The 225,910-nt window shown below is 63.4% G+C and carries 213 protein-coding genes and 2 pseudogenes (2 of these 215 running past the window's edge); 120 read left to right on the top strand and 95 right to left on the bottom strand.

Annotation, left to right across the window (positions count from 1 at the left end; genetic code table 11):
* The 4 genes from BGP85_RS24810 to BGP85_RS24795 form a co-directional block, all read left to right on the top strand.
* Positions 1-436: the end of an ATP-binding protein gene (locus tag BGP85_RS24810; RefSeq protein WP_027920241.1), read on the top strand. The gene continues 821 nt to the left of window position 1, outside the view; the window shows 436 of its 1,257 coding nt (coding positions 822-1,257); the start codon falls outside the window, past its left edge; it ends in the stop codon at positions 434-436.
* Positions 436-996 (top strand): response regulator transcription factor, encoded by a 561-nt coding sequence (locus BGP85_RS24805; protein WP_079229623.1) that lies wholly within the window; start codon positions 436-438, stop codon positions 994-996. Before BGP85_RS24810 ends, BGP85_RS24805 begins: the two co-directional genes overlap by 1 nt.
* A gap of 206 nt (positions 997-1,202) precedes the next feature.
* Entirely contained in the window at positions 1,203-2,144 is a 942-nt protein-coding gene (locus tag BGP85_RS24800) for an AEC family transporter (RefSeq protein WP_103445588.1), read from the top strand.
* A gap of 57 nt (positions 2,145-2,201) precedes the next feature.
* Entirely contained in the window at positions 2,202-3,563 is a 1,362-nt protein-coding gene (locus BGP85_RS24795; RefSeq protein ID WP_103445587.1) for an amino acid permease, read from the top strand.
* A 303-nt stretch (positions 3,564-3,866) separates the two neighbouring features.
* On the opposite strand, the gene BGP85_RS24790 is transcribed toward BGP85_RS24795, so the two are convergent.
* The 5 genes from BGP85_RS24790 to gatC all read right to left on the bottom strand — a co-directional run bounded on the left by BGP85_RS24790 (position 3,867) and on the right by gatC (position 8,693).
* The gene (locus tag BGP85_RS24790) at positions 3,867-4,910 is read right to left on the bottom strand and encodes a calcium/sodium antiporter (RefSeq protein WP_103445586.1); all 1,044 of its coding nucleotides are present in this window, start codon (positions 4,908-4,910) and stop codon (positions 3,867-3,869) included.
* Positions 4,911-4,970: 60 nt separating this feature from the next.
* On the bottom strand, positions 4,971-5,345 hold the full coding sequence (locus BGP85_RS24785; protein ID WP_103445585.1) for a septal ring lytic transglycosylase RlpA family protein: 375 nt from the start codon (positions 5,343-5,345) through the stop codon (positions 4,971-4,973).
* 136 nt (positions 5,346-5,481) lie between these two features.
* Positions 5,482-6,927 (bottom strand): Asp-tRNA(Asn)/Glu-tRNA(Gln) amidotransferase subunit GatB, encoded by a 1,446-nt coding sequence (gene gatB / locus BGP85_RS24780; RefSeq protein ID WP_027920235.1) that lies wholly within the window; start codon positions 6,925-6,927, stop codon positions 5,482-5,484.
* Positions 6,928-6,938: 11 nt separating this feature from the next.
* Positions 6,939-8,390, bottom strand: a complete 1,452-nt coding sequence (gene gatA, locus BGP85_RS24775; RefSeq protein ID WP_103445584.1) for an Asp-tRNA(Asn)/Glu-tRNA(Gln) amidotransferase subunit GatA — start codon at positions 8,388-8,390, stop codon at positions 6,939-6,941.
* Between the two features lie 15 nt (positions 8,391-8,405).
* Positions 8,406-8,693 (bottom strand): Asp-tRNA(Asn)/Glu-tRNA(Gln) amidotransferase subunit GatC, encoded by a 288-nt coding sequence (gene gatC, locus BGP85_RS24770; RefSeq protein ID WP_060511330.1) that lies wholly within the window; start codon positions 8,691-8,693, stop codon positions 8,406-8,408.
* Between the two features lie 204 nt (positions 8,694-8,897).
* On the opposite strand from gatC, the gene mreB reads away from it, so the two are divergent.
* The 8 genes from mreB to tldD all read left to right on the top strand — a co-directional run bounded on the left by mreB (position 8,898) and on the right by tldD (position 19,982).
* Positions 8,898-9,935, top strand: coding sequence for a rod shape-determining protein MreB (mreB, locus tag BGP85_RS24765; protein WP_003255163.1), 1,038 nt, complete (start codon positions 8,898-8,900; stop codon positions 9,933-9,935).
* Between the two features lie 206 nt (positions 9,936-10,141).
* Positions 10,142-11,134 carry a rod shape-determining protein MreC gene (gene mreC, locus BGP85_RS24760; protein ID WP_374755344.1) on the top strand — a complete coding sequence of 331 codons (993 nt, stop codon included), beginning with the start codon at positions 10,142-10,144 and terminating at the stop codon, positions 11,132-11,134.
* On the top strand, positions 11,134-11,622 hold the full coding sequence (gene mreD, locus BGP85_RS24755) for a rod shape-determining protein MreD (protein ID WP_103445582.1): 489 nt from the start codon (positions 11,134-11,136) through the stop codon (positions 11,620-11,622). Before mreC ends, mreD begins: the two co-directional genes overlap by 1 nt.
* Positions 11,623-11,652: 30 nt before the next feature.
* The gene (locus BGP85_RS24750) at positions 11,653-12,264 is read left to right on the top strand and encodes a Maf family protein (protein WP_103445581.1); all 612 of its coding nucleotides are present in this window, start codon (positions 11,653-11,655) and stop codon (positions 12,262-12,264) included.
* Between the two features lie 54 nt (positions 12,265-12,318).
* Entirely contained in the window at positions 12,319-13,776 is a 1,458-nt protein-coding gene (gene rng / locus BGP85_RS24745; protein WP_103445580.1) for a ribonuclease G, read from the top strand.
* 88 nt (positions 13,777-13,864) lie between these two features.
* Positions 13,865-17,674, top strand: a complete 3,810-nt coding sequence (locus tag BGP85_RS24740; protein WP_103445579.1) for a YhdP family protein — start codon at positions 13,865-13,867, stop codon at positions 17,672-17,674.
* 14 nt (positions 17,675-17,688) lie between these two features.
* Positions 17,689-18,540 carry a carbon-nitrogen hydrolase family protein gene (locus tag BGP85_RS24735; protein ID WP_103445578.1) on the top strand — a complete coding sequence of 284 codons (852 nt, stop codon included), beginning with the start codon at positions 17,689-17,691 and terminating at the stop codon, positions 18,538-18,540.
* Positions 18,541-18,542: 2 nt separating this feature from the next.
* Positions 18,543-19,982 (top strand): metalloprotease TldD, encoded by a 1,440-nt coding sequence (gene tldD / locus BGP85_RS24730; RefSeq protein WP_103445577.1) that lies wholly within the window; start codon positions 18,543-18,545, stop codon positions 19,980-19,982.
* A 41-nt stretch (positions 19,983-20,023) separates the two neighbouring features.
* On the opposite strand, the gene yjgA is transcribed toward tldD, so the two are convergent.
* On the bottom strand, positions 20,024-20,545 hold the full coding sequence (yjgA, locus tag BGP85_RS24725; protein WP_103445576.1) for a ribosome biogenesis factor YjgA: 522 nt from the start codon (positions 20,543-20,545) through the stop codon (positions 20,024-20,026).
* A 109-nt stretch (positions 20,546-20,654) separates the two neighbouring features.
* On the opposite strand from yjgA, the gene pmbA reads away from it, so the two are divergent.
* The 6 genes from pmbA (at position 20,655) to BGP85_RS24695 (ending at position 25,909) form a co-directional block, all read left to right on the top strand.
* Positions 20,655-22,001, top strand: coding sequence for a metalloprotease PmbA (gene pmbA / locus BGP85_RS24720; RefSeq protein WP_103445575.1), 1,347 nt, complete (start codon positions 20,655-20,657; stop codon positions 21,999-22,001).
* A 127-nt stretch (positions 22,002-22,128) separates the two neighbouring features.
* A complete protein-coding gene (locus tag BGP85_RS24715; RefSeq protein ID WP_103445574.1) occupies positions 22,129-22,530 on the top strand; it encodes a FagA protein in 402 nt (133 codons plus the stop codon).
* Positions 22,523-23,899, top strand: a complete 1,377-nt coding sequence (locus BGP85_RS24710) for a class II fumarate hydratase (RefSeq protein WP_103445573.1) — start codon at positions 22,523-22,525, stop codon at positions 23,897-23,899. The genes BGP85_RS24715 and BGP85_RS24710 overlap by 8 nt, the downstream gene beginning before the upstream one ends.
* 30 nt (positions 23,900-23,929) lie before the next feature.
* Positions 23,930-24,391, top strand: a complete 462-nt coding sequence (locus BGP85_RS24705; protein ID WP_103445572.1) for a hypothetical protein — start codon at positions 23,930-23,932, stop codon at positions 24,389-24,391.
* Between the two features lies 1 nt (position 24,392).
* Positions 24,393-25,004, top strand: coding sequence for a superoxide dismutase (locus BGP85_RS24700; protein WP_103445571.1), 612 nt, complete (start codon positions 24,393-24,395; stop codon positions 25,002-25,004).
* Between the two features lie 11 nt (positions 25,005-25,015).
* Positions 25,016-25,909 carry a ZIP family metal transporter gene (locus tag BGP85_RS24695; protein ID WP_103445570.1) on the top strand — a complete coding sequence of 298 codons (894 nt, stop codon included), beginning with the start codon at positions 25,016-25,018 and terminating at the stop codon, positions 25,907-25,909.
* Between the two features lie 30 nt (positions 25,910-25,939).
* Here the strand turns inward: BGP85_RS24695 and BGP85_RS24690 are convergent, their stop codons facing one another.
* From BGP85_RS24690 to BGP85_RS24640, 11 genes are all read right to left on the bottom strand, one after another.
* Positions 25,940-26,260: a helix-turn-helix domain-containing protein gene (locus tag BGP85_RS24690; protein ID WP_103445569.1), complete on the bottom strand. Its 321-nt coding sequence runs from the start codon at positions 26,258-26,260 to the stop codon at positions 25,940-25,942.
* Between the two features lie 117 nt (positions 26,261-26,377).
* The gene (locus BGP85_RS24685; protein ID WP_103445568.1) at positions 26,378-26,650 is read right to left on the bottom strand and encodes an HPr family phosphocarrier protein; all 273 of its coding nucleotides are present in this window, start codon (positions 26,648-26,650) and stop codon (positions 26,378-26,380) included.
* 20 nt (positions 26,651-26,670) lie between these two features.
* Positions 26,671-27,525, bottom strand: coding sequence for an RNase adapter RapZ (gene rapZ, locus BGP85_RS24680; protein ID WP_103445567.1), 855 nt, complete (start codon positions 27,523-27,525; stop codon positions 26,671-26,673).
* Positions 27,526-27,527: 2 nt separating this feature from the next.
* Positions 27,528-27,992 (bottom strand): PTS IIA-like nitrogen regulatory protein PtsN, encoded by a 465-nt coding sequence (gene ptsN, locus BGP85_RS24675; RefSeq protein ID WP_103445566.1) that lies wholly within the window; start codon positions 27,990-27,992, stop codon positions 27,528-27,530.
* Positions 27,993-28,004: 12 nt separating this feature from the next.
* A complete protein-coding gene (gene hpf, locus BGP85_RS24670) occupies positions 28,005-28,313 on the bottom strand; it encodes a ribosome hibernation-promoting factor, HPF/YfiA family (protein WP_003255135.1) in 309 nt (102 codons plus the stop codon).
* A 78-nt stretch (positions 28,314-28,391) separates the two neighbouring features.
* Complete coding sequence (locus tag BGP85_RS24665) at positions 28,392-29,885, bottom strand: RNA polymerase factor sigma-54 (protein WP_103445565.1); 1,494 nt, start codon at positions 29,883-29,885, stop codon at positions 28,392-28,394.
* Positions 29,886-30,061: 176 nt separating this feature from the next.
* Positions 30,062-30,787: an LPS export ABC transporter ATP-binding protein gene (gene lptB / locus BGP85_RS24660; protein ID WP_060511298.1), complete on the bottom strand. Its 726-nt coding sequence runs from the start codon at positions 30,785-30,787 to the stop codon at positions 30,062-30,064.
* Complete coding sequence (lptA, locus tag BGP85_RS24655) at positions 30,788-31,315, bottom strand: lipopolysaccharide transport periplasmic protein LptA (protein WP_060511296.1); 528 nt, start codon at positions 31,313-31,315, stop codon at positions 30,788-30,790.
* The gene (gene lptC / locus BGP85_RS24650) at positions 31,302-31,874 is read right to left on the bottom strand and encodes an LPS export ABC transporter periplasmic protein LptC (protein WP_103445564.1); all 573 of its coding nucleotides are present in this window, start codon (positions 31,872-31,874) and stop codon (positions 31,302-31,304) included. The genes lptA and lptC overlap by 14 nt, the downstream gene beginning before the upstream one ends.
* 8 nt (positions 31,875-31,882) lie before the next feature.
* Positions 31,883-32,407, bottom strand: a complete 525-nt coding sequence (locus BGP85_RS24645; RefSeq protein WP_103445563.1) for a KdsC family phosphatase — start codon at positions 32,405-32,407, stop codon at positions 31,883-31,885.
* Between the two features lie 14 nt (positions 32,408-32,421).
* Positions 32,422-33,396, bottom strand: coding sequence for a KpsF/GutQ family sugar-phosphate isomerase (locus BGP85_RS24640; protein WP_103445562.1), 975 nt, complete (start codon positions 33,394-33,396; stop codon positions 32,422-32,424).
* Positions 33,397-33,644: 248 nt separating this feature from the next.
* Here BGP85_RS24640 and BGP85_RS24635 point away from each other — a divergent pair, with 248 nt between their 5' ends.
* The 10 genes from BGP85_RS24635 (at position 33,645) to hisC (ending at position 41,572) form a co-directional block, all read left to right on the top strand.
* Positions 33,645-34,454, top strand: a complete 810-nt coding sequence (locus BGP85_RS24635) for an ATP-binding cassette domain-containing protein (protein WP_103445561.1) — start codon at positions 33,645-33,647, stop codon at positions 34,452-34,454.
* Positions 34,454-35,251: a lipid asymmetry maintenance ABC transporter permease subunit MlaE gene (mlaE, locus tag BGP85_RS24630; protein WP_054885955.1), complete on the top strand. Its 798-nt coding sequence runs from the start codon at positions 34,454-34,456 to the stop codon at positions 35,249-35,251. The genes BGP85_RS24635 and mlaE overlap by 1 nt, the downstream gene beginning before the upstream one ends.
* The gene (gene mlaD, locus BGP85_RS24625; protein ID WP_054885956.1) at positions 35,251-35,736 is read left to right on the top strand and encodes an outer membrane lipid asymmetry maintenance protein MlaD; all 486 of its coding nucleotides are present in this window, start codon (positions 35,251-35,253) and stop codon (positions 35,734-35,736) included. The genes mlaE and mlaD overlap by 1 nt, the downstream gene beginning before the upstream one ends.
* Positions 35,737-35,745: 9 nt before the next feature.
* Positions 35,746-36,393, top strand: a complete 648-nt coding sequence (locus BGP85_RS24620; RefSeq protein ID WP_103445560.1) for an MlaC/ttg2D family ABC transporter substrate-binding protein — start codon at positions 35,746-35,748, stop codon at positions 36,391-36,393.
* Positions 36,390-36,692, top strand: coding sequence for an STAS domain-containing protein (locus tag BGP85_RS24615; protein WP_103445559.1), 303 nt, complete (start codon positions 36,390-36,392; stop codon positions 36,690-36,692). Before BGP85_RS24620 ends, BGP85_RS24615 begins: the two co-directional genes overlap by 4 nt.
* A gap of 118 nt (positions 36,693-36,810) precedes the next feature.
* Positions 36,811-37,050 carry a BolA family protein gene (locus BGP85_RS24610; RefSeq protein ID WP_103445558.1) on the top strand — a complete coding sequence of 80 codons (240 nt, stop codon included), beginning with the start codon at positions 36,811-36,813 and terminating at the stop codon, positions 37,048-37,050.
* Between the two features lie 23 nt (positions 37,051-37,073).
* Positions 37,074-38,339, top strand: a complete 1,266-nt coding sequence (murA, locus tag BGP85_RS24605; RefSeq protein ID WP_103445557.1) for a UDP-N-acetylglucosamine 1-carboxyvinyltransferase — start codon at positions 37,074-37,076, stop codon at positions 38,337-38,339.
* Between the two features lie 93 nt (positions 38,340-38,432).
* Positions 38,433-39,068 (top strand): ATP phosphoribosyltransferase, encoded by a 636-nt coding sequence (hisG, locus tag BGP85_RS24600; RefSeq protein ID WP_103445556.1) that lies wholly within the window; start codon positions 38,433-38,435, stop codon positions 39,066-39,068.
* A gap of 126 nt (positions 39,069-39,194) precedes the next feature.
* On the top strand, positions 39,195-40,520 hold the full coding sequence (hisD, locus tag BGP85_RS24595) for a histidinol dehydrogenase (RefSeq protein WP_103445555.1): 1,326 nt from the start codon (positions 39,195-39,197) through the stop codon (positions 40,518-40,520).
* Between the two features lie 2 nt (positions 40,521-40,522).
* Positions 40,523-41,572 (top strand): histidinol-phosphate transaminase, encoded by a 1,050-nt coding sequence (hisC, locus tag BGP85_RS24590; protein WP_103445554.1) that lies wholly within the window; start codon positions 40,523-40,525, stop codon positions 41,570-41,572.
* On the opposite strand, the gene BGP85_RS24585 is transcribed toward hisC, so the two are convergent.
* The gene (locus tag BGP85_RS24585; protein WP_374755338.1) at positions 41,573-42,835 is read right to left on the bottom strand and encodes an alkaline phosphatase family protein; all 1,263 of its coding nucleotides are present in this window, start codon (positions 42,833-42,835) and stop codon (positions 41,573-41,575) included.
* Between the two features lie 138 nt (positions 42,836-42,973).
* Between BGP85_RS24585 and BGP85_RS24580 the strand changes: the two genes are divergently transcribed.
* The 4 genes from BGP85_RS24580 to BGP85_RS24565 all read left to right on the top strand — a co-directional run bounded on the left by BGP85_RS24580 (position 42,974) and on the right by BGP85_RS24565 (position 45,779).
* A complete protein-coding gene (locus BGP85_RS24580) occupies positions 42,974-43,624 on the top strand; it encodes a FadR/GntR family transcriptional regulator (RefSeq protein ID WP_103445553.1) in 651 nt (216 codons plus the stop codon).
* 13 nt (positions 43,625-43,637) lie between these two features.
* Positions 43,638-44,918, top strand: a complete 1,281-nt coding sequence (locus tag BGP85_RS24575; RefSeq protein WP_103445552.1) for a CynX/NimT family MFS transporter — start codon at positions 43,638-43,640, stop codon at positions 44,916-44,918.
* 78 nt (positions 44,919-44,996) lie between these two features.
* Positions 44,997-45,467 (top strand): nuclear transport factor 2 family protein, encoded by a 471-nt coding sequence (locus BGP85_RS24570; RefSeq protein WP_103445551.1) that lies wholly within the window; start codon positions 44,997-44,999, stop codon positions 45,465-45,467.
* An 18-nt stretch (positions 45,468-45,485) separates the two neighbouring features.
* Entirely contained in the window at positions 45,486-45,779 is a 294-nt protein-coding gene (locus tag BGP85_RS24565; protein WP_103445550.1) for a GIY-YIG nuclease family protein, read from the top strand.
* On the opposite strand, the gene yejK is transcribed toward BGP85_RS24565, so the two are convergent.
* On the bottom strand, positions 45,780-46,787 hold the full coding sequence (yejK, locus tag BGP85_RS24560) for a nucleoid-associated protein YejK (RefSeq protein ID WP_103445549.1): 1,008 nt from the start codon (positions 46,785-46,787) through the stop codon (positions 45,780-45,782).
* Positions 46,788-47,180: 393 nt separating this feature from the next.
* Here yejK and BGP85_RS24555 point away from each other — a divergent pair, with 393 nt between their 5' ends.
* Positions 47,181-47,462, top strand: a complete 282-nt coding sequence (locus BGP85_RS24555; RefSeq protein WP_103445548.1) for an HU family DNA-binding protein — start codon at positions 47,181-47,183, stop codon at positions 47,460-47,462.
* A gap of 51 nt (positions 47,463-47,513) precedes the next feature.
* Here the strand turns inward: BGP85_RS24555 and rlmF are convergent, their stop codons facing one another.
* The 5 genes from rlmF to BGP85_RS24530 form a co-directional block, all read right to left on the bottom strand.
* A complete protein-coding gene (rlmF, locus tag BGP85_RS24550; RefSeq protein WP_103445547.1) occupies positions 47,514-48,464 on the bottom strand; it encodes a 23S rRNA (adenine(1618)-N(6))-methyltransferase RlmF in 951 nt (316 codons plus the stop codon).
* A 118-nt stretch (positions 48,465-48,582) separates the two neighbouring features.
* The gene (locus BGP85_RS24545; protein ID WP_103445546.1) at positions 48,583-51,429 is read right to left on the bottom strand and encodes a valine--tRNA ligase; all 2,847 of its coding nucleotides are present in this window, start codon (positions 51,427-51,429) and stop codon (positions 48,583-48,585) included.
* A 210-nt stretch (positions 51,430-51,639) separates the two neighbouring features.
* Entirely contained in the window at positions 51,640-52,014 is a 375-nt protein-coding gene (locus BGP85_RS24540) for a DNA polymerase III subunit chi (protein WP_103445545.1), read from the bottom strand.
* A 5-nt stretch (positions 52,015-52,019) separates the two neighbouring features.
* Positions 52,020-52,448 carry a DNA polymerase III subunit chi gene (locus tag BGP85_RS24535; protein WP_103445544.1) on the bottom strand — a complete coding sequence of 143 codons (429 nt, stop codon included), beginning with the start codon at positions 52,446-52,448 and terminating at the stop codon, positions 52,020-52,022.
* Positions 52,449-52,498: 50 nt separating this feature from the next.
* Positions 52,499-53,992: a leucyl aminopeptidase gene (locus BGP85_RS24530; RefSeq protein ID WP_103445543.1), complete on the bottom strand. Its 1,494-nt coding sequence runs from the start codon at positions 53,990-53,992 to the stop codon at positions 52,499-52,501.
* 289 nt (positions 53,993-54,281) lie between these two features.
* Here BGP85_RS24530 and lptF point away from each other — a divergent pair, with 289 nt between their 5' ends.
* Both lptF and lptG read left to right on the top strand, forming a co-directional pair.
* Positions 54,282-55,397 (top strand): LPS export ABC transporter permease LptF, encoded by a 1,116-nt coding sequence (lptF, locus tag BGP85_RS24520; RefSeq protein WP_103445541.1) that lies wholly within the window; start codon positions 54,282-54,284, stop codon positions 55,395-55,397.
* The gene (lptG, locus tag BGP85_RS24515; protein ID WP_103445540.1) at positions 55,390-56,451 is read left to right on the top strand and encodes an LPS export ABC transporter permease LptG; all 1,062 of its coding nucleotides are present in this window, start codon (positions 55,390-55,392) and stop codon (positions 56,449-56,451) included. The genes lptF and lptG overlap by 8 nt, the downstream gene beginning before the upstream one ends.
* A gap of 48 nt (positions 56,452-56,499) precedes the next feature.
* Here lptG and BGP85_RS24510 read toward each other — a convergent pair whose 3' ends face one another.
* From BGP85_RS24510 to gcvH, 6 genes are all read right to left on the bottom strand, one after another.
* On the bottom strand, positions 56,500-56,988 hold the full coding sequence (locus tag BGP85_RS24510; protein ID WP_103445539.1) for an RDD family protein: 489 nt from the start codon (positions 56,986-56,988) through the stop codon (positions 56,500-56,502).
* A gap of 91 nt (positions 56,989-57,079) precedes the next feature.
* Entirely contained in the window at positions 57,080-57,289 is a 210-nt protein-coding gene (locus tag BGP85_RS24505) for a cold-shock protein (RefSeq protein WP_016392187.1), read from the bottom strand.
* Between the two features lie 357 nt (positions 57,290-57,646).
* On the bottom strand, positions 57,647-58,768 hold the full coding sequence (gene gcvT, locus BGP85_RS24500) for a glycine cleavage system aminomethyltransferase GcvT (RefSeq protein ID WP_103445538.1): 1,122 nt from the start codon (positions 58,766-58,768) through the stop codon (positions 57,647-57,649).
* A gap of 27 nt (positions 58,769-58,795) precedes the next feature.
* A complete protein-coding gene (locus BGP85_RS24495) occupies positions 58,796-60,172 on the bottom strand; it encodes an L-serine ammonia-lyase (protein ID WP_103445537.1) in 1,377 nt (458 codons plus the stop codon).
* 108 nt (positions 60,173-60,280) lie between these two features.
* Positions 60,281-63,136 carry an aminomethyl-transferring glycine dehydrogenase gene (gcvP, locus tag BGP85_RS24490; protein WP_103445536.1) on the bottom strand — a complete coding sequence of 952 codons (2,856 nt, stop codon included), beginning with the start codon at positions 63,134-63,136 and terminating at the stop codon, positions 60,281-60,283.
* 11 nt (positions 63,137-63,147) lie between these two features.
* The gene (gene gcvH / locus BGP85_RS24485) at positions 63,148-63,531 is read right to left on the bottom strand and encodes a glycine cleavage system protein GcvH (RefSeq protein ID WP_103445535.1); all 384 of its coding nucleotides are present in this window, start codon (positions 63,529-63,531) and stop codon (positions 63,148-63,150) included.
* 489 nt (positions 63,532-64,020) lie between these two features.
* Between gcvH and BGP85_RS24480 the strand changes: the two genes are divergently transcribed.
* Complete coding sequence (locus BGP85_RS24480; RefSeq protein WP_146049003.1) at positions 64,021-65,997, top strand: S-type pyocin domain-containing protein; 1,977 nt, start codon at positions 64,021-64,023, stop codon at positions 65,995-65,997.
* The gene (locus BGP85_RS24475) at positions 65,987-66,262 is read left to right on the top strand and encodes a bacteriocin immunity protein (protein WP_103445533.1); all 276 of its coding nucleotides are present in this window, start codon (positions 65,987-65,989) and stop codon (positions 66,260-66,262) included. The genes BGP85_RS24480 and BGP85_RS24475 overlap by 11 nt, the downstream gene beginning before the upstream one ends.
* Before the next feature lie 105 nt (positions 66,263-66,367).
* Here BGP85_RS24475 and gltS read toward each other — a convergent pair whose 3' ends face one another.
* From gltS to arcD (BGP85_RS24440), 7 genes are all read right to left on the bottom strand, one after another.
* Positions 66,368-67,573, bottom strand: coding sequence for a sodium/glutamate symporter (gene gltS / locus BGP85_RS24470; protein WP_103445532.1), 1,206 nt, complete (start codon positions 67,571-67,573; stop codon positions 66,368-66,370).
* Between the two features lie 109 nt (positions 67,574-67,682).
* Positions 67,683-69,191, bottom strand: a complete 1,509-nt coding sequence (locus BGP85_RS24465) for a sigma-54-dependent transcriptional regulator (protein WP_103445531.1) — start codon at positions 69,189-69,191, stop codon at positions 67,683-67,685.
* Positions 69,192-69,273: 82 nt separating this feature from the next.
* Entirely contained in the window at positions 69,274-69,642 is a 369-nt protein-coding gene (locus tag BGP85_RS24460) for a DUF5064 family protein (protein ID WP_103445530.1), read from the bottom strand.
* Between the two features lie 55 nt (positions 69,643-69,697).
* The gene (gene arcC, locus BGP85_RS24455; RefSeq protein WP_103445529.1) at positions 69,698-70,627 is read right to left on the bottom strand and encodes a carbamate kinase; all 930 of its coding nucleotides are present in this window, start codon (positions 70,625-70,627) and stop codon (positions 69,698-69,700) included.
* 63 nt (positions 70,628-70,690) lie between these two features.
* Positions 70,691-71,701, bottom strand: a complete 1,011-nt coding sequence (locus BGP85_RS24450) for an ornithine carbamoyltransferase (RefSeq protein ID WP_079229571.1) — start codon at positions 71,699-71,701, stop codon at positions 70,691-70,693.
* Between the two features lie 68 nt (positions 71,702-71,769).
* On the bottom strand, positions 71,770-73,029 hold the full coding sequence (arcA, locus tag BGP85_RS24445; RefSeq protein ID WP_103445528.1) for an arginine deiminase: 1,260 nt from the start codon (positions 73,027-73,029) through the stop codon (positions 71,770-71,772).
* A 33-nt stretch (positions 73,030-73,062) separates the two neighbouring features.
* Positions 73,063-74,490 carry an arginine-ornithine antiporter gene (arcD, locus tag BGP85_RS24440; RefSeq protein ID WP_103445527.1) on the bottom strand — a complete coding sequence of 476 codons (1,428 nt, stop codon included), beginning with the start codon at positions 74,488-74,490 and terminating at the stop codon, positions 73,063-73,065.
* Between the two features lie 432 nt (positions 74,491-74,922).
* On the opposite strand from arcD (BGP85_RS24440), the gene arcD (BGP85_RS24430) reads away from it, so the two are divergent.
* Positions 74,923-76,350 (top strand): arginine-ornithine antiporter, encoded by a 1,428-nt coding sequence (gene arcD / locus BGP85_RS24430; RefSeq protein WP_103445525.1) that lies wholly within the window; start codon positions 74,923-74,925, stop codon positions 76,348-76,350.
* Here the strand turns inward: arcD (BGP85_RS24430) and BGP85_RS24425 are convergent.
* From BGP85_RS24425 to gap, 6 genes are all read right to left on the bottom strand, one after another.
* Positions 76,330-76,743: a YbaN family protein gene (locus BGP85_RS24425; RefSeq protein WP_103445524.1), complete on the bottom strand. Its 414-nt coding sequence runs from the start codon at positions 76,741-76,743 to the stop codon at positions 76,330-76,332. The genes arcD (BGP85_RS24430) and BGP85_RS24425 overlap by 21 nt on opposite strands.
* Positions 76,744-76,796: 53 nt before the next feature.
* Positions 76,797-77,390, bottom strand: coding sequence for a biliverdin-producing heme oxygenase (locus BGP85_RS24420; protein ID WP_103445523.1), 594 nt, complete (start codon positions 77,388-77,390; stop codon positions 76,797-76,799).
* Between the two features lie 152 nt (positions 77,391-77,542).
* Positions 77,543-80,128, bottom strand: coding sequence for a TonB-dependent receptor (locus tag BGP85_RS24415; protein WP_103445522.1), 2,586 nt, complete (start codon positions 80,126-80,128; stop codon positions 77,543-77,545).
* A gap of 125 nt (positions 80,129-80,253) precedes the next feature.
* A complete protein-coding gene (locus BGP85_RS24410) occupies positions 80,254-81,216 on the bottom strand; it encodes a FecR family protein (RefSeq protein WP_103446227.1) in 963 nt (320 codons plus the stop codon).
* Between the two features lie 90 nt (positions 81,217-81,306).
* On the bottom strand, positions 81,307-81,819 hold the full coding sequence (locus tag BGP85_RS24405) for an RNA polymerase sigma factor (RefSeq protein WP_103445521.1): 513 nt from the start codon (positions 81,817-81,819) through the stop codon (positions 81,307-81,309).
* Positions 81,820-82,016: 197 nt separating this feature from the next.
* Complete coding sequence (gene gap / locus BGP85_RS24400) at positions 82,017-83,018, bottom strand: type I glyceraldehyde-3-phosphate dehydrogenase (RefSeq protein ID WP_103445520.1); 1,002 nt, start codon at positions 83,016-83,018, stop codon at positions 82,017-82,019.
* Between the two features lie 265 nt (positions 83,019-83,283).
* Between gap and edd the strand changes: the two genes are divergently transcribed.
* The 11 genes from edd (at position 83,284) to BGP85_RS24345 (ending at position 96,430) form a co-directional block, all read left to right on the top strand.
* Entirely contained in the window at positions 83,284-85,110 is a 1,827-nt protein-coding gene (gene edd / locus BGP85_RS24395) for a phosphogluconate dehydratase (RefSeq protein ID WP_103445519.1), read from the top strand.
* Entirely contained in the window at positions 85,107-86,066 is a 960-nt protein-coding gene (locus tag BGP85_RS24390; RefSeq protein ID WP_103445518.1) for a glucokinase, read from the top strand. Before edd ends, BGP85_RS24390 begins: the two co-directional genes overlap by 4 nt.
* Before the next feature lie 67 nt (positions 86,067-86,133).
* Positions 86,134-86,859, top strand: coding sequence for a two-component system response regulator GltR (gene gltR / locus BGP85_RS24385; protein ID WP_103445517.1), 726 nt, complete (start codon positions 86,134-86,136; stop codon positions 86,857-86,859).
* Positions 86,840-88,294 carry an ATP-binding protein gene (locus tag BGP85_RS24380; RefSeq protein WP_103445516.1) on the top strand — a complete coding sequence of 485 codons (1,455 nt, stop codon included), beginning with the start codon at positions 86,840-86,842 and terminating at the stop codon, positions 88,292-88,294. The genes gltR and BGP85_RS24380 overlap by 20 nt, the downstream gene beginning before the upstream one ends.
* 101 nt (positions 88,295-88,395) lie before the next feature.
* Positions 88,396-89,646 (top strand): D-mannose isomerase, encoded by a 1,251-nt coding sequence (locus BGP85_RS24375; protein ID WP_103445515.1) that lies wholly within the window; start codon positions 88,396-88,398, stop codon positions 89,644-89,646.
* A 104-nt stretch (positions 89,647-89,750) separates the two neighbouring features.
* Positions 89,751-91,037 (top strand): ABC transporter substrate-binding protein, encoded by a 1,287-nt coding sequence (locus tag BGP85_RS24370; RefSeq protein ID WP_103445514.1) that lies wholly within the window; start codon positions 89,751-89,753, stop codon positions 91,035-91,037.
* Between the two features lie 131 nt (positions 91,038-91,168).
* On the top strand, positions 91,169-92,077 hold the full coding sequence (locus BGP85_RS24365; protein WP_103445513.1) for a carbohydrate ABC transporter permease: 909 nt from the start codon (positions 91,169-91,171) through the stop codon (positions 92,075-92,077).
* Entirely contained in the window at positions 92,070-92,915 is an 846-nt protein-coding gene (locus BGP85_RS24360; RefSeq protein WP_103445512.1) for a carbohydrate ABC transporter permease, read from the top strand. The genes BGP85_RS24365 and BGP85_RS24360 overlap by 8 nt, the downstream gene beginning before the upstream one ends.
* 3 nt (positions 92,916-92,918) lie before the next feature.
* Positions 92,919-94,073, top strand: a complete 1,155-nt coding sequence (locus BGP85_RS24355) for an ABC transporter ATP-binding protein (RefSeq protein ID WP_103445511.1) — start codon at positions 92,919-92,921, stop codon at positions 94,071-94,073.
* A 41-nt stretch (positions 94,074-94,114) separates the two neighbouring features.
* The gene (locus BGP85_RS24350; RefSeq protein ID WP_103445510.1) at positions 94,115-95,458 is read left to right on the top strand and encodes a carbohydrate porin; all 1,344 of its coding nucleotides are present in this window, start codon (positions 94,115-94,117) and stop codon (positions 95,456-95,458) included.
* Between the two features lie 117 nt (positions 95,459-95,575).
* A complete protein-coding gene (locus BGP85_RS24345) occupies positions 95,576-96,430 on the top strand; it encodes a D-hexose-6-phosphate mutarotase (RefSeq protein ID WP_103445509.1) in 855 nt (284 codons plus the stop codon).
* Here BGP85_RS24345 and hexR read toward each other — a convergent pair.
* Complete coding sequence (gene hexR / locus BGP85_RS24340) at positions 96,423-97,286, bottom strand: DNA-binding transcriptional regulator HexR (RefSeq protein ID WP_177326722.1); 864 nt, start codon at positions 97,284-97,286, stop codon at positions 96,423-96,425. The genes BGP85_RS24345 and hexR overlap by 8 nt on opposite strands.
* A 211-nt stretch (positions 97,287-97,497) precedes the next feature.
* On the opposite strand from hexR, the gene zwf reads away from it, so the two are divergent.
* From zwf to BGP85_RS24325, 3 genes are read left to right on the top strand one after another with little or no spacing between them, the layout of a single operon-like run.
* Complete coding sequence (gene zwf / locus BGP85_RS24335) at positions 97,498-98,967, top strand: glucose-6-phosphate dehydrogenase (protein ID WP_103445508.1); 1,470 nt, start codon at positions 97,498-97,500, stop codon at positions 98,965-98,967.
* On the top strand, positions 98,954-99,667 hold the full coding sequence (gene pgl, locus BGP85_RS24330) for a 6-phosphogluconolactonase (RefSeq protein WP_103445507.1): 714 nt from the start codon (positions 98,954-98,956) through the stop codon (positions 99,665-99,667). Before zwf ends, pgl begins: the two co-directional genes overlap by 14 nt.
* Before the next feature lie 17 nt (positions 99,668-99,684).
* The gene (locus BGP85_RS24325) at positions 99,685-100,365 is read left to right on the top strand and encodes a bifunctional 4-hydroxy-2-oxoglutarate aldolase/2-dehydro-3-deoxy-phosphogluconate aldolase (protein ID WP_103445506.1); all 681 of its coding nucleotides are present in this window, start codon (positions 99,685-99,687) and stop codon (positions 100,363-100,365) included.
* Positions 100,366-100,577: 212 nt separating this feature from the next.
* Here the strand turns inward: BGP85_RS24325 and leuA are convergent, their stop codons facing one another.
* The 4 genes from leuA to BGP85_RS24305 all read right to left on the bottom strand — a co-directional run bounded on the left by leuA (position 100,578) and on the right by BGP85_RS24305 (position 105,845).
* Positions 100,578-102,251, bottom strand: a complete 1,674-nt coding sequence (leuA, locus tag BGP85_RS24320) for a 2-isopropylmalate synthase (protein ID WP_103445505.1) — start codon at positions 102,249-102,251, stop codon at positions 100,578-100,580.
* A 390-nt stretch (positions 102,252-102,641) separates the two neighbouring features.
* The gene (locus tag BGP85_RS24315; protein ID WP_103445504.1) at positions 102,642-103,469 is read right to left on the bottom strand and encodes a M23 family metallopeptidase; all 828 of its coding nucleotides are present in this window, start codon (positions 103,467-103,469) and stop codon (positions 102,642-102,644) included.
* 3 nt (positions 103,470-103,472) lie between these two features.
* Positions 103,473-104,852 carry an exodeoxyribonuclease VII large subunit gene (gene xseA, locus BGP85_RS24310; RefSeq protein WP_103445503.1) on the bottom strand — a complete coding sequence of 460 codons (1,380 nt, stop codon included), beginning with the start codon at positions 104,850-104,852 and terminating at the stop codon, positions 103,473-103,475.
* Between the two features lie 114 nt (positions 104,853-104,966).
* Positions 104,967-105,845 carry a LysR family transcriptional regulator gene (locus BGP85_RS24305; RefSeq protein WP_103445502.1) on the bottom strand — a complete coding sequence of 293 codons (879 nt, stop codon included), beginning with the start codon at positions 105,843-105,845 and terminating at the stop codon, positions 104,967-104,969.
* A gap of 97 nt (positions 105,846-105,942) precedes the next feature.
* Here BGP85_RS24305 and BGP85_RS24300 point away from each other — a divergent pair, with 97 nt between their 5' ends.
* The 4 genes from BGP85_RS24300 (at position 105,943) to guaA (ending at position 110,514) form a co-directional block, all read left to right on the top strand.
* Positions 105,943-106,698 (top strand): sulfite exporter TauE/SafE family protein, encoded by a 756-nt coding sequence (locus BGP85_RS24300; protein ID WP_103445501.1) that lies wholly within the window; start codon positions 105,943-105,945, stop codon positions 106,696-106,698.
* A gap of 46 nt (positions 106,699-106,744) precedes the next feature.
* The gene (locus BGP85_RS24295; RefSeq protein ID WP_103445500.1) at positions 106,745-107,302 is read left to right on the top strand and encodes a sugar ABC transporter ATPase; all 558 of its coding nucleotides are present in this window, start codon (positions 106,745-106,747) and stop codon (positions 107,300-107,302) included.
* An 86-nt stretch (positions 107,303-107,388) separates the two neighbouring features.
* A complete protein-coding gene (gene guaB, locus BGP85_RS24290; protein ID WP_012270723.1) occupies positions 107,389-108,858 on the top strand; it encodes an IMP dehydrogenase in 1,470 nt (489 codons plus the stop codon).
* 78 nt (positions 108,859-108,936) lie between these two features.
* A complete protein-coding gene (guaA, locus tag BGP85_RS24285; protein ID WP_079229545.1) occupies positions 108,937-110,514 on the top strand; it encodes a glutamine-hydrolyzing GMP synthase in 1,578 nt (525 codons plus the stop codon).
* A 39-nt stretch (positions 110,515-110,553) separates the two neighbouring features.
* On the opposite strand, the gene BGP85_RS24280 is transcribed toward guaA, so the two are convergent.
* From BGP85_RS24280 to BGP85_RS29690, 3 genes and pseudogenes are all read right to left on the bottom strand, one after another.
* Complete coding sequence (locus BGP85_RS24280; RefSeq protein WP_146049002.1) at positions 110,554-112,146, bottom strand: membrane-targeted effector domain-containing toxin; 1,593 nt, start codon at positions 112,144-112,146, stop codon at positions 110,554-110,556.
* Between the two features lie 258 nt (positions 112,147-112,404).
* A pseudogene (locus BGP85_RS29695) lies at positions 112,405-112,494 on the bottom strand (hypothetical protein); the annotation flags it as partial.
* A complete protein-coding gene (locus BGP85_RS29690) occupies positions 112,457-113,197 on the bottom strand; it encodes a dermonecrotic toxin domain-containing protein (protein ID WP_146049001.1) in 741 nt (246 codons plus the stop codon). The gene BGP85_RS29690 and the pseudogene BGP85_RS29695, both read right to left, overlap by 38 nt.
* Positions 113,198-113,401: 204 nt before the next feature.
* Between BGP85_RS29690 and BGP85_RS24265 the strand changes: the two genes are divergently transcribed.
* Both BGP85_RS24265 and tadA read left to right on the top strand, forming a co-directional pair.
* Positions 113,402-114,784, top strand: coding sequence for a multicopper oxidase family protein (locus BGP85_RS24265; RefSeq protein ID WP_103445496.1), 1,383 nt, complete (start codon positions 113,402-113,404; stop codon positions 114,782-114,784).
* Entirely contained in the window at positions 114,784-115,263 is a 480-nt protein-coding gene (gene tadA, locus BGP85_RS24260) for a tRNA adenosine(34) deaminase TadA (protein WP_103445495.1), read from the top strand. Before BGP85_RS24265 ends, tadA begins: the two co-directional genes overlap by 1 nt.
* Positions 115,264-115,269: 6 nt before the next feature.
* On the opposite strand, the gene mltF is transcribed toward tadA, so the two are convergent.
* A complete protein-coding gene (gene mltF / locus BGP85_RS24255) occupies positions 115,270-116,727 on the bottom strand; it encodes a membrane-bound lytic murein transglycosylase MltF (RefSeq protein ID WP_103445494.1) in 1,458 nt (485 codons plus the stop codon).
* 324 nt (positions 116,728-117,051) lie between these two features.
* Between mltF and purL the strand changes: the two genes are divergently transcribed.
* The gene (gene purL / locus BGP85_RS24250; protein ID WP_103445493.1) at positions 117,052-120,948 is read left to right on the top strand and encodes a phosphoribosylformylglycinamidine synthase; all 3,897 of its coding nucleotides are present in this window, start codon (positions 117,052-117,054) and stop codon (positions 120,946-120,948) included.
* 3 nt (positions 120,949-120,951) lie between these two features.
* On the top strand, positions 120,952-121,263 hold the full coding sequence (locus BGP85_RS24245; RefSeq protein ID WP_103445492.1) for an NGG1p interacting factor NIF3: 312 nt from the start codon (positions 120,952-120,954) through the stop codon (positions 121,261-121,263).
* Between the two features lie 41 nt (positions 121,264-121,304).
* On the opposite strand, the gene BGP85_RS24240 is transcribed toward BGP85_RS24245, so the two are convergent.
* The 4 genes from BGP85_RS24240 to tatA all read right to left on the bottom strand — a co-directional run bounded on the left by BGP85_RS24240 (position 121,305) and on the right by tatA (position 124,746).
* Positions 121,305-123,341: an HET-C-related protein gene (locus tag BGP85_RS24240; protein WP_103445491.1), complete on the bottom strand. Its 2,037-nt coding sequence runs from the start codon at positions 123,339-123,341 to the stop codon at positions 121,305-121,307.
* Between the two features lie 141 nt (positions 123,342-123,482).
* Positions 123,483-124,226, bottom strand: coding sequence for a twin-arginine translocase subunit TatC (gene tatC / locus BGP85_RS24235; protein ID WP_103445490.1), 744 nt, complete (start codon positions 124,224-124,226; stop codon positions 123,483-123,485).
* Positions 124,223-124,513: a Sec-independent protein translocase protein TatB gene (gene tatB, locus BGP85_RS24230; RefSeq protein ID WP_103445489.1), complete on the bottom strand. Its 291-nt coding sequence runs from the start codon at positions 124,511-124,513 to the stop codon at positions 124,223-124,225. Before tatB ends, tatC begins: the two co-directional genes overlap by 4 nt.
* Positions 124,513-124,746 (bottom strand): twin-arginine translocase TatA/TatE family subunit, encoded by a 234-nt coding sequence (gene tatA / locus BGP85_RS24225; RefSeq protein WP_103445488.1) that lies wholly within the window; start codon positions 124,744-124,746, stop codon positions 124,513-124,515. The genes tatB and tatA overlap by 1 nt, the downstream gene beginning before the upstream one ends.
* 145 nt (positions 124,747-124,891) lie before the next feature.
* Between tatA and gspK the strand changes: the two genes are divergently transcribed.
* Positions 124,892-125,857, top strand: coding sequence for a type II secretion system minor pseudopilin GspK (gspK, locus tag BGP85_RS24220; RefSeq protein ID WP_103445487.1), 966 nt, complete (start codon positions 124,892-124,894; stop codon positions 125,855-125,857).
* Between the two features lie 58 nt (positions 125,858-125,915).
* Here gspK and BGP85_RS24215 read toward each other — a convergent pair whose 3' ends face one another.
* Entirely contained in the window at positions 125,916-127,991 is a 2,076-nt protein-coding gene (locus tag BGP85_RS24215; RefSeq protein ID WP_103445486.1) for a PhoX family protein, read from the bottom strand.
* Positions 127,992-128,214: 223 nt separating this feature from the next.
* Between BGP85_RS24215 and BGP85_RS24210 the strand changes: the two genes are divergently transcribed.
* Genes BGP85_RS24210 through gspN form a run of 12 tightly spaced genes read left to right on the top strand, consistent with a single transcriptional unit; the run spans position 128,215 to position 138,844 of the window.
* Positions 128,215-129,855, top strand: coding sequence for a lipoprotein UxpA (locus BGP85_RS24210; RefSeq protein ID WP_103445485.1), 1,641 nt, complete (start codon positions 128,215-128,217; stop codon positions 129,853-129,855).
* Complete coding sequence (locus BGP85_RS24205; RefSeq protein WP_103445484.1) at positions 129,852-130,277, top strand: pilus assembly protein PilZ; 426 nt, start codon at positions 129,852-129,854, stop codon at positions 130,275-130,277. Before BGP85_RS24210 ends, BGP85_RS24205 begins: the two co-directional genes overlap by 4 nt.
* A 21-nt stretch (positions 130,278-130,298) precedes the next feature.
* Positions 130,299-132,233, top strand: a complete 1,935-nt coding sequence (gene gspD / locus BGP85_RS24200; RefSeq protein ID WP_374755343.1) for a type II secretion system secretin GspD — start codon at positions 130,299-130,301, stop codon at positions 132,231-132,233.
* On the top strand, positions 132,233-133,681 hold the full coding sequence (locus BGP85_RS24195; protein WP_103445483.1) for a GspE/PulE family protein: 1,449 nt from the start codon (positions 132,233-132,235) through the stop codon (positions 133,679-133,681). Before gspD ends, BGP85_RS24195 begins: the two co-directional genes overlap by 1 nt.
* A 3-nt stretch (positions 133,682-133,684) precedes the next feature.
* Complete coding sequence (gspF, locus tag BGP85_RS24190; RefSeq protein WP_103445482.1) at positions 133,685-134,887, top strand: type II secretion system inner membrane protein GspF; 1,203 nt, start codon at positions 133,685-133,687, stop codon at positions 134,885-134,887.
* A gap of 17 nt (positions 134,888-134,904) precedes the next feature.
* The gene (gene gspG / locus BGP85_RS24185; RefSeq protein WP_103445481.1) at positions 134,905-135,339 is read left to right on the top strand and encodes a type II secretion system major pseudopilin GspG; all 435 of its coding nucleotides are present in this window, start codon (positions 134,905-134,907) and stop codon (positions 135,337-135,339) included.
* Between the two features lie 3 nt (positions 135,340-135,342).
* Positions 135,343-135,780, top strand: a complete 438-nt coding sequence (gspH, locus tag BGP85_RS24180; RefSeq protein ID WP_103445480.1) for a type II secretion system minor pseudopilin GspH — start codon at positions 135,343-135,345, stop codon at positions 135,778-135,780.
* Positions 135,777-136,145: a type II secretion system protein GspI gene (locus tag BGP85_RS24175; protein WP_103445479.1), complete on the top strand. Its 369-nt coding sequence runs from the start codon at positions 135,777-135,779 to the stop codon at positions 136,143-136,145. Before gspH ends, BGP85_RS24175 begins: the two co-directional genes overlap by 4 nt.
* Entirely contained in the window at positions 136,142-136,732 is a 591-nt protein-coding gene (locus tag BGP85_RS24170; protein WP_103445478.1) for a PulJ/GspJ family protein, read from the top strand. The genes BGP85_RS24175 and BGP85_RS24170 overlap by 4 nt, the downstream gene beginning before the upstream one ends.
* Complete coding sequence (locus tag BGP85_RS24165) at positions 136,729-137,805, top strand: GspL/Epsl periplasmic domain-containing protein (RefSeq protein ID WP_103445477.1); 1,077 nt, start codon at positions 136,729-136,731, stop codon at positions 137,803-137,805. Before BGP85_RS24170 ends, BGP85_RS24165 begins: the two co-directional genes overlap by 4 nt.
* The gene (gspM, locus tag BGP85_RS24160; protein WP_103445476.1) at positions 137,802-138,188 is read left to right on the top strand and encodes a type II secretion system protein GspM; all 387 of its coding nucleotides are present in this window, start codon (positions 137,802-137,804) and stop codon (positions 138,186-138,188) included. Before BGP85_RS24165 ends, gspM begins: the two co-directional genes overlap by 4 nt.
* Positions 138,185-138,844 (top strand): type II secretion system protein N, encoded by a 660-nt coding sequence (gspN, locus tag BGP85_RS24155; RefSeq protein WP_103445475.1) that lies wholly within the window; start codon positions 138,185-138,187, stop codon positions 138,842-138,844. The genes gspM and gspN overlap by 4 nt, the downstream gene beginning before the upstream one ends.
* A gap of 133 nt (positions 138,845-138,977) precedes the next feature.
* Here gspN and BGP85_RS24150 read toward each other — a convergent pair whose 3' ends face one another.
* From BGP85_RS24150 to BGP85_RS24135, 4 genes and pseudogenes are all read right to left on the bottom strand, one after another.
* On the bottom strand, positions 138,978-143,501 hold the full coding sequence (locus BGP85_RS24150) for a hemagglutinin repeat-containing protein (protein WP_103445474.1): 4,524 nt from the start codon (positions 143,499-143,501) through the stop codon (positions 138,978-138,980).
* Positions 143,502-143,528: 27 nt separating this feature from the next.
* Entirely contained in the window at positions 143,529-145,208 is a 1,680-nt protein-coding gene (locus BGP85_RS24145) for a ShlB/FhaC/HecB family hemolysin secretion/activation protein (RefSeq protein ID WP_103445473.1), read from the bottom strand.
* 161 nt (positions 145,209-145,369) lie between these two features.
* Positions 145,370-145,789 (bottom strand): annotated as a pseudogene (locus BGP85_RS24140) (L,D-transpeptidase family protein); the annotation flags it as partial.
* A gap of 153 nt (positions 145,790-145,942) precedes the next feature.
* Positions 145,943-146,494, bottom strand: coding sequence for an NUDIX hydrolase (locus tag BGP85_RS24135; protein WP_103445471.1), 552 nt, complete (start codon positions 146,492-146,494; stop codon positions 145,943-145,945).
* Between the two features lie 126 nt (positions 146,495-146,620).
* On the opposite strand from BGP85_RS24135, the gene BGP85_RS24130 reads away from it, so the two are divergent.
* From BGP85_RS24130 to purT, 5 genes are all read left to right on the top strand, one after another.
* Positions 146,621-147,220: a CoA pyrophosphatase gene (locus tag BGP85_RS24130; protein WP_103445470.1), complete on the top strand. Its 600-nt coding sequence runs from the start codon at positions 146,621-146,623 to the stop codon at positions 147,218-147,220.
* A gap of 44 nt (positions 147,221-147,264) precedes the next feature.
* Entirely contained in the window at positions 147,265-147,789 is a 525-nt protein-coding gene (locus BGP85_RS24125; protein WP_103445469.1) for a gamma carbonic anhydrase family protein, read from the top strand.
* Entirely contained in the window at positions 147,782-147,985 is a 204-nt protein-coding gene (locus tag BGP85_RS24120; RefSeq protein ID WP_103445468.1) for a DUF1289 domain-containing protein, read from the top strand. The genes BGP85_RS24125 and BGP85_RS24120 overlap by 8 nt, the downstream gene beginning before the upstream one ends.
* Before the next feature lie 46 nt (positions 147,986-148,031).
* Positions 148,032-148,499: a VUT family protein gene (locus BGP85_RS24115; protein WP_103445467.1), complete on the top strand. Its 468-nt coding sequence runs from the start codon at positions 148,032-148,034 to the stop codon at positions 148,497-148,499.
* 76 nt (positions 148,500-148,575) lie between these two features.
* Positions 148,576-149,757: a formate-dependent phosphoribosylglycinamide formyltransferase gene (purT, locus tag BGP85_RS24110; RefSeq protein WP_103445466.1), complete on the top strand. Its 1,182-nt coding sequence runs from the start codon at positions 148,576-148,578 to the stop codon at positions 149,755-149,757.
* A gap of 140 nt (positions 149,758-149,897) precedes the next feature.
* Here purT and BGP85_RS24105 read toward each other — a convergent pair whose 3' ends face one another.
* From BGP85_RS24105 to BGP85_RS24095, 3 genes are all read right to left on the bottom strand, one after another.
* A complete protein-coding gene (locus BGP85_RS24105; RefSeq protein ID WP_103445465.1) occupies positions 149,898-151,196 on the bottom strand; it encodes an MFS transporter in 1,299 nt (432 codons plus the stop codon).
* A 272-nt stretch (positions 151,197-151,468) separates the two neighbouring features.
* A complete protein-coding gene (locus BGP85_RS24100) occupies positions 151,469-152,674 on the bottom strand; it encodes a transporter associated domain-containing protein (protein WP_103445464.1) in 1,206 nt (401 codons plus the stop codon).
* A gap of 9 nt (positions 152,675-152,683) precedes the next feature.
* Positions 152,684-153,493, bottom strand: a complete 810-nt coding sequence (locus BGP85_RS24095) for a cytochrome C assembly family protein (RefSeq protein ID WP_103445463.1) — start codon at positions 153,491-153,493, stop codon at positions 152,684-152,686.
* Between the two features lie 195 nt (positions 153,494-153,688).
* Between BGP85_RS24095 and ffh the strand changes: the two genes are divergently transcribed.
* The 6 genes from ffh to BGP85_RS24065 all read left to right on the top strand — a co-directional run bounded on the left by ffh (position 153,689) and on the right by BGP85_RS24065 (position 157,746).
* Positions 153,689-155,065 (top strand): signal recognition particle protein, encoded by a 1,377-nt coding sequence (ffh, locus tag BGP85_RS24090; protein ID WP_103445462.1) that lies wholly within the window; start codon positions 153,689-153,691, stop codon positions 155,063-155,065.
* 236 nt (positions 155,066-155,301) lie between these two features.
* Positions 155,302-155,553: a 30S ribosomal protein S16 gene (gene rpsP, locus BGP85_RS24085; protein ID WP_027920106.1), complete on the top strand. Its 252-nt coding sequence runs from the start codon at positions 155,302-155,304 to the stop codon at positions 155,551-155,553.
* Positions 155,554-155,558: 5 nt separating this feature from the next.
* Complete coding sequence (gene rimM / locus BGP85_RS24080; protein WP_103445461.1) at positions 155,559-156,095, top strand: ribosome maturation factor RimM; 537 nt, start codon at positions 155,559-155,561, stop codon at positions 156,093-156,095.
* Between the two features lie 3 nt (positions 156,096-156,098).
* The gene (trmD, locus tag BGP85_RS24075; RefSeq protein ID WP_003252146.1) at positions 156,099-156,851 is read left to right on the top strand and encodes a tRNA (guanosine(37)-N1)-methyltransferase TrmD; all 753 of its coding nucleotides are present in this window, start codon (positions 156,099-156,101) and stop codon (positions 156,849-156,851) included.
* Between the two features lie 42 nt (positions 156,852-156,893).
* Positions 156,894-157,244 carry a 50S ribosomal protein L19 gene (gene rplS / locus BGP85_RS24070; RefSeq protein ID WP_023629812.1) on the top strand — a complete coding sequence of 117 codons (351 nt, stop codon included), beginning with the start codon at positions 156,894-156,896 and terminating at the stop codon, positions 157,242-157,244.
* A gap of 94 nt (positions 157,245-157,338) precedes the next feature.
* On the top strand, positions 157,339-157,746 hold the full coding sequence (locus BGP85_RS24065; protein ID WP_103445460.1) for an acyl-CoA thioesterase: 408 nt from the start codon (positions 157,339-157,341) through the stop codon (positions 157,744-157,746).
* Between the two features lie 3 nt (positions 157,747-157,749).
* On the opposite strand, the gene BGP85_RS24060 is transcribed toward BGP85_RS24065, so the two are convergent.
* Positions 157,750-159,585: a cation:proton antiporter gene (locus BGP85_RS24060; RefSeq protein WP_103445459.1), complete on the bottom strand. Its 1,836-nt coding sequence runs from the start codon at positions 159,583-159,585 to the stop codon at positions 157,750-157,752.
* A gap of 68 nt (positions 159,586-159,653) precedes the next feature.
* Here BGP85_RS24060 and xerD point away from each other — a divergent pair, with 68 nt between their 5' ends.
* The 6 genes from xerD (at position 159,654) to BGP85_RS24030 (ending at position 165,202) form a co-directional block, all read left to right on the top strand.
* Positions 159,654-160,550 carry a site-specific tyrosine recombinase XerD gene (xerD, locus tag BGP85_RS24055; protein WP_103445458.1) on the top strand — a complete coding sequence of 299 codons (897 nt, stop codon included), beginning with the start codon at positions 159,654-159,656 and terminating at the stop codon, positions 160,548-160,550.
* A 154-nt stretch (positions 160,551-160,704) separates the two neighbouring features.
* Positions 160,705-161,463: a thioredoxin fold domain-containing protein gene (locus tag BGP85_RS24050; RefSeq protein WP_103445457.1), complete on the top strand. Its 759-nt coding sequence runs from the start codon at positions 160,705-160,707 to the stop codon at positions 161,461-161,463.
* Between the two features lie 82 nt (positions 161,464-161,545).
* Complete coding sequence (locus BGP85_RS24045; RefSeq protein WP_099815331.1) at positions 161,546-162,850, top strand: homoserine dehydrogenase; 1,305 nt, start codon at positions 161,546-161,548, stop codon at positions 162,848-162,850.
* 61 nt (positions 162,851-162,911) lie between these two features.
* Positions 162,912-164,321 carry a threonine synthase gene (gene thrC / locus BGP85_RS24040; protein WP_103445456.1) on the top strand — a complete coding sequence of 470 codons (1,410 nt, stop codon included), beginning with the start codon at positions 162,912-162,914 and terminating at the stop codon, positions 164,319-164,321.
* Positions 164,322-164,452: 131 nt separating this feature from the next.
* Complete coding sequence (locus tag BGP85_RS24035) at positions 164,453-164,842, top strand: histidine kinase (RefSeq protein WP_103445455.1); 390 nt, start codon at positions 164,453-164,455, stop codon at positions 164,840-164,842.
* A 78-nt stretch (positions 164,843-164,920) separates the two neighbouring features.
* Positions 164,921-165,202 (top strand): DUF3509 domain-containing protein, encoded by a 282-nt coding sequence (locus tag BGP85_RS24030; RefSeq protein WP_103445454.1) that lies wholly within the window; start codon positions 164,921-164,923, stop codon positions 165,200-165,202.
* Between the two features lie 137 nt (positions 165,203-165,339).
* Here the strand turns inward: BGP85_RS24030 and BGP85_RS24025 are convergent, their stop codons facing one another.
* A complete protein-coding gene (locus tag BGP85_RS24025; protein ID WP_103445453.1) occupies positions 165,340-166,197 on the bottom strand; it encodes a TIGR02285 family protein in 858 nt (285 codons plus the stop codon).
* Between the two features lie 11 nt (positions 166,198-166,208).
* Positions 166,209-167,408, bottom strand: coding sequence for a CaiB/BaiF CoA transferase family protein (locus BGP85_RS24020; RefSeq protein ID WP_103445452.1), 1,200 nt, complete (start codon positions 167,406-167,408; stop codon positions 166,209-166,211).
* Between the two features lie 133 nt (positions 167,409-167,541).
* Between BGP85_RS24020 and BGP85_RS24015 the strand changes: the two genes are divergently transcribed.
* Positions 167,542-168,084: a YaeQ family protein gene (locus tag BGP85_RS24015; RefSeq protein ID WP_103445451.1), complete on the top strand. Its 543-nt coding sequence runs from the start codon at positions 167,542-167,544 to the stop codon at positions 168,082-168,084.
* An 8-nt stretch (positions 168,085-168,092) separates the two neighbouring features.
* A complete protein-coding gene (gene recJ, locus BGP85_RS24010; RefSeq protein ID WP_103445450.1) occupies positions 168,093-169,802 on the top strand; it encodes a single-stranded-DNA-specific exonuclease RecJ in 1,710 nt (569 codons plus the stop codon).
* 92 nt (positions 169,803-169,894) lie between these two features.
* Here the strand turns inward: recJ and BGP85_RS28775 are convergent, their stop codons facing one another.
* Positions 169,895-170,512, bottom strand: a complete 618-nt coding sequence (locus tag BGP85_RS28775; protein WP_146049000.1) for a hypothetical protein — start codon at positions 170,510-170,512, stop codon at positions 169,895-169,897.
* Between the two features lie 644 nt (positions 170,513-171,156).
* On the opposite strand from BGP85_RS28775, the gene BGP85_RS24005 reads away from it, so the two are divergent.
* On the top strand, positions 171,157-172,263 hold the full coding sequence (locus tag BGP85_RS24005; protein ID WP_103445449.1) for an NADH:flavin oxidoreductase/NADH oxidase: 1,107 nt from the start codon (positions 171,157-171,159) through the stop codon (positions 172,261-172,263).
* 113 nt (positions 172,264-172,376) lie between these two features.
* Here BGP85_RS24005 and BGP85_RS24000 read toward each other — a convergent pair whose 3' ends face one another.
* The 5 genes from BGP85_RS24000 to ydcS form a co-directional block, all read right to left on the bottom strand.
* A complete protein-coding gene (locus BGP85_RS24000; RefSeq protein ID WP_103445448.1) occupies positions 172,377-173,801 on the bottom strand; it encodes a gamma-aminobutyraldehyde dehydrogenase in 1,425 nt (474 codons plus the stop codon).
* An 18-nt stretch (positions 173,802-173,819) separates the two neighbouring features.
* Positions 173,820-174,626 carry an ABC transporter permease gene (locus tag BGP85_RS23995; RefSeq protein ID WP_103445447.1) on the bottom strand — a complete coding sequence of 269 codons (807 nt, stop codon included), beginning with the start codon at positions 174,624-174,626 and terminating at the stop codon, positions 173,820-173,822.
* Positions 174,616-175,518, bottom strand: coding sequence for an ABC transporter permease (locus tag BGP85_RS23990; protein WP_103445446.1), 903 nt, complete (start codon positions 175,516-175,518; stop codon positions 174,616-174,618). The genes BGP85_RS23995 and BGP85_RS23990 overlap by 11 nt, the downstream gene beginning before the upstream one ends.
* Position 175,519: 1 nt before the next feature.
* Positions 175,520-176,560 (bottom strand): ABC transporter ATP-binding protein, encoded by a 1,041-nt coding sequence (locus BGP85_RS23985; protein ID WP_103445445.1) that lies wholly within the window; start codon positions 176,558-176,560, stop codon positions 175,520-175,522.
* A gap of 131 nt (positions 176,561-176,691) precedes the next feature.
* Positions 176,692-177,843, bottom strand: a complete 1,152-nt coding sequence (gene ydcS, locus BGP85_RS23980; protein ID WP_103445444.1) for a putative ABC transporter substrate-binding protein YdcS — start codon at positions 177,841-177,843, stop codon at positions 176,692-176,694.
* A gap of 216 nt (positions 177,844-178,059) precedes the next feature.
* Between ydcS and BGP85_RS23975 the strand changes: the two genes are divergently transcribed.
* The 15 genes from BGP85_RS23975 (at position 178,060) to BGP85_RS23905 (ending at position 193,998) form a co-directional block, all read left to right on the top strand.
* Positions 178,060-178,746, top strand: coding sequence for a tellurite resistance TerB family protein (locus BGP85_RS23975; RefSeq protein ID WP_103445443.1), 687 nt, complete (start codon positions 178,060-178,062; stop codon positions 178,744-178,746).
* Between the two features lie 128 nt (positions 178,747-178,874).
* Positions 178,875-180,497 carry a methyl-accepting chemotaxis protein gene (locus BGP85_RS23970; protein ID WP_103445442.1) on the top strand — a complete coding sequence of 541 codons (1,623 nt, stop codon included), beginning with the start codon at positions 178,875-178,877 and terminating at the stop codon, positions 180,495-180,497.
* 5 nt (positions 180,498-180,502) lie between these two features.
* The gene (locus BGP85_RS23965; protein ID WP_103445441.1) at positions 180,503-181,009 is read left to right on the top strand and encodes a chemotaxis protein CheW; all 507 of its coding nucleotides are present in this window, start codon (positions 180,503-180,505) and stop codon (positions 181,007-181,009) included.
* Positions 181,006-182,259 carry a CheR family methyltransferase gene (locus BGP85_RS23960; protein ID WP_103445440.1) on the top strand — a complete coding sequence of 418 codons (1,254 nt, stop codon included), beginning with the start codon at positions 181,006-181,008 and terminating at the stop codon, positions 182,257-182,259. The genes BGP85_RS23965 and BGP85_RS23960 overlap by 4 nt, the downstream gene beginning before the upstream one ends.
* The gene (locus BGP85_RS23955; RefSeq protein WP_103445439.1) at positions 182,256-182,921 is read left to right on the top strand and encodes a chemotaxis protein CheW; all 666 of its coding nucleotides are present in this window, start codon (positions 182,256-182,258) and stop codon (positions 182,919-182,921) included. Before BGP85_RS23960 ends, BGP85_RS23955 begins: the two co-directional genes overlap by 4 nt.
* A complete protein-coding gene (locus tag BGP85_RS23950) occupies positions 182,918-185,221 on the top strand; it encodes a hybrid sensor histidine kinase/response regulator (protein ID WP_103445438.1) in 2,304 nt (767 codons plus the stop codon). Before BGP85_RS23955 ends, BGP85_RS23950 begins: the two co-directional genes overlap by 4 nt.
* Positions 185,218-186,231, top strand: coding sequence for a chemotaxis response regulator protein-glutamate methylesterase (locus tag BGP85_RS23945; RefSeq protein WP_103445437.1), 1,014 nt, complete (start codon positions 185,218-185,220; stop codon positions 186,229-186,231). Before BGP85_RS23950 ends, BGP85_RS23945 begins: the two co-directional genes overlap by 4 nt.
* Before the next feature lie 51 nt (positions 186,232-186,282).
* Positions 186,283-187,287 carry a Wsp signal transduction system regulator diguanylate cyclase WspR gene (gene wspR / locus BGP85_RS23940; RefSeq protein WP_103445436.1) on the top strand — a complete coding sequence of 335 codons (1,005 nt, stop codon included), beginning with the start codon at positions 186,283-186,285 and terminating at the stop codon, positions 187,285-187,287.
* Between the two features lie 92 nt (positions 187,288-187,379).
* Positions 187,380-188,475 (top strand): peptide chain release factor 2 gene (prfB, locus tag BGP85_RS23935; protein ID WP_103445435.1). Its coding sequence is split into 2 segments (ribosomal slippage): positions 187,380-187,451 and positions 187,453-188,475, totalling 1,095 coding nucleotides; the frame shifts between segments, so codons are not numbered across the junction.
* A 93-nt stretch (positions 188,476-188,568) separates the two neighbouring features.
* Complete coding sequence (gene lysS, locus BGP85_RS23930) at positions 188,569-190,071, top strand: lysine--tRNA ligase (RefSeq protein WP_103445434.1); 1,503 nt, start codon at positions 188,569-188,571, stop codon at positions 190,069-190,071.
* A 123-nt stretch (positions 190,072-190,194) separates the two neighbouring features.
* Entirely contained in the window at positions 190,195-190,899 is a 705-nt protein-coding gene (locus BGP85_RS23925; RefSeq protein ID WP_103445433.1) for a TetR/AcrR family transcriptional regulator, read from the top strand.
* Positions 190,900-190,928: 29 nt separating this feature from the next.
* Positions 190,929-191,477 (top strand): hypothetical protein, encoded by a 549-nt coding sequence (locus tag BGP85_RS23920; RefSeq protein WP_103445432.1) that lies wholly within the window; start codon positions 190,929-190,931, stop codon positions 191,475-191,477.
* Between the two features lie 25 nt (positions 191,478-191,502).
* Positions 191,503-192,780, top strand: coding sequence for a flavohemoglobin expression-modulating QEGLA motif protein (locus BGP85_RS23915; protein ID WP_103445431.1), 1,278 nt, complete (start codon positions 191,503-191,505; stop codon positions 192,778-192,780).
* Positions 192,752-193,675 carry an alpha/beta hydrolase gene (locus tag BGP85_RS23910; RefSeq protein WP_103445430.1) on the top strand — a complete coding sequence of 308 codons (924 nt, stop codon included), beginning with the start codon at positions 192,752-192,754 and terminating at the stop codon, positions 193,673-193,675. The genes BGP85_RS23915 and BGP85_RS23910 overlap by 29 nt, the downstream gene beginning before the upstream one ends.
* Positions 193,672-193,998 carry a hypothetical protein gene (locus BGP85_RS23905; RefSeq protein ID WP_103445429.1) on the top strand — a complete coding sequence of 109 codons (327 nt, stop codon included), beginning with the start codon at positions 193,672-193,674 and terminating at the stop codon, positions 193,996-193,998. Before BGP85_RS23910 ends, BGP85_RS23905 begins: the two co-directional genes overlap by 4 nt.
* Before the next feature lie 223 nt (positions 193,999-194,221).
* Here BGP85_RS23905 and BGP85_RS23900 read toward each other — a convergent pair whose 3' ends face one another.
* The 3 genes from BGP85_RS23900 to BGP85_RS23890 all read right to left on the bottom strand — a co-directional run bounded on the left by BGP85_RS23900 (position 194,222) and on the right by BGP85_RS23890 (position 196,095).
* Positions 194,222-195,013, bottom strand: coding sequence for an OmpA family protein (locus BGP85_RS23900; protein ID WP_103445428.1), 792 nt, complete (start codon positions 195,011-195,013; stop codon positions 194,222-194,224).
* Between the two features lie 50 nt (positions 195,014-195,063).
* The gene (locus BGP85_RS23895) at positions 195,064-195,477 is read right to left on the bottom strand and encodes a DUF4398 domain-containing protein (protein WP_103445427.1); all 414 of its coding nucleotides are present in this window, start codon (positions 195,475-195,477) and stop codon (positions 195,064-195,066) included.
* Between the two features lie 273 nt (positions 195,478-195,750).
* On the bottom strand, positions 195,751-196,095 hold the full coding sequence (locus BGP85_RS23890; RefSeq protein ID WP_060512646.1) for a hypothetical protein: 345 nt from the start codon (positions 196,093-196,095) through the stop codon (positions 195,751-195,753).
* Positions 196,096-196,262: 167 nt separating this feature from the next.
* Between BGP85_RS23890 and ppc the strand changes: the two genes are divergently transcribed.
* The 7 genes from ppc to BGP85_RS23855 all read left to right on the top strand — a co-directional run bounded on the left by ppc (position 196,263) and on the right by BGP85_RS23855 (position 203,405).
* The gene (gene ppc / locus BGP85_RS23885) at positions 196,263-198,890 is read left to right on the top strand and encodes a phosphoenolpyruvate carboxylase (RefSeq protein WP_103445426.1); all 2,628 of its coding nucleotides are present in this window, start codon (positions 196,263-196,265) and stop codon (positions 198,888-198,890) included.
* Between the two features lie 257 nt (positions 198,891-199,147).
* Positions 199,148-199,798 (top strand): adenylate kinase, encoded by a 651-nt coding sequence (gene adk, locus BGP85_RS23880; protein WP_028691565.1) that lies wholly within the window; start codon positions 199,148-199,150, stop codon positions 199,796-199,798.
* Between the two features lie 88 nt (positions 199,799-199,886).
* Positions 199,887-200,561, top strand: a complete 675-nt coding sequence (tsaB, locus tag BGP85_RS23875) for a tRNA (adenosine(37)-N6)-threonylcarbamoyltransferase complex dimerization subunit type 1 TsaB (protein ID WP_103445425.1) — start codon at positions 199,887-199,889, stop codon at positions 200,559-200,561.
* A gap of 131 nt (positions 200,562-200,692) precedes the next feature.
* A complete protein-coding gene (locus BGP85_RS23870) occupies positions 200,693-200,980 on the top strand; it encodes a hypothetical protein (RefSeq protein WP_103445424.1) in 288 nt (95 codons plus the stop codon).
* Between the two features lie 3 nt (positions 200,981-200,983).
* The gene (locus BGP85_RS23865) at positions 200,984-201,853 is read left to right on the top strand and encodes a DUF72 domain-containing protein (RefSeq protein WP_103445423.1); all 870 of its coding nucleotides are present in this window, start codon (positions 200,984-200,986) and stop codon (positions 201,851-201,853) included.
* A gap of 28 nt (positions 201,854-201,881) precedes the next feature.
* Complete coding sequence (locus BGP85_RS23860) at positions 201,882-202,712, top strand: isocitrate lyase/PEP mutase family protein (protein ID WP_103445422.1); 831 nt, start codon at positions 201,882-201,884, stop codon at positions 202,710-202,712.
* Positions 202,713-202,718: 6 nt separating this feature from the next.
* Positions 202,719-203,405: an extensin-like domain-containing protein gene (locus BGP85_RS23855; RefSeq protein ID WP_103445421.1), complete on the top strand. Its 687-nt coding sequence runs from the start codon at positions 202,719-202,721 to the stop codon at positions 203,403-203,405.
* A gap of 2 nt (positions 203,406-203,407) precedes the next feature.
* On the opposite strand, the gene BGP85_RS23850 is transcribed toward BGP85_RS23855, so the two are convergent.
* On the bottom strand, positions 203,408-204,028 hold the full coding sequence (locus BGP85_RS23850; RefSeq protein ID WP_103445420.1) for an energy transducer TonB: 621 nt from the start codon (positions 204,026-204,028) through the stop codon (positions 203,408-203,410).
* A gap of 103 nt (positions 204,029-204,131) precedes the next feature.
* On the opposite strand from BGP85_RS23850, the gene BGP85_RS23845 reads away from it, so the two are divergent.
* Positions 204,132-204,908: a class I SAM-dependent methyltransferase gene (locus BGP85_RS23845; RefSeq protein ID WP_103446225.1), complete on the top strand. Its 777-nt coding sequence runs from the start codon at positions 204,132-204,134 to the stop codon at positions 204,906-204,908.
* A 56-nt stretch (positions 204,909-204,964) separates the two neighbouring features.
* Here the strand turns inward: BGP85_RS23845 and BGP85_RS23840 are convergent, their stop codons facing one another.
* Entirely contained in the window at positions 204,965-205,606 is a 642-nt protein-coding gene (locus BGP85_RS23840) for a TetR/AcrR family transcriptional regulator (RefSeq protein ID WP_103445419.1), read from the bottom strand.
* A 168-nt stretch (positions 205,607-205,774) separates the two neighbouring features.
* On the opposite strand from BGP85_RS23840, the gene BGP85_RS23835 reads away from it, so the two are divergent.
* Both BGP85_RS23835 and BGP85_RS23830 read left to right on the top strand, forming a co-directional pair.
* Positions 205,775-206,875 (top strand): efflux RND transporter periplasmic adaptor subunit, encoded by a 1,101-nt coding sequence (locus tag BGP85_RS23835; RefSeq protein ID WP_103445418.1) that lies wholly within the window; start codon positions 205,775-205,777, stop codon positions 206,873-206,875.
* A gap of 6 nt (positions 206,876-206,881) precedes the next feature.
* The gene (locus BGP85_RS23830; protein WP_103445417.1) at positions 206,882-209,947 is read left to right on the top strand and encodes an efflux RND transporter permease subunit; all 3,066 of its coding nucleotides are present in this window, start codon (positions 206,882-206,884) and stop codon (positions 209,945-209,947) included.
* Between the two features lie 120 nt (positions 209,948-210,067).
* On the opposite strand, the gene BGP85_RS23825 is transcribed toward BGP85_RS23830, so the two are convergent.
* The 3 genes from BGP85_RS23825 to plsB form a co-directional block, all read right to left on the bottom strand.
* A complete protein-coding gene (locus tag BGP85_RS23825) occupies positions 210,068-210,754 on the bottom strand; it encodes a DUF4197 domain-containing protein (protein ID WP_103445416.1) in 687 nt (228 codons plus the stop codon).
* 32 nt (positions 210,755-210,786) lie between these two features.
* Positions 210,787-211,185, bottom strand: coding sequence for a YbaY family lipoprotein (locus BGP85_RS23820; protein WP_103445415.1), 399 nt, complete (start codon positions 211,183-211,185; stop codon positions 210,787-210,789).
* 78 nt (positions 211,186-211,263) lie between these two features.
* Positions 211,264-213,750, bottom strand: a complete 2,487-nt coding sequence (gene plsB / locus BGP85_RS23815; protein WP_103445414.1) for a glycerol-3-phosphate 1-O-acyltransferase PlsB — start codon at positions 213,748-213,750, stop codon at positions 211,264-211,266.
* A gap of 231 nt (positions 213,751-213,981) precedes the next feature.
* On the opposite strand from plsB, the gene BGP85_RS23810 reads away from it, so the two are divergent.
* The gene (locus tag BGP85_RS23810) at positions 213,982-214,191 is read left to right on the top strand and encodes a cold-shock protein (RefSeq protein WP_003252255.1); all 210 of its coding nucleotides are present in this window, start codon (positions 213,982-213,984) and stop codon (positions 214,189-214,191) included.
* A gap of 118 nt (positions 214,192-214,309) precedes the next feature.
* Here the strand turns inward: BGP85_RS23810 and BGP85_RS23805 are convergent, their stop codons facing one another.
* The 4 genes from BGP85_RS23805 to BGP85_RS23790 all read right to left on the bottom strand — a co-directional run bounded on the left by BGP85_RS23805 (position 214,310) and on the right by BGP85_RS23790 (position 219,355).
* The gene (locus BGP85_RS23805) at positions 214,310-214,687 is read right to left on the bottom strand and encodes a hypothetical protein (RefSeq protein ID WP_085673285.1); all 378 of its coding nucleotides are present in this window, start codon (positions 214,685-214,687) and stop codon (positions 214,310-214,312) included.
* 17 nt (positions 214,688-214,704) lie between these two features.
* Positions 214,705-215,517 (bottom strand): putative RNA methyltransferase, encoded by an 813-nt coding sequence (locus BGP85_RS23800; protein WP_103445413.1) that lies wholly within the window; start codon positions 215,515-215,517, stop codon positions 214,705-214,707.
* On the bottom strand, positions 215,517-216,668 hold the full coding sequence (gene dapE / locus BGP85_RS23795) for a succinyl-diaminopimelate desuccinylase (RefSeq protein WP_103445412.1): 1,152 nt from the start codon (positions 216,666-216,668) through the stop codon (positions 215,517-215,519). The genes BGP85_RS23800 and dapE overlap by 1 nt, the downstream gene beginning before the upstream one ends.
* 95 nt (positions 216,669-216,763) lie before the next feature.
* Positions 216,764-219,355, bottom strand: a complete 2,592-nt coding sequence (locus BGP85_RS23790; RefSeq protein WP_103445411.1) for a glycosyltransferase — start codon at positions 219,353-219,355, stop codon at positions 216,764-216,766.
* 132 nt (positions 219,356-219,487) lie between these two features.
* On the opposite strand from BGP85_RS23790, the gene tcdA reads away from it, so the two are divergent.
* On the top strand, positions 219,488-220,297 hold the full coding sequence (gene tcdA / locus BGP85_RS23785; RefSeq protein ID WP_103445410.1) for a tRNA cyclic N6-threonylcarbamoyladenosine(37) synthase TcdA: 810 nt from the start codon (positions 219,488-219,490) through the stop codon (positions 220,295-220,297).
* A gap of 55 nt (positions 220,298-220,352) precedes the next feature.
* On the opposite strand, the gene BGP85_RS23780 is transcribed toward tcdA, so the two are convergent.
* From BGP85_RS23780 to BGP85_RS23735, 10 genes are all read right to left on the bottom strand, one after another.
* Entirely contained in the window at positions 220,353-220,763 is a 411-nt protein-coding gene (locus tag BGP85_RS23780; RefSeq protein WP_103445409.1) for a SufE family protein, read from the bottom strand.
* On the bottom strand, positions 220,760-221,965 hold the full coding sequence (locus BGP85_RS23775; protein WP_103446224.1) for a cysteine desulfurase: 1,206 nt from the start codon (positions 221,963-221,965) through the stop codon (positions 220,760-220,762). Before BGP85_RS23775 ends, BGP85_RS23780 begins: the two co-directional genes overlap by 4 nt.
* Positions 221,966-222,047: 82 nt before the next feature.
* Positions 222,048-223,082: a 2,3,4,5-tetrahydropyridine-2,6-dicarboxylate N-succinyltransferase gene (gene dapD / locus BGP85_RS23770; RefSeq protein WP_085673271.1), complete on the bottom strand. Its 1,035-nt coding sequence runs from the start codon at positions 223,080-223,082 to the stop codon at positions 222,048-222,050.
* 31 nt (positions 223,083-223,113) lie between these two features.
* Positions 223,114-223,461, bottom strand: coding sequence for an ArsC family reductase (locus BGP85_RS23765; RefSeq protein WP_103445408.1), 348 nt, complete (start codon positions 223,459-223,461; stop codon positions 223,114-223,116).
* A 67-nt stretch (positions 223,462-223,528) separates the two neighbouring features.
* Positions 223,529-224,635 (bottom strand): phage integrase Arm DNA-binding domain-containing protein, encoded by a 1,107-nt coding sequence (locus tag BGP85_RS23760; protein WP_103445407.1) that lies wholly within the window; start codon positions 224,633-224,635, stop codon positions 223,529-223,531.
* A complete protein-coding gene (locus tag BGP85_RS23755) occupies positions 224,616-224,858 on the bottom strand; it encodes an excisionase (protein ID WP_103445406.1) in 243 nt (80 codons plus the stop codon). The genes BGP85_RS23760 and BGP85_RS23755 overlap by 20 nt, the downstream gene beginning before the upstream one ends.
* 37 nt (positions 224,859-224,895) lie before the next feature.
* The gene (locus BGP85_RS23750; RefSeq protein ID WP_103445405.1) at positions 224,896-225,219 is read right to left on the bottom strand and encodes a hypothetical protein; all 324 of its coding nucleotides are present in this window, start codon (positions 225,217-225,219) and stop codon (positions 224,896-224,898) included.
* Between the two features lie 55 nt (positions 225,220-225,274).
* On the bottom strand, positions 225,275-225,466 hold the full coding sequence (locus BGP85_RS23745; protein ID WP_103445404.1) for a hypothetical protein: 192 nt from the start codon (positions 225,464-225,466) through the stop codon (positions 225,275-225,277).
* Positions 225,467-225,512: 46 nt separating this feature from the next.
* Positions 225,513-225,803: a hypothetical protein gene (locus tag BGP85_RS23740; RefSeq protein WP_103445403.1), complete on the bottom strand. Its 291-nt coding sequence runs from the start codon at positions 225,801-225,803 to the stop codon at positions 225,513-225,515.
* Positions 225,800-225,910 carry the final stretch of a phage protein NinX family protein gene (locus BGP85_RS23735; RefSeq protein WP_103445402.1) on the bottom strand. Its footprint extends 288 nt past the window's final position, so only the last 111 of its 399 coding nucleotides appear in the window; the start codon falls outside the window, past its right edge; the stop codon is at positions 225,800-225,802. The genes BGP85_RS23740 and BGP85_RS23735 overlap by 4 nt, the downstream gene beginning before the upstream one ends.

Raw genomic sequence — 225,910 nt, 5'->3', positions numbered from 1 at the left:
GGACGTCACCGCCTGGCTCGACGAGGCGCTGAACCGCTGGCACCTGATGCGCCCGGAGGCCAGCTACCGCTTCCAGCGCCTGCGCGACGGCCAGGTGCCGCGCCTGACGCCGCCACCGGACCTGACCCAGGCGCTGCTGAACCTGCTGAACAATGCCGCCGATGCCTGCCCTGATGACCTGCAGGTGACCCTTGACTGGGACGCCCAGGACATCCTGATCAGCATCCGCGACCATGGCCCCGGCGTGCCGCCGGCCATTGCCGAAGCGATCGGCAAACCCTTCATTACCACCAAGGGCAAAGGCTTCGGCCTGGGCCTGTTCTTGAGCAAGGCCAGCGTGACCCGTGCGGGCGGTTCGGTGAAACTCTATAGTCATGAACAGGGTGGCACCCTGACCGAACTGCGCCTGCCCCATGGCAAGCGAGGAGATGAATGATGAGCGAAGAAAACCAGGTCGAAGGCGAAGAACTTCCGCACCTGCTGCTGGTGGACGATGACGCCACCTTTACCCGGGTCATGGCCCGGGCCATGAGCCGCCGTGGTTTCCGCGTGAGCACTGCCGGTTCCGCCGAGGAAGGCCTGATCCTGGCCCAACAGGACCTGCCGGACTACGCCACGCTGGACCTGAAGATGGAAGGCGACTCGGGCCTGGTGCTGCTGCCCAAGCTGCTGGAGCTGGACCCGGAGATGCGCGTGGTGATCCTGACCGGTTACTCGAGCATCGCCACCGCCGTTGAGGCGGTCAAGCGCGGTGCCTGCAACTACCTGTGCAAGCCGGCCGATGCCGACGACGTATTGGCCGCGCTGTTGTCGGAGCATGCCGACCTGGACTCGCTGGTGCCGGAAAACCCGATGTCGGTGGACCGCTTGCAGTGGGAGCACATCCAGCGCGTGCTGAACGAGCATGAGGGCAATATCTCTGCCACCGCGCGGGCGCTGGGCATGCACCGCCGTACCCTGCAGCGCAAATTGCAGAAACGTCCGGTTCGCCGCTGACTCCGTGTAAGCTTCTTCGCGGGGCAAGCCCGCTCCTACAGGATTTTCATCAGGCCCTGGGTCGGCGGTGAATCTGTAGGAGCGGGCTTGCCCCGCGAAAGGGCCGGCACAGGTGTATCAAGATAGTCCTCCACGATCCCCGCAATTCCTGACGCGTTGGCGTATCATTAGCCGCCTAACGGCAACCCCATCAGGACCGCTTGCGCATGCTCGCCCTTCTTATCCAGACGCTGAACATCACGGCGCCCGTCTTCGCCATGCTGTTCATGGGCGTGTTGCTCAAACGCATCCAGCTGATCGACGACAATTTCAACCGCGTCGCCTCGCAGCTGGTGTTCAACGTCTGCATGCCAGCGTTGCTGTTCCTCGGCATCTACCACGCCGACCTGGCCACGGCGGTGCAGCCCAAGGTCATCCTCTACTTCGTCGCCGCCACCCTGGTCGGCTTCGCCGTGTCCTGGGGCATGGCCATCTGGCGCAGCCCGCTGGCCGACCGCGGCATCTACACCCAGGGCGCGTTCCGCGGCAACAACGGTGTGATCGGCCTGGCCCTGGCCGCCAGTCTCTATGGCGACTACGGCATCTCCCTGGGGGCGGTGCTCGCCGGCCTGGTGATCCTCATGTACAACTCGCTATCGTCGGTGGTGCTGGCGGTGTACAGCCCGGACCTCAAGTCCGACCCCTGGAGCATCTGCAAGAGCATCTTCAGCAACCCGCTGATCATCAGCGTGCTGGTCGCCACGCCGATGGCTTACGGGCAGGTGCCGCTGCCCAACTGGCTGCTGACCTCGGGCGACTACCTGGCGCAGATGACCCTGCCGCTGGCGCTGATCTGCATCGGCGGCACCCTTTCGCTGGCGGCGCTGCGTGACAGCGGCAAGCTGGCCATCGATGCCAGCTTGGTGAAGATGGTCTGGCTGCCGCTGATCGGTACCCTGGGTGCCTGGTTGTGCGGTTTCCGTGGAGCCGAGCTGGGCATCCTGTTCCTCTATATCGGCAGCCCGACGGCAGCGGCCAGCTATGTCATGGCCCGCGCCGCCAACGGTAACCACGAACTGGCGGCCTCGATCATCGTGATTACAACGCTAATGGCGGCGATCACCACCAATATTGGTATTTTCATCTTGCAGTGGGGCGGATGGATCTAGATCCTTGACTGCAAAACAACAGCAACAACACTGCCTCACTGAGCCAAAGGACACTTCATGCAAGACCAGAGCACGCCCGAGCCGCTGAAGCGCGGGTTGAAGAATCGCCATATCCAGCTGATTGCGCTAGGCGGTGCTGTCGGCACCGGGCTGTTTCTGGGCATCGCCCAGACCATCCAGCTGGCTGGCCCCTCCGTTTTGCTGGGCTACGCCATCGCCGGCCTGATGGCCTTCTTCATCATGCGCCAATTGGGTGAGATGGTGGTCGAGGAACCGGTCGCCGGCAGCTTCAGCCACTTCGCCCACCAATACTGGAGCGAGTTCGCCGGGTTCGTCTCCGGTTGGAACTACTGGGTGGTATATGTGCTGGTCGGCATGGCCGAGCTCACGGCCGTGGGTATCTATGTGCAGTACTGGTGGCCGGAGTTCCCGACCTGGGCCACGGCGGCGATCTTCTTCGTGGCAATCAACCTGATCAACCTGACCCAGGTGAGGGTCTACGGCGAGATGGAGTTCTGGTTCGCCCTGGTCAAGGTGGTGGCTATCGTCAGCATGATCGGCTTCGGTGCCTGGCTGCTGGCCAGCGGCCACGGCGGCCCGGATGCCAGCGTGGCCAACCTGTGGCAGTACGGCGGGTTCTTCCCCAATGGCGTGACCGGGCTGGTGATGGCGCTGGCGGTGATCATGTTCTCGTTCGGTGGCCTGGAGCTGGTCGGTATCACCGCTGCCGAGGCCGACAATCCGCGCCAGAGCATCCCCAAGGCGACCAACCAGGTGGTCTACCGCATCCTGATCTTCTACATCGGCGCCCTGGCCGTGCTGCTGTCGCTGTACCCCTGGCAGAAAGTGGTGCAGGGTGGCAGCCCGTTCGTGATGATCTTCCACGAGCTGGACAGCGACCTGGTGGCGACCATCCTCAACATCGTGGTGCTGACCGCCGCGCTGTCGGTGTACAACAGCTGCGTGTACGCCAACAGCCGCATGCTGTTCGGCCTGGCCAGCCAGGGGGATGCGCCGCGCCAGCTGCTCAAGGTCAGCCGCAGCGGCGTGCCACTGACAGCGTTGGGCGTTTCGGCTTTTGCGACCGGCCTGTGCGTGCTGATCAACTACCTGATGCCCGGTGAGGCGTTCGGCCTGTTGATGGCACTGGCGGTTTCGGCGCTGGTGATCAACTGGGCCAGCATCAGCATTACCCACCTCAAGTTCCGCAAGGCCAAGCTGGCGGCCGGCATTACCCCGTTCTACCAGAGCTGGGGGCACCCGCTGACCAACTACCTGTGCCTGGCGTTCATCGTGCTGATCCTGGGGGTGATGTACCTGACCCCGCCGATCCGCATCTCGGTGATGCTGATTCCGGGGTGGATTGCGGTGCTGTGGGTGGCCTTCAAGCTGAAGAAGGCTCGCCAGGTTCGCCGTTAGATTTTTATCGCCAATGAGATCGAGCGCCGCCCGCGCGGCGCATCGCGAGCTTTGCTCGCTCCTACGTTTGTTTCGGGCCAATCATTCCTGTGGGATTTGCGCGCGAACGCCTTGGCGCATGCCTCAATATCGTGTCGTACCAACAAGGCGGTCGCGTGCGCCTGTCACAGGCGTTACTGGCCAAAAACAAACGTAGGAGCGAGCAAAGCTCGCGATGCGCCGCGCGGGCGGCGCTCGATCTCACGGGCGATGCAGAGGAAAGGCCAGCGCCTGGTGGTCCTCCCACAATCCCGTGCCAGGCCCCTAGTGCTGCCTGCGCCAGGCTCGCACAGTGGTGAACAGCAAAACCAAGCCGAGCACCGGCAATACATAGAAAAACATCAATTGCTCCAGCCGCCCGGCCAGTGGCATGCCCATGGTGAAGGCCGCTACATGCAGGCCATAGACCAGATACAGGCAGAGGAACACCAGTCCCTCGACGCGGGTGACACGGTAGCCGGAGTAGAACACGGGCAGGCTCAGGGCCGCGACACCCAGCATTACCGGCAGGTCGAACGCCAGCGCATTGGGCGAGATGCTCAGCGGCTCAGGGGTGATCAGCGCCGTCAGGCCGAGCACTGCCAGCAGGTTGAACAGGTTGCTGCCGATCACCGTACCTACCGCGATCTCTCGCTCGCCGCGAATGGCGGCGATCAGCGCGGCGGCAAGTTCAGGCAGGGACGTGCACACGGCCACCACAGTCAGGCCGATGACGCGTTCGGACAGGCCGAGATCGGTAGCCACTTCAATGGCCGCTTCCAGTAGCAGGTGGCCGGCCAGGCTCAACAGGCCAAGGCCGAACAGCACCTGCAGCAGTGTTCCGGACCAGAAGCGCCCGGCGCTGGCAGCCCCGGCATTCTGGGCGGGATAGGTGCGGGCATAGTTGCGAGACTGGTGCCACAGCATGGCCAGGTAGCCGGCCAGGGCGAGCAGCAGCAGCAGCCCTTCGGCCCGGCCCAGGTGGCCATTGGCACAGAGCGCATAGACCAGGCCGCTGGCAACGATCATCAACGGGATGTCCAGGCGCACCAGTTGGCGTGATACCCGCAGCGGGATGATCAGTGCGGCCAGGCCAAGGATGACCAGCACGTTGAAGATGTTGCTGCCGATCACGCTGCCCACGGCCACGTCGGGCGCACCTTGATAGGCGGCTTGCAGGCTCACGGTCAGCTGCGGCGCGGTGCTGCCGAAGGCCACCAGGCTCAGGCCGATGATCAGTGGTCGCACGTGCAGGCGCTGGGCCAGGCGCAGAGCGGCGCGCACCAGGAGTTCGGCTCCGGCGATCAGCAGCAGCAGGGCAACGCCCATTTGCAGCAGGCTGAAGGTGGGGAGGGTGGCCAGGTCGAAAATGATCAGACTCCTGTCAGGTCAGTCGCTCAGACCTTGTACCCGGACGCGCGCCGTTCCGCTACGGAGCATGCCGATTTTTTCTGCTGCGGCACGTGACAGGTCGATCAACCGGCCGCGGGTATGCGGGCCGCGGTCGTTGACGCGGACCACCACGCTGCGGTCGTTGGCTAGGTTGGTGACCAGCACCCGGCTGCCGAATGGCAGGCTGCGGTGGGCGGCAGTGAGACCGTGCTGGTTGAACGGTTCGCCGCTGGCAGTGCGTTTGCCGTGGTGGCGCGAGCCGTAATAGGAAGCGGTGCCGGTTTCGTTGTAACCGCGCGGGTCGATGTCGTGGCTGGCGCAGCCGGCCAGGACAGAGAAGAGGGCTAGCGTACCTAGGGATCGTTTTAGCAATTCGGATGCTCCGGTGCATTGGGGCCGCTGTGCGGCCCATCGCGGGTCAAGCCCGCTCCTACAGGAATGGCGCGATCTCTTGTAGGAGCGGGCTTGACCCGCGATCGAGGGCAAAGCCCTCGCCGCTTTTTTCAGCTCACCCTTCGAGCTTGGCCTTGAGCAATTGGTTCACCTGCCCCGGGTTGGCCTTGCCTTTGGAAGCCTTCATCGCCTGACCGACGAAGAAGCCGAACATCTTGCCGCGCTTGGCCTCGTCGGCGGCGCGGTATTGTTCGACCTGTTCGGCGTTGGCTGCGAGCATTTCGTCGAGCATCTTGTCGATCGCACCGGTGTCGGTGACCTGCTTGAGGCCACGGCTTGAGATGATACTGTCGGCATCGCCTTCACCGGCGGCCATGGCCTCGAACACGGTCTTGGCAATCTTGCCGCTGATGGTGTTGTCACGAATGCGCAGCAGCATGCCGCCCAGGTGCGCGGCGCTTACCGGCGCCTGGTCGATCTCGATGCCGAGCTTGTTCAGCAGGCTGCCCAGCTCGACCATGACCCAGTTGGCGGCCAGTTTGGCGTCGCCACCGATCTTCACCACTTCTTCGAAGTAGTCCGCCTGTTCGCGGCTGGAAGCCAGTACGTTGGCGTCGTAGGCCGACAGGCCGTACTGGCTCTGGAAGCGCTCGACCTTCTGTGGCGGCAGCTCCGGCAGGCCAGCGCGGACGGTTTCGAGGAAGCTGTCCTCGATCACCACCGGCAGCAGGTCCGGATCGGGGAAGTAACGGTAGTCGTTGGCCTCCTCCTTGCTGCGCATGGAGCGGGTCTCGTCCTTGTTCGGGTCGTACAGGCGGGTTTCCTGCACCACCTTGCCGCCGTCCTCGATCAGGTCGATCTGACGCTGGATCTCGCTGTTGATCGCGCGCTCGATGAAGCGGAACGAGTTGACGTTCTTGATCTCGCAGCGGGTGCCGAACTCGGCCTGGCCTTTCGGGCGGATCGACACGTTGCAGTCGCAGCGCAGCGAGCCTTCGGCCATGTTGCCGTCACAGATGCCCAGGTAGCGCACCAGGGCGTGGATGGCCTTGACGTAGGCCACGGCTTCCTTGGCGCTGCGCATGTCCGGCTCGGAGACGATTTCCAGCAGCGGCGTGCCGGCGCGGTTCAGGTCGATGCCGGTAGAGCCACTGAAGTCTTCGTGCAGGCTCTTGCCGGCGTCTTCTTCCAGGTGCGCGCGGGTAACACCGATACGCTTGATGGTGCCGTCTTCCAGGGCGATGTCCAGGTGGCCCTTGCCGACGATCGGCAGGTCCATCTGGCTGATCTGGTAGCCCTTGGGCAGGTCGGGGTAGAAGTAGTTCTTGCGCGCGAACACGTTGCGCTTGCCGATCTCGGCATCGATCGCCAGGCCGAACATGCAGGCCATGCGCACGGCTTCCTGGTTCAGCACCGGCAGTACGCCGGGCATGCCCAAATCAACCAGGCTGGCCTGGGTGTTCGGCTCGGAGCCGAAGGTGGTGGCGCTGCCGGAGAAGATCTTCGACTGGGTGGCCAGCTGGGTATGAATCTCCAGCCCGATCACAACTTCCCATTGCATGTGTGAATTCCTCAGAAGCCGTTAGGGGCGCGGGTGTGCCAGTCGGTGACTTGCTGGTAACGGTGCGCGACGTTGAGCAGGCGGCCTTCCTGGAAGTACGGGGCCAGCAGCTGCACGCCGACCGGCAGGCCATCGACGAAGCCGGCTGGCATCGACAGGCCCGGCAGGCCTGCCAGGTTGGCGGTGATGGTGTAGACGTCTTCCAGGTAGGCGGCGACCGGGTCGCTGCTCTTGGCGCCAAGCTTCCAGGCCGGGTTCGGCGTGGTCGGGCCGAGGATCAGGTCGACATCGTTGAAGGCGGCCATGAAGTCGTTCTTGATCAGGCGGCGGATCTGCTGCGCCTTGACGTAGTAGGCGTCATAGTAGCCGGCCGACAGGGCGTAGGTGCCAACCATGATGCGGCGCTGCACTTCGGCGCCGAAGCCTTCGCCACGGGAACGCTTGTACAGGTCGGTCAGGTCTTTCGGCTCTTCGCAGCGGTAGCCGAAGCGCACGCCGTCGAAACGCGACAGGTTGGAGGAGGCTTCGGCCGGGGCGATCACGTAGTACGCCGGGATCGCGTGCTGCATGTTCGGCAGGCTGATTTCCTTGACCACCGCACCGAGCTTTTCCAGCTCCTTGACGCTGGCCTGGACCAGCTCGGCGATGCGCGGGTCGAGGCCGGCACTGAAGTACTCCTTCGGCAGGCCAATGCGCAGGCCCTGCAGCGAGCCGTTGAGCGCGGCGCTGTAATCCGGCACTGGCTCGTCGATGCTGGTGGAATCCTTGGCGTCAAAGCCGGCCATGCCTTGCAGCAGCAGGGCGCAGTCTTCGGCGGTGCGTGCCAGTGGGCCACCCTGGTCGAGGCTGGAGGCGTAGGCGATCATGCCCCAGCGCGATACACGACCGTACGTCGGCTTGAGGCCGGTGAGGTTGGTCAGTGCCGCTGGCTGGCGGATCGAGCCACCGGTGTCGGTGCCGGTGGTGGCCGGCAGCAGGCGCGCGGCCACAGCCGCGGCCGAACCACCGGACGAGCCACCAGGCACGTGCTCGAGGTTCCACGGGTTCTTCACCGCGCCGTAGTGGCTGGATTCGTTGGCCGAACCCATGGCGAATTCGTCCATGTTGGTCTTGCCCAGGGTGACCATGCCGGCTTCGGCCAGCTTGGCGACCACGGTGGCGTCGTACGGCGCCTTGAAGTTGTCGAGCATCTTCGAGCCGCAGCTGGTGCGTACGCCGAGGGTGCAGAACAGGTCCTTGTGGGCGATCGGTGCACCGAGCAGAGCGCCGGTCTCGCCAGCGGCGCGACGGGCGTCGGCGGCACGGGCCTGGCCCAGGGCCAGCTCTTCGGTGACGCTGATGAAGCTGTTGATCTGTGGGTCGATCTGCTTGACGCGCGCCAGCAGGGCGCCGGTCAGCTCTTCGGAGGAAAACGACTTGTCGGCGAGTCCGCGGGCGATCTCGGCCAGGGTCAATTCATGCATGGCAGGCTCTATCCCTTACTCGATGACTTTGGGTACCAGGTACAGACCGCTTTCGGTCGATGGAGCGATCGCCTGGTAGGCGTCGCGCTGGTTGCTTTCGGTGACCTGGTCAGGGCGCAGGCGCTGGCTGGCCTCCAGGGGGTGGGCCAGGGGCTCGATGCCGTTGGTGTCGACCGCTTGCATCTGGTCGACCAGCCCGAGAATGCTGTTCAGGGCGTCAGTAATGCGTGGCAGTTCGCCGTCATTCAGGCCCAGGCGGGCCAGATGGGCGATCTTTTCCACGTCGCTGCGTTCAAGCGCCATGGTGATCTCCAGGGGAAACAAAGAACCGATCAGGGTCCGCGGTGAGGAACATGTCAGCATTTTGGCGGTCTAACGGCCGCGATCATCTGCTGGCGTGCTCGGAAAAACAGCCAATTTAACATATTGGCTCCTTGCCCAAAATCCCTGCCATTGTTAGAGTTTGCCGCACTTTTTTACCCACGCTTTCCCCAGGGTCACTTTCCCATGTTCAAGAAACTGCGTGGCATGTTTTCCAGCGATCTTTCCATCGACCTGGGGACTGCCAACACCCTTATTTACGTGCGTGAGCGCGGTATCGTCCTGAATGAGCCCTCGGTTGTTGCCATCCGTACCCACGGCAACCAGAAAAGCGTCGTCGCCGTCGGTACCGAAGCCAAGCGCATGCTGGGCCGTACGCCAGGTAACATTGCTGCCATTCGTCCGATGAAGGACGGCGTCATCGCCGACTTCAGCGTTTGTGAAAAAATGCTGCAGTACTTCATCAACAAGGTTCACGAAAACAGCTTCCTGCAGCCGAGCCCACGCGTGCTCATCTGTGTGCCGTGCAAATCGACCCAGGTAGAGCGCCGTGCCATTCGCGAGTCGGCCCTGGGTGCCGGTGCCCGTGAAGTGTTCCTGATCGAAGAGCCGATGGCCGCTGCCATCGGTGCCGGCCTGCCGGTCGAAGAAGCCCGCGGCTCGATGGTCGTCGATATCGGTGGCGGTACCACCGAAATCGCACTGATCTCGCTGAACGGCGTGGTCTATGCCGAGTCCGTCCGCGTAGGCGGCGACCGCTTCGACGAAGCCATCGTCACCTACGTGCGCCGCAACTACGGCAGCCTGATCGGCGAATCCACCGCCGAGCGCATCAAGCAGGAAATCGGCACCGCCTACCCGGGCGGCGAAGTGCGCGAAGTCGATGTGCGCGGCCGTAACCTGGCCGAGGGCGTACCACGTGCCTTCACCCTGAACTCCAACGAAGTCCTGGAAGCCCTGCAGGAATCCCTGGCGACCATCGTCCAGGCGGTCAAGAGCGCCCTGGAGCAGTCGCCGCCGGAGCTGGCCTCCGACATCGCCGAGCGCGGCCTGGTGCTGACAGGTGGTGGCGCACTGCTGCGCGACCTCGACAAGCTGCTGGCCCAGGAAACCGGCCTGCCGGTGATCGTCGCCGAAGACCCGCTGACCTGCGTCGCCCGTGGCGGCGGTCGCGCTCTGGAGATGATGGACAAGCACGCGATGGACCTGCTCTCCAGCGAGTGATCCCCGCTGCTTTCGAAAGCCCGGTTTACAGGTAGCACGCGCAGTGCTACCTGTATGCGCTGGCTGGCGTCCATCCGGGCGTCGTTTCCGTCAACCCGCAACCAGGCTGGTGCGTTGTCCCATGTCCAATGACCTCCTGAGTCGTCCACGAGGAACGGCCCATTAAACCGCTTTTCTCCAAGGGCCCTTCGCTGGGCGTTCGCCTGCTGGTACTGGTGGTGCTGTCGGTCGCGTTGATGGTTGTCGATGCGCGTTTCGACGTGCTCAAACCGGTGCGCAGCCAGATGGGCCTGGTGCTTATGGAATCGTACTGGATCACCGACCTGCCGCAGCGAGCGTGGCAAGGCGTGGCCGGCCAGTTCGGCAGCCGCACCGAGCTGATCGCCGAAAACGAAAAACTCAAGACCGAAGCTTTGTTGCTGCAGGGGCGCCTGCAGAAGCTGGCGGCCCTGACCGAGCAGAACGTGCGCCTGCGCGAGCTGCTCAACTCCTCGGCGCTGGTCAACGAGAAGGTTGAAGTGGCCGAGCTGATCGGTGTCGACCCCAACCCGTTTACCCACCGCATCCTCATCAACAAGGGCGAGCGCGACGGCGTGTTCCTCGGCCAGCCGGTGCTCGATGCCCGTGGCCTGATGGGCCAGGTGGTCGAACTGATGCCGTATACTTCGCGCGTCCTGCTGCTGACCGACACGACCCACAGCATTCCGGTGCAGGTCAATCGCAACGGCCTGCGCGCCATCGCCAGCGGCACCGGTAACCCGGAGCGCCTCGAACTGCGTCATGTCGCCGACACCGCCGACATCAAGGAAGGCGACCTGCTGGTGAGTTCCGGCATGGGCCAGCGCTTCCCGGCCGGCTACCCGGTGGCCACGGTCAATGAAGTGATCCACGATTCCGGCCAGCCGTTCGCCATCGTCCGCGCCATTCCTACTGCCGCGCTCAACCGCAGCCGCTACATGCTGCTGGTGTTCAGCGACCGCCGGACCCCGGAGCAACGCGCCACCGACGCTGCCATCGCCCAGGAAGAAGCCGATCGCAAAGGCACCGGCCAACCTGCTGCCAATGCCGAGCATCCGGCAGCGGCTCCGGCGGCCTCGGCTACCGCGCCCGCTCCGGGCCAGCCACCTGCGGCCCCGGCCGCAGCGCCTGCCAGCCCCGCCGCCGCACCGGCGGCACCCGCCCATCCACGGAGGCAATGATGGCCAAGTCGCGCCGTAATCACGGTTGGGTCATCTGGCTGACGTTCGCCATTGGCCTGCTGCTCAGCGTCTCGCCCATGCCGCAGTTCCTCGAAGTGTTCCGGCCCATGTGGCTGGCAATGCTAGTGTCGTTCTGGACCTTGAACGTGCCGAACAAGGTTGGCATGACCACCGCCTTCGTCCTGGGCCTGGCCGAGGATGTACTGTACGGCACCTTGCTGGGGCAGAACGCGTTCATCCTCACCCTGATCACCTTCCTCGTACTGTCGCTGCAGCAGCGCCTGCGTATGTTCCCGCTGTGGCAGCAGAGCCTGGTGATCCTGGTGATCTTCGGCATCGCCCAGCTGATCCAGCTGTGGCTTAGCGCGCTCACCGGCAACCGCCTTCCGACCCTGGCGCTGGTCTGGTCTGCCGTGATCAGTGCCTTGCTCTGGCCATGGATCAGTTTCGCCCTGCGCGACCTGCGCCGACGTTTGCATATCAACTGACGGCGCTGCCACTGACAGGGAGATGTCTTAATGAAACCCCTCTATCTTGCCTCCGGCTCACCGCGCCGGCGTGAATTGCTCGGCCAGATCGGCGTGCCGTTCACCGTCATCAGTGCACCCATCGATGAAACTCCGCTGCCGGGCGAACGCGCCGAGGCCTATGTCGAGCGCCTGGCCCGGGCCAAGGCCGAAGCCGGCCTGGCCACTCTGCAGGGCCCTGCCGTGGCGCTTGGCGCCGACACTGCGGTGGTGCTCGATGGTCGTATTCTCGGCAAACCGGAAAACCGGGAACATGCCCTGGCGATGCTGGCCGACCTGGCTGGCCGCGAGCACCAGGTGCTGACAGCGGTGGCCTTGAGCGATGGCCAACACTGCGAGAGCCTGTGCGTCAGCAGCACTGTGCGTTTTCGCCCTGTCGATGCCGCAGAAGCCGAGCGCTATTGGGCCAGTGGCGAACCTGCGGACAAGGCGGGGGGCTACGCCATCCAGGGCCTGGGCGCGGTGTTTGTCACCGGGCTAGAAGGCAGTTACTCGGCGGTGGTCGGCCTGCCCTTGAGCGAAACGGCCGACATGCTCGCCCGGTTCGGTATCGCCTGCTGGCAGGTACCGGCGCTTTTGCCAGAGGTAACAAACCAGCGGTAGCCAGTACGGCACGCGCGATCCATCATTACCGAAGACCTTTGACGAGAGCCTGCCATGAGTGAAGAGATCCTGATCAACATCACCCCGATGGAATCGCGTGTGGCGGTGGTGGAAAACGGGGTGCTGCAGGAAGTGCATGTCGAGCGCACCCAGCGCCGCGGCATCGTCGGCAATATCTACAAGGGCAAGGTGGTGCGGGTGCTGCCAGGTATGCAGGCGGCCTTTGTCGACATCGGCCTGGAGCGCGCGGCGTTCATCCATGCGTCGGAAATCTCCCAGCGCGAAGGCTCGGCGGTAGAGAACATCACCGCGCTGGTGCACGAGGGCCAGGCCCTGGTGGTGCAGGTGACCAAGGACCCGATCGGCACCAAGGGGGCACGCCTGACCACCCAACTGTCGATTCCCTCGCGTTACCTGGTGTACATGCCTCGCAGCAGCCATGTCGGCATTTCCCTGAAGATCGAAGATGAAGCCGAACGCGACCGCCTCAAGCAGGTGGTCAGCGACTGCATGGTCAGCGAGAATATCAAGGACGCCGGGGGCTTCATCTTGCGTACCGCCGCCGAGGGCGCGCGGGCCGAAGAAATCCTCCAGGACATCCGCTACCTGCGTCGCCTGTGGGAGCAGATCGGCAGCCAGATCCAGACCTGCGGCGCGCCCATGGTCATTTACGAAGACCTTGGTCTGGCCCTGCGCACGCTGCGCGACCTGGTCAACCCGAAGATCGAGAAGATCCGCATCGACTCGCGGGAAACCTTCCAGAAAACCACACAGTTCGTCGCCGAACTGATGCCGGAAATCGCCGATCGGCTGGAGCATTACCCAGGCGAGCGGCCGATCTTCGACCTGTATGGGGTTGAGGACGAAATCCAGCGTGCCCTGGAGCGCAAGGTGCCGCTCAAGTCCGGTGGCTACCTGGTGGTCGACCCGGCCGAGGCGATGACCACCATCGACGTCAACACCGGTGCCTTCGTCGGCCACCGCAACCTCGAAGAAACCATCTTCAAGACCAACCTCGAGGCCGCCACGGCCATTGCCCGGCAGCTGCGCCTGCGCAACATCGGCGGGATCATCATCATCGACTTCATCGACATGGAAGACGAAGAGCACCAGCGCCAGGTGCTGCGGACCCTGGAAAAGCAGCTGGAACGCGATCACGCCAAGACCAACATCATCGGCATCACCGAGCTGGGCCTGGTGCAGATGACCCGCAAGCGCACCCGCGAAAGCCTCGAACAGGTCCTGTGCGAGCCCTGCGTCGCTTGCCAGGGCCGTGGCAAGCTGAAGACCCCCGAAACCATCTGTTACGAGATCTTCCGCGAAATCCTCCGCGAAGCCCGTGCCTACCAGGCTGAAGGCTATCGCGTGCTGGCCAACCAGAAAGTAGTCGATCGCCTGTTGGACGAAGAGTCTGGCAACGTTGCCGAGCTGGAAACCTTCATTGGTCGAACCATTCGCTTCCAGGTCGAGTCGATGTATTCGCAGGAACAATATGACGTGGTGCTGCTCTGAGGATTTCTTATACCCGCCCTGGATGGTACTGGCTGGCAAAATCGGCACGTCAGGCCATGATGGATAAACGACCTGGAGGGCCAAGGCCATGGGACGTCTGAACCGCGTTCTTGTCGCCTTGACCCGCTGGGGGCTGGGCATTTGCGCCCTGCTCGCGGTATTGGTGGCGTTGTATGTCAGCCTCGGTCGCGAGCTGGTGCCACTGGTGGCCGAATACCGTGCCGACGTCGAAAGCAAAGCCGAACAGGCGCTGGGCCTGCCCGTGCATGTGGGGGCTCTGGAAGGGCGCTGGAGTGGCTTGGCGCCTGTATTGCGCGTGCGCGACCTGCAGCTGGGCGAGGGCGCATCGGCCCTGCGCCTGGATGACGTCAAGGTGGTGCCCGACCTGTGGGCCAGCCTGACCTCCCGTGAAGTGCGCCTGGCGCGTATCGAACTCGGTGGCCTGCAGCTGATTCTGCGCGAAGACGAGCAGGGGGCCTGGGCCCTCGAAGGGCTGCCGAAAAAGGACGACGCGCCGTTGGACCCTGCCGAGCTTTTGCAGCGCTTGCGCCAACTGGGCCGCATCGATGTGTTCGATAGCCAGGTCACCCTGCAGCCTTGGCAGCGGGATCCGCTGACCCTTACCTATGTCAGTGTCGGCCTGCAGGCCGGCGCATCACGCCAGGCCCTCGACCTGCGTGCCACCTTGCCCGACGGCCAGCCGCTGGCGATCAATCTGCGCAGCCGGGTAAACACCAAGGCCTGGCGCGAAGGCGAGGTCGAGGCCTACCTGAGCCTCCCACAAAGCGACTGGGCGCGCTGGTTGCCGCCTGGTTTGCAGGGCCAGTGGCGGGCTGAAGCGTTGAAGGCCGGTGGCGAGTTCTGGGTCGACTGGAGCAAGGGCCAGTTGCAGCAGGCGGTGGTCCGTCTCAATGCCCCGCAGTTGCGCGGTGCCTACGCCGGGCGCAAGGCCGTGGCCCTGGACAATCTTGCCGTTTCTGCCTGGTTCCAGCGCCGCGATCAAGGCTTCGATGTGGTGGTGGATTCACTCGCTGCGAGCATCGGCAAGACGCGCTGGGAATCGCACCTGCAAGTGAACCAGCGGCTGGGCGATGACCCGGCGGACGAAACCTGGCAAGTGCAGGCTGACCGCCTTGATCTCACTCCCTTGACCCCCTTGATCGATGCATTGGCCCCCTTGCCAGACAAGCTCATGACAGTGGTCGATGCGCTGAAAGTCACCGGGGCCCTGCGCAACGTTCGCCTGGAAGCACGGCCAAAAGCCGAGGGCGACCAGCGCCTGCAGTTTGCTGCCAACCTGGAGCGGGTCGGTTTCGATGCCTATCATGGTGCACCGGCGGCCGGTAATGTCAGCGGCAGCATCAGCGGTGACCTCGGGCATGGCGAGCTGCGTCTGGATACCGACGCCTTCATGCTGCACCTGTATCCGATCTTCGCCAAACCCTGGCAGTACCAGAAGGCCAATGCGCGCCTGACCTGGGCATTGGACAAGCACGGTTTCACCCTCATCGCACCCTACCTCAAGGTGCTGGGCGAGGAAGGCAAGATTGCCGGCGACTTCCTGATTCGCCTGCTGTTCGACGAAGGCGCCGAAAGCTACATGGACCTGCGCGTCGGCCTGACCGAAGGCGATGGCCGTTACACCGCCAAGTACCTGCCGCAAGTGCTGAGCCCGGCCCTCGACGAATGGTTGCGCAGCGCCATCGTCAAAGGCAACGTCGACCAGGGCTACTTCCAGTACCAGGGCTCGTTGAACCACGGTGCCACGCCGGAATCTCGCAGCATCAGCCTGTTCTTCAAGGTCCACGATGCCGCACTGGACTTCCAGCCAGGCTGGCCGCAGGTGCAGCAGGTGGATGGCGATGTGCTGATCGAAGACAGCGGCGTGCGCATCAAGGCCAGCAAGGGCCTGCTGCTCGACACCAAAGTCAGCGACGTCAGCGTGAACATTCCCCATGTCGACAGCGGCCAGCACAGTCACCTGTACCTTGACGGCAATTTCGACGGCAGCCTCGGCGATGGCTTGAAGATTCTCAAGGAAGCGCCGATCGGCACGGGCGAGATCTTCGCCGGCTGGGAAGGCGAGGGCCCACTCGAGGGCAAGCTCAAGCTCGACGTACCCCTGGCCCACGGCGAGCGGCCAAAAGTGCTGGTGGACTTCGCCACTGCCGACGCACGCCTGAAGGTGGCCCCGCCCAGCCTGGACCTGACGCACCTGAAGGGCGACTTCAGCTTCGACTTCGACAAGGGGCTGAGCGGCAAGAACATCAGCTTGCAAGTGTTCGGCAAGCCGGCCACTGCGCAGATCAGCGCCGAGGGCCAGCCTGGGCAGATGCAGACGCGCATCAACGCAAGTGGCCGGGCTTCGCTGAAGTCCCTGACCGACTGGCTGCAGTTCAAGCAGACCTTGCCCGCCTCCGGCGATCTGCCGTACCAGTTGCAGGTCAATCTGGGTAGCCGTGACAACAGCTTGAATGTCAGTTCTTCGCTCAAGGGGCTGACCATCGACCTGCCGGCCCCCTTCGGCAAGGCGGCCGCGGATACTCGCGACACCCGTTTCAGCATGAACCTGCAAGGGCCTGAGCGGCGTTTTGATGTGGCTTACGCCGACCTGGCTCGTTTCGCCTACGCCGCCCCGGCCGACAAGCTGGGCCAGGGCCGTGGCGAATTGCTGCTTGGAGCTGGCCAGGCGCAACTGCCAACGGGCCAGGGGTTGCGGGTGAAGGGGCGGCTGGAAAGCCTGGACCTGGGCCCTTGGCAGGAACAGGCCGCACGCTTTGCCGGTAACGACCCCGGTGGCAATGCCCGGCAGAACCTGCAGGGTGTGGACTTGAGCATCGGCCAGCTGAAAGCCTTCGGCATGAGCCTGAACCAGGCCGTGGTGCGCCTGACCCGAGGCGCCGCCGCCTGGGACCTGCGCCTGGACAGCAAGGAAGTCATCGGTAACGCGCGCGTGCCGGATGCCAAGGCTGCGCCGATGGTCGTGCGCCTGCAGACCCTGCGGCTGCCGCCGGCCGACCCGGCTGAGACGCAATCGGAAGAAGGCCCTGACCCGCTGGCTTCGTTCGACCCGCGCAAGGTGCCGGCTCTGGACCTGAGCATCGACAAGCTGTACCGCGGCGACGACCTGTTCGGCAATGCCGCGCTGAAGCTGCGCCCGACTGCACGGGGGGTGGCGGCGCAGGACATCGACCTGGATTTCAAAGGCCTGCATGTCGATGGCAGTGGCGGTTGGGAAGGCCAAACCGGGGCCACCAGCAGCTGGTACAAAGGCCGACTCGATGGCAAGAACCTCGCCGATGTGCTCAAGGCCTGGGGTTTCGCTCCGACCGTGACCAGCCGCGATTTCCGCCTGGATGTCGACGGCCGCTGGCCCGGTTCGCCGGCCTGGGTCGGCCTCAAGCGCTTCTCTGGCAGTATGGATGCCGCCTTGCGCAGCGGTCAGTTCGTCGAAGTGGAAGGTGGCGCCCAGGCCCTGCGTGTGTTCGGCCTGCTCAACTTCAACTCGATTGGCCGGCGACTGCGCCTGGACTTCTCCGACCTGTTCGACAAGGGCCTGGCTTACGACCGGGTCAAGGGCCTGCTGGTGGCCAGCAGCGGTGTCTACGTGACCCGTGAGCCGATCGCCGTGACCGGGCCGTCGAGCAACTTCGAGCTGGATGGCACGCTGGACTTGGTGCGCGACCGGGTCGCTGCCAACCTGCAGGTGACCCTGCCGGTGACCAACAACCTGCCGCTGGCCGCGCTGATCGTCGGTGCGCCAGCGGTCGGCGGCGCGCTGTTCCTGGTCGATCGGCTGATCGGCGACCGGGTGTCGCGTTTCGCCAGCGTGCACTATCGCGTCGAAGGCCCGGTGAAAGAGCCTAAAATCACCTTTGTGAAACCGTTCGATAAATAACTTCGGGAGTGCCCATGAAGGCAGCGGTCATCCAGATGGTCAGCCAGGACGATGTGCTGGCCAACCTGCAGCGTGCGGGCGCCCTGCTCGAGCAGGCGGCCTTGGGCGGTGCACGGCTGGCGGTGCTGCCGGAAAACTTCGCGGCAATGGGACGCAAGGATGCCGCTGCCATCGGCCGCGCCGAAGCCATGGGCGAAGGTCCGATCCTGCCATGGTTGAAACGTACCGCACGCGACCTCAGATTATGGATTGTTGCCGGTACCTTGCCGCTGCCGCCACAAGGCCAGCCAGACGCCAGAGCCCATGCCTGTTCGCTGCTGATCGACGAACACGGCGAAGTGGTGGCGCGCTACGACAAGCTGCACCTGTTCGACGTGGATGTGGCCGACAACCGTGGTCGCTACCGCGAGTCCGATGACTATGCCCATGGCGCGCGGGTGGTGGTGGCCGATACGCCGGTAGGCCGCCTGGGGCTCAGCGTATGTTACGACCTGCGCTTCCCCGAGCTGTACAGCGCCTTGCGCGCTGCAGGCGCGGAGCTGATCACGGCACCGGCCGCCTTCACTGCGGTCACAGGTGCTGCGCATTGGGAAGTGCTGATCCGTGCCCGGGCCATCGAGACCCAGTGCTATGTGCTGGCGGCGGCCCAGGGCGGTACTCATCCAGGCCCGCGGGAAACCCACGGCCATGCGGCGATCGTCGACCCTTGGGGGCGGATCGTCGCAGAACAGGCGCACGGCGAAGCGGTATTGCTCGCCGAGCGCGACATTGATGAACAGGCGTCCATCCGGGCGCGCATGCCGGTCACCACGCACCGGCGCTTTTTCTCGCAGGACGCCTTGCGGCCTGCGCACACCTCGGAGTGACTATGAGCCAGATGTTATCCACCGTCAGCGAGCAGCTCCTGGCCCCGGGCGGACTCACCCTCGACAGCCTGCAGAGCGTGCTGGGCGAACTGGCCGGCCCCGGCATTGACGCCGCGGACCTGTATTTCCAGGGCCAGATCTCGGAAACCTGGGCGCTGGAGGACGGCATCGTCAAAGAAGGCAGCTTCAACCTCGACCAGGGTGTGGGCGTGCGTGCCCAGTCCGGCGAGAAGACCGGCTTCGCCTACAGCAATGCGATCAACCTTGAGGCGCTGACTTCGGCGGCCCGTGCTGCCCGCTCGATTTCCCGCGCCGGCCAGAACGGCACGGTGCAGGCGTTCCGTAGCCAGGACGTCACTGCGCTGTATGCGCCGGACAATCCGCTGGATGTGCTCAGCCGTGCCGAAAAGGTCGAACTGCTCAAGCGTGTCGATGCCGCCACCCGTGCCCTCGACCCGCGTATCCAGCAGGTTAGCGTCAGCATGGCAGGGGTCTGGGAGCGCATCCTGATTGCTGCTGCCGACGGTAGCCTGGCCGCCGATGTACGCCCACTGGTACGTTTCAATGTCAGCGTCATCGTCGAGCAGAATGGCCGTCGCGAGCGTGGCGGGCAGGGCGGTGGCGGGCGTACCGACTACCGCTTCTTCACTGAAGAGCGGGTCATGGGCTATGCCCGCGAAGCGCTGCGCCAGGCGCTGGTGAACCTTGAAGCTATCCCGGCACCGGCCGGCACGTTGCCGGTGGTGCTGGGTTCCGGCTGGTCGGGCGTGCTGCTGCACGAAGCGGTCGGCCACGGCCTGGAAGGTGACTTCAACCGCAAGGGCAGCTCGGCATTCAGCGGGCGGATCGGCGAGAAGGTCGCTTCGGAACTGTGCACCATTGTCGACGACGGCACCCTCGAAGGTCGCCGTGGCTCATTGAGTGTCGATGACGAAGGCACGCCGACCGAATGCACCACGCTGATCGAGAACGGCATTCTCAAGGGCTACATGCAGGACAAGCTCAATGCACGCCTGATGGGCATGGCGGTTACCGGCAACGGTCGCCGCGAGTCCTATGCGCATCTGCCGATGCCGCGCATGACCAACACCTACATGCTGGCCGGCAAGAGCGACCCGCAAGAAATCATCGCTTCGGTGAAGAAAGGCATCTACTGCGCCAACCTCGGCGGTGGCCAGGTCGATATCACCAGTGGCAAGTTCGTGTTCTCGACCAGCGAAGCCTACCTGATCGAAGACGGCAAGATCACCGCGCCAGTGAAGGGCGCGACCTTGATCGGCAACGGGCCGGAGGCCATGAGCCGGGTGTCGATGGTCGGTAACGACCTGGCGCTGGACAGTGGAGTGGGAACGTGCGGCAAGGATGGGCAATCGGTGCCGGTAGGCGTCGGGCAGCCGACCTTGAAGCTGGATGCGATTACCGTGGGCGGTACTGGCGCTTGATGAATGTCCGGGGGCTGCAATGCAGCCCCAGACGGCGGGAGTCAGCGCAGACCGCGCTGCATCTCGTCCAGATCGCGGATGTACTTGAACACCTTGCGCGCAGCGGCAGGCGGTTTGTTCCGCGCCTTTTCGTGCTGGGCATGACGGATCAGCGAGCGCAATTGCTGGCGATCGGTCTCGGGGTAATCGTTGACGAAACGCTCGAGGTCTTCGTCGTTACCGTCGATCAGGCGGTCGCGCCAGCGCTCCAGATTATGGAAGCGCTCGTTGTACTGGCGGCTGGAGCTGTCGATTTGCTCGAGCACGGCGTGGATGGCGTCCAGGTCCTGGTCGCGCATCAGCTTGCCGACGAACGACATGTGGCGTTTGCGTGCACCGTGGGCGGTGTGCTTGCTGGCATCGGCCAGGGCCTTGCGCAGTTCGTCGGTGAGCGGCAGGCGCGCCAGGGTATCGGCCTTGACCGTGGTCAGGCGCTCGCCGAGTTCGACCAGCGCATGCAGCTCGCGCTTGATCTGGGTTTTGCTTTTTTCGCCGTCGAAGGCGTCGTCGTATGAATCAACCATGGTGGCAGTCCGCTAGAAATCGCCGCCATGATAACCAGTCGGGGGCCGCTTGTCCGTGCCCGGTCGTAGAATGACCCTCGCCGAACGCAGAATTTGAGTGGAGAAAACCATGAGTGCAGTCCAGAGCGTAGGCCCCAAGGACCTGCCAGCGTTGCAGGAGCAGGTCGAAGCGATCATTGCGCAAGCACGCAAGCAAGGCGCCAGTGCCTGCGAAGTGGCGGTATCGCTGGAGCAGGGCCTGTCCACCACGGTGCGTCAGCGCGAGGTCGAGACGGTAGAATTCAACCGCGACCAGGGCTTTGGCATCACCCTCTATGTCGGCCAGCGCAAGGGCTCGGCCAGCACCTCGGCCAGTGGCCCGGATGCCATCCGCGAAACCGTGGCCGCCGCATTGGCGATTGCCAAGCATACCTCCGAGGACGAATGCTCGGGTTTGGCGGATGCCGCGCTGATGGCCCGCGAGATCCCCGACCTCGACCTTTATCACGACTGGGACATCGAGCCGGAGAAGGCCATCGAGATGGCGCTGGCCTGCGAGGCGGCGGCATTCGATGCCGACAAGCGCATCCTCAATGCCGATGGCACCACCCTGAATACTCACCAGGGTTGCCGCGTGTATGGCAACAGCCACGGCTTCATTGGTGGCTACGCCTCGACCCGGCACAGCCTCAGCTGCGTGATGATCGCCGAAGGCGAAGGCCAGATGCAGCGTGACTACTGGTACGATGTGAACCGCCAAGGCAATCTGCTGGCCGACCCGCGTAGCATTGGCGTGCGCGCCGCCCAGCGCGCCGCCAGCCGCCTCGGTGCGCGGCCGGTACCGACCTGCGAGGTCCCCGTGCTGTTCTCCGCCGAGCTGGCGGGTGGCTTGTTCGGCAGTTTCCTGTCGGCCATCTCGGGCGGCAACCTGTACCGCAAGTCTTCGTTCCTCGAGGGTACCATCGGTCAGCGCCTGTTCCCGTCCTGGCTGACCCTCGACGAGCGTCCGCACATCCCGCGCGCACTGGGCAGCGCTGCATTCGACGGTGACGGGCTGGCGACTTACGCCAAGCCGTTCGTCGACAAAGGCGAGCTGGTGTCATACCTGCTGGGTACCTACTCCGGGCGCAAACTGGGCTTGCCGAGCACTGCCAACGCCGGGGGCGTGCACAATCTGTATGTCACCCATGGCGTAGAAGACCAGGCGGCGCTGATCCGGCGCATGGGCCGTGGCCTGCTGGTGACCGAGCTGATGGGCCATGGTCTGAACATGGTTACCGGCGATTACTCGCGCGGCGCTGCGGGCTTCTGGGTCGAGAATGGCGAGATCCAGCATGCAGTGCAGGAAGTGACCATCGCCGGCAATATGAAGGACATGTTCCAGCAGATTGTCGCGATTGGCAGTGATCTTGAAACGCGTAGCAATATCCACACAGGGTCGGTGCTGATCGAGCGGATGACGGTCGCAGGCAGCTGACATTCGCCTGAAATGCACACTGATGTTGAAACCCGGCCTTCGCGCCGGGTTTTTTTTTCATCATTGCCCAGTTGAAGTGATTCAGTTTATCACTTAATAATGAATATCATTCTCCAGTAGCCCGGCGATGATGTTCATGAAATCCGTCCTCCGCGAACTGCCTTACCTGGAAAACTGGCGCTGGCTCAGTCGGCGCATCCGCTGCGCGCTCGAGCCCGACGAACCGCGCCTGATCGAGCACTACTTGGCCGAAGGCCGTTACCTGGTGTGCTGCACGGAAACGTCGCCATGGACCGTGGCACTGACCTCCTTCCGTCTGCTGCTGGATACCGCCTGCGACCGCATGTTGCCCTGGCATTGGCGCTGCCTTTGCCTGGACCAGGCCTGGCGCCCACTGCTCGACCTGCGCAACCTCGATCGCCGCGGGCAGAACCAGCGCTGGCAGCCCTATGCCTTGCAGCTGGCCAACTGCCGGCTGCTGCCGTCTATTTCTCCCGATGAACTGATGCAAGGATCTGAAGATGAGTGATACCCGTATCGAGCGTGACAGCATGGGCGAGCTGCAGGTACCTGCCAAGGCATTGTATGGCGCCCAGACCCAGCGCGCGGTCGACAACTTCCCGATCAGCGGCCAGCGCATGCCGGCCCAGTTCATCCGCGCCCTGTTGCTGGCCAAGGCCGCTGCGGCCAAGGCCAACGTCGAGCTGGAGCAACTATCTGCAGGGCAGGGCCAGGCCATCGTCAAGGCAGTCGAGCAACTGCTGGCCGAAGATTTCATCCAGCACTTCCCGGTGGATGTGTTCCAGACCGGCTCCGGTACCAGTTCGAACATGAACGCCAACGAGGTGATCGCCACCCTGGCCAGCAGCGTGCTCGGTGAAGCGGTCAATGCCAACGACCACGTCAACTGTGGGCAGAGCAGCAACGACATCATCCCCACCACCATCCATGTCAGTGCCGCGCTGGCACTGCATGAGCAACTGTTGCCTGCGCTGAGCCACCTCGTTCAGGTGATCGAGGCCAAGTCGGCCCAGGTGCATCAGTATGTGAAGACTGGCCGTACCCACCTGATGGATGCCATGCCGGTGCGCATGAGCCAGGTGCTCGATGGCTGGGCTGCGCAGATCAATGGCGCCAAGACACACCTCGAAGCGACCCTGCCGAGCCTGCAGGCACTGGCTCAGGGTGGCACCGCGGTGGGCACCGGGATCAACGCCCACCCGCAGTTCGCTGCTGGCTTCGCACGGCAACTGAGCGGTCTCACCAAGGTCGAGTTCACCTCTGGCCATAACCTGTTCGCGCTGATCGGCTCCCAGGACACCGCCGTGGCGCTGTCTGGCCAGCTCAAGACGACTGCCGTGGCGCTGATGAAGATTGCCAACGACCTGCGCTGGATGAACTCTGGCCCCTTGGCCGGCTTGGGTGAAATCGAGCTTCAGGGCCTTCAGCCGGGCTCTTCGATCATGCCGGGCAAGGTCAACCCGGTGATCCCGGAAGCCACTGCCATGGTCGCTGCCCAGGTGATCGGCAATGACGCCACCATCGCTGTGGCCGGCCAATCGGGCAACTTCGAGCTGAACGTGATGCTGCCGGTGATCGCCCGTAACCTGCTGGAGAGCATCGAGCTGATGGCCAACGCCAGCCGCCTGTTGGCCGACAAAGCCATTGCCAGCTTCAAGGTCAACGAGGGCAAGCTCAAGGAAGCCTTGGCGCGTAACCCGATCCTGGTCACGGCGCTGAATCCGATCATCGGCTACCTCAAGGCCGCCGAAATCGCCAAGACCGCCTATCAGCAGGGCCGCCCGATCATCGATGTGGCTCTGGAGCACACCGACCTGTCGCGCGATCAGCTCGAGGCACTGCTGGACCCGGAAAAGCTCACCGCTGGTGGCATCTGACAGGCCCAAGCGCCCAGAGGAAACATCGTCATGCAGCACTGGAATCGCACGACCGAGACGGCCAACCGCCTGTTCGAACAGGGCGAGCTGGTCGACGCCCGGGAGCACTACCTGCAAGCACTGGCCCTGGCTCAGGTGCTGTTCGAGCGCTGGCATGACGTCGATGAGGCGGTGGCCGCCCTGGTCATCGCCCATCACAACCTGGCCGACCTGCACCTGCGCCTGAACCAGCCGCACGAGAGCGCCGACTACCTGTGCGCCGCGCATCAGCGATTGCTCCAGGCCAGCAAGGAAGCCCGCTTGCCGCATGCGTTGCGTAATGCTGCGCTGCGCCACAGCGGCCGCACTTACACCGAATTGCTGAATTTCATTGCCGAGTACGGCCAGTACCCGCGTACCGAGCGCCTGCTCAATCGACAAGGCGCCGAGGCCAGTGAGCTCACTACCGCGCCGAACCTGGTGCCCAGAACCCCTGCCTACGGAATCCATTGATATGCCGCATACCCTGCCCGCACTGACTTACGCCTACGATGCACTGGAACCACACATCGACGCGCAAACCATGGAAATCCACCACACCAAGCATCACCAGACCTACGTCAATGGCCTGAACGCTGCCATCGAGGGCTCCGAGTGGGCCGAATGGCCGGTCGAGAAACTGGTCGGTGCGGTCAAGCAACTGCCTGAGAACCTGCGCGGTGCAGTCATCAATCACGGTGGCGGCCACGCCAACCACAGCCTGTTCTGGACGGTCATGTCGCCCAAGGGCGGTGGTCAGCCACAAGGCCCGCTGGCCACGGCCATCGAAGCAGAGCTGGGTGGCTTCGAAGCATTCAAGGAGGCTTTCACCAAGGCGGCGCTGACCCGTTTCGGTAGCGGTTGGGCGTGGCTCAGCGTCACCCCGCAGAACAAGCTGGTGGTGGAAAGCAGCGGCAACCAGGATAGCCCGCTGATGCACGGCAATACGCCGATCCTCGGCCTGGACGTGTGGGAGCACGCTTATTACCTGAAGTATCAGAACCGTCGCCCGGAATACATTGGCGCTTTCTACAACGTGATCGGCTGGGCGGAAGTGGCTCGCCGCTATCACGAAGCCCTGAATTGAGTCGGACCGGTATGCACTCTGAGGTGATGTCTGTCAGCAGTGTGCGCCTGTTCCGGTTAGCGCTGGGAACCTTGCTCCTGCTGGCCGGCACAGCGCTGCTGCTGGCCCGTGGCATTGCCTGGCTGGACCTGGAACCGCGCATGTTGCGTGCCCTGGAGGGGGGCGTACTGTGCGCATTGGGTACGGCGCTGGGCGCAGTACCGGTGCTGGTGATTCGCAACATGCCGGTGGCCTTGGCCGATACCTTGCTGGGCTTCGGGGCGGGGGTGATGCTGGCGGCCACGGCGTTCTCGCTGATCATCCCTGGGCTGGATGCCGCCCAGGCCGTCGGTTTCAGCCCTTGGGGCGCCGGAGGCTTGATCAGCTTCGGCCTGATGCTCGGCGCCCTGTGCCTGTTTCTGGTCGACCTCAAGGTTTCCGGTGCTTCACCGGAAGTGCTGGTAGGCACCGAAAATCAGCCGGTGATCGCTGCAAGGATCTGGTTGTTCGTGATTGCCATCATCGCCCACAACATTCCCGAAGGCATGGCCATCGGAGTGTCTGCCGGCGGTGGCATGGCCGACGCTGATAGCCTGGCCATGGGCATCGCCTTGCAGGATGTGCCTGAGGGACTTGTGATAGCCCTGGTGTTGGCAGGCGCGGGAATGCCACGGTTCAAGGCGTTCCTGATCGGTGCCGCCTCTGGCCTGGTCGAGCCACTGGCTGCGGTGATCTGTGCCTGGCTGGTGAACATGGCAGAGTTGCTGCTGCCGGTGGGCCTGGCCTGCGCGGCCGGGGCGATGCTGCTGGTGGTGACCCAGGAAATCATTCCCGAGTCGCGCAGCAACGGGAATCACCGCTTGGCCAGCCTGGGGCTGTGCATCGGCTTTTGCTTGATGATGGTGATGGATACGGCAATGTCTTGAATGAAGACGAACGGGGTACCTTGGGTGGGTTCAGGCGAAGATAACTTCCACCCGACCTTCACGCCGGGAGCGAGGAGCGGCTTTCACCACGATTTGTACATCGCGGCCGAGCCGTGCCAGGCAATCAATCATCTTGGTTTCACTGATACCGCGAAATTTGCCGCGCATCATGTCGGAAACCTTAGGTTGCGGAAGGCCAAGGACTGCCGATGCTTGCACCTGGGTCATATGACGGGCCTTGATGATGCTGCAAATCTTGCTGGCGAGATGCGCCTTTACCAGCATCTCGCTGGCATTTTCACTGCCAAGGTCGCTATAGACGCTGCCGCTGCTTTCTTCGATCTCAATCATGTTTCTCTCCTCGAGAATGAGCTTCAGGTGCGACCTCAATCTATACCTATATAGGTATAAAGGCAATCGCGCAAGACTTCACCCTGACAATTGGCAGGGGATGTTACAGGTCAGGGATTACTCGCCTTCGTCGAAGTAGTTGTTGATCAACGCCACCAGCGCTTCCAGGGCGTCGGTGTCCTGCTCGCCCTCGGTCAGCAGGTGCACCTGGGTGCCCTTGCCCGCCGCCAGCATCATCACCGCCATGATGCTTTTGCCGTCCACCATCTTGTCGGGTGCGCGGCCGACGCGGACCTGGCAGGGGTATTTGCCGGCCACGCCGACGAACTTGGCTGCCGCCCGGGCATGCAGGCCCAGCTTGTTGATGATGGTGATTTCGCGGGCGGGCATCGTGCGGTGGATCCTGTGGGCTAGAGGTCGCGGTGGCGAACCTGGACGTTTTTCAGGGATTGCTGCAACAGCTGGCCGAGGCGTTCGGTAATGTAGACCGAGCGGTGGTGGCCGCCTGTGCAGCCTATGGCGATGGTGACATAGGCGCGGTTGCTGGCAGCAAAGCGTGGCAGCCATTTGAGCAGGTAGCTGGAAATGTCGTTGAACATTTCTTCGACGTCCGGCTGTGCGGCGAGGTAGTCGATGACTGGCTGCTCCAGGCCGGAATGTTCGCGCAGCTCCGGTTTCCAGTACGGGTTGGGCAGGCAGCGTACGTCGAACACCAGGTCGGCATCGACCGGCATCCCGCGCTTGAAGCCGAACGACTCGACCAGGAATGCGGTGCCGGGCTCAGGCTGATTGAGCAAGCGCAGCTTGATCGAATCGCGCAGCTGGTAGAGGTTGAGGCTGGTGGTGTCGATTTTCAGGTCGGCAAGGTCGGCAATTGGCCCCAGCAGTTCGCTTTCAACCCGGATCGCTTCTGCCAGCGAGCGGTCGGCATTGGTCAGCGGGTGGCGACGGCGGGTTTCCGAGAAGCGCTTGAGCAGCGTGTCCTCGTCGGCATCAAGATAAAGCACGTCACACTGGATGTGGCGTGCACGGGCCTCCTCGAGCAGTTCGGGAAAGCGTGATAGGTGGCTCGGCAAGTTGCGTGCATCAATACTGACCGCCACCCTTGGCTGCAAAAGCTCGGTGTTCATCAGCGCGTTCTCTGCCAGCTGTGGCAGCAGCCCCGCTGGCAGATTGTCAATGACGTAGAAACCGTTGTCTTCCAGTACATCGAGGGCGGTGCTCTTGCCGGAGCCGGACCGGCCGCTGACGATGATCAGGCGCATGTTCAGTGCTCGTTCTGGGCGTCCAGGACAACCTGGTACAGGGCTTCACTGCTACCGGCGGCACGCAGGCTATCGCGGACCTCCTTGCGATCAAGCATGCTGGCGATCTGGCGCAGCAGTTCAAGATGGGCATCGGTGGCCGCCTCTGGCACCAGCAGGACGAACAGCAGATCCACCGGGGCGCCATCGATGGCGTCGTAGTCGATCGGCGCGTCCAGGTGCAACAGCGCACTTACCGGGGCAGAGCAGCCTTCAAGTCGGCAGTGGGGAATGGCAATGCCATTGCCAAAGCCGGTCGAGCCCAGTTTTTCGCGAGCGATGAGCTTTTCGAAGACGTCTTGCATCGCAAGCCCGGGTACTTGCTCGGCAATCAGGTTAGCGACCTTTTCCAGGGCGCGCTTCTTGCTGCCGCCCGGCACGTTCACCAGGGAACGGCCGGGGGTCAGGATGGTTTCAAGTCGGATCATGGATGAGAGGGATCAGCGGGCGGCTGCACCTTGCAGCAGGCTTTGCTGTTTTTCCTTGTGTTTTTTCAGTTGGCGGTCGAGCTTGTCGGCCAAGGCGTCGATCGCTGCATACATGTCTTCGTGTTCCGCGTTGGCAACCACTTCACCGCCTGGAATCTGCAGGGTCGCCTCGACCTTCTGCTGCAGCTTCTCGACTTTCATGATGACCTGCACGTTGGTGATCTTGTCGAAGTGACTTTCCACGCGAGCGAGCTTTTCAAGCACATAATCGCGCAGTGGCTGGGTGACTTCTACATGCTGTCCACTGATATTGACTTGCATACAGCTTCTCCTTTGTTGCCCGTGCATAAAGAGGCAGGTCTTGCACCTGCCCCACAAACGCTGTGGCACATCCAGGGGCTACATCAGTCGCTTGCGCTCGCTCGACGGTGCGATGCCGAGGGACTCGCGGTACTTGGCGACGGTGCGACGGGCTACCTGGATGCCTTGTGCCTCCAGTAAACCAGCGATCTTGCTGTCACTCAATGGCTTTTTCTGATTTTCCGCGGCAACCAGTTTCTTGATGATCGCGCGGATCGCCGTAGACGAGCATTCTCCGCCTTCGGCAGTGCTGACGTGGCTGGAGAAAAAGTATTTCAGTTCGTAGATGCCACGCGGGGTATGCATGTATTTCTGCGTGGTCACCCGCGAAATGGTCGACTCGTGCATGCCCACCGCTTCGGCGATGTCATGCAGGACCAGCGGCTTCATCGCTTCGTCGCCATGGTCGAGGAAGCCGCGTTGATGCTCGACGATCTGCGTGGCGACCTTCATCAGCGTTTCGTTGCGGCTTTGCAGGCTCTTGATGAACCAGCGTGCCTCTTGCAGCTGGTTACGCATGAAGGTGTTGTCGGCGCTGGTATCGGCGCGGCGAACGAAGCCGGCGTACTGCGGGTTGACCCGCAGGCGCGGGATCGCTTCCTGGTTCAGCTCGACCAGCCAGCGGTCGCTGTCCTTGCGCACGATCACGTCGGGCACCACGTATTCCGGTTCGCTCGACTCGATTTGCGAACCTGGGCGCGGGTTGAGACTCTGTACCAGCTCGATCACCTGGCGCAGTTCGTCTTCCTTGAGCTTCATGCGGCGCATCAGCTGGCTGTAGTCGCGGCTGCCGAGCAGGTCGATGAAGTCGGTGACCAGGCGCTTGGCTTCGCTCATCCAGGGCGTGCTGGCTGGCAGTTGGCGCAATTGCAGCAGCAGGCACTCGCCCAGGGAGCGGGCGCCGACACCGGCCGGCTCGAACTGCTGGATGCGGTGCAGCACCGCTTCTACCTCGTCGAGTTCGATGTCCAGCTCCGGGTCGAAGCCTTCGCAGATTTCTTCGAGGGTGTCTTCCAGGTAGCCCTGGCCGTTGATGCTGTCGATCAGGGTGATGGCGATCAGGCGGTCGGTATCGGACATCGGGGCCAGGTTCAGCTGCCACAGCAAGTGGCTCTGCAGGCTTTCGCCGGCCGATGTGCGGGTGGTGAAGTCCCACTCGTCGTCATCGTTGCTCGGCAGGCTGCTGGCGCTGGTCTGGTAAATATCTTCCCAGGCGGTGTCGACTGGAAGCTCGTTGGGGATTCGCTCGCTCCACTCACCGTCTTCCAGGGTTTCGGCACTGGTGGTGCTTTCCTGGAAGCTGTTGTCCTGGACTTCGGCGACCGGCTTGTTTTCGGCGTTGTCCGCCATCGGGTCGCTGTTGTCGAAGTCGTCGCCGTCTTCCTGGCGTTCGAGCATCGGATTGGACTCCAGCGCTTCCTGGATTTCCTGCTGGAGGTCCAAGGTGGAGAGCTGAAGTAGGCGGATGGCCTGTTGCAACTGCGGGGTCATCGTCAGTTGCTGGCCCATTTTTAGGACGAGCGATGGTTTCATGGCTGGGGCTTAATACCTTGTTCGCCGGCGCGCATGCGCCATCCACTACACGAGGGCGCCGGAGCGCCAAATTTAAGCAAGTTTTATGCCTCAAATTGTAGCGTTTGCCTAGAGCACTGTAACAACTTAAGCCCCGACAGGGCGTTAATGCCAGTGCTCCAGGCAGGTCCCGGGGATCAGAGTCGGAACTCGTGGCCCAGGTAGACCTCCTTGACCAGGTCGTTGGCCAGGATGGTTTCGGCGTCGCCTTCGGCGATCAGTCGACCGTCGTTGACGATGTAGGCGGTCTCGCAGATATCCAGGGTTTCACGGACATTGTGGTCGGTGATCAGGACACCGATACCCTTGGCCTTGAGGTGGTGGATGATCTGCTTGATGTCGCCCACGGAGATCGGGTCGACACCGGCAAACGGTTCATCCAGCAAGATGAACTTCGGTGCGGTAGCCAGGGCACGGGCAATTTCGACGCGGCGGCGTTCGCCACCGGAAAGGCTCATGCCGAGGTTGTCGCGGATGTGGCTGATGTGGAACTCCTGCAGCAGGCTTTCCAGTTCCTTGCGCCGGCCTTCGCGATCGATGTCCTTGCGGGTTTCGAGAATGGCCATGATGTTGTCGGCCACCGACAGCTTGCGGAAGATCGAGGCTTCTTGCGGCAGGTAGCCGATACCGGCGCGGGCTCGGCCGTGCATGGGCTGGTGACTGACATCGAGGTTGTCGATCAGTACGCGCCCCTGGTCTGCCTGGACCAGCCCCACGATCATGTAGAAGCAGGTGGTCTTGCCGGCGCCGTTGGGGCCGAGCAAGCCGACGATCTGCCCGCTGTCGATCGACAGGCTGACATCACGCACGACTTGCCGCCCCTTGTAGCTCTTGGCCAGGTGCTGGGCTTTGAGGGTTGCCATTTACTCGGCCTTCTTCTTCGGCTGGATCACCATGTCGATGCGCTGACGTGGTTGAGTCACGTTGCCACCACGACCGGCGGTCGCAACCTGGGTCTTGGTGTTGTAGACGATCTTCTCGCCTTCGGTGGTGTTGCCTTCGTTCTCGACCTTGGCGCGGTCGGTAAGGATCACCGTGTCTTTCTGCGCCTGGTACTGGATGGTCACCGCCCAGCCTTTCATCTTGTCGGGCTTGGCCGCGGTCTGCTGCTGCTCGAAGTACGCCAGGTTGCCCACCGAGGTCACCACGTCGATGTCGCCATTGGCGGCACGGGTCATGGTCACGGTATTGCCTTTGATCATCATTGAGCCTTGGGTGATGATCACATCGCCGGTGTAGGTGGCCACGCCCTGCTTGTCGTCCAGGTGCGCGTTGTCGGCCTGGATGCGAATAGGCTGGTCACGGTCGTTCGGCAGGGCGAAGGCGCTCGCGCTTCCCAGTGCTGCTGCGCTCAGGCTGAGCAAAAGGGGGAGGGTTTTAACGAGCCTCATACTGTCCTCTTACGTTAGAGAGCAAGTCGATCTTGCTTTCTTTCAAATACGCTTTCATTCCCTTGCCTGTGGTTGTGCCACCGGCGCCGTCGATTCTAACGGCTTGCTCGGTCTGCGCATATTGCTTCTGCGGGAATACGGTCATGCGCGAGCTGGTAATGATGGTATCGCGCTGTTTTTCGTCGGTGCGGGCAATCCGCACCTGGTCGATCAGTTCGACTTCGCTGCCGTCAGGGTTGACCTCGGCGCGCACGCTCTGCACGTGCCACGGGTACTGAGTGCCGCGGTACATGTGCAGGTCGGGTGTGGTCACCAGTGTGACCTCGCTGGCCTTGAGGTGTTCGACCTTGTCGGCAGTCATTTCATATTGCAGTTTGCCATCGGGCAGGAACTGCACGCTGTGCGCGTTGATCGCGTAATAGTCGATGGCACTTTCGTCAACCTGGGCCACCGGCTTTTCGAGGAAGCTCTCGGGGCTGACATTCCAGTAGCCGACTGCTGCCAGCACCGCGGCGATCACCGCGAGCAACGCAATGTTGCGGGCTTTCTTGCTGAACATGGGCAACCTTACAGGTAGTTGGCGTTGGCAGCGTCCAGGGTGCCCTGGGCCTGCATGATCAGTTCGCAGAACTCGCGTGCAGCACCTTCGCCGCCGCGTGCCTGGGTTACGCCGTGGGCGTGCTGGCGAACGAATGGTGCGGCGTTGGCTACGGCAATTCCCAGGCCGACCCGGCGGATTACCGGCAGGTCGGGGAGGTCGTCGCCCAGGTAGGCGACCTGTTCATAGCTTAGGCCCAGTTCGGCGAGCAGACCGTCCAGCACTACCAATTTGTCTTCACGACCTTGGTAAAGGTGGGGGATGCCGAGGTTTTTCGCCCGGCGTTCTACCACTGGGGTCTTGCGTCCGCTGATGATTGCCGTGGTAACGCCCGAGGCCATGAGCATTTTGATGCCCTGGCCATCAAGGGTGTTGAAGGTCTTGAATTCGCTGCCATCTTCAAGGAAATACAGGCGGCCATCGGTCAGCACGCCATCGACGTCGAAAACGGCGAGCTTGATCGCCTTGCCGCGTTGCATGAGATCTTGGGTCATCGATTCGTTCTCCTTTACATCACGCCGGCGCGCAGCAGGTCATGCATGTTCAGGGCGCCGGTCGGGCGGTCGTCCTTGTCCACGACCACCAGGGCGCTGATTTTGTGGTCTTCCATGATCTTCAGGGCCTCGGCGGCAAGCATTTCGGCACGAGCCGTCTTGCCGTGCACGGTCATCACTTGGTCAATCAGAGTGGTGTGCACGTCGATATTGCGGTCCAGGCTGCGGCGCAGGTCGCCGTCGGTGAAGATCCCGGCCAGCTTGCCATCGGCGCCCACGATCACGGTCATGCCCAAACCTTTGCGGGACATTTCAAGGAGCGCGTCCTTGAGCAGTGTGCCGCGCTGCACCTGGGGCAATTCGTCACCGGCGTGCATGACATTCTCGACTTTCAGCAGCAGGCGGCGGCCCAAGGCACCACCAGGGTGCGAGAAGGCGAAGTCTTCGGCGGTGAAGCCACGGGCTTCGAGCAGGGCGATGGCCAGCGCATCACCCAGTACCAGTGCCGCGGTAGTGGAAGAGGTCGGGGCCAGGTTCAGCGGGCAGGCTTCCTGGGTGACGCTGGCGTCGAGGTTGACCTCGGCGGCCTGGGCCAGGGGCGAGTCCGGGTTGCCGGTCAGGCTGATCAACTGGATCCCCAGGCGCTTGATCAGCGGCAGCAGGGTAATGATCTCGGCGGTGCTGCCGGAGTTGGACAGGGCCAGAATGACGTCATCACGGGTGATCATGCCCATGTCGCCATGGCTGGCTTCAGCCGGATGTACGAAGAACGCTGGCGTGCCGGTACTGGCCAGGGTGGCGGCGATCTTGTTGCCGATATGCCCCGATTTGCCCATGCCGACCACCACGACCCGACCCTTGCTCGCCAGGATCAGTTCGCAGGCCTTGACGAAATTGGCGTCGATGCGGGCCACCAGGCCTTCTACGGCCTCGAGTTCCAGGCGCAGGGTGCGCTGGGCGGAGTGGATCAGCTCGCTGGATTGGCTCATGTCGAAAAGCAATGCCTGATTAAAAGGCGGCGATTATAGCCGCAATACGAGAAAGCCTCATCCTTTCGATTGCCCTCTCAAATGTCATCAAAGCCTGTCGTTGGCCTGAACGACCTGTTTCCATACCCTTGGGGGCGCAGGGTCAGCGGTGCTATAGTTCGCCGCTATTCGGCCTGCCAAGGGTGTGTGTGCCTTCACGATGAAGGCCGGCGTCCATTAGTGCGAGGCTGCACTAGCAAGGAGTCTAGATGAGTGTGGATAGCGCCTACGCGGTCGAGTTGAAGGGCGTCACCTTCAAGCGCGGTTCGCGCAGCATTTTCAGCAATGTCGACATCCGTATTCCGCGTGGCAAGGTCACCGGGATCATGGGGCCGTCGGGTTGCGGCAAGACCACGCTGTTGCGCCTGATGGGCGCGCAGCTACGCCCGTCGGGCGGTGAAGTGTGGGTGGCCGGGCAGAACCTGCCGAGCCTTTCGCGCAGCGACCTGTTCGATGCACGCAAGCAGATGGGCGTGCTGTTCCAGAGCGGTGCGTTGTTCACCGATCTCGATGTGTTCGAGAACGTTGCCTTTCCTTTGCGCGTGCATACCCAGCTTTCGGACGAAATGATCCGTGACATCGTGCTGATGAAACTGCAGGCGGTTGGCCTGCGCGGTGCCATCGACCTGATGCCGGACGAGCTGTCCGGCGGCATGAAGCGCCGGGTGGCGTTGGCCCGGGCAATTGCCCTGGACCCGCAGATCCTGATGTACGACGAACCGTTCGTCGGCCAGGACCCGATTGCCATGGGTGTACTCGTGCGCTTGATCCGTCTGCTCAATGATGCCCTGGGCATCACCAGCATCGTGGTCTCCCACGATCTGGCCGAAACCGCCAGTATCGCCGACTACATTTATGTGGTCGGTGATGGTCAGGTGCTGGGCCAGGGTACGCCCGACGAGCTGATGGGCTCGGACAATCCGCGCATTCGCCAGTTCATGAAAGGCGACCCGGACGGCCCGGTGCCATTCCACTTTCCTGCGCCTGACTACCGCGCCGATCTGCTGGGAGTGCGGTGATGCGCAGAAAATCCTTACTCGAACGTATCCGCCTGCTCGGGCGCTCGGCGATCGACGTGCTGGCCGTGCTCGGGCGCTCGTGCCTGTTCCTGTTCCATGCGCTGATCGGCCGTGGCGGCATTGGCGGCGGTTTCCAGCTGCTGACCAAGCAGCTTTACTCGGTGGGCGTGCTGTCGCTGGCGATCATTGTCGTTTCCGGCGTGTTCATCGGCATGGTGCTGGCCCTGCAGGGCTACAGCATCCTGACCAAGTACGGTTCCGAGCAGGCGGTCGGGCAAATGGTTGCCCTGACCCTGCTGCGTGAGCTTGGCCCGGTGGTCACTGCGTTGCTGTTCGCCGGCCGCGCAGGTTCTGCGCTGACCGCCGAAATCGGCAACATGAAATCCACCGAACAGCTGTCGAGCCTGGAAATGATCGGCGTTGATCCGCTCAAGTACATCGTTGCGCCACGCCTGTGGGCCGGTTTCATCTCGCTGCCGCTGCTTGCGCTGATCTTCAGCGTGGTCGGCATCTGGGGTGGTTCATGGGTCGCAGTCGACTGGCTGGGCGTTTACGAAGGTTCGTTCTGGGGCAACATGCAGAACAGCGTTTCCTTTACCGACGACGTGCTCAACGGGTTGATCAAGAGCCTGGTGTTCGCCTTCGTCACCACCTGGATTGCGGTATTCCAGGGATACGACTGCGAACCCACCTCAGAAGGGATCAGCCGTGCCACTACCAAGACCGTGGTCTATGCCTCGTTGGCAGTACTGGGTCTGGACTTTATTTTGACCGCCTTGATGTTTGGAGATTTCTGATGCAAAACCGCACCCTGGAAATCGGTGTCGGCCTGTTCCTCCTGGCCGGGATCCTGGCACTGCTGCTGCTGGCCCTGCGTGTCAGCGGGCTGTCGGCCAGCCCGAGCAGCGATACCTATAAAGTTTATGCGTACTTCGACAATATCGCCGGTTTGACGGTCAGAGCTAAAGTGACCATGGCCGGTGTAACGATCGGCAAGGTCACCGCCATCGATCTGGACCGTGATTCCTACACCGGTCGGGTGACCCTGCAGCTGGACAAGGCGGTCAACAACCTGCCGACCGACTCCACTGCTTCGATCCTGACCGCCGGCTTGCTTGGCGAGAAGTACATCGGTATCAGCGTGGGCGGTGAAGAAGACGTGCTCAAAGACGGTTCGACCATCCATGACACTCAGTCGGCGCTGGTATTGGAAGATCTGATTGGCAAGTTCCTGCTCAACTCCGTTGGCAAGGAACCCAAAGAAGCGCAACCGGCTAATTAAGGAGTTTCCATGATTTCGATCCTGCGACGTGGCCTGCTGGTGTTGCTGGCGGCCGTCCCCCTGTTTGCCCTGGCCGCGCAGTCGCCGCACGACGTGGTGCAGAGCACGACCACCGAGCTGCTGGGTGAGCTCAAGGCCAACAAGGAGCAGTACAAATCCAACCCGCAAGCGTTCTACGACACCCTTGACCGGATCCTCGCGCCGGTGGTCGATGCCGACGGTATTTCCAAGAGCATCATGACCGTCAAGTATTCGCGCAAGGCCACGCCCGAGCAGATGCAGCGCTTCCAGGAAAACTTCAAGCGCAGCCTGTTCCAGTTCTACGGTAACGCGCTGCTGGAGTACAACAACCAGGGCATCGTCGTAGACCCGGCCAAGGCCGATGACGGCAAGCGCGCCTCTGTAGGCATGAAGGTCACCGGCAACAATGGTGCCGTGTACCCGGTGCAGTACACCCTGGAGAACCTGGGGGGCGAGTGGAAGGTGCGTAACGTCATCGTCAACGGCATCAACATCGGCAAGCTGTTCCGTGACCAGTTCGCCGACGCCATGCAGCGCAACGGCAACAACCTGGACAAGACCATCGACGGCTGGGCCGGCGAAGTGGCCAAAGCCAAGGAAAAGGCCGACGAATCGCCGGAGAAGACCGTCAAATGAGTGAGGCCGCTGTAACCATGGCCGAGCCGGGCGTGCTGTGCCTGGTCGGCGAGCTGGATTACCGCAGCGGGCCGGCCCTGCGCAAGCAGGGCAAGGCGCTGATCGGCGCCTGCCGTGAGGCGCGTCTGGTGCTGGATTGCTCGGCCGTGGCGCGCTCCACCAGTGTCGGCCTGTCGCTGCTGCTGGCGTTCATCCGTGACGCCGAGGCAGCCGGCAAGGCCGTCGAGGTGCGCGGCATGCCCGACGACATGCGGGAAATCGCCGGGGTCTATGACCTGGATGAGGTGCTGGCAAGCTGATGGCTTGGCAGTGATGAGAGGCCCCTCGGTCGCGCGCCCTTTCGTTGGGCTTCGCAGGCGAGGGGCTTTTTTGTATGATGGCCGACCCGTGCGCATCGGGCGCCGATTGAGGTTGAGCATGCAGGCCGTAGAAGTTAAGAGCTTCCTTGAAGAGAAATTGCCGGGAACCCGGGTCGAAGTTGAAGGCGAAGGCTGCAACTTCCAGTTGAACGTGATCAGCGACGAGTTGGCTGGCCTGAGCCCGGTCAAACGTCAACAGGCGATCTATGCTCACCTGAATCCGTGGATTGCCAATGGCAGCATCCATGCGGTAACCATGAAATTTTTCAGCAGCGCAGCCTGGGCTGAGCGCACCTGAGCCAACTTGGCGGCGAGACACCAATGGACAAACTGATTATTACTGGCGGCGCTCGTCTCGACGGCGAGATCCGCATTTCCGGCGCGAAGAACGCGGCCCTGCCGATCCTGGCGGCGACCCTGCTGGCCGATGGCCCGGTCACCGTGGGCAACCTGCCGCACTTGCACGACATCACCACCATGATCGAGCTGTTCGGGCGCATGGGCATCGAGCCTGTGATCGACGAAAAGCTGGCGGTGGAAATCGACCCGCGCACCATCAAGACTCTGGTAGCCCCTTACGAGCTGGTCAAGACCATGCGCGCCTCGATCCTGGTGCTCGGGCCCATGGTCGCGCGCTTCGGCAAGGCTGAAGTAGCCCTGCCAGGCGGCTGCGCCATCGGTTCGCGCCCGGTCGACCTGCACATCCGCGGCCTCGAGGCCATGGGGGCGAAGATCGAAGTCGAAGGCGGCTACATCAAGGCTGAGGCCCCCGAAGGCGGCCTGCGCGGTGCGCACTTCTTCTTCGACACCGTGAGCGTCACCGGTACCGAGAACATCATGATGGCCGCTGCCCTGGCCAAAGGCCGCAGTGTGCTGCAAAACGCCGCGCGCGAGCCTGAAGTGGTCGACTTGGCCAACTTCATCAACGCCATGGGCGGCAAGGTCCAGGGCGCCGGCACCGACACCATCATCATCGATGGCGTCGAGCGTTTGGCTTCGGCTACCTACCGTGTCATGCCCGACCGCATCGAGACCGGCACCTACCTGGTCGCCGCTGCCGTGACCGGCGGCCGTGTCAAGGTCAAGGACACCGACCCGACCATCCTCGAGGCAGTGCTGGAAAAGCTGAAGGAAGCAGGCGCCGAACTTACCACCGGTGAGGACTGGATCGAGCTGGACATGCACGGCAAGCGGCCGAAAGCCGTCAACCTGCGCACGGCCCCATACCCGGCGTTCCCAACCGACATGCAGGCGCAGTTCATCTCGCTGAACGCCATCGCCGAAGGCACTGGCGCAGTCATTGAGACGATCTTCGAAAACCGCTTCATGCACGTGTACGAAATGCACCGCATGGGCGCGCAGATCCAGGTCGAAGGCAACACCGCGATCGTCACCGGCGTGCCGGCACTCAAGGGTGCTCCGGTGATGGCCACCGACCTGCGTGCATCCGCCAGCCTGGTACTCTCGGCGCTGGTCGCCGAAGGCGATACCCTTATCGACCGCATCTACCACATCGACCGTGGTTACGAGTGCATCGAAGAAAAACTGCAGATGCTCGGCGCGATAATCCGCCGCGTACCGGGCTAGTTGCCCGCTGGCACACGGACGTGCCATTCGAATTGAATGCGGTCGGGCTGTAGCAGCCCGGCCGGCAGTAGCCGCTTAAGGACCGACGTTCCAATGTTGACCATCGCGCTTTCCAAAGGCCGTATTCTCGACGATACCCTGCCGTTGCTGGCCGAGGCCGGTATCGTGCCGACCGAGAATCCGGACAAGAGCCGCAAGCTGATCATCCCCACCACGCAGGACGACGTGCGCCTGCTGATCGTGCGTGCCACCGACGTGCCGACCTATGTCGAGCATGGTGCCGCCGACCTTGGTGTGGCTGGCAAGGACGTGCTGATGGAGTACGGCGGCCAGGGCCTGTACGAGCCACTGGACCTGCAGATTGCCAAGTGCAAGCTGATGACCGCCGGCGTGGTCGGCGCACCCGAGCCCAAGGGCCGCCTGCGCGTCGCCACCAAGTTCGTCAACGTGGCCAAGCGTTACTACGCCGAGCAGGGCCGCCAGGTCGACATCATCAAGCTGTACGGCTCGATGGAGCTGGCGCCGCTGATCAACCTCGCTGACAAGATCATCGACGTGGTCGACACCGGCAACACCCTGCGCGCCAACGGCCTGGAACCCCAGGACCTGATTGCCACGATCAGCTCGCGCCTGGTCGTCAACAAAGCCTCCATGAAGATGCAGCATGCCCGCATCCAGAGCCTGATCGACACGCTGCGCAAAGCGGTCGAATCGCGACACCGCGGCTGACATCTGCGCGCGGCCTTTGCTGTCGCGCCCGTCTATCCGCGTCATAGCCATTTTTCTCGGGTGCCCGCGCGGATGGACTGGTAGCCTAGGGCGCCTGAGCATTCGCTAATAATCGAGGCCCTCGCCATGACCGTGTCCACTGCAATTGCCCGTCTCAACGCTGCTGATCCGGATTTCGCCCGACATCTGGATCATCTGCTGAGCTGGGAAAGTGTGTCCGATGACGCGGTCAACCAACGCGTGCTCGACATCATCAAGGCCGTGCGCGAGCGCGGTGACGCCGCGCTGGTGGAGTTCACCCAGCGCTTCGACGGTGTTGACGCCAAAAGTATCAATGACCTGATCCTCGGCCGCGAGCGCCTGGAACTGGCCCTGACCCGCATCACCGACACCCAGCGTGAAGCCCTGGAGAAAGCCGCCAGCCGCGTGCGCCTGTACCACGAGCGGCAGAAGCAGGACTCCTGGCAGTACACCGAAGCCGACGGCACCGTGCTCGGCCAGAAGGTCACCCCGCTGGACCGTGCCGGCCTGTACGTGCCGGGCGGCAAGGCATCGTACCCGTCGTCGGTGCTGATGAATGCGATTCCAGCGAAGGTCGCCGGTGTCGCCGAAGTGGTAATGGTGGTGCCAACCCCGCGTGGCGAGGTCAATGAACTGGTACTGGCCGCTGCCTGCATCGCCGGTGTCGACCGGGTATTTACCGTCGGTGGTGCCCAGGCCGTAGCCGCCCTGGCCTATGGCACTGAAAGCGTGCCACAGGTAGACAAGATCGTCGGTCCGGGCAACATCTATGTGGCTACCGCCAAGCGCCACGTGTTCGGCCAGGTCGGTATCGACATGATCGCCGGGCCGTCGGAAATCCTCGTAGTGTGCGACGGCCAGACCGACCCGGACTGGATCGCCATGGACCTGTTCTCCCAGGCCGAGCACGACGAAGACGCCCAAGCCATCCTGGTCAGCCCGGATGCCGCCTTCCTCGACCGCGTCGCCGCCAGCATCGACAAGCTGCTGCCGACCATGGAACGTGCCGAGATCATCGAGAAGTCGATCAACGGCCGTGGTGCGCTGATCCAGGTGCGCGACATGCAGCAGGCCATCGAAGTGGCCAACCGCATCGCACCCGAGCACCTGGAACTGTCGGTCGCCGACCCGCAGGCCTGGCTGCCGCAGATCCGCCACGCCGGCGCGATCTTCATGGGCCGCCACACCAGCGAAGCGCTGGGCGATTACTGCGCTGGTCCCAACCACGTGCTGCCGACTTCCGGCACCGCACGCTTCTCGTCGCCGCTGGGGGTGTACGACTTCCAGAAGCGCTCGTCGATCATCTTCTGTTCCGAACAGGGCGCATCCGAGCTTGGCCACACCGCTTCGGTCCTGGCCCGTGGCGAGTCGCTGACCGCCCACGCCCGCAGTGCTGAATACCGTATCCTGACCCAAGACAAGGGGAACTGAGCATGAGTCGATTCTGGAGCCCCTTCGTCAAGGCGCTGGTGCCTTACGTGCCGGGCGAGCAGCCAAAGCTGGCCCGCCTGGTCAAGCTGAACACCAACGAGAACCCCTATGGCCCGTCGCCCAAGGCACTGGAAGCCATGCGCGCCGAGCTGAACGACAATCTGCGCCTGTATCCGGACCCGAACAGTGACCGGCTCAAGCAGGCGGTGGCCGAATATTATGGCGTCACCCCGGCCCAGGTGTTCGTCGGCAACGGTTCGGACGAGGTGCTGGCGCACATCTTCCACGGCCTGTTCCAGCACGATCGCGGGCCGCTGCTGTTCCCGGATGTCAGCTACAGCTTCTATCCAGTCTACTGCGGCCTGTACGGTATTCCGTTCGAGCAGGTGGCGCTGGACGAGCAGTTCCAGATCCGCATCGCCGACTACACCAAGCCCAACGCCGGGATCATCTTCCCCAACCCCAACGCGCCAACTGGCTGCCTGCTGCCGCTGCAAGCGATCGAGCAGCTGTTGCAAGCCAACCGTGACTCGGTGGTGGTGGTGGATGAAGCCTACATCGACTTTGGCGGCGAGACCGCCATCAGCCTGGTGGATCGCTACGACAACCTGCTGGTGACCCAGACCCTGTCCAAGTCGCGTTCGCTGGCCGGGCTGCGCGTCGGCCTGGCCGTCGGCCATCCGGAGCTGATCGAGGCCCTGGAGCGGATCAAGAACAGCTTCAACTCCTATCCGCTGGACCGCATGGCCATCGTGGGTGCGGCGGCGGCGTTCGAAGACCAGGCTTATTTCGAGGAGACCTGCCGCAAAGTGATCGACAGCCGTGAAACGCTGGTCGAGCAGCTGGTTGCAAAAGGCTTCGAAGTGCTGCCATCGGCGGCCAACTTCATCTTCGCCCGCCATCCGCAGCAGGATGCCGCGCAGTTGGCCGCGCGCCTGCGTGAGCAAGGGGTGATCGTGCGTCACTTCAAGCAGGAGCGGATTGCCCAGTTCCTGCGTATCACCATTGGCACGCCGCAGATGAACCAGGCGTTGGTCGATGCGCTGAACTGATCACGGCCATTTGCAGGAGCGAGTGAACTCGTTCCTGCAGGTGATCCCGCGTACATGGTTGCTGCTTTGCTCGATGACGAATGGCTGGCTGACTGGCCGGGTACGCACCGCTACGGGTGTTTCATCCAGTTCGAGCACATAGTCGCTGGCTTGGCGCATGCCCTGCGGATCAGTCCATTGCTGCAGGTAAGCCTGCACGGTCGCGACTAACTGGCCATTTCTGTGAATGGTCACAGTGCCTTGTGAATCGCTGTTCCACAGCAACTTGGCTTCACCTTCAATGGCCCGTGCCTTGCGCACTCCGGTAGCACCCAGCAGCGGCGTGCCATCGAGCTTCCATTGCGGCAGCAGGTCGAGCCCCATGTGCCGGAGCACGGTCGGGGCCACCGATGTCTGCGCAGCATAGCCATACAAGTTGTTGGGCCCCGGGTTGTCCTCTGGAATGCTCGGTTGGTGCAACTCTTCGTTCAACCGCTTGTTGCTGGCAATGAACACCGTCTTTTCCTGCTCGGTCACACCGCCATGGCCTGCCCCCCCGTAATCACGACCGTGGTCGGTACAGACGATCACCAACCAGTCCTCCTGCGGGTGCTTGTAGGCACGCGCCTCGACCTTGTCCAGCAGGCGCCCCAGTCTGTTGTCAGTTTCGCGCAAGGCGAACTGATAAGCTGGGCCGAAACCGCTGGCGTGGCCTGCTTGATCGGGCTCGTCAAGCTGAATGTAGGTGAAGTCGGCAGGTGTGTTTTCGAGGATCTCCAGGGTTCGGGCGGTTACCTGCTCATCGCTCAGGCCGCTTTCGCGCACATTGTTGCCTTGCGCGTCCTCCAGCAGGAAGGCCGTGTTGATCGGTGACCAATTGACGATGCTGGAGAGGTAGGCGTTAGGCAGGGCATCACGCAGTCGTTTGAACAGGCTGGGGAACTCAGGGTCGACTCGCAAGGACTCGGTATTGGCAATGACCCCGTGCTTGTTGGCCCATACCCCGGTGAGCAAAGTCATCCAGCCTGGCCCACTGTTAGTCGCCTGTTCGCTGGCGCGGCCGTTGATGCCTCCGGCATAGGCCTTGCCGTAGATCAGGCGTTTCTGCAGGTTGGTATCGTCGCCCAGTTGTTCATAGTGCTGCAGTTGCACGCCGTCCATTCCGATGATGAGCGTCTTGGGCTGCATTAGCGGTTGTCTGGCGTCGCACCCTTTGAAGAGCAGGACGAGCAGCAGGCCGGCTGCTGTCAGGGCAATCAACCGCAATGTTCTGAACATGGACATGAATGGGGCCTTGATGGAGTCGTGCCAAGCGTTACAACAAGATACTTGGCTGACAACTGGTAGAAATGCCAGTTGAATTGATGTCTGGAAGGCGTTCCATTAAGCTTTGCGAATTCATCGGATGATTGGTTGAGTGAAATGAGCAGCGAATTGGCCAAGCGTTCCTTGGTCGAACTTGCGGTCGAACGCATGCGTGAGCGCATCCTGCACGGCGATTGGCAAGTCGGGCAGCGCCTGCCAACCGAGCCAGTACTGGCGCTGGAGTTGGGCATCAGCCGCAATACCGTGCGTGAAGCCATGCGCGTGCTGGCATTCAGCGGCCTGGTGGAGATCCGCCAGGGTGACGGCAGCTACCTGCGCACCTGCCAGGACCCACTGCAGGCTGTGCAAGCCATGGCGCGCTGCACCCTGGAGCAGGCCCGCGAGACACGGCACATCCTCGAATCCGAGGCGATCGGCCTGGCGGCGTTGCGCCGTACCGACGAGGACCTGCAAGGCCTGCGTGCAGCACTGACGGGCAGTGCCGAGCACTTTCACGGTGATGTCGATGCCTATGTCAGCTGCGACCTGGTATTTCACCAGCGCTTGATCGACGCCGCGCACAACCCGGCACTGAGTGAGCTGTATCGCTACTTTTCCGGCGTCGTCGCCGCAGCGCTGCAACACAACATGGCGACTGTCCCGCGCAGCCAGGCGACCTTCGACCTGCACGGGCAGATCCTCGACGCCATCGAACAACGCGATCCGCAACGGGCCAAGGCCCTGAGCCGGACCCTCATCGAATCCTGAAGACGAGAAAGCCATGGCTGAACCAATGACCCGAGACGCGCCTGCCCGCGAGCGCGAATTGGAAGAACTGCTGATCGATGCCGAGGCCGACGATGCCCAGGTGCAGCAACAGCCACCGGCCCTGCAGCGGCCCTGGCTGTTGCTGCTGGGCCTGGTGCTGGTGGCATTGAACCTGCGCCCGGCGTTGTCGAGCATGGCGCCGGTGCTCGGGCAGGTCTCTGCGGGGCTGGGCCTGAATGCCTCCGAAGCGGGTCTGCTGACCACCTTGCCGGTGCTCTGCCTGGGGCTGTTCGCACCGCTGGCCCCGCTCCTGGCGCGCCGATTCGGCAGCGAGCGGGTGATCCTGGGCATCCTGCTCACGCTGGCGCTGGGGATCGTGGTGCGCAGCGCCCTGGGGGCTGTCGGCGTATTCCTCGGCAGCGTCATGGCTGGGGCCAGCATCGGCATCATCGGCGTACTGCTGCCCGGTATCGTCAAGCGTGACTTCCCGCAGCATGCGGGCACCCTGACTGGCGTCTACACCATGGCCCTGTGCCTGGGGGCGGCTATGGCGGCGGGGGCTACCGTGCCGTTGGCCCAGCATTTCGATGACAACTGGGCCTTTGGCCTGGGCTTCTGGATGCTACCGGCGCTTTTGGCCGTGCTCATCTGGTTACCGCAAGCGCGTCAGGGCCATGGTCTGCACAAGGCAGCCTACCGGGTGCGCGGTTTGTGGCGCGACCCGCTGGCATGGCAGGTCACGTTGTACATGGGGCTGCAGTCGTCGCTGGCCTACATCGTCTTTGGCTGGTTGCCATCGATCCTCATTGGCCGTGGCCTGAGCCCGACTGAGGCTGGGCTGGTGCTGTCCGGCTCGGTGATTGTGCAGTTGATCAGTTCGCTGGGCGCGCCCTGGCTGGCGACCCGCGGGAAGGACCAACGGCTGGCCATCGTAATCGTGATGCTGGTTACGTTGACGGGGCTGTTCGGATGTCTGTATGCCCCGATCGGCGGGCTGTGGGGCTGGGCGGTGCTGCTGGGGCTGGGGCAGGGCGGTACCTTTGCCTTGGCGTTGACGCTGATCGTGCTGCGTTCGAAGGATGCCCATGTGGCGGCGAACCTGTCGAGCATGGCCCAGGGGGTGGGTTATACCCTGGCGTCCATGGGGCCGTTCGCGGTTGGCCTGGTGCATGACCTGACCGGTGGATGGGCAGCAGTGGGGTGGATTTTTGCAGTGCTGGGTGTAGGGGCCATCGTGTTCGGGCTTGGCGCCGGGCGGGCGCTGCATGTGCAGGTGACTAGCGAAAAACTCTGATATGGAGGCCGGCGCTGGCGAAAGCATTGTTGGCAGATTATCGTGCAGACTTCGACTCCCAGGACGGATCTGCTTCTCATGACTGACGCCAACCGTGACCTGATCACCCGCTTCTACCAGGCCTTCCAGCGCCTGGACGCCGAGGCCATGGTGGCCTGCTACAGCGACGACATCGTTTTCAGCGACCCGGTATTCGGCACCCTGCGCGGTCGTGATGCCGGTGACATGTGGCGCATGCTCACGGCGCGCGCCAAGGACTTCACCCTGACTTTCGACCAGGTCCGTGCCGACCCACGCAGCGGCTGCGCGCACTGGGTTGCAACTTACCTGTTCAGCCAGACCGGCCGCACCGTGGTCAACGATATCCAGGCGCGCTTCGTCATTCGCGATGGGCTGATCTGCCAGCATGACGACAGCTTCGATCTGTGGCGCTGGTCGCGTCAGGCGCTGGGAACTCCAGGGTTGCTGCTGGGTTGGTCGCCGATGTTGCAGAACAAGGTGCGCCAGCAGGCTTTCAAAGGGCTGCGGGCGTTCCAGCAAGCGCATTGAGCGGTTAAGCTGTCTGCCATGAGCATCGTCAACGAAGTCGACTTAACCCCGCTGTGCAAACCGTGGTACGTGTACCTGGTGCGGGCTGCCAATGGCTCGCTGTACTGCGGTGTCAGCGATGACCCGCAGCGGCGTTTCGCTGCGCACCAGAAAGGGCAGGGCGCCCGCTATTTCAAGACCAGCCCGGCGCAGGCGCTGGTCTATGTCGAACAGTGGCCGGACAAGGGGGAGGCGCTGCGCCAGGAGCGTCTGGTGAAGAAGTTGCGCAAGTCGGCCAAGGAGGCGCTAGTGGCCTCCTATGTGGCCGTCTGATCAGTCCTTGCGGCGCTTGAGCTGATCCACCAGTGTGGTCGGCAGGCCTTTGATGATCAGGGTGCCGGCGGCCTCGTCATATTCCACCTTGTCACCCAGCAGGTGCGCTTCGAAGCTGATCGACAACCCTTCGGCACGCCCGGTGAAGCGGCGGAACTGGTTCAGGGTGCGTTTGTCTGCGGGGATTTCCGGCGACAGGCCGTAGTCCTTGTTGCGGATGTGATCGTAGAACGCCTTCGGGCGGTCCTCGTCGATCAGGCTCGACAGTTCTTCCAGGGTCACTGGCTCACCCAGCTTGGTCTGGGTGGTGGCATACTCGACCAGGGTCTGGGTCTTCTCGCGGGCGGACTCTTCCGGCAGGTCCTCGCTTTCGACGAAGTCGCTGAAGGCCTTGAGCAGAGTGCGCGTCTCGCCTGGGCCATCGACGCCTTCCTGGCAGCCGATGAAGTCGCGGAAGTAGTCCGAGACCTTCTTGCCGTTCTTGCCCTTGATGAACGAGATGTACTGCTTGGAATTCTGGTTGTTCTTCCACTCGGACAGGTTGATGCGCGCCGCCAGATGCAGCTGGCCGAGGTCGAGGTGGCGCGACGGTGTCACGTCCAGTTCGGCGTTCACCGCCACGCCTTCGCTGTGGTGCAGCAGGGCGATGGCCAGGTAGTCGGTCATGCCTTGCTGATAATGGGCGAACAGGATGTGGCCACCGGTGGAGAGGTTCGACTCTTCCATCAGCTTTTGCAGGTGCTCGACTGCCACCCGGCTGAACGCGGCGAAGTCTTTCTCGTCTTCCAGGTACTGCTTCAGCCAGCCGCTCAGCGGATAGGCGCCGGACTCGCCGTGGAAGAAGCCCCAGGCCTTGCCTTGCTTGGCGTTGTAGCTGTCGTTGAGGTCGGCCAGGAGGTTTTCGATGGCGTCCGATGCGCTCAGCTCGGTATCCCGCGCATGGAGCACGGCGGGGCTGCCATCGGGCTTCTTGTCGATCAGGTGAACGATGCAATGTCGGATTGGCATGGAATTCTCGGTGAGTCTGGGGCGGCCATGGGCCGCGCTGCAAAAGTCGTCCAGTTTACCCCAAGCAACAGGCGCTGCAGTGGCCGGATGTTGGCAGAAATGCCGGTTGTTCGTTTTTTGTTCAGATTTGTAGGTTTTCGGCTGAAACCCCCGAAAAACCTGCACTAAATCGAAGCGGGTAGCGGATATTTATCCATTCCTGTGGTAGCTTTGCGCGGTCTTGCGCCCCTCGTGTGGCGCATTGCTGGCAGTGTGCTCATACCGTGTCGAACCAAACGCCGATTTACGCATCTACATGCGCGATTGGCGCGGCCCTCCAGAACTCAGGGGCTGGCCCGATAACGTCGTAGAACGCTGCATAACCACTGATTTAGATAGGGAAGGAACACCACCATGGCATTGACCAAAGACCAACTGATTGCCGACATCGCTGAAGCCATCGATGCGCCAAAAACCACCGCTCGCAACGCACTGGAGCAACTGGGCCAGATCGTTGCCGACCAACTGGAAAACGGCGCTGAAATCACCCTGCCAGGCATCGGCAAGCTGAAAGTCTCCGAGCGTCCTGCCCGTACCGGCCGCAACCCTTCGACTGGCGCTGCCATCGAAATCGCTGCCAAGAAAGTCGTCAAGTTCGTTCCGGCCAAAGCCCTGAACGATTCCATCAACAAGTAATTGTTGATGCGTTGACCCTAACCGCGCCCGGCTTGCCCGGGCGCGGTTTTTTCATGCCTGCGATTTGCGCCCGGCGTGCCAGGCCTGGCGTGCGATGTCATCGTGGAAGCTCCAGGCGACCATGCGGCTCTGCTTCTGGCCCTGGCCCATCTCGGCGATGCGCACCGCCTTGGCACCGGCTTTCTTCAGTGCCGCCTCGATGCCAGGCAGGTTGCTGGCCTTGGACACCAGGCTGGTGAACCACAGCACCTGCTGTGCGTATTGCGCGCTTTCGTCGACCAGTTGGGTGACGAAGCGGATCTCGCCGCCCTCGCACCACAGTTCGTTGTTCTGCCCGCCGAAGTTGAGCACTGGCAGTTTGCGCTTGGGGTCTTGCTTGCCGAGGTTTTTCCACTTGCGCTGGCTGCCACGGGTGGCTTCCTCGCGCGAGGCATGGAAGGGTGGGTTGCACAGGGTCAGGTCGAAACGCTCATCCGCGTGCAACAGGCCGCTGAGGATGTGCTTGAGGCTGGCTTGCTGGCGCAGGCTGATGCCCTTGCTCAAACCGTTGGCCTGGACGATGGCCTTGGCCGATGCCAATGCCACCGGGTCGATGTCCGAGCCGAGGAAGCGCCAACGGTAATCGCTATGGCCGAGCAGTGGGTAGATGCAGTTTGCGCCTACGCCGATATCCAGCGCACGCACCTGGGCGCCTCTGGGCACCTCGCCGGCATTGTCCTCGGCCAGCAGGTCGGCGGCCACGTGGATGTAGTCGGCGCGGCCGGGGATTGGCGGGCACAGGTAGTCGGCCGGGATGTCCCAGTGCTGGATGCCGTATTGCGCCTTGAGCAGGGCACGGTTGAACACGCGCACGGCTTGCGGGTTGGCGAAGTCGATGCTGGGTTTGCCGTGGGGGTTGGTGATGGTGAAGCGGGCCAGGTCAGGGTGGGCCTTGATCAGGCTGGGGAAGTCGTAGCGGCCCTGGTGGCGGTTGCGCGGGTGCAGGGTGGGTTTGTCAGTCATGGTGGGGTCCTGAAAAAGCATCGCCGGCAAGCCGGCTCCCACAGGATAGTGCAGCACCTGTGGGAGCCGGCATGCCGGCGATGGGCTGCAATGCAGCCCGCTATGGCTTCACTTTAAGTTACAGCGCTGCAATCCGCGCGTGCTGCTCGGTGAAGTTGGCCAGGGCCTGTTCGGACTCGGCCAGCTTGGCGCGTTCCTTCTCGATTACGGCAGGCGGCGCCTTGTCGACGAAGGCGGCGTTGGACAACTTGCCACCCACGCGCTGGACTTCACCCTGCAGACGCTGGATTTCCTTGCTCAGGCGCGCCAGTTCAGCGTCCTTGTCGATCAGGCCAGCCATCGGCACCAGCACCTGCAGGTCGCCAACCAGAGCGGTGGCCGACAGCGGTGCTTCGTCGGCATCGCCGAGCACGGTGAACGATTCGACCTTGGCCAGCTTCTTCAGCAGGGCTTCGTTTTCCTGCAGGCGACGCTGGTCGTCGGCATTGGCGTTCTTGAGGAACAGCGGCAGTGGCTTGCCCGGGCCGATGTTCATCTCGGCGCGGATGTTGCGCAGGCCGACCATCAGCTCCTTGAGCCACTCGATATCACCTTCGGCGGCGGCATCGATGCGGCTTTCATTGGCCACTGGCCATGGCTGCAGCATGATGGTCTTGCCTTCGATACCGGCCAGCGGCGCGATGCGCTGCCAGATTTCTTCGGTGATGAACGGCATGAACGGGTGCGCCAGGCGCAGCGCCACTTCCAGTACGCGGACCAGGGTGCGACGGGTGCCACGGGCGCGCTCGACCGGGGCGTTCTCGTCCCACAGCACAGGCTTGGACAGCTCCAGATACCAGTCGCAGTACTGGTTCCAGATGAACTCGTACAGCGCCTGGCTGGCCAGGTCGAAGCGGAACTGCTCCAGCTGGCGGGTCACTTCGGCTTCGGTGCGCTGCAGCTGCGAGATGATCCAGCGGTCCGCCAGCGACAGTTCGCAGGCTTCGCCGTTCTGGCCGCAGTCCTCACCCTTGTCCAGCACGTAGCGGGCGGCGTTCCAGATCTTGTTGCAGAAGTTGCGGTAGCCTTCGACGCGGCCCATGTCGAACTTGATGTCGCGGCCGGTGGAAGCAAGCGAGCAGAAGGTGAAGCGCAGGGCGTCGGTGCCGTAGCTGGCGATACCTTCCGGGAACTCGGCCTTGGTCTGCTTGGCGATCTTCTCGGCAAGCTTGGGCTGCATCATGCCGCTGGTGCGTTTTTCCAGCAGGGCATCGAGGGTGATGCCGTCGACGATGTCCAGCGGGTCGAGCACGTTGCCCTTGGACTTGGACATCTTCTGGCCCTGGCCATCGCGCACCAGGCCGTGCACGTACACGGTCTTGAACGGTACCTGCGGGGTGCCGTCCTCGTTCTTGATCAGGTGCATGGTCAGCATGATCATGCGCGCAACCCAGAAGAAGATGATGTCGAAGCCAGTCACCAGTACGTCGGTGGAGTGGAACTTCTTCAGGAACTCGGTCTGTTCCGGCCAGCCCAGGGTAGAGAAGGTCCACAGGCCCGAGCTGAACCAGGTGTCGAGGACGTCGTCGTCCTGGCGCAGGTTCACATCGCTGCCGAGGTTGTGCTTGGCACGCACTTCTTCTTCATTGCGGCCGACATAGACCTGGCCGGCCTCATCGTACCAGGCCGGAATGCGGTGCCCCCACCACAGCTGGCGGCTGATGCACCAGTCCTGGATATCGCGCATCCAGGAGAAGTACATGTTCTCGTACTGCTTGGGCACGAACTGGATGCGGCCGTCTTCCACGGCTTCGATGGCAGGTTCTGCCAGTGGCTTGGTGGAGACGTACCACTGGTCGGTCAGCCAGGGCTCGATGACGGTGCCCGAACGGTCGCCTTTCGGCACCTTCAAAGCGTGGTCGTCGATGCTTACCAGCAGGCCCTGGGCGTCCAGGTCGGCAACGATCTGCTTGCGCGCGACGAAACGGTCGAGGCCGGCGTACTGGGCAGGCAGGCTGGTGTCGATCTGCTCGTTGAGGCTGCCATCGAGGTTGAAGGCCTGGGCGGCGGACAACACCAGGGCGTTCTTGTCGAAGATGTTCAGCAGCGGCAGGTTGTGGCGCTTGCCGACTTCGTAGTCGTTGAAGTCGTGGGCCGGGGTGATCTTCACGCAGCCAGTGCCGAATTCCGGGTCGCAGTAGTCGTCGGCGATGATCGGGATGCGGCGGCCGACCAGCGGCAGTTCGACGAACTTGCCGATCAGTGCCTGGTAGCGCTCGTCGGTCGGGTTGACGGCAACGGCGGCGTCACCGAGCAGGGTTTCCGGACGGGTGGTGGCGACCACCAGGTAGTCCTTGCCTTCGGCGGTCTTGGCGCCGTCGGCCAGCGGGTAGCGCAGGTTCCACAGGTGGCCCTTCTCGTCGTGGTTTTCCACTTCGAGGTCGGAAATGGCCGTGTGCAGCTTGGTGTCCCAGTTGACCAGGCGCTTGCCGCGGTAGATGAGGCCGTCCTCGTGCAGGCGCACGAAGGCTTCCTTGACCGCCTCAGACAGGCCTTCGTCCATGGTGAAGCGTTCGCGGCTCCAGTCGACCGACGAGCCCAGGCGGCGGATCTGGCGGCTGATGTTGCCACCCGATTGATCCTTCCATTCCCAGACTTTCTCCAGGAACTTCTCACGGCCCAGGTCGTGACGGTTCTGGCCCTTGGCCTCGAGCTGGCGCTCGACCAGCATCTGCGTGGCGATACCGGCGTGGTCGGTACCGGGCTGCCACAGGGTGTCGCGGCCTTGCATGCGGCGGAAACGGATCAGGGCGTCCATGATCGCGTTGTTGAAGCCGTGGCCCATGTGCAGGCTGCCCGTCACGTTCGGTGGCGGGATCATGATGGTGTAGGACTCACCTGCACCTTGTGGAGCGAAATAGTTTTCGGACTCCCAGGTGTTGTACCAGGAAGTTTCGATGGCGTGCGGCTGGTAGGTCTTATCCATGCGCGGCGGGACCCTGTGCATTTATTCGGGAAAGCCGAGAAGTATAACCAAGCTGGGGGCCGCAGGCGACAAGCTGCTGCTATCTGGCAAGGCAGGATTGGCCTCTTCGCGGGGAAACCCGCTCCCAACAGGTGCACGCCAACCCGCAAGAGCTGCGGTGCACTTGGGGAGCGGGTTTACCCGCGAAGCAGGCGGCGCCGATCTACCGGGTTACTCGGAACGCTTGATGAGACGTTCGATCCGCGCATCCAGGCGGCGCTTGATCTCGTTCTCGATGTGCGGGGTGAAGTCGTTGATCACGTCCTGCATGATCATCTGCGCCGCGGCGCGCAACTCGCTCTCCAGGTGCAGCAGGGTGTCCTGGCGGCGGGTCTGCGGATCATCCTCGGGTTCAGCTGCTGCTGCGGGCTCAGCTTCAGGGGCTGGCGCCGCGTTACCTGCAGGTACATCGAGCAACAGGGGAATCTGCTCGACCGTTTCGGTCAGCAGCGGCGGCTGCAGGTCGGCATCGCCGAGCAGCTGGCGAATCGACTCCAGATCATCCAGCAGATGGGCGGAATCGGGTAGGGCGGAAGGCTTGTCCATCGTCGTCAAAGTCGCTGTAAGCGGTGGTCTTGCAGAGCATAGCCCTGTTCGCGGTAGAAACGGAACCGCTCGCGGGCCGATTGGCGAATGCCGGGCTCCTCGACAACGATCTCGGCAACCCGCTCGAACTGGCCGACAAACCCCGGTACACCGGCGCCCAGGTTGATCAGCAGGTCACGGTGTTCGCCGGCATCGTCGGCGAGGCCCAAGGCTACCCTGGCATCTGCGTGCACTTCGGCCAGGTCGTGGGGCACGAAGGCTTCTCCCTTGAAGCGCCACAGGCGTTGATCCAGTTCGGCACGCTGTTCGGCGTCCTGGCAATGCAGGTAGACCCGGTGGCCGAGGCGCCAGGCCTTCTCGCACAGCTTGCAGGCGAAGTCCAGCCGCGCCGACAGCGAGTCGGTGGGCAGGATATAGAAATCGACTTTGCTCATGGTGTGGTCTGCCAGCCGATGGCGCCAGGGGCGCCATCGGCCTCACGGCATCAGGCGCCAGCGCGGTCCAGCAGGTACTGGGTCAGCAGCGGGACCGGGCGACCGGTAGCGCCCTTGTCCTTGCCGCCACTGATCCAGGCCGTGCCGGCGATGTCCATGTGCGCCCAGTTGTAGGCCTTGGCGAAGCGCGACAGGAAGCAGCCAGCGGTGATGGTGCCGGCTTTCGGCCCACCGATGTTACCCATGTCGGCGAACGGGCTGTCGAGTTGTTCCTGATACTCGTCGAACAGCGGCAGCTGCCAGGCACGGTCGTCGGCACGCTTGCCGGCATCGAGCAGGTGGCCAACCAGCTCGTCGTTGTTGCCCATCAGGCCCGAGGTGTGGCTGCCCAGAGCGACGATGCAGGCGCCGGTCAGGGTGGCGATGTCGATCACCGCCTGCGGCTTGAAGCGCTCGGCGTAGGTCAGGGTGTCGCACAGCACCAGGCGGCCTTCGGCGTCGGTGTTGAGGATTTCGACGGTCTGGCCGCTCATTGTGGTGACGATGTCGCCCGGGCGGGTGGCACCGCCGCTCGGCATGTTTTCGGCGCAGGCCAGCAGGCACACCAGGTTGATTGGCAGCTGCAGTTCGAGGACCGCGCGCAGGGTGCCGAACACGCTGGCGGCGCCACACATGTCGTATTTCATTTCATCCATGCCGGCGCCTGGCTTGAGGCTGATGCCGCCGGTATCGAAGGTGATGCCCTTGCCCACCAGTACGAACGGCTTGTCGGACTTCTTGCCACCCTGGTAGTTGAGGACGATCAGGCGTGGCGGCTGGTCGCTGCCCTGGCCCACGGCGTAGAACGCGCCCATGCCCAGGTCCTTGATCTTCTTCTCGTCCAGCACTTCGACCTTCAGGCCCTTGTGGGCCTTGCCCAGTTCCTTGGCCTGCTCGGCCAGGAAGCTCGGGTGGCACAGGTTGGGCGGCAGGTTGCCCAGGTCACGGGTGAAGGCCATGCCGGTGGCGATGGCGCTGGCATGCTTGATGGCGCGCTCGACCTCGGCCAGGCCGGCCTTGTCGGCCAGCAGGGTAACCTTCTTCAGGGCGCGCGGTTCGGCCTTCTGGCTCTTGAAACGGTCGAACACGTATTCACCGTCGAGCAGCGTCTCGGTCAGCAGGCGGTATTTGCCGTAGTGGGCGTCGCGGTTGCTGACCGTGATGTCGTCCAGGGCCAGCACGGCATCGCCGCCGTTCAGGCCCTTGAGTACACCAGCCACGCTGGCCACCAGCTTGCGCCAGGCGCGGTCACCGAGGGCTTCGTCCTTGCCGCTGCCGACCAGCAGCACGCGCTCGGCCTTCAGGCCAGGCACGCTCTGCAGCAACAGGGTCTGGCCAGGCTTGCCGGCCAGGTCGCCACGCTTGAGCACCGCGCTGATGGCGCCTTCGCAGGCGTCGTCGACGGCCTTGGCAACGGTACCGAGCTTGCGCCCTTCACCGACCGGCACGACCAGAGTGGCGGTTTTTACGGATGCAGCGGCTACGCTTTTTACAACCAGTTCCATGTCAGGGTCCCCGAATGATCTATGCAGTTGGCGCTATGCGATTTCGCGCTCTGGACGGGCCTGGCCGCGTTGTCGCGTGCCAGTGGAAAAGCTGCCAGTTTGAGCCTCCCGCAAGCGTGCTGACAAGCCCGATGTGGGCCTTCATGCGCGGCCAAGTGACAGGCGCGGCCAATCACAGGATAATGCGCGCACTTCATATGGAGGTTCGCCGTTGGCGAACCGGCTTTGGTCCTGGCTGTCACAGGCCAATGTTTGGCAGTCCGCCCCTGACAACCCAGGAGTGTCTGGTTTGATCGTCTTTCGTTATTTGTCCCGCGAGGTCCTGGTGACCTTGAGCGCCGTCAGTGCCGTGCTGCTGGTGATCATCATGAGCGGGCGCTTCATCAAGTACCTGGCCCAGGCGGCCCAGGGCATTCTCGACCCTGGCGTGCTGTTCCTGATCATGGGCTTCCGCATGCCAGGTTTCCTGCAGCTGATTCTGCCGCTGGGCCTGTTCCTCGGCATTCTCCTGGCCTACGGCCGGCTGTACCTGGAAAGCGAAATGACCGTCCTGTCGGCGACCGGCATGAGCCAGCAGCGTCTGCTGGCCCTGACCATGGCGCCGGCGGCCCTGGTCGCCCTGCTGGTGGCCTGGCTGAGCCTGAGCCTGTCTCCGCTGGGCGTTGCGCAGGTGCAGAAGATCGTTGCCCAGCAGGATGCCATGACCGAGTTCGACACCCTGGTGCCGGGCCGTTTCCAGACCCTGCGCGACGGTTCACGGGTCACTTACACCGAACAGCTGTCGGACGATCGCGTCAAACTTGGCGGGGTGTTCATTTCCGAGAAGCGCTTCAACCAGGACAAGACCAAGGATCGTGCGCCTTCGGTGCTGGTTGCCGAAAGAGGCCATCAGGAAATCCAGGCCGATGGCAATCGCTACCTGGTGCTGGAGAACGGCTACCGCTACGACGGTAATCCGGGCCAGGCCGACTACCGTGCCATCAAGTACGACACCTATGGTGTCTTGCTGCCCAAGCCTGAAGTCGCCGAAGACGTGACCGATCGCGAAGCCATCCCGACCCTTGAGCTGTTCGGCAAGACCGACCTGCGCGAGCGTGCCGAGCTGCAATGGCGCCTGTCGCTGCCGATTCTGGTGTTCATCGTGACCCTGATGGCGGTGCCGCTGGCCAGGGTCAACCCGCGCCAAGGCCGCTTCCTCAAGCTGCTGCCGGCGATTCTTCTGTACATGGCTTACCTGACAATGCTGATTTCCGTACGCGGCGCTCTGGAGAAGGGCAAATTGCCGATCAGCCTGGGCATCTGGTGGGTGCATGGCCTGTTCCTGCTGATCGGCCTGACCTTGATGTATTGGGAACCGCTGCGCCTGAAAATGGCTGCTCGTCGTGCGGAGGTGGCCCATGGGTAAGCTCGACCGCTACATCGGCATGAGCGTGTTGCTGGCCATCCTGGCCGTGCTGGGGATCATCCTCGGCCTGGCCTCGCTGTTCGCCTTCATCGACGAGATGGGTGAACTGAGCGATACCTACACCTTGCTGGACGCGGGCAATTTCGTCCTGCTGACGGCACCTCGGCGCCTGTACGAAATGCTGCCGATGGCGGCACTGATTGGTTGCCTGATCGGCCTCGGCAGCCTGGCCAGCAACAGCGAACTGACTATCATGCGCGCCGCTGGGGTCTCCATCGGTCGCATCGTCTGGGCGGTGATGAAGCCGATGCTGGTGCTGATGCTGGTCGGCCTGCTGATTGGTGAATACGTCGCCCCGGTCACCGAGAACAAGGCCCAGGCCGACCGTTCCCTGGCTCAGGGAGGTGGTGAAGCGCAGAGCTCGAGGCATGGCATGTGGCACCGCCAGGGCGAGGAGTTCGTGCACATCAACTCGGTGCAGCCCAATGGCTTGCTGCTGGGCGTGACGCGCTACCGCTTCGACAACGAACGCAAGATCCAGACCTCGAGCTTTGCCCGTCGTGCCGAGTACAACGACGACCACTGGACGCTCAGCGATATCAGCACCACCTACTTCCACGGTGACCGCACCGAAGTGGTGAAGGCACCGACGGAGCTCTGGGACGTTTCGCTGACGCCGCAACTGCTCAATACCGTGATCATGGCCCCCGAGTCGCTGTCGATCACTGGGCTTTGGGACTACATCCACTACCTGTCCGACCAGGGCCTGAACAACGCCCGCTACTGGCTGGCGTTCTGGACCAAGGTGATGCAACCGATTGTGACCGCGGCACTGGTGTTGATGGCGATCTCCTTCATCTTCGGCCCGCTGCGTTCGGTTACCCTCGGCCAGCGCGTGTTCACCGGCGTACTGGTGGGCTTCGCGTTCCGCATCGGCCAGGACCTGCTGGGTCCGTCGAGCCAGGTGTTCGGCTTCCCGCCGTTGCTGGCAGTGGTGATTCCTGCAGGCATCTGTGCCTTGGCTGGGGTGTGGTTGTTGCGCCGGGCGGGTTGATGGCCTGAGCAGCTGAAAAAGCCGACCCAAGGGTCGGCTTTTTTGTGCCTACTTTTTCTGCTTCGGTACCCGCACTAGCTGGGTGTCCGAATAGATGTCATGCCAGCCGCGTTTGCGCTTGTCGATCAGCGACCAGAAGAACCCAAGCCCCAGGCAAAGCCAGGAGGCAATCGACACCACGAAGCGCAACAGTGCCTGCCACAGGCTGATAGCGCTGCCGTCGGCGTTCTGTACGCGCACGCCCCACACCTGCATGCCCAGGGTCTGGCCGCCATGGGTCCAGAACTTGGCAAAGAAGCCGAACAGGGCGAACAGCAGCACGGTCGAGAGCAGTGGGTCGCCATCCAGCGCGCCGGCCTCGGTCAGTTCACGCATGCGGGCTTCGCCGATGATGGTCATCTGGATCATCTTGTAGGCCCCGGCAGTGACGATCAGCAGTGCCGTGCACAGCAGGAAGTCATAGAACATCGCCGCCAGACGTCGGCCCAGGCCGACCGGTGGGAAATCACCCTGGGGGGAAAGCAGAGGCTTGGACATGCAGAACAGCTCCGAATGGCTAAGGCGCTATTCTACGGGCAAAAAAAAGCCCCTGCACATGGCAGGGGCTTTTTAGGAGTCGGGCTTGTGCTTAGACAGGCTGGACTTTGTCAGCCTGCATGCCTTTCTGGCCTTGGACTGCTTCGAAGGTGACCTTCTGGCCTTCTTTCAGGCTCTTGAAGCCGTTGCCTTCGATGGCACGGAAGTGCACGAACAGATCCGGACCGCTTTCTGGGGTGATGAAACCGTAACCTTTTTCGTCATTGAACCACTTGACGGTACCGTTCTGACGCTCAGCCATTGTCTTATTTCCTATGAAGCTTAAATTTTGATGACAGTTTCTTTCACGTTATATATGAGTGAAAGACTACTGGGCTGGGTTGCAGGAAAGTAAGAGACGTCGAACGGGTTGTAGCAAATCTCGGCTACTGGCCCAGGTCACGAACTGTTGCGACCCATGCAAACACAGTGCGTTGACTCTACGCCAACTCCCGAGAAAAAAACAAGCCCTTGGTCGTATGGAAAATTGGCCTTTTGCCGATAACCGACGGATTTGTCGGAAACGGCATGGCGCCTGGCCTGGCGCCATGTTCAAAAGTTATTGGGCAGGTTCGAAATCGAATATGTGGAGCCCGCCCGCAAACCTCAGGCCGTGCTTTCAACCCCGGTAGTAACGCTGTGCAACGAAAGGCATTTTACTGACTTTCAAGGCAACCTTCTTGCCGCGTACCAAGGCAAACAGAGCGGTGTCGAGTGCACTGTGTTCGATATCGACATAGCCCATCGCAACAGGGGCGCCGAGTGTCGGGCCGAAACCGCCGCTGCAGACTTTGCCCACAGTTTTATCGAACGCATCAACAATATCCGCACCTTCACGTACGGGCGTACGTTCTTGTGGCAACAAACCCACTCGTTTGCGGGCTACGCCTTGTTTCTGCTGAGCGAATACCGCCTCGGCACCCGGGAAGCCACCGGCACGGCCACCGTCGGCGCGGCGGACCTTGGACATTGCCCAGAGCAGGCTGGCTTCGATCGGCGTAGTGGTGGTGTTCATGTCGTGACCATACAGGCACAGGCCGGCTTCCAGGCGCAGCGAGTCGCGAGCACCCAGGCCGATAGGCTGCACCTCAGGCTCGGCCAGCAGACGACGCGCCAGGGTTTCGGCAGCGCCGACTGGCACCGAGATCTCGTAGCCATCTTCGCCGGTGTAGCCCGAACGGCTGACGAAGCAGTCTTCACCCAGCAGTTTCACCGGACGGAACTGCATGAAGGTCATGCCCGCCACTTCCGGCGCCAGGCGCCCCAGCACATTCACCGCCGCCGGGCCTTGCAGGGCAAGCAGGGCGCGTTGCTCGAACAGTGGTTCCACCTCGCATCGTGCGCCGATGTGTTTCTGCAGGTGCGCCAGATCCTGCTCCTTACAGGCGGCATTGACCACCAGGAACAGGGTGTCGTCACCGAGATTGGCTACCATCAGGTCGTCAAGGATGCCGCCCTGCTCGTTGGTGAACATGGCATAACGCTGCATCCCCACCGGCAGGTCGATGATGTCCACCGGCACCAGCGACTCCAGCGCCTTGGCTGCATCGGCGCCACGCAGGACGATCTGGCCCATGTGCGAGACGTCGAACAGGCCGGCTTGTTCGCGGGTATGCAGGTGTTCCTTGAGCACGCCCAGCGGGTACTGCACCGGCATGTCGAAGCCGGCGAACGGCACCATGCGCGCGCCCAGTTCCAGGTGCAGGGCGTGCAGCGGGGTCTTTTGCAGTGTTTCGGACATCGGTGACTCCTTGGTTTTTTTATTGGGTCAACATTCGATGATGTTGACGGCCAGACCGCCGCGGGCGGTCTCCTTGTATTTGCTTTTCATGTCGGCACCGGTCTGGCGCATGGTACGGATCACCTTGTCGAGCGACACGTAGTGCTGCCCGTCACCGCGCAGCGCCATGCGTACGGCATTGATAGCTTTCACCGAGCCCATGGCGTTGCGCTCGATGCAAGGCACCTGAACCAGGCCGCCTATCGGGTCGCAGGTCAGGCCGAGGTTGTGTTCCATGCCGATTTCAGCAGCGTTCTCCACTTGCGGCGGGGTACCACCCATCACTTCGCACAGGGCGCCTGCGGCCATCGAACAGGCCACGCCGACCTCGCCCTGGCAGCCGACTTCGGCTCCGGAAATCGAGGCGTTTTCCTTGTAAAGGATGCCGATCGCGGCAGCGGTGAGCAGAAAACGCACCACGCCGTCCTCGCTGGCGCCAGGGACGAAGCGCATGTAGTAGTGCAACACCGCAGGGACGATGCCCGCAGCGCCATTGGTCGGTGCGGTGACCACGCGCCCGCCGTAGGCGTTTTCCTCATTGACTGCCAAGGCGTAGAGGTTGACCCAGTCAAGTACCGACAGGGCATCGCGCAGGCTCGCTTCCGGGTGGCGGCTGAGTTGCCGGTACAACGCCGGAGCACGGCGCTTGACCTTGAGCCCGCCAGGCAGGATGCCCTCGTGGCGGCAGCCGGCCTCGACACAGTCCTGCATGACCTGCCAGATGCGCAGCAGCCCGGCGCGGGTTTCGGCTTCCGGGCGCCAGGCCCCTTCGTTGGCCAGCATCACCTGGCTGATCGACAGGTGCTGCGCGGTGCAGTGGCCGAGCAGCTCCTTGGCGGTCTTGAAAGGGTAGGTCAGCACGGTGCTGTCCTCGACGATGCGGTCCTGGCCGGCGGCATCTTCGTCAACCACGAAACCGCCGCCCACCGAGTAGTACTCACGACTGCGGATTTGCAAGCCGGCAGCGTCAAAGGCACGAAAGATCATGCCGTTGGGGTGATAGGCCAGGGGTTTGCGGATCATCGCCAGGTGCTGCTTCTCAACGAAGGCGATGGTCTGCTCACCCAGCAGGCTGAGCTGGCCGCTGGTGCGGATGGCCTGCAGGCGGGCGGGGATGGATTCAGTGTCGACGGTATCAGGGTGCTCGCCTTCCAGGCCGAGCAATACCGCCTTGTCGCTGCCGTGGCCCTTGCCGGTGGCGCCGAGCGAGCCATACAGCTCGGCCTTGACGCAAACGGTGCTGGCCAGCAGGCCATCGCGGCGCAGCCCTTCGGCGAAGCGTGCGGCGGCGCGCATCGGGCCAACCGTGTGGGAGCTGGAGGGGCCGATGCCGATCTTGAACAGGTCGAAGACGCTCAGTGACATGGTGACCTCCTGCCAGGTTCGTGGGGCGGACGATGAACCCTGTGGGAGCGGGCTTGCCCGCTCCCACAAAGGCCCATACCTCAGATCAGGAAATGGGTCAGAACGCTATCAGGCGTCCTGATAGCTCTCGATCGACGGGCAGGCGCAGACCAGGTTGCGGTCACCAAACACGTTGTCGACCCGACCAACCGGTGGCCAGTACTTGCCTTCCACCAGGCTCGGCAGCGGGTACACCGCCTGCTCTCGGCTGTAGCCATGGGCCCATTCGCCAACCAGCTCGGCCGCGGTGTGCGGGGCGTTCTTCAGCGGGTTGTCGTCCTTGTCCAGGCTGCCGGTTTCCACCGCGCGAATTTCCTCACGGATCTGGATCATCGCGTCGCAGAAGCGGTCCAGTTCTTCCTTGGACTCGCTCTCGGTCGGTTCGATCATCAGCGTGCCGGCCACCGGGAACGACATGGTCGGCGCATGGAAACCGAAGTCGATCAGGCGCTTGGCCACGTCATCGACACTGATGCCGCTGGTGTCCTTGAGCGGGCGAAGGTCGAGGATGCATTCGTGGGCGACCAGGCCATTGCCACCGGTGTACAGGACAGGATAGTGCTCTTCCAGGCGGCGGGCGATGTAGTTGGCGTTGAGGATTGCCATCTGCGAAGCACGCTTGAGGCCGGCTCCACCCATCATGCGAATGTACATCCAGGTGATCGGCAGGATGCTGGCGCTGCCGAACGGCGCGGCGCATACCGCACCTTCGGTGTTTTCCAGCTGCGCGTGGCCTGGCAGGAACGGCGCCAGGTGCGACTTGACGCCGATCGGGCCGACGCCCGGGCCGCCACCGCCGTGGGGAATGCAGAAGGTTTTGTGCAGGTTCAGGTGGGAAACGTCGCCGCCGAACTTGCCCGGGGCGCAAAGGCCGACCATGGCGTTCATGTTGGCGCCGTCGATGTAAACCTGGCCGCCGTTGTCGTGGATGATCGCGCAGATTTCGCCGATCGCTTCCTCGAACACGCCGTGGGTCGACGGGTAGGTGATCATGAGCGCGGCCAGTCGCTCGCGGTGCTCGATGGCCTTGGCGCGCAGGTCCTCGACATCGACGTTGCCGCGGGCGTCGCAGGCAGTGACCACCACGCGCATGCCGGCCATGTGCGCGGTCGCCGGATTGGTGCCGTGGGCCGAGGACGGGATCAGGCAGATGTCGCGGTGGCCTTCGCCACGGCTGCGATGGTAGGCACGGATGGCCAAGAGGCCTGCGTACTCACCCTGGGAACCGGCGTTGGGCTGCAGCGACACGGCGTCGTAGCCGGTGGCGGCGCAGAGCATGGCTTCCAGCTCGGTGGTCATCTGCAGGTAGCCCTGGCTCTGTGCGGCCGGGGCGAACGGGTGCAGGTTGCCGAATTCGGCCCAGGTCACCGGGATCATTTCGCTGGCAGCGTTGAGCTTCATGGTGCACGAGCCCAGCGGGATCATGCTGCGGTCCAGCGCCAGGTCCTTGTCGGCCAGGCGGCGCAGGTAGCGCATCAGCTCGGTTTCGCTGTGGTAGCGGTTGAACACCGGGTGCTCGAGGATGGCCGACTGGCGCAGCAGGGCGGCCGGCAGGCGCGAGCCGCTGCTGGCGGCCAGGGCGGCGAAGTCAGGCTGGGCCTGGTCAGCGCCGAACAGCTGCCAGAGGGCTTCGACGTCGGCCTGGGTGCTGGTTTCGTCGAGCGACAGGCCCAGGTGGGCGGCGTCGACTTGGCGCAGGTTGATACGTTGGGCGCGGGCCTTGTCGTGCAGGCCGGCGGTGGCGCTGCCAGTGGCCAGGGTCAGGGTGTCGAAGGCGGTTTCGCCCACCACTTCCAGGCCCAGGGTTTTCAGGCCGGCAGCCAGAATCGCGGTCAGGGCGTGGGTGCGTTCGGCAATGCGCTTGAGGCCGGCCGGGCCGTGGTACACGGCGAACATGCTGGCGATGTTGGCCAGCAGCACCTGGGCGGTGCAGATGTTGCTGGTGGCCTTCTCGCGGCGGATGTGCTGTTCGCGGGTCTGCATGGCCAGGCGCAGGGCGGTCTTGCCGAAGCGGTCGATGGACACGCCGACCAGGCGGCCCGGCATGTCGCGCTTGAAGGCATCACGCGTGGCGAAGTAGGCCGCGTGCGGGCCACCGAAGCCCAGTGGCACGCCGAAGCGCTGGGCGCTGCCGATGGCTACGTCGGCGTCGAACTCGCCCGGTGGGGTCAGCAGGGTCAGGGCCAGCAGGTCGGCGGCAACGGCGACCAGGGCGTTGGCGGCGTGGAAACGCGCGACGACTTCGCGGTAGTCGAACACTTCGCCGTTGCTGGCCGGGTATTGCAGCAGGGCGCCGAAGAAGGCGCTGACATCGCCCGGTTCACGCTCGTCGCCGACCACGATCTCGATGCCCAGCGGTTCGGCACGGGTGCGCAGCACGTCGAGGGTCTGCGGGTGGCAGTGCACGGAGGCGAAGAAAGTGTGGCTGGCCTTGTTCTTCGACAGGCGCTTGCAGAAGGTCATGGCTTCGGCAGCGGCGGTGGCTTCGTCGAGCAAGGAGGCGTTGGCGATCGGCAGGCCGGTGAGGTCGCTGATCAGGGTCTGGAAGTTCAGCAGCGCTTCCAGGCGGCCCTGGGAAATTTCTGGCTGGTACGGGGTGTAGGCGGTGTACCAGGCCGGGTTTTCCAGCAGGTTGCGCAGGATCGGTGCCGGGGTGTGGGTGTTGTAGTAGCCCTGGCCGATGTAGTTCTTGAACAGTACGTTCTTGCCGGCGATGGCTTTCAGCGCAGCGAGGGCATCGGCCTCGCTCTGGCCGTCTTGCGAGCCGAGCACGCTGGTGCCCTTGATGCTGTCGGGGATGACGGCGGCGCTCATGGCCTCCAGCGAGTCGAAGCCCAGGGTGGCGAGCATGGCTTGCTCGTCAGCGGCGCGCGGGCCGATGTGACGGGCGATGAATTCGTTGGCGGTGCCGAGGTTGATGGTCATGGTCGGATTCCTCAGGCGTCGTCGTTGGCTTTGATCAGGCGGTCGTAGGCGTCCTGGTCGAGCAAGGCTTCGACTTCGGCCATGTCGGCAGGCTTGAAGCGGAAGAACCAGCCTTCGCCCAGCGGGTCTTCGTTGACCAATTCGGGGCTGTCGTTGAGGCCTTCGTTGACCGCGACCACTTCACCGGTCAGGGGCATGTACACGCCGCTGGCGGCTTTTACCGATTCGACGGTGGAGGCTTCGGCACCTTTGTCGTACGCCTGCAGCTCAGGCAGTTGCACATAGACCACATCGCCAAGGGCATTCTGGGCGTAGGCGGTGATGCCCACGGTGACGCTACCGTCAGCTTCGACGCGCAGCCATTCGTGATCTTCGGTGAAACGCAACTCGCTCATGGGGAATCCTCGGGAAGCAGGGCGTTGGGCGCGGTGGGTCCGCGCTCTTGAGTTGAGGTTCTCTAAGCAATAATGCGGCCACTCTTTGAAAGCACATTAAAATCAATGACATACGGTCTATTCGTGCGCTGACATTCGATGGTTCGTAATGAAATCGTTCCGGTGGCTGCTTAAGCTGAAACATAGATTGGAATCATGGCCTTGCCATTGCTGGGCTCAGTTCGTATGTAACGAATTCATTACGCTGTAATCAAATCGATACGTTCGTGTGGCGTCAGTTCCATTTTGAAAGGATGAATAACTTTTAGGTGCATTGATTAGTTGTAGGAGTCTTCTCTTCTCGCTATGTCTGATTTACTGACAGGTTCTACTGGTTATATTTATCTCTCTTTGAATTGGTAGCGTTGCCTGCTGCGACACTCTGTTGTTCTTCATGCAGATTCTATGCTGGCTGCTGAGGGACGGGTACGTGGTTGAAGTGTTGGGCAAGTGGCCAAACGTGCCGGATATTTCAAGCAGCTGCACATTCGAACACACGTTTCTGAGGAAAAACGGATGTCTAGAAAGCGCAGGCAAATCGAGTTGCCCAATAGTTATGTAGAGGGAAGGCCACCCGAGGGTGAACCTTCAATTCCTCCCGGCTATTCTGGGCCGCTGCCACCCCTGGGTAACAACCCGCATGGCGACTGGTTCAGGGATATGAAATCTGGCAGTAAAGAAGCAAAAGAACAGCAGGCACTTTTCAATAAAGCGCCTTATGCCATGAAAGCCGCTGATGATGAAGCGAAAAGTGAGTATGTTACACAGTTGGCGTTGGTGGCACAGCGCATTGAATTGGATGCGCAAGCACTTCGCCAGAGTTTGGGTGGGCAGCCACAAGCTCATATTGAAGTGCTCAGGCAGGACGTCAATGTACGGAATAAGCTTGTTGAGCGAAAAACTCAGGATTTGAACAGGCATCGAGCGGCTGCAAATAGTTATTTTGGTTCGACCCCGTTTGGCAAAAGCCCAGTTGAATATGCAGTTGCTACGTATCGTTTGACGGTACAGATGCGTCTGCGGCCCCCGGCTTTGGAGCAAGCACTGAAGAGTGCCTATCACGCCGCCTATTCTGCTCAGTTGGATGAAGCTGAGATACAGATACTTCAGGCGCAGATCGCGGCCCTGCACCAGGCTATTGCAAGCGCTGAAGCCCAAGCCCAGGCCCAGGCAGAAGCTGCGGCTCGAGCCCAGGCTGAACTGGAAGCTGCGGCGCGAGCCGAGGCGCATGCCAGGGCCCAGGCTTTAGCTACCGCACAGGCCAAAGCCCGCGAGGCAGCCGAGAAGGCCGCGGCCCAGAGGGCGTTGGCAGAGCAGGTCATACGCCAAGCCAACACTTACAAAGCTCCGCTATCTGAGCTAGTGGCAAAGCCAGCCATTGTCATGGCCACGGCAGCAGCTCCGGCGCTGCAGGGTGGCGTAGAGCTGGCCACGGCCATTCGCACTGCCGTCTTATCACTGGGTGTCGCTTCGATCAAAGCGGTGTCGGGGTCTTTCCTGGCAGGAACCTTTGCGTTGCTGTATTCCCCCAAACTCGGTAATGGTGAGCTGCAAGACAACTACATCCTGAGCACACCGCTGACCGACCTCAACGTCGAACTCGATGCTGCTGCCCAGGCTGCTGCTGTCGAGCGAGGCGCGATCGACCTGCCGGTGCGGATGGGTGACAAGCGCGAACAGATCGGGCCGACCGAATTGTTCGCCGTTCGCACTGATGGCGCTGTCATCTCTTCTGTGGTGCCGGTACTGGCGGCGGAATTCAACGCGCAGAACGGTCAGTACATCGTTACCACAGACGATTTACCGCCCAGAACATTGATCTGGACGCCCGCCGTCGAGCCATCTGACAGCTCGACTACCTTGCCAGCGACCCCTCCACACGCAACTGCGATGGTTGGGCCTACGCTCGAACCGCTCGAAGGCCGAATCGACGCGTACCCTGATTTGCCGGATGTTGGGCTTGATGATTACGTCATCATTTTCCCGGCGGACTCGGGGTTGCCGCCGCTTTATGTGATGTTCAAAAGCCCCAGGAACCTGCCTGGGGTGGTATCAGGTAAAGGTCAACTGATACAAGGGGAATTCTTGTATGATGGAAACAGAGAGGGGGCTCCGATACCTGCGCAGATCGCCAGCAAGCTGCGAGGCAAGAAATTCAGCAGCTTTGGTGCATTTCGCCGGCGGTTATGGCAGTTGATTGGCCGTAGCCCTCTGTTTGAAAAGCAATTTACACTAGCTGATCTTTTGGCGATGCGTAGAGGTCTGGCACCCGTAGCACAAAAAAGTGAACAGGTTGGGAGTAGGAGGAAATTTGAGATTCATCATATGACGAGTATTCACAATGGTGGTGCAGTTTATGATGTTGAGAATATGCTTATTTTGGCTCCAAAATTTCACATTGAGGCTCATCAGAAAAATGAACTCTAAAGAAGATAAAATCTCTGATTATACAGAGCGTGACTTTTTCAAACTGGTGTATGGTATTTATCATGCTGATCCCGTACTTTACCCCACTGATCGAGCTCACACCCAAGGTATTATTAAGTTCGAGCGGCTGTCTGAGCATCCTCTTGGGTCCGACTTGATTTATCGTCCAAACAAGGTAGGTATCAAGGATACTCCGCAGTCTGTTGTTGATGCAGTGAGGCAGTGGCGGATTGAGCAAGGGTTGCCAGGCTTCAAGGAGTCGTGATTCTTTATAGGAACTTCTTGTCTTGGTAAGCTAAAGAATATTTACTTATACTGTCATATCAAGCGCTGCCCGGGCGGCGCTTGATCTTGGTAAAAAACCTTTTAGTCAACTCCCGGCAAAAAACGGCAGCGCCAGATACAGCTTGATTACGATGACGTTAATGATGTCGATAAAGAACGCGCCCACCATCGGCACCACCAGAAACGCCAGTTGCGAAGGCCCGAAGCGGTGGGTCACGGCCTGCATGTTGGCAATGGCGGTCGGTGTGGCGCCCAGGCCGAACCCGCAGTGGCCTGCCGCCAGTACCGCAGCGTCGTAGGTGCGGCCCATGACCCGGAAGGTGACGAAGATCGCGAACAGTGCCATGAGCAAAGTTTGCGCCGCCAGTATGATCAGGAAGGGCAGGGCCAGTGCTGCCAGGTCCCACAACTTGAGGGACATCAGCGCAATGGCCAGGAACAGCGACAGGCTGACATTGCCCAACACCGACACTTCACGCTCGAACACCTGATACAAGCCCAATGCTGAAAGCCCGTTGCGTAACAGTACGCCCACAAACAGGACGCAGACGAAGGTAGGCAGCTCGAAGGCCGTGCCGAGCAGTTGGCCATTCAAGAGTGTGCCGCCTAGCAGGCTGACGGAAATCAGCGCCAGGGTTTCGATAAACGAAAAGGGCGTGATCAGGCGTTCTTTTTTGGGTTCTTCAAAACCCTTGGGCAAGTGAGGCGCTGTTTGCGCCGCGCCGGGGACCTGCACACGCTTGATCAGCAGGCGGGCAACCGGGCCGCCGATCAGGCCGCCCAGCACCAGGCCGAAGGTGGCGGATGCCAGGGCCAGCTCCGAGGCCGACGCCAGGCCGTACTTCTCGCTGAAGGTGCTGCTCCAGGCTGCGCCGGTGCCGTGGCCGCCGGACAGGGTGATGGAGCCGGTCAGCAGGCCCATCAGCGGGTCCAGCCCCAATGCCGATGCCAGGCCAATGCCCATGGCGTTCTGCACCAGCAGCAGCCCGGTGACCGCGAGCAGGAAAACCCCGACCACACGTCCGCCCTTTTTCAAACTGGCGAAGTCCGCGTTCAGCCCGATGGTGGCGAAAAATGCCAGCATCAATGGTGTCTGCAGTGAAGTATCGAACTGCACTTTCAGGTCGAAACTGCGCAGCGCCAGTAAAACAAGCGCGACGAGCAGCCCACCGGCAACCGGTTCGGGAATGTTGTAGGTTCGCAGGATGGTGACACGTGTGAGCAGCCCGTGCCCCAGCAACAGGACGAGAGAAGCGGCGACCAGAGTGCCGTAGAAGTCGAGTTCCAGCATGAGAGGCGTTCTTTCCAGCAACAGGGATGAACGCCAATTTTCGCAGCAGCGTGCGAGCAAGTATCGGTCGAACCCGTAAGGATCTTCTTAAAAAATGGGGCGTTAAGTCCTAGTTTTTGCCGGGAATTCCGTACTTGCGCAAACGTTGAGCAATGGCCGTATGCGATGTCTGCAAGCGCCCGGCCAGTTGCCGGGTCGAGGGGTAGCTGGCATACAACCGTTGCAGAAGCTCACGCTCGAAGTCCCCCACCGCCTGCTCCAGGCTCGCTACGTCGCCATCCTGCCCACGCGCCACCGAAGTCCCGGCGATGTCCAGGTCATCGATATCCACCTGGTTGCCCTCGCAGATCGCCGCCGCGCGGAAGATCACGTTCTGCAGCTGGCGCACGTTGCCCGGCCACGGGTTGGCCAGTAAAGCCGAATGCGTGGCCGGGGTCAGACGACAAGACGGGCGCTGGATCTGCGTGCAAGCCTGCTGCATGAAGTAGTGCGCCAGCATCAGGATGTCCTGGCCACGATCACGCAGCGGCGGTACCTGCAGGTTGAGCACGTTCAGCCGGTAGAACAGGTCTTCACGGAACGTGCCTTCGGCGACCATGCGTTCCAGGTCGCGGTGGGTGGCGCTGATGATGCGCACATCCACCTTCACCTCGCGGTCGCCACCGACGCGGCGGAAGCTGCCATCGCTGAGAAAACGCAACAGCTTGGCCTGCAGGTACGGCGACATTTCGCCGATCTCGTCGAGAAACACCGTGCCCTGGTTGGCCAGCTCCATCAGCCCCGGCTTGCCGCCGCGTTGGGCGCCGGTGAAGGCGCCGGGTGCGTAGCCGAACAGCTCGCTCTCGGCCAGGCTCTCGGGCAGTGCGGCGCAGTTCAGGGCGAGGAACGGCGCGGTATGGCGGCTGCTGATGGCATGGCAGGCGCGGGCCACCAGTTCCTTGCCGGTACCGGTTTCGCCATGAACCAGCAACGGTGCGTCGAGTGCAGCCACGCGCAGGGCGCGGGCCTTGAGCGTGCGAATCGCTGGCGACTCGCCGAGCAGCGCATCGAAACCCTCGGCATGGTCGTGGTGCAGGGCTGACAGGCGCTCGCCCATGCGGTTGGGCGGATACAAGGTCAGCAGGCCGCCTGCGTTGGTGATCGGCGAGGCGTCCAGCAGCAGGCTCTGGCCGTTGAGCTGCATCTCGCGCATCGGCAGGTGGAAGTTGTTGTCCAGCAAGGCCTGCAGCAGGCCGGGGTCGTTGAACAGCTCACCCACCGAGCGCCCGGCGGACTCGCGGCCGCACAGGGCGATCAGCGCCGGGTTGGCCAGCAGCACCTTGCCGGCGCTGTCGACCGCCAGCACCGGGTCGCTCATGGCCGCCAGCAGGGCGTCGAGCTGCAGATGGCGGCGCTGGCCGGGGAGGATGTCGACCACGTCCACAGATTGTACGCCGCGGACTTCGAACAGGGCGTCGTGGAGCTCTTCGAGTACTGCGGGGCTGAGGGTCGGGGCGTCGATGTAGACGTTCGGCGGGACCATTTCCACGGCGTCCAGGTTGAGGTTGCGGGCACCGAGCAGGGCGAGGACTTCCTGGGTGATGCCGACGCGGTCGATGAAGCTGACGTGGATGCGCATGGGGGACGGTGCAAGTGGTGGCCTGGGAGGTCGGTAGTATGCCTCAACATCGCTGGGGCCGCTTAGCGGCCCCAGGTTCGAATCACTCCAGATGTTCAGGCTTGATCGGGTCGCCCGACTTCACATCGAGTTTTTCGCGGATATCCTTGAACATCCAGTCATAGATCTTGTGCGGCGAACTCAGATTCTCGAACTTCTTCGGTGGCGGCAGGTATGACTGGGCTCTGCGAGACAACTGCATGAGGAAACTGGGGAGCACTTGATCCTTGGCCAGGAAGAACTTTTCTTCCACCGGCTTGCCTTCGATGCTGCCATGCATGTGGAACTGGATGCCTCTGCCTTCCCTGGCGTCGGAGACCGCTTCGTAATCGACCTTGAGGTCGTAACTGTGATCAGCCGGGTTCAGCGCAGTGCGCTCGATATGTACATGACCTGGCTCGTAGGTGGCCATGGCAGACTCCTCTGGACGGTAAAAATGGCGGACCCGGCAGGCCCGCCCACTGCAATCAACGGTAGCTGATACCTGGCTTTTCGGTGCTCACGCGGGTGCCGGCGACGCCTTTGACGATGCCCTCGATATTCTCCAGCGAGCTGATCACCGCCACCTTGCCGGTGTGCCGGGCAAAATCGCAGGCTGCCTGCACCTTCGGCCCCATGGAGCCGGCGGCAAAGCCGAGGCGTTCGAGTTCGTCGGGGTGGGCCTGGGCGATGGCTTTCTGCGTCGGCTTGCCCCAGTCAATGTAGGCGCCATCGACGTCGGTGGCGATTACCAGAAGGTCGGCTTCCAGCTGTTCGGCCAGCAGCGCCGAGCACAGGTCCTTGTCGATCACCGCCTCGATGCCTTTGAGCTTGCGGTTTTCATCGTACATGGTGGGGATGCCACCACCGCCTGCGCAGATCACGATGCTTTTCTTTTCCAGCAGCCACTTGATCGGGCGGATTTCGAAGATGCGCTTCGGTTTCGGGCTGGCGACCACGCGGCGGTACTTGTCGCCGTCGGCCTTGACCACCCAGCCTTTTTCCTTGGCCAGGCGCTCGGCCTCTTCCTTGCTGTAGACCGGGCCGATGAACTTGCTCGGGTCCTTGAAGGCCGGGTCGTTGGCGTCCACTTCCACCTGGGTCAGCAGGGTGGCGAACGGCACTTCGAAGGCCAGCAGATTGCCCAGCTCCTGTTCGATCATGTAGCCGATCATGCCTTCGGTTTCAGCACCGAGCACGTCGAGCGGGTAGGCTTCGTCGGGCTTGTAGGCCATGCCCTGGAGCGACAGCAGGCCGACCTGGGGGCCGTTGCCGTGGGCGATGACCAGTTCGTTGCCGGGGTGAATCTTGGCGATCTGCTCGGTGGCGGTGCGGATATTGGCGCGCTGGTTGTCAGCGGTCATGGGCTCGCCACGGCGCAGCAGGGCGTTGCCGCCCAGTGCAACAACGATACGCATGGGGAATGTCCTTTAACGAAGAGGGAAGGGCGCCGCCCCATGGGCAGGGGCGGCGCGGGCGGCTTACAGGTCAGCCAGGGTCGAAACCAGGATCGCCTTGATGGTGTGCATGCGGTTTTCCGCCTGCTCGAAGGCGATGCACGCCGGCGACTCGAACACGTCATCGGTCACTTCGATACCGTTGGCCAGGTCCGGGTACTGTTCGGCAATCTGCTTGCCGACCTTGGTCTCGGAGTTGTGGAAGGCTGGCAGGCAGTGCATGAACTTGGTCCGTGGGTTGCCGCTGGCTTTCATCAGCTCCTTGTTCACCTGATAGGGCTTGAGCTGCTTGATGCGCTCGCCCCAGGCTTCGATCGGCTCGCCCATCGAGACCCAGACGTCGGTGTGGATGAAGTCGACGCCCTTGACCGCGGCCTTGGGGTCTTCGGTCAGGGTGATGCGTGCGCCACTTTCTTCGGCGTACTTGTGGCAACGCTCGACCAGGTCGTCATGTGGCCACAGCGCCTTGGGCGCGGCGATGCGTACGTCCATGCCGAGCTTGGCGCCGATCAGCAGCAGCGAGTTGCCCATGTTGTTGCGGGCGTCGCCCAAGTAGGCGTAGCTGATGTCGTGCAGAGGCTTGTCGCTGTGCTCTCGCATGGTCAGCACGTCGGCGATCATCTGGGTCGGGTGGTATTCGTCGGTCAGGCCGTTGAACACCGGTACGCCGGCAAACTTGGCCAGCTCTTCGACGATTTCCTGCTTGAAGCCGCGGTACTCGATGGCATCGTACATGCGCCCGAGCACGCGGGCGGTGTCCTTCATGCTTTCCTTGTGGCCGATCTGCGAGGAGTTGGGGTCGATGTAGGTGACGTTGGCGCCCTGGTCATAGGCGGCGACTTCGAAGGCGCAGCGGGTGCGGGTCGAGGTCTTCTCGAAGATCAGGGCGATGTTGTTGCCCTTCAGGTGCTGCTGCTCGGTGCCGGTGTACTTGGCGCGCTTGAGGTCGCGCGACAGGTCCAGCAGGTAGCGCAGCTCGCGGGTGGTGTGGTGTTCGAGGCTGAGCAGGTTGCGGTTGTGAATGTTGAACGCCATGACTTTTCTCCTTGAATTCGGTGATGTCCCGGCCGCCACTTCGTGAGTGCGGCCGGGCGTGATGGGCGTTAGTAGTCGATTGGGTCGCGCACGATCGGGCAGGTCATGCAGTGGCCACCGCCCCGGCCCCGGCCCAGCTCGCCGGCGCTGATGGTGATGACCTCGATGCCGGCCTTGCGCAGCAGGGTGTTGGTGTAGGTGTTGCGGTCGTAGCCGATGACCACGCCTGGCTCGATGGCCACCACGTTGTTGCCGTCATCCCACTGTTCGCGTTCGGCGGCGAAGCTGTTGCCGCCGGTCTCGACCACGCGCAGGCCATCCTTGAGACCAAGCTGTTCGCCGACCACTTCGATGAACGACTTGTTGATGCGGCGCACGTCCATGCCGTAGGGCTTGCTTTCGTCTGGCCGAATGATGAATGGCACGATCTCTTTCACCACTTCCGGGAAGACCGTGATCAGGTCGCGGTCGCAGAAGCTGAACACGGTGTCCAGGTGCATGGCGGCGCGGGACTTCGGCAGGCCGGCGACGATGACTTCCCTGACCGCGCCCTTGGCGAACAAGTTGCGAGCGAGCTGGCCGATGGCCTGGCGAGAGGTACGCTCGCCCATGCCGATCAGCACGATGCCGTTGCCGATTGGCATCACGTCGCCACCTTCGAGGGTGGACGAGCCATGCTCCTTGTCCGGGTCGCCGTACCAGACTTCGAAGTCGGCGTTGGTGAACTCTTTGTGGAACTTGTAAATGGCGGTGGTCAGCAGGGTTTCCTGGCGACGTGCTGGCCAATACATCGGGTTCAGCGTCACGCCTCCGTAGATCCAGCAGGTGGTGTCGCGGGTGAACTGGGTGTTGGGCAGCGGCGGCAGGATGAAGCTGGAGTGGCCCAGGTAGTCGTTGTACATCTTGACCACATCGGCGCCTTCACTCTGCGGCAGGTCCTGACCTGCCACACCGCCGATCAGGAACTCGGCCAGGTGGCGCGGATCGAGGCCTTCGAGCCAGCTGCGCACTTCGTTTTTCAGGCCCACGCCGACGGTGTCATCGGTGATCTTGCGGTCGAGGATCCACTTCAGGGCTTCGGGTTGCTGGACGATGTCGGTCAGCAGGTTGTGCATTTCCAGCACGTCGACGCCGCGCTCGCGCATCTTGGTCACGAAGTCGAAATGGTCACGCTTGGCCTGATCGACCCAGATCACATCGTCAAACAGCAATTCATCACAGTTGCTTGGCGTCAGCCGCTTGTGTGCCAGGCCCGGTGCGCAAACCATTACCTTGCGCAGTTTGCCGGCTTCGGAGTGGACACCGTACTTCTGTTTTTCAGCGGACATGGTTTCATTCCTCCAATTGAACGAGGACGTGGGTCAAAGGGTCAGGAAGCCGTCATACAGGCCGAAGGCTGCCACCAGGGCGCCGATGACCACGGCTGCGAAGATCAGTTTTTCCACGTTGGTGAAGATCGGTTGGCCTACTTCACGCTTGGCCTTGGCGAACAGGATCGCGCCAGGGGCGTAGAGCAGGGCCGAGAGCAGCAGGTATTTCACGCCGCCGGCATACAGCAGCCAGATGGCGTACAGCAGGGCGATGGCGCCGATGAACAGGTCTTTCTTGCGTTCTGCCAGGGCTTGTTCGTAGGTTTCGCTGCGCAGCGCCAGCAGGAAGGCATAAGCCGCCGACCACAAGTAGGGCACCAGGATCATCGAGGTGGCGAGGTAGATCAGCGACAGGTAGGTACTGCTGGAGAACAGGGTGATGACCAGGAAGATCTGCACCATGGCGTTGGTCAGCCACAGGGCGTTGGCCGGCACATGGTTGGCGTTCTCGCGGCGCAGGAACTCCGGCATGGTGTGGTCCTTGGCGGCGGCGAACATGATCTCGGCGCACAGCAGCACCCACGACAGCAGGGCCCCGAGCAGCGAGATGATCAGGCCGACGCTGATCAGCACCGCGCCCCAGTGACCGACCACGTGTTCAAGCACGGCGGCCATCGACGGGTTCTGCAGCTTGGCCAGCTCCGGTTGGGTCATGATGCCCAGCGACAGCACGTTGACCAGTACCAGGAACAGCAGCACGGTGACGAAGCCGATGACCGTGGCCTTGCCCACGTCTGAGCGTTTTTCCGCACGGGACGAGAAGATGCTTGCGCCCTCAATGCCGATGAACACCCACACGGTGACCAGCATCATGTTGCGCACCTGGTTCATCACGCTGCCCAGGTCTGGCGTGCCCACCGCCCAGATGTCGGCGGTGAAGATGTCGAGCTTGAAGGCGAACAGGCAGATCAAGGCGAACAGCACCAGCGGCACGACCTTGGCCACGGTGGTGACCAGGTTGATGAACGCCGCTTCCTTGATGCCGCGCAGTACCAGGAAGTGAACGGCCCAGAGCAGCACCGAGGCACCGATGATCGCCGCCGGGGTGTTGCCTTCTCCGAAGACCGGGAAGAAATAACCGAGGGTGCTGAACAGCAGCACGAAGTAACCAACGTTGCCCAGCCAGGCACTGATCCAGTAGCCCCAGGCTGAAGAAAAGCCCATGTAGTCGCCGAAGCCGGCCTTGGCGTAGGCGTATACGCCGCCGTCCAGGTCAGGCTTGCGGTTGGCCAGGGTCTGGAACACGAACGCCAGGGTCAGCATGCCGACCGCAGTGATCGCCCAGCCAATCAATACCGCCCCAACCCCCGCACTGGCGGCCATGTTTTGCGGCAGCGAGAAGATCCCGCCACCAATCATCGAACCGACTACGAGAGCAACTAACGCGCCGAGTTTTAGTTTTCCGGATGAATCAGACATTTAACAACTCCTGCCAGGAGAAAGTTGACGACAGAATAAATCCGACGCCTGGGCCAAGACCTGACTCAGGTCAGTGCTTGGCGATGCGAGGTAGGAAATTTCCTACGCGCAACTCCTGGAGAGTGCCGACTGCTCAGCTGCAGGCCCTTTGCGCTGGCATCTCCATGTCCTTCTAGAGCAAACGCTCCGTTTGGCCTGCGACTTCTGACGCTAGCCGTTTTTGCCGCGTTCGCAAATTTTTCACAAGAATTTCGAGTTTTATCAGATTCTTTTCCGGTTGCCTGGCAGCTGCTAGTTTTACAGGGAATGTGGCGATAGACATTATGGTTATTAATGCTATAGGTTTAATGGTTTTGGCCATATAAGTAACAGCATTTATATGGTGCCCATGACTGTTGCAAACGCATGACAGCACGTAAAAAAGGAAGCCCCATGAGCGAACCCGGACAAAAGCTGCGACTGGGTGCACTGATTGCACTGGTGGTGGGCTCGATGATTGGTGGCGGCATCTTCTCGCTGCCGCAAAACATGGCCGCCCGTGCCGATGTCGGCGCTGTGCTGATCGGCTGGGCGATCACGGCAGTGGGCATGCTGGCACTGGCCTTCGTGTTCCAGACCCTGGCCAACCGCAAGCCCGAGCTGGACTCGGGGGTATATGCCTATGCCAAGGCCGGCTTCGGCGAGTACATGGGGTTCTCTTCCGCCTGGGGTTACTGGATCAGCGCCTGGCTGGGCAACGTTGGTTACTTCGTGCTGCTGTTCAGCACCCTGGGCTTCTACTTCCCAGTGTTTGGCGAAGGCAACACGCCCATTGCCATCGGCTGTGCCTCGCTGCTGTTGTGGGCGGTGCACTTCCTGGTGCTGCGTGGCATCAAGGAAGCGGCGTTCATCAACCAGGTGACCACCGTGGCCAAGGTGGTGCCATTGCTGATCTTCGTGGTCATCGCCGCCTTTGCCTTCCGTGCCGACATCTTCACCCGTGATATCTGGGGCTTGAGCAATCCACAGTTCGGCAATGTGCTGGACCAGGTGCGCAACATGATGCTGGTCACGGTGTTCGTGTTCATCGGTATCGAGGGCGCCAGTGTGTATTCCGGGCGGGCGCAGCGCCGCTCGGACGTCGGCAAGGCCACGGTGATCGGGTTTCTCGGGGTGCTGGCGCTGCTGGTGCTGGTCAACGTGTTGTCGCTGGGGGTGATGACCCAGCCGGAGCTGGCCGGGTTGCAGAACCCGTCGCTGGCCTCGGTGCTGGAGCATATCGTCGGCCCTTGGGGGGCCTTGCTGATCAGTATTGGCCTGGCGGTATCGCTGCTCGGTGCCTTGCTGTCGTGGGCCCTGCTGTGTGCAGAAATTCTTTACGCCACGGCGCGTGACAAGACCATGCCGCGCTTCCTGGCCAAGGAGAACGCCAACCATGTGCCGGCCAATGCCCTGTGGCTGACCAACTGCATGATCCAGGGCTTCCTGCTGATCACGCTGATTTCAGAAGGTACCTATACCAGCCTGATCTACCTGGCATCGTCGATGATTCTGGTGCCCTATCTGTGGTCGGCGGCCTATGCCGTGCTGCTGGCCTGGCGCGGGGAAAGCTACGAAGGGCAGGCAGGGCTGCGGCGCAAGGACCTGCTGGTGGCCGCGCTGGCGCTGCTGTATGCGGTGTGGCTGCTGTATGCGGGCGGCCTCAAGTACCTGCTGCTGTCGGCACTGCTCTATGCCCCAGGGGTAATCCTCTTTGCCCGGGCCAAGCACGAGCAAGGGCAGACGCTGTTCACCACCTGGGAGAAGCTGATTTTCGCGGCAGTGCTGGCGGGCGCGGCGCTGGCTGCCTACCTGCTGTATTCAGGGCTGTTGAGCTTGTGAGGTAGAGGGGCAGGGCTGTTCAGGGCGAGACCAGATCCACAGGTTGCCCAGGGTCATGCCGGCAATCGCCAGAAACACCGGCCAGTGGTGCTCGAGGAAGACCAGCATCAAGCCTGCGCACAGCAGCATGCTGACGGTGGCACTGACCTTGGCACGACGCTGGATCACCTTGCCGTTGCGCCAGTTGTACAGGATCGGCCCGAACAGGCGATGGTTTTCCAGCCAGGCAGACAGGCGCGGCGAACTGCGCGTCGCGGCCCAGGCGGCCAGCAGGATGAACTCGGTGGTCGGCAGGCCGGGGATGACGATGGCGACCAGGCCTATCCCCAAGCTTACGTAAGCCAGGATGCCATATAGCAGGCGGGACAGTTTCGAGCGGGCGGGTCGGGTCATGGTCTCACTGCAAAAAACGTCCGGCCACCGGAGAGGCGGCCGGTTGATGCGTCTCAGGCCAGCGCGGCATCCGCGGCATAGGCATGCTTGAGCAGTTCGGTGAAGCGCTCGAAGGCGGCAACTGCTGCACGCTCGGCGGCGGCATCTTCCTCGGGCGACAGCTCCAGGCCATCGAGGATACGGGTGAACTGCTTCCAGCCTTCGGCACGGCCACCGGCCGGCTCGCCGAGGTGGCGGGCACCGAAGCTGTCGGACAACTCCAGGGCCACGGCACGCTTGATCAGAAACGCAGCGCCAAGTTTGGAGCCTTCCGAGACGAAGATCCAGCCCATGGCTTCACCCAGGGTCGGATTGTGCAGGGCACCGGGAACGGCGGCCGGGACTTCGGTGTTCAGGTCGGCGAGATCCAGGCGGGCCTGTTCGGCGCGGCAGCGCTCGGCCAGGTCAGGGACGATGGCGATCAGTTGCGGGTCGTTGTACAGGGCCTGCAGTTCGGCCTGGAACAGGTATTGGGCGACGACGAAGCGGGCGAAGCTTTCGCGGCTGTCGAATGGCGCATGGGATTTGACCAGGGCGTCGAGCTCGCTGTGCGGAGCGTGGGTGGCCTGGTTCAGGCGTTGCGAGCGCAGGGCTGGGCGGTCGGTCATGGGCGTGTCCTTGGTAAATGAGGGCGTCTAGTGACAAGACGAAACAGCGGGGCGGGGAGAGTAAAAAAACTTGGGTCTGTCTTGAGTGCTGCAGCGCCTGTGAGATCGCGCGCCGCGCGATCCCACAGGCGCCGCAACGCTATAGCCCTACATCAGATATCCCACACCACATTGACGGCGAAGTTGCGCCCCGGCATGGTCAGGCGGTCGAGGTTGGCCGGCTGGGTCACGCCAGCTTCACCCTGGCCGTCGTAGCCACGCACCGAATCCCACTGCCAGTAGTTCTTGTCGGTCAGGTTGTACAGCCCAGCGTTGACAGTGACGTCGTCGGTCACCTTGTAGAAGCCGCTCAGGTCCAGCACGCCGTAACCCGGAGTGCGGAACTGCGAGCTCTGGCCGTCCGGCGCGAAGAACGTGGTGTCGTCGACACGGGTCTTGCGCTTGACCAAGGTCCAGCTCAGCAGGCCACCATAGTTCGGCTGCTCGTAACCCAGGCCGAACACGCCGGTCAGCGGGTTGACGCTGTTCAGCGGCTGGCCGTTGTCATCGTTGCGGCCATAGGCGTAGGCGATCGAACCCTGGGTGTACAGGCCCTGCGGCGCACCGAAGTGGTCGAGGTTCAGGCGGCCCTTGATCTCGGCGCCCTTGATGGTGGCGTGCTTGATGTTGTTGGCCTGGAACGTGGTTTCCAGGTTGGCCGACTGTACGGCGTCTTCGTCGATGAAGTCGCGGTACTTGTTGTAGAACACCGCCACGTCGAAGTTGCCGGCGTCGAAGTTGCCGCGCAGGCCGGTTTCGTAGCTCTTGCTCTTTTCCGGTTCGAGGCCGGGGTTGCCCTGCACGCTGTAGCCCAGGGTCGGGTTTTCAAAACGCCCGTACATCGACTTTGCCGTCGGGGTACGGAAACCTTCGGCGTACTGGCCGTACCAGGTGTAGTGGTCGTTGAAGGCATAGGTCAGGCCGAACTTGGGCGAGACGCGGTGCCACTTCTTGTCCGAGTCGTCGAGGCTGTTTGGAGCGGTGCCTGAGCCCTGGATACCACGCAGGAACTCCTCGGTGAACTTCGGCTCCATGCGTGTGTAGTCGTAGCGCGCGCCGGGCATGAAGGTCCAGTTGTTCCAGCGGATTTCATCCTGCACGAACAGGCTGTAGGTGTTCACGGTCGGGTCCGGGAAGTCACTAACCAGTGCCTGGGCATCGCTGGTGCTGACCTGGCCGATGACGCGGCAGGTGCCACCGACTGCCAGGCAGGTGCCGGTGCCACTGCGCGAACCGGTGACCTTCTCGTGCTTGAGGGTGGTGCCGTAGGTCAGCAGGTGGTCGGTGGCGCCGACGCTGAAGGCCTTGTCCAGCTGGGCGTCGAACACCCACTGGCGGTCCTTGTAGGTGGTGTCGCGGGTGCGCAGCACGGTGCGGCTGAACGGGAAGTAGACTTCCTCGGTGCTCTGGTCGGTCTTGGCGATCTGGTAGTTCAGGCTCCATTTCACGTGGTCGGCGACCAGCGAATCCAGGCCGAACTCATGGTTGATGCCGAAGCGCTCACGGGTCACGGTGTCGTTGCCGGTGCGGCTGCGGTACATGCCCAGGCCGGTGCCGTTGGTGAACGGGCCACCGACGGCGCTGAGGATGTTCTGGTCGCGGTCATCCTTGTAACGTTCGTAGGTCAACCCCAGGCGGGCATCGTCGGCGTAGTTCCAGCCGAGCTTGGCCAGGACGTTGGTAGTGCGCACGTCTTGCGGATTGGCCTCGGTGCGCGACAGGCCGGTGCCACCATGGCTACCGTAGGATTCGGTTTCGTGACCATTGCGCTGGCTCAGGTGCAGCAGGCCGTCGAAATCGCCGGTGCGGCCAGCCACGGTAGCCGAGGTCAGCCAGCTCTCATCGGCTGAGCTGTAGCCGGTCTTCAGGCGCGCGCCGACGTCCTTGCCTGGCTTGATGATATCGTCCGGGTCGAGGGTGAAGTAGCTTACCGCGCCGCCGATGGCGTTGCTGCCGTACAGCACCGAAGCCGGGCCGCGGAGTATCTCCACGCGCTTGACGATCTCGGGGTCGACGTAGTTGCGCTGGGTCTGGGCGTAAGGGCCGTAGAAGAAGCTGTCGGGGATCGATACGCCGTCAACCTGGGTGAGCACGCGCTCACCGTCGATGCCGCGGATGTTGTAGCCGTTCAGGCCGCTGCGCTGGCCGGTGCCCCCCACCGAGACACCCGGTTCGTATCGCACCAGCTCCTGGATGTTGTTGACGTTCTGCCGGTCCAGTTGCTCACGGGTCTGCACGCTCACGGTGCTTGGCACCTGGCTCACGTCCTGGGCGCTACGGGTGGCGCTGACGGTCATCTGCTGCAGGGCGATGACGTTGCCCGCCGACTGTCGTTCGAGCACCACGTTGCCGTTGCTGATCTTGCGCAAGCCCAGGCCGGTGCCCTGGAGCAGGCGCTTGAGTGCAGCTTCCGGCGCCAGCGAACCCTGTACACCCGGCGATGCCACGCCGTCGGCCAGTTCGGCGCTGAAGCCGACCTGCCAGCCAGTGACCTTGCTGAAGGCATTGATCGCTTCGACCAGCGGCTGCTGGGCGATGCTGAAGCGGTAGTCGCCCATGCGCGGGCTGCTGGCCTGGGCCGGTTCGGCGGCCAGCGCCGGCAGGCTGCAGGCACCGCTGGCGAGCAGAGCCAGTGTCAGCAGCGACAGCTGACCGGTACGGCGGGGAAGGGTGGACGGGCGAGATGGACCTGTGGACATCGAAAGCGCTCCCTGACGCGCGAACTGTTATAGGTGATTACCGTTCTTGTTTTTAAACAAGAATCAGTTGCATTGGCTATAACGAGACGAGCGGGGAGACGCGATCGCGTAAAAAAACTTGTCGCTCAGTTGATGATCACCACGGCGGGTAATTCGTGCAGTTGCGCCGAGGTGATGTGGGCCAGGGCGCGCAGGGTTTCCAACGGCTGATCGAGGCGGTAGTTGCCAGTCACCGCCATGTCGCCGAGGTGGTCGTTGCGGTTGATGATCCAGCCAGGGTAATAGCGGCGCACTTCGGCCAGCACCTGGCTCAACGGGCAGTTCTCGAACACCAGGCGGCCGTCGACCCAGGCCAGGTCCCTGTGCATGTCCGGGCGCTGGCGCTGGCCGAAACCCTGCGGGCCGACACTGATGCTGTCGCCGGCACTGAGGCGGATGCGCTGGTCGAGTGCCCCCTGCAGGTCGACGTCGCCGCGCTGCACGCGAACCTGTGCCTCGCCGTCGAGGTAGCGCACGGCAAAATCGGTGTCGCGTACCTGTGCACGCACGGGGCCTGCCTGCACTTCCAGCGGCAGCTGGGCGCCACCGGGCACCTGGAAGTACGCCTCGCCTTGTAGCAGGCGTGCGACCTGGCGGCCGCCCTGCTGGTCGCTGGCGAAGGCGGAATTGGTGTTGAGCAGGACCTTGGCGCCGTTATCCAGCTCCAGACGCTGGCGTTCACCGACCACGGTCAGGTGGTCGGCCTGCAGGCGCACCGGCAGGTTGCCGAAGGTGAACAGCCCCACCAACAGCACGGCGGCGGTCGCCAGTGGCTTCCAGTGCGCGCGCAGGCGGCCGCGCAGCGAGCGGCGCTGGTGCTGGTGCATGTGCATGGCGGCCTGGCGCAGCGGGGTGCCGTTCCACAAGGCTTCAGCCTCGACATAGGCCTCGGCGTTTTCCGGAGCTGCGCTGAGCCATTGCTCGAAGGCGAGGGTGTCGGCTTCGCTGGCGCACTGCAGGCGAACGAGCCAGTCCAGCGCCTCGTCCAGCGCACGGGCGCGGGCGTCGGGCCCGGTGGCTGGCGGGCGAGTGACGGGGCTGTCGGTCACGGTGGGTCCTTGCAGGTATTTTTGCGAATGATCAAGGCTTGGGCGAAGCATGGCAAGCGCCATGCAGCATTCGGCACGCCTGCGGTCGGCTCATTTGAGACGGTCGGCCACGCCCATGCAGATGGCCATGATCAGTTTCAGTTCCTTCTGTACCGTGCTGGCCGAGACCTGCAGTTGCTCGGCAATTTCCAGGTAGCTGGCGCCGTGCAGGCGGCTGAGGATGAAAATGCGCTGCTGGCGCTCGGTCAGCTGGTTGAGGCTGACGCTCAGGTGCTTGAGCAGTTGTTCGGCGTGGGCGGCGTCCTCACTGCTACCCAGCGGGGAGGCGACATTGTGCAGCACCTCGTCGGGCACATCGTCGACCAGCATGCGCGACTGCACCCGCCGCGTGCGCAGGTGGTCCAGGGCGAGGTTGCGGGCGGTCTGGAACACGAAGGGCTCGAGGTGTTCGATGGGCCGCTCGCCCAAGGCGCGGGACACCCGCAGGTAGGTTTCCTGCAGCAGGTCCTCGGCGGTGTTGGGGTTGCCTACCATGCGTTGCAGGGTGCGCAGCAGGGAAAGGCGCTGGACGAGGAAGACGGAGTTGAACCGGGACTGACTCACGGGGTGACCTGGCCGACGAAAGGTTAATGATAATGCTTATCATCTCGTAGTCAGGTCAAGCCTGGATTTGTTAGAAAAAGGTAAAGATTGTATGGGGGCGGGGTGTTCGACTTGGGATTCTCAGCGCTTATGAGACCGAGCGCCGCCCGCGCAGCGCTCGGTCTCATAAGCGGCAAAAATCTCCAGTCAGGAGCCCTTCAGCGCGCGCTGGCCAATGCCAGACAGTTATCCAGCATCCGGTTGGAGAACCCCCACTCGTTGTCATACCAAGCCAGCACCTTGAGCATCCTCCCGTTGGCGCGGGTATGGTTGGCATCGAAGATCGACGACAGCGGGTTGTGGTTGAAGTCGCACGACACCAGCGGCAGGGCGTTGTAACCGAGCACCTTGGAGTGCCGGCTGGCTTCGAGGAACAGCTGGTTGACCTGCTCGGCGGTGGCCTCGCGCTTGAGGTTGACGGTCAAGTCGACCAGCGACACGTTGATCACCGGCACCCGCACCGCCATGCCGGTGAGCTTGCCGGCCAGTTCCGGCAGCACCAGGCCCACGGCTTCGGCGGCGCCGGTCTTGCTCGGGATCATCGACTGGGTGGCCGAGCGGGCGCGGTATGGGTCGCTGTGATAGACGTCGGTCAGCACCTGGTCGTTGGTGTAGGCGTGGATGGTGGTCATCAGCCCCTGTTCGATGCCGAACTCGCGGTGCAGCACCTGGGCGATCGGCGCCAGGCAGTTGGTGGTGCACGAGGCGTTGGAGATGACCTGGTGCGAAGCCCGCAGGATATCGTGGTTGACCCCGTACACCACGGTGGCATCGACGCCCTTGCCCGGCGCCGAGACGATCACCTTGCCGGCGCCCGCAGCCAGGTGCGCGGCGGCCTTGGCACGGTCGGTGAACAGCCCGGTGCATTCGAACACCACGTCGATCGCTTCGGCCTTCCAGGGCAGTTCGGCCGGGTTGCGGATGGCACTGACCGCGATACGGTCACCATTGACCGTCAGGCTTTCATGGTCGGCCTCGACCAGCGCATCGAATGTGCCGTGGACGCTGTCATATTTGAGCAGGTGGGCGTTCATCGCGCTGTCACCCAGGTCGTTGATGGCGACGACCTGCAGGTCCTGGCGGTAGCCTTGGGTATACAGTGCGCGCAGGACATTGCGCCCGATGCGGCCGAATCCATTGATGGCGATACGTAGGGTCATGGCAGTACCTCTGGCGGTCCGAGTGAAACCTGTGGCAAAAAGGCGGTTCACTGAAACGGTTTTGTTGTTGGAATTACAAGATTATTCACTCGAAGATAGAAAACAAGCCTTTTTGATGGCAGTATTTTGTTTAAACATACAACGAGTGGTTGGGCACAGTGCCTCCCCCGATATCGCGAGCCCCTCTACCTTGAGCCTAGGCCGCAATCGTTTGGAGGGTAAATGCCCGGTAAACCGCCCTTACAATTAGCCTGGAGTCCAGTACATGCATCCGCGCATCCTTGAGGTCACCCAGCGGCTGATCGAACGCAGCCGAGCCACCCGCGAACGCTACCTGCAGCTGATTCGTGGCGCGGCCAGTGACGGGCCCATGCGTGCCAGCCTGCAGTGCGCCAACTTCGCCCATGGCGTGGCCGGTTGCGGTGCCGAGGACAAGCAGACCCTGCGGTTGATGAACGCGGCCAACGTCGCCATCGTCTCGTCCTACAACGACATGCTCTCGGCGCACCAGCCGTACCTGCATTTCCCTGACCAGATCAAGCAGGCCCTGCGCGAGGTCGGCTCGGTCGGCCAGTTCGCCGGTGGCGTGCCGGCAATGTGCGACGGCGTGACCCAAGGCGAGCCAGGCATGGAGCTGGCCATTGCCAGCCGCGAAGTGATCGCTATGTCCACTGCGGTAGCGCTGTCGCACAACATGTTCGACGCTGCGCTGATGCTCGGCATCTGCGACAAGATCGTCCCCGGGCTGATGATGGGCGCGCTGCGCTTCGGCCACTTGCCGACCATCTTCGTGCCGGGCGGGCCGATGGTTTCCGGTATTTCCAACAAGCAGAAGGCTGACGTGCGCCAGCGCTATGCCGAAGGCAAGGCCAGCCGCGAGGAGCTGCTGGAATCGGAAATGAAGTCCTACCACAGCCCCGGCACCTGTACCTTCTACGGCACCGCCAACACCAACCAGCTGGTGATGGAAGTCATGGGCCTGCACCTGCCAGGCGCCTCGTTCGTCAACCCGTACACCCCGCTGCGCGATGCCCTGACCGCCGAGGCAGCGCAACAGGTCACGCGCATGACCAAGGCCAGCGGCAGCTTCATGCCGCTGGGCGAGATCGTCGACGAGAAAGCGCTGGTCAACTCCATCGTCGCCTTGCACGCCACCGGCGGCTCGACCAACCACACCCTGCACATCCCGGCGATCGCCCAGGCGGCCGGCATCCAGCTGACCTGGCAAGACATGGCCGACCTGTCCGAGGTGGTGCCGACCCTGTCCCACGTCTACCCCAACGGCAAGGCCGACATCAACCACTTCCAGGCCGCTGGCGGCATGGCCTTCCTGATCCGTGAACTGCTCGATGCCGGCCTGTTGCACGAAGACGTCAACACCGTGGCTGGCCACGGCCTGCGCCGCTACACCCAGGAGCCGTTCCTCGACAACGGCAAGCTGGTGTGGCGCGAAGGGCCGCAGCAGAGCCTGGACGAGAGCATCCTGCGCCCGGTGGCACGGCCGTTCTCGGCCGAAGGTGGCCTGCGGGTGATGGAAGGCAACCTGGGCCGAGGCGTGATGAAGGTTTCGGCAGTAGCGCCTGAGCATCAGGTGGTCGAAGCGCCGGCACGGGTGTTCCATGACCAGCAGTCGCTGGCCGATGCCTTCAAGGCCGGTGAACTGGAGTGCGATTTCGTTGCCGTGGTGCGCTTCCAGGGCCCGCGCTGCAACGGCATGCCCGAGCTGCACAAGCTGACGCCGTTCCTCGGCGTGCTGCAGGACCGTGGCTACAAGGTTGCGCTGGTGACCGACGGGCGTATGTCGGGCGCCTCGGGCAAGATCCCGGCGGCCATCCACGTTTGCCCCGAGGCGTTCGATGGTGGCCCGCTGGCACGCGTGCGCGATGGTGATATCGTGCGGGTCGATGGTGTCGAAGGCACGCTGCGGGTGATGGTGTCGGCAGAAGAGCTGGCCGGTCGTGACCTGCCGCCCGCGCCTCAGGGCAACGACCTGGGCTGCGGCCGTGAGCTGTTCGGCTTCATGCGCATGGCATTCAGCCCGGCAGAGCAGGGCGCGAGCGCCTTTACCTCGGCTCTGGAGAACCTCAAATGAAGGACCTGCTGGTTGGCGACATCGGTGGCACCAATGCCCGCTTTGCGTTGTGGCGTGACAACCAGCTGTACCAGGTGAAGGTCTTCGCCACGGCGGATTACACCAGCCCGGAGCAGGCCATCGAGGCTTACCTGCAAGGCCACGGCATTGCCCGTGGTGGCCTCGCGGGGGTGTGCCTGGCGGTGGCCGGGCCGGTGGATGGCGATGAATTCCGCTTTACCAACAACCACTGGCGGCTCAGCCACAAGGCGTTCTGCCAGACCTTGCAGGTCGAGCGGCTGCTGCTGATCAACGACTTTTCTGCCCAGGCCCTGGGCATGACCCGCCTGCAACCCGGTGAGTACCGTGAGGTCTGCCCAGGCAAGGCAGACCCGGCGCGGCCCGCGCTGGTGATCGGCCCGGGCACCGGCCTGGGGGTCGGCAGCCTGTTGCGCCTGGGCGAGCAGCACTGGCAGGCGCTGCCGGGTGAAGGCGGGCATGTCGACTTGCCGGTGGGCAACGCCCGCGAGGCGGCGATCCATCAGCAGCTGCACAGCCAGATCGGCCACGTCAGCGCCGAGACCGTGCTGAGCGGTGGTGGCCTGGTGCGTTTGTATCAGGCCCTGTGCGCACTGGATGGCGACACGCCCCGACACACAACGCCTGCGCAGATCACCGATGCGGCGCTGGGCGGCGAGCCACGGGCGCTGGCGGTGATCGAGCAGTTCTGCCGCTTCCTCGGGCGTGTGGCCGGTAACAATGTCCTGACCCTGGGCGCGCGCGGCGGGGTCTATATTGTCGGCGGCGTGATCCCGCGCTTTGCCGAGCTGTTCCTGCGTAGCGGATTTGCCGCCAGCTTTGCCGACAAGGGCTGCATGAGTGGTTATTTTGCAGGTGTGCCGGTTTGGCTGGTAACTGCCGAGTTCTCTGGCTTGCTCGGAGCCGGGGTGGCACTGCAGCAAACCCTGGATCACTGATACGCTCGATCGGCTGCACCGCGACAGCAGGCGAGAAAGACCTGCAACAACAAGAGGGCGGGATACCTTGAGCACTGCCGGAAAGTCCATCCTGATGGTCGATGACGATCAGGAAATTCGTGAATTGCTGCAAACCTACCTGAGCCGTGCCGGCTTCCAGGTCCACGCCGAAGCCGATGGCCAGGGTTTTCGTCGCGCCTTGGAAAACGCTCCCTGCGACCTGGTGATCCTCGACGTCATGTTGCCCGACGAAGATGGCTTCAGCCTGTGCCGCTGGGTGCGCCAGCACCCGCGCCAGTCACGGGTACCGATCATCATGCTGACCGCCAGCTCCGATGAAGCCGACCGCGTCATCGGCCTGGAGCTGGGCGCCGATGACTACCTGGGCAAGCCATTCAGCCCACGTGAATTGCAGGCGCGGATCAAGGCCCTGTTGCGCCGCAGTGAGTTCGGCCAAGCCGCCCCTGTCAGTGTCGTGTTGGCTTTCGACGACTGGCGTCTGGATACCGTCAGCCATCGGCTGTTCCACCGCGATGGTGAAGAGGTGATTCTGTCCGGTGCCGACTTCGCCTTGCTCAAGCTGTTTCTCGATCACCCTCAACAGATCCTCGACCGCGACACCATCGGCAACGCCACCCGAGGCCGCGAGCCGATGCCGCTGGATCGCATCGTCGACATGGCGGTCAGCCGCCTGCGCCAGCGCCTGCGCGACACCGAAAAGCCTGCGCGGCTGATCCGCACCGTGCGTGGCAGTGGTTACCTGCTGGCTGCCCATGTCTGCTGCGCTTCCTGAGCGGCGCTGGCGCCTGCTACCGCGCTCGCTGCTGGGGCGCATGCTGCTGCTGACCTTGCTCGTGGTGCTGTTGGCTCAGGGCCTGTCGAGCCTGATCTGGGTCGCCCAGCTGCGTGCCAGCCAGCTGCAGGGCCTGCGCGCCAGTGCCGGCAGCCTGGCCCATTCCATGAGCGCCAGCGTCAGCTACTTCCGCTCGCTGCCGGTGGCCTATCGGCCGATGGTGCTCGATCAGTTGCGCAGCATGGGCGGCACGCGCTTCTTCGTGTCGCTCAACGACAAGCCGCTGGACATGCCGGTGTTGCCCATCACGCCACGCAAGCAGGCGGTGATCGACGTGTTCCAGGACGTGCTTCACGAGCGGCTTGGCGAACAGATGGAGATCTCCGTCGAGTTCGTCGCCCCCGATGACCTGCGCATCTTCAACAGTGGCCTGAAGCTCGATGAGCTGCCGCGCTCGTGGGCGCATTACTCGCTGACCCTGGAGCCGCTCAACCCGCCAGTGCTGGTGACCCAGATCCGCCTGGACCAGGGCGAATGGCTGTACATCGCCTCCTTGCTGCCCGAACCCTACACCAGCCTCGAAACCGAACGCCTGCCGCGTCAGCAGATCGGCTTCATCGTCCTGACCACCGTCTTGCTGCTGCTGTTCATCGGCTTGCTGGTGCACTGGCAGAGCTGGCCGCTCAAGCGCCTGGCACGCGCCGCGCGCGAACTGTCGTTGGGCGCCGATGTGGCACCGGTGGCCGAAGGCGGCGGCAGCGAGGTGGTCGAAGTGGGGCGTGCGTTCAACAGCATGCGCGAGCGCATCAGCCGTTACCTGACCGAGCGCTCGCAGTTGTTCAGCGCCATTTCCCACGACCTGCGCACGCCGATCACGCGCTTGCGCCTGCGCGTAGAGCTGCTCGAGGACGAGCGGTTGCAGGCCAAGTTCAGCCAGGACCTCGACGAGCTGGAGCTGCTGGTCAAAGGGGCTCTGCAGTGCGTGAAGGACACTGACATCCACGAGAACATCGAGCCGATAGACCTCAATCAGGTGCTGGAGATTCTCGCCGAGCCATATCTGGGTGACGGCCGTATCACCGTCGAAGGGCAAGCCATGTCGCCATACCCGGGCAAGCCGCTGGCACTGCGCCGTTGTATCGGCAATCTGATCGACAATGCCATCAAGTATGGCGAGCGGGCACACCTGCGGATCATCGACAGCGCCGAGGGCTTCGTGCTGCAAGTGGATGACCAGGGGCCCGGCGTGCCGCAGCAGCAGATGGAGCAGGTGTTCGAGCCGCATTTTCGCCTGGCCGGCAAGCAGCAGGGCTACGGCCTGGGCTTGGGCATCGCACGTAATATCGCCCACAGTCACGGCGGCGAGGTGAGCTTGCTCAACCTGCGCGAAGGCGGTTTGCGGGTGACGCTGTATCTGCCAAGAGGCATGGATTGAGGCGTGTCACCGACTGGTGACACAACCACAGTCCTTCGTGACATCCCGGCCAGGACGGCTGGCTAGACTTCGCAGACGACTGGCAAGGAACGCGCAGGCCCATGAAGCACATCGATCTCCCGTTCGGCAGCTGGCTGGATTCACCGGTTCATGCTGCCTGGCTCATGGCAGAAGGGCAGTGCCTGCTGGCCTTCGCCAAGGCATCGAAGTTGCCAGCCGGCTTCGGCAACCTCGATGCGTCGGGCAACCTCGCGCCGGGTGCCATCGCCGAAACCATGAACACCGCACGCATGACCCATTGCTTCGCCCTCGCGCACATCCAGGGTGTGCCTGGCTGCCAGGCTTACGCCGAGCATGGAGTCGCGGCCTTGCGCGGGGCGTTGCGCGATGCCAGCTACGATGGCTGGTTCGCGCACCCCGAAGGCCTCTACGACAGTGGCAAGGCTGCCTACCTGCATGCATTCGTCGCGCTGGCCGCCAGTTCCGCCAAGGTGGCCGGGATGGCCGGTGCTGAGCAGTTGCTGGAGGACGCCGTAGGGGTAATCGATGCGCACTTCTGGTGCGAGCAGGAGGGCGCCCTGCGTGAAACCTTCTCCCGCGCCTGGCAGCTGCCTGAAGCCTACCGTGGCGCCAACAGCAACATGCACGCTACCGAGGCGTTCCTGGCCCTGGCCGATGCCACCGGCAACACACTGTGGCTGCAACGGGCGTTGCGCATTGCCGAACGCATCATCCACACCCATGCCGCTGCCAACGGCCATCGGGTCATCGAGCATTTCGACGCGTTCTGGCAGCCAGTGCCGCACTATAACCTGGAGCATCCGGCCGACCACTTCCGCCCTTACGGCACAACGCCGGGGCATGCCATGGAATGGGCACGCCTGCTGCTGCACCTGGAGGCCAGCCTGCACTTGGCTGGTCTCCCTGTACCCGATTGGCTGCTGGCCTGCGCCCGTGGCCTGTTCGACAGCGCCTGTCGTCACGCCTGGCATGCCGATGGCGAACCTGGCTTCGTCTACACCCTGGACTGGGACAACCGCCCTGTGGTCAGACAGCGCCTGCACTGGGTGCATGCCGAGGCGAGCGCTGCCGCCGCCGCGCTGTTGCGCAGAACCGGCGAAGCCAATTATGAGAAGTGGTACCACTGTTTCTGGGGGTTCATCGACAACCATTTCATCGACCGTGCCGGCGGCAGCTGGCACCACGAACTCGATGCGAACAATCGCCCTGCCGGCACCATCTGGCCGGGCAAGCCGGACCTGTATCACGCGTATCAGGCGGTTCTGCTGCCGGTTTTACCCCTGGCACCCAGCCTGGCAACGGCAATTTCGCGTTATGTAACCAAACGATGACATTCGCGCATCGCTTCGTTACCTGGCGAGGCGGGCGCGCTGATTAGACTCCATGCAATGCAAGCGATCGACTTGCCCGGCATAACAACAAGAAAGGTACTCCGATGAATTCGACTCTCCGCCTCGCTGCCGCGATCTCCCTCGCCTCGCTCTTGCCGCTCAGTGCCTCCGCCGCCGAATCCAAAGGCAGCGTCGAAGTGGTGCACTGGTGGACCTCCGGTGGCGAAAAAGCCGCTGTGGATGTGCTCAAGGCCCAGGTCGAGAAAGACGGCTTCACCTGGAAGGACGGCGCTGTCGCAGGTGGCGGTGGTGCCACGGCCATGACCGTGCTCAAGAGCCGCGCAGTAGCCGGCAATCCGCCTGGTGTCGCGCAGATCAAGGGGCCGGACATCCAGGACTGGGCCGCTACCGGGCTGCTCGACGCCGATGTGCTCAAGGACGTCGCCAAGGAAGAAAAGTGGGATTCGCTGCTCGACAAGAAGGTCGCCGACACCGTGAAGTACGACGGTGACTATGTCGCGGTGCCGGTCAACATCCACCGCATCAACTGGTTGTGGATCAACCCTGAGGTATTCAAGAAGGCCGGCATCGACAAGGCACCGACCACCCTCGACGAATTCTACGCCGCTGCCGACAAGCTCAAGGCTGCCGGTTTCATTCCTCTCGCCCATGGCGGCCAGCCCTGGCAGGACAGCACGGTCTTCGAGAGCGTGGTGTTGGCGGTGATGGGGGTGGAGGGTTACAAGAAAGCGTTGGTCGAGTTGGATGAGAAAGCCCTGACCGGCCCCGAGATGGTCAAGTCGCTCGCCGAACTCAAGAAAGTCGCCACCTATATGGATCCTGACGGCAAGGGCCAGGACTGGAACCTCGAAGCGGCCAAAGTCATCAACGGCAAGGCCGGCATGCAGATCATGGGCGACTGGGCCAAGAGCGAGTGGACCCTGGCGAAGAAGACCGCCGGCAAGGATTACCAGTGCGTGCCGTTCCCCGGCACGGACAAGGCATTCCTGTACAACATCGACTCGCTGGTGGTGTTCAAGCAGAACGACAAGGGCACTGCCGCCGGGCAGCAGGACATCGCCCGCAAGGTGTTGGGTGAAGACTTCCAGAAGGTCTTCAGTATCAACAAGGGCTCGATCCCGGTGCGCAACGACATGCTTGCCGACATGGGCAAGTACGGCTTCGACGCCTGTGCCCAGACCTCCGCCAAGGACTTCCTCGCCGACGCCAAGAGCGGCGGCCTGCAGCCGAGCATGGCGCACAACATGGCCACCACGCTGGCCGTGCAGGGCGCCTTCTTCGATGTGGTAACCAACTACATCAATGACCCCAAGGCCGACCCGGCCGATGCGGCGAAGAAGCTGGCGGCGGCGATCAAGGCGGCCAAGTAAGCCATTCGCGGGCATGCCCGCTCCCACAGGTTCGGCGCCCTGCCCAGGACCTGTGGTGAGCAGGCCCACTGTGGGAGCGGGCATGCCCGCGAAGCGGTGCAAAGCACCGCCCGTACCTCGAGATTCACAACATGACAACAACAACCGCCCAACTGCGGGCCTCCCCCCTGGATGCGCTGCAGCGCTGGCTACCGAAACTGGTGCTGGCGCCGAGCATGTTCATCGTCCTGGTGGGCTTCTACGGCTACATCCTGTGGACCTTCATCCTCTCCTTCACCACTTCGACCTTTCTGCCGACCTACAAGTGGGCAGGCCTGGCGCAGTACGCCCGGTTGTTCGACAACGACCGCTGGTGGGTGGCAAGCAAGAACCTGATGCTGTTCGGTGGCCTGTTCATCACCATCAGCCTCGCCATCGGCGTGCTGCTTGCCGTGCTGCTGGACCAGCGCATCCGCCGCGAAGGCTTCATCCGCACCATTTACCTGTACCCCATGGCGTTGTCGATGATCGTCACCGGTACCGCCTGGAAGTGGCTGCTCAACCCCGGCATGGGCCTGGACAAGTTGCTGCGCGACTGGGGTTGGGAGGGCTTTCGCCTGGACTGGCTGATCGACCCTGACCGGGTGGTGTACTGCCTGGTGATCGCCGCGGTGTGGCAGGCTTCGGGCTTCATCATGGCGATGTTCCTCGCCGGCCTGCGCGGGGTTGACCCGTCGATCATCCGCGCTGCACAGATCGACGGTGCCAGCCTGCCGCGCATCTACTGGACCGTGGTGCTGCCCAGCCTGCGCCCGGTGTTCTTCAGTTCGCTGATGATTCTTTCGCACATTGCCATCAAGAGCTTCGACCTGGTGGCGGCAATGACAGCCGGTGGCCCGGGCTACTCCTCCGACCTGCCGGCAATGTTCATGTACTCCTTCACTTTCAGCCGCGGCCAGATGGGCATGGGCTCGGCCAGTGCCATCCTCATGCTCGGGGCGATCCTGGCGATCCTCGTGCCGTACCTGTACTCGGAGCTGCGGAGCAAGCGCCATGCATAGTCTTTCGGAAAAACCAGCGCTGAGCCTGAGCCGCATCACGATCCATGCGGTGCTGCTGATCGCCGTGCTGTTGTACCTGGTGCCGCTGGTGGTGATGCTGCTGACCAGCTTCAAGTCGCCGGAAGACATCAGCACCGGCAACCTGCTGAGCTGGCCCGCCGTGATCACTGGCATCGGCTGGGTCAAGGCCTGGGGCACGGTCAGTGGTTACTTCTGGAACTCGATCATGATCACCGTGCCGGCGGTGCTGATCTCTACCAGCATCGGTGCACTGAATGGCTATGTGTTGTCGATGTGGCGCTTTCGCGGCTCGCAGCTGTTCTTCGGCCTGCTGCTGTTCGGTTGCTTCCTGCCGTTCCAGACAGTGTTGCTGCCGGCGTCGTTCACCCTTGGCAAGCTGGGCCTGGCCAGCACCACCAGCGGCCTGGTACTGGTGCACGTGGTCTACGGCCTGGCGTTCACCACGCTGTTCTTCCGCAACTTCTACGTGAGCATCCCCGATGCACTGGTCAAGGCTGCGCGCCTGGACGGCGCCGGCTTCTTCACTATCTTCCGCCGCATCATTCTGCCGATGTCGACACCAATCATCATGGTCTGCCTGATCTGGCAGTTCACCCAGATCTGGAATGACTTCCTGTTCGGCGTGGTGTTCTCCAGCGGCGACTCACAGCCGATCACCGTGGCCCTGAACAACCTGGTCAACACCAGCACTGGGGCCAAGGAATACAACGTCGACATGGCGGCGGCGATGATCGCCGGCCTGCCAACCCTGTTGGTCTACGTGGTGGCAGGCAAATATTTCGTCCGCGGGCTCACGGCCGGCGCGGTCAAGGGGTAAGTCATGGCAACGCTCGAACTTCGCAATGTGAACAAGACCTACGGCAGCGGCCTGCCAGACACCCTCAAGGACATTCAGTTGTCGATCAAGGACGGTGAATTCCTGATCTTGGTCGGCCCCTCGGGCTGCGGCAAATCGACCCTGATGAACTGCATCGCTGGCCTGGAAGACATTACCGGCGGCGCGATCCTCATCGACGAGCAGGACGTCAGCGGAATGAGCCCCAAGGATCGCGACATCGCCATGGTGTTCCAGTCCTACGCGTTGTACCCGACCATGAGCGTGCGCGAGAACATTGAATTCGGCCTGAAGATTCGCAAGATGCCGCAGTCGGCCATCGATGAAGAAGTGGCGCGGGTGGCCAAGCTGCTGCAGATCGAGCACCTGCTCGCACGCAAGCCGGCGCAGCTGTCCGGTGGCCAGCAACAGCGAGTGGCCATGGGCCGGGCGCTGGCGCGGCGGCCGAAGATCTACCTGTTCGACGAGCCGCTGTCCAACCTCGACGCCAAGCTGCGGGTCGAGATGCGCACTGAAATGAAACTGATGCACCAGCGCCTGAAGACCACCACGGTGTATGTCACCCACGACCAGATCGAGGCTATGACCCTGGGCGACAAGGTGGCGGTGATGAAGGACGGCATCATCCAGCAGTTCGGCACGCCACAGCAGATCTACAACGACCCGGCCAATCAGTTCGTCGCCAGCTTCATCGGCTCGCCACCGATGAACTTCATTCCAGTGCGCCTGGCCAAGCAGGACGGGCGCCTGTTGGCGGTGCTCGACAGTGGCCAGGCGCGCTGCGAACTGCCGTTGGGGCCGGCCAACGATGACCTCGACGGTCGCGAGATCATCCTCGGCATCCGCCCCGAGCAGATCGCCCTGGGCGCAGGTGAGGGCAATGGCCTGCCCGGTATCCGCGCCGAAGTGCAGGTGACCGAGCCCACCGGGCCGGACCTGCTGGTGTTCGTCACCCTCAACCAGACCAAGGTCTGCTGCCGCCTGGCGCCGGACATCACCTGCCGGGTGGGCGAAAGCTTGCACCTGCAGTTCGATCCGGCACGGGTGCTGCTGTTCGACGAAGGCAGCGGCGAACGTTTGCACCTGGCCAGCAGCAATACTGCCGTAAAGGACAACGTGGCTCACTTCAAGGGCCGCTAATTCGTCTACACCATCAATAAGAAAAAAGAGGACGCAAAGGGATGGAACAGCGCAATCGCATCAGGACCTTGGGTTCACTGGCCCTGCTTGCCGTGGTTGGCAGCAGCGGCGTGCAGGCTGCCGAGGCATTTTCCAGCGAGTCGAAATGGATGACCGGCGATTGGGGCGGTACCCGCACCGAACTGCTGGACAAGGGCTACGACTTCACCCTCGACTACGTGGGCGAGGTGGCCGGTAACCTCCATGGCGGCTACAACGACGACAAGACCGCCCGCTACAGTGACCAGTTCGCGCTTGGCGCCCACCTGGATCTGCAGAAGATCCTCGGTTGGCACGATGCCGAGTTCAAGCTGGCGATCACCGAACGCAGTGGCCGCAACCTGTCCAACGACCGCATCAGCGACCCGCGCGCCGGGCAGTTCAGCTCGGTGCAGGAAGTGTGGGGCCGTGGCCAGACCTGGCGGCTGACGCAGATGTGGGTCAAGCAGAAGTACTTCGACGGTGCGCTGGACGTGAAAGTCGGCCGCTTCGGTGAGGGGGAGGACTTCAACAGCTTCCCCTGCGACTTCCAGAACCTGGCCTTCTGCGGCTCGCAGGTGGGCAACTGGGTCGGCAGCATCTGGTACAACTGGCCGGTCAGCCAGTGGGCACTGCGGGTCAAGTACAACATCACCCCGGAATTCTTCGTACAAGTCGGCGCCTACGAGCAGAACCCGTCGAACCTGGAGACCGGCAACGGCTTCAAGCTCAGTGGCAGTGGTACCAAGGGGGCAATCCTGCCGGTCGAGATGGTCTGGTCGCCCAAGGTCAATGACCTGCCGGGTGAATACCGCCTGGGTTATTACTACAGCACCGCCAAGGCCGATGACGTATTCGAAGACGTCAACGGCAACCCGCAGGCGGTCACCGGCCAGGACTTCAAGTCGCATTCGAGCAAGCACGGCTGGTGGGTGGTGGCGCAGCAGCAGGTCACCGCCCATGGTGGCGACATCAATCGCGGCCTGAGCCTGTTCGCCAACTTCACTGTGCACGACAAGGCCACTAACGTGGTCGACAACTACCAGCAGGTCGGCCTGGTCTACAAAGGGGCTTTCGACGCCCGGCCCAAGGACGACATCGGCTTCGGCGTGGCACGCATTCATGTGAACGATGACGTGAAGAAACGCGCCGAGCTGCTCAATGCCCAGAGCGGTATCGACGATTACGACAACCCAGGCTTCGTGCCGCTGCAGCGCACCGAGTACAACGCCGAGCTGTACTACGGCTTCCACGTCACCAACTGGCTGACCGTGCGGCCCAACCTGCAGTACATCAAGAGCCCGGGCGGTGTGGACGAAGTCGACAACGCGCTGGTCGCAGGTTTGAAGATTCAGTCGTCTTTCTAAGCGAACTTGTTGTAAATTTACGCCAATCCAAATTCGGCTCCCGGCACCCACTGGCTTGCAGTGGTTGTCGGGGATGGGCCGAGATAGCGCTATCTCAAACAACAAGAGCTTGGAACCATGCCTGAACATCCGCTACATCGCTTCTTTTCCTCGCAGCGGCCGCGGCCGACATTCGAGTGGGAGCGTTACCAGCAGCGCGATGTGCTGATCATCGACCATCCCCGTTGCCAGGCGGTATTCAGCCGCCAAGGCGCGCAACTGCTGCACTTCCAGCCAGCTGGTGAGCGGCCCTGGCTGTGGTGCGCCGAGCAATGGCCGCAGGTGGGCGCCATTCGCGGTGGTGTGCCGGTGTGCTGGCCCTGGTATGGCCGCCATCCCAGCGAAGACCTGTGGCCAGCCCATGGCTGGGCGCGCTTGCTGGACTGGAAGCTGGTGGACAGCCGCGAAGACGAGGAGGGCGTCAGCCTGAAGTGGCGGCTGGACCTGTGCGACTGGCAGGTAGACCTGCACGCCAGGCTCGGCAACCGCATGGAACTAAGCCTGAGCACCGAGCACCAGGACAGTGAACCTTGCCAGCTGAGCCATGCGCTGCTGGCTTACTGGCGTATCAGCGACGTGTCCGAGATAGCGCTGTCTGGGCTCGAGGATATCGAAGGCTATGACCGCCTGAGCCGCCAGGCCTGCCGTGAAGACGGCGCGCTCAAGCTCAAGGGTGGCTGCCAGAAAGTCTACCCGGGCACGCCACGGGTGCAGCTGCAGGACCCGGCCTGGGAGCGGGAGCTGTGCATCGACACCGGCGACAGCGACGATACCGTGGTCTGGCACCCGGGCAATCGGCCGCTGATGGGCGTCAGCGGCCGTGAGTGCCAGGGTTTTGTCTGCGTCGAGGCGGCCAGTGGCAGTGGCGAGGGCCTGAGCCTTGCGCCGGGGCAGCGAGCGCACCTGCGGCTGCAGGCGCACCGGCTCAGTTGAGTTCGTCGTCCTCGATCGGGTAGCGGCTGGCGTTGAGGCTTTCCTTGATCTTGCGCAGGTGCGGCTGGAAGTCCACGCCGCGGCGCAGGGTCATGCCGGTGGCCAGCACGTCGAGCACGGTCAGCTGGATGATTCGCGAGGTCATCGGCATGTAGATATCGGTGTCTTCCGGCAGCGGGATGTGCAAGCTCAGGCTGCAGGCCTGGGCCAACGGCGAGCCGGCAGCGGTCAGGCCGAGCACCGAGGCGCCGTTTTCCCGGGCCAGGCGTGCTACTTCGACCAGCTCGCGGGTGCGCCCGGTGTAGGAGATGATCACGAACAGGTCGCCGGTGTGTGCCACCGAGGCCAGCATGCGCTGCATCAGCACGTCGGCATGGGCCGATACCGCGAGGTTGAAGCGGAAGAACTTGTGCTGGGCATCGAGGGCCACCGGCGCCGAGGCGCCGAGGCCGAAGAAGTGGATCTGCCGGGCCTGGATCATCATGTCCACGGCGCGGCTGACCTGTTGCGGGTCCAGTTGCTGGCAGGCGCTGTCGAGCGAGGCGATGGCACTGCCGAAAATTTTCTGGGTGTAGGCTGCCGGGTCGTCGTCGGCTTCCACCGCACGGCTGACATACGCTGCGCCGCTGGCCAGGCTTTGCGCCAGCTGCAGCTTGAGTTCCGGGTAGCCGCTGACGCCGAACGAGCGGCAGAAGCGGTTGACAGTCGGTTCGCTGACCTTGGCCGCCTGGGCCAGCGCGGCGATGCTGAAACGGGTGGCTTGTTGCGGGTTGAGCAGGATGACTTCGGCGACTTTGCGTTCGGCCTTGTTCAGCTCGTCGAGGCGTCCCTGGATCTGTTCCAGGAGGTTTCGCACGCGGTCCATGGGTGTGTCCTTGGGTCGAGAAGACAGCCGGCTGTGGGAGCAGCAGGCTTTTTGCACGGTCGTCTATCGTACTGTCGGTGCGATTGGCGTACCACTTGTCTGTAACGCTTGCGTGTAATGTTGTGGTTTTTACTACATTATCCCTTGAAAACCGTGTGTGAAAGCGGTATTCCTAGACCAACTTTAGGAAAGAACCAACATCATGGCTGCGATCAGTGTCGAACCTTGCACCTTTGCCCTGTTTGGCGCCCTTGGCGACCTGGCATTGCGCAAGCTGTTTCCTGCGCTCTACCAGCTCGACCGTGCCAACCTCCTGCACGCGGACACCCGCCTGCTGGCGCTGGCCCGCGAGGCCGGCAGCGCCGAGGCTCACCTGAACACCATTGAAACGCACCTGCGCCGGCATGTGGCCGAAGCTGAAATCGAGCCCGCCGCGTTGGGGCGCTTCCTCGGCCGCCTGCGCTACCAGCACCTGGACTTCCTGCAGCCCGAGGGCTACCAGGCCCTGGCCGAACAACTGGCTGCCGAGCAGCCGCTGATCGCCTACTTTGCCACGGCGGCGGCCGTCTACGGCGCCATCTGCGAGAACCTCGACAAGGCTGGCCTTGCCGCTCGCACCCGGGTGGTGCTGGAAAAACCCATCGGCCATGATCTGGAGTCATCACGGCGGGTCAACGATGCCGTGGCGCGCTTCTTCCCTGAAACCCGGGTCTATCGCATCGACCATTACCTGGGCAAGGAGACGGTGCAGAACCTGATCGCCCTGCGTTTTGCCAACAGCCTGTTCGAAACCCAGTGGAACCAGAATTCCATCTCCCACGTAGAGATCACCGTGGCGGAGAAGGTCGGCATCGAGGGCCGCTGGGGCTACTTCGACAAGGCCGGCCAGTTGCGCGACATGATCCAGAACCACTTGCTGCAATTGCTCTGCCTGATTGCCATGGACCCGCCCAGCGAGCTGTCGGCCGACAGCATCCGTGACGAGAAGGTCAAGGTGCTCAAGGCGCTGGCACCGATCACCGGCGAAGGCTTGAGCACCCGGGTGGTGCGCGGTCAGTACATCGCCGGCTATAGCGACGGCAAGCCGGTGCCGGGCTACCTGGAAGAAGACAATTCCAATGCCCAGAGCGACACCGAAACCTTCGTCGCCCTGCGCGCCGACATTCGCAACTGGCGCTGGTCGGGCGTGCCGTTCTACTTGCGTACTGGCAAGCGTATGCCGCAGAAGCTGTCGCAGATCGTCATCCACTTCAAGGAAACGCCGCACTACATCTTCGCCCCGGAACAGCGTTTGCAGATCGGCAACAAACTGATCATCCGCCTGCAACCGGACGAAGGCATATCCTTGCGGGTGATGACCAAGGAGCAGGGCCTGGACAAGGGCATGCAACTGCGCAGTGGCCCGCTGCAGCTGAATTTTTCCGACACCTGGCGCAGTGCGCGGATTCCGGATGCCTACGAGCGCTTGCTGCTCGAAGTGATGCGCGGCAACCAGAACCTGTTCGTGCGCAAGGACGAGATCGAGTATGCCTGGAAGTGGTGTGACCAGTTGATCGCCGGCTGGCGCAACGCGGGCGATGCGCCCAAACCTTACGCGGCGGGGTCCTGGGGGCCGATGAGCTCGATTGCATTGATCACGCGCGATGGGAGGTCGTGGTATGGCGATATCTGAATTGAAGCTGCCAGCGGTCGTGCAGGTGCACGACCTGGCGGATGCCAATGCACTGGCCGCAAGCCTGGCCCATGACGTGGCCGAACGCCTGCGTGCAGCCATTGCCGCCAAGGGCCAGGCCTGTGTGGTGTTGTCTGGCGGTCGCAGCCCGGTGTCGTTCCTCGAGAAGCTGGCCGGCAAACAGCTGGACTGGGCCAAGGTCACCGTCAGCCTGGCCGACGAGCGCTGGGTGCCGGTGGAGCACGCCGACAGCAATGCCGGCCTGCTGGCCCGCCACTTGCTCAAGGGCGCTGCCGGCAAGGCCCGCTTCGTCGGGCTCTATCAGCAGGCCGGAACCCTCGACGCGGCCGCAGACAGTGCCGACCAGGCCTTGGCCGAGCTGCCACCGATCGATGCACTGGTGCTGGGCATGGGCGACGATGGCCATACCGCCTCGCTGTTCCCGGGCAGCCCCAACCTCGCCGCAGGCCTGGCCCCGAACAGCACGCGCCGTTGCCTGCCGATGCTGGCCCCGAGCGTGCCGCACCAGCGCCTGTCGATGACCCGCTCACTGCTGGCCAGCGCGGCATTCATCGCGCTGTCCGTGCAAGGCCCGGGCAAACTCGCTACCCTGCGCGCCGCGCTGGCGGGCAACGACCTTTCCGAAATGCCGATTCGCGCCTTTCTTCACGACCCCCTGGACATCTACTGGTGCCCATGAGCCAAGGATCCACTGTCATGACCACCCTTGAACGCCCACAGCCCAAGCTTTCGATGGCGGATAAAGCCGCCCGGATCGATGCAATCTGCGAACAGGCGCGCATCCTGCCGGTAATCACCATCGCCCGTGAGGAAGACATCCTGCCACTGGCTGACGCCCTGGCTGCTGGCGGTATCCGCACCCTTGAAGTGACCTTGCGTTCGCAGCATGGCCTGAAGGCTATCCAGGTACTGCGTGAGCAGCGTCCGGCGCTATGTGTCGGCGCCGGCACTGTGCTCGACCGCAGCATGTTCGCAGCGGTGGAAGCCGCTGGCGCGCAGTTCGTCGTCACGCCGGGCATCACCCAGGACATCCTCGAAGCCGGTGTCGACAGCGAGATCCCGCTGCTGCCAGGCATCAGCACGCCGTCCGAAATCATGATGGGTTATGCCTTGGGCTACCGCCGCTTCAAATTGTTTCCGGCGGAAATCAGTGGTGGTGTGGCGGCGATCAAGGCCTTTGCCGGCCCGTTCGGCGATATTCGCTTCTGCCCGACTGGCGGCGTGAACCCGGCCAACGTGCGCAATTACATGGCGCTGTCGAACGTCATGTGCGTGGGTGGTACCTGGATGCTCGACAGCAGCTGGATCAAGAACGGCGACTGGGCGCGGATCGAGGCGTGCAGCGCCGAGGCGATGGCACTGCTGGACGCCAACTGAAACTGTTGTGTGCTTTACGGCTTATGGGGCGCTTGGTCGGCGCCCCTTTTTTTGCCTGGGATTTGTACATTGCCTGTGCCGCCCCTCTCCCATGTTTGCCGCAGGGCCTGCGCAATATCTGTAGGAGCGGGCTTGCCCCGCGAAAGGGCCGGTACAGGCAAAAAAAAGCCCGCATCAAAGGATGCGGGCTTTCCTGTTCATTGCGCTACGGCTCAGGCCGCCTTGGCTTCCTGCTGGCTGAGCGAGCGGTTCAGTGCGCTGAACAGCGCCTTGAAGCTGGCGGTGGTGATGTTCTCATCGATACCCACGCCATGCACCGGGCGGCCGCCGGCCACGCGCAGTTCGATGTAGGCTGCCGCCTTGGCATTGGTACCGGCACCGATGGCGTGCTCGTTGTAGTCCATGATTTCCACGGATACTGGCAGACCGGCCACCAGGGCTTCCAGGGCGCCGTTGCCCTTGCCGCGCCAGTGCAGGGTGGTCTCGCCTTCACCGGCGACTTCCACTTCCACGGCACTGTTGCCGTTTTCTTCCTGCAGGCGGTGGCTGACCAGCGCATACGGGGCGTTGGCCTGGAGGTATTCCTTGTGCAGCAGGCTGTAGATCTGCTGGGCGGTCATTTCCAGGCCCAGGCGGTCGGTTTCACCCTGCACGACCTGGCTGAATTCGATCTGCATGCGGCGTGGCAGGCTGATGCCGTATTCCTGCTCGAGCAGGTAGGTGATGCCGCCTTTGCCCGACTGGCTGTTGACGCGGATCACCGCCTCGTAGCTGCGGCCGATGTCGGCCGGGTCGATCGGCAGGTACGGCACTTCCCACAGCTCGCCTTCCTGCTGCTTGGCGAAGCCTTTGCGGATGGCGTCCTGGTGCGAACCGGAGAACGCGGTGTGGACCAGGTCGCCGACGTATGGGTGACGTGGGTGCACCGGCAGCTGGTTGCACTCTTCGACCACTTTGCGCACGCCGTCGATGTCGGAGAAGTCCAGCAGCGGGTCGATGCCCTGGGTGTAGAGGTTCAGCGCCAGGGTCACCAGGTCGACGTTGCCGGTACGCTCGCCGTTGCCGAACAGGCAGCCTTCGGCACGGTCGGCGCCGGCCATCAGGCCCAGCTCGGTGGCGGCGATGCCGGTGCCACGGTCGTTGTGGCAGTGCAGGCTGATGATCACGCTGTCGCGACGGCTGACATTACGGCAGAACCACTCGATCTGGTCGGCGTAGATGTTCGGCGTGGAAACTTCCACGGTGGCCGGCAGGTTGAGGATGATCTTGTGCTCGGGGGTCGGGTTCCACACCTCGATGACCGCGTCACAGACTTCCTTGGCGAACTCCATCTCGGTGGCGCTGAAGGTTTCTGGCGAGTACTGGAAGGTCCACTGGGTTTCTGGCTGCTGGGCGGCATATTTGACGAACAGCTTGGCCGCGTTCACCGCGATGTCCTTCACGCCTTGCTTGTCCTGGTTGAAGACGATGCGGCGGAACGATGGGCTGGTGGCGTTGTACAGGTGGACGATGGCCTTCTTCGCGCCGCGCAGCGACTCGAACGTACGGGCGATCAAGTCTTCACGGGCCTGGGTGAGCACCTGGATGGTGGTGTCGTCCGGGATGTGGCCGTCTTCGATCAGCATGCGCACGAAGTCGAAGTCGGTTTGCGAGGCCGATGGGAACGAGGCTTCGATTTCCTTCACGCCAACCTGCACCAAGGTCTTCCAGAAACGCAGCTTCTTCTCCGAATCCATCGGCTCGATCAGCGACTGGTTGCCATCACGCAGGTCGGAGCTGCACCAGATCGGCGCCTCGGTGATGGTCTTCGACGGCCAGGTACGGTCAGGCAGGTCGATGGTCGGGAAAGCGCGGTATTTCTTCGATGGGTCTTTGAGCATGGTCATGGAAGCAATCCTTTTGTGTGCGGCCGAGATCGGGCCTGCCGAGCTGTAACGAGATGATGAGGCGAGGCGACGCGAATCAGCCTGGTAGTCGGGCGCTGACCAGGCAGAGGCTGCGATGTTGTCGGAGCAGGATGAGGGTGCTGAAGGTTTTCATGCCCTCAACCCTAACCAGTGGGCTGGGGGATGGCAAGCATTCGGAAAAAATTGAGAGGAATGCTTAAAAAAAGATATATAGCGAGATTTTATCGCTGATAAGTGGTTAAGGGGTTTAGATTATTGCGCGGTATTTTTCGATGGCGCAACAGAGCGGAAGTGATGTCGAATGTCCGGCCTCTTCGCGGGGCAAGCCCGCTCGGAGCGGGCTTGCCCCGCGAAGAGGCGCCGCCGATCTCAAGGCTGGAACGCACCAATGAAGATCGCCGGATCCACCCGCGCATCGTTCAGGCTGACATTCCAGTGCATGTGCGGCCCGGTGGCCCGCCCGGTCGAGCCCACGCGCCCGACCACATCGCCGCGGCGCAGCTGCTGGCCAACCTGCACATCGATCTTCGACATGTGGCAAAACATGCTGATGAACCCTTGCCCATGGTCGACGAACACCGTACGGCCATTGAAGAAGTAGTCACCCACCAGGATCACCTTGCCGTTGGCCGGCGTTTTGATCGGCGTGCCGGCCGGTACGGCGAAGTCCAGCCCGGCATGCGGGTTGCGCTCCTCGCCATTGAAGAAGCGGCGCACGCCGAACTTGCTCGACAGCGGCCCGCTGACGGGTTTGTCGAGGATCAGGTTGCTCGGCAGCACCGGGCTGAAGCTGCGATACGCCTTGATCTGCTCGGCCAGTTCACGGTCGATGCGCTTGAGGTCGTCCGGATTCGGGTTGACCTGGCGGGTGTTCTTCAAGGTGATGTGCTGCTCGGGGTACTTCTTGCTGCCAACGCTGAAGGGCAGGCTGCGGCCGCCCTGGGTCAGCACGGCGGTGCCGGGCTTCTGGGTCAGCGGGATGCCGACGATGGCCAGCCAGTTGTCCTGCTCCTTGACTACCAGCACCGGCTTGCCATCGAAGCGCGCGCTCGGCGCCGTTGCTGCCGGGCCGAGGTCGACCACCGCCACGCCACCGGGCACGGGCTTGTTCAGGGTGCGGGTGATGTAGCTGGCCTGGGCGCCTGCGGCCAGCAGCAGGAGGGAGAGGGCGAGCAGGGGTGCGAACAGGCGAGGCATGTGTCAGTCCAGTAAAGAGAGGGTGACTGGGGTCAGGTGATTGTCTTCGACGCGCACCAGCAGCTCGCCTTCGTTCAGGCGTGCGGTCAGGCGCTGGCCGTTGCGGGTCTGCTCGGCGCTGCGGATGGCCTGGCCCTGCTCGTCGAGAAGGATGCTGTAGCCACGTGCCAGTGTCGCCAGCGGGCTGACTACCTGAAGGGTCTGCAGTTGTGCCTGGAAGCGCTGGCGGCGGTCCTTGAGCACTTCGCGCATGGCCCGTGGCAGGCGCTCGGCGAGGCTGTCCAGGCGCTGCGCCAGCAGTTTCAGCGTGCGCCCCGGATGCTGCGCGGCCAGGCGTGTATCGAGACGTGCCAGGCGCTCGCGGCGCTGATTGAGGTTGAGCATGAAGGCCCGGCGCAGGCGCATGTCCAGGTCATCCAGGCGTTGCGCTTGCTGGCGCAGGCGTTCACCGGGATGGCGCAGGCGCCGGGTCAGCGACTCCAGGCGCAGGCGGTCATGGGTCAGGCGGTTCTGCATGCGCAGCAGCAGGCGCCGCTGCAGGCCATCGAGGCGTTGCTGCAGGCCGCTGTTGTCGGGGGCCAGCAGTTCGGCGGCAGCCGAAGGCGTAGGCGCGCGCACGTCGGCGACGAAGTCGCTGATCGACACATCGGTCTCGTGGCCGACGGCGCTGACAATTGGCGTTACGCAGGCGGCCACGGCACGCGCTACTGCTTCTTCGTTGAAGCACCAGAGGTCTTCCAGCGAGCCACCACCGCGGGCCAGGATCAGCGCGTCGAAGCCCAGCCGGTCAGCTTGTTGCAAGGCGCGGACGATCTGGTTGATCGCTTCGCGGCCCTGCACGGCAGTGGGGATCAGGTTCAGCTCGACCTGTGGTGCCCGGCGGCCGAACACGCTGATGATGTCGCGGATCACCGCGCCAGTGGGCGAGGTGATGATGCCAATGCGTTGCGGATGGGCCGGCAACGGCTTCTTGCGCTCGGCACTGAACAGTCCTTCGGCGCCGAGCTTTTCCTTCAGCGCCTCGAAGGCCAGGCGCAGGGCGCCATCACCGGCCGGTTCGACCGTGTCGAGGATCAGCTGGTAGTCGCCACGCCCTTCGAACAGTGAGACCTTGCCGCGCACGCGCACCGCCAGGCCGTCACGCAGGGCCTGGCGTACACGGGTGGCGTTCTGCCGGAACAGTGCACAGCGCACCTGGGCGCCGCTGTCCTTGAGGGTGAAGTACATGTGGCCGGAGGCCGGGCGGGCGAGGTTGGATATCTCGCCCTCCACCCAGACGCTGCGGAACACGTCTTCCAACAGCACGCGCGCGCGGCCGTTGAGTTGGCTGACGGTGAGGACCTCGCGGTCCAGGCCGAGTCGTTCGAAAGGGTCTCTGATCATGGCGGGCATCATAAAGGACATCGGCCCCGGTTGTCTGTCTCGCCCCTGTCCTCGCGCATATCGCGGTCGCTGTGGGAGCGGGTTTATCCGCGAACACCGGCATAGCCGGTGACATCAACCCTGCATCGCTGCCACGAACTGGCGCACCATCTGTCCGGCATCGCGTCGGCAGGCCAGCGCCACAGTACTCTCGCATCCCCCCTCCAGCGCCACGAAACTGACCGAGGCCGGTGCAATCTCCCGCATGCAATTCGGCAACAACGCCACCCCGAACCCCGCCTGGATCAGCTGCAACTGTGTGGTCTTGCGCGACAGCACCTGCGCCGCTCGCGGGAAAAAGCCAGCATCCATGCACAGTGAGGCCGACAGGTAACTCAGCCCGCCGCGATCCCGATGCGGGATGGAAACAAAGCGCTCCTCACACAGCTGCTCCAGCCTCACTTGCGCTGCACCGGCCAGCGGATGCCCGGCGGCAACCGCCAGCAACAATGGTTCACTGAACAGCTCGTTCAGCACCACGCCTTCATGCTGGCGCAGCACCGGCAGGCGCAACAGGCCGATATCCAGCCGCCCGGCGGCGATATCCTCCAGTTGCGCTTCCGACGACTGCTGGGCGATCTCCAGCGCAATTCCCGGGTTGCCTCGCAGGTAGCCGCCCAGGCGAGCCAGTATCGGGCCGGTCAGCGGTACCGTGCTGGAGTGGTTCAGGCGCAGGCTGCCTTGCAGCCCTTCGCCAATGTCGCGGGTCACCTGCTCGGCCTGCGCCAGGTCGGCCAGCAAGCGCCGCGCGCGTTCGAGGAAGGCCTGGCCGGCCAACGTCAGGCGCGGCAGGCGTGCGGTACGTTCGAACAGTGGCGTGCCCAGTTGCTGCTCCAGCTCCTTGATCTGCCGGCTCAGCGCCGACTGGGCGATGTACAGCCGCTCGGCGGCACCGCTGAAGCTGCCGCATTCGGCGATTTCCACGAAGTAACGCAATTGGCGGATCGACGTCATGTCATGCCTTTTCGAGATGGGTACGGTGTTAAAGGCATATTAGTCGGGATGGCTCATGGCTGGCTAACCTTTGCCTGTCTTCCCAGGAATTGCTGCCATGCTGGACCAACTGTCGATTTCCGGCCTTGAATGGCTGCCCATCCTGCTCGGCGTCGGCGCTGCCTATATCGTCTTCGGTATCGCCGGCTTCGGCACCGCGCTGGTGGCCGGCCCGGTACTGATCCATTTCATGCCACTGTCGCGGATCATACCGCTGCTGGTGCTGCTGGACTTCGTCGCCGCCTTCGGCAACCTGCTGCCATCGCGTCGCGACGTGGTGCGCGGTGAGCTGCTGCGCCTGTTACCGTGCATGGCCGTGGGCTGCACCTTGGGCGTGGTATTCCTGCTGCACCTGAAGTCCGAGCTGTTGCTGCTGCTGATGGGGCTGTTCGTCACCGCCTATGCGATCTATGGCCTGGCGGTGAAGGTGCGACCGGTCAGGTTGTCGGGCCTCTGGGCGGTGCCCATGGGCACGGTTGGCGGGCTGTTCGGCGCCTTGTTTGGTAGTGGCGGTTTCCTTTATGCGATCTACCTGAGCGCACGGCTGGAAATAAAGGAACAGGTGCGCGCGACCCAGAGCGCCCTGATCAGCTGCAGCACCATTGTGCGCCTGACGCTGTTCCTGCTGGCCGGCGTGTACGCCGACACCAGGCTGTTGCTGCTCGCCGCCTGCCTGCTGCCCGTGATGTTCATCGGTCTCTGGGTGGGCCGCCGGCTGACCTTTAAGCTGTCCCGCGAAGCTTTCGTGCGCCTGGTCACCTGGCTGGTGCTGGCCAGCGGCCTGGCGCTGATCGGTCGCTACCTGAGCGGCTGAGCTGTAGAATTGCAGGATTACCGCAGTCCGCAGGCCCGCTTCGTTCATGAACACCCAGAGCATCATTGTCCCCAAGCTGTCCACCGTCGAGGTGCACGAAGCCCGTGCCCGCGCCATCCTGCGCTGGCTGGTGCGCGAGAAGATCGTCGAAGAACAACTGACCACCTGCGGGCGCACCGGCAACCGCATGGGCCATGCCTTGGCGGCGGGCGCGCGCAAGGTCGCCCTGCATCCGGAAAAGCTGCCGTTCGGCGAGCAGGTCAATGGCCTGGAAGTGATGCTCAAGCGTTGCATCTATACCCCGACCGAGGGGTTCCTCGAGGAGGCTGGTTGCCCGGAGTGCCGGCGCGAGGTCGGCGAGCCGCTGTTCGAGAGCCTTGAGGAGTGGATGCCGGCGGTGAGCGACAACTTCACCTGCCCGCTGTGCGGCCATGAAGACGACATCAACGGCTTCATTTACCTGCAGCCATGTGCCTTTTCCAACCTTGGGTTCATCTTCAACAACTGGGGCGAGGCCGGGTTCACCCAGGCCTTTCTCGACAGCTTTGCCGACTGGCTCGACCAGCCGGTGGCGGTGGTGCAGGTAAAAGTGCCACAAGGCTGACCGAAGGCCCTTATTTTGCATTGAGCGGCGCGCCGTGGATGAGTATAATGGCGCGCTTCCATTTTTCCCGCCCGGGAGCCCCCGCGATGCTGCGTATCAGCCAAGAAGCCCTGACCTTCGACGATATCCTCCTTGTACCTGGCTACTCCGAGGTACTGCCCAATGAAGTCAGTCTCAAGACCCGTTTGACTCGTGGCATCGAGCTGAACATTCCGCTGGTTTCCGCTGCCATGGATACCGTGACCGAAGCGCGCCTGGCCATTGCCATGGCCCAGGAAGGCGGCATCGGCATCATCCACAAGAACATGACCATCGAACAGCAGGCCGGCGAAGTGCGCAAGGTCAAGAAGTTCGAGGCTGGCGTGGTCAAGGACCCGATCACCATCGAAGCCGACGCCACCGTGCGCGATCTGTTCGACCTGACCCGCCTGAACAACATCTCCGGCGTTCCGGTACTGGCGAACGGCGACCTGGTCGGCATCGTCACCTCCCGTGACGTGCGCTTCGAAACCCGTCTGGACGCCAAGGTCCGCGACGTGATGACGCCGAAAGAGCGTCTGGTCACCGTCCGCGAAGGCGCCGACAAGAACGAAGTCCGCGAGCTGCTGCACAAGCACCGCCTGGAAAAGGTCCTGATCGTTGACGACAAGTTCAACCTCAAGGGCATGATGACCGTCAAGGACATCGAAAAGGCCAAGGCCTACCCGCTGGCCAGCAAGGACGACCAGGGTCGCCTGCGCGTTGGCGCTGCGGTCGGCACCGGCAAGGACACCGGCGAGCGCGTTGCCGCCCTGGTTGCCGCCGGCGTTGACGTGGTGGTGGTCGACACCGCCCACGGTCACTCCAAAGGCGTGATCGACCGCGTTCGCTGGGTCAAGGAAACCTACCCGCAAGTGCAGGTGATCGGCGGCAACATCGCCACCGGCGCTGCGGCCAAGGCCCTGGCTGAAGCCGGCGCCGACGCCGTCAAGGTCGGTATCGGCCCAGGCTCGATCTGCACCACCCGTATCGTTGCCGGTGTCGGCGTGCCGCAGATCAGCGCCATTGCCAACGTCGCCGCTGCACTGGAAGGCACTGGCGTGCCACTGATCGCCGACGGCGGCATCCGCTTCTCCGGTGACCTGTCCAAGGCCATCGTTGCCGGTGCTTCCTGCGTGATGATGGGTTCGATGTTCGCCGGTACCGAAGAAGCACCGGGCGAAGTCGAGCTGTTCCAGGGCCGTTCCTACAAGGCCTACCGCGGCATGGGCTCGCTGGGTGCCATGGCACAGGCGCAAGGCTCGTCCGACCGTTACTTCCAGGACTCCTCGGCCGGCGCCGAGAAGCTGGTACCTGAAGGCATCGAAGGCCGCGTTCCTTACAAGGGGGCCCTGGCCGCGATCATCCACCAGCTGATGGGCGGCCTGCGTTCGTCCATGGGCTACACCGGCAGCGCGACCATCGAAGAGATGCGCACCAAGCCGGAATTCGTGCGCATCACTGGTGCTGGCATGGCCGAGTCCCACGTGCATGACGTGCAGATCACCAAAGAAGCCCCTAACTACCGCGTAGGCTGAGGCTTCCAGCAAAACTTGCAAGCGGGGCTGTCATTACAGCCCCGCGTCGTTTCCGATTTCCACTGACGAGATTGAGTCATGGCCCTCGACATTCACGCTCACCGCATCCTGATCCTCGATTTCGGTTCCCAGTACACCCAGCTGATCGCCCGCCGCGTGCGCGAAATCGGCGTGTACTGCGAGCTGCACCCGTTCGACATGGACGATGAAGCGATTCGCGAATTCAACCCGCGCGGCATCATCCTCGCCGGCGGCCCCGAGTCGGTCCACGAAGCCAACAGCCCACGTGCCCCGCAGGCGGTGTTCGACCTGAACGTGCCAGTGCTGGGTATCTGCTACGGCATGCAGACCATGGCCGAGCAGATGGGCGGCAAGGTCGAAGGTTCCGACCTGCGTGAGTTCGGTTATGCCCGCGTCGATGTGGTCGGCAAGAGCCGCCTGCTCGACGGTATCGAAGACCACGTCGACGACGACGGCGTACTGGGCCTGGACGTGTGGATGAGCCACGGTGACAAGGTCACCCAGATGCCAGGCAACTTCCACGTGTTGGCCAGCACCCCGAGCTGCCCGATCGCCGGCATGTTCGACGATTCGCGCGGCTACTACGGCGTGCAGTTCCACCCGGAAGTGACCCACACCAAGCAGGGCGGTCGCATCCTGTCCCGTTTCGTGCAGGACATCTGCGGCTGTGAAGCCCTGTGGACCCCGTCCAACATCGTCGAAGACGCCATCGCTCAGGTACGTGAGCAAGTCGGCTCGGCCAACGTCCTGCTGGGCCTGTCCGGCGGCGTTGACAGCTCGGTTGTTGCCGCGCTGCTGCACCGCGCCATCGGTGACCAGCTGACCTGCGTCTTCGTCGACAACGGCCTGCTGCGCCTGCACGAAGGCGACCAGGTGATGGCCATGTTCAAGGAGAACATGGGCGTCAAGGTGATCCGCGCCGACGCTGAAAAGCAGTTCCTCGACAACCTGGAAGGCGAAGCCGACCCGGAGAAGAAGCGCAAGATCATCGGCCGTACCTTCATCGACATCTTCGATGCCGAAGCCAGCAAGCTGGACAACATCCAGTTCCTCGCCCAGGGCACCATCTACCCGGACGTGATCGAGTCGGCCGGCGCCAAGAGCGGCAAGGCCCATGTGATCAAGTCGCACCACAACGTGGGCGGCCTGCCGGAGGAAATGAACCTCAAGCTGGTCGAGCCGCTGCGTGAACTGTTCAAGGACGAAGTGCGCAAGATCGGCCTGGAGCTGGGCCTGCCGTACGACATGGTCTACCGCCACCCGTTCCCGGGCCCGGGCCTGGGCGTGCGCATCCTCGGTGAAGTTAAGAAGGAATACGCCGACATCCTGCGTCGCGCCGACCACATCTTCATCGAAGAACTGCGCAAGGCCGACTGGTACCACAAGACCAGCCAGGCATTCGTGGTGTTCCAGCCGGTCAAGTCGGTCGGCGTCGTCGGCGACGGCCGTCGCTACGCCTGGGTCGTCGCGCTGCGTGCCGTCGAGACCGTGGACTTCATGACCGCGCGTTGGGCACACCTGCCGTACGAGCTGCTGGAAACCGTCAGCGGCCGTATCATCAACGAAATCGACGGTATCTCCCGCGTCACCTACGACGTGTCGAGCAAGCCACCGGCCACCATCGAGTGGGAATGAGTTGAGCCACAAGGGCGCCGCAAGGCGCCCTTGTCGTCTCTACATCCAGGGTCGGCTGATGGGCACTTGCAAGCGCAAATCGCTCTTGATCCATGCCGCCATACCATCCTCTTCGAAGGTATGTCCGGGATCGACACCTATTCCGCCGCTCTGGCCCACCTCGATGTCCTCCACGCGCAGCCCGATGGCGCCCTCCATTTCAGCCAGTCCTGCAATGCCCATGAAGTTATTGGCATGTGAGTTGCCGACCAGAGCAACCCACTTCGAAGGGCCGCGGCTTGCCTGGTCGATGGCAATGACCCGATGGGCGAAGAAGTTCATCATTTCCTGACGAATCGTGGAGGAGGGCTTTTCGTGCCAGGCTTGACGATAGGACGCCAGACAGTCGATGGCCTGAGCCCGTACGCCCTGCGCATGGGCTGCATACAGCACTTTTTTCAGGGTGTAGGGTGTGACCTCGAACTGGCTGGCCAGGGCGTCCAGGTCTGCCACATATTGCCTGAGTGCTTCCGGCAATGTGCCGGTCTGGTTGAACAGGTCGAGTTCTGCCTGGTGGAAGTCGGTCAGGAAGTGTTCCAGGTAGATGACCTTCACGCCTGCCTTGTGCAATTGGCCCATGTTGCTGACAAGGAACTGCCGGGCACCGCGCTCGACATGTGATTCGCCAACCACCAGGCCTTCGCTGTGGCGGTAAAGTTCACGGAAAAAGGGGCTTGTCGGCGCGGCCAGGGGCAGCTCTGGCAGTTGCGGACGCGGACGTGGTTCGAAGTTGAGGAAAAATTGCCGGGCATCGGCAGCCAGGTCATCGCGCAATTTCCTGTAGAGCCTGTAGGGCGGTTCGGCGTTGTAGGTCAGGGCAATGTCCTGATCGCCATTGGCCGCTTCCCTCAGGGCCGTTGCTTGAGCGTGCGGCACTTCGTAGGGCGTCGGCTCCAGCGCCGGCAGCTTCGGCCTTGGGTGGAGCCTGCCCCAGGCCTTGAGCAGGAAGCGAGGTGTTCCACCGTTGAGACGCAAACGTTCGGCGATCTTCCAGTTACCGTCTGCGTCGAGCCGCAGAGGCATGGTCTGGGTGAATGAGAATGGGTTTTCCGGATCGATGATGGCCCAGGTGTCGAGCTCACCGATAAAGCGCACTTGGTAGGTCAGGTCGCCAACCATTGCGTAATGTTTGCCTCTTTCCATGATGACGCCCTGGAAACGAATATCACCGGGTACCGAGGAAAGTATGTCGTTGTTCTCGAGGGCTTCCAGCAGCTTCCCGGGCTCCGATGGGGCGTATGCCTCGGGTACCCACGCCAGCAGTTCGCCCGCCGTGGCATTTCCGGGCTCCGGTTCGGGCAGCGCTGTTGCCTCGTCTGTTTCAGGCAGGCGCATCTCGCCGTCGACGTTCAGCCCTGCTTCACGTAGCAGGCTGGCGTTGAACAAGGTGTTGATGGCGCAGAGGATTGCCGCAACGAAGCCGGATTGCCGCTCTGCCGTGGTATGGCCGTTGATTGCCTGATCGATATCCAGCCCGGTCTCGGCCAGCCCGGCGCCGGTAGCTGCCAGTGCTACAGGCCAGCCCAGCACTGCCAGCGGCCCGAAGACTCTGCCGAAGCTCTGCAAATAACTGATCCAGCGTTGCTTGCGCAAGTCGGCATTCGAGCGCAGGGCGAAGTGGGCATCTGCGAGCATGCGCTGTCGTGCGCTGTCGCTTAGCCAGGTGAAGGCATCCTGCTGGAGCGGGGTGGCGAGCGTATTGAGCCCAGGTGGGTCAATAGCGTCCCACTGCTTGCGCATGACATCCAGCAAGTGGTGGAGACCGATGTCAGGATCGTTTTCAGCGTGGCTGGCCAATGGGAAATGGCTGAGGAAGCGAGCGCGATCAAGCCTGTCTCGTGTCTGCGCCAGCACCCAGCCATACAGTTCGCGGTCATTGGCGAACAGGTGCAGAGCCTGATCCTCACCGGGAATATAGAGCAGCTGGCTGCCGTCTTCCAGGACCAGCCGGAGTATGTCGCTGGCGATGTGGCCGCCAATGTCGAAGCTGTGCAGGCGCGGCAGCGCGTGTGAACTGTTCGCGAAGGAGGGACAACGAGACAGGCCAACGCTGAATGCCGGTCAGAGCGTGCGCGGCACTCAAGGCTCGCTTGGCCAGAGCGCTACCGGGGGCATGGGCGCACACTTCCACAACTTTACTCAGGAACGATGCCTTGGCCAGTGTCCGGTAATCGTCGGCATGCTGTTGCCAGAAGCGCGATATACGAGCATGGAAGTCACTGCTGAAGTCGATTTCCCAAAACCTCGTCATCACACTCCTGGGGGCGAGTCGTATCTCGTTCGATTCGTCAAAGCGCTCGCAGGCTGGCCCGCTGGAGTAGAAACCGGTGAACTGGTCGAGCAGGTCGCTGGCTTCCTGCTCGGCTGGGTTGAAACGCGCCATCACCAGTTGCGGCAGCGTCAGCGTCTGGTAAGGCCGTTCATGGTGCTGCCAACCGTTGAATGTGAGCGGGCTGCTCGAAGTGGCGTGAAAACGATGGAAGTAGACGGAGTCGGGCTCAAGCGCGCCAAGCCCTTGCTGCTCAAGTAACTGCAGGGCTACATCACGTGCCCGCTGGCGCAGGTCAGGACAAGTGCGGCCAACTTGCTCGGCAATGTCGCTCAGCGCATTGAGGTCGTGCTGTTGTTGTTCGTTCAGGGGCATTTGCGAATCTCACATCGTGACCAAAGGGGGCAATGTGAAACGGGAGGGCATCTTGCGTGAGTTACATATCACTTGGAGGCCGACCTTGAAGAATTTCTGACAATCCTTCACTTAATCTTTCGCAAATGCAGGTGTATCGTATTCGCCCTTCACCGTCAGCCGTGCTGGCAGCTTGATTGCGCAGAACACGAGGTACCCGCACCGATGTCCTTCACCCGTCGACAAATGCTCAAAGGCCTGACCGGCCTGGTTGTGGTTGGCCTGGGCGCCGGTGGCGCGGCACGTTACTGGCTGGGCAAGGTCGAGGACGACAACGCCGGCCATGACTACGAACTGATCGCGGCACCGCTGGACGTCGAACTGGTGCCGGGCTTCAAGACCGAGGCGTGGGCCTTCGGCCCCTCGGCGCCAGGTACCGAGTTGCGAGTGCGCCAGGGCACCTGGCTGCGGGTGCGCTTCATCAACCACCTGCCGGTGGAAACCACTATCCACTGGCATGGCATCCGCCTCCCGCTGGAAATGGACGGCGTGCCCTACGTTTCGCAGTTGCCGGTCAAGCCGGGTGAGTACTTTGACTACAAGTTCCGTGTGCCGGATGCTGGCAGTTACTGGTATCACCCCCATGTCAGCAGCTCCGAGGAGCTTGGGCGCGGCCTGGTGGGCCCGCTGATCGTCGAGGAGCGCGAACCGACCGGCTTCCAGCATGAGCGCACGCTTAGTCTGAAAAACTGGCACGTGGACGAGCAGGGCGCCTGGCTGCCTTTCAGCATCCCCCGCGAGGCCGCACGCAACGGTACTGCCGGGCGGCTGATCACCATCAACGGCCAGGCCGACTCGGTCACCGAGCTGCCGGCCGGGCAGGTGGTGCGCGTGCGCCTGCTCAATCTGGACAACACCTGGACCTATCGCCTCAATCTCAAGGGTAACTGCGAGGCGAAAATCTATGCCCTCGACGGTAACCCGGTGACCCCTCGGCCACTGGATGATGAATACTGGCTCGGCCCGGGCATGCGCATCTGCCTGGCCATCCGCATTCCCGAGGCGGGCGAGGAAATTTCCCTGCGCGACGGTTTCGTGCGCCTGGGCACCTTGCGCTCGGTGACCAGCACCGAAGCACCGGGCGAGTGGCCCAAGGCCCTGCCGGCTAACCCGATCGCCGAGCCGGACCTGGAGAATGCCGAGAAGCTGAACTTCAATTTCGAATGGGCGGCGACTGTCTCGGTCAACGACGATCCGGACAAACCGTCGAGCATGTGGCAGATCAACGGCCAGGCCTGGGACATCACCGACAAGACCTGCGCCGACCGGCCGATCGCCACGCTGAAGAAGGGCAAGAGCTACATCTTTGAGCTGAAGAACATGACCCAGTATCAGCACCCGGTCCACCTGCACGGTATGAGTTTCAAGGTGATCGGCTCCAATCGCCGACAAATCCCCGAACCTTACTTCACCGATACCTACCTGCTGGGCAAGAACGAGCGTGCCCAGGTCGCACTGGTGGCGGATAACCCAGGCACCTGGATGTTCCACTGCCACGTCATCGACCACATGGAAACCGGCCTGATGGCCGCGATCGCGGTGGTCTGATGCGCCCGCAGATCATCGATCGCAGCCGCGATCAGGAATTCATGCGCCTGGCCCTGGCACTGGCCGCCGAGGGCGCGGCCATGGGCGAAGTGCCGGTGGGCGCGGTGCTGGTGCAGCATGGGCAGGTGATCGGCCAGGGCTTCAACCGGCCAATTGTCGACAGCGACCCCAGCGCCCACGCCGAGATGGTCGCCATTCGCGCGGCAGCCAAGGCTGCCAGCAACTACCGCCTGCCCGGCAGCACCCTGTACGTGACCCTGGAACCGTGCAGCATGTGTGCAGGGCTGATCGTGCATTCGCGGGTGATGCGGGTGGTGTATGGCGCACTGGAGCCCAAGGCTGGCATCGTGCAGAGCCAAGGGCAGTTCTTTGGGCAGGGCTTTCTCAACCATCGAGTGATGGTGGAGGGCGGGGTGCTGGCCGAGGAGTGCGGGCAGATCCTAAGTGACTTCTTCAAGGCCCGACGGGCCAAGGCCTGACTTGGCTTACATCGGCGGCGACTGATCCGCCGGCTTGTCCTTGTTCACCCCGGGCACATGCAGGTTGCCCTCGGCCACCTGGCCTTCGAGCTGCGGCTGGGTCACCCAGGTGAGGATGTCGTAGTAACGGCGGATGTTGGCCACGAAGTGCACGGGCTCGCCGCCACGGGCATAGCCGTACTTGGTCTGCCGGTACCACTGCTTCTGGGCCAGGCGCGGCAGCATCTTCTTCACGTCCAGCCACTTGTTCGGGTTGAGCTTTTCGCGCTTGGCCAGGGTGCGGGCATCTTCCAGGTGGCCGGTGCCGACGTTGTAGGCGGCCAGGGCGAACCAGGTGCGGTCTGGCTCCTTGATGCTGTCGTCGAGCTCTTCCTTGATCTTCATGAAGTACTTGGCACCGCCCTGGATGCTTTGCTTCGGGTCCAGGCGGTTGGAGACGCCCATGGCCTGGGCCGTGCGCTGGGTCAGCATCATCAGGCCGCGCACGCCGGTCTTGGAGGTGACTTCAGGCTGCCACATCGATTCCTGGTAGCCGATGGCTGCCAGCAGGCGCCAGTCGACCTGTTCGACCTTGGCGTAACTCTTGAAGTGCTTCTCGTACTTGGGCAGGCGCTGCTGCAGGTGCTGGGCGAAGGTGTAGGCACCGACGTAGCCAAGGACGTCGACATGGCCGTAGTAACGGTCCTTCAGGCGCTGCAGGGTGCCGTTCTTCTGTGCCTTGTCGAGGAATTCGTTGATCTCGTTGAGCAGGCTGTTGTCATCACCGGCTGCCACCGCCCAGCGCTGGTCGCGGGTGTCGCCCAGGTCGAAGGCGACCCGCACGTTGGGAAAGTACACCTGGTTCATTGCCAGTTCATTGGAGTCGACCAGGGTCAGGTCGATCTGCCCTTCATCGACCATGCGCAGCAGGTCGACTACTTCGACCGCGTCGGATTCCTCGTATTCCAGGCCCGGATACTGTTTTTTCAGTTCGGCCAGCTGATCGGCGTGGCTGCTGCCCTTGAGCACCATGATCTTCTTGCCGACCAGGCCCTTGGCATCGGTAGGGCGCGGACGGCCGTTGCGGTAGATGACCTGCGGGGTCACTTCCAGGTAAGGGTGCGAGTACTTGACCTGCGCCTTGCGCCGGTCACTGCTGACCAGGCCGGCCGCCGCCAGCACAGGGCCGGAAGGTTTGCCGAGCGAGTCGTACAGTTCGTCGAGGTTGTCAGCGGTCTCGATCTGCAGCTTGACGCCGAGATCGTCGGCGAAATGCTGGACCAGCTCGTACTCGAAGCCGGTTTCGCCGTTGCGGTCCTGGAAGTAGGTGGCCGGGCTGTTGCGGGTGATCACGCGCAGCACACCGTCCTCCTTCACTCGCTCGAGGGTGCTGGGTTTTTCAACGCAGGCACCGAGCAGCAGAAAGAGTCCGGTTGCGATTAGCCATCTGGCGCAACGTTGGCGCAAAGCAGTGTGGGCGAACATAGGTTGCAGTATACGCAAAGGACTGGCCCAGCCATATCTCGACAACTGTTAGCTTGTCTGGTAGCGAGTTGTGTGGTTGGGGGGATTGCATCAAGGCCACCAGGGCCCGCCTTGAGATGTTTGGCGTCTGTGAGATCGAGCGCCGCCCGCGCGGCGCTCGATCTCACGGGCGTTGAATCACTCAAGGCGAACCCCTCTCAAATTTGACCCCGAAGTCCGGTTCCGCCGCCCGGCAGCCATGGTGTAGAGCGGGTGCCGAAAGCCGTTGAATTAGGCTAGAATGCACGGCCTCTAAGCACACCCCTTCCTGAGGCTGTCCCGACGATGTTGATCCTGCGCGGCGCTCCTGCCCTTTCTGCCTTTCGCCACGGTAAATTACTTGAGCAACTGAGCCAGAAAGTCCCCGCTGTTACTGGTTTGTATGCCGAATTTGCCCACTTCGCCGACGTTGACGGTGAGCTGACCGCCGACCAGCAGCAGGTGCTGGGCCGTCTGCTCAAATACGGCCCGAGCGTGCCGGTACAGGAGCCGACCGGCCGCCTGTTCCTGGTCGTGCCGCGCCTGGGCACCATCTCGCCATGGGCCAGCAAGGCCAGCGACATCGCCCATAACTGCGGCCTGCAGTCGATCCAGCGCCTGGAGCGCGGCATCGCCTACTACGTGGCCGGCAACCTGAGTGACGCCGACGCCGAGCTGATCGCTGCCGAACTGCATGACCGCATGACCCAGCGCGTGCTGGCCAAGCTGGAGCAGGCAGCCGACCTGTTCAGCCACGCCCAGCCCAAGCCGATGACCTCGGTCGACATCCTTGAAGGTGGCCGCGAGGCACTGGCCCAGGCCAACATCGACCTGGGCCTGGCCCTGGCCGAAGACGAGATCGACTACCTGGTCAACGCCTTCCAGGGCCTCAAGCGCAATCCGAACGACATCGAACTGATGATGTTCGCCCAGGCCAACTCCGAGCACTGCCGCCACAAGATCTTCAACGCCAGTTGGGACATCGACGGCCAGGCTCAGGAAAAGAGCCTGTTCGGCATGATCAAGAACACCTACCAGATGCACAACGAAGGCGTGTTGTCGGCTTACAAGGACAACGCCTCGGTGATCGTCGGCAGTGTTGCCGGGCGCTTCTTCCCGAACCCTGAAACCCGCCAGTACGGTGCGGTGAAGGAGCCGGTGCATATCCTGATGAAGGTCGAGACGCACAACCATCCGACTGCCATCGCCCCGTTCTCCGGCGCCTCCACCGGCTCCGGCGGCGAAATCCGCGACGAAGGCGCGACCGGCCGTGGCGCCAAGCCAAAAGCCGGCCTGACCGGCTTCACCGTGTCCAACCTGCGTATCCCGGGCTTCGAGCAGCCATGGGAGCAGGCCTACGGCAAGCCTGAGCGCATCGTCGACGCCCTCGACATCATGATCGAAGGCCCGCTGGGCGGCGCCGCGTTCAACAACGAATTCGGTCGCCCGGCCCTGACCGGCTACTTCCGTACCTTCGAGCAGGCCATCGACACCCCGCACGGTGAAGAAGTGCGCGGCTACCACAAGCCGATCATGCTTGCTGGCGGCATGGGCAACATCCGTGAAGATCACGTGCAGAAGGGCGAGATCACCGTCGGCGCCAAGCTGATCGTGCTCGGCGGCCCGGCCATGCTGATCGGCCTGGGCGGCGGTGCCGCTTCTTCGGTGGCCACCGGTGCCAGCTCGGCTGACCTGGACTTCGCCTCGGTACAGCGCGAAAACCCTGAAATGGAGCGCCGTTGCCAGGAGGTCATCGACCGCTGCTGGCAGCTGGGTGACAAGAACCCGATCGCCTTCATCCACGACGTCGGTGCCGGTGGTATCTCCAACGCCTTCCCGGAGTTGGTCAACGACGGTGGCCGTGGTGGCCGCTTCGAACTGCGCAACGTGCCCAACGACGAGCCGGGCATGGCCCCGCACGAAATCTGGAGCAACGAATCGCAGGAGCGTTACGTACTGGCCGTCAGCGCCGTCGATTTCGAGCGCTTCCAGGCCATCTGCGAGCGCGAGCGATGCCCGTTTGCCGTGGTCGGTGAGGCCACTGAAGAGCCGCACCTGACCGTCAGCGACAGCCACTTCGGCAACACCCCGGTAGACATGCCGCTCGACGTGCTGCTGGGCAAGCCGCCACGCATGCACCGTTCGGTCACCCGCGAAGCCGAGCTGGGCGATGATTTCGACCCGAGCGAGCTGGACCTGGACAACGCCGTCCAGCGCGTGCTGAACCACCCGGCCGTGGCCAGCAAGAGCTTCCTGATCACCATCGGCGACCGTACCATCACCGGCCTGGTTGCCCGCGACCAGATGGTCGGCCCGTGGCAGGTCCCGGTAGCCGATTGCGCTGTCACCGCCACCAGCTTCGACGTCTACACCGGCGAAGCCATGGCCATGGGCGAGCGTACCCCGCTGGCTCTGCTGGACGCCCCGGCGTCCGGGCGCATGGCGATCGGCGAGACCATCACCAACCTGGCGGCCTCGCGCATCGAGAAACTGTCCGACATCAAGCTGTCGGCCAACTGGATGTCTGCCGCTGGCCACCCGGGTGAAGACGCGCGCTTGTACGACACCGTCAAGGCTGTCGGCATGGAGCTGTGCCCGGAGCTGGGCATCACTATTCCGGTCGGCAAAGACTCGATGTCGATGAAGACCAAGTGGAGCGAAGAGGGCGTCGAGAAGAGCGTCACCTCGCCGATGTCGCTGATCATCACCGGCTTCGCCCCGGTCACCGACATTCGCCAGACCCTGACCCCGCAACTGCGCATGGACAAGGGCGAGACCGACCTGATCCTGATCGACCTGGGCCGCGGCAAGAACCGCATGGGCGCCTCGATCCTGGCCCAGACCTACGGCAAGATCGCAGCCCAGGCACCGGACGTCGACGACGCCGAAGACCTCAAGGCGTTCTTCGCCGTGATCCAGGGCCTGAACGCCGATGGCCACCTGCTGGCCTACCACGACCGTTCTGACGGTGGCCTGCTGACCACCGTGCTGGAAATGGCCTTCGCCGGCCACTGCGGCCTCGACCTGCAGCTAGACCCGCTGACCGACAGCAAGGCCGACGTGGCCGCCATCCTCTTCAACGAAGAGCTGGGCGCGGTCATCCAGGTCCGCCAGGACGCCACCCCGGACGTGTTGACGCAGTTCAGCGTTGCTGGCCTGGGTGAGTGCGTTGCGGTAATCGGCAAGCCGGTCAACAACGCTGAAGTGTCCATCAGCCTCAATGGCGAAGTGCTGTTCGACGACGACCGTCGCATGCTGCAGCGCCAGTGGGCCGAGACCAGCTACCAGATCCAGCGCCTGCGCGACAACGCCGACTGCGCCGACCAGGAATTCGACCTGCTGCTCGAGGAGGAAAACCCAGGCCTGTCGGTCAAGCTGGGCTACGACGTCAACGACGACATTGCCGCGCCGTACATCAAGAAGGGCGTGCGCCCGCAAGTGGCGATCCTGCGTGAGCAGGGCGTCAACGGCCAGGTCGAGATGGCTGCCGCCTTCGACCGCGCAGGTTTTGCCGCCATCGACGTGCACATGAGCGATATCCTCGCTGGCCGTGTCGACTTCGAAGCCTTCAAGGGCCTGGTCGCCTGCGGTGGTTTCTCCTACGGTGACGTGCTCGGTGCCGGTGAAGGCTGGGCCAAGTCGGCGCTGTTCAACAGCCGCGCTCGCGATGCCTTCCAGGCCTTCTTCGAACGTAGCGACAGCTTCGCCCTGGGCGTGTGCAACGGTTGCCAGATGATGTCCAACCTGCACGAGCTGATCCCGGGCACCGAGCACTGGCCGCACTTCGTGCGCAACCGCTCGGAACAGTTCGAGGCGCGCGTGGCCATGGTCGAGGTGCAGAAGTCCAACTCCATCTTCCTGCAGGGCATGGCCGGTTCGCGCATGCCGATCGCCATCGCCCACGGCGAAGGCCATGCCGAGTTCGCCAGCGAAGAAGCACTGCTGGCAGCCGACCTGTCCGGTTGCGTGGCCCTGCGCTACGTCGACAACCACGGCAAGGTCACCGAAGCCTACCCGGCCAACCCGAACGGCTCGCCGCGTGGTATCACCGGCCTGACCAGCCGCGACGGCCGCGTGACCATCATGATGCCGCACCCGGAGCGTATGTTCCGCGCCGTGCAGAACTCCTGGCACCCGGATGAGTGGCAGGAAGACGCCGCGCTGATGCGTATGTTCCGCAACGCCCGCGTTTGGGTGAACTAAGGCGTGTACAAGCTCGCCTTCTTCGTCCCGGCCAGCCATGTTGACGTGGTCAAGGCCGCCGTGTTCGCCGCCGGTGGCGGGCGTATCGGCGACTACGACCACTGCGCCTGGCAGACCCTGGGCCAAGGCCAGTTCCGCCCGTTGGACGGCAGCCAGCCGTTCCTCGGGCAGACTGGCCAGGTCGAGGTGGTCGAGGAATGGAAGGTGGAGCTGGTGGTGGCCGACGACCTGATCGCTCAGGTCGTCGCTGCCCTCAAGCAGAGCCACCCGTACCAGACGCCAGCCTATGAGGTCTGGCGTTTGCTGAGTTTCTAAGCGCAGTGCGCAGCTGCTGTCGATAAGGCTAAGCCTGTGCTTCAGCCGAACGGAAACAGGTTTGTGAGCGTTTCCTGATCTTCGATCAAGGATAAAGGGTTGGATTCTTCAAGCCTTTTGAGCCTTTCCTTGGCGGCTTGCTCGTAGCTTCTGCGCCGTTCACTCAGGCTTGCGTTCGAACATCCTTCCCTGATTTTGTCCCCATTCATGTGCGCCCAGGCCTGGACAATATCGTCTTGCCAATCAGCGATAGCGGGATGCGTAAAGTAGCTCTTCGCCAACGTCGCTGGGTCCCTCGCTGTGTCTCCTTGCCAATACTGGAACATCGAACGTCCAACATCCTCGACTGCATACTGTGCCAACAGTACCGACAATCCGTGAAACGGATGGGTATCGTGGTCCTTTGCCAGTTGTGAATGGGTTGGGTGGGTGTTGTCGTCAATGTTCGGATCTTTGCCTAACAGCAATTGCAGATCATCGACGCTGTCGCCAGCCCATGTCAGCAATTTCTGGAAGACAAGGTCGATCACATGGCTGACAGCCTTGATTGGAAGCTTGGCGAAATGATTGGTCTTCTCCAAGGCATTGAACCATGGCTGTTCAGCGGCTTGATCGCGAAGCGCCAAGTAGCCTTCCAACGCTGCTAGCCATTTAGGATCCTCGTGCTCCTTGAGCAGGATCAAAAGCATGCGCTCAGTATCACTGCGATCACCTGGGTGGGTAGGCTCGTATGCAAGGCTATCGGATGGGAAAAGAAACTTGCCAATCGGTTCGAGTACGCTGCCAAGGATGTCGGTGCCAGAGAACAGGCCGGTAACCAAAGGCCATTTGTGTTTGCATTCTTTCTCCAGCGTCCAGACCAGCACATCGGAGTGTCCTGTCTTGCGCAGGCTGAGTTCGGCAAAATTGGAATGGGCGAAAAGATCTTCCAATACGTGCAATCCTTCTCCGAAGTATCGCATTCCTTCTGGCGTCGGGCCCGCGACCGAAGCGTCCATGAGCTTCTGGTACATGTAGGCTTGGGCGCTTTCGAAATAACGATACTTGGACCCTTCGCCGTCCAACTCCATCAGTGGGTGATCCGCCCCGACCACAGGTTCGAAGTCTGGGTCGACCGATTGTGGGTCATTACCTTCATCGAGTGTCAGCGGGTTGTCGATATGCTCGGAAGGCCGATAGACCCCCAACATGCTCGCGTTGACGGTGTAGGCTTTGCGACCTTCATCGGTTTCTTGGAGTTGATGGAATTCCTTTAAGGCGAGCAGATCCACAAGTTCAGTCAGCGAGGCTCTGGATAATTTTCGCGGGAAGTCCTTGGTTTCATGGGGGGCTCGAACAAGCTTCGGATCTAACAGTTGCGAGTAATCACGTAGCCAATTACCAAAATAGATCGCCTTGCGCTGTTCCGGTGTGAAGCCTGCAGTTGCCAAGGCTCTTTCGATGGATTCATGGCCGAATGACCCCTCAGCGCCACTCCCTTCCCCCGCCCCAAATCGCAGCGTCGGCACTAACTTTTCCTTTATCGGCTGCCCATCGATTTCGCCGGCCTGGTCGGGATTTTGCAACTGCAGCAGAAGTGTTTCCGAAACACCTTCGCCGTTGATGATTGCGATGACTGTGCCGTTTTTTGTCATGCGGTCGAAAAGAGCCAGTGTGCTGGTATAGTTCTGGCTGACACTTTCCAGCTCGCCCTCGGACAACTCAGCACCTACCAACTGTCCAACGTGATGAGCAAACGCTCCGAATATAGCCAGCAGGAGTGAAACGGTGGCCTGTGGTTGGCTCAAGGCTTGCTCGACTGCTGAGGCGTCAATCTCCATTACCTGACTACCGCGGTCATATCTGGCAGCAACGGTAGGATCGCTAACGATTTTGTACACGGGGTGTTCCACCGCCCCGTCACACAAATCAGTGTGCAGTTTGGCATAGGCTTCAGCTGGCCCTTCCCGGCCGAAAATCGACTTCAAGATCCTTGCGAACTTTTGCTGGCCAGCGCTCTTTGCCAGGCCAGTCAGTTGGTCGAGAGGATGAACACATTCAACTGACGCTTGAGTCAGAGCATCGATAAGGACAGACATGCTGTTGCACCGTAAGGAGTTTCGGGGCGCACAGCATGATTAGTATGCGAACCTACAGGCATACGGGATACCTTCCAGTGGTAATCGGCGCTGGTCGAATACGCGACTGGAATGTTCGCACTGGCAGAAACAGGGTGAACTCTACTCCTGACTTTCCTGTTTTCCGAGGAGGCTGCACGCCAGCAAACCAGCCTCGAACAGTATCCACATCGGCACCGCCAGCATGGTCTGCGAGAACACATCCGGCGGGGTGAGGATCATCCCTACTACGAAGCAGCCAACGATCACGAATGGCCGGCTGCGCCGCAGCGTCGGCACATCGGCAAGCCCGACCCATACCACGATGAAGGTTGCCACCGGGATCTCGAAGGCCAGACCGAATGCCAGGAACAGCGCCATGATGAAGTCCAGGTACTGGCTGATGTCGGTCATCATCGCCACGCCATCTGGCGTCACACTGGCAAAGAAGCCGAACATCATCGGGAATACCAGGTAAAACGCAAAGGCCATGCCGGCATAGAACAGCACGATGCTCGACACCAGCAGCGGCAGGGCGATGCGCCGCTCGCGGCGGTACAAGCCCGGAGCGAGAAAGCCCCAGGCCTGGTGCAGCAACAGTGGCATGGCCACGAACAGTGCACACATCGCCGTTAGCTTGAACGGCGTAAGGAACGGTGAGGTGACGCTGGTGGCAATCATGCTGGCGCCTTCCGGCAGGAAGCGGCGCAGCGGTTCCGAGATCATGGTGTACAGCTGCTGGGCAAAGGGGAACAGCCCGGCGAGCACGGCGGCCAACAACAACAGGCAGCGTACCAGGCGCTTGCGCAGGTCACGCAGATGGTCGGTCAATGGCATGCGTGCCGCCGGGTCCAGGGCGATGCTCATGGGGTGCTCTCCCGGGCGACGCTGGCGCAGGCGCTGTCATTGTCCGGTTCCGCCTTGAGGCTGATCCCCTGGCGGATTTGCTGCTCCAGGCGCTGCAAGGGTGCGCTGTCCAGGTTGGGCATATCGATCTCCCGCTCCATCTGCGCGCGTAACCCGTTCATCGCCCGGCGTGCCTGCCCCAGGCCACGGCCCAGGGTGCGCGCCGCGACCGGCAGGCGCTCCGGGCCAAGCACCAGCAGCGCAACGATGCCTACCAGCAAGAGTTCGCTGAAGCCAATCTCGAACATCAGGCTTGGCGATCCGTTTGCGGCTGCTGTGCGGCCTGGGCGGTTACCGGTGGTTGTTGTTGTACTTGAGCGGCACCTGGCGCGTTGACGTCATTGTCGCCGCCCATGGATTTGCGAAAGCCCTGTATCGCTTCACCGACATCGCTGCCCAGGCCCTTGAGGCGCTTGGTGCCAAACAGCAGAAACACGATCAGCAGTACGATCACCAGTTGCCAGATTCCGATGCCACCCATTTCGACCACTCCTGTAAGGTCATGAAAATGAAGGTCAATCCTGCCGATTGCAGATGACGCCCACATGACTGCAAGGCTATTGCAACCTGGCTGCAACAACCCGCGTGTTGACTGGCGCTTTTCACCGATTGAAAAGGGGCGTGGGATGGGAGGCAGGCGGCAGCAGGGCGCAGCGCTGCTGATGGTGATGGTGGTGCTGGCCATGCTCGCCGCAGGTATGGCCTGGCTGGTGGAGGATGGGCGCCGTCAGGTGGATGAGGTGCAGCTGTTGCGCCAGCGGGTGCAGGTGCGAGCCATGGAGCAGGCCGGTCTGGCCTATGCCGAACAGGCCCTGCGTGACCCCGCCTGGCGGCTTAGCCCGTTGTTCTGGCAAGCCATGCGCGGACAACCGCTAAAGTACGACTTTGGCGCCGGACAGGCGCAGTTGCGGGTGCGTGACCAGCACACCTGCTTCAATGTGAATGCGCTACTGGGAGCCGATGGCGAGCGTGCTGAGCGCCAGCTGAAGCACCTGCTGGGTGACGACATGGCCGCCGAGCGTCTGGTAGATACGCTGGCCGACTGGCTCGACAGTGACAGCGATGCCCGTCTGCAAGGCGCCGAAAGCGCCCAGTACCTGCGCCAGCAACCGCCACGTCTGGCAGCCAACCAGCCGATGCTCGATAGCAGCGAGCTGAACCTGCTGCTGGAACCTGACGCTACCCGTCATCGCCGCTACCCGATGCTGTGTACCTTGCCGCAGACCACTGGCTGGCGCCTGAATGCCAATGCCCTGGGGTTGGAGCACCTGCCGTTGCTCGATGCATTGTATGAGGGGCGTTATCCACGTTCGTTGCTCAGCCGCATTGTCAGCGGGCGGCCGGCGTCGGGGTACGAGGATGCATCGGCGTTGCGCCAGGCGCTGGGGGCGGTGGATGACGAGACGTTCGAACGGCTGAGCGAGGGCTTGTTGCTCAACAGTGGGCATTACCTCTTGCAGCTGTCGTTTGAGGAACAGGGCAGGGTGATGCGCAGTGAGTTTCAGGTGGAGGCATTAGGCGTGGTGCAGTGGCATGCGCGGGTGCCGGCGCAACAAGTGCGGGTGCGCAGCCGGGAGCCGATGGCTTGGTAACCTGTACCGGCCTCTTCGCGGGCAAGCCCGCCAAGAGGCCGGTACAGCCAGCGCAGAATCAGGCAGTACCGATCTCCCCGCCATCATCGCGCTGGATCACCACCGTCGTAGCCCGCGGCCGTACCTTGGCCCCGGCCGGAGTCGCATCGGTCGCCTTGTCGGTATAAGGCCAGTTATCCGGGTGCTGGATATTGATGAACAAAGTCTTGTTGTCCGGCGTGAAGCTGATGCCCGTCACTTCGCAACCGTTCGGCCCGACGAAGAAGCGGCGCAGGGCCGTCTGGTTCTGGGCATTGATCGGCACCTGCTTGCCACTGGCATCGACCAGGTCGGTGGGGATCACCGCCAGCAGCTGGTCGTTGGTGTAGTCGGTGAGCGTGGTTTCGCCATTGTCGGTCTCGACCCACAGCACGCCACGGCTATCGAAGCTCATGCCGTCAGGGCTGGCAAACTGGTTGAGTTCGGTTAGGCCCGAGCGGTTGATGTCTGCGGTACCGGCAGCGTTGGCGCCGAACACGAAGATGTCCCAGGTGAAGCTCAGCTGGTCGTCGCTGTCGTGCCAACGGATGATGTGGCCATGACGGTTCGGGCCGCGCGGGTTGGCTGCATCGACCTTTTCCGGGGTACGCGCGCTGTTGTTGGTCAGGGTCAGGTAGGCGTCGCCGTTGAGCGGGTTGACTGCGGTCCACTCCGGGCGGTCCATCGGCGTGGCGCCCACGGCATCGCCGGCACCCCGGGTGTTGAGGATGATGCCGGCCAGGTCACCATAAAGCGCGCCGAGTGTGCTGCCGGCGGAGGTGGCGGTGTTCACGTCGAGCAGCAGCCATACGCCCGTGCCGTCGGCATTGAAGCGGGCGACGTACAGCTTGCCGTGATCGAGGTACTTGGCCCCGGTGGCCAGGCGGTCGGCCGGGTTGGCGTCGGCGGCATCCCATACGGCCGTGGACACCCACTTGTACAGGTACTCGTTGTTGGAGTCGTCGCCCATGTACCAGACCAGCGGCTTGCCGACCACTGGCAGGCCTGGGCAGCAACCTTCATGGCGGAAGCGGCCGAGGGCCGTGCGCTTGGTGGCCAGGGTGCTGCTGTTGTGCGGGTCGATCTCGACGATGTAGCCATAGGTGCTGGCTTCGTTGCGGTAGTCGTCGGTGGCGGTGGCACCTTTGACGGTCACGTCGAAGCGGGCGAATTCATCGTCCACTTCGCTGCTGTCACCGGCAGCGCTTTCCCACTTGTACTGGCCACTGGAGGTGCCCACGCCGATGCGGCGCTGATCTTCCGGGCGGGTGCCCTTGTTGACGAAGATGCCTGGCCAGTTCTCTTCGCAGGTCAGGTAGGTACCCCACGGGGTGTAGCCATTGCCGCAGTTGTTGTTGGTGCCGCGGCAGTGGGTGCCATCGACCGAATACTTGGTCTTGACGTGGTCAGTGCCACGCAGCGGCCCGGTGATTTCCATGCGCGAAGCGGTGGTGAAGCGGCGGTTGAGCGGGTCGTTGTCGACCACCTGCCAGCGGCCGTTGACCTTCTGCAGGCGCACCACGCCAGCGCCGTGGGCGTTGATTTCCTTGCGCACTTCTTCGGCCGGGCGCTTGCCGCTGGTATCGGTGGTCGGGCCGTTGGGGTGCAGGGCTGCGGTGTCGATGTACTCGAAGTTGATCGCCAGCAGGCCGTCGTCGGAGCTGCCGTTGATCGGGAAGAAGTGCATGCCGTCGTGGTGCATGCCCATGGCATTGGCCTGGTCGGTCGAGGTGTTGCTGCCGTCCGATTTCCACGGGTTGCCGTTGCTGTTCAGCGGTGTGCCCCAAGGGGCCAGGACATAGGCGCTGTAGCCTGCGGCGACGACACAGGCATCGGTACGCGAGCCAGGGATGGACTGGAAGCCCAAGGCCAGTTTCGGCTCTTCAGGCTCGGTCACCGGTGGCTCGGTCACGGGGGGCTGGGTGACCGGATCGTCATCGGAGCCGCCGCTGCTGTCGAAGCAACCCGTCAGGCCGGTACCGGCAATCATGGCGATGGCGGCGCCCAGGCTGCCGCGCATCACGCTGCGACGGCTCAGGTAAGCGTCCATGACGCTGGCCATCGGCAGGTTGCCGCTCTGGTTGCGGTCCAGGTTATCGCCGGTATCTCGACTCATCAGGGTGTCCTTATAGTGGCTGAGTTGGAGAAACCGCGACTTTAGGGCGCTACTGTGATGATTCATTGGCAGAAATATTAACGGGTTTTTAAAACTGTAAGTTCTTATTACAAATACCGACAGACCAATTTGGAATGGTTGTCGGATTTTTGCCATCAAACTGTCATGCCTACGCCGCAACATCCGGGGCCCAACGAGAACTCGGATAAGGATGGCGGGCCCGATGGCAAGCAGTGTGAACAGGCGCGAATTGATCAGCTGGATGGGTGTCGGTGCATTGGCACCGCTGCTCGGCGCCTGCTCTGCATTGCCAGGCCAACGTGGCGGCAGCGCCCGTGTGGACCTGCTGTATGTCGCCGACACGCTGGATGCACGCCAGCCCGGCCTGCCGGTGGTGCCGGCTACGCGCCTGGGCCCAGTCAGCCACCTGGGCCGGGCACCGTGGATGACCGGAGCCAGTGCCAGCCTGGCACATCCGCAGCTGGCACCGCTGCTCGATGCCAACCAGGCGGCCGGGATCAAGCTGGGCGGCTATGCCGTGCTGGCGGCACTGTTGGAGCAACTGCGCACCGAAGCCGGTGCGGGCAACAGCCTCACTCTGGAAAACGGCCAGGGCTGGAACGGCAGTGGCCTGGCCTACCTCACCCAGGGCGAAAGCGGCGTGCAGGGCAGCCAGTTGCTGGGCAGCGAAGCGCGGGTCAGCAGCGATGAGCGCGTGCTCTGGCCCCAGCGCAGCGCGGCGCTCTACCGCCAGTCTCGCGCGATCACCCTCGGTGCCGGGCTTGCGGACGCTCAACGCAAGTCGCTGAACCTTGAGCCGCTGCATCTCTTCGAGCGCGGTGGGGCGCGCATCGCCGTGGTCGGTGTCACCGACCCCTACGCCCAAGACCAGAAGGCCTCCCTTAAACAGTGGTACCAATCCTTGCTGCCGACCTTCGAGCAGGCGCGGCGCGAGGCCGACCTGGTCGTGGCGATGGCCGATGTCGGCACCGGGCCGGGCCTTTGGCTGGCCGAGCGACTGGCTCAAGCCGATGTACTGCTCTGTGCCCGTGGCCAGGACCTGTGGCCGGCACCGGTTCAAGCCACCCAGGCCAGTGGCCGTCGGGTGCCGGTGCTGTTTGCCGGCTGCCGCGGCAGCGGCGCATTCCGCCTGCGTTGCCAGCAGGTCGCCGGACAATGGCAGTTCGACGGGCAGTTCTTCCCGGCCTTTGAACGCTACCTGTCGCCTGCTGCACAGATGCGCGCCAGCCAGTTGCAGGGTGAACTGCGCCAGCAACGTGCCGGCCACGCGGCGTGGCTCGACCAGCCACTGGCGCGCGCGCCGCAAGCCCTGTGGCGCCGGGACACCCGTGGCGGCAGCTGGGACCGCCTGCTGCACCAGGCCTTGGCCGATGACAACAGCATGCCGGTGCTGCTCCCGGGTCTGCGTTACGACTACCCCCTGGCGGCAGGCGAAGCGATTACCCGCGAGCACCTGATCAGCCTGACCGGTGGCTACCCGGCGCCCGTCGTCGAGGCCCCAGCCCGGCAAGTCGAACAAGTGCTGGAGAACGCCGCCGAGCAACTATTCGGTGACCCACTGCTGCTCGACAACAGCCAGGACCTGCCGCGCTGGCAGGGCCAGGCCTGGCGGGTCAGTTACAGCCCGCAAGGCAAGCGCGTCAGCGGTATCGAAGCGGTGCAGGGCCTGTGTCGTACCTTTGGCCTGCAGTTCGAAACCCAGGCGGGCGAACCGCTGTGGCAGCGGGTCGAGGCCTGGCTTGTGCGGCAGAAGGCCGATTGGCAATTGGCATCGCTGCAACTGCCCGAGGTGCGCTACGTGCAGGGCCACCCAGGCTGGCACCCGCGGCAGGCCGTTTCGTGAGCCTGGCTTCACGCGTGATGACCGGCGGCCTGCTGACGCTGGCCGGCTGGCTGGCCGCCCAGTGCGTGCTGCAACTGGGGCGCCAGCCGCAACCGGCCAGCCCGGCGCAGGTCGCCGCTCTGCCACTGCCAGGCCTGCTGATCGGTCACTGGCAGCCCGCGGTCGATGACGGCGCGATCGTCATCACCCGCCTGCCGTTGCAGTACCTCGGCGGCCTCAAGGCCCAGCCCTTGTCGGCCAGCGTGGTGGTGCTGCGCTACGGCCAGCAAGTCCGCACCCTCGGCCGAGGTCAACGCCTGGCGCCGGGTATCGTATTGCAGGACATCGACGCCGATGGCCTGATTTTCGACAACCAGGGGCGGCGCGAGCGCCTGCCCTGGCCGCCACGCCCCGCCGTGACCGGCTTCAAGCGGCAAGGATGAATGATGTTTGCCAGATACTGCATTGCTGCAGCCTTGAGCCTGGGCCTGTCAATCGCTTGGGCAGAGGAGCCGGAAAATTTCGATGACAACGGCACGCCCGTTTATGAGGTGAACTTCGTCGACACCGAGCTGGGCGAGTTCATCGACAGCGTGTCGCGCATCACCGGCACCACCTTCATCGTCGACCCCCGGGTCAAGGGCAAGGTCACCGTGCGCACCGTCGACCGCCACGACGCCGATGCCATCTATGACATCTTTCTCGCCCAACTGCGTGCTCAAGGCTATGCCGCCGTAGACCTGCCCAACGGCAGCGTGAAGATCGTCCCCGATCAGGCCGCGCGCCTGGAACCGGTGCCGGTCGAGCCTGCGGGTAAACAGAGCCAGGGTAGCGATGGCGTGGCCACCCGGGTATTCAATGTGCGCAATGCCGCCAGCGAGCAGATGCTCGGCATCCTCAAGCCGCTGATCGACCCCCGCGTCGGTGTGATCACGCCCTATCCGGCAGCCAACCTGCTGGTGGTCACCGACTGGCGCAGCAACCTCGAGCGCATCGACAGCCTGCTGCGCCAGCTTGACCAGGTGAGCGACGAGCCGCTGCAGGTCATGCCGTTGCGCCATGCCAGCGCTGCCGACACCGCGCAACTGCTCACCCGCCTGCTGGCCCGCGAGCAGGGCGCCGACAGCACCCAGGTGGTCGCCGACCCGCGCAGCAATGCCTTGCTGGTACGTGGCAGCACCGAGCGGGTGCGGGCGTTGCTCGGCCAGCTTGACCGCCCCAGCGACAACCAGCACAGCAGCAACACCCAAGTCATGTACCTGCGCCACGCCAATGCCGCCGAAGTGGTCAAGGTGCTGCGCGGCCTCAGCCAGGAAGGCGCGGTGCCCGGCGAAGCGGCTGGCGAAGGGGAGGGCAAGGACCGGCCGGTGATGGCGGCTGCCAGCGACTCCGGCATCCGCCTGGAATATGAAGAGGGCACCAACGCCGTGGTCATGGTCGGCCCCGACAGCGAACTGGCGGCCTACCGCTCGATCGTCGAACAGCTGGACATCCGCCGAGCCCAGGTGGTGGTGGAGGCGATTATCGCCGAAGTGTCCGATATCCAGGCCCAGGAACTGGGCGTGCAGTGGCTGTTTGCCGACGAGAAGTTCGGCGCCGGTATCGTCAACTTCGGCAGCAACGGGGTGAACATTGCCAACATCGCCGGCGCTGCCGCCAGTGGCGACAGCGAGGCACTGGGCGACCTGCTGTCGACCACCACCGGTGCAACGGCCGGCTTTGGCCATATCGGCGGCGGTTTCAACTTCGCCATGCTGATCAACGCCCTCAAGGGCAAGAGCGGCTTCAACCTGCTATCGACGCCGACCCTGCTGACTCTGGACAACGCCGAGGCGTCGATCCTGGTTGGCCAGGAGGTGCCGTTCGTGACCGGCTCGGTGACCCAGAACAATGCCAACCCTTACCAGACCATCGAGCGCAAGGAAGTCGGCGTGAAGCTGCGTATCAAGCCGCAGATCAACGTCGACAACAGCGTACGCCTGGACATCGTCCAGGAGGTTTCGTCGATCGCCGACTCCCGCGCCGCCAGTGACGTGATCACCAACAAGCGCGAGATCAAGACCAAGGTCATGGTCGAGGACAATGGCCTGGTCATCCTCGGCGGCCTGATCAGCGACGAGCTCAGCACCAGCGACCAGCGCGTGCCGTTGCTCGGTGACATTCCCTACCTGGGCCGGCTGTTCCGTTCCGATGCCAGCAAGAACACCAAGCAGAACCTGATGGTATTTATTCGCCCGCGCATCCTGCGCGACGGCCCGAGCCTCGCGCGCCTCAGCGAGGGCAAGTACCGCACCCTGCAGCAGACCACGCCGCTGCAGTTGCCCGACCTGGCCGAAGGCACCCCGTTGCTGCAGGTGTTCCCCGCCAGCCGCGCACGCCTCGAAGGCGGCAACTGGTGATGCTGCCCTATCGCCTGGCACGCCAGGCCGGGCTGGCCATGGCCCCGGCCGAAGAAGGCTGGCGCCTGTGGTTGCGTCGCGACGCCGACAGCGCCCAGTTGCAGGAACTGCTGCGCGTGCATGGCCGGCCCATGGCGCTGGAGTACCTGGAGCCTGCGGCGTTCGATGAGCGCCTTGGCCAGCTCTATGAAGCGGGTGCAGGCGTGACTGAAGCACTGATCGAAGGCATTGGCGAACAGGTCGACCTGGACAGCCTGATGAGCGAGATGCCGCGCATCGAGGACCTGCTCGAAAGCGACGATGAAGCCCCGGTGATCCGCCTGATCAACGGCCTGTTCGGCCAGGCGCTGCGCCTGCGTGCGTCGGATATCCATATCGAAACCTTCGAGCAGAGCCTGGTGGTGCGCCTGCGCGTCGATGGCCACCTGCGCGAGGTGCTGCGCCCGCCACGGGCGCTGTCGGCAATGCTGGTGTCGCGGATCAAGGTCATGGCGCGGCTGGATATCGCCGAGAAGCGCCAGCCCCAGGATGGCCGCATTACCTTGCGAGCGGCTGGCAGGGAAGTGGATGTACGGGTGTCGACTTTGCCTGGCATTCATGGAGAGCGCGTGGTGATGCGGGTGCTGGACAAACAGGCCAGCCTGCTGGCACTGGCCAACCTGGGCATGCCCGCTGCGGTGCTGCAGGGCCTGCGCAGCTGCCTGGCGCGGCCCAACGGCATCGTCCTGTCCACCGGCCCGACCGGCTCGGGCAAGACCACCACGCTGTACGCCAGCCTCAACAGCCTGAACGATGGCAGCCGCAACATCCTCACCGTCGAAGACCCGGTCGAATACGCCATCGCCGGCATCGGCCAGACCGCCATCAACCCGCGTGCCGGGCTGACCTTTGCCAGCGGCCTGCGGGCGATCCTGCGCCAGGACCCGGACGTGATCATGCTCGGTGAAATCCGCGATCAAGAGACCGCGCAGATTGCCGTGCAAGCCAGCCTCACCGGCCACCTGGTGCTGTCGACGCTGCACACCAACAGCGCAGTGGGCGCCGTCACGCGCTTGCGCGACATGGGCATCGAACCGTTCCTGATCGCCTCTTGCCTGCGCGGGGTACTGGCCCAGCGCCTGGTCAGGCGGCTGTGCCCTTGCGCGGTCGCACAGCCGTTGCAGCCGGCAGAGCGTGCCTTGTGGCCAGAGCTGGCGGCGCTGCACAGCAGCTATCACGCGGTCGGTTGCGAGCAGTGCCAGGGCAGTGGTTATGTCGGGCGCCTGGGGCTCTACGAATTCATCGAGCTGGACGCTGGCCTGGTTGGCCTGCTGTACGACGGCGTCAGTGAACTGGCCATGCAGGGCTACCTGGCCGAGCGCAGGCAAAGCCTGGTGGCGATGGCCAGCGACTGCCTGGCCCGCGGTGAAACCAGCCTCGCCGAAGTGCTGCGCGTGGTGCAGGGCTGACCGATGCCGACTTTCCGCTATCAGGCCGTCGATCTCGCCGGCAAGACCCACAAGGCCAGCCTGCAGGCCGACAGCGAACGCCATGCGCGCCAGTTGCTGCGCGAGCAGGGCCTGTTCCCGCGCCAGCTGCAGCGCCATGAAACCGGCAGCCGGCAACCGCGCCGTCAGCGCCTGAGCCGTGCGCAGCTGTGCGAGCTGACTCGTCAGTTGGCGACTCTGACCGGTGCAGGCATCCCCCTGGTAGATGCCTTGGCCACGCTCGAACGGCAACTGCGCGAGCCGGCCCTGCATGGCGTGCTGGTAGCCCTGCGCGGCTCGCTTGCCGAAGGCCTGGGGCTGGCCCGCAGCCTCGCCCGCCAAGGGGCGCCCTTCACTGGTTTGTACTGCGCACTGGTCGAGGCTGGCGAGCGTTCCGGGCGCCTGGCCCAGGTGCTGACCCGCCTGGCCGATCACCTCGAACAGGTGCAGCGCCAGCAGCACAAGGCGCGCACCGCACTGATCTACCCCTGCGTGCTGATGGGCGTGTCGCTGGCAGTGGTGGTTGGCCTGATGACCTTCGTCGTGCCCAAGCTCACCGAACAATTCGCCCACGCCGGGCAGAGCCTGCCGCTGATCACCTCGCTGTTGATCGGCCTGAGCCAGGGCCTGGTGCAGGCCGGCCCCTGGCTGCTGGGCTTGGCGCTGATCGCCGGCCTGTTGGGCAGTTGGCTGCTGCGCAAGCCGCACTGGTGCCTGCGCCGCGATGAACTGCTGCTGCGCCTGCCGCGTATCGGCGTGCTGCTGCAGGTACTGGAAAGCGCCCGCCTGGCGCGCAGCCTGGCAATTCTCACCAGCAGTGGCGTGGCCCTGCTCGAAGCCCTGCAGGTGGCCACCGAAACGGTCGGCAACCGGCGCATCCGCCTGGCCATGGAGCAGGTGCGCCAGCAGGTACAGGGCGGCACCAGCCTGCACCGCGCCCTGGACGCCAGCCTACAGTTCCCGCCGTTGCTGGTGAACATGGTCGGCAGTGGCGAGGCCAGCGGCACCCTGGCCGACATGCTCGAACGCGTGGCCGACGACCAGGAGCGCGGCTTCGCCCGCCAGGTGGACACCGCCATGGCGCTTTTCGAACCCCTGATGATCCTGGTGATGGGCGCCGTGGTGCTGTTCATCGTGCTGGCGGTGCTGTTACCGATCATGCAACTCAACCAGGGCCTGCAACTGTGAACCCAAGGAGCACTTCCATGCAGCATCGACGCAACCACCAGCGCGGTTTCACCCTGATGGAAATCATGGTGGTGATCTTCATCATCGGCCTGCTGATTGCCGTGGTCGCGCCCAGCGTGCTGGGCAACCAGGACAAGGCCATGAAGCAGAAGGTCATGGCCGACCTGGCGACCCTGGAGCAGGCGCTGGACATGTACCGCCTGGACAACCTGCGCTTCCCCAGCAACGAACAGGGCCTGGCCGCGTTAGTGAAAAAGCCGGCCCAGGAACCGCTGCCACGCAGCTGGCGCAGCGACGGCTACGTACGCCGCCTGCCGGAAGATCCGTGGGGCACCCCGTACCAGTACCGCATGCCCGGTGAGCATGGGCGGGTCGATGTCTATTCGCTGGGGGCCGATGGCGTGCCAGGAGGCGAAGGCCAGGATGCCGACCTGGGCAACTGGGCCCTCTAGAGCATGCGTGGCCAGCGCGGCTTCAGCCTGCTCGAATTGCTCGTGGTACTGGCCATCGCCGGGCTCATGACTGGCTTGGCGGTGGCCTGGCTCGACAGCGGCAAGTCCAGTGTCGATCAGGCACTGCAGCGCCTGGCCACGGAAACCCGCACCCAGGCCGCGCTGGCTCGGCACGCCGGGCAGCTGCGCGGATTGCGCTGGACTGGCCAGCGGCCTGAGTTCGTGCGCCGTGAAGGTGACCGCTGGGTGATCGAGGCCGGCGCCCCGGCTGACTGGCCAAAGGGCCTGCGCCCGGACTGGCCGTCCAGCGCCCAGCCGCGTGTGCTGTTCACGCCGCAGGGCTGGGCGCAACCAGGCTCGGTGCACTGGCGCTGGGCAGACGGCAGCCAGCGCTGGGAGTGGGGCCGTGACGGCCAGTTGCGCGTGGCGATGGCGCCATGAAGCGCAGACAGCGCGGGTTCACCTTGCTGGAAGTGACCGTGGCCCTGGCGATAGCCGCCGTGCTGGCGGTCATCACCAGCCAGGTGCTGCGCCAGCGCCTGGCGGTGCAGGACAACGTGCAGCAGCATCGTTTGGGCGTGCTTTGCGCTCGCGAGCTGCAGGCGCGCTTCACCGTCGAGCAATATTGGCCGGCCAGCAACCAGGTGGAGGGTGTGCTCAGCCAGGGTGGCCAGGCCTGCCACTGGCAGATGCAGTTGCGCCGTACCGGTTTACGCGACCTGCGTCGTGGCGAATTGCAGTTGTACGCCGACCGCGACCAGCGCCTGCCACTTGGGCAATACACCGTTTTTCTGGAGCAGCCATGAAGCGGCGCCAGGCAGGTTTGACCCTGATCGAACTGATGGTGGCTTTGGCCCTGACCGCGCTGCTCGGGGTGATGTTGTCAGCGCTGGTAAATGGCTGGCTCAAAGTGCGTGAGCGGCTGCAGGTGAACACCCAGGAAACCAGCGTGCTGGAGTTCTGCCTGGCCCTGGAGCGGCGCTTCGACAGCCCGGTGCTGCGTCGCTTGTACGAACAGCGCTTGCCTCTGGCCAGCCGCTGGCTCGACTGGCAGGCCGACCGCCAGCAGTTGCTGTGGGTGGCCGCCGCCGCCTTGCCCGAGGCCGAGGGCGGTTCGCGCCTGCAACGCCAGCGCCTGCGCTTCGATGCGCGTGACCAGTGCCTGCTGCTGGAAACTTCGGCGGACCTGTACGCCGTCAGCGAGCCGCGCTGGGTGCTGCGCGAACAGCTGCCGCGGGTCAGCGCAATCAACATTCTTTACCACCAGGGTGGCCGCTGGTTGCCCTGGCCCTCCGACCAACCTGCGCATCCCGGTCGAGGCGTGCGCCTGGAATTGCAGCGTGATGGAGCACCGTATGTCTGCACTTTTGTTCTCCCCTGGGGGCGTTCATGAAGTTTGAATGGCGCCGAACTGCGCCAGTTCGACCCTGGTTGTTGTTGCGCCCGGGTGAGGTCTGGGACTGGTTGCTGGTCGAGGCGGGTGGCGCGCAACGCCAAGGGCAGGGGGAGCCTCCGGCGAACCTGCAGGCACGGGTGGCGCTGATCGTCCCCGGGGAATGCTGCAGCCAGTTTCAACTGGCAGCGCCGCCGGGCTTGAAGCGCGACGAGTGGCCGCTATTGCTGGAGGACCGGTTGCTGCAGAACCCGGATGAGATCCTGTGTGCCTGCCTGTCACGTGAGGCGGGGCAATTGCGCCTGATGACGGTAGAGCGGCAGTTGCTGGTGCCGTGGCGTGAGCAATGTGCTGAATGGGGGCTGCAGGTGGAGTGCTGCTGGGCCGAGTTCCAGTTGCTGCCGACACCCGAGCCGGGCAGTGCCTGGCACTGGCAGCGCACGCCGGAGGTATTGCTGTGCAAAGGGCTGGGCGAGGGCGGGCTTGAACACTGGTTGGCCTGGCCCACTGCGTTGGGCGAGTTGCCGCAGCAACCGTGGTCTGGCCTGCATGAGCAATTGATGATCGGTACCTGGCCAGTCTCGTTGGCTCCACTCGACAACCTGCCCAGCTTGCTCGAGTGCCCCCGTCAGGTGCGCTCGCTGCCGGGCGTGTCGCGGCAGCAGCAGCGCCTGCTTGCGGCTTGCCTGGCGTTGGCCACCGTCTGGGGCGGCCTGTGGCTGAGCCAGCAATGGCGCCAGGTACAGACCTGGCGCGCGCAGGTGTTGACGGTCACCGGCGAACAGGCCAGCCCCCGGCACGCGGCGCATGCCCTGAAACGTCTGCGGGAAAGCGGACTGCAACAGCAATTGCGCGAGCGTCAGCTCGAAGACCTGCAGGCACGCCTGCAAGCCTGGCTGAGTGAGCATCCCGCCTGGCGCCTTCAAGCCGTGCGTTTCGATGGCCAGCGCTGGCACCTGCGCCTGGACGGTGAGGGCGCCGCACCGCCTTGGACCGAGATGGCCAGTGCTGTCGGTGCTGCCGTGCAGGTACAGAACGGGCAGGTGGTGTTCGACCTGGGAGTGGCCTCATGAATCGGGAGTGGATGCAGCGTCATCGGCTGTGGTTTGCAGGGGGGCTGATCGGTGTGCTGCTGGCCTTCCTGGCCGTGCGCGAAGGGCTGGCGCAATGGCGTGAGCTCAGCCAATGGCGTGAGCTGGCAGCGCAGGCCGCAAGCTTGCAGGGTGGCCCCGGCGTAAGCCTGGAGCGCCTGCGCCAGTCTGCTCAGGCGCGGCGGATCGAATTGGCTGATGTCGAGGTGCAAGGCAAAAGCTGGCAGCTGCGGGGGCTGGTTGCGGATGAGCGCGTGCTGCAGGGCTGGTTGCAGAGCTTGCGTGCGGAAGAGGCCCAGCTATTGCAGTGGGGGCTTGAGCAGGATGCCAAGGGTCTAAGATTCGAACTGGTGATGCAGCCATGAGCCGTCGCGGGCTGCTGTGGTGCGGGTTGGTGTTCACGTTCACCCTGCTGATGGAGTTGCCGGCTACCTGGGTGGCACGTGGCGTTGGTCTGTCGGCACGCGGTGTCAGCGGTAGCCTGTGGCAGGGCAAGGCACAGCAACTGGGGCCGGTCGGGCCGGTGCGTTGGGCTTTGCAGCCATGGCGCATGCAGGCTGATGCGCGGCTCGGTTTCCAGGGGCAGTCCTGGCAATTGCGCACCGAAGGTTGGCCATGGCGCTGGCAGCTGGAAGCGACGGCGTTGGCTGCCCAGGCGACGGCACTGACGGAATACCGCCTGGCCGGGCAGTGGCATGGGGCGCTGCGCATGCAGGGTTCGGGGCGCCAGTGTCGAAGCAGCGAGGGGCGGGTGAGTGTGAACGACCTGGCGTTGAGTGAACCGTGGTCGCTGGGGTTGGGGCAGGGGTGGGTGGAAATGGATTGCCGGAATGGCTGGCGCTTGCGCGGCCAGCTGGCGCAGCCGGGGCAACATGAGTTGAGGCTTGAAGCGGACCTTCTGGCGCGCAAGGCGCGGGTGGCTTTCAATCTGCAGAATGAGGCTGCGCTGACTCCGTTGCTGCGGAGCGCACAATGGCTGGGTCCGCAGGTGCTGGCGGGGCAGCGGGAGGTGCGCTGGTAGGGTGGAGGATTGGGTCAGAGCTACCATATGTGCCATGCCACTCCCAGCGCCTGTGAGATCGAGCGCCGCCCGCGCGGCGCTCGATCTCACAGGCGCTGAACATCTCAAACCAGGCACTTTTGCGCTTCACCCGTTATTCCATTTTACCTTGCACACTCGAAACCCACTGCTCACTCCGGTTATGCCCACTGGTCCTCAGCAACCCCAGGTCCAGCGCATTCTCGCCATCCGCCGCGCCTTTGCCCTTGGCCATCTCGGCAATCGCCGTACCCAGGTCCACCGGCGAGTTGGAGGCATCGACCGACACATCCCGATGGTAGTCGTTGCCACTCAGGGTTTCCCGGCTCACCGAGCTGGCATCGAGCGCGACCGCGCCCTTGGCCGACTGCAGGCGGGCGCCGACCAGCTGGGCATCACCGCCTACCTTCAGCTGGACACCGTCACTGCCCTTGAGCACCGCCTGTTGGCCCACGCTGTCGCGCTGCACGTGGGACACATCAAGGCTCAAGGTTGGCGAGAAGCCCGGGTCGGCCTTGCTCAAGGCCGACCCGGCCTTGTCCTTGACCTTGCCACCCAGTGGTCCAGCCAGCGAGGTGGCGGCGTTGAGGTAACCCTGCGGGTTCTTCTCCTGGCTCAGGCGTGCGTCGCCTTTCACCGTCAGCGTATCGACGCTGTCCTTGCGGCTGGCGATGCGCAGGTCGCCATCTACGTCGCCGGTGATGCGCCGGGCTTCGAGACTGGCGCCTTCGATGCGGGTATCACCACGGCTTTGCAGGTCGATGGTTTCGGCGCGCAGGTTGCTGGCGTTCCAGGTCTGGTTGTCGCGCTTGTCCAGCTCGACCTTCGCCCGGCCATGCAGGCCACGGGTGTCGGTGGTGCCTGCGGTCATGTTGAAACCGGCACCGGCGGTGATGTCCAGATTGTTGCGCTGCTCCTGATTGGAGGAGGCCTCGATCAGCATGCCGCCGCTGGACGCGTTGAGCCCGATCTGCTCGGTGGAGGCCTGCAGGCCCTCCAGGTGCAAGGCAATGTCCTCGCGAGCAGCGCTGCTGAGGGTCAGCTTGCCGGCGCTGGTGAACTGGGCATCGACGGCCTGGCGAGCGCTTTCATCCTGCGTGCCATTGCTGAAGTGGCCACCAATGCCGCCGCCTTTTGTCTCACCCATCTTGGCTGCCAGTTCCAGGCCTGCGCCAAGTTTGCCGCCGCTGGCTTGCTGGGTGTCATTGCCTGCCTTGACCTGCAGGCGGCCGTCGCTGTGCAGGCGAATATCGCCCACCTTGGCTTCGCGGCTGCCGATACGGGTGCCTTCCAGCAACAGATCGCCCGCGCTGCTCAGGCGCACTTCACCCTTGGCATCGATCTGTGCCACGTGGGCCTTGGTCTGCACCGTTTGCTGCTGCACCTGGTCAAGGTAGCCACGGCCATCGAAACCGGTGCTGCCGGGACGGTTGCCGACCTTGGCCCAAGCGTTGCCGTCAAGTTGACGGGTCAATTGTTCGGTGCGGTCGTTGGCCTGGGGCAGCGACAGGTTGCCAGCGCTGTGGATGACTACTTCGCCTTCGCCGCCATCCATGCGTGTTCCTTCATATTGGCCATCGCTACCCAGCTGGACCTGAATGCCCTGTTGCCCATAAAGGCTGCCGGGCACTGCGGTGCTGGCCATTGTCTGCTTGTCCAGTGAGCCACCCTTGCCCGCGCCGCGGGCATTCAGGTCACTGCCGGAGCTGGTGTCGATGCGCAGGTCTCCACCAAAGGCCAGACGTTGCACGCTGTCCTCCTCGGTGTGTTCGGCGGCACGCATCGTGTGCTGCTGGGCCTCGATCTGCAATTGGCCGGCATTGGCACGCCAGCCGGTACCCTGATCGTCGATCGTGTCGGCCTTGACCTCGACCTTCGCACCCGACAGCTCACTCACCTGGGCAATGCCACGGCGCTGGTTTTCCAGGCGTTTGAGGTGCTCGACGGTCATGTCGGCACCGACGCTGGGGGCCACCATGGCGTCTTCGGGGGATGCCTGCTGGAAGCGCGCGGCTTCCTCACCCAGCACCAACCGCTCGATCGGCCGGGTCAGGTCGCGGTACTCGACGCTGGCGCCGAGGCTACCGGACCATTCGTTGCGCAGTTTTTCCCGCTCATGGGTATCCAGAACCGCACGGTTGTCGATGCGCTTGGCGGTGACCTTGAGGGTATCCCCGGCCGTGACACGTGCCGCCTCGGTAAGCAGTTCGTCAGCATCGAGGTTAACGTTGCCGCTGGCCTGCAGTTGGCTGCGTTGGGCCTTGCTCTCGCGTTCGGTCACCACGGTGCTGTTGTGATGGCCTTCGAACAGGCTGCCGAGGCGATCGATGCCACCCGTGACGGTCAAGCCGCCGCCATTCTGGCTTGTGCTGGTGGTCGATTCGCGCTCATTGCGGGTGGCGCCCAGCGTCACTTGCCTAGCCTTCACATCGAGATCGCCCGCACCCGCCTGGACCTTGGAGCCGTTGACTTGCAGATGCCGCTCGCTGCTCAGGCCAACCGTAGCCCCCTTCAGTTCGCTGGCGACTTGCGTGGTGTCGCGCAACTTTTCGCTACCGGTAACCACTTCATAGGCCACGCCAGCCGCATATTGGCGTGACTCCGGCTTACCGTCTTCGGCTACCTGGGTTTGCCGGGCACTGGCAGTCAATCGGCGTTGCTGATCGCGGCTTTCGCTTTCGTTGACCGCTTGCGCGCTGCCGATCAGCAGGTCGCCCTTGGCCTCGACCTGCAAGTGCGCGCCGGCCTCGACCTTGGCGCCCTGGATACGCAGCTCTTCGGCACTGGCCAGGCGCAGGTTGCTGGACGAGCTGACATCGCTGACCAGCACCTGCTGCTGGCGTGTGGTGCTCTCGTGATCACTGCCGAATAGGCCGAACAGTTTGCTGTCGCTTGTGCGCTCGGTGGAACGGCTACTGCCATGGTCCGCTTCAATCGCCAGCGCGCCTTTTTCGCTGTACAGCACGGCATCCTCTTTACCATGCACGGTGCTGCCCTTGATGCTGACCTGGTCGGCATGGACATTCAGCTTGCCATCCGCAGTGACGCTGCTGCCGGCAACGCTTTGGCCCTCGGTGTCGCTGCCCTTGCGATTGCCGAAGAAAGTGCCGGAGACCAGGTCGCCTCGGTAGTTGCCGTCGTTGCTGCGTTGCTGCAGGGCGGTGGTGCCGACCTCGACCTGCATGGCGTTGATGTCCATGTCGCCGCGGCTATGCAGGGTGCTGCCCTGGACCTTGAGTGTGTCTTTGGCGTTGACTGTCATGCGTTGGGCGCTCAGCGTGCTGGGCCGTGCGGTTTCCGTGTACTGGTCGGTATCGCTGTCGCCGCGCCAGAGGTCTTTGCGATGGCGTACCTGCTCTTTGAGTTGCTTGCTGTCGATGCCGGCCGCGATGTCCAGGTTGGCACCGCTGTCGAGGGTCATGTCACCGCCTGCCTTCACCTCGGCGGCGACCAGGCGCATGTCGGCGCCGGACTGCAATGTGATGCTGTCGCTGCCCTGCAACTTCACACCCCGTTGCTGGCGCTCGGTGGTGGTGTTTTCACGGCTGTACGTTTCGCGGGTGATGAACAGGAACTTCTTGTTCCAGCTGTCGCGGTCGTGGCTGATGTTTTCGCGGGTCTTGGCGTCGAGGGTGAGTTTCTTGCCGGCCGTGGCTTCGATGCGCTTGGCCTTGCCGTCGGTGGCGCTCAATGTCAGGTCATCGGCAGCGGTTAGCAGCAGGGTGCCCTGTTCACTGTGCAGCTCGGCAGGGTTGTCGGCTTCGCCACTGACTTCCAATGAGCCGGCCGAGTGAATGGCGATGCCGTTGTCGGCCTTCACCACCGACCCCATGCGTACGCCCGTGCCTTCGGCGGTGCTCACCACGCGAATGCGCCCGGCGCGCATGGCGCCGAACAGGTTGGCGTCGATGCTCGACGGGGTACCCGGCAGGTGTTCGAGGACCTGGCCATCGGCATGCGCGATGCGATTGCGGCCAACGGTCAAGTTGAGGTCACCCTTGGCCATGAGCAAGCCTTGCTGATCCACCTTGGGCGCAATCAGATCAAGCGCGCCCTCGGCATTGGCCTGGCCGCCCTGCAGCACCTGCAAGCTGCCTCTGGCGTTCAGCGTGTTGAACTGGCGCAGCTGTTCATCCTGCAACTCAGGTGTGCCGACCACGAACCCGGCGCGGGTGGTGTTGATGAAGCTGCCACCATTGAGGGTGATGCCGTTGGGGTTGGCCAGGATGTAGTCGGCGGGCCGGCCGAAGATTTCCTGCGGGCCTTCGATCAGCGAGGCGTTGCGGCTGATCACCTCGTTGAGAATGGTCGATGCTGCCTGGCCCTGGAACTGCGGGTTGGCGGCCAATGCTCCCGCCAGTTGCGACTGGCCCTCCTGAAGGGCGTTGTTCAGCACCACCCCCGAGCGGGCGACGTTATAGTCGAGGAACTGGTTATGTGACAGGCCACTGGCGTTGGGCGGGACGATGTCGATCACCGGTACGCCATGGTCGTTGTTGATGATAGGTGTGCCTGCCGGGCCGCTGGCCGCCTCCAGCCCGCCCTGCGCCAGGGCGCTGGAGGGGCCGAGCAGGGCGAGGAAGATGGCCCAGCGCAAGGTATCCGGGCGGGTAGAGGGTAACGGCGAGAGTATCTGCATGTTCTCGTTCTCTTTGTTGTGGGTGAATCAAATGCTCAGGGCGCACTCCAGTACCCAGAAGCCAGGCTCAAGGTATGAGCGGGGCAGGTCGCTGGCGTAGAGGGCGCGTTGGTAGTCGAGGCGTAGCCGGGTACTCGGCAGGCTCAGTTCGATGCCGGCGGCTGCGCCTGCCAGGCGTTGCGAGGGTTTGCCAGCGGCTGAGCGGGTCCAGCCTGCATCCAGGCCGAAGTAAGGGCGTACCTGCAGGGGGTGGGCCCAGTTCGCCGTTAGCGGTTGGCTGAAGGTGTTGCGCCAGGCGGCGCCGCTGGCGCCGGAGTAGGTGCGCAGGCGAAAGCCACGTACGGTCGAGTCGTCGCTGACCAGTAATTGCTCGACGGCGGGCAAAGCGTGTTCGCTGTACTGCAGGGCCAGTTCGCTTTGCCAGCGCCAAGGTGTGCCCGTCGGCCCCTGACGCAGGTGCAGCAGGCTGGCGCGGTACTTGCGAAAATCCGGGCGCAGGCGTTCGTTGCCCAATGGCGACTGGTCTGCGGCAAGCCAGTCCACACCCTGTGCAATGCCCACATAGCCGTTCCATAGCCCGCCCTGGAGCCACAGCAGGTTGATACCGGCCTCGACGCTGGTGAGCGTCGGGCTCTGTTGAGTGACGACGGCGCCGGCGCTGCGGTTGACCAGCTGCTTGCGGTCCAGCCGTGCGCTGGCGCTGAGCATGCCTTGCTGGTTGCGCCACAGCACCCGCTCGAGGCTCAGGCCCTGGTAGCTGCTGCTGCCGTCGCTGGTCTGCCGGCTGTGCGGCAGCGGCGCGTCGTAGGTCAGTTGGCTGGCGTTGAGGGCAAAGGTCCAGGGGCCGTAAGGGACGCTGTAGTACAACGTGATGCCTTGCACCTGGCCGGGTGCGTGGAACACGCTGGAGAGCACTGACATGCGCAGGTCGTCATTGAGCCCCAGCGGGCTGTCCAGGCCGAGGCCCAGGTTCAGGCGGTGGCGGCCGGTCAGCTCACTGCCGCGGTTGTCCAGGCGACTGTCCAGGTGCCAGCGCGAGCCGATCTTGCGTGGTTGCAGCACAACCCGGGTACCGCCCTGCAGTTCGCCGGGCAGCAGATCCATGCCCAGCTCATAGGCGCGCAGGCGATTGAGTTGGTCGAGCCCTTGTTCGAGGTCGGGCAGGTACAGCGGTTGGCCCAGTACGTCAGGGAAGGCGCCGTTCAGCGACAGTGGCAATGCCGGGCTGGTGAGTTCGATGGATTCGACAAAGCCTTCGACGATGACGATGTCCAGTGGCGCACCGTCCCGAGGTTGTTGGCGCAGGTAGGGGCGGCTGGTCGGAAACCCCGCGCTGACATACCGCTGGGTGATGCCCCGGAGCAGGTTATTGATGTCGTCGATGCCCATGCAGGGCAATAGCCACTCGCGCAGCGCGAGCTCGAGCGCCTGATCCGGAAGTTGGCGGTTACCGACGATGCGCAGGCCGGACACGGCCCAGCACTGACTGTCGGCCGGCTGGGCGGGGGCTTGCTCATTACGCTCGGGCAAAGGCTGCTGCTGCCAGCGCTTGAGCCGCTGTTGCTGTTCGAAATGCCGCAGGGATTGCTGCTGGTCGCGCAGTTGCAGGCTGGCGGGGTCGTCAGCCAGGACGGTGTGGGAGATCAGCAGGCCAGCCAGGCAACCGGCGAGCAGCCTGTTGGCGGAGTGACAGAGTTGGCATGGCATGAAGCACCCTCGCAATTGGCGTACGGATTACGTACTCGTTTGCGTGGATGCTAAAAATTCATGCCTTCGGTTGGATGCAGTCTCTGGCCCTAGCTGGGCGTAGGTCAGGTGTGTATTTGAAGTATGAAAGGTCCTACAAGCTCAATCTGAATGTAGGACTATCAAGGGCGAATCTCGATCAGGGTGCCATCGCGGACCAGGTCCCACACTTCCTGCATGTCGCGGTTGCGCATGGCGATGCAGCCATCGGTCCAGTCGAGGGTGTGGAAGTACCACTCGGGGTAGTTATCGTCGACCGGCGTGCCGTGGATCATGATCATGCTGCCGGCGCTCCAGCCTTCGCGGGTGGCACGGGCGGCGTCGCTGATGTTCGGGTAGGTGATGTGCATGGCCAGGTTGAAGCGGTCGCTTTCCTTGCGCCAGTCCAGCCAGTACAGGCCTTCTGGAGTCTTCTTGTCGCCTTCGCGTTCCTTGGCGCCCTTAGGCTGCTTGCCCAGGGAGATGCGGTAGGTCTTCAGCGGCTCGCCGCGGCTGATCAGTTGCAGGCGCCGCTCGGACTTGATCACCAGCACCTTGTCGATCAGTGGCTGCATGGCGGCCTGGGACTGCGACTGTACCGGCGCGGGCGGTTGCGGCTTGCGAATGATGACTTCGGTGAAGGCCGCCTGGGCCACCGTGGTAACGCAAAGGCAGAAAAGGGCGAACAACCAACGCATGAAGCGGTACCTGCAAACTTAAGTGGTGGGCGAAACATTCATCGGCGGCAGGTATTCATGGCCAATCGGGTAGTGCTGCCTGATGCGGTCGCGATAATAGCATTCTAGTGTGCGAGTGACGGTGCGGAAAGCCAGCTCGCCCCACGGGATTTCGTGTTCCTCGAACAATCGCACCTCCAGGCTTTCGACACCGACGGCGAAATCAAGGTCCGCCAGCTCGGCACGGAAGAACACATGCACCTGGTTGATGTGCGGGAGGTCGAACAGCTGGTACAGGGCCATGTCCCCGACCCGGGCGCAGGCTTCCTCGACCGTTTCGCGACGGGCGGCCTGGTCGAGGGTCTCGCCGTTTTCCATGAAGCCTGCCGGTAGCGTCCAGAAGCTGCGGCGCGGCTCTATGGCACGTCGGCACAGGAGCACCTGGCTGCCCCAGATAGGCAGCACCCCGGCGACGATATTGGGGTTCTGGTAGTGAATGGTCTGGCAATGCTCGCAGATGAACCGCAGGCGGCTGTCGCCCTCGGGGATCCGTTGAATGACCGGCTGGCCGCACGCGCTGCAAAATTTCATGCTGTTCTTCCCTATTGACCGGGTTATCTTGGCGCGCCACGCGGGGTTGCCGCAAGCGCACGGGGCTTGGGTGCTTCGCGGCTTTGGTGCATCATGCAAGGCAGGCCTTGGAAACGAGAGTGCGCAATGCTGGACGAGCTACTTCGCCGTATGAGCAACCACCAACCCGCTTCACTGGAAACCGACCGACGGTTCCCCGAGGCGGCGGTACTTTTGCCCATTACCCGCAGCGAAGCGCCCGAGCTGGTATTGACCCTGCGTGCCAAGGGGCTGTCGACCCACGGTGGCGAAGTCGCCTTTCCGGGCGGTCGCCGCGACCCGGAAGACCCGGACCTGGTGTTCACTGCACTGCGCGAGGCGGAGGAAGAAATCGGCCTGCCGCCCGGCCTGGTCGAGGTAATCGGCCCGCTCAGCCCGCTGATTTCCCTGCATGGCCTGAAAGTGACCCCGTTCGTCGGCTTGATCCCGGATTTCGTCGAATACCGCGCCAACGATGCCGAAATCGCGGCAGTCTTCAGCGTGCCGCTGGAATTCTTCCGCCAGGACCCGCGTGACCACACCCACCGTATCGATTATCAGGGCCGCAGTTGGTACGTGCCCAGCTATCGCTATGGCGAGTACAAGATCTGGGGGCTATCGGCGATCATGATCGTCGAGCTGGTCAACCTGTTGTATGACGCCGGTATCAGCTTGCATCACCCCCCCGAGCGCTACATCGAAATCTGAGCGGGGCACACCCCGCCGTCTGCGTGAACCTCTGAGGAGCGAACATGAAATACCGCCTGGGCGACCATCGGGTCGAATGCCACCCCACCAGCTGGGCCGCACCCAACGCCTCCCTGATTGGCAAAGTGCGCCTGCAGGCCCGTGCCAGCGTGTGGTTCGGTGCGGTGCTGCGGGGCGACAACGAACTGATCGACATCGGCGAGGACAGCAACGTCCAGGACGGTACCGTGATGCACACCGACATGGGCTCGCCGCTGTCCGTGGGCAAGGGCGTAACCATCGGCCACAACGCCATGCTGCATGGTTGCTCGGTTGGCGATTACAGCCTGATCGGCATCAACGCCGTCATTCTCAACGGCGCGCGCATCGGCAAGCATTGCATCATCGGCGCCAACGCGCTGATCCCGGAGGGCAAGGAAATTCCTGATGGCTCGCTGGTGATGGGTTCGCCGGGCAAGGTGGTGCGCGAGCTGACCGAACAGCAGAAGCGCATGCTCGAAGCCAGCGCTGCGCACTATGTACACAATGCCGAGCGGTATGCGCGGGAGCTGGTGGTCGACGATGAGTGAAGTTGCTGTAGAGCGGCCGGTGGCTTCGCCGTGCGTGAGCATCTGCGCGCTGGACGAGCAGGATATCTGTACCGGCTGCCAGCGCACCGTGGCCGAGATCGGCCGTTGGGGGCGGATGGACAATACCGAGCGCCGGGCGGTGCTCAAGCTTTGCCATGAACGGGCGGTGGCAGCCGGGCTGATTATTGGGCACTGACCGCAAAATCAAGTAATCTGTGCGGCTTGCCCACAGATCACTCGCCATGTTCTATCTCATTGCCTATATCAGTAGCGTAGTGCTGATCAACTACGCCTTCTCCAGCGCCCCGCAGCTGGACATCATCTGGTCCTGCTGGGGTGGCCTGGTGTTCATCCTGCGCGACATGGTGCAGACCCGCTACGGCCATGGCGCGCTGATCGCCATGCTGCTGGCCCTGGTGCTGTCGTACGCCACCTCGGAGCCGGCCATCGCCCTGGCCAGCGCCACCGCGTTCTTCGTCTCCGAGCTGATCGACTGGCTGGTGTTCAGCATCACCCGTCGGCCGCTGCGCGACCGCCTGTGGCTGAGCTCGGCGCTGAGCATTCCGGTGGATACCTTCATCTTCTTCGGCATGATCGGCGCACTCACCCCGGCGGTGATCGGCAGCGCCATGGCCTCGAAATTCGCCGGTGTCACGGCCGTCTGGCTGGCCATGGCATTTCGTGCGCGGCGGGCCGCCGTAGCGGGTTGATGGTGTAGAATACTGGTCCTTTTTCAGCGGGCCGTGCCAAGCCTGGTGCGGCCCCGGACGCCTTCGAGGACCTGAAATGACCCGTATCGGAACCCCATTGTCGCCAACCGCGACCCGTGTACTGCTCTGCGGCTGTGGCGAACTGGGCAAGGAAGTGGTGATCGAGTTGCAGCGCCTGGGCGTCGAGGTGATCGCCGTCGACCGCTACGCCAATGCCCCGGCGATGCAGGTGGCGCACCGCAGCCACGTGGTCAACATGCTCGATGGCGTTGCCCTGCGGGCGATCATCGAAGCGGAAAAGCCGCACTACATCGTGCCGGAAATCGAAGCCATCGCCACCGCCACTCTGGTCGAGCTGGAGAACGAAGGCTTCAACGTGGTGCCGACTGCCCGCGCCACCCAGCTGACCATGAACCGTGAAGGTATCCGCCGCCTGGCCGCCGAGGAGCTGGATCTGCCAACCTCGCCGTACCACTTCGCCGACACCTTCGAGGACTACGCCAAGGCCGTGGCCGATGTCGGCTACCCATGCGTGGTCAAGCCGGTGATGAGCTCCTCGGGCAAGGGCCAGAGCCTGCTGCGCAGCGATGCCGACCTGCAGAAGTCGTGGGACTACGCCCAGGAAGGTGGCCGTGCCGGCAAAGGGCGGGTGATCATCGAGGGCTTCATCGACTTCGAATACGAAATCACCCTGCTGACCGTTCGCCATGTGGGCGGCACCACTTTCCTCGAACCGGTTGGTCATCGTCAGGAAAAGGGCGACTACCAGGAATCCTGGCAGCCACAGGCGATGAGCGCGAAAGCTCTGGCCGAGTCGCAGCGCGTGGCCAAGGCTGTCACCGATGCATTGGGTGGTCGTGGCTTGTTTGGCGTGGAACTGTTCGTCAAGGGCGACCAGGTGTGGTTCAGCGAAGTCTCGCCGCGCCCGCATGACACTGGCCTGGTGACCCTGATTTCCCAGGATCTGTCGCAGTTCGCCCTGCACGCCCGCGCCATTCTCGGCCTGCCGATCCCGGTGGTACGCCAGTTCGGGCCATCGGCATCGGCGGTGATCCTGCCGGAAGGCCAGTCGCAGCAGACCAGCTTCGCCAACCTGGGCGCCGCCCTGAGCGAGCCGGACACCGCCATTCGCCTGTTCGGCAAGCCGGAAATCAACGGTACTCGCCGCATGGGCGTGTGCCTGGCGCGTGATGAGTCGGTTGAAGCGGCGCGGGCGAAGGCGACCCGTGCTTCGCAGGCGGTCAAGGTCGAGTTCTGATCCGAGACCGTACGGGGCTGCTGCGCAGCCCATTCGCGGGGCAAGCCCGCTCCTGCAGGAGACCGCGCAAGCCAACGCAGATGCGATCCCTGTAGGAGCGGGCTTGTCCAGCGAATGGGCCGCAAAGCGGCCCCAGTTGCTTACAGCGCGGTATTACGGGTTTCTTTCAGGCACAGCACGGCAATCAGGCTGATCACCGCCGCCGCCGACACATAGCCCCCCACCCAGCTCAACCCACCCATGCTCACCAGCTTCTGGGCAAAGAACGGTGCCGCCGAGGCCCCGACGATGCCGCCCAGGTTGTATGCCGCCGAAGCGCCGGTGTAGCGCACGTGAGTCGGGAACAGCTCAGGCAGCAGGGCCCCCATCGGTGCGAAGGTCACGCCCATCAGGAACAGCTCGATGGCCAGGAACAGCGCCACGCCCGTAGTCGAGCCTGAAGTCAGCAGCGGCTCCATGGTAAAGCCCGACGCCACGGCCAGCAGGCCGCCGACGATCAGCACCGGCTTGCGCCCGTAACGGTCGCTGAGCCAGGCCGACAGCGGCGTGGCCAGTGCCATGAACACCACGGCGAAGCACAGCAGGCCGAGGAAGGTTTCACGGCTGTACCCCAGCGTGGTCACGCCGTAGCTGAGCGAGAACACCGTCGAGATATAGAACAGCGCATAGCACACCACCATGGCGGCTGCGCCCAGCAGGGTTGGCATCCAGTATTTGCCGAACAGGTCCACCACCGGCATCTTCACGCGTTCGTGGCGGGCGACTGCCTTGGCAAATACCGGGCTTTCTTCAAGCTTCAGGCGCACATACAGCCCCACCATTACCAGCGCGGCACTGAGCAGGAACGGAATGCGCCAGCCCCAGTCACGGAACTGCTCGTCACTGAGCAGCATGGCCAGGGTCAGGAACAGGCCGTTGGCCGCGAGGAAACCGATCGACGGGCCAAGTTGCGGGAACATGCCGAACCAGGCGCGTTTGCCCTCCGGCGCGTTCTCGGTGGCCAGCAGCGCGGCGCCACCCCATTCGCCACCCAGGCCCAGGCCTTGGCCGAAGCGCAGCAGGCAGAGCAGGATCGGTGCCCACACGCCGATGCTGTCATAGCCTGGCAGCACACCAATCAGCGTGGTCGAAACGCCCATCAGCAGCAGCGAGGCGACCAGAGTCGACTTGCGCCCGATGCGGTCGCCGAAGTGGCCGAACAGTGCCGAGCCCAGGGGGCGGGCAAGGAAGGCGATGCCGAAGGTGATGAAGGCCGCGAGCATCTGCGCGGTGCCCGACCCGGATGGGAAGAACACCGGGCCGATCACCAGCGCGGCGGCGGTGGCATAGACGTAGAAATCGTAGAACTCGATGGCGGTGCCGATGAAGCTGGCAGTGGCGACCCGCGCTGGCGAGTTGACCGGCGCGGCAGGCGCCTCGGCATAGGTGCTGGTTGTCATTTAGTAGGTCCCTAACAGTCTGGTCCGCTCCATGGCATTGTCCACGGCCTGTGCAGGCGTTGAAGGCAGGCACGGCTTGGCGGACGCCGGAGCGTATTGTTGTTGTGTTCGCGCGACTGACACCAGCCCAGGAGGGTAGGGGTGGGAGCGGGCTCTGTTCGGGGTGTTGAAGCAGGACCGCGGGGCGTGTCAGTGGAGCGGACTGGCCGTGTGGCGCCGGGTGCGGGTAGCGGGCGGAACGGCGGGGCTGGGTAAGCGTGACCCGAGTATAGCTATCGGGTCACGGTCCACACCAGTACCTTGCTGGCGCAATTGTCCTCTGTTTCGAGGATTTCCAGGCGATAGCGGCCGATCTTCAGGCAAACGGCGCTTTCCGGAATGCTTTCGAGGGCTTCGGTGACCAGCCCGTTGAGGGTTTTCGGGCCGCCGTCGCAGGGCAGGTGCCAGCCCAGGGTGCGGTTGATTTCGCGCAGCGAGGCGGTGCCTTCGATGACGAAGGTACCGTCGGGCTGTGGGTGTACATGCGGGTTGTCCAGGCTCTGTTCGTCCTCGAATTCGCCGACGATCTCTTCGAGGATGTCTTCCAGGGTGACGATGCCCAGCACCTCGCCATACTCGTCCACCACCACGCCCAGGCGCCGCTGTTGCTTGTGGAAATTCAGCAGCTGCATCTGCAGGGGCGTGCTTTCCGGCACGAAGTAGGGCTCGTAGCAGGCACCCTGCAATTGCTCCAGGGTCAGCTCGGCCTTGGACAGCAGGTGGCTGATGAGCTTGGTATTGAGGATCGCTTCAACCTGATTGATGTCGTTGTGGTACACCGGCAGACGCGTGTGCCGGCTGACGATCAGTTGCTCGATGATGTGCTCGATGGGGTCGTCGAGGTTGATGCCGTCGACCTCGTTGCGTGGCACCAGGATGTCGTTGACGGTGATCTTGTCCAGCGACTGCAGGCCGTCCAGCAGGCCGTGGCGTGGCACTTCATGTTCGTCGTCCACGTCGAAGTCATTATCTTCCTGCGGATGCAGGGCCACCGCCGTGGGCTGCACGCGGAACGGCCGCAGGATCAGCTTGGCGATGCCGTCGAACAGGCACGCCAAGGGTTGCAGCAGGGCGAGGGGAAACGGGCGCAGGCTCAGGCCAAGGCTGACGAAGGCCTGCGGGTTGCGCCGGGCCAGGCGCCGCGGCAGGAATTCGGCGAACACCAGCAGGGCCGCTACGGCGGCCAGGCCAGCCAGCCAGAAGCCGTGTTCGCCGCTCTGGCGTTGGCCGATCAGGCAGGCCAGGCCCAGCACCAACAGTTTGCCCAGGCTGGCGCACAGCACCAGGGCCTGGGCTGGCAGCGGCGGCTTGCCATCATCGCCATTGCGCAGCGAACCATTGAGTTGCAGGCGGGCGGCGTCGACGGCGGTGAACAACGCCGACCACAGTAGCGCCAGTGCCAGAATGCCGAGTAGCGGTGCGTACGGCAGGGTGTCCATGGGCGGCCGTCAGATATGCAGGATGAATTCGCGAACCAGCTTGCTGCCGAAATAGGCCAGCATCAGCAGGCAGAAACCGGCCAGGGTCCAGCGGATCGCCTTGTGCCCGCGCCAGCCGAGGCGGGTGCGTCCCCACAGCAGCACGCTGAATACGATCCAGGCGATGCAGGCCAGCGAGGTCTTGTGCACCAGGTGCTGGGCGAACAGGTTCTCGAGGAACAGCCAGCCGGAAATCAGCGACAGCGAGAGCAGGCACCAGCCGGCCCAGAGGAAGCCGAACAGCAGGCTCTCCATGGTTTGCAGCGGCGGGAAGTTGCGGATCAGGCCGGACGGGTGCTTGTTCTTCAGCTGGCGGTCCTGCAGCAGCAACAGCAGCGACTGGAACACCGCGATGGTGAACAGGCCATAGGCCAGGATCGACAACAGGATGTGCGCGAGGATGCCCGGCTCTTCGTCGATCAGCGGCACCGTGCCGGGTGGCGCGAACTGCGCCAGCAGTGCGGTGACGGCGCCGAGCGGGAACAGCAGCACCAGCAGGTTTTCCACCGGGATGCGCAGGCAGGCCACCAGCGTCAGGGCGATGACCGCCACGGCGATCAGGCTGGCGGCGCTGAAGAAGTCCAGGCTCAGCCCCAGCGGGGTGATCAGCTGGAAGAACAGTGCGCCACCCTGGGCGACCACGGCGAGTGCGCCGAGCAGGCCAAGCAGGCGTTTGTCGGCCTTGCGGCCCTGGGCCAGGTGGGCGCCCTGATAGATGGCCGCAGCTATATATAAGCCGGCGGCGATCAGGTTGGGGATGAGGCTGGGTGAGGAAACCATAAGTCCTGGTTGCAGAGCCCTGAAAGAGACGGAGTTTGGCATAGAACGCCACCGGCCATCCAGACCGATCGGCAGCGAGGTGTGCGCCGCCGTCGCACTTCGTTATAATCGCCGCCTTGCTGTGCCTGGCGGGTGTGCATTTCCCCCACAGGCGCCTGACAAACCTCGGCTTTTACTGGGCCTGAAAGGATCACCATGTTCGAAAACCTGACCGACCGCCTGTCACAGACGCTGCGCCATGTCACCGGCAAGGCCAAGCTGACTGAAGACAACATCAAGGACACGTTGCGCGAAGTGCGCATGGCCCTGCTCGAGGCCGACGTTGCCCTGCCGGTGGTCAAGGATTTCGTCAACAGCGTCAAGGAACGTGCGGTCGGCACCGAGGTATCGCGCAGCCTGACCCCGGGCCAGGCGTTCGTGAAGATCGTCCAGGCCGAGCTGGAAAGCCTGATGGGTGCGGCCAACGAAGACCTCGCCCTGAACGCCGCGCCGCCGGCCGTGGTGCTGATGGCCGGCCTGCAGGGCGCCGGTAAGACCACCACCGCCGGCAAGCTGGCGCGCTTCCTCAAGGAGCGCAAGAAGAAAAGCGTGATGGTGGTGTCCGCCGACGTCTATCGCCCGGCGGCGATCAAGCAGCTGGAAACCCTGGCCAACGACATCGGCGTGACCTTCTTCCCGTCCGACATCAGCCAGAAGCCGGTGGCCATCGCCGAAGCGGCGATCCGCGAAGCCAAGCTCAAGTTCATCGACGTGGTCATCGTCGACACCGCCGGTCGCCTGCACATCGACGCCGACATGATGGACGAGATCAAGGCCCTGCATGCCGCAGTCAAGCCGATCGAGACCCTGTTCGTGGTCGACGCCATGACCGGCCAGGATGCCGCCAACACCGCCAAGGCGTTCGGCGAAGCGCTGCCGCTGACCGGCGTGGTACTGACCAAGGTCGACGGTGACGCCCGTGGCGGTGCCGCGCTGTCGGTGCGCGCCATCACTGGCAAGCCGATCAAGTTCATCGGTATGGGCGAGAAGACCGAAGCCCTCGAACCCTTCCACCCGGACCGTGTCGCTTCGCGCATCCTCGGCATGGGCGACGTGCTCAGCCTGATCGAGCAGGCCGAGCAGAACATCGACAAGGCCAAGGCCGACAAGCTGGCCAAGAAGCTGAAGAAGGGCAAGGGCTTCGACCTCGAAGACTTCCGCGACCAGCTGCAGCAGATGAAGAACATGGGCGGCCTCGGCGGCCTGATGGACAAGCTGCCAAGCATCGGCGGGGTCAACCTGTCGCAGATGGGTAACGCCCAGGGCGCGGCCGAGAAGCAGTTCAAGCAGATGGAAGCGATCATCAACTCGATGACCCCGGCCGAGCGTCGCGACCCTGACCTGATCAGCGGTTCGCGCAAGCGCCGCATCGCCCTCGGCTCCGGCACCCAGGTGCAGGACATCGGCCGGCTGATCAAGCAGCACAAGCAGATGCAGAAGATGATGAAGAAATTCTCCGCCAAGGGCGGCATGGCCAAGATGATGCGCGGCCTTGGCGGGATGCTGCCGGGCGGCGGCATGCCGAAGCTGTAACCCCCTATTTTGGGCGCCTGCCTTTACAGAGGTGGGCGCCCGGAACCCCCGCTTTGGCGGGGTAACGGCCACGGATTGCGTGGCTTAACCGGCAAATCTGGACGGTAGGGCAGGGCTCTGCCGAAAAAGGCATTTGCAAATGTCCGTGTATTCCCCGAGAATATGCGGCCTTTTGGGCACCCGTGTGCCTATTTGGCATTCAGATTTGCAGCACCGACTATAGGAACAATGTTCACATGGTAACCATTCGTCTTGCCCGTGGCGGCTCGAAAAAGCGCCCATTCTACCACCTGACCGTGACCAACTCGCGTAACGCCCGTGACGGCCGTTTCGTTGAGCGCGTAGGCTTCTTCAACCCGATCGCATCGGGCGCCGAAGTCAAGCTGTCGGTCAACCAAGAGCGCGTTTCCTACTGGCTGAGCCAGGGCGCACAGCCGTCTGAGCGCGTTGCTCAGCTGCTGAAGGACGCTGCCAAGGCTGCCGCCTAAACAGTATGAACGCGACGCCAGAAAAGGCTGACGACCTCATCGTCGTTGGCAAGATTTTTTCGGTTCACGGCGTTCGCGGCGAGGTGAAGGTGTATTCCTTTACCGATCCGATTGAAAACCTGTTGGATTTTCCACGCTGGACGCTTCGGCACGAAGGCAAGGTAAAGCAGGTCGAGCTGGTCAGCGGTCGTGGCTCCCAAAAGGGCCTGGTCGTGAAACTGAAAGGCCTCGATGATCGCGATGAAGCCCGTCTTCTGAGTGGTTACGAAATCTGCATCCCGCGGAGCCTTTTGCCCAACCTGGCTGCCGACGAGTACTACTGGTACCAGTTGGTGGGTCTGAAGGTCATCAACCAGGACGAACAACTGTTCGGCAAGGTCGATCACCTGTTGGAGACCGGTGCGAACGATGTAATGGTGGTCAAGCCCTGCGCAGGCAGCCTGGATGATCGCGAGCGTCTGTTGCCCTATACGGCGCAATGCGTGCTCGATATCGACCTGGAAGCAGGCGTGATGCGGGTTGAATGGGACGCGGACTTCTAAACGATGGGTAACCTTCGCGTAGACGTCATCACGCTGTTCCCCGAGATGTTCTCGGCCATCACAGAGTACGGCATTACCAGCCGCGCGGTGAAACAGGGGTTGCTTCAGGTGACTTGCTGGAACCCGCGGGACTACACCACAGATCGTCACCACACGGTAGATGATCGGCCGTTTGGCGGTGGTCCGGGCATGGTGATGAAAATCAAGCCTCTGGAAGACGCCCTGGTTAGCGCCAGGCAAGCGACCGGAGCAGCGGCGAAGGTGATCTATCTTTCGCCACAAGGCCGCAAGCTGACTCAGCAGGCGGTCAAAGGCCTGGCCGAACAGGAATCGTTGATCCTGATCGCCGGTCGTTATGAAGGCATCGACGAGCGCTTTATCGAGGCTCATGTCGATGAGGAGTGGTCGATTGGTGACTATGTGCTTTCCGGTGGCGAGCTGCCGGCCATGGTACTGATCGATGCGGTTACGCGGCTGCTGCCCGGAGCTTTAGGGCATGTGGACTCGGCGGAGGAAGACTCTTTCACCGACGGTCTGCTGGATTGCCCGCACTACACCCGACCTGAGGTGTATGCGGATCAGCGTGTTCCCGACGTGTTGCTAAGTGGCAACCATGCACATATCCGGCGATGGCGGATGAAGCAGTCCCTTGGTAGGACCTTCGAACGACGCGCCGATCTTCTGGAAAGTCGCTCGCTTTCTGGAGAAGAGAAGAAGCTGCTCGAGGAATATCTCCGCGAGCGGGACGATAGTTAAACGTATCGATGGTGGATCAAGTATCCATCTTAGGAGCACAGCATGACCAACAAGATCATCCAGCAGCTCGAAGCCGAGCAGATGAGCAAGGAAATCCCGACCTTCGCACCAGGCGACACCATCGTCGTCCAGGTTAAAGTGAAGGAAGGTGATCGTTCCCGTCTGCAGGCGTTCGAAGGCGTTGTCATCGCCAAGCGTAACCGCGGTCTGAACAGCGCCTTCACCGTGCGCAAGATCTCCAGCGGCGTAGGCGTTGAGCGTACCTTCCAGACCTACAGCCCGCAGATCGACAGCCTGGCCGTGAAACGTCGTGGTGACGTGCGTAAAGCCAAGCTGTACTACCTGCGCGACCTGTCCGGCAAAGCCGCTCGCATCAAGGAAAAACTGTCCTGAGTGCAGTTTGCCCGGTGGCCAAGGCCGCCTAGCGAGAAAAAAGCAGCCTTCGGGCTGCTTTTTTGCTTTCTGAAACCTGTGAAAAGTGACGGATATGACCAGCCGAGACCAGGAAATCCAGCGCCGCACCGAGCTGTCGGTGACCCGCGTGACCAAAGCGGTGTTCCCCAACACCACCAACCACCACAACACCCTGTTCGGCGGCACCGCGCTGGCCTGGATGGACGAAGTGTCGTTCATTGCCGCCACGCGCTTTTGCCGGCTGCCGCTGGTGACCGTGTCCACCGATCGTATCGACTTCAAGCACCCGATCCCGGCGGGCTCGATCGTCGAACTGGTGGGTACGGTGGTCAAAGTCGGTAACACCAGCCTACAGGTGCAGGTGGATGTGTTCGTCGAAAACATGTACCTGGATGGCCGCGAGCGGGCAATCCACGGGGTATTCAGCTTTGTCGCCATCGACGAGGACAAGCGCCCGGTGCCGGTACTGCCCGGCAACTGAGCCTCATGGGTCAGCCAGCGCCTGGTCGGTTGCTGACTGGGGCGTTTGCGGTTCCGGGTCGATCAGCGACACCAGCGTCCAGCCTGCCTGAGGGGTGAGCGGGGCGTCCGGGCAGGCGACATGCACCCAGCCGTGGGGGTCGCGGGCGAACAGCAAGGTCGCCCGGTCGCCATGCAGCGCCAAATACTGCTGCCAGCCGAAGGCTTCGGTGAGCGTGGTGCTGAACAGTTCGCCCCCCGCGAGCAGGCGGTTGGCCAGTTGCAGATAGGTCATGGGGCTTGAACCGAGCAACTGCCCCCGGTGTTCTTCGCTGGCCCGATGCTTGTCACTGCGCCGGTTCTCCAGCCCGCTGGCCAGCACGAACAGCCGCTTGTGGCCGAAATCATGGCGAAACCGTGCGCACGCCAGTGCGTTGAGTTCGCCAGCCGGCGACAGCCCCAGCAGATGGCCGAGGCCCACCAGGTCCAGATGCGCGTCGGCGTGCTGCGAGGCCGGGTTGCCAAAGTAGGTTGGCAGGCCATCCATGCGCGCGGCCCGTATGTTTTCCCAGCTTGAATCGGTCAGCAGGACGCGGCAGCCGAGCTGTTGCAAGGCTTTGGCCAGCGTGCGCGCTGGCGGGTTGGCGCCCACCAGCAGAAAGCCGCTGGGCGCGGGCTCTGCAACCTTGAGCAGCCGCGCCAATGGGCGGGCAGTAGCGCTCTGCAATACGACCGTACCGATGATCACGGCGAAGGTCAGCGGCACCAGCAACAAGGCCGAGGCGTGGCCTTGCTGGTCCAGGCGGATGGCAAACACGGCCGAAACCGCAGCGGCGACGATGCCGCGCGGTGCTATCCAGGCCAGCAGGGCGCGTTCGCGCCAGTTCAGCGCCGACCCGGCAGTGGACACCAGCACGTTCAGCGGCCTAGCCAGCAACTGAATCACCAATAGCAAGGCGAGCACCGCCGGGCCCAGGGACAACAGGGCCTGCAGGTCGAGGCGGGCGGCGAGCAGGATGAACAGCCCGGAAATCAGCAGGACGCTGAGGTTTTCCTTGAAGTGCAGGATCTGCCGCACATCGACCCCGCGCATGTTCGCCAGCCACATGCCCATTACAGTCACCGCCAGCAGCCCGGACTCGTGGACGATCAGGTTGGCAGCTATGAAGATGCCCAGCACCGCAGCCAGGGACGCCAGGTTGTGCAGGTATTCCGGGAGCCACTGCTCGCGCATCACCTGCCCCAACAGCCAGCCACCGGCTGCACCCAGTGCGCAGCCGCACAGGATCACCGCGGCGAAGGTGATCAGGCTCTGGCTCAGGCCGTCGCCGCTGGCGATGATGAAGCTGTAGACCACCACGGCCAGCAGTGCGCCGATCGGGTCGATGACGATGCCTTCCCAGCGCAGGATGTTGGCGATCGTCGCGTTCGGCCGTACCACGCGCAGCATGGGCACGATCACCGTGGGCCCGGTCACCAGGGTCAGGGCGCCGAACAGGATTGCCAGAGGCCATTCGAACGCCAGCAGCCAGTGGGTGGCCAGGGCGATCACCAGCCAGGTGGTCAGCGCCCCGATCGTGACCAGGCGATGCACCACGCTGCCGATCTCCCGCCACTGCGAGACATGCAGGGTCAGGCTACCTTCGAACAGGATCAGTGCCACGGCCAGCGACACCAGGGGCATCAGCAGCGGGCCGAACAGCGCTTCAGGCGACAGCCAGCCCAGCACGGGGCCAGCGACGATCCCGCACAGCAACAGGAACAGGATGGCGGGCAGTTTCAGGCGCCACGCCAGCCACTGGCAGGCAAGCGCAGCCGCGCCTATGCCGCCCACACTCAGAAGAATCTGCTGTTCGTTCATATGGGCTCCCTATGCCAGCGCTGTTATGAAAGACTAAGCGCCATTTCGTCGTTTGCCACCGAGTTTTCATGCCTGCCCTCGACCACCCCCTGATCGACCAGTTCCTCGACGCCCTGTGGCTTGAAAAAGGCCTGTCCGACAATACCCGTGTCTCCTATCGTAGTGACCTGGCGCTGTTCAATGGCTGGTTGCAGGAGCATTCGGTGAGTTTGCCGGACGCTGGTCGCGAACTGATCCTGGATCACCTGGCCTGGCGTCTCGACCAGGGCTACAAGCCACGCTCTACGGCGCGCTTTCTTTCCGGCCTGCGCGGCTTTTTCCGCTACCTGCTGCGGGAAAAGCTGGTCACCGTCGACCCGACCCTGCAGGTCGATATGCCGCAACTGGGTCGGCCATTGCCTAAATCGCTGTCGGAAGCCGACGTCGAAGCCCTGCTGCAGGCGCCGGACCTGGGCGAGGCCATCGGCCAGCGCGACCGCGCCATGCTCGAAGTGCTTTATGCCTGTGGCTTGCGGGTGACCGAGCTGGTCAGCCTGACCCTCGACCAGGTCAACCTGCGCCAGGGCGTGCTGCGGGTGATGGGCAAGGGCAGCAAGGAGCGTCTGGTGCCGATGGGCGAGGAGGCGGTGGTGTGGCTGGAGCGCTACCTGCGTGATGGCCGCGCCGAACTGCTCAACGGCCGCCCCAGCGATGTACTGTTCCCCAGCCAGCGCGGCGAGCAGATGACCCGGCAGACCTTTTGGCACCGCATCAAGCACCAGGCGCGGGTGGCCTGCATCGACAAGCCCCTGTCGCCGCATACCCTGCGCCACGCCTTCGCCACGCACCTGCTCAACCACGGCGCCGACCTGCGCGTGGTGCAGATGCTGCTAGGCCATAGCGACCTGTCCACCACGCAGATCTACACCCACGTGGCCAAGGCGCGCCTGCAGCAACTGCACGCCCAGCACCATCCACGTGGATGAATGTTTTTCATGTTCCGCCGACTGGTCCTTGTAGGCCCCTTCATCAGCAGCGTGATGTGGTAGGCTTGGGCGGTTTGCATCAAGGGCCGTACGGTCGCCGCGATTTTTTTGCAGGTGACGCCCTCCGGCCCCTGTCCGCCTCCAGGAGTTCCCCATGCGCGTGACCCAGATTTTCGCCGCCGCCGTGTTGGCGCTGGCCAGTACCTTTGCCGTTGCCGCGGCCGACAGCAATGCCAGCGCCGAGCAGGCGATCCGCAAGTCGTTGCAGAACCTCGAACTCGAAGTACCGGTTGAAAGCGTCGGCAGCAGCCCGCTCAATGGCCTCTATGAAGTCAAGCTGCAGGGCGGCCGTGTGCTGTATGCCAGCGCCGACGGCCAGTACGTCATGCAGGGCTACCTGTACCAGCTGCAGGACGGCAAGCCGGTCAACCTGACCGAAAAGACCGAGCGTCAGGGCGTCGCCAAGCTCATCAACGGCATTCCGGCCGCCGAGACCGTTGTTTACCCTGCCAAGGGCGAGACCAAGTCGCACATCACCGTCTTCACCGACACCACCTGCCCGTACTGCCACAAGCTGCACGCCGAAGTGCCCGAGCTCAACCGCCGCGGTATCGAAGTGCGCTATGTCGCCTTCCCGCGCCAGGGCCTCGGTTCGCCAGGTGACGAGCAGCTGCAGGCCGTCTGGTGCTCCAGCGACCGCCGTGCGGCAATGGACAAGATGGTCGAAGGCAAGGAAATCAAGGCTGCCAAGTGCACCAACCCGGTCAGCAAGCAGTTCCAGCTGGGCCAGCAGATCGGCGTCAACGGCACGCCGGCCATCGTGCTCGAGAACGGCCATGTGATCCCTGGCTACCAGCCGGCACCGCAAGTGGCCAAGCTGGCCCTGGATGGCCAGCAGCAAGCTGCCAAGTAATCAATTCAATACGCCGTCGTCATGGGGTGACGGCATGTTTCACGGTCGGTGAAGGCGCCGGCCGTTCAATGGGGAGTTCACAGTGAAACCGGTCAAAGTAGGCATCTGTGGGTTGGGGACCGTCGGTGGCGGAACCTTCAATGTACTTCAGCGCAACGCCGAGGAGATTGCCCGCCGTGCCGGGCGCGGTATTGAAGTGGCACAGATTGCCATGCGCTCGCAGAACCCGAACTGCCAGATTACCGGTACCCCCATTACCGCTGATGTGTTCGACGTTGCGAGCAACCCGGAAATCGACATTGTCATCGAGTTGATCGGTGGCTACACCGTGGCGCGTGACCTGGTGCTCAAGGCGATCGAAAACGGCAAGCACGTGGTGACCGCCAACAAGGCGCTGATCGCCGTGCACGGTAACGAGATCTTCGCCAAGGCGCGCGAGAAGGGCGTCATCGTTGCCTTCGAAGCCGCCGTGGCTGGCGGCATCCCGGTGATCAAGGCGATCCGCGAAGGCCTGTCGGCCAACCGCATCAACTGGCTGGCCGGCATCATCAACGGCACCGGCAACTTCATCCTCACCGAAATGCGCGAGAAAGGCCGCGCCTTCCCTGACGTGCTGGCCGAAGCCCAGGCGCTGGGCTATGCCGAAGCCGACCCGACCTTCGACGTAGAAGGCATCGATGCCGCGCACAAGCTGACCATCCTGGCGTCCATCGCCTTTGGTATCCCGCTGCAGTTCGACAAGGCCTACACCGAAGGCATCACCCAGCTGACCACCGCTGACGTGAACTACGCCGAAGCGCTGGGCTACCGCATCAAGCACCTGGGTGTGGCCCGCCGCACCGCCGAAGGCATCGAGCTGCGCGTGCACCCGACGCTGATCCCAGCCGACCGCCTGATCGCCAACGTCAATGGCGTGATGAACGCGGTCATGGTCAACGGCGACGCCGCAGGTTCCACCCTGTACTACGGCGCAGGCGCCGGCATGGAACCGACCGCTTCGTCGGTGGTGGGTGACCTGGTCGACGTGGTCCGTGCCATGACTTCCGACCCGGAAAACCGTGTGCCGCACCTGGCCTTCCAGCCAGACTCGCTGTCGGCCCACCCGATCCTGCCGATCGAAGCCTGCGAAAGCGCCTACTACCTGCGCATCCAGGCCAAGGACCACCCTGGCGTACTGGCCCAGGTGGCGAGCATCCTGTCGGAGCGCGGCATCAACATCGAGTCGATCATGCAGAAGGAAGCCGAGGAGCAGGACGGCCTGGTGCCGATGATCCTGCTGACCCACGGTGTGGTCGAGCAGCGCATCAACGATGCCATCGTCGCCCTGGAAGCCCTGCAGGACGTGGTCGGCAAGGTTGTGCGCATCCGCGTCGAACAGCTCAACTAACAAAATTAGTGCCGTCGGGCCGCGAGCGCGGCCCGGGCCTCAGCATCGAAGGTTTGCACCCATGCGCTATATCAGTACCCGCGGCCAGGCTCCTGCCCTGAATTTCGAAGACGTGCTGCTGGCTGGCTTGGCCAGCGACGGCGGCCTGTACGTTCCTGAAAACCTGCCTCGCTTCACCCAGGAAGAAATCGCCTCCTGGGCCGGCCTGCCGTACCACGAGCTGGCCTTCCGGGTAATGCGCCCGTTTGTCGAAGGCAGCATCGCCGACGCCGACTTCAAGAAGATCCTCGAAGAAACCTACGGCGAGTTCGCCCACGCCGCGGTCGCCCCGCTGCGTCAACTGAACAGCAACGAGTGGGTGCTGGAGCTGTTCCACGGCCCGACCCTGGCGTTCAAGGACTTCGCCCTGCAACTGCTCGGCCGCCTGCTCGACCACGTGCTGGCCAAGCGCAACGAGCGCGTGGTGATCATTGGCGCCACCAGCGGTGACACCGGCTCCGCCGCCATCGAAGGCTGCCGCAGCTGCGAGAACGTCGACATCTTCATCCTCCACCCGCACCAGCGTGTGTCGGAAGTACAGCGCCGCCAGATGACCACCCTGTTTGGCGACAACGTCCACAACATCGCCATCGAAGGCAACTTCGACGACTGCCAGGAAATGGTCAAGGCCAGCTTCGCCGACCAGTCGTTCCTCAAGGGCACCCGCCTGGTTGCGGTCAACTCGATCAACTGGGCGCGGATCATGGCCCAGATTGTCTACTACTTCCACGCGGCCCTGCAGCTGGGCGGCCCGGCCCGTTCGGTGGCGTTCTCAGTACCGACCGGCAACTTCGGCGACATCTTTGCCGGTTACCTGGCGCGCAACATGGGCCTGCCGGTCAGCCAGCTGATCGTCGCCACCAACCGCAACGACATCCTGCACCGCTTCATGAGCGGCAACCAGTACGTCAAGGAAACCCTGCACGCGACCCTGTCGCCGTCCATGGACATCATGGTTTCGTCCAACTTCGAGCGCCTGTTGTTCGACCTGCACGGCCGCAACGGCGCGGCGCTGGCCGAGCTGATGGCCACCTTCAAGCAGGGCGGTGGCTTCAGCGTCGAGCAGGACCGCTGGAACGAAGCGCGCAAGTTGTTCGATTCGCTGGCAGTCAGCGACGAGCAGACCTGCGAGACCATCGCCGAGGTGTTTGCCGCCACCGGTGAAGTGCTCGACCCGCACACCGCGATCGGCGTCAAGGCCGCCCGCGAGTGCCGCCGCAGCCTGGACACGCCGATGGTGGTGCTGGGTACGGCGCACCCGGTCAAGTTCCCGGAAGCGGTGGAGAAGGCCGGTGTGGGCAAGGCGCTGGAGCTGCCAGCGCACCTGAGCGACCTGTTCAGCCGTGAAGAGCGTTGCACCGTGCTGGCCAACGACCTGAAGGCTGTTCAAGCCTTTGTCAGCCAGCATGGTAATCGCGGCAAGCCTTTGTAATCGCATTGGCATCGGGGGCTGCGAAGCAGCCCCAGATTTCAGGGCTTTCCTCAAGCTTTTGCGGAATTGTCCTATGTAAGGCTCAGGAAGCCTTGCCTAGAGTGACCGGTCCTTCCCCCAAGGAGCGGTACATGCGACAGCCTTACGTGGTGATTTACCAAGCACGCCCATCCCACCAGATCCTCCTGCACCAGGCCTGCAACGCACAGGGCCTGTTCAGCGTGCGCGTCGCCCATGACCTGGCCGATCTCGACACCTGCCTGGCCCGTCAACCGCGGGCGGACCTGCTGATTCTCGACCACGCCGTGAGCGATGGCCTGCCCCTGCTCGAGCGGGCCTGTTGCACCCGTGCCGTGCTGTTCGTCGGCCATGCCAGCACAGGCAGCCCGAACCTTGCCCATGAAGCCCGGCGCCAAGGCCTGTGGGTCCTTGCAGACCTTCCTTGGCCCCTGCCTGTCGGGCGCTGGCAACAAGCCCTGAAACGTATTCAAACTGTCACGTCGCCCACGCATGCTCACTAGCACAGCCGTGGCGCAGCGAACTTTCCGCTGCGTTTGCTGGTCAGTTCCTTCATGTCCCACTACAAACGAGTGATCCGGATGGAAAGAATCTGCAGACTGCTCAACGACGCCCTTACCCCCTACCAGGCCAAGCTAGGTGCCACGGATGCCAGCGGCAACCGTCAATTGACCGTATATGACAGCCTCGGCGGTACAGCCTTGCGCCGTACGGTCAGCCCACGCCAGCTGCAGGAGCAAAGCCTGTTGATCGACCTGGTAGACGGCTTGCACCGTGACCTGCAGATTGTCGAAGGGCGCTTGCAGCCCTGTGTGATCGCGGCATTGCAACAGCGCCAACAGCCGCAGGGAACCTTTGCCTGAGAGGGCTATCATAATCTTCAAGGGCAGCCGGCCAGTGCACAGCTCCGGTGCTGGCAGGTTGTCACGGGAAGTCCATGAGGACTTTCGATTGGCCCCGGGCGTCTTCCCCAGCGTCCGGGGTTTCTTTTGCGTGGTGCCTAGCGCTCTTCGAAGAAGTGCTTGCTCTCTTCCAGATAGGTAATGCGCAGCTCGGGGTCAAGCCAGTGTGCATAAAGGGCGGGCAGGGTATTCAGGCGCAGGGCCGGTAGCAACTGGTCGATGTGGCTGATGGCGGCGCGCCCCAGTGGCGTGTTCGAGCAGCCTACGTGCAGGAACTGGTAGCGGTCCACGCCCTGGATCGGATGGAACTGATAGTCCGCCGGTGAGCCACCATGTTGCTGAATCAGGTAGCGCACTTCCGGCCAGTAGCCCAATACCAGTTGCAGTCGCCCGAGCTGTTGCATCTGCAGCAGGTTGGCGGTGGCATCGTTGCCGTAATGGCGGCTGAACGCCGAGTCGGGCAGCTGGCGCAGGATCTCGTCGACCTGGCTGCTGTAGCTGCGTTGGGCGACGATGCCCAGCTTCAGCCGGGTATTACCGAGCAAGCCTTTGAGGTCGACCTGCTGATCGTCCAGATAGGAGGCCAGTAGCGCCTGCTCGGTCTTGCGCACCACCACACCGCTGCTCAGCACGCCGAGCGTCGGTTGGGAGAAATGCACGAACTTCGCCCGCTCCGCAGTCCACAGCAATGTCGGGTCGCAGGTGAAGCTGGATGGGTCCTGGAGCATCTGGATCCCGCGTGCACGGTTGACCCGGACGATGCTGTGGTCGTACTCGGGCATCTGCTCGATCAGCAGCGGCAGCGTCTGGTCGATAACCCCCTGGCCTTTATCCGTGCCTTCGAACACGGTGAACGGCGGCAGGTCGCGCACCAGCCACAGCAGGCGTTCCTTGGCCTGCGCCGGCGCTACCAGCAGGGCAAGCAGCAGCGCGCAGCACAGGGCCAGCCAACGCATCGGCAGCAGCCTCAGACCGTGCCTGCCTGGCGCAGGCTGGCAATCGCCGCCTGGTCGTAGCCCAGGGAAGCCAGCACGGTATCGGTATGCTCACCCAGCGCCGGGCCGACCCATTCGGCAGAACCTGGGGTTTCCGAGAGCTTGGGCACGATACCCGGCATCTTGAACGGCTTGCCGTCCGGCAGGCGCGCCTGCAGGAACATTTCACGGGCCAGGTACTGCGGGTCGCTGAACATGTCCTCGGCCGAGTAGATACGGCTGGCCGGCACCTCGGCGTCTGTGAGCACCTGCATCAACTGGTCCAGCGGCAGGCTGTTGGCCCAGCGGTCGATCACCCCGTACAACTCGTCGCGCCTGGCATCGCGGCCGTCATTGCTGGCCAGGCTCGGGTCGTCGGCCAGGTCGGTGCGGCCGATGGCCTGCATGAAGCGCTTGAAGATGGCGTCACCGTTGGCGCCGATCTGCACATGCTTGCCGTCGGCGCTGGTGTGGATGGAGGAGGGCGTGATGCCCGGCATGATGTTGCCGGTACGCTCGCGGATGAAGCCGAACACGTCGAATTCCGGGACCATGCTTTCCATCATGGCGAAGATCGCCTCGTACAGCGCCACGTCCACCACCTGGCCCTGGCCACCATTGACTTCGCGATGACGCAGTGCCATCAGCGCGCCAATCACGCCCCACAGCGCAGCGATCGAATCACCGATGGAAATCCCGGTGCGTACCGGCGGGCGGTCGTCGAAGCCGGTGATGTAGCGCAGCCCGCCCATCGATTCACCGACCGCACCGAAGCCTGGCTGGTCCTTCATCGGCCCGGTCTGGCCGAAGCCGGACAGGCGCACCATGACCAGGCGAGGGTTGAGGGCATGCAGCACGTCCCAGCCCAGGCCGAGTTTTTCCAGCACGCCGGGGCGGAAGTTCTCGATCAGGATGTCGGCCTCGCCGAGCAGGCGCTTGAGCACGTCGCGGCCTTCGGGGTGCTTGAGGTTGAGCGTCAGCGACTGCTTGTTGCGCGCCTGCACGAACCACCACAGTGACGTGCCCTCGTACAACTTGCGCCATTTGCGCAGCGGGTCACCGCCGTCCGGCGACTCGACCTTGATCACTTCGGCGCCGAATTCGGCGCAGATCCGCGAGGCGAACGGCCCGGCGATCAGGGTGCCGAGCTCGATGACTTTCAGGCCGGCGAGGGGTTTGCTGGGCGTAGACATGAGGCATCCGTGGCAACTGATCAGAGCCGTGGTTTTAGCATACGTGCGGGGCGGCCGATACTGCTCCGGCGCAAGCAAAGGCGGGATCGGTTAGACTAGGTGACTTTTCTCTACGCACGAAGCCCACTCGACCATGGCCCAGCCGTCCACCACCTACAAATTCGAACTGAACCTGACCGATCTTGATCGTGGCGTGTACGAAAACGTCCGCCAGACCATTGCCCGTCACCCTTCGGAAACCGAAGAGCGCATGGCCGTGCGCCTGCTGGCCTATGCCCTGTGGTACAACGAGAACCTTTCGTTCGGCCGTGGCCTGTCCGATGTGGATGAAGCGGCGCTGTGGGAAAAGAGCCTGGACGACCGCATCCTGCACTGGATCGAAGTCGGCCAGCCGGATGCCGATCGTCTGACCTGGTGCTCGCGCCGCACCGAGCGCACCAGCCTGCTCGCCTACGGCAGCCTGCGCGTGTGGGAAGGCAAGGTGGTGAGCGCGGTCAAGGGCCTGAAGAACTTGAGCATCGCCGCCGTGCCGCAGGAGGTGCTGGAAGTCCTGGCCACCGACATGCCGCGTACCATCAAGTGGGATGTGATGATCAGCGAAGGCACCGTGTTCGTCACCGATGACCGTGGCCAGCACGAAGTGCAGCTGCAGTGGCTGCTCGGTGAGCGTGGCTGAAGCACTCCATGCGTATCGAACCTCGCCCGCTGCCGCCGACCCTGCCATTTCTGGGTAACCTGCCACCCTTGCTGACCCGCCTGTACGCCGCCCGCGGCGTGCAATCCGAGGCCGAGCTGGACAAGAGCCTGGCGCGCCTGCTGCCGTACCAGCAGCTCAAGGGCATCGAGGCGGCAGTGGACCTGCTGGTCGAAGCCCTCGACCAGCGCCAGCGCATCCTTATCGTCGGCGATTTCGATGCCGACGGCGCCACCGCCAGCACCGTCGGCATGCTCGGCCTGCGCCTGCTGGGTGCGGCCCATGTCGATTACCTGGTGCCCAACCGCTTCGAATACGGCTACGGCCTGACCCCGGAGATCGTCCAGGTGGCGCTCGAGCGCCAGCCAGACCTGCTGGTGACCGTCGATAACGGCATCTCCAGCGTCGAAGGTGTGGCAGCGGCCAAGTCGGCCGGGCTCAAGGTGCTGGTCACCGACCATCACCTGCCGGGCCAGCAGTTGCCGGATGCCGACGCCATCGTCAACCCGAACCAGCCTGGCTGCGACTTCCCGAGCAAGTCGCTGGCCGGCGTCGGGGTGATCTTCTACGTGCTCATGGCCCTGCGTGCACGCCTGCGCAGCCTGGGGCGCTACGAAACCCAGCCGCAGCCGAATATCGGCGAGCTGCTCGACCTGGTCGCCCTGGGCAGCGTCGCCGACGTGGTGCCACTGGATGCCAACAACCGCATCCTCGTACACCAAGGCCTGGAGCGTATCCGCGCCGGCCGCGCGCGGCCAGGCCTTAAGGCCATTCTGGAAGTGGCGCGGCGCGACCATCGGCGCATCACCTCCACCGACCTCGGTTTCATCCTCGGCCCACGGCTCAATGCTGCCGGGCGCCTGGACGACATGAGCCTGGGCATCGAATGCCTGCTGTGCGAAGACCAAGCACTGGCCCAGGACATGGCCCAGCAACTGGATGACCTGAACCAGGACCGCAAGTCGATCGAGCAGGGCATGCAGCGCGAAGCCCTGGCCCAGCTCAAGGACCTGCCGGTCGAGTCCATGCCTTATGGCCTGTGCCTGTTCGATGCCGATTGGCACCAGGGCGTGATCGGGATTCTTGCTTCGCGCCTGAAGGAGCGTTACCACCGGCCGACCATCGCCTTCGCCGATGCTGGCGACGGCATGCTCAAGGGCTCGGCGCGTTCGGTGCCGGGCTTCCATATTCGCGATGCACTGGATGCGGTGGCGGCGCGCCATCCGCAGCTGATCAGCAAGTTCGGCGGGCATGCCATGGCGGCGGGGCTGTCTCTGCCCGAAAGCAATTTCCCGGCCTTTGCCGAAGCCTTCGATGAAGAAGTCCGGCGCCAGCTGCGCGAAGAGGACCTGACCGGTCGCCTGCTGTCGGACGGCAGCCTGGCCGTGGAGGAATTCCACCTCGACCTGGCCAAGGCCCTGCGCAATGCCGGGCCTTGGGGGCAGCACTTCCCCGAGCCGCTGTTCCATGGGGTGTTCCAACTGGTGGAGCAGCGTGTGGTCGGCGAGCGGCACTTGAAGGTTGTGCTCAAGAGCGAGTGCGGGTCGGTGCGGCTGGATGGCATTGCCTTTGGCATTGACCGCGAGGTGTGGCCGAACCCGACGGTGCGTTGGGTCGAGCTGGCGTACAAGCTGGATGTGAATGAGTTTCGTGGGAATGAGAGTGTGCAGTTGATGATTGCGCATATGGAGCCGCGCTGACTTTAGCGTCAGGTGCCTGCCTTGGTTTTTGCGCTGGGGCACAACTCGAGCGCCGGCCGCGCGGCGCTCGATCTCCCAGGTGCTGCTCAGGTTCAGTTGCACTCCTTTCTGGGGCGGTAGTAGATCACCGCTGCCGCAATCAAGATGCTGATGCCGCTAAATGAGAAAATGATAACTGCTAGTGTGGTCTCCCGGTTTCTTACATTGGTGACATGTGCCGCCATTGCAGAATCATAAAGAAACATTCCGTTAGGAGCGATTAAATGCTGGACCGTTGCAGTGCCTTTAGAGGTTGCTATGTCAACAAAAAGTGGCGTATTTCGGTCCAGGTTCGCTGCATCATAGTAAATTTTTTCTGCATAAAGATGAGGGTTGTAGCGCTTTCCATTTGAAGTTTTAAATATGATGCTGAATGTGTAGAGAGATCTGTCACTGTCCCATGTTTCAGGTTTAGAAGTGAGAGATGCCGGAACTCGCAACCATGACTCTTCGCTGGTTTTTTTGTGTTCGCGCCACATAAGTGAAAAGCTAGCACTTAAGATGAGATTAAGAATCCCACCAAGCAGCAAGGCTTTTGCTTGTTTGCGAGGCGGAAGCTCTCGCATGAGCTTTAGCGAGTATTGCCAAATATCCATGTTGAGGTCGTTGCGTTGTGGGGTGGTTTTCAGATCGGTTAGTGATACTGGTCCTGTTGTGCGTCGCTGCAACATATATAGTTGTCTTGATTACCTTGTATAGGTACAGCGATTGTTGGCTGAGTCGGGGGTTACACTGCCTATGCTTTCTATACTTATAGGAAAGGTGGCAGCTGTACACGGAGTGGAAACCCGAGTGCATTCAGGAAAACTCGGTAGGCACGCGGCCTTCCGGGTACAGCCGCCATTAACGACAAACCCGAAATGCTTTATGCGGGTTTCCACACCCGATCGCTGAACTGCCAGCGACCCAGAGAGGCTAAGTGGCAGCGTATTCAGGAACAATCAGACGCGTGTCGACAGGGCTTGTAGGATATTTTCCTTATTTATGCACCGCCAGTTCATATGTGTAGGAAACATCTGACGCGTGCGTCGGACCAGTCAGAAATTCCAGTGAACGGCGCTAAGAGGGCATTTGGAAGCGCGCTGAGGCCATAAAGTGCCTGCCTTGGATCTTGCAGGATTGCGGAAATCGAGCGCCGCCCGCGCGGCGCTCGATCTCACAGGCGCTGCAAACCTTTCGGCGAACACCTCGCCATCCCACTGAACCTTCCCCCCCACCAATCTGGTCTAGTCTGATTAATGACCGGCACCGGGCCAGGGATGTGCACTTGAGTGTCCGGGCCGGATCACCATTGGAGTCCTTGGGAGGTGCCCTCATGAGCCTGCTGCTCGAGCCTTACACCCTGCGTCAGCTGACGCTGCCCAACCGCATCGCGGTCTCGCCGATGTGCCAGTATTCCGCCATCGATGGCCTGGCCAACGATTGGCACCTTGTTCACTTGGGCAGCCGCGCCGTGGGTGGCGCTGGCCTGGTCATCAGCGAAGCCGTCGCGGTGACTGCCGATGGCCGCATCACAGCCGAAGACCTCGGCTTGTGGAACGACGACCAGATCGTCCCGTTACAGCGCATCACCCGTTTCATTACCGCGCAAGGTGCCATGCCGGGTATCCAGCTGGCCCACGCCGGGCGCAAGGCCAGTACCTATCGGCCATGGCTGGGCAAGCAGGGTAGTGTGAAGCTCGAAGACGGCGGCTGGGAGCCAGTGGGCCCGTCGAAGATCGCCTTCGACCCGCAGCATACACCGCCACGCGAGTTGAGCAAGGAGGAGATCCAGGACGTGATCAATGCCTTCGTCGCTTCGACCGAGCGGGCGCTCAAGGCCGGCTTCAAGGTGGTCGAGATCCACGCCGCCCATGGTTATCTGCTGCACCAGTTTCTTTCACCGCTGAGCAACCAGCGCCGTGACGAATACGGCAGTTGCTTCGAAAACCGTATTCGCCTGACCCTGCAGGTGGTGGAGGCCGTGCGCAAGGTCTGGCCGGCCGAATTGCCGCTGTTCGTGCGGGTATCGGCGACCGACTGGGTCGAGGACGGCTGGAACCCTGATGAAACCGTCGAACTGGCTCGTCGGCTGCGGGTGTTGGGTGTTGACCTTATCGACGTGTCCTCCGGCGGCACTTCGGTCAACGCCGAAATCCCCACCGGCCCCGGTTACCAGACTCGCTTTGCAGAGCGCGTGCGCAAGGAAGCAGAGATCGCCACTGGCACCGTCGGCATGATCACCGAACCTGCCCAGGCCGAGCATATTCTGCGCACCGGGCAGGCTGATGTGATCTTCCTGGCCCGGGAGCTGCTGCGCGATCCTTACTGGCCGTTGCATGCTGATGATGATCTGGGTGGTAACAAAGCCACTTGGCCTGCGCAGTATCAACGGGCGACCAGCCGGGCCAACCCGATTCATGAGTCGGATCTGCGAGATTAGAAAAGTTTAGGGCATGGCGACAGCCGTGCGGTATGGCGGAGATCGAGCGCCGCGCGGGCGGCGCTCGATATCACAGGCGCTGAACAACTATCGGCATACCCACCAGCCCCACCTCAATGCTTGATCATCACATGCCGCACACAGGTGTAGTCCTCCAGCCCATACATCGACATATCTTTCCCATACCCCGAATGCTTCTGCCCGCCATGGGGCATTTCGCTGACCAGCATGAAGTGGGTATTGACCCAGGTGCAGCCATACTGCAACCGCGCCGCGAGGCGGTGGGCGCGGCCGGTGTCGCGGGTCCAGACCGATGATGCCAGGCCATATTCGGAATCGTTGGCCCATTCCAGCGCCTGCTCTTCGGTGTTGAAGCGGGTTACGGACACCACCGGGCCGAACACCTCGTTGCGCACGATCTCGTCATCCTGCAACGCATCGGCCAGCACGGTCGGTTCGAAGAAGAAGCCATCCCCTGCAATCACTTTGCCGCCCGTTACCAGGCGGATGTGCGGCTGGGCGATGGCGCGCTGGACCAGGCCGGCCACCTTGTCGCGGTGCTGGGCGCTGATCAGCGGGCCGAGCTCAGTGTCTTCGGCATCCTGCAGGCCGGCCTTGAGGCTGGAAACGGCCTTGCCCAGGCGCTCGACGAAGCGGTCGTAGATACCCGCTTGCACATACAGGCGACAGGCTGCAGTGCAGTCCTGGCCCGCGTTGTAGAAGCCGAACGTGCGGATGCCGTCGATGGCCGCGTCGATATCGGCGTCATCGAACACCAGTACCGGCGCCTTGCCGCCCAGTTCCATGTGCATGCGTTTCACGCTGCTGGCGGTGGCGCCGATGATGTGCGCGCCGGTGGGAATTGAGCCGGTCAGCGAGACCATGCGTACCTTGGGATGGGTGACCAGTGGGTTGCCCACCGTCTGCCCGCGGCCGAACAGGATGTTGAGCACGCCGGGCGGCAACAGGCCCTTGGCCAGCTCGCCCAGGCGCAGGGCGGTCAGCGGTGTCAGTTCGGACGGCTTGATGACCACGGTGTTGCCGGCCGCCAAGGCGGGGGCGACCTTCCACGCCAGCATCATCAGCGGGTAGTTCCACGGCGCGATCGAGGCCACCACGCCCAGCGGGTCACGGCGGATCATCGAGGTATGGCCCGGCAGGTATTCACCTGCCGCCGAGCCACCGAGGCAGCGGGCGGCCCCGGCGAAGTAACGGAACACGTCGGCGATGGCCGGGATTTCGTCGTTCAGGGCAGCGGCGAACGGCTTGCCGCAGTTCTGCGATTCCAGCCGGGCGAGTTCATCGCCATGGGCTTCGATGACATCGGCCAAGGCCAGCAGCGCCAGCGAGCGCTCCTTGGGGCTGGTCTGGGACCAACTGTCGAAGGCCTGGTCGGCGGCACGCACGGCGGTATCGACCTGGGCCTCTGTGGCTTCGTTGATCTGCGCCAGGGCGCTGCCTTCGGCCGGGTTGAGCACAGTCCAGGTCGGGCCATCGCCCGCGACCAGCTTACCGTTGATCAGCATTCGGGTTTGCATGGAGGGACTCCTTGAGGGTCATTTGCCGCTGCCCGCAACGCTTTCGCCGCCACGGGTCAGGTAATAGGCGCCGAGAATCGGCAACATGGTCACCAGCATCACCAGCATGGCGACCACGTTGGTCACCGGCACGTCGCGCGGGCGGCTGAGTTGGTTGAGCAGCCAGATCGGCAGGGTGCGCTCGTGGCCGGCGGTGAAGGTGGTGACGATGATCTCGTCGAACGACAGGGCGAACGCCAGCATGCCGCCCGCCAGCAGGGCCGAGCCGAGGTTGGGCAGGATGATGAAGCGAAAGGTCTGCCAGCCGTCGGCACCGAGGTCCATGGACGCCTCGATCAGGCTCTGCGAGGTGCGCCGCAGGCGGGCGATCACGTTGTTGTAGACGATCACCACGCAGAACGTGGCGTGGCCTATCACGATGGTAAACACGCCGGGCTCTATCCCCAGTCGCTTGAATGCCGAGAGCAGGGCGATGCCGGTGATGATGCCGGGCAGGGCGATTGGCAGGATCAGCATCAGCGAGATGCTCTCCTTGCCGAAGAAACTGCGCCGGTACAGCGCCGCCGAGGCCAGGGTGCCGAGCACCAGTGCGATCAGCGTGGCCAGGCAGGCCACCTGCAGCGACAGCTTGATGGCTTCGAGCACGTCGGGGCGGGCGAAGGCCACGGCGAACCAGTTGAGGGTGAAGCCCTTGGGCGGGAAGCTGAATGCTGCGTCTTCGGTATTGAAGGCGTACAGGAAGATGATCAGGATCGGGAAGTGCAGGAACAGCAACCCGCCCCAGGCCGCCAGGCGCAGGCCGACAGACGCTTTTTCAGAGTGCATCGAAAGCCCCCAGGCGCTTGACGATGGACAGGTACACCGCGATCAGCACGATCGGTACCAGCGTGAACGCCGCCGCCATCGGCATGTTGCCGATCGCCCCTTGCTGGGCATAGACCATGCTGCCGATGAAATAGCCCGGCGGGCCGACCAGTTGCGGCACGATGAAGTCGCCCAGAGTCAGCGAGAAGGTGAAGATCGAGCCGGCGGCAATGCCGGGGATCGACAGCGGCAGGATCACCTGCAGGAACGTTTGCCCAGGCCGGGCCCCCAGGTCTGCCGAAGCCTGCAGCAACGATGGCGGCAGGCGCTCCAGCGAGGCCTGGATCGGCAGGATCATGAACGGCAGCCAGATGTACACGAACACCATGAAGCGCCCCAGGTGCGAGGTCGACAACGTGCTGCCGCCAACCCCTGGCACTGCCAGCACGGCCTGCAGCAGGGCATCCAGGTGCAGCTGCTGGACGAACCACTGGGCCACGCCGCCCTTGGCCAGCAGCAGGGTCCAGGCGTAGGTCTTGACGATGTAGCTGGCCCACATCGGCATCATCACCGCGATGTAGAAGAACGCCTTGGTCTTGCCGCTGGTGTAGCGCGCCATGTAGTAGGCGATCGGGAAGGCCAGCACCGCGCTGGCCAGCGATACCGCCACGGCCATGGCCAGGGTGCGCAGAATGATGTCGAAGTTGGACGGGTTGAACAGCGCGGCAAAGTTGCCCAGGGTCAGATCCGGGGTGACCGCCATGGTGAAGTCGTCGAAGGTGTAGAAACCTTGCCACAGCAAGCTGAGCAACGAGCCCAGGTAGATGGCGCCGAACCAGGTCAGCGGCGGGATCAGCAGCAGTGCCAGGTAGAGGTTGGGGCGCCGGTACAGCAGGTCGGATACGCGGCGCATGTCAGCGGGCCTCGGCCAGGACGGTTTCCTGCAGCGCGGTCATCGCTTCGCGTGGCCAGCGCACCTGCACCTGCTGGCCGGCTTGCCAGGGTTGAGGCTGCTCCTGCCAGCGGTCATTGGCGTGGCTCACAGCCAGTAGCTGGCCGCTGGCCAACTGGACTTCATAGCGGGTGGCGCTGCCCTGGTACTGGATGTCACGCAGCAGGCCGCTGAGCTGGACGTCTTGCGCCTGGCCGGCTTGATCCACCAGGCGGATATGCTCGGGGCGGATGGAAAAAGGCGAGCGATTGCCGCTGAGCTGTTCTGCGAGGTCACCGCGGATGACGTTGGAGGTGCCCACGAATTCGGCGACGAACGTGGTCGCGGGCTTCATGTACAAGTTGCGTGGCGTGTCCACCTGTTCGATGCGCCCACGGTTGAACACCGCCACCCGGTCCGACATCGACAGTGCTTCGGTCTGGTCATGGGTGACGAAGATGAAGGTGATGCCCAGCTGGCGTTGCAGCTTTTTCAATTCGCCCTGCATCTGTTCGCGCAGCTTCAGGTCGAGTGCACCCAGTGGCTCGTCGAGCAGCAGCACCCGTGGCCGGTTGACCAGGGCGCGGGCCAGGGCCACGCGCTGGCGCTGGCCGCCGGAGAGTTGCGCCGGTTTGCGTTCGCCGTAGCCGGCCAGGGCGACCATGGCCAGCGCTTCTTCGGCGCGGGCCTGGCGTTCGGCCTTGGCTACGCCCTTGACCTTGAGGCCGTAGGCGATGTTGTCGCGCACGTTCATGTGGGGGAACAGCGCGTAGTCCTGGAACACGGTGTTGACGTCACGTTGGTACGGCGGCACGCCAGCGGCTTCGACGCCGTGGATACGGATCGAGCCGCTGTTCGGTTGCTCGAAGCCGGCGATCAGGCGCAGGCAGGTGGTCTTGCCCGAGCCGGAGGGGCCGAGCATGGAGAAGAATTCGCCGTCATCGATGTCGATGCTGACCTGGTCGACGGCCTTGACCTCGCCGAAGGTGCGGGAAACCTGGGTGAACTGGACGGCTAGGGGCATGCGTGGGCTCCGAACAATATCTGTCTCCTGTTCGGGCCTCTTCGCGGGGCAAGCCCGCTCCTACAGGTATCGTGTGCCCCTGTAGGAGCGGGCTTGCCCCGCGAAAGGGCCCTGACAGGCTTAAACCGAACTCAGCGCCCGCCCATGATCGCGATGTAATCCTGGGTCCAGCGGCTATAGGGCACGAACTTGCCGCCCTGGGCCTGTGGGGTCTTCCAGAAGGCGATCTTGTCGAAGTTGTCGAAGCCGTTGGTCTTGCACCCTTCAGCCCCCAGCAGCTCACTGCCGGTGCAGGCTGCCGGCACGGCTGGCAACGAGCCGAACCAGGCCGCGACATCGCCCTGTACCTTGGGTTGCAGCGACCAGTCCATCCACTTGTAGGCGCAATTGGGGTGCTTGGCCTCGCTGTGCAGCATGGTGGTGTCGGCCCAGCCGGTGGCGCCTTCCTTGGGAATGGTCGAGGCCACCGGCTGGTTCTCGGCCTTCAGGCCATTGACCATGTAGCCCCACGAACTGGAGGCGACCACGCCTTCGTTCTTCACGTCGCTCATCTGCACTGTGGCGTCGTGCCAGTAACGGTGGATCAGCGGTTGTTGCTGGCGCAGCAGGTCGAGCACGGCCTTGTACTGAGCTTCATTGAGTTCGTACGGGTCCTTGATGCCCAACTCGGGTTTGGCCGACTTCAGGTACAGCGCTGCATCGGCGATGTAGATCGGCCCGTCATACGCCTGCACGCGGCCCTTGTTCGGCTTGCCATCGGGCAGGTCCTGCGGCTCGAACACCACATTCCAGCTGGTCGGTGCCTGCTTGAAGGTATTGGTGTTGTACAGCAGCACATTCGGGCCCCACTGGTACGGCGTGCCGTACACCTGTTTGTCGACCACGTACCAGCCGCCGTTCTGCAGGCGCGGATCGATGTTCTTCCAGTTGGGGATCAGCGCAGTGTTGATGGGTTGCACGCGCTTGCCGGCGATCAGGCGCAGCGAGGCGTCACCGGACGCGGTGACCAGGTCGTAACCACCCTTGGTCATCAGGCTGACCATTTCATCGGAGGTGGCAGCGGTCTTGACGCTGACCTTGCAGCCGGTTTCCTTCTCGAAGCCCGTGACCCAGTCGTAGGCTTTGTCGCTTTCACCGCGCTCGATATAGCCGGGCCAGGCGACGATATCCAGCCGGCCTTCGCCGGCGCCCAGGGCCTTGGGCAACTCGGCGGCCTGCAGGCCGGCGCTGGCCAGCAGCGCGCCGCTCACGGCGCCGAGCAATGCGGTCTTGTGCACTGACATGGTGTTCCCTCTTCTTGGAGATCTTGGTCGGGGCAGTCGTCAAGCAAGCAGTGAAGCGATGGTTATAAGCGTAGTCGCCTGTGCAAGTGGTTGGCGATGACGAGTCTAGTTGGCTTTTTGCCAGCTAACGCAACATCCGGAAGCAAATCCTAGTGTGGCGTGCAGGGTGGCAGGCCTTACTCTGGGCGCTCCTTTCCGTACCGTGGAGACATGCGCATGAACACCCGGGGCCTGCTCGACCAACTGCTCAAATCCGGCCAGGAACTGCTCAACAAGCCTGCTGCTGCGGGCAAATCGTCCGCTGGCGCTGGTGGGTTAGGCAGCCTGCTATCCGGAGCTGGGGGAGGCGCCTTGGGGGCAGGGGCACTGGGCCTGCTGCTGGGCAGCAAGAAGGCCCGCAAGTATGGCGGCAAGGTGCTCACCTACGGTGGCCTGGCCGCGCTCGGCGTGCTGGCCTACAAGGCCTATGGCAATTGGCAGGCGAGCCAGGGCGCAGGGCAGGGCTCCGAGCCGCAGACCCTCGACCGCCTGCCGCCAGCCCAGGCCGAGCAGCACAGCCAGGCGGTGCTCCGCGCACTGGTGGCGGCGGCCAAGTCCGATGGCCATATCGACGACCGCGAGCGGGCCCTGATCGAAGGTGAGTTCACCCGCCTGGACAGCGACCGTGACCTGCAGCACTGGTTGCACGATGAGCTGAACAAGCCGCTGGACCCGGCCGAAGTCGCCCGCGCCGCGCAAACGCCAGAGATGGCTGCCGAGATGTACCTGGCCAGCGTGATGATGGTCGATCAGGAGAACTTCATGGAGCGCGCCTACCTCGACGAACTGGCCCGTCAGTTGCGCCTCGAACCGGCCCTGCGGCAGGAACTGGAGAGCCAGGTACGGCTTGCCGCAGGTCAATGAACTTGAAAATGGCCTGTCCGTCAGGGATAGAGGCCTGAATACCTCGCATTTCAGCCGCAAAAGCGTAGGAAGCCTGGGCTATACTTCGGCGATTTTTCCCGCTCGTTAAGAATTCCTGAGGGCTGAATGTGAAGAACTGGACCTTGCGCCAACGGATCCTGGCAAGTTTCGCCGTGATCATCGCCATCATGCTGCTGATGATCGTAGCCGCCTACTCGCGGCTGGTGACGATCGAAAGTGCCGAGGAAGCGGTGGGGTCAGACAGCATTCCAGGGGTCTACTACAGCTCGATGATCCGGAGCGCCTGGGTCGACAGCTACGTCACCAGCCAGCAACTGGTGGGCCTGTCGAACCGCCGCGAAATCACCACGGCTGACATGGAGTTGTTCAAGAGCTTCGATGATCGCCTGAAGCAGTACATGGCCAGTTATCAGGGCACTATTCAGGACCCTGAAGACCAGGAACGTTTCGATACCTTCGTCAAGCTCGAGGAAACCTACCTCAAGGTCGTCGGCCAGGTGCTCGATGCCTATCGTCAGCACAATTACACTGAAGCCGAGCGGTTGATCGGCGAGGTGCTTACACCGGCCTGGACCGAAGGGCGCAAGCACCTGAACACGGTGATCGAGCACAACCGAGAATCTGCAGAAGCAGCGACCCATGAAATTGTCTCTGCCGTGAGCACTGCCAAGGGCAGCATGATGGTCTCGCTGCTGCTGGCGATCGTGGCCGCCGGTATCTGTGGCTTGCTGTTGATGCGCGCCATTACCGCACCGGTACAACGCGTGGTGCATGCCCTCGACAAACTGCGTTCGGGTGACCTGAGCATGCGCCTGAGCCTGGACCGCAAGGATGAATTCGGCGCCATCGAAAGCGGCTTCAACGAAATGGCCGAGGCCCTGGCCAACCTGGTGGCCCAGGCACAGCGCTCGTCGGTTCAGGTAACCACGTCGGTCACCGAGATTGCCGCCACCTCCAAGCAGCAGCAGGCCACCGCCACCGAAACGGCCGCCACCACTACCGAGATCGGCGCCACCTCGCGTGAAATCGCCGCCACCTCGCGCGACCTGGTGCGCACCATGACCGAGGTCACCAGCGCCGCCGACCAGGCCTCGAGTCTGGCCGGCTCCGGCCAGCAGGGCCTGGCGCGCATGGAAGAGACCATGCACCAGGTGATGGGCGCCGCCGACCTGGTCAACGCCAAGCTGGGGATCCTCAACGAGAAGGCCAGCAACATCACGCAGATGGTGGTGACCATCGTCAAGGTGGCCGACCAGACCAACCTGCTCTCGCTCAATGCCGCCATCGAGGCGGAGAAGGCCGGTGAATATGGCCGCGGTTTTGCCGTGGTCGCCACCGAGGTGCGACGCCTGGCCGACCAGACGGCCGTGGCTACCTACGACATCGAGCAGATGGTGCGCGAGATCCAGTCGGCGGTGTCGGCGGGGGTCATGGGCATGGACAAGTTCTCTGAAGAAGTGCGCCGCGGCATGTTCGAGGTGCAGCAAGTCGGCGAGCAGCTGAGCCAGATCATTCACCAGGTCCAGGCCCTGGCGCCGCGGGTGCTGATGGTCAACGAGGGCATGCAGGCCCAGGCCACCGGTGCCGAGCAGATCAACCAGGCGCTGGCCCAGCTCAGCGATGCCAGCACCCAGACGGTGGAGTCGCTGCGCCAGGCCAGCTTCGCCATCGATGAGTTGAGCCAGGTGGCAGCCGGCCTGCGCGGTGGTGTATCGCGCTTCAAAGTCTGATCGCCGTGACCGACCTGCATTCCTACCCGGCAGCGGTGGCCAGCGCCAAGGGCACGCTGTACCTGCAGTTTCGCCTCAACCAGCAGCGCTTTGCCCTGGACGTGCGCGAAGTGATCGAGGTGCTGCCGCGACGTCCGCTGAAACCGATTGCCCAGGCGCCGAGCTGGGTGGCCGGCATCCTCGCGCATCGCGGTGTCCTGGTGCCGGTGGTCGACCTGAGCGCGCTGAGCTTTGCCCGGCCGGCCGCCGAGCGCACCAGCACGCGCCTGGTGCTGGTGCGATACCGTGACGAAAAGGTGCTGGGCTTGATCCTCGAACAAGCCACCGAAACCCTGCGCTGCATGCCGGAGGAGTTCCAGTCCTACGGCCTGGACAACGGCGAAGCGCCTTACCTGGGCCCGGTCCGCGAGGACGCCCAGGGCCTGCTGCAACGGATCGAGGTGGATGACCTGCTGTCAGACGCCGTCCGCGAACTGCTGTTCCCGCAACCGTCAGGGCAGGTGGCGCCATGAGCGAGCGACGTTTCTTCCGCTACCTGCAGGAACGTATCGGCCTGGATGTCGAGTCGGTAGGCGTGCCAATGGTGGAGCGGGCCTTGCGTCAGCGCTGTGTTGCAGTAGGTGCCGCCCATCTGGATGACTACTGGATCCGTCTGCAGCGATCGCCGGATGAGCAACTGGCGCTGATCGAGGCTGTGATCGTTCCGGAAACCTGGTTCTTCCGCTACCCGGAGTCGTTCACCGCGCTGGTCGGCCTGGCCCAGAAGCGCTTGGCCGAGCTGGCCGGAGAGCGGCCGTTGCGCCTGCTCAGCTTGCCGTGCTCCACCGGCGAGGAGCCATACTCGCTGGCCATGGCCTTGCTCGATGCGGGTATGAGCCCAGCCGATTTCCGCATCGACGGTATCGATATCAGCCCTAGCTCGGTGGCCAAGGGCATACAGGGCGTCTACGGGCGCAACTCGTTCCGCGGCACCGAACTTGCGTTTCGCGACCGGCATTTCCTTGAGGGAGAGGACGGCCACACGCTGGATGAACGGGTACGCCAGCAGGTGAACCTGGAAGTGGGCAATGTGCTCGACCCGGCGCTGGCCTGCCGCAACGGCCTGTACGATTTCGTGTTCTGCCGCAACCTGCTGATTTATTTCGATGTGCCGACCCAGCAGCGTGTGTTCGAGGTGCTCAAGCGCCTGGCACAGCCCCAGGGCGTGCTGTTCATCGGCCCTGCCGAAGGCAGCCTGCTGGCGCGGTTGGGCATGCGGCCGCTGGGCATTGCCCAGTCGTTTGCCTACGTTCGTCAACCCGCCGATGTGCCGGTTGTGCCCGTCCAGCCACCACGGCAGTTGCCCACTGCGGTGGCTCCGAGTCGCCCGCGGCCTGCAACTGTGCCTCCAGCGCGGCCCCTGCGCGTGGTGCCACCTGCCGCTCCGGCAGCCGAACCGCGAGAGAGCGAAAGCGAGTTGCTGGCCAGCATCGCGCGCCAGGCCAATGCTGGCGACAGTGCCCAGGCCCGCGCCAGTTGCCAGCGCTACCTGCGCCAGTTCGCGCCCAAGGCCCAGGTCTACTACTGGCTGGGGCTGCTAAGCGACACGGAAGGTGATGCTCAGCAGGCGTTGAGCCTTTACCGCAAGGCGCTGTATCTGGAGCCTCAGCATCCTGAGGCACTGTTGCACCTGGCCACGTTGCTGGCGGCCCAAGGTGACGAAGCCGGTGCCCGCCGCCTGCAGGAACGTGCGGCACGTGCTGGCCGGGAGTCTGAACGATGAAAGCCGAACACGCGATCGAGCTGCTGGCCAATGACGATGAGCGTATCGACGACTGCTGGAACCGTATTGGCGTACACGGCAGCAAGGACTGCCCGTTGCTGGAGCGGCATATCCATTGTCGCAACTGCGAAGTCTACGCAGCGGCGGCCACGCGCTTGCTCGACCGCTATGCGCTGATCGAAGCGGACCTGACGCACGAGACCGCCCCCGTCGAAACCTCGGCCGGGCGTTCGCTGCTGCTGTTCCGCCTGGGCGAGGAGTGGCTGGCCCTGGCCACTGCCTGCCTGGCCGAGATTGCCCCTCTGCAACCGGTGCATTCGTTGCCGCATCAGCGTTCCCGGGTACTGCAAGGGGTCGCCAATGTGCGCGGGGCGCTGGTGCCGTGCCTGTCGCTGGGCGACCTGCTGGGCGTGGAGCGTTTGTCCGAGCAGGCGCGCAGCGGTCGGGCGATGCCACGCATGCTGATCCTGGCAGCGTCGGGCGGGCCAGTGGTCATGGCGGTGGACGAGATTGATGGCATTCACCGCCTCGATGCCCCCTTGCAGGGTGCTGGCGAGGATGCCGCACCGTTCACCGCTGCGGTCTTGCAATGGCGGGGGCGCAGTGTGCGGGTACTGGACGATCAACACTTACTGTCTGCCGTGCAGCGGAGCCTGTCATGACCCCAGAGCAAATGCGCGACGCATCGCTGCTCGAACTGTTCAGCCTGGAGGCCGAGGCGCAGACCCAGGTGCTCAGTACCGGGCTGATGGCACTGGAGCGCAACCCGACCCAGGCCGACCAGCTGGAAGCCTGCATGCGTGCGGCACATTCGTTGAAAGGTGCGGCGCGCATCGTCGGCATCGATGCCGGGGTCAGTGTCGCCCATGTCATGGAAGATTGCCTGGTGGCGGCCCAGGAAGGCCGGCTGCTGTTGCGCGCCGAACACATCGATGCATTGCTGCGCGGCACCGACTTGCTGATGCACATCGCCACGCCCGGCGATCCGAATGGCGAGGCATTGGTGCCGGCGTTCCTGGCGCAGATGGCTGGCCTGCTCGACCCCGCTGCCACGCCTGTACCGCCCGCTGCCGCGCCCATACCCGCAGCGGTTGCGCTCGAACCAGCGTTGCCCGTGGTCCCGCCAGCCAAGCCTGAACCGATGGCGCCGGCCGTGGAAGCCGAAGTCGAACCTGCCGCGCCACGCAAGGCCGGCAAGCGCGCGGGCGAAGGCAGCGAGCGGGTCTTGCGGGTGACTGCCGACCGCCTGAACAGCCTGCTCGACCTGTCGAGCAAGTCGTTGGTCGAGACCCAGCGCCTGAAGCCTTACCTGGCCACCTTGCAGCGCCTCAAGCGCATGCATGGCCAGGGCATGCGGGCCCTCGACGGCCTGAAAACGCAGCTAGAAGACAGTGGTCAGAGCCCTGAAGTGCTGGATGCCCTGGCCCAGACCCAGCGCCTGCTGCTCGAAACCCAGCAGATCCTGCAGCAGCAGGCCGCCGACCTCGACGAGTTTGGCTGGCAGGCTAGCCAGCGGGCCCAGTTGCTCTATGACACGGCATTGGCCTGTCGCATGCGCCCGTTTGCCGACGTGCTCACCGGCCAGAGCCGCATGGTTCGCGACCTCGGGCGTTCGCTCGGCAAGCAGGTGCAACTGCAGATCGAAGGCGAGAAGACCCAGGTCGATCGCGATGTGCTGGAAAAGCTCGAAGCGCCGTTGACCCACTTGCTGCGCAATGCCGTCGACCATGGCATCGAACTGCCCGAGCGGCGCCTGCTGGCGGGCAAGCCGGCGGAAGGCACGATCCGCCTGCGCGCCTCGCACCAGGCCGGGCTGCTGATGCTTGAGCTGAGCGATGACGGCGCTGGCATCGACCTTGAGCGCCTCAAGCGCAACATCGTCGAGCGCGGCCTGTCGCCGGCCGACACCGTGGCGCAGATGAGTGAGGCCGAGCTGCTGACGTTCCTGTTCCTGCCAGGCTTCAGCCTGCGCGACAAGGTCACCGAAGTGTCTGGCCGTGGTGTTGGCCTGGATGCGGTGCAGCATATGGTCCGCAACCTGCGCGGTTCGATCGAGCTGACCCAGGTGCCCGGTCAGGGCTGCCGCTTCCACCTGGAGGTGCCGCTGACCCTGTCGGTGGTGCGCAGCCTGGTGGTCGAAGTGGGCGGTGAGGCCTATGCGTTCCCGCTGGCGCATATCGAGCGCACCCTCGAGGTGGCCGCCGATGACATCGTGCAGATCGAAGGCCGCCAGCACTTCTGGCACGAAGGCCGGCATATTGGCCTGGTGGCTGCCAGCCAGTTGCTCAACCGGCCGGCAGGGCAGGGTGAGGCCAACAGCCTGCGGGTAGTGGTGATCCGCGAGCGTGAGCAGCTGTACGGGGTGGCGGTGGAGCGCCTGGTTGGTGAGCGCGTGCTGGTAGTGATGCCGCTTGATCCGCGTCTGGGCAAGGTCCAGGACATCTCCGCTGGGGCCCTGCTGGACGACGGCTCGGTGGTGCTGATCATCGACGTCGAAGACTTGCTGCGCTCGGTCGAGAAGCTGCTCAGCACCGGCCGCCTGGAGCGTATTGAGCGCGGTACGCAAGGGTCGCGAGGGGCGAGCCGCAAGCGCATCCTGGTGGTCGACGATTCCCTCACCGTGCGCGAACTGCAACGCAAGCTGCTGAGCAATCGTGGCTACGAGGTGGCAGTAGCGGTGGACGGCATGGACGGCTGGAACGCCCTGCGCAGCGAGGACTTCGACCTGCTGATCACCGACATCGACATGCCGCGCATGGATGGCATCGAGCTGGTCACCCTGGTGCGCCGCGACCAACGGTTGCAGTCGCTGCCGGTGATGGTGGTGTCTTACAAGGACCGTGAAGAAGATCGCCGACGTGGCCTGGACGCTGGAGCCGACTACTATTTGGCAAAGGCCAGCTTCCACGATGATGCGTTGCTGGATGCCGTGGTGGAACTGATCGGAGGTGCTCAGGGATGAAGGTCGCCATCGTCAATGATATGCCCATGGCAGTAGAGGCGTTGCGCCGGGCCCTGGCCTTCGAGCCCGCACACCAGGTGATCTGGGTGGCCAGCAATGGCGCCGAAGCCGTGCGCATGTGCGCCGAGGACACTCCCGACCTGATTCTCATGGACCTGATCATGCCGGTGATGGATGGCGTCGAGGCGACCCGGCGGATCATGGCCGAAACGCCTTGTGCCATCGTCATCGTCACGGTCGACCGCAAGCAGAACGTGCACCGGGTGTTCGAGGCCATGGGCCATGGCGCCCTGGATGTGGTGGACACCCCCGCGCTGGGCGCGGGGGACGCCCGTGAGGCAGCGGCGCCGCTGCTGCGCAAGATCCTCAACATCGGCTGGTTGATCGGCCAGCAGCGGCCGGGTGCGAGCAAGCCGCTCGCCGCCCCCCTGCGCGAGGCCTCGCAGCGCAGCGGCCTGGTAGCCATAGGCTCGTCCGCTGGCGGCCCTGCCGCGCTTGAAGTGCTGCTCAAAGGCCTGCCGCGCGGCTTTCCAGCCTCTATCGTACTGGTCCAGCATGTTGACCAAGTGTTTGCGGCCGGCATGGCCGAGTGGCTCGCCAGCGCCTGCGGCCTGCCGGTGCGCCTGGCCCGCGAAGGCGAGCCGCCACAACCCGGGCAGGTGTTGCTGGCCGGTACCAATCACCATATCCGCCTGCTGCAGAGTGGCCAGTTGGCCTACACTGCCGAACCCGTCAACGAAATCTACCGGCCCTCGATCGACGTGTTCTTCGAGAGCGTGGCGCGTTACTGGAATGGCGACGCGGTGGGCGTGCTGCTTACCGGCATGGGGCGCGATGGTGCCCAGGGCCTGAAGCTGATGCGCCAGCAGGGCTATCTGACGATTGCCCAGGACCAGTCCAGCAGTGCGGTGTACGGCATGCCCAAGGCCGCTGCGGCAATCGATGCAGCGGTAGAAATCCGCCCGCTTGAGCGAATTGCCGGGCGCTTGATGGAAATCTTTGCAGAATGACGACATGTATAGAATCGCGCCGCATGGACGGCCGTGATCAGGTGAATTCGAATGACTGATCTACCGATCGAAGGCTTCGCGACGCCCAACGAGAATTCGGCAATGGTCCTGCTGGTCGATGACCAGGCAATGATCGGCGAAGCGGTGCGACGTGGCCTGGCCCACGAAGAGAATATCGATTTCCACTTCTGTGCCGACCCGCACCAGGCGGTGGCCCAAGCCATGCGCATCAAGCCCACGGTCATCCTCCAGGACCTGATCATGCCCGGCCTCGACGGCCTGACCCTGGTGCGCGAGTACCGCAACAACCCGGCCACCCGGGACATTCCGATCATCGTCCTGTCGACCAAGGAAGACCCGCTGGTCAAGAGCGCGGCCTTCGCCGCCGGGGCCAACGACTACCTGGTCAAGCTGCCGGATTCCATCGAGCTGGTGGCCCGCATCCGCTACCACTCGCGTTCCTACCTGACCCTGCTGCAGCGCGACGAGGCCTACCGCGCGCTGCGCGTGAGCCAGCAGCAGCTGCTCGACACCAACCTGATGCTGCAGCGCCTGATGAACTCCGATGGCCTCACCGGCTTGTCCAACCGCCGTCACTTCGACGAGTACCTGGAGCTGGAATGGCGCCGGGCCATGCGTGAGCAACAGCAATTGTCGTTGCTGATGATCGATGTCGATTATTTCAAGGTGTTCAACGACAGCTTCGGCCATCTGGCCGGCGACGAGGCGTTGCGCCGGGTGGCCGAGGCCATACGCGGTTCCTGCTCGCGGCCGACCGACCTGCCGGCGCGCTACGGCGGCGAGGAGTTCGCCCTGGTGCTGCCCAACACCTCGCCCGGCGGCGCACGCCTGGTCGCAGAAAAGCTGCGCCAGACCGTACTCGGCCTGAACATCGCGCACAACGCGCCGACCGCAGACTCGCACCTGACCGTGAGCATCGGCCTGGCGACCCTGACGCCGGCCATTGGCAGCCACTGCCGGCAGCTGATTTCGGCGGCGGACAAGGGGCTGTACCTGGCCAAGAACAACGGGCGCAACCAGGTCGGGATTGCCTGAGGCCGATGCCGCTGCCCAACGGGCTGCCGCCGTTCTTTGGATGGGTTATACTCGCGGGCTTTTCACCGAATTCGCACGAGAGCCAGCCGCCCATGGAAATCCAACCAATCCTGAACACCATCAAGGACCTCACCGAGCGTTCCCTGTCCATTCGGGGGTATCTTTGACTACGATCACAAGCATGACCGCCTGATCGAAGTCAACCGCGAGCTGGAAGACGCTGCCGTCTGGAACAAGCCCGAGTACGCCCAGGCCCTGGGCCGCGAGCGTGCCATGCTGGCGCAGGTCGTCGAGACCCTGGACAAGATGGCCAACGGCCTTGCCGACTGCAAGGACCTGCTCGACATGGCCGTCGAGGAAGGTGACGAAGGCGCTGTCAGCGATGTCGAGACCGAGCTGCAGGCCCTGGAAGAATCCCTGGCCCAGCTTGAGTTCCGTCGCATGTTCAGCGGCGAGATGGACATGAACAACGCCTACCTGGACATCCAGGCCGGCTCCGGCGGCACCGAGGCGCAGGACTGGGCCAACATCCTGCTGCGCATGTACCTGCGCTGGGCCGACAAGCGTGGCTTCGACGCCACCATCATCGAACTCTCCGAAGGTGAAGTCGCCGGTATCAAGGGCGCCACCGTGCACATCAAGGGCGAGTACGCCTTCGGCTGGCTGCGTACCGAGATCGGCGTGCACCGCCTGGTGCGCAAGAGCCCGTTCGACTCCGGCGCGCGTCGCCACACTTCGTTCTCGGCGGTGTTCGTGTCCCCCGAGATCGACGACAAGGTCGAGATCGAGATCAACCCGTCCGACCTGCGCATCGACACCTACCGCTCCTCCGGTGCCGGTGGTCAGCACGTGAACACCACCGACTCGGCGGTGCGTATCACCCACGTACCGACCAACACCGTGGTGGCTTGCCAGAACGAACGCTCCCAGCACGCCAACAAGGACACCGCCATGAAAATGCTGCGGGCCAAGTTGTATGAGCTGGAAATGCAGAAGCGCAACGCCGCCTCCCAGGCGCTGGAAGACAGCAAGTCGGACATCGGCTGGGGCCACCAGATCCGTTCCTACGTGCTGGATGACTCGCGCATCAAGGACCTGCGGACCGGCGTCGAGCGCAGCGACTGCAACAAGGTGCTGGACGGCGACATCGACCAGTACCTGGAAGCGAGCCTCAAGCAGGGCCTGTAAGCCGCACACCACCGCCGCGCTGCCTGGCTACCCGCCGGTAGCGCGTGCCCTGCCCGAAAAGGGCAACGAATACCTGATGGAAAGAATGACGACATGAGCGACCTCAAGACCGAATCGCAAGACCTGCAACAGGAAGAAAACGCCCTGATCGCCCTGCGCAAGGAAAAACTTGCCGCCGAGCGTGCCAAGGGCAATGCCTTCCCCAACGACTTCCGTCGCGACAGCTACTGCAACGACCTGCAGAAACAGTACGCGGACAAGACCAAGGAAGAGCTGGAAGCAGCCGCGATCCCGGTCAAGGTTGCCGGCCGCATCATGCTCAACCGTGGCTCGTTCATGGTCATCCAGGACATGACCGGCCGTATCCAGGTCTACGTCAACCGCAAGACCCTGCCGGAAGAAACCCTGGCCGCGGTCAAGACCTGGGACCTGGGCGACATCATCAGCGCCGAAGGCACCCTGGCCCGTTCCGGCAAGGGCGACCTGTACGTCGAGATGACCAACGTGCGCCTGCTGACCAAGTCACTGCGCCCGCTGCCGGACAAGCACCACGGCCTGACCGACACCGAGCAGCGCTACCGCCAGCGCTACGTCGACCTGATGGTCAACGAAGAAACCCGCCACACCTTCCGTGTGCGTTCGCAGGTGATCTCGCACATCCGCAAGTTCCTCATCGAGCGCGACTTCCTCGAAGTCGAGACGCCGATGCTGCAGACCATCCCTGGCGGCGCCGCGGCCAAGCCGTTCGAAACCCACCACAACGCCCTGGACATGGCCATGTTCCTGCGTATCGCGCCGGAGCTGTACCTCAAGCGCCTGGTGGTCGGTGGCTTTGAAAAAGTGTTCGAGATCAACCGCAACTTCCGTAACGAAGGCGTTTCGACTCGTCACAACCCTGAATTCACCATGCTCGAGTTCTACCAGGCCTACGCCGACTACCGCGACAACATGGACCTCACCGAGGAACTGTTCCGCGAGCTGGCGCTGCTGGTACTGGGCACCACCGACGTCCCGTACGGCGACAAGGTGTTCCACTTCGGCGAGCCGTTCGCGCGCCTGTCGGTATTCGACTCGATCCTCAAGTACAACCCGGAGCTGACTGCTGCCGACCTGCAGGACGTCGACCGTGCCCGCGACATCGCCAAGAAGGCCGGCGCCAAGGTGCTGGGCCACGAAGGCCTGGGTAAACTGCAGGTGATGATTTTCGAAGAGCTGGTCGAGCACAAGCTGGAGCAGCCGCACTTCATCACCGAGTACCCGTTCGAAGTGTCGCCGCTGGCCCGTCGCAACGACGACAACCCGGCCGTGACAGACCGCTTCGAACTGTTCATCGGTGGCCGCGAGATCGCCAACGCCTACTCCGAGCTCAACGATGCAGAAGACCAGGCCGAGCGCTTCCTGGCCCAGGTGGCCGAGAAGGACGCCGGTGACGACGAAGCCATGCACTACGACGCCGACTTCGTACGCGCCCTGGAGTACGGCATGCCGCCGACCGCCGGTGAAGGTATCGGCATCGACCGCCTGGTGATGCTGCTGACCAACTCGCCGTCGATTCGCGACGTGATCCTGTTCCCGCACATGCGCCCACAGGCCTGAGTGAACTGAACAAGCCGCCTTTCGAGGCGGCTTTTTCTTGCCTGAAGCTTTATGTTGTCTGTGCCGGCCTCTTCGCGGTACAGGCAAACCACTGTCCATGAGGTAACCACTGTGACACCCGCAATGGCCCAACAAGGCGCCGCTGGCATCGCCACCGCCGTCGCCGAGAGCGTGCAGTACCAGGGTCGCAAGACCGCCCGTCAAGGCAGCGAACAGCGCCGCCAGCTGATCCTCGACGCCGCCATGCGCATCGTCGTGCGCGATGGCGTGCGTGGCGTGCGCCACCGTGCGGTGGCCGCCGAGGCGGGTGTGCCGCTGTCGGCCACCACCTACTACTTCAAGGACATCGAAGACCTGCTCACCGATACCTTCGCCCAGTACGTCGAGCGTAGCGCCGCCTACATGGCCAAGCTCTGGGCCAACACCGAGGTGGTCCTGCGCCAGCTGCTGGCCCAGGGTGATGGCAGCGTGCAGTCGCGGGCGCGACTGGCCGACGAAATCGCCCGCATGACCGCCGATTATGTCCAGCGCCAGTTGCTCAACCGCCGCGATTTCATGATGGCCGAGCAGGCCTTCCGCCAGGAGGCCCTGCTGTGCCCGCGCCTGGCCGAGCTGGTGCGCGCTCATGAGCAGATTCTGCTGCACGGCGCCCGTCAGCTGCTGCAGGTGGTTGGCTCGCAGCAACCGGAACAGGACGCCCAAATGTTGACGGCGATTATCGAGCAGATGGAATATCAGGGCCTGCTCAAGGATGCCGATACGCAAGCCGATGGGCAGATGCTCGCTATGCTTACCCGTTACCTTCACCTGGTGTTGGCATCGGCCTGAGCTGAGACCGAACTTTCAAGGAGAACCTGATGAAAGCCTGGCGTGTGGTGTTGTTGACGTTGTCATTCCTCCTGCTGGGCGGTTGTCTGGTGACTTTTCATGAGCCGCTGCCGAGCAACCAGGCGGCGCCCAAGGCCTTGCTCGGCAAATGGAGCAGCAAGGACGCCTGGGGCGAGCCACTGAAGCTGACCATCAGCCGCAGCGGTGGCGATGCCTACAAGGCGGTGGCCACGGCCAAGGGCAAGGCGCCCGAGGAATACACCTTCACCGTCTCGCGACATGGCAACCGTTGGTACCTGTCGGCTGGCGTGCCCAAGCGCCTGGGCGGCAACTTCCTGATCGGCGGTTTCGATATCGTCGATGGCAAGGAGCTGGTGGTCTACAACCTCGATGTCGAGCAGGTGCAGCAGGCGGTCGAGAAGAAGGAACTGACCGGGCGCAGCACCGAGGTGCCGGAGGAAAGCGGCGAGGGTGTGCTGATCGACAGCCCGTCGCCGCGGGTGCTGGCATATCTGGATGACCCGGCGAACTCCGACCTGTTCGTCGAAGTGGCGCGGTTCCAGCGCAGCGGCAAATAGTCAGGATCTGATCAAGGAGTCCTCCGTGGACGAATACCAGCAAACCATCCGCGCCCTGTCCGACCGTATCGTCGCGGCGCAGACCCCGATCCGGGTCCTGGACGCGGTGAAATGGGACGACAACATTCGCCAGGGCTTCCTCAAGGCCAAGGGCAAGGAGCCGCCCGCCGTCAATCGCGAGTACTACCTGGCCCGCCCGCTGGCGTTCGACTCCAGCGCGGTGAAGGCCGAGTTCCAGGCCATCGAGCGTGACATCATTCGCCAGCTCGGCCAGTTCAACCCGGTTGGGCAGATCATGAAGCGCATGTGCCGCGAGTACCGCATGGTCGTGCGCATGCTCGAAGCCCGCGGTACCGAAGACTTCGGGCTGATTTCCCAGGAGTTGTACGGCGCCGCCTCCGACGCCTTCCATGCCGGTGACCCGACCCTGGCCGACCTGGGGCTGATGCTCTCGGACTACCTGAACAACATCGACGGGCGCGGCGACCTCAAGGACGAGCCGAAGAACCTGACCGCCAAGGAGGCCGTGGACATTCTCCAGCGCCGCCTGAACAAGGTGTTCGGCGAGGCAGAGGAAACCATCCGCGTGTTCGAGTCGGACGGTATCGTCGCCGATGCCGCAGCGGGTGCCGACTACATCAAGGTGCGCGCCGATGCCATGTTCAACAACCGTGACGTGCGTGCGCTGGAGGTGCATGAAGGGCTGGTGCACGTGGGGACCACGCTCAACGGCCTGAACCAGCCGATCTGCACCTTCCTGGCCAAGGGCCCGCCTTCGTCGACGGTGACCCAGGAAGGCCTGGCGATCCTCATGGAAGTGATCGCCTTCGCGTCCTACCCCAGCCGTCTGCGCAAGCTGACCAACCGCACCCGCGCCATCCACATGGTCGAGGAGGGCGCCGATTTCCTGCAGGTGTTCGACTTCTTCCGCGAGCAGGGCTTTGAGATGACGCAGAGCTACAGCAACGCCAGCCGGGTGTTCCGCGGCTCGGTGCCCAATGGCCTGCCATTCACCAAGGACTTGTCCTACCTCAAGGGCTTCATCATGGTTTACAACTACATTCAGTTGGCCGTGAAGAAGGGCAAGCTCGAGCAAATTCCTTTGCTGTTCTGCGGCAAGACCACCCTGGAAGACATGCGCACCCTGCGCCAGCTGGTCGAGGAGGGACTGGTGGAACCACCCAAGTACCTGCCGGAGCAGTTCCGCGACCTCAACGCGCTGTCGGCCTGGATGTGCTTCTCCAACTTCCTCAACCACTTGAGCCTGGATCGCATTGAAGCCGACTACGCGAACATTCTCTGAGCGCTGCCGCCTGCTGGTTCTGGGCTTGCTTCTGCTAGGTCTGGGTGGCTGCAGCAGTCTGCTGTTCTACCCGGAACCTGGCGAACCGTTCACGCCGAAACGGGCCAAGCTGGAGTATCGCGATATCAGCCTGACCACCGCCGATGGCCTGCGCCTGCACGGTTGGTGGCTGCCGGCCAAGGCAGGCGTGGAGGTGAAGGGGACGGTGCTGCACCTGCATGGCAACGGCGGCAATCTGCCAGGGCATCTTGGCGGCAGCTACTGGCTGCCGGAGCAGGGCTACCAGGTGCTGATGATCGACTACCGTGGCTATGGCCTGTCCGAGGGCTCGCCGAGCTTGCCCGAGGTCTATCAGGACATCGACGCGGCCATGGCCTGGCTGGCCCAGGCCCCCGAGGTCAAGGGCAAGCCGCTGGTGCTGCTTGGCCAGAGCCTCGGCGGGGCAATGGCGATTCACTACCTGGCGCAGCACCCCGAGCAGCGCCAGCGCTTCAGTGCCCTGGTGTTCGACGGTGTGCCGGCCAGTTACCGTGCGGTCGGCCGCTACGCACTGAGTACCTCGTGGATGACCTGGCCGCTGCAGGTGCCGCTGTCCTGGCTGGTGCCGGACGGCGACAGCGCGATCCATTCGATCGAGCAGCTGAGCAGCCCGCCGAAGCTGTTCTTCCACAGCATCGACGACAACCTGGTGCCGATGGACAACGGCATCCGCCTGTACCAGCACGCACCGCCCCCGCGGGTGCTGCAGCTGACCCGTGGGGGGCACGTGCAGACCTTCGCCGACCCGGTGTGGCGCCAGGTGATGCTGCGCTTCCTCGATGACCCCAGCCACTTCAACGGCCTGCGGCGGCTTGCCGAAGTGCCCAACTACCCTGAAGAGAAGAACAAGCAATGAGTGAAGAACGCAACGCCATCCCGCTGATCCTGACCGGTGTCGGCAGCATCATCGTGACGGTGGGAGCCCTCTGGTACTACGGCTACCTGCATTTCGCCAAACCCGAGGATGCGCTGCTGCTGCAGGACTTCACCATGCTCAAGACGATTCCTGGCGAGGACTACAAGGTCTCCCTCGACCCGGCGCCGCAGGTGGCCCAGTGCGTGGATGGTGTGCTGGTGCTGTTCGATACCGAGCAGAAAGGCCTGACTGGCGTGCTGGTGGACAGTCGCAAGCGTGCAGTGCGCTGCATGGGCCAGGAGACGCCGCAGCAGATGCAGTGAATCTCAGGTCAGGCGGGAGCAACTGTCTTGCCCAAATGTTAAAAGCTGCCGCCATTCCTGTGGGAGCGGGCTTGCCCGCGAACACGGGCGAAGCCTGTGCCATCCCGCTTTCCGAACTCTTTACTTGCCCTTACATCGAATTCACGGTCTTAGCTTTTAGTTGCCAGCGTGCATGCATGAAAAACCCCGCCATCAAGGCGGGGTTCCAGTTTTTTCGGCAGCCTTATTGCTGAATCTGGCTCACCGAACGAGGTGACACCGGTTGGTTGTCGTTGGAGATGGTTACCTCCACCCGACGGTTCTGCGCACGGCCCGAGTTGCTGCCGTTATCCGCCACCGGGTATTCCTTGCCATATCCCTGGGCGACGATGCGTGCCGGGTCGACGCCTGCGCGCACCAGCGCCATGCGCACGCTGGCAGCGCGGCGTTCGGACAGGGTCTGGTTGTAGTTGGCCGAGCCGACGCTGTCGGTGTAACCCTCGACGATCACCTTGCGCTCCGGGTTCTCCTGAAGGAACTGGGCCAGCTTGGTGATGTTCGGGTAGGCGTTGCTCTTGAGCGTGGCCTTGTTGAAGTCGAACAGCACGTCACCGAAGGTCACCAAGGTACCGCGGTCGGTCTGCTTGGCGTTGAGGCTTTCCTGCAGCTTGGCGATCTGCGCGTCGCGGGCATCGAGCTTGGCCTGGGCGCGCTGGGCCGAGGCGTTCTTCAGCTCGTTCTCGGCGGTACGCAGGGCGATGGTTTCCTTGGCCACTTCGACACGCTGGTTGGTCAGGTAGGCGAGTTGGTCGACCTTCTCGGTGTTTTCACGGTCCATGAAGGCCTTGTCGGCCTTGTTCAGCCAGTCCTGGGCATCCTTGGTCTCGAGCGCGGCGACCTTGCTCGACTGTGGGTCGCTCTGCAGCGCCGAGAAGTTGGTGCGGGCCGACTCCAGGTTGGGGTTCGGGTCGTGGGAGCAGGCAGCGAGGCTGATGCTCAGGGCCAGCAGGGCGGGAATCATGACGTAGTTGCGCATAGTGTTCATCCTTTGATCAGTTGCGAAGGCTCGGGTTGGCATGGCGGCGCTCATTCAGCGCTGCGCAGGCCTTCCTGACGCACGTCCTGAACGCCCTGGCGGGCATCCTGCACGGCCTTCTGGGCCTTGGCTGCCTGGGCTTTGCGCTCGGCAACGCGCGCGTCCCATTCGGCTTGCTCGGCCAGGCGCTTGGCCTCGTCATACTTTTTGTCGTGCATGGCGATTTCGGCCTGCTTGAACTTGTCCTGGGCCGCTTTCATTTCCACGGCAGCGAACTCGGTACCACCGGCACTGACGGCGGAATTCACAGCGGACTGGGTGACGGCGTACTGCTCGGTAGGCGGGTTGCCAGCACAGCCAGCAAGGACCAGGCTACTGCCAAGGGCCAGCGCGGCCAGCTTCAACCCGCGCACGTGGCTGGATGTGGGTTTCGGGGTGCGGGTGTTGATGGTGGTCAGTTCCATTGGATCACTCCTGATTACGACGATGTCCGTAGCAGTCCATCGCTCAATCCCTGACATTGCCTGCGCTTGCGCTCAACGATGCACATGGCGGGAGTGCAGGGTTTTAGCGTGATGGCTATTGGCTGGGACTTGACCGTTTTTTGAATGGTTCCGAAAAAAATGCTCATTACGGCTATTTATTTCTGACTGATCGGTCAGCGAGATTTGCTCGGAACTTTCGATGCCTGGAGTGGTTCCGGGCCTGTTGCAGGCCCGGAATATCGTGTTTCAAGCTCAATTGCCGCTGTCGTCGCCGGTGTTGCTGAGGTCGTGCAGATGGCGCCGTGACAAGGCAAGAAAACGCGGGGTCGGGCCGATGTCTTCGAACAGCGGGTCACCCTCCTCGTCAGTGGCGATGACCTTGCGGCCCTGCACGTAGGGGAAGCTGGCTTCCAGCTCCTCCAGCGCGGCGGCGACCAGTTCGCCGAGCAGTTCCTCGGCGGTGCGCTTGGGGTACATGTCGATCAGGGCAGCCAGGCGTGCCTCGGACTCGAGGTCCAGGTGCAAGGCGTGGCCGGTGGGGCTCAGGGTGCCGGCGGCATTCTGTTCCCAGTGCTGGGCGAGTTCGCGGATTTTCATGATGACCTCTGTGAACGCCAGTAAAGGCTGCAGTGCATCAGACTGCGCTGGCTTAACTTTAGTTTGCTTTGCGCGATCGCGGCTTGCCTTTGCGCCCCGGCAGTGGGCACTCTTGGGCCAGTGCTGTTTCCTGAGGAGCGCGGCGAGCCGCGCCGAAGAGAGGGCCAATGACTGATATCGATGTGCGCCTGCGTGAAGATGTCCATGTGTTGGGGGAGTTGCTCGGCGAAACCATTCGCCAGCAGCACGGTGATGCGTTCCTGCAGAAAATCGAGGACATCCGCCACAGCGCCAAGGCCGACCGCCGCGGTGCTGGCGAGCAGTTGAGCTCGACCTTGGCGGACCTCGCCGAAGCAGACCTGTTGCCGGTGGCGCGGGCCTTCAACCAGTTCCTCAACCTGGCCAACATGGCCGAGCAGTATCAGCTGATCCGCCGTCGTGATGCCGGCCAGCCAGAGCCGTTCGAGGCGCGGGTATTGCCCGAACTGCTGGCGCGCCTGAAGCAGGCCGGGCACAAGGATGACGCTCTCGCCCGGCAACTGGCCAAGCTGGATATCCAGCTGGTGCTGACCGCGCACCCGACCGAGGTGGCACGGCGCACGTTGATCCAGAAATACGATGCCATCGCCGGCCAGCTGGCCGCGCAGGACCACCGCGACCTGACCTCCGCCGAGCGCGAGCAGGTGCGCGAGCGCCTGCGCCGGCTGATCGCCGAGGCCTGGCACACCGAAGAAATCCGCCGCACCCGGCCCACCCCGGTGGACGAGGCCAAATGGGGCTTCGCGGTGATCGAGCATTCGTTGTGGCATGCCATTCCCAACCACTTGCGCAAGGTCGACAAGGCGTTGTTCGACGCCACCGGCCTGCGTCTGCCGCTGGAAGCCGCACCCATTCGCTTCGCCTCGTGGATGGGGGGTGACCGCGACGGCAACCCCAATGTCACTGCCGCCGTGACCCGTGAGGTGCTGCTGCTGGCCCGCTGGATGGCCGCCGACCTGTTCCTGCGCGATGTCGATGCGCTGGCGGCCGAGCTGTCCATGCAGCAAGCCAGTAATGCCTTGCGCGAGCGTGTGGTCGACAGTGCCGAGCCGTATCGGGCATTGCTCAAGCAGCTGCGTGACCGCCTGCGGGCGACCCGCGCCTGGGCCCAGGTCGCATTGACCAGCAGCCAGCCGGCCAGTGCCGAGGTGCTGGTGGACAACCGCGACCTGATCGCCCCGCTGGAGCTGTGCTATCAGTCGTTGCATGAGTGCGGCATGGGCGTGATCGCCGATGGCCCATTGCTCGACAGCCTGCGCCGGGCGGTGACCTTCGGCCTGTTCCTAGGTCGCCTGGATGTGCGCCAGGACGCAGCCCGGCATCGTGATGCGCTGGCGGAGATTACCGATTACCTGGGCCTGGGCAGCTATGCCGACTGGGACGAAGAACAGCGCATCGCCTTCCTCCAGGCCGAACTGAAGAACCGCCGGCCGTTGCTGCCGGCGCACTTCAAACCCCAGGCAGAGACCGCAGAAGTGCTGGCCACCTGCCGCGAGATCGCTGCGGCGCCGGGCGCTTCGCTGGGCTCCTACGTGATCTCGATGGCGGGTGCAGCCTCCGATGTGCTGGCCGTGCAACTGCTGCTCAAAGAAGCCGGCCTGACCCGGCCGATGCGCGTGGTGCCACTGTTCGAAACCCTGGCCGACCTGGACAACGCCGGGCCGGTGATGGAGCGCCTGCTTGGCCTGCCAGGCTACCGTGCCAGCCTGCGCGGGCCGCAGGAAGTGATGATCGGCTATTCCGATTCGGCCAAGGACGCGGGCACCACGGCGGCCGCCTGGGCCCAGTACCGCGCCCAGGAAAACCTGGTGCGCATCTGCCGCGAGCATCAGGTCGAGCTGCTGCTGTTCCATGGCCGTGGTGGCACGGTCGGCCGGGGCGGCGGCCCGGCCCATGCGGCGATCCTGTCGCAGCCCCCAGGCTCGGTGGCAGGGCGCTTTCGCACCACCGAACAGGGCGAGATGATCCGCTTCAAGTTCGGCTTGCCGGGCATCGCCGAGCAGAACCTTAACCTCTACCTGGCCGCCGTGCTTGAGGCGACTTTGCTGCCGCCACCACCTCCAGAGCCCGCCTGGCGTTCACTGATGGACCAGCTGGCGGCCGATGGCCTCAAGGCTTATCGCGGCGTAGTGCGGGAAAACCCCGACTTCGTCGAATACTTCCGTCAGTCCACGCCCGAGCAGGAACTGGGCCGCCTGCCGCTGGGCAGCCGCCCGGCCAAGCGTCGTGCCGGTGGCATCGAAAGCCTGCGAGCAATTCCGTGGATCTTCGGCTGGACCCAGACACGCCTGATGCTGCCGGCCTGGCTGGGGTGGGAAACGGCCCTGAGCAATGCCTTGGCGCGGGGCCAGGGCGAGCTGCTGGGGCAGATGCGCGAGCAATGGCCGTTCTTCCGCACCCGCATCGACATGCTGGAAATGGTCCTGGCCAAGGCCGATGCGCAAATCGCCGAGGCCTACGACCAACGTCTGGTGCAACCGGGCTTGCTTCCTTTAGGTGTGCACCTGCGCGACCTATTGTCGCAGTCGTGCCAAGTGGTGCTGGGCCTGACCGGGCAGCCGGTGCTACTGGCGCACAGCCCCGAGACCCTGGAATTCATCAGACTGCGCAACACCTACCTGGACCCGCTACACCGCCTGCAGGCCGAGTTGCTGGCCCGTTCACGCAGCCGCGAAGCCGCTCTGGACAGCCCGTTGGAGCAGGCCTTGCTGGTGACCGTGGCAGGGATTGCCGCAGGCCTGCGCAACACCGGCTGAAGCCTGCGGGTGCGGCCTTGCACGGTCGGCAGGCAAGCGGCCAGAACAGGGCGAGGAGGGTGGTTGCGCCGGGCGCAACCACCTGCGGTTTTGCTTACAAATGACGCAATGCTGCAACTTTGGGACGCTTGTCTGGCTGCCGGGCGCTGTGTATCTTGAGCAGCCTTCTGACCGATTTATGGTCATACCCGATTTTCCGGACTTGGCCTCGATTGCCGAATCCATTGAATTTCATAAAAAAATTTGAGGAGCACGAGATGCGCGTAATTCTGCTGGGAGCTCCCGGGGCCGGTAAAGGTACTCAGGCAAAGTTCATCACCGAGAAGTTCGGTATTCCACAGATCTCCACCGGTGACATGCTGCGTGCCGCCGTCAAGGCCGGTACCCCACTGGGCCTGGAACTGAAGAAAGTCATGGATGCCGGCCAGCTGGTTTCCGACGAGCTGATCATCAGCCTGGTCAAGGAGCGCATCGCCCAGCCGGATTGCGCCAATGGCTGCCTGTTCGACGGCTTCCCACGCACCATTCCACAGGCTGAAGCCATGGTTGCCGCTGGCGTGGACATCGACGCCGTGGTCGAAATCGCCGTCGACGACGAAGAAATCGTCGGCCGCATGGCAGGCCGCCGCGTGCACCTGGCCTCGGGCCGCACCTACCACATTCAGTACAACCCGCCGAAAGTGGAAGGCAAGGACGACGTCACCGGCGAAGACCTGATCCAGCGCGACGACGACAAGGAAGAAACCGTGCGTCACCGCCTGTCGGTCTACCACAGCCAGACCAAGCCATTGGTGGACTTCTACCAGAAGCTGTCGGCCGCCAACGCCGGCAAGCCGAAGTACAGCCACATCGAAGGCGTCGGCTCGGTCGAGTCGATCACCGCCAAGGTGCTGGCAGCCCTGAGCTGATCCAACGCCATGCGTCACAACGGCCCGCTTGCGGGCCGTTGTCGTTTATACTGCCGCTCTTTTTCCCTCGCACCTGGATACCCGTTCGATGACCACCCTGCTGGCCCTGGATACCGCCACCGAAGCCTGTTCCGTTGCGCTGCTGCATGACGGCAAGGTAACCAGCCATTACGAGGTGATCCCGCGCATGCATGCGCAGAAGCTGCTGCCGATGATCAAGCAGCTGCTGGCGGACTCCGGCGTGGCGCTGAATGCACTGGATGCCATTGCCTTCGGCCGTGGCCCGGGCGCGTTCACCGGGGTGCGCATCGCCATCGGTGTGGTGCAGGGCCTGGCTTTTGCGCTGGAGCGCCCGGTACTGCCGGTGTCCAACCTGGCCGCGCTGGCCCAGGGCGCTTTGCGCGAGCACGGCGTGGAGCAGGTGGCCGCAGCCATCGATGCGCGCATGGATGAGGTGTACTGGGGTTGCTACAAGGCCGAAGCCGGTGAAATGCGCCTGCAGGGCCTGGAAGCCGTGCTGCCGCCTGAGCGCGTAGCCCTGCCTGAAGGCTGCAGTGGTGACTGGTTCGGTGCCGGTACCGGCTGGGGCTATGCCGAGCGCCTGGCTGTACAGACCAGTGCCAGCAACCCCGCGGCACTGCCCAATGCGCTGGACATTCTCAGCCTGGCCAATTTCGCCTGGGCCCGTGGCGAGGCAATCGTCGCCGAACAGGCGCAACCGGTTTACTTGCGCGATAATGTGGCTACACCCAAGGCGCGCTGAGTGCTGTTCGTCGGTTATCGCAGTTGACGATAAAACCTTCGGCGCAAACTGTGGTCCAGTTATCACTCGAGCATTAGCGACGGAACTCTGATGCTGCTAAATTGCCATCATTGGTCCTGAGTGCTCACGCCATGCGTATCGACGGTTTCTCATCACAGTCCTACCCGATCAAGCGCACCCCGCGCAAAGGTGCGGTGCGGGACGAGAACGTGGACGATGCCGAGCTTATCGAAGAGAGCGAAGTCACCCAAGAGGCTTCTGCGCGTCGTCGCCCGTCGGGCCTGCCGGCTCGCCAGCAGGACATGGTATTCCCCCGCGCTCGTGACCGGCGCACTGCTACTGCATTGGCCAGTTACCTCAGCACGGCCGGTTTTACCGACTGGGACATGGAAGTACTGGGGCTTGACCTGTACATTTGATGGATGAATCCATCTTCCCTGCCTTATTTCTTAGGTTGCCCGTCCTGGAGCGAGAACGCCTGGCGCGACTACCTGTATCCCGCCGACGCCAATACCAATGAAATGCTTGGCTACTACAGCCAGGTATTCAACGCAGTCGAGGGCAACACCACGTTCTATGCGCGCCCCGCGCCCGCCACCATTGCCCGCTGGGCGCAGGTCATGCCCGCGCACTTCCGTTTCACCGCCAAATTTCCCAGGGATGTCAGCCACGAAGGCGACCTGCGGGATCAGCTGGAAGCGGCCTGCGACTTCACCCGCCTGATGGCTCCGCTGGGCCAGCGCGTATCGCCGTACTGGCTGCAGTTGCCGGCCCAGTTCAGCCCCGCACGGTTGGGCGAACTGGGCCATTTCCTCGACGAAATCGGCGTGCCGGTGGCGGTGGAAGTGCGCAACCAGGCCTTCTTCGCCAAGGGCGAGGAAGAACGGCTGCTCAACCGCCTGCTGCACGAGCGCGGCGTGGAGCGCATCTGCCTCGACCCCCGCGCCCTGTTCAGTTGCACCTCACGCGACCCCGCCGTGCTGCATGCGCAGTCGAAAAAACCCAAGGTGCCACCGCGCCCCGCTGCCTTCAGCCAGCACCCGCAGGTGCGTTTCATCGGCCATCCGCAGCTTGAGGCCAACGAGACCTTCCTTACCCCCTGGGTGGACAAGGTCGCCGCCTGGATCGAGGAGGGGCGTAGCCCTTATGTATTCCTGCACACGTCCGACAACCGCCTGGCCGCGGCATTGGCCCAGCGTTTCCACCAACGGCTGATGGCCCGCCTGCCTGGTCTGGCAGCATTGCCGGAATTGCCGCGCGCCCCCGAGGTCGAACAACTGGGGCTACTCTGACCATTCCCAGCCCCCGGAGGTTGTGACCATGGATGTACAGACCCTGCGAGCCGAAGCCTTCAAGGCACTGCATGAGCGTGAAGGCGCCTTCGTCATTCCCAACCCCTGGGATGCCGGCTCCGCCAAGCTGCTGGCCAGCCTCGGCTTCGAAGCATTGGCCACCACCAGTGCAGGCCTGGCGTTCAGCCTCGGGCGGCCCGATGCCGAAGGTGCCTTGAGCATGGACGAGACTCTGGACAATGCCGGTGTGATCGTCGATGCCACCGCTTTGCCGGTAGCCGCCGACCTGGAAAACGGCTTCGGTGACTTGCCCGAGGACTGCGCCCAGACCATCCTGCGTGCTGCTGAAGTGGGGCTGGTCGGCGGGTCGATCGAAGATGCCAGCGGCCGCGCCGACGCGCCGATCTACGACTTCGAACTGGCAGTGGCGCGGGTGCGGGCCGCCGTGCAGGCCGCGCGCAGTCTGCCATTCCCGTTCACCTTGTGTGCCCGTGCGGAAAACCTGCTGCACGGGCGCATGGACCTGGATGACACCATTCTGCGGCTGCAGGCATATGCCGAGGCCGGTGCCGACGTGCTCTATGCACCAGGCCTGCGCAGTGTCGATGAGGTGCGCGCGGTGGTGCAGGCGGTGGCGCCGAAACCGGTCAACGTGCTGATGGGGCTGGCGGGTGTACCGTTGAGCGTCAACCAGTTGCAGGACCTGGGCGTGCGCCGCATCAGCGTCGGTTCGTCGCTGGCGCGCGCGGCACTGGGCGCGTTCCAGCGTGCCGCACTGGAGATCCGTGATCAGGGCACCTTCAGCTACGGCGAGCAGGCCTTGCCGTTCGCCCAACTCAACGACCTGTTCCGCCGCTGAGGCGCCGTGCGCGCGCTGGTGCTGCTGTGTGGCCTGCTGATCATGGCAGGCTTTGCGTGGCAGCTCGGTTGGCGCCTGCCGGATGCGTGGAACCCGTGGGCGGTGCTGGATGTGCGCCAGCCGCCAAGCTGGCTGACGAGCTACAAACTGTCGCGGCTGCGCAATGACCCCGCCTTGTGCCGCCAGACGCTGGAGACTTCCGGCCTGCGTTACCGGGCGCAAGCCGACAGCCCGGCGTCAGCCAAATGCCCGTTGCAAAACGTGTGGCGCATTGAGCAAGGGCAGGTGCGTTTAAGCAGCAGTTTCCTGGCCAGTTGCCCCTTGGCAGTTGCCTATGCGTTGTTCGAGCAGCATGGGCTGCAGCCTGCGGCGCAGCGGGTGCTTGGCCAGCCTGTTGTGCAGGTGGATCACCTGGGCAGTTTTGCCTGCCGCAATGTCTACAACCGCAAGGAGGGGCGTCTGAGCCAGCACGCCACGGCCAACGCGCTGGATATCAGTGGTTTCCGCCTGCAGGATGGTCAGCGCATCGTGCTGGCGCGTGACTGGCAGGCGGGTGGGCAGAAGGGTGAGTTTCTAAGGCAGGTGCGGCAAGCAGCCTGTGACAGCTTCAGCACCGTACTGGGGCCGGACTACAACGCTGCCCACCATAATCACTTTCACCTGGACATGGGGCGTTGGCAGGTCTGCCGCTGATATCAGGCGTGCGCGCGAACGTTGTTCAGCACCACTGGGCGTGCCCAGTGCATGTCGAATTCCAGATCGTTTTGCTGCTTGGCCATAGTCGCCTCGTCGTACGGCTCCGGCGCAGGGTCGAGCAGGTTCATTTCGAATTCGGCAATCGGCAGGTGCAGCGGGCGCGGGGAGGGGCCAGGGCCTGGCTCGGCGATTGGGTGGCCTTGGCTCATCACCACCGGGCGCAGCCAGTTGTTGCTGATGTCGAGCTGGCGCTGCTGCTGGATCATCTCGGCGACGCTGAACGGCTCTGGCGCCGGCTCCAGCAGGTTGGCCTCGAGCTCCGCCTTGGGTAGGAACAGGGGCTTGGGGGGGGCGACGATGGTGTCTTGCACCGGGCAGGCGCGCTGGGTTTCGATCATGGCCAGGGCCTTGGCCCCGCCGATCGGCTCGCCGCTGTGCTGATCGTACTGCACCATTGCCTGGCTGACGCTGTCCGGTTCTTCTGCCTGCTGCTCGGCCATCGCGCGGGCAAAGAAATCCTGCCACAGGTGGCTGACGCCCCCGAGTGCCTGGGTATTCTGCCGACCGTAGTTGCCGACAGGCGACAAGTAGGTCAAACCGATGGGAAGAGTATCTGTCATGGCAGTCGTGCGCGCTGTGCTCTGGCAGAATAGCGGGATATTGCCTGTATCGGCCGTGGCGGCCGATACATGAGGGGCAGGGTTCAATTTCTAGGTGTGAATGATGGAAGAGCAGGGCACAGGTATCCGGGTCGAGGCGCTGTCGGCTGAGTTCGAGGCGCAGGCCGCCGCATGGGCCGAGCGCCTGGCGCTGCCGCTGCATGACGATGCTGCCGGCTTTGCCGTGCAGCTGGGCGTTGATGGCTTGCAGATCCAGCAACTGGGCCCCCAGGCACCGGGGCCGGTGCGGGTGGACTTTGTTGAGGGCCAGGCTGCACACCGGCGCCAGTTTGGTGGTGGCAACGGGCAGATGATTGCCAAAGCGGTCGGCATCGCCCAAGGCGTTCGGCCACAGGTGCTGGATGCTACGGCGGGCCTTGGCAAGGACGCGTTCGTGCTGGCCAGCCTGGGCTGCCAGATGACCCTGATCGAACGCCAGCCGCTGATTGCCGCGTTGCTGGAGGATGGCCTGTCACGGGCCCGGCTGGATGAAGAGGTGGGGCCGATTGTCGGGCGCATGCGTCTGCTGACGGGTAACGCCATCGAGCGTATGCGCAGTTGGGAAGGCGAGCCGCCGCAGGTGATCTACCTCGACCCGATGTTCCCGCACCGTGACAAGAGCGCCTTGGTAAAGAAGGAAATGCGCGTGTTCCGGCCGCTGGTGGGCGATGATCTGGATGCGCCCGCATTGCTGGAGGCGGCACTGGCGCTGGCCAGTCACCGGGTGGTGGTGAAGCGGCCGCGCAAGGCGCCGATCATTGATGGGCCGAAGCCTAGTCATAGCCTGGAAGGTAAGTCGAGCCGGTATGACATCTATCCGAAGAAAGCCTTGAAGGCTTGATCGCCTGTGCCGGCCTCTTCGCGGGCTTGCCTGCGAAGAGGCCGGCACAGGCTGACTCAGGCCTTGAAGGCCCGGATAAACAACTCTACCACCTCACGCACATGAGCCTCGGCCTCATCCCCCTCCAGCGGCCCGGCACACCCCAACAGCAGCCGGTAATCCGGCGCGCCCTTGATCAGGCAGAAGAAGTGCTCGGCTGCTTGCAACGGGTTGGCAATCCGCAACAGCCCGCGCTCGTCGATCCCGCGCAGCAACGCTTCCATCCCCGCCAGCACCCGCTTGGGCCCGGCTTCATAGAAGTACTCGCCAAGCCCAGGGTCCTGGCTGCCCAGCGCCATGATCAGGCGGCTCAACTTTACCGCCTCGTCGCTGCTGATCAGCGCCTGGAAGCTGCGGCCAATGTTCAGCAACACATCCTCCACCGCCGCCCCTTCGGGGTATTCGAACATCAGGTCGGGCAACTGGTTCTGGCAGGTCGCCATGACCGCCGAGCCGAACAGCGTCTGCTTGTCGGTAAAGTGGCTGTAGACCGTGAGCTTTGAAACACCTGCCGCCGCAGCGACCGCATCCATGCTGGTGTTGGCGTAGCCAAGACTGAGGAACAGCGCCTTGGCGGCTTCGAGGATGGCCTCGCGCTTGGCCAGGTCCTTGGGCCGGCCCGGGCCGATGGGTGCGTCGTTGGACATTGGAATCCGCATCTGGTTGAAGGGGCGCCCATCTTACCGGCTCGAACCGCTTCCGGCTGCAGGTCGCGACCATCGTTAATGTTGATTTACTTTCCGACGCCGGCTTCCCGGCTTCGGTTCCCTGATTTAATATACTCACCAGTATAAATATTCGATGTGCTCTTCTCGAAAGGATTCATCATGTTGCGCCATGCCTTGTCCCTCGCTCTGCCCGCTGCTGCCGCTTTGTTGCTGGCCGCCTGCGGCCAGGAAGCCGCGGCCCCTGCCGCACCACGCCCGGCCCTGGTGGTGCAGCCACAGCCGGCCGAAGCCGCTGCCGACAGTTACCCCGGCGAAGTGCGCGCGCGCTTCGAACCTGAGTTGGCCTTCCGCATTGGCGGCAAGGTCAGCAAGCGCCTGGTGGAAGAAGGGCAGCGGGTCAAGGCCGAGCAGCCGCTGGCTGAGCTTGACCCGCAGGACGTGCGCCTGCAGCTGGAAGCCAACCGCGCCCAGCTGGCGGCGGCCGAGGCCAACCTGTCGCTGGTGCGCACCGAGCGCGACCGCTACCAGAAACTGCTGGATCGGCAGATGGTCAGCCACTCCCAGTACGACAACGCGGAAAACCTCTACCGCGCAGGCCTCGCCCGCCTCAAGCAAGCCAAGGCCGAGTTCGACGTGGCCGGCAACCAGGCTGAATACGCTGTGTTGCGTGCGCCGCAGGCAGGCGTCATCGCCAAGCGTCAGGTTGAAGTCGGCCAGGTGGTAGCAGCCGGGCAAACCGTGTTCACACTCGCCGCCGACGGTGAGCGTGAAGTGGCCATCGGCCTGCCGGAGCAGCAGTTCGCACGTTTTGCCGTGGGCCAGGATGTCAGCGTCGAATTGTGGTCGTACCCCAACGAGCGTTTCCCAGGGCGCATTCGCGAGCTGTCACCTGCTGCCGACCCGCGTTCACGCACGTTCGCCGCTCGCATTGCCTTCACCTCGGCCAAGGCACCTGCCGAGCTCGGCCAGAGTGCAAGGGTATTCATTGCCCATGATGGGCTGATTCCGCTGGCGGTGCCGTTGTCGGCCGTCACCGCAGAAAACGGCCAGGCCTATGTCTGGCGCGTGAACAAGGACAGCCGCCTGGAGCGCGCCGTGGTGCGCCTGGGGCCTTATGGCAGTGAAACCGTGCCGGTGCTCGAAGGCCTGGCGCCGGGCGACTGGGTGGTCGCTGCCGGTGGCCACGTGCTGCGCGAGGGGCAGGAGGTGCAGCCGGTAGACCGCACCAACCGCGTGGTGAACCTGACGGCCAAGGAGTAAGTCCCGATGGGTTTCAACCTTTCCGCATGGGCGTTGCGTAACCGCCAGATCGTGCTGTTCCTGATGATTCTGCTGGCTGCCATCGGCGCCATGTCCTACACCAAGTTGGGGCAGAGTGAAGACCCACCGTTCACCTTCAAGGCCATGGTCATTCGTACCCTGTGGCCAGGGGCCACCGCCGAGGAAGTATCGCGCCAGGTGACAGAGCGCATCGAGAAGAAGCTGATGGAGACCGGCGAGTACGAGAGGATCGTCTCGTTCTCGCGCCCGGGTGAGTCGCAGGTGACCTTCATGGCCCGCGACTCGTTGCACTCCAAGGACATCCCCGAGCTGTGGTACCAGATTCGCAAGAAAGTCGCGGACATCCGCCACACCTTGCCGCCGGAGATCCAGGGGCCGTTCTTCAACGACGAATTCGGTACCACCTTCGGCAATATCTACGCATTGAGTGGCGCCGGGTTCGACTATGCGGTGCTCAAGGACTACGCCGACCGTATCCAGATCCAGCTGCAGCGGGTCAAGGACGTGGGCAAGGTCGAGCTGATCGGCCTGCAGGACGAAAAGATCTGGATCGAGCTGTCCAACCTCAAGCTGGCCACCCTCGGGGTGCCGCTGGAGGCGGTGCAGCAGGCATTGCGTGAGCAGAACGCGGTCAGCACCGCCGGCTTCTTCGAAACCCCCAGCGAGCGCCTGCAACTGCGAGTGAGCGGGCGCTTCGACAGCGTTGATGAGATCCGTCAGTTCCCGATCCGGGTAGGCGACCGCACCTTCCGTATCGGCGATGTGGCCGAGGTGCACCGTGGCTTCAACGACCCGCCTGCACCGCGCATGCGCTTCATGGGCGAGGACGCCATTGGCCTGGCAGTGTCGATGAAGGACGGCGGCGACATCCTGGTACTCGGTAAAGCCCTGGAAGGCGAGTTCGAACGCCTGGCGCGCAGCTTGCCGGCCGGCATGGAGCTGCGCAAGGTCTCCGACCAGCCGGCGGCGGTCAAGGCCGGGGTCGGCGAGTTCGTCCAGGTGCTGGTCGAGGCACTGGTGATCGTGTTGCTGGTGAGCTTCTTCTCCCTCGGCCTGCGCACCGGCCTGGTGGTGGCGTTGGCCATTCCGTTGGTGCTGGCGATGACCTTCGCCACCATGCATTATTTTGGTATCGGCCTGCACAAGATCTCGCTTGGCGCGCTGGTGCTGGCGCTGGGCCTGCTGGTGGATGACGCGATCATTGCCGTGGAGATGATGGCGATCAAGATGGAGCAGGGCTACGACCGCCTCAAGGCCGCCAGCTACGCCTGGACCAGTACGGCGTTCCCGATGCTCACCGGTACGCTGATCACGGCGGCGGGCTTCCTTCCGATCGCCACGGCGGCCTCGAGCACCGGTGAATACACCCGCTCGATCTTCCAGGTGGTGACCATCGCACTGCTGACCTCGTGGGTCGCGGCGGTGGTCTTCGTACCTTACCTGGGCGAACGGCTGTTGCCGGACCTGGCCAAGCTGCATGCCGCCCGCCATGGCAAGGACGGGCATGCCCCTGATCCGTACGGCACGCCGTTCTATCAGCGCGTACGGCGTGTGGTGGAGTGGTGCGTGCGGCGTCGCAAGACGGTGATCCTGCTGACCATTGCCGCCTTTGTCGGCAGCATTCTGCTGTTCCGTTTCGTGCCCCAGCAGTTCTTCCCGGCCTCGGGGCGCCCGGAGCTGATGGTCGACCTGAAGCTTGCCGAAGGCGCCTCGCTGGCCAATACCGCCGAGCGGGTCAAGCAAGTGGAAGCGCTGCTCAAGCAGCAGGACGGCATCGACAACTACGTAGCCTACGTGGGTACCGGTTCGCCGCGCTTCTACTTGCCGCTGGACCAGCAGCTGCCAGCCGCCAGCTTTGCCCAGTTCGTGGTACTGGCCAAGTCGATGGAAGACCGCGAGCGTTTGCGTAGCTGGCTGATCAGCACTGTCGACCAGCAGTTTCCCGACCTGCGTGCCCGCGTGACGCGCCTGGAGAACGGCCCGCCCGTGGGCTACCCGGTGCAGTTCCGGGTCACCGGCGAACATATCGAGAAAGCCCGTGCCCTGGCCCGCGAAGTGGCGGACAAGGTGCGCGAGAACCCGCATGTGGTCAACGTGCACCTGGACTGGGAAGAACCGAGCAAGGCGGTGTTCCTGGAGATTGATCAGGACCGCGCACGTGCCCTGGGCGTGAGCACCGCACAGCTGTCGAGCTTCCTGCAGAGCTCGCTGACCGGCACCACGGTCAGCCAGTACCGCGAGGACAACGAACTGATCGAGATCCTCTTGCGCGGCACCCAGCAGGAGCGTGGCGAGCTGGGCAACCTCGGCAGCCTGGCGCTGCCCACCAACAATGGCCAGAGCGTGGCACTGTCGCAAGTGGCCACGCTGGAATACGGCTTCGAGGAAGGCATCATCTGGCACCGCAACCGCCTGCCGACGGTGACCGTACGTGCCGACATTTATGACAAGGAGCAGCCGGCGACGTTGGTGAAGCAGATCCTGCCGACCTTGCAGGAGATCAAGGCCAGGCTGCCGGACGGCTACCTGCTGGAAGTGGGCGGCACGGTTGAGGACTCAGAGCGCGGACAGAAGTCGGTGAACGCCGGCATGCCACTGTTCATCGTAGTGGTGCTGAGCCTGCTGATGATCCAGCTGCGCAGCTTCTCGCGCACGGTGATGGTGTTCCTCACCGCGCCGTTGGGGCTGATTGGCGTGACCTTGTTCCTGCTGGTGTTCCGCCAGCCGTTCGGCTTCGTCGCCATGCTCGGCACCATTGCCCTGGCGGGGATGATCATGCGCAACTCGGTGATCCTGGTGGACCAGATCGAGCAGGATATCGCTTCCGGGCTGGACCGCTGGCAGGCGATCATCGAGGCCACGGTGCGGCGCTTCCGGCCGATCGTGCTGACCGCGCTGGCGGCGGTGCTGGCGATGATTCCGTTGTCGCGGAGTGTGTTCTACGGGCCGATGGCGGTGGCGATCATGGGCGGGTTGATTGTGGCCACGGCGTTGACCTTGCTGTTCCTGCCGGCGTTGTATGCGGCGTGGTTCAGGGTGAAGAAAGGGTAAAGATCGCGGGGGAGGGCTTTGCCCTCCATTCGCGGGACAAGCCCGCTCCTACAGACGATCGAGTTTCCCTGTAGGAGCGGGCTTGCCCCGCGAATGGGCTGCAAAGCAGCCCCAGAGGCTTCAGAGCGCGCCGAAGACCTTCTTGGCCAGGCTGGTAGCTGCCTGCGCCGGGTTCTGGCGAATGCTCTCTTCCTGCTTGGCAATCATCTCGAACAGGCCATCCAGCGCCTTCTCGGTCACGTAGTTCTCTATGTTGGCGTCATCCTTGATCAGCCCCAGGCCCTTGGCCTGACCGGCAAAGGCATTGTATTGCTGGGCGACACCGACCTTGTCGGTAGCCTGCTTGACGATCGGCAAGAACTTGGCGCGGATCTGCTCGCGGCTGCTCTTGTTCAGGTACTGGGTGGCCGAATCGCCACCGCCGCTGAGGATGCCCTTGGCATCGGTCACGGTCATCTTCTTCACGGCATCCACCAGAATCGCCTGGGCTTGCGGCATGGCAGCTTCGGCGGCCTTGTTCATGCTGGTTTCCAAGGCGTCGACTTGGTCGCCCTTGCCGAACATCTTCATGGCCTTGGCAGCTTTGCCGAGGTTGCCCGGCAGCTCGATGCGCACATCGGGGTTGTTGCTGAAGCCGCCTGGCGTGCTCAACTGCTTGACGGCTATCTGCGCACCCTGGGTGAGGGCGTCCTTCAGGCCGCCGGTGGCGTCGGACTGGCTCAGGTCGCCAAGCGACAGGGCCAGGGCACTGGCCGACAGCAGCAGGCCGGCGCACAGGGTAGAGAAGCGCAGGGAGGCGCGAATCATGGGTATTTCCTTATTGATGAAGTGGGGCGGGCTCAGCGCACCGGGTCGACTTTGACCCTAACTGGCTGCTGGTCGCTGCCGTCGAGGGTAACGCCGTGGTGTTCGGTGTTGATGAACAGCAGCTTGCCATCCAGCTCGATCCGCGCGCTGACCGCGTAGCGGTGGCCGGGCTTGACCTGGGCCGGGTCGTAGGTGAGGTGGAACGGTAGCGGCACGTTGCCTTTGACCGGGCCGGCCTGGCGGGCCAGGGTCACGGCGGGGGCGTCCATCAGCGAGACATCCTGCAACTCGACGCTCAAGGTGGCGGCAGGCGGCAGGGCGATGCGCTGCAGGTAGAAGACTTCGCCATCCAGGCTGGCCTGGGTGGAGGGGGTTTGGCTGGAACAGGCTGCGAGCAGGGATGCGCAACACAGCATAAAGAGCTTTTTCATGGAGTCTCCGGTGTGTCCTTGGAGCTGGCTTGTGGCCAACCCCAGGGACTTTAGCGGATTTTCCCGGCAGATGTGGCCTCAAATGGTCGCAGTGGTCAGTGAGTCATCGCGGTGCAATGCCACCTGGCGGATCGACAGGCGCAGTTCGGCCGACAGCACTCGCTTAGCTACGCCCTCGGCCAAATCGCCGAGCTTGTCGTGATAGCCCAGCTTGCCATTGCTATCCGGGCGGAGCACGCCTTGTTCGATCAGGGTCTGGATGAAGTGGCGGAACAAGGTCTTGTCGAAGAATTCCGGTGCGTTGAGGCCATGCAGGATCGACAGGCGCTGGGCCATCATCACGCACAGGTCTTCCAGTGCTTCGGCGCTCAGGGTGTTCTGACCGCTGTTGAGCAGCAGTGACGTGGCCATGTAGAAGCGCTGCAAGGTCTGGGTGATGGTGCGGGCGAGCAGGGTCAGCAGCACGAACTGGCGTGAGCTGGGCGCCGGGCGCATGTACAAATCGTTCTCGTGGCGCAGCAGGCCTTGCTCGACCAACGCTGCCAGCCACTGGTCGATCACTTCATCCAGTTGTTCCGGCGTCCAGCGCAGGAACAATTCGGCCTGCAGGTACGGATACAGCGCATGCACATACTGCCCGAGCAGTTCGCGGCTCATCCGCGAGCTGCTGAGGAAGAAGCTTGCCAGTAGCGCAGGCAGGGCGAAGATGTGCAGGACATTGTTGCGGTAATAGGTCATCAGTACCGCGTTGGCTTCATCCAGATAAAGGATGCGGCCCAAGGCGTCCTTTTGTTCTGCCAGCAGGTCCATGCCGCGGACATGCTCGATCAAAGCCTGGCCGTCGCCTTCGGGCAAGGTGGTGTGCGCAGAGTAAGGCACCTGGCGCAGCAAGGCCAGGTACAGGTCCAGCACGCGGGTCAGGGCACGTTCGTCCAGCGCCAGGCGGCTGGTAGAGAGCAGTGCCAGGGCTACCAGGTTGACCGGGTTGACCGCCGCCGCCTCGTTCAGGTGGCGGGCCACGGTTTCGCCAAGGCGGGTGGTGGTCTCGTTGAGCCAGGCCGGGCGGAACTGCGGGCCCAGTTCCTGCTCGCGCCAGCCAGGTTGCTGCTTATCGAGAAAGCCGGCCAGGCGGATTGGCTCGCCGAAGTTGACGTACACCTGGCCGAAGCGCTGCTTCAGTGCGCCGAAGACCTTGAAGATGTCGAAGATCGACTCCTTCTTCTTGCTCGCCCCGCGCAGTTCGCCGAGGTAGGTACGGCCTTCCAGCACGCGCTCGTAGCCGATGTATACCGGCACGAACACGATCGGTGTGCGCGACGAGCGCAGGAAGCTGCGCAGGGTGATTGCCAGCATCCCGGTGCGCGGCTGCAGCATGCGCCCGGTGCGCGAGCGGCCACCTTCGACGAAGTACTCCACCGGAAAACCCTTGGTGAACAGGGTGTGCAGGTACTCGTTGAACACCGCCGTGTACAGCGGGTTGCCCTTGAACGTACGGCGCATGAAGAAGGCGCCGCCACGGCGCAGCAGGCCGCCGATCACCGGCATGTTGAGGTTGATCCCGGCGGCGATGTGCGGCGGCGTCAGGCCATTGCGGAACAGCAGATACGACAGCAGCAGGTAGTCGATGTGGCTGCGGTGGCAGGGCACGTAGATCACTTCGTGGCCTGGGGCGATGCCTTGCACCTGCTCGACGTGGTTGACTTTGATGCCGTCGTAGATCTTGTTCCAGAACCAGCTCAGCACCACTTCGAGGAAGCGGATTGCGGTATAGGTGTAGTCCGAGGCGATCTCGTTGCCGTAGCGCAGCGCCTGGGCTTCGGCCTTGGCCACGGGCATGTTTTCGCGCTGCGCTTCCTCGGCGATGGCCTGGCGGACCAGCGGCGCATGCACCAGGCCCTTGACCAGGTTGCGCCGGTGCGAGATGTCCGGGCCGATCACCGCGGTCTTGAGGTTGCGAAAGTGCACGCGCATCAGGCGCTGGGCCATGCGCACGGTGCGCTCGTGGCCCTTGTTGTGCTGCACCAGTTCGCGCAGGTGGATCGGCGCGGAGAACTGCACGCGGGTCTTGCGCCCGAGGATCAGCACGGTCAGCAGCCGGCGCAGGCGCCCGGTCACGGCCCAGCTGTCGGCAAACAGCAGCTTCCACGGGCTGTTTTCACTGGCCGGTGTCTGCCCCCAGAACACACTGACCGGAATGATCTGGGCGTCTTCCTCTGCGTGATGGCTGATGGCGGCGACCAGGCGCTCCAGGGTCGGCGGGGCACCGCGCTTGTCGTGGCGGCCGAGCCAGTCCGGGTCCGGGGTCAGGTAAAAGAATGCGGCAGGCTCGTGCAGCGAACCGACGGCCACCGGCAGCACCGGGCGCGGCAGCCCCGCTTTGGTGCATTCACGGTCGACCACCGCCAGGTCGGTGAGCGATGGCGAGGGCAGGGCATAGAAGACCGGGCGGCTGCGGTCGAGCTTGAGGGTCAGGGACGACTGGTTGATGGTCTCGGAGCGCACCCACAGGTACATCAGGCGACGCAGGACGCCGAAGATCAGGCGGCGCAGGGGGGAACGGGTCATGGGGTGAGTGCCCTGGGAATGAATTTCAGAGAATAGACAGCCATTTAGTCTGCCGTATCGGCGCAAGTTCAGCAAAATTAGGTAAATAGCGCGACGGTCATGAAATTTTTTTGTTCTGTGTCATATACTCGGCCTGCCACTTGCAGGATATTTCGGCAAGCGGCGTCGACATAGGGAGGACACCCTGTGTCTACAAGGCGATCTTCACAATAAAAATCCGGAGTAGTTCAGATGTCGTCTCGTGAGACTGGGAATGTTAAGTGGTTCAACGATGCCAAAGGTTATGGCTTCATTCAGCGCGAAGGTGGTGCGGATGTCTTCGTCCACTATCGGGCGATCCGCGGTGAGGGGCATCGTACCCTGGTCGAAGGGCAGCGGGTGGAATACGCCTGCGTGCAGGGCCAGAAAGGCCTGCAAGCCGAGGACGTCGTAGGCCTCTGAGCCCCAGGCTGTACAAGCTTGTAGGAGCGGGCTTGCCCCGCGAACACCGGCGCAGCCGGTGCCAGTCACCGCGGTGTCTGCTTCGCGGGACAAGCCCGCTCCTACAGAGAAGAAAAGGTCAGCTAGTACGCCAGGTGATTTCCTCTTCACCGTCGGCGCTGATGCGGATCCAGCGATCGGCATCTTCTTCACCGTCTTCCTCGACCCAGCCACCCGGCGCGCAACGCACTTCGACGTTCAGCGCGGCGAACGCGGCGCGGGCGCAGGCGACGTCATCGGCCCATGGGGTCTGGTCGCTTTCCAGGTAGAGGCTGTTCCATTTCCCTACAGCCTTGGGTAACCAGGTGACCGGAATGTTACCGGCCTGGCATTTGAAGGTCTGGCCTTTCTGCTTCCATTCGCTGCACGGGCCGATTGCCTGGCTGAGCCACTCGGCAATCTGCTTGTGGTCGACGTCGGCGTCTTTCAGGTAGATCTCAATATCGGGTTGGCGCATAAGGGCTCCGGGTGTGCTCAATGCTGGCGCACGAAATAGTCATAACGCATGGAAACCGTCACCTCTAACGGCTCGGCCTGCTCGATCACCCGGGCGCGCTTCTCGGCGCTGGCGCGCCAGCCGTGCGGGGTCATCGCCAGCAGGTCGGCACGGGCCTTGGGGGCGGCCAGGCTCAGGCGGAACTCGAGGGTTTCGCTGTGGGCGTGGGCCATGCCTTCAGGCACCAGGGCCAGGTGCTTGTCGTCAGCGTAGGGGCGCACTTCATCGTAGAGCACTTCGCGTAGCTCCATCAGGTGGCCGCTGGTCGGGCCCACGCGCATCAGGCCGCCACCGGGGCTGAGCAGGCGCTTGGCCTCGTCCCAGTCCAGTGGGCTGAACACGCTGGCGATGAACTGGCAGCTGGCATCGGCCAATGGCACGCGGGCCATGCTGGCGACCATCCAGGTGACGTCGGGTGCCCGACGGCAGGCGCGCTTGACCGCCTCGCGGGAAATGTCCAGGGCATAGCCATCGGCGGCCGGCAGGGCCTGGGCGATCTGGGCGGTGTAGTAGCCCTCACCGCAACCGATGTCCAGCCAGGCGCCGGGCTGACGCTCGGCGGCCAGCTCCGCCAGGCGGCGGGCCACCGGGGCGTAGTGGCCGGCGTCGAGGAAGTCGCGGCGGGCTTCGACCATGGCCTGGTTGTCGCCCGGGTCGCGGCTGTTCTTGTGCTGCACTGGCAGCAGGTTCAGGTAACCCTGGCGGGCGCGGTCGAAGCGGTGGCCGGCCGGGCACACCACGCCATTGTCGAGCCGCGACAGGGCTGCCTGGCAGAGGGGGCAGGCGAGCATCAGGCGAGCAACCGGACCAGGGTCTGGTAGTAGATTTCGGTCAGCAGGTCGAGATCGCTGGCCAGGATCCGCTCATCGACCTGGTGGATGGTGGCGTTGACCGGGCCAAGCTCGACCACCTGGGTGCCCATGGTGGCGATGAAACGGCCATCGGAAGTGCCGCCGCTGGTCGATGGCTGGGTGTCGCGGCCAGTAACGCCCTTGATGCTGGCCGCCACTGCGTCGAGCAGGTCGCCCGGTTCGGTGAGGAAGGGCAGGCCCGACAGCGCCCAGTCGACCGACCAGTCCAGCTCATGCTTGTCGAGGATCGCCGAAACTCGCGCCTGCAGGCCTTCGACGGTCGATTCGGTGGAGAAGCGGAAGTTGAACAGTGCGGTCAGCTCGCCCGGGACCACGTTGGTGGCGCCGGTGCCGGAGTTGAGGTTGGAGATCTGGAAGCTGGTCGGCGGGAAGAACGCGTTGCCTTCGTCCCAGTGCTGGGCAGCCAGCTCCGCCAGGGCCGGGGCGGCCAGGTGGATCGGGTTGCGCGCCAGGTGCGGATAGGCCACGTGGCCTTGTTTGCCGCGCACGGTCAGCTTGGCGCCGAGCGAGCCGCGACGGCCGTTCTTGACCACGTCACCGAGCAGGGTGGTGCTCGACGGCTCGCCGACGATGCACCAGTCCAGGCGCTCGTTGCGCGCTTTCAGGCGCTCGACCACGGCCTTGGTGCCGTGGTGGGCCGGGCCTTCCTCGTCGCTGGTGATCAGGAAGGCGACCTTGCCGCGGTGGTTCGGGTAGTCCTGCACGAAGCGTTCGCTGGCGATCACCATCGACGCCAGGCTGCCTTTCATGTCGGCGGCGCCACGGCCGCAGAGCATGCCGTCGGCGTCGATCAGTGCTTCGAACGGCTCGTGCTGCCACTGCTGCACCGGGCCGGTGGGAACTACGTCGGTATGGCCGGCGAAGCACAGCACCGGGCCTTCCTGTGTACCGTGGGTGGCCCAGAAGTTATCGACGTCTTCAAAGCGCATCGGCTCCAGCTGGAAGCCCACGGCACCCAGGCGGTTCATCATCTGCGCCTGGCAGTCGGCATCGACGGGGGTGACCGAGGGGCGACGGATCAGGTCGCAGGCCAGTTGAAGGGTAGGCGAGAGCTCGGCAGGGGCCGTCATGGGGGACTCCGGGGCAAGGCAAGGCGGGGAAATCTGAGGGCGTTATCTTATATCAAACCGTCAGGCCAATGGGGCGCAATGCGCCCCAAAAAATCTCAAGCCTGCTGCGGCTCGGCGGCCTTCTCCGCAGGCTTGGGCAGCGACGACAGGAACGCCATAACCAACGCCGCCACATATGGCAACGACTGCACCAGCAACATCGCGACCCAGAAGCGCATGTCCGAACTCGGCAGCCCCTGCACCAGGAAGATGCCCAGTGCCGCGCCCCACAACATCAACATGATGAACAGCTCTTCCCGGGCTTCGGAAATCGCCACCAGCAAGCCATGGCTGTCGGCATTCTTCGGTGTGCGGAAGAACGGCATGCTGCTGGTGAAGAACCCGTACAACACCGCCTTGGCGATAGTGTGCGACAACGCCAGCCCCGCCAGTGCCGCAGCAAAGGCATCCTTGAGGTTCACCCCCAACGCGCGGCGGTAGAGGAAGATGATCTTGCCGACCTTGAAAAAGAACAGCGCCAGCGGTGGGATGGCGAAGATCATCAGCGGCGGGTCGACCCGGTGCGGCACGATGATCATCGCCGCCGACCACAGCAGGGCACCGACGGTGAAGAAGATGTTCATGCCATCGGCAACCCACGGCAGCCAGCCGGCCAGGAAGTGGTAGCGCTGGCCACGGGTCAGTTCGCTTCCTTTGCCGCGCAGCAGGGCGCTGGCGTGGTGCTTGATGATCTGGATGGCGCCATAGGCCCAGCGGAAGCGCTGCTTCTTGAAGTCGATGAACGTGTCCGGCATCAGGCCCTTGCCGTAGCTGTTGTGCGAATAGGCGGCCGACAGGCCTTTCTCGAATACCCGCAGGCCCAGCTCGGCGTCTTCGCAGATGCACCATTCGGCCCAGCCCAGCTCTTCCAGCACGCTGCGCCGGGTCATGGTCATGGTGCCGTGCTGGATGATCGCGTCACGGTCGTTGCGGGTAACCATGCCGATGTGGAAGAAGCCCTTGTATTCGCTGTAGCAGAGCTTCTTGAAGGCACTTTCGTGCTGGTCGCGGTAGTCCTGTGGCGACTGCACCACGGCGATCTTCGGGTCGGCGAAGTGCGGCACCATGTGCTTGAGCCAGTTGCGGTCGACGCAGTAGTCCGAGTCGATCACCGCGATCACTTCGGCGTCCTTGGCAGTGTGCGGGATCAGGTAGTTCAGCGCGCCGCCCTTGAAACCGGCCAGGGGCGCGACGTGGAAGAACTTGAAGCGCTCGCCGAGCTTCTCGCAGTGGGCCTTGAGTGGCTCCCACACGGCCGGGTCCTTGGTGTTGTTGTCGATCACCAGGACTTCATAGTCCGGGTAGTCCAGTGCGGCGAGGGCGTCGAGGGTCTGCTTGACCATCTCCGGCGGCTCGTTGTAGCACGGCACATGCACCGAAACTTTCGGCCGGTAGGCGCTATCGCCTTGCACCGGCAGGAATTCACGCCGGCGCTTGTGAATCCACACCGCCTCAGCCAGCTCGTGGGCCTCGGTCATCAGCACGATGAACACGCCCAGCGCACCGAGCGCAAGCAGCACGCCGACAGTCAGGCTGAACCAGGTGCTGTATTGCTGGCTATAGTCGTAGGCGATCCACACCAGCACCGACCCGCACAGGAAGGTGATGAACGTGAGGAAGGTGCGGCCGCGCTGGCGCAGGGCCGAACCGTCGATCAGCAGCACGGCCAGGGCGATCATCGCCAGGACCACCGAGGCCACCGCCAGTGCCCGCCACTGCGGGATCGCCACCACTGGCCCCTCGAAGTTGAACTTCTGCTGGCGCTCGGCGTTGTACACGCCCCAGTAGGCGCCTACCGAGCCTTCGTCGTTGGCCTTCCACGGCTGGTCATAGGCCTCGATGACGAAGTAGTTGTAGCCTCGGCGGTTGAGGGTGTTGACCAAGGTGCGCAGGTAGATCGCCTGGTCGGCCTGGGTGGCGTCGGCGCCGCCGCGCATACGGCCGTTGCTTGGCCAGCCGACTTCCGACAGCAGCAGCGGCTTGTGCGAGAACTGGTGGCGCAGCTCGCGGGCGCGGTCGAGGACGAACTGCACCGAGTCTTTCATCGGCACGAATTCCCAGTACGGCAGGATGTGCGCAGCGATCAGGTCGACGTGCTTGGCCAGTTCCGGGTGTTCCTTCCAGATGTGCCACTGCTCGCTGGTGGTGACCGGCACCTTGACGGCGGCACGGACACGATCAAGGTACTGGATCAGCTCTTCGGGCGTGACCTCTTCGCGGAACAGCGCTTCGTTGCCGACCACCACCCGCACCACGCTGCGTGAGTGGTTGGCCAGCTCGATGCCTTTTTCGATCTCGCGTTCGTTGCGCTCCAGGTCTTTGCTGATCCAGATGCCCAGGGTCACCCGCAGGCCGAATTCCTCGGCCAGCCGCGGGATCTCGGCCTGGGTGCCCTCGACGGTATAGATGCGGATGTTGTCGGTGAGCTTGTTCATCTGCTCCAGGTCCTGGCGTATCTCGTCATCGCTGGGGTACTGGCCCTTTTGCGGACTTTCCCCAAGGCGGAACGGCGAATACGAGAAACCGGAGATCTGTTCCGGCCAGGCAGGTGCGGAGACTGGGCGATTGATCAACGCCCAGAACCCGGTAAACAGCGCGGCGATGGCCAGGACCACCACCAGGTTGAGGCCGAATTTGCGAGATGACATTGTGGTCCGTTTCTGTCCAAGTGATAGGACATTAAAGCAGCAATGGTAGGGTGTTTCCTAACGATGGAGGTCAGAGCGGCCGCTGGCCTATAATGCGCGCCGTTTTTCGGGCATGAGTTTCGGGGTAGCAACATGAGCACAGAAGATCCACGCTTTGCCGGCGTTGCCCGGTTGTACGGCGACGAGGGCCTGCAACGGCTGAACAACGCCCATGTGGCGGTTGTCGGCATTGGCGGGGTCGGCTCGTGGGCGGCCGAAGCCCTGGCGCGCAGCGGCGTGGGCGAAATCACCCTGTTCGACCTGGACGATGTCTGCGTCAGTAATACCAACCGCCAGGCCCATGCCCTGGAAGGCCAGGTCGGGCGGCCCAAGGTCGAGGTGATGGCCGAGCGCCTGCGGGCGATCAATCCGGCGATCACGGTGCACGCGGTGGCGGATTTCGTCACCCGCGAGACCATGGCCGAGTACATCATCGAGGAGATGGATGCGGTGATCGACTGCATCGACAGCGTGATGGCCAAGGCGGCGCTGATCGCCTGGTGCCGGCGACGCAAGATCGCCATCGTCACCACCGGTGGGGCGGGCGGGCAGATCGACCCGACGCAGATCCAGGTCGGCGACCTCAACAAGACCTTCAACGACCCGCTGGCCTCGCGGGTACGCTCGACCCTGCGCCGGGACTACAACTTCTCGCGCAATACCAGCCGCAACTATGGCGTGCCGTGTGTGTTCTCCAGCGAGCAGCTGCGTTATCCGAAGGGTGATGGCAGTGTCTGCCTGCAAAAGAGCTTTGTCGGTGAAGGTGTGCGCCTGGACTGTGCGGGGGGCTTTGGTGCGGTGATGATGGTGACCGCGACGTTCGGCATGGTCGCGGCGAGCAAGGCCATTGAGAAGCTGGTGGCGGGGGCGCGGCGGCCCTCGGAGCGGGTCAGACCCGAATAATGGTGTCGGCTTCTTCGCGGGGCAAGCCCGCCCCCGCGAAGCAGGCACCGCCGATTCAGCAGGTGGACGCCAACTCCGTCATCCGCAACAACACCGCATGCAGCCCGTTGCTGCGCGATGGCGACAGTTGCCGCTCCAGCCCCAGCTGGGCGAACCACTCGCGCAGATCCAGTCCGGCCAGTTCCGCAGTCGCCAACCCTTCAATCCGCGCCAGCAGCAGCGCCAGCAGCCCGCGCAACAACCGCGCATCGCTGCTCGCCTTGAAGCGCCATTGACCGGCGTGCTGTTCCGCCACCAGCCACACCAGGCTCTCACAGCCATGCACCCGGTTGCTCTCGGACTTTTCCTCCTCGCTCAACGGCTCCAGCCGATCACCCCATTGCATCAGCAGCCGCGCCCGCTGTTCCCAGCCGCGCGCCTGCTCGAAGCTTTCCAGCGCTTCCCGGGCTGGCAAAGGCAACGTCATTGCAACAACTCCAGTCCTTGGTCCAACGCCGTGAAGAACCGTTGCAGGTCGTCACTGTCGTTGTACAGCCCCAGCGACACGCGAATCGCCCCCTCCAGCCCCAGCCTCTTGAGCAGCGGCATGGCGCAGTGATGCCCGGCGCGCACGGCAATACCTTGCTCGGTCAGCATATGGGCGATGTCGGCGTTGTGTACGCCTTCGATGACGAAGCTGGCCAAGGCCGCTTGTGGTGTGCCCAGGACGCGCACGCCTTCCCGGTCGGCCAGGCCGCGCAGCAGGTGCTGGTGCAGGCTGGCTTCGTGGGCCTCGACGGCATGGCGGTCGAGACTGGCCAGATAGTCCAGCGTCGCGCCCAGCCCGATGACCCCGGCGATCGGCGGCGTGCCGGCTTCGAAGCCCAGCGGTGCGGGGCGGAAGCTGGCGTTCTGGTAGTCGGCCAGTTGGACCATTTCACCGCCGAACTGCCAGTGGCGCAGCAGCTCCAGTGCCTGAGTGCGACCGTACAGCACGCCGACACCTTCCGGCCCATACAGCTTGTGGCTTGAAAATACGTAGAAGTCGCAGCCCAGCTGCTGCACATCATGGCGGCCATGGACCACGCCTTGGGCGCCATCGACCACGGTCAGCGCACCTTGTGCTTGGGCGTGGGCCAGCAGTGCAGGCAGAGGTTGCCAGGTGCCGAGCACGTTGGATAGCTGGCTGACGGCGAGCACACGGGTGCGCGGGCCGATCAGCTGCAGTGCCTGATCCAGGTCGATACGGCCATGATTGTCCAGCGGCAATACCACCAGGCGCAGGTCGCGCCGGCGGGCCAGTTGCTGCCAGGGCAGCAGGTTGGCATGGTGCTCCAGGGCGCTGATGGCAATCTCGTCGCCTGCTTCGAAACGGTGTTCCAGGCCATAGGCCAGCAGGTTCAGCGCCGAGGTGGCGCCATGGGTGAAGACGATCTGCCGTGAATCAGCGGCATTGAGCCAGGCAGCCACCTTGTCGCGGCTGGTCTCGAAGGCCTGGGTCGCCAGCGCGCCGGGCAGGTGCTGGGCGCGGTGCACGTTGGCGGCGCCATGGCCGTAGTAATGGCTCAGGGCATCAAGCAACGCCTGGGGCTTCTGGGTGGTCGCGGCGCTGTCCAGGTAGCTCTGGTGCTGCCGTTGCAGGGCGGCGATGGCAGGGAAATCGGCGCGCCAGGGGGAGGGCTGGAACATGTTCGCGGGGCCTGGAATGAAGATCGGGTCTGGCACCATTGGCGCCAGACCCGATCTTAACACTTCAAACCGCCAAGGGTTCTCAGTTGTGGGCGTGCAGCGCCTCATTCAGCTCGATGGCCGACTTGTGGGTCTTGCACTCCACGGCGCCGTTCAGCGAGTTGCGGCGGAACAGCAGGTCGGTCTGGCCGGCCAGGTCGCGGGCCTTGACCACTTTCACCAGCTCGTTGTTCTCGTCCAGCAGGTTCACCTTGGTGCCAGCGGTGATGTACAGGCCGGCTTCGACGGTGTTGCGGTCACCCAGTGGGATGCCGATACCGGCGTTGGCGCCGATCAGGCAGCCTTCGCCGACCTTGATGACGATGTTGCCGCCACCGGACAGGGTGCCCATGGTCGAGCAGCCGCCGCCCAGGTCCGAGCCCTTGCCGACGAATACGCCAGCGGAAACGCGGCCTTCGATCATGCCTGGGCCTTCGGTGCCAGCGTTAAAGTTGACGAAGCCTTCGTGCATGATGGTGGTGCCTTCGCCGATGTAGGCACCCAGGCGTACACGGGCGGTGTCGGCGATACGCACGCCGGCCGGGACCACGTAGTCGGTCATCTTCGGGAACTTGTCCACCGAGAACACTTCCAGCAGCTCACCCTTCAGGCGCGCTTCCAGTTGCAGTTCGGCCAGTTCGCTCAGGTCGACAGCGCCCTGGTTGGTCCAGGCCACGTTCGGCAGCAGTGGGAAGATGCCCGCCAGGCTCAGGCCGTGCGGCTTGACCAGCCGGTGCGACAGCAGGTGCAGCTTGAGGTAGGCCTCCGGGGTCGAAGCCAGCGCGGCATCTTCGGCCAGCAGGGTGGCGACCAGCGGCTTGTGGCTCTCGGCCAGGCGGGTCAGCAGGGCAGCCTGGGCGGCGTCGACGCCTTTCACGGCTTCGGCCAGCTGGGCGGCCTGGGCGTTGCTGAAGGCGATGGCCTGGTTGCCGCCTTCGTAGCCAAGGATCGGCGCTACTGCGGCGACCAGCTCGGCGCTCGGGTTGAGCAGGGGTTGTGCGTAGAACACTTCCAGCCAGGTGCCCTGGCGGTTCTGGGAGCCGACACCGAAGGCCAGGCTGAACAGGGTATTGGACATGTGATTACCTCGTGCGAAATAGGGTGGGGGCTCAGGCCAGCGCGGCGGCGTACAGGTCTGGCTTGAAGCCGACCAGGGTGCGCTCGCCAAGGTCGAGCACCGGGCGCTTGATCATCGACGGTTGGGCGTGCATCAGTTCGACGGCCTTGGCCTGGTCGAGGTCGGCCTTGCTGGCGTCGTCGAGCTTGCGGAAGGTGGTGCCGGCACGGTTGAGGATGACTTCCCAGCCGTGTTCGTCGCACCAGCGGTTCAGGCTGTCGCGGTCGATGCCTTGGGTCTTGTAGTCGTGGAATTCGTAGGCGATGGCTTTGTCGTCGAGCCAGGTACGCGCCTTTTTCATGGTGTCACAGGCTTTTATGCCGTAAAGAGTGTAAGTCATTGAATTTAAAGGGGCTGGGAATCCTCCCCAAAACCTCCCCAATATCTCCCTAAAATTAGTCGCAGGATTATGCGACATCGATCCACTCAGCGCCACGGCTGTCGCGGTATAGATCGGTCATCTTGGCCGAACGGTGACCCAGCAGTCGCTGTGCGTCTCGGCCTTCATCCTCGTGCAGGCGCGCTGCCAGCGACCGCTGTTCATGGAAGGTTGGCGGGCTGGCGCCTAGGTCGAGGCCAAGTTTCTCCGCTGCCCGGTCTCGAGCTGCAGCGAACTCTTTGCTGATTGTGTCGAGCATGACGGGAGTACCCGCCTTTGCGCGGCTGATTGTCCGGTGATGGTGCACCAGGTGCTTCGACAGCACCCGATCCCGGCAACGCCGTATCACTTCACCCAGGCTCAGACTGATGCATTCCAGCGTTACGCTGGTGCTGATCCTCACCCTGGCCCCCGTCTTCGATTGGACTACCTGCAGGAATCCGTCCACTTCATCCTTGAAAACGAATGAAGCAATGTCTTCTCGGCGCTGCCCGGTTATAAGGGCGAGTTCCATGGCGCGCTTGAGCCAGGGCTGTGCCGCCTCTTCGTAGATCGCTTTCCACAACTCGAGCGTCAGGCGCTGGCGCTTGATCTTCACCCGTGCGGCTCTGGTGGCTTCGACAGGGTTGGTGTCGACCCATCCCCTGGCCATGGCTTCCATAAAGAGGTCACGAAGAAGAGAGCGCATGACCCTGGCCATCTGCGCTTTGCCCTCTTTGACGTAGGTCGCCAGGTAATCGGCGATGTCCATGGTGGTCAGCGAGCGTATACTCCGATCGCCGAAGGCTTTCTCGATCCGATTCAAGCGCATGTGAAGGTTGCGCATACTGGACTCAGAAAGCTCGCGATCCTTCAGAATATCCCGATACTCGACGATCCATTCGCGGAAGTTTCGGCCAGGCGTCACCGGTTCCGGAGCCATGCGAGCTGAGAGCGTGGGCGGGGCAACCTGAAGCGCCATATTGGCGGCGACCGCTTCCGCGATCGCCTTGGCCTTGTCACTGCCCAGGCCAAACATCCGGTTGCTCACAGGGTCTCGGTACGTGTAGTAGGTGACCCCGTTTCGCTTGTCGGTCTTTCTGTAGAGGTTAGGCGGTAGGTCCTTTGATCCAGGTTTACGCGGCCTGGGCGCCATATCGTGCACTCGCAATTCGATTGACAAGAGAGCTGCCCACAGGAACGCGGGGCAGCGGTTCGGGCTCCCGGTAGCAGGCATCAGCTTCAACATAGTAGCTGCGGCCGTGCTTGATCGGGGCCGGGGTGATCAGGCCCTCGCGGGCCCAACGGCGAAGGGTGTTGCTGCTGGGCGGCGTTCTGAAGTGATCGTGCGCCCATTCGTCGAGGGTGACTTTGCACATGATGGTCTCCACGCCGCCGGTGGCGGCAGGTTGGTGGTCAGTCGACCTGGTAGTAGACGTAGCAGTTGACGCCCTGAGCCTTGAGCGAGGCTTGCATCGCTTGCACGCCAGCGCTGTGCTGATTGCCGATGCCTGGCCAAGGCGTATTAAGGTGCACGCCTTGCTGGTGGTACCGGCTTTTCTTTTGCACATAGCCGGGCAGACCCTGCAGCTGGCTGGCACGAAGGCCCGGCACCGGAATCACTACGCGGTCTAAGTTGGCGCTGCCGCCATCATTGGTGCAGGCCGCTGCGGCCGCTTTGCCAGCCTCGGTGGCAATGCGCACCTTCTCGGGCAGACCGGCCAATTCTTCTTTCGTCATGGCGTGGCTCTCCATGCCCGCGCATGTCGGCGGGCTTGAGTTGTAGGGGGAGGGGTTAGGCTTCTGGTTCGAAGCAGCGTTTGTAGCGCGCGCGGTAATCGTCGCGCTCCAGGTTGTCGAGCAACTCTTGCTCGCGGCCGTCGGCCCACATCTGCTGATGGCGCTTGTTGCATGTGAATCCGGTGTCCGACTCGCTTTCACCGTCAACCCACTCCAGCCATTTGCATGAGTTGCAGTTCTTGCTCATCGCGGCCCCCTGTAGATCAGGTAGGTCATGTACATCAGGGGCAGGATCATGGCTGGGCCTCCTTGGTCATGGCGATTAGCGCCATAACCCGATCACACTCGGTATCCAGATCGAAATCCAGTTCGTTCGCCTTGCGTGCCAGGACCACCATCGTTCGGATTGGACACTCCTTAATGAGCTGATACCGCTCGGCATCCTTGCGCAGCGCCTCGCATTCGGCCTTGAGCTGGTCGTAGGCCTCTGCCATCACGACATAAGGACCATGCGGGTCGTAGCTGATGCGGTTGCCGCTCTCGGAAAGCATCTTGACGACCTTGTAGCGGTAGACTTCGGTCATGGCATCAGCTCCTTGGGCACCTGGACGGTATCGCCGAGCTTGGCGGCGACGATGGCGCGGCACAGCGCAATAAGTGGTGTCTTCCCAGATCGCCAGGCCAAGGCCCC

The sequence above is a fragment of the Pseudomonas putida genome, assembly GCF_002906855.1.
In the GTDB taxonomy this organism is placed as follows: Bacteria; Pseudomonadota; Gammaproteobacteria; order Pseudomonadales; family Pseudomonadaceae; genus Aquipseudomonas; species Aquipseudomonas putida_N.
Note: the sequence above shows the minus strand (reverse complement) of the source record. Positions and strands in the feature narration are given on the sequence as shown.

Coding starts and splice junctions, on each gene's coding strand:
- BGP85_RS24805 (WP_079229623.1), top strand. CDS start 436: ATGAGCGAAGAAAACCAGGTCGAAGGCGAAGAACTTCCGCACCTGCTG.
- BGP85_RS24800 (WP_103445588.1), top strand. CDS start 1,203: ATGCTCGCCCTTCTTATCCAGACGCTGAACATCACGGCGCCCGTCTTC.
- BGP85_RS24795 (WP_103445587.1), top strand. CDS start 2,202: ATGCAAGACCAGAGCACGCCCGAGCCGCTGAAGCGCGGGTTGAAGAAT.
- BGP85_RS24790 (WP_103445586.1), bottom strand. CDS start 4,910: ATGGGCGTTGCCCTGCTGCTGCTGATCGCCGGAGCCGAACTCCTGGTG.
- gatB (WP_027920235.1), bottom strand. CDS start 6,927: ATGCAATGGGAAGTTGTGATCGGGCTGGAGATTCATACCCAGCTGGCC.
- gatA (WP_103445584.1), bottom strand. CDS start 8,390: ATGCATGAATTGACCCTGGCCGAGATCGCCCGCGGACTCGCCGACAAG.
- gatC (WP_060511330.1), bottom strand. CDS start 8,693: ATGGCGCTTGAACGCAGCGACGTGGAAAAGATCGCCCATCTGGCCCGC.
- mreB (WP_003255163.1), top strand. CDS start 8,898: ATGTTCAAGAAACTGCGTGGCATGTTTTCCAGCGATCTTTCCATCGAC.
- mreD (WP_103445582.1), top strand. CDS start 11,134: ATGGCCAAGTCGCGCCGTAATCACGGTTGGGTCATCTGGCTGACGTTC.
- BGP85_RS24750 (WP_103445581.1), top strand. CDS start 11,653: ATGAAACCCCTCTATCTTGCCTCCGGCTCACCGCGCCGGCGTGAATTG.
- rng (WP_103445580.1), top strand. CDS start 12,319: ATGAGTGAAGAGATCCTGATCAACATCACCCCGATGGAATCGCGTGTG.
- BGP85_RS24740 (WP_103445579.1), top strand. CDS start 13,865: ATGGGACGTCTGAACCGCGTTCTTGTCGCCTTGACCCGCTGGGGGCTG.
- BGP85_RS24735 (WP_103445578.1), top strand. CDS start 17,689: ATGAAGGCAGCGGTCATCCAGATGGTCAGCCAGGACGATGTGCTGGCC.
- tldD (WP_103445577.1), top strand. CDS start 18,543: ATGAGCCAGATGTTATCCACCGTCAGCGAGCAGCTCCTGGCCCCGGGC.
- yjgA (WP_103445576.1), bottom strand. CDS start 20,545: ATGGTTGATTCATACGACGACGCCTTCGACGGCGAAAAAAGCAAAACC.
- pmbA (WP_103445575.1), top strand. CDS start 20,655: ATGAGTGCAGTCCAGAGCGTAGGCCCCAAGGACCTGCCAGCGTTGCAG.
- BGP85_RS24715 (WP_103445574.1), top strand. CDS start 22,129: ATGATGTTCATGAAATCCGTCCTCCGCGAACTGCCTTACCTGGAAAAC.
- BGP85_RS24710 (WP_103445573.1), top strand. CDS start 22,523: ATGAGTGATACCCGTATCGAGCGTGACAGCATGGGCGAGCTGCAGGTA.
- BGP85_RS24705 (WP_103445572.1), top strand. CDS start 23,930: ATGCAGCACTGGAATCGCACGACCGAGACGGCCAACCGCCTGTTCGAA.
- BGP85_RS24700 (WP_103445571.1), top strand. CDS start 24,393: ATGCCGCATACCCTGCCCGCACTGACTTACGCCTACGATGCACTGGAA.
- BGP85_RS24695 (WP_103445570.1), top strand. CDS start 25,016: ATGCACTCTGAGGTGATGTCTGTCAGCAGTGTGCGCCTGTTCCGGTTA.
- BGP85_RS24690 (WP_103445569.1), bottom strand. CDS start 26,260: ATGATTGAGATCGAAGAAAGCAGCGGCAGCGTCTATAGCGACCTTGGC.
- BGP85_RS24685 (WP_103445568.1), bottom strand. CDS start 26,650: ATGCCCGCCCGCGAAATCACCATCATCAACAAGCTGGGCCTGCATGCC.
- rapZ (WP_103445567.1), bottom strand. CDS start 27,525: ATGCGCCTGATCATCGTCAGCGGCCGGTCCGGCTCCGGCAAGAGCACC.
- ptsN (WP_103445566.1), bottom strand. CDS start 27,992: ATGATCCGACTTGAAACCATCCTGACCCCCGGCCGTTCCCTGGTGAAC.
- hpf (WP_003255135.1), bottom strand. CDS start 28,313: ATGCAAGTCAATATCAGTGGACAGCATGTAGAAGTCACCCAGCCACTG.
- BGP85_RS24665 (WP_103445565.1), bottom strand. CDS start 29,885: ATGAAACCATCGCTCGTCCTAAAAATGGGCCAGCAACTGACGATGACC.
- lptB (WP_060511298.1), bottom strand. CDS start 30,787: ATGGCAACCCTCAAAGCCCAGCACCTGGCCAAGAGCTACAAGGGGCGG.
- lptA (WP_060511296.1), bottom strand. CDS start 31,315: ATGAGGCTCGTTAAAACCCTCCCCCTTTTGCTCAGCCTGAGCGCAGCA.
- lptC (WP_103445564.1), bottom strand. CDS start 31,874: ATGTTCAGCAAGAAAGCCCGCAACATTGCGTTGCTCGCGGTGATCGCC.
- BGP85_RS24645 (WP_103445563.1), bottom strand. CDS start 32,407: ATGACCCAAGATCTCATGCAACGCGGCAAGGCGATCAAGCTCGCCGTT.
- BGP85_RS24640 (WP_103445562.1), bottom strand. CDS start 33,396: ATGAGCCAATCCAGCGAGCTGATCCACTCCGCCCAGCGCACCCTGCGC.
- BGP85_RS24635 (WP_103445561.1), top strand. CDS start 33,645: ATGAGTGTGGATAGCGCCTACGCGGTCGAGTTGAAGGGCGTCACCTTC.
- mlaE (WP_054885955.1), top strand. CDS start 34,454: ATGCGCAGAAAATCCTTACTCGAACGTATCCGCCTGCTCGGGCGCTCG.
- mlaD (WP_054885956.1), top strand. CDS start 35,251: ATGCAAAACCGCACCCTGGAAATCGGTGTCGGCCTGTTCCTCCTGGCC.
- BGP85_RS24620 (WP_103445560.1), top strand. CDS start 35,746: ATGATTTCGATCCTGCGACGTGGCCTGCTGGTGTTGCTGGCGGCCGTC.
- BGP85_RS24615 (WP_103445559.1), top strand. CDS start 36,390: ATGAGTGAGGCCGCTGTAACCATGGCCGAGCCGGGCGTGCTGTGCCTG.
- BGP85_RS24610 (WP_103445558.1), top strand. CDS start 36,811: ATGCAGGCCGTAGAAGTTAAGAGCTTCCTTGAAGAGAAATTGCCGGGA.
- murA (WP_103445557.1), top strand. CDS start 37,074: ATGGACAAACTGATTATTACTGGCGGCGCTCGTCTCGACGGCGAGATC.
- hisG (WP_103445556.1), top strand. CDS start 38,433: ATGTTGACCATCGCGCTTTCCAAAGGCCGTATTCTCGACGATACCCTG.
- hisD (WP_103445555.1), top strand. CDS start 39,195: ATGACCGTGTCCACTGCAATTGCCCGTCTCAACGCTGCTGATCCGGAT.
- hisC (WP_103445554.1), top strand. CDS start 40,523: ATGAGTCGATTCTGGAGCCCCTTCGTCAAGGCGCTGGTGCCTTACGTG.
- BGP85_RS24585 (WP_374755338.1), bottom strand. CDS start 42,835: ATGTCCATGTTCAGAACATTGCGGTTGATTGCCCTGACAGCAGCCGGC.
- BGP85_RS24580 (WP_103445553.1), top strand. CDS start 42,974: ATGAGCAGCGAATTGGCCAAGCGTTCCTTGGTCGAACTTGCGGTCGAA.
- BGP85_RS24575 (WP_103445552.1), top strand. CDS start 43,638: ATGGCTGAACCAATGACCCGAGACGCGCCTGCCCGCGAGCGCGAATTG.
- BGP85_RS24570 (WP_103445551.1), top strand. CDS start 44,997: ATGACTGACGCCAACCGTGACCTGATCACCCGCTTCTACCAGGCCTTC.
- BGP85_RS24565 (WP_103445550.1), top strand. CDS start 45,486: ATGAGCATCGTCAACGAAGTCGACTTAACCCCGCTGTGCAAACCGTGG.
- yejK (WP_103445549.1), bottom strand. CDS start 46,787: ATGCCAATCCGACATTGCATCGTTCACCTGATCGACAAGAAGCCCGAT.
- BGP85_RS24555 (WP_103445548.1), top strand. CDS start 47,181: ATGGCATTGACCAAAGACCAACTGATTGCCGACATCGCTGAAGCCATC.
- rlmF (WP_103445547.1), bottom strand. CDS start 48,464: ATGACTGACAAACCCACCCTGCACCCGCGCAACCGCCACCAGGGCCGC.
- BGP85_RS24545 (WP_103445546.1), bottom strand. CDS start 51,429: ATGGATAAGACCTACCAGCCGCACGCCATCGAAACTTCCTGGTACAAC.
- BGP85_RS24540 (WP_103445545.1), bottom strand. CDS start 52,014: ATGGACAAGCCTTCCGCCCTACCCGATTCCGCCCATCTGCTGGATGAT.
- BGP85_RS24535 (WP_103445544.1), bottom strand. CDS start 52,448: ATGAGCAAAGTCGATTTCTATATCCTGCCCACCGACTCGCTGTCGGCG.
- BGP85_RS24530 (WP_103445543.1), bottom strand. CDS start 53,992: ATGGAACTGGTTGTAAAAAGCGTAGCCGCTGCATCCGTAAAAACCGCC.
- lptG (WP_103445540.1), top strand. CDS start 55,390: ATGGGTAAGCTCGACCGCTACATCGGCATGAGCGTGTTGCTGGCCATC.
- BGP85_RS24510 (WP_103445539.1), bottom strand. CDS start 56,988: ATGTCCAAGCCTCTGCTTTCCCCCCAGGGTGATTTCCCACCGGTCGGC.
- BGP85_RS24505 (WP_016392187.1), bottom strand. CDS start 57,289: ATGGCTGAGCGTCAGAACGGTACCGTCAAGTGGTTCAATGACGAAAAA.
- gcvT (WP_103445538.1), bottom strand. CDS start 58,768: ATGTCCGAAACACTGCAAAAGACCCCGCTGCACGCCCTGCACCTGGAA.
- BGP85_RS24495 (WP_103445537.1), bottom strand. CDS start 60,172: ATGTCACTGAGCGTCTTCGACCTGTTCAAGATCGGCATCGGCCCCTCC.
- gcvP (WP_103445536.1), bottom strand. CDS start 63,136: ATGACCATCAACCTCGGCACCGCCAACGAATTCATCGCCCGTCACATC.
- gcvH (WP_103445535.1), bottom strand. CDS start 63,531: ATGAGCGAGTTGCGTTTCACCGAAGATCACGAATGGCTGCGCGTCGAA.
- BGP85_RS24475 (WP_103445533.1), top strand. CDS start 65,987: ATGAACTCTAAAGAAGATAAAATCTCTGATTATACAGAGCGTGACTTT.
- gltS (WP_103445532.1), bottom strand. CDS start 67,573: ATGCTGGAACTCGACTTCTACGGCACTCTGGTCGCCGCTTCTCTCGTC.
- BGP85_RS24465 (WP_103445531.1), bottom strand. CDS start 69,191: ATGCGCATCCACGTCAGCTTCATCGACCGCGTCGGCATCACCCAGGAA.
- BGP85_RS24460 (WP_103445530.1), bottom strand. CDS start 69,642: ATGGCCACCTACGAGCCAGGTCATGTACATATCGAGCGCACTGCGCTG.
- arcC (WP_103445529.1), bottom strand. CDS start 70,627: ATGCGTATCGTTGTTGCACTGGGCGGCAACGCCCTGCTGCGCCGTGGC.
- BGP85_RS24450 (WP_079229571.1), bottom strand. CDS start 71,701: ATGGCGTTCAACATTCACAACCGCAACCTGCTCAGCCTCGAACACCAC.
- arcA (WP_103445528.1), bottom strand. CDS start 73,029: ATGTCCGCTGAAAAACAGAAGTACGGTGTCCACTCCGAAGCCGGCAAA.
- arcD (WP_103445527.1), bottom strand. CDS start 74,490: ATGTCTGATTCATCCGGAAAACTAAAACTCGGCGCGTTAGTTGCTCTC.
- arcD (WP_103445525.1), top strand. CDS start 74,923: ATGAGCGAACCCGGACAAAAGCTGCGACTGGGTGCACTGATTGCACTG.
- BGP85_RS24425 (WP_103445524.1), bottom strand. CDS start 76,743: ATGACCCGACCCGCCCGCTCGAAACTGTCCCGCCTGCTATATGGCATC.
- BGP85_RS24420 (WP_103445523.1), bottom strand. CDS start 77,390: ATGACCGACCGCCCAGCCCTGCGCTCGCAACGCCTGAACCAGGCCACC.
- BGP85_RS24415 (WP_103445522.1), bottom strand. CDS start 80,128: ATGTCCACAGGTCCATCTCGCCCGTCCACCCTTCCCCGCCGTACCGGT.
- gap (WP_103445520.1), bottom strand. CDS start 83,018: ATGACCCTACGTATCGCCATCAATGGATTCGGCCGCATCGGGCGCAAT.
- edd (WP_103445519.1), top strand. CDS start 83,284: ATGCATCCGCGCATCCTTGAGGTCACCCAGCGGCTGATCGAACGCAGC.
- BGP85_RS24390 (WP_103445518.1), top strand. CDS start 85,107: ATGAAGGACCTGCTGGTTGGCGACATCGGTGGCACCAATGCCCGCTTT.
- BGP85_RS24380 (WP_103445516.1), top strand. CDS start 86,840: ATGTCTGCTGCGCTTCCTGAGCGGCGCTGGCGCCTGCTACCGCGCTCG.
- BGP85_RS24375 (WP_103445515.1), top strand. CDS start 88,396: ATGAAGCACATCGATCTCCCGTTCGGCAGCTGGCTGGATTCACCGGTT.
- BGP85_RS24370 (WP_103445514.1), top strand. CDS start 89,751: ATGAATTCGACTCTCCGCCTCGCTGCCGCGATCTCCCTCGCCTCGCTC.
- BGP85_RS24365 (WP_103445513.1), top strand. CDS start 91,169: ATGACAACAACAACCGCCCAACTGCGGGCCTCCCCCCTGGATGCGCTG.
- BGP85_RS24360 (WP_103445512.1), top strand. CDS start 92,070: ATGCATAGTCTTTCGGAAAAACCAGCGCTGAGCCTGAGCCGCATCACG.
- BGP85_RS24355 (WP_103445511.1), top strand. CDS start 92,919: ATGGCAACGCTCGAACTTCGCAATGTGAACAAGACCTACGGCAGCGGC.
- BGP85_RS24350 (WP_103445510.1), top strand. CDS start 94,115: ATGGAACAGCGCAATCGCATCAGGACCTTGGGTTCACTGGCCCTGCTT.
- BGP85_RS24345 (WP_103445509.1), top strand. CDS start 95,576: ATGCCTGAACATCCGCTACATCGCTTCTTTTCCTCGCAGCGGCCGCGG.
- zwf (WP_103445508.1), top strand. CDS start 97,498: ATGGCTGCGATCAGTGTCGAACCTTGCACCTTTGCCCTGTTTGGCGCC.
- pgl (WP_103445507.1), top strand. CDS start 98,954: ATGGCGATATCTGAATTGAAGCTGCCAGCGGTCGTGCAGGTGCACGAC.
- BGP85_RS24325 (WP_103445506.1), top strand. CDS start 99,685: ATGACCACCCTTGAACGCCCACAGCCCAAGCTTTCGATGGCGGATAAA.
- leuA (WP_103445505.1), bottom strand. CDS start 102,251: ATGACCATGCTCAAAGACCCATCGAAGAAATACCGCGCTTTCCCGACC.
- BGP85_RS24315 (WP_103445504.1), bottom strand. CDS start 103,469: ATGCCTCGCCTGTTCGCACCCCTGCTCGCCCTCTCCCTCCTGCTGCTG.
- xseA (WP_103445503.1), bottom strand. CDS start 104,852: ATGATCAGAGACCCTTTCGAACGACTCGGCCTGGACCGCGAGGTCCTC.
- BGP85_RS24305 (WP_103445502.1), bottom strand. CDS start 105,845: ATGACGTCGATCCGCCAATTGCGTTACTTCGTGGAAATCGCCGAATGC.
- BGP85_RS24300 (WP_103445501.1), top strand. CDS start 105,943: ATGCTGGACCAACTGTCGATTTCCGGCCTTGAATGGCTGCCCATCCTG.
- BGP85_RS24295 (WP_103445500.1), top strand. CDS start 106,745: ATGAACACCCAGAGCATCATTGTCCCCAAGCTGTCCACCGTCGAGGTG.
- guaB (WP_012270723.1), top strand. CDS start 107,389: ATGCTGCGTATCAGCCAAGAAGCCCTGACCTTCGACGATATCCTCCTT.
- guaA (WP_079229545.1), top strand. CDS start 108,937: ATGGCCCTCGACATTCACGCTCACCGCATCCTGATCCTCGATTTCGGT.
- BGP85_RS29690 (WP_146049001.1), bottom strand. CDS start 113,197: ATGCCCCTGAACGAACAACAACAGCACGACCTCAATGCGCTGAGCGAC.
- BGP85_RS24265 (WP_103445496.1), top strand. CDS start 113,402: ATGTCCTTCACCCGTCGACAAATGCTCAAAGGCCTGACCGGCCTGGTT.
- tadA (WP_103445495.1), top strand. CDS start 114,784: ATGCGCCCGCAGATCATCGATCGCAGCCGCGATCAGGAATTCATGCGC.
- mltF (WP_103445494.1), bottom strand. CDS start 116,727: ATGTTCGCCCACACTGCTTTGCGCCAACGTTGCGCCAGATGGCTAATC.
- purL (WP_103445493.1), top strand. CDS start 117,052: ATGTTGATCCTGCGCGGCGCTCCTGCCCTTTCTGCCTTTCGCCACGGT.
- BGP85_RS24240 (WP_103445491.1), bottom strand. CDS start 123,341: ATGTCTGTCCTTATCGATGCTCTGACTCAAGCGTCAGTTGAATGTGTT.
- tatC (WP_103445490.1), bottom strand. CDS start 124,226: ATGAGCATCGCCCTGGACCCGGCGGCACGCATGCCATTGACCGACCAT.
- tatB (WP_103445489.1), bottom strand. CDS start 124,513: ATGTTCGAGATTGGCTTCAGCGAACTCTTGCTGGTAGGCATCGTTGCG.
- tatA (WP_103445488.1), bottom strand. CDS start 124,746: ATGGGTGGCATCGGAATCTGGCAACTGGTGATCGTACTGCTGATCGTG.
- gspK (WP_103445487.1), top strand. CDS start 124,892: ATGGGAGGCAGGCGGCAGCAGGGCGCAGCGCTGCTGATGGTGATGGTG.
- BGP85_RS24215 (WP_103445486.1), bottom strand. CDS start 127,991: ATGAGTCGAGATACCGGCGATAACCTGGACCGCAACCAGAGCGGCAAC.
- BGP85_RS24210 (WP_103445485.1), top strand. CDS start 128,215: ATGGCAAGCAGTGTGAACAGGCGCGAATTGATCAGCTGGATGGGTGTC.
- BGP85_RS24195 (WP_103445483.1), top strand. CDS start 132,233: ATGCTGCCCTATCGCCTGGCACGCCAGGCCGGGCTGGCCATGGCCCCG.
- gspF (WP_103445482.1), top strand. CDS start 133,685: ATGCCGACTTTCCGCTATCAGGCCGTCGATCTCGCCGGCAAGACCCAC.
- gspG (WP_103445481.1), top strand. CDS start 134,905: ATGCAGCATCGACGCAACCACCAGCGCGGTTTCACCCTGATGGAAATC.
- gspH (WP_103445480.1), top strand. CDS start 135,343: ATGCGTGGCCAGCGCGGCTTCAGCCTGCTCGAATTGCTCGTGGTACTG.
- BGP85_RS24175 (WP_103445479.1), top strand. CDS start 135,777: ATGAAGCGCAGACAGCGCGGGTTCACCTTGCTGGAAGTGACCGTGGCC.
- BGP85_RS24170 (WP_103445478.1), top strand. CDS start 136,142: ATGAAGCGGCGCCAGGCAGGTTTGACCCTGATCGAACTGATGGTGGCT.
- BGP85_RS24165 (WP_103445477.1), top strand. CDS start 136,729: ATGAAGTTTGAATGGCGCCGAACTGCGCCAGTTCGACCCTGGTTGTTG.
- gspM (WP_103445476.1), top strand. CDS start 137,802: ATGAATCGGGAGTGGATGCAGCGTCATCGGCTGTGGTTTGCAGGGGGG.
- gspN (WP_103445475.1), top strand. CDS start 138,185: ATGAGCCGTCGCGGGCTGCTGTGGTGCGGGTTGGTGTTCACGTTCACC.
- BGP85_RS24150 (WP_103445474.1), bottom strand. CDS start 143,501: ATGCAGATACTCTCGCCGTTACCCTCTACCCGCCCGGATACCTTGCGC.
- BGP85_RS24145 (WP_103445473.1), bottom strand. CDS start 145,208: ATGCCATGCCAACTCTGTCACTCCGCCAACAGGCTGCTCGCCGGTTGC.
- BGP85_RS24135 (WP_103445471.1), bottom strand. CDS start 146,494: ATGAAATTTTGCAGCGCGTGCGGCCAGCCGGTCATTCAACGGATCCCC.
- BGP85_RS24130 (WP_103445470.1), top strand. CDS start 146,621: ATGCTGGACGAGCTACTTCGCCGTATGAGCAACCACCAACCCGCTTCA.
- BGP85_RS24125 (WP_103445469.1), top strand. CDS start 147,265: ATGAAATACCGCCTGGGCGACCATCGGGTCGAATGCCACCCCACCAGC.
- BGP85_RS24120 (WP_103445468.1), top strand. CDS start 147,782: ATGAGTGAAGTTGCTGTAGAGCGGCCGGTGGCTTCGCCGTGCGTGAGC.
- BGP85_RS24115 (WP_103445467.1), top strand. CDS start 148,032: ATGTTCTATCTCATTGCCTATATCAGTAGCGTAGTGCTGATCAACTAC.
- purT (WP_103445466.1), top strand. CDS start 148,576: ATGACCCGTATCGGAACCCCATTGTCGCCAACCGCGACCCGTGTACTG.
- BGP85_RS24105 (WP_103445465.1), bottom strand. CDS start 151,196: ATGACAACCAGCACCTATGCCGAGGCGCCTGCCGCGCCGGTCAACTCG.
- BGP85_RS24100 (WP_103445464.1), bottom strand. CDS start 152,674: ATGGACACCCTGCCGTACGCACCGCTACTCGGCATTCTGGCACTGGCG.
- BGP85_RS24095 (WP_103445463.1), bottom strand. CDS start 153,493: ATGGTTTCCTCACCCAGCCTCATCCCCAACCTGATCGCCGCCGGCTTA.
- ffh (WP_103445462.1), top strand. CDS start 153,689: ATGTTCGAAAACCTGACCGACCGCCTGTCACAGACGCTGCGCCATGTC.
- rpsP (WP_027920106.1), top strand. CDS start 155,302: ATGGTAACCATTCGTCTTGCCCGTGGCGGCTCGAAAAAGCGCCCATTC.
- rimM (WP_103445461.1), top strand. CDS start 155,559: ATGAACGCGACGCCAGAAAAGGCTGACGACCTCATCGTCGTTGGCAAG.
- trmD (WP_003252146.1), top strand. CDS start 156,099: ATGGGTAACCTTCGCGTAGACGTCATCACGCTGTTCCCCGAGATGTTC.
- rplS (WP_023629812.1), top strand. CDS start 156,894: ATGACCAACAAGATCATCCAGCAGCTCGAAGCCGAGCAGATGAGCAAG.
- BGP85_RS24065 (WP_103445460.1), top strand. CDS start 157,339: ATGACCAGCCGAGACCAGGAAATCCAGCGCCGCACCGAGCTGTCGGTG.
- BGP85_RS24060 (WP_103445459.1), bottom strand. CDS start 159,585: ATGAACGAACAGCAGATTCTTCTGAGTGTGGGCGGCATAGGCGCGGCT.
- xerD (WP_103445458.1), top strand. CDS start 159,654: ATGCCTGCCCTCGACCACCCCCTGATCGACCAGTTCCTCGACGCCCTG.
- BGP85_RS24050 (WP_103445457.1), top strand. CDS start 160,705: ATGCGCGTGACCCAGATTTTCGCCGCCGCCGTGTTGGCGCTGGCCAGT.
- thrC (WP_103445456.1), top strand. CDS start 162,912: ATGCGCTATATCAGTACCCGCGGCCAGGCTCCTGCCCTGAATTTCGAA.
- BGP85_RS24035 (WP_103445455.1), top strand. CDS start 164,453: ATGCGACAGCCTTACGTGGTGATTTACCAAGCACGCCCATCCCACCAG.
- BGP85_RS24030 (WP_103445454.1), top strand. CDS start 164,921: ATGGAAAGAATCTGCAGACTGCTCAACGACGCCCTTACCCCCTACCAG.
- BGP85_RS24025 (WP_103445453.1), bottom strand. CDS start 166,197: ATGCGTTGGCTGGCCCTGTGCTGCGCGCTGCTGCTTGCCCTGCTGGTA.
- BGP85_RS24020 (WP_103445452.1), bottom strand. CDS start 167,408: ATGTCTACGCCCAGCAAACCCCTCGCCGGCCTGAAAGTCATCGAGCTC.
- BGP85_RS24015 (WP_103445451.1), top strand. CDS start 167,542: ATGGCCCAGCCGTCCACCACCTACAAATTCGAACTGAACCTGACCGAT.
- recJ (WP_103445450.1), top strand. CDS start 168,093: ATGCGTATCGAACCTCGCCCGCTGCCGCCGACCCTGCCATTTCTGGGT.
- BGP85_RS28775 (WP_146049000.1), bottom strand. CDS start 170,512: ATGTTGCAGCGACGCACAACAGGACCAGTATCACTAACCGATCTGAAA.
- BGP85_RS24005 (WP_103445449.1), top strand. CDS start 171,157: ATGAGCCTGCTGCTCGAGCCTTACACCCTGCGTCAGCTGACGCTGCCC.
- BGP85_RS24000 (WP_103445448.1), bottom strand. CDS start 173,801: ATGCAAACCCGAATGCTGATCAACGGTAAGCTGGTCGCGGGCGATGGC.
- BGP85_RS23995 (WP_103445447.1), bottom strand. CDS start 174,626: ATGCACTCTGAAAAAGCGTCTGTCGGCCTGCGCCTGGCGGCCTGGGGC.
- BGP85_RS23990 (WP_103445446.1), bottom strand. CDS start 175,518: ATGCGCCGCGTATCCGACCTGCTGTACCGGCGCCCCAACCTCTACCTG.
- BGP85_RS23985 (WP_103445445.1), bottom strand. CDS start 176,560: ATGCCCCTAGCCGTCCAGTTCACCCAGGTTTCCCGCACCTTCGGCGAG.
- ydcS (WP_103445444.1), bottom strand. CDS start 177,843: ATGTCAGTGCACAAGACCGCATTGCTCGGCGCCGTGAGCGGCGCGCTG.
- BGP85_RS23975 (WP_103445443.1), top strand. CDS start 178,060: ATGAACACCCGGGGCCTGCTCGACCAACTGCTCAAATCCGGCCAGGAA.
- BGP85_RS23960 (WP_103445440.1), top strand. CDS start 181,006: ATGAGCGAGCGACGTTTCTTCCGCTACCTGCAGGAACGTATCGGCCTG.
- BGP85_RS23955 (WP_103445439.1), top strand. CDS start 182,256: ATGAAAGCCGAACACGCGATCGAGCTGCTGGCCAATGACGATGAGCGT.
- BGP85_RS23950 (WP_103445438.1), top strand. CDS start 182,918: ATGACCCCAGAGCAAATGCGCGACGCATCGCTGCTCGAACTGTTCAGC.
- BGP85_RS23945 (WP_103445437.1), top strand. CDS start 185,218: ATGAAGGTCGCCATCGTCAATGATATGCCCATGGCAGTAGAGGCGTTG.
- wspR (WP_103445436.1), top strand. CDS start 186,283: ATGACTGATCTACCGATCGAAGGCTTCGCGACGCCCAACGAGAATTCG.
- lysS (WP_103445434.1), top strand. CDS start 188,569: ATGAGCGACCTCAAGACCGAATCGCAAGACCTGCAACAGGAAGAAAAC.
- BGP85_RS23925 (WP_103445433.1), top strand. CDS start 190,195: ATGGCCCAACAAGGCGCCGCTGGCATCGCCACCGCCGTCGCCGAGAGC.
- BGP85_RS23920 (WP_103445432.1), top strand. CDS start 190,929: ATGAAAGCCTGGCGTGTGGTGTTGTTGACGTTGTCATTCCTCCTGCTG.
- BGP85_RS23905 (WP_103445429.1), top strand. CDS start 193,672: ATGAGTGAAGAACGCAACGCCATCCCGCTGATCCTGACCGGTGTCGGC.
- BGP85_RS23900 (WP_103445428.1), bottom strand. CDS start 195,013: ATGCGCAACTACGTCATGATTCCCGCCCTGCTGGCCCTGAGCATCAGC.
- BGP85_RS23895 (WP_103445427.1), bottom strand. CDS start 195,477: ATGGAACTGACCACCATCAACACCCGCACCCCGAAACCCACATCCAGC.
- BGP85_RS23890 (WP_060512646.1), bottom strand. CDS start 196,095: ATGAAAATCCGCGAACTCGCCCAGCACTGGGAACAGAATGCCGCCGGC.
- ppc (WP_103445426.1), top strand. CDS start 196,263: ATGACTGATATCGATGTGCGCCTGCGTGAAGATGTCCATGTGTTGGGG.
- adk (WP_028691565.1), top strand. CDS start 199,148: ATGCGCGTAATTCTGCTGGGAGCTCCCGGGGCCGGTAAAGGTACTCAG.
- tsaB (WP_103445425.1), top strand. CDS start 199,887: ATGACCACCCTGCTGGCCCTGGATACCGCCACCGAAGCCTGTTCCGTT.
- BGP85_RS23870 (WP_103445424.1), top strand. CDS start 200,693: ATGCGTATCGACGGTTTCTCATCACAGTCCTACCCGATCAAGCGCACC.
- BGP85_RS23865 (WP_103445423.1), top strand. CDS start 200,984: ATGAATCCATCTTCCCTGCCTTATTTCTTAGGTTGCCCGTCCTGGAGC.
- BGP85_RS23860 (WP_103445422.1), top strand. CDS start 201,882: ATGGATGTACAGACCCTGCGAGCCGAAGCCTTCAAGGCACTGCATGAG.
- BGP85_RS23850 (WP_103445420.1), bottom strand. CDS start 204,028: ATGACAGATACTCTTCCCATCGGTTTGACCTACTTGTCGCCTGTCGGC.
- BGP85_RS23845 (WP_103446225.1), top strand. CDS start 204,132: ATGGAAGAGCAGGGCACAGGTATCCGGGTCGAGGCGCTGTCGGCTGAG.
- BGP85_RS23840 (WP_103445419.1), bottom strand. CDS start 205,606: ATGCGGATTCCAATGTCCAACGACGCACCCATCGGCCCGGGCCGGCCC.
- BGP85_RS23835 (WP_103445418.1), top strand. CDS start 205,775: ATGTTGCGCCATGCCTTGTCCCTCGCTCTGCCCGCTGCTGCCGCTTTG.
- BGP85_RS23830 (WP_103445417.1), top strand. CDS start 206,882: ATGGGTTTCAACCTTTCCGCATGGGCGTTGCGTAACCGCCAGATCGTG.
- BGP85_RS23825 (WP_103445416.1), bottom strand. CDS start 210,754: ATGATTCGCGCCTCCCTGCGCTTCTCTACCCTGTGCGCCGGCCTGCTG.
- BGP85_RS23820 (WP_103445415.1), bottom strand. CDS start 211,185: ATGAAAAAGCTCTTTATGCTGTGTTGCGCATCCCTGCTCGCAGCCTGT.
- plsB (WP_103445414.1), bottom strand. CDS start 213,750: ATGACCCGTTCCCCCCTGCGCCGCCTGATCTTCGGCGTCCTGCGTCGC.
- BGP85_RS23810 (WP_003252255.1), top strand. CDS start 213,982: ATGTCGTCTCGTGAGACTGGGAATGTTAAGTGGTTCAACGATGCCAAA.
- BGP85_RS23805 (WP_085673285.1), bottom strand. CDS start 214,687: ATGCGCCAACCCGATATTGAGATCTACCTGAAAGACGCCGACGTCGAC.
- BGP85_RS23800 (WP_103445413.1), bottom strand. CDS start 215,517: ATGCTCGCCTGCCCCCTCTGCCAGGCAGCCCTGTCGCGGCTCGACAAT.
- dapE (WP_103445412.1), bottom strand. CDS start 216,668: ATGACGGCCCCTGCCGAGCTCTCGCCTACCCTTCAACTGGCCTGCGAC.
- BGP85_RS23790 (WP_103445411.1), bottom strand. CDS start 219,355: ATGTCATCTCGCAAATTCGGCCTCAACCTGGTGGTGGTCCTGGCCATC.
- tcdA (WP_103445410.1), top strand. CDS start 219,488: ATGAGCACAGAAGATCCACGCTTTGCCGGCGTTGCCCGGTTGTACGGC.
- BGP85_RS23780 (WP_103445409.1), bottom strand. CDS start 220,763: ATGACGTTGCCTTTGCCAGCCCGGGAAGCGCTGGAAAGCTTCGAGCAG.
- BGP85_RS23775 (WP_103446224.1), bottom strand. CDS start 221,965: ATGTTCCAGCCCTCCCCCTGGCGCGCCGATTTCCCTGCCATCGCCGCC.
- dapD (WP_085673271.1), bottom strand. CDS start 223,082: ATGTCCAATACCCTGTTCAGCCTGGCCTTCGGTGTCGGCTCCCAGAAC.
- BGP85_RS23765 (WP_103445408.1), bottom strand. CDS start 223,461: ATGACTTACACTCTTTACGGCATAAAAGCCTGTGACACCATGAAAAAG.
- BGP85_RS23760 (WP_103445407.1), bottom strand. CDS start 224,635: ATGGCGCCCAGGCCGCGTAAACCTGGATCAAAGGACCTACCGCCTAAC.
- BGP85_RS23755 (WP_103445406.1), bottom strand. CDS start 224,858: ATGTGCAAAGTCACCCTCGACGAATGGGCGCACGATCACTTCAGAACG.
- BGP85_RS23750 (WP_103445405.1), bottom strand. CDS start 225,219: ATGACGAAAGAAGAATTGGCCGGTCTGCCCGAGAAGGTGCGCATTGCC.
- BGP85_RS23745 (WP_103445404.1), bottom strand. CDS start 225,466: ATGAGCAAGAACTGCAACTCATGCAAATGGCTGGAGTGGGTTGACGGT.
- BGP85_RS23740 (WP_103445403.1), bottom strand. CDS start 225,803: ATGACCGAAGTCTACCGCTACAAGGTCGTCAAGATGCTTTCCGAGAGC.